General features: G+C 59.2%; 218 protein-coding genes and 1 pseudogene (2 of these 219 running past the window's edge). 62 read left to right on the top strand and 157 right to left on the bottom strand.

Annotated features, from left to right (window positions below; translation table 11 throughout):
• From ACZZ0A_RS02555 to ACZZ0A_RS02345, 43 genes are all read right to left on the bottom strand, one after another.
• A protein-coding gene (locus tag ACZZ0A_RS02555; protein ID WP_463542478.1) for a gp53-like domain-containing protein crosses the window boundary here: on the bottom strand, positions 1-425 show its 5' end (the start). The gene continues 559 nt to the left of window position 1, outside the view; 425 of the gene's 984 nt are visible here — the first part of the coding sequence; it begins with the start codon at positions 423-425; its stop codon lies beyond the left edge, outside the window.
• A complete protein-coding gene (locus tag ACZZ0A_RS02550) occupies positions 401-868 on the bottom strand; it encodes a phage tail assembly chaperone (protein ID WP_463542477.1) in 468 nt (155 codons plus the stop codon). Before ACZZ0A_RS02550 ends, ACZZ0A_RS02555 begins: the two co-directional genes overlap by 25 nt.
• Entirely contained in the window at positions 868-1,791 is a 924-nt protein-coding gene (locus ACZZ0A_RS02545; RefSeq protein ID WP_007908760.1) for a glycine-rich domain-containing protein, read from the bottom strand. The genes ACZZ0A_RS02550 and ACZZ0A_RS02545 overlap by 1 nt, the downstream gene beginning before the upstream one ends.
• Positions 1,792-1,813: 22 nt before the next feature.
• Positions 1,814-2,380 (bottom strand): tail fiber assembly protein, encoded by a 567-nt coding sequence (locus ACZZ0A_RS02540; RefSeq protein ID WP_095112469.1) that lies wholly within the window; start codon positions 2,378-2,380, stop codon positions 1,814-1,816.
• 7 nt (positions 2,381-2,387) lie between these two features.
• Positions 2,388-3,485 carry a hypothetical protein gene (locus ACZZ0A_RS02535; protein WP_007908764.1) on the bottom strand — a complete coding sequence of 366 codons (1,098 nt, stop codon included), beginning with the start codon at positions 3,483-3,485 and terminating at the stop codon, positions 2,388-2,390.
• Between the two features lie 139 nt (positions 3,486-3,624).
• Positions 3,625-4,140 carry a hypothetical protein gene (locus ACZZ0A_RS02530; RefSeq protein WP_007908765.1) on the bottom strand — a complete coding sequence of 172 codons (516 nt, stop codon included), beginning with the start codon at positions 4,138-4,140 and terminating at the stop codon, positions 3,625-3,627.
• Entirely contained in the window at positions 4,137-5,294 is a 1,158-nt protein-coding gene (locus ACZZ0A_RS02525) for a phage tail protein (protein WP_463542476.1), read from the bottom strand. The genes ACZZ0A_RS02530 and ACZZ0A_RS02525 overlap by 4 nt, the downstream gene beginning before the upstream one ends.
• Positions 5,295-5,307: 13 nt before the next feature.
• Positions 5,308-5,907: a YmfQ family protein gene (locus tag ACZZ0A_RS02520; protein WP_007908769.1), complete on the bottom strand. Its 600-nt coding sequence runs from the start codon at positions 5,905-5,907 to the stop codon at positions 5,308-5,310.
• Positions 5,895-6,941, bottom strand: coding sequence for a baseplate J/gp47 family protein (locus ACZZ0A_RS02515; RefSeq protein WP_007908770.1), 1,047 nt, complete (start codon positions 6,939-6,941; stop codon positions 5,895-5,897). Before ACZZ0A_RS02515 ends, ACZZ0A_RS02520 begins: the two co-directional genes overlap by 13 nt.
• Positions 6,931-7,329 carry a phage GP46 family protein gene (locus ACZZ0A_RS02510; protein ID WP_054047083.1) on the bottom strand — a complete coding sequence of 133 codons (399 nt, stop codon included), beginning with the start codon at positions 7,327-7,329 and terminating at the stop codon, positions 6,931-6,933. Before ACZZ0A_RS02510 ends, ACZZ0A_RS02515 begins: the two co-directional genes overlap by 11 nt.
• Positions 7,329-7,838: a phage baseplate assembly protein V gene (locus ACZZ0A_RS02505; protein WP_463542475.1), complete on the bottom strand. Its 510-nt coding sequence runs from the start codon at positions 7,836-7,838 to the stop codon at positions 7,329-7,331. The genes ACZZ0A_RS02510 and ACZZ0A_RS02505 overlap by 1 nt, the downstream gene beginning before the upstream one ends.
• A gap of 114 nt (positions 7,839-7,952) precedes the next feature.
• A complete protein-coding gene (locus ACZZ0A_RS02500; RefSeq protein ID WP_463542474.1) occupies positions 7,953-8,999 on the bottom strand; it encodes a phage baseplate assembly protein in 1,047 nt (348 codons plus the stop codon).
• A gap of 3 nt (positions 9,000-9,002) precedes the next feature.
• Positions 9,003-10,238 carry a DNA circularization protein gene (locus ACZZ0A_RS02495; RefSeq protein WP_007908775.1) on the bottom strand — a complete coding sequence of 412 codons (1,236 nt, stop codon included), beginning with the start codon at positions 10,236-10,238 and terminating at the stop codon, positions 9,003-9,005.
• Entirely contained in the window at positions 10,225-11,997 is a 1,773-nt protein-coding gene (locus ACZZ0A_RS02490; protein WP_463542473.1) for a phage tail tape measure protein, read from the bottom strand. The genes ACZZ0A_RS02495 and ACZZ0A_RS02490 overlap by 14 nt, the downstream gene beginning before the upstream one ends.
• 130 nt (positions 11,998-12,127) lie before the next feature.
• Positions 12,128-12,424, bottom strand: coding sequence for a phage tail assembly protein (locus ACZZ0A_RS02485; RefSeq protein ID WP_007908778.1), 297 nt, complete (start codon positions 12,422-12,424; stop codon positions 12,128-12,130).
• The gene (locus ACZZ0A_RS02480; RefSeq protein ID WP_007908779.1) at positions 12,421-12,768 is read right to left on the bottom strand and encodes a phage tail tube protein; all 348 of its coding nucleotides are present in this window, start codon (positions 12,766-12,768) and stop codon (positions 12,421-12,423) included. Before ACZZ0A_RS02480 ends, ACZZ0A_RS02485 begins: the two co-directional genes overlap by 4 nt.
• A 67-nt stretch (positions 12,769-12,835) precedes the next feature.
• A complete protein-coding gene (locus ACZZ0A_RS02475) occupies positions 12,836-14,332 on the bottom strand; it encodes a phage tail sheath subtilisin-like domain-containing protein (RefSeq protein WP_007908780.1) in 1,497 nt (498 codons plus the stop codon).
• Positions 14,332-14,511 carry a DUF2635 domain-containing protein gene (locus tag ACZZ0A_RS02470; protein WP_007908782.1) on the bottom strand — a complete coding sequence of 60 codons (180 nt, stop codon included), beginning with the start codon at positions 14,509-14,511 and terminating at the stop codon, positions 14,332-14,334. The genes ACZZ0A_RS02475 and ACZZ0A_RS02470 overlap by 1 nt, the downstream gene beginning before the upstream one ends.
• Positions 14,508-15,092, bottom strand: coding sequence for a phage tail terminator protein (locus ACZZ0A_RS02465; RefSeq protein WP_463542472.1), 585 nt, complete (start codon positions 15,090-15,092; stop codon positions 14,508-14,510). The genes ACZZ0A_RS02470 and ACZZ0A_RS02465 overlap by 4 nt, the downstream gene beginning before the upstream one ends.
• Before the next feature lie 142 nt (positions 15,093-15,234).
• Positions 15,235-16,266, bottom strand: coding sequence for a phage late control D family protein (locus tag ACZZ0A_RS02460; protein ID WP_414894647.1), 1,032 nt, complete (start codon positions 16,264-16,266; stop codon positions 15,235-15,237).
• Positions 16,267-16,275: 9 nt separating this feature from the next.
• Complete coding sequence (locus tag ACZZ0A_RS02455) at positions 16,276-16,488, bottom strand: tail protein X (RefSeq protein ID WP_007908788.1); 213 nt, start codon at positions 16,486-16,488, stop codon at positions 16,276-16,278.
• On the bottom strand, positions 16,481-16,864 hold the full coding sequence (locus tag ACZZ0A_RS02450) for a phage tail protein (protein ID WP_463542471.1): 384 nt from the start codon (positions 16,862-16,864) through the stop codon (positions 16,481-16,483). Before ACZZ0A_RS02450 ends, ACZZ0A_RS02455 begins: the two co-directional genes overlap by 8 nt.
• Positions 16,864-19,227 carry a phage tail tape measure protein gene (locus ACZZ0A_RS02445; RefSeq protein ID WP_463542470.1) on the bottom strand — a complete coding sequence of 788 codons (2,364 nt, stop codon included), beginning with the start codon at positions 19,225-19,227 and terminating at the stop codon, positions 16,864-16,866. Before ACZZ0A_RS02445 ends, ACZZ0A_RS02450 begins: the two co-directional genes overlap by 1 nt.
• Before the next feature lie 152 nt (positions 19,228-19,379).
• On the bottom strand, positions 19,380-19,961 hold the full coding sequence (locus ACZZ0A_RS02440; RefSeq protein ID WP_007908797.1) for a phage tail assembly protein: 582 nt from the start codon (positions 19,959-19,961) through the stop codon (positions 19,380-19,382).
• Positions 19,962-20,115: 154 nt separating this feature from the next.
• Positions 20,116-20,622 (bottom strand): phage major tail tube protein, encoded by a 507-nt coding sequence (locus ACZZ0A_RS02435; RefSeq protein WP_007908799.1) that lies wholly within the window; start codon positions 20,620-20,622, stop codon positions 20,116-20,118.
• Positions 20,622-21,788: a phage tail sheath protein gene (locus ACZZ0A_RS02430; RefSeq protein WP_463542469.1), complete on the bottom strand. Its 1,167-nt coding sequence runs from the start codon at positions 21,786-21,788 to the stop codon at positions 20,622-20,624. Before ACZZ0A_RS02430 ends, ACZZ0A_RS02435 begins: the two co-directional genes overlap by 1 nt.
• A 2-nt stretch (positions 21,789-21,790) precedes the next feature.
• Positions 21,791-21,976, bottom strand: a complete 186-nt coding sequence (locus tag ACZZ0A_RS02425; protein ID WP_007908808.1) for a hypothetical protein — start codon at positions 21,974-21,976, stop codon at positions 21,791-21,793.
• Between the two features lie 99 nt (positions 21,977-22,075).
• Entirely contained in the window at positions 22,076-22,498 is a 423-nt protein-coding gene (locus ACZZ0A_RS02420) for a hypothetical protein (protein WP_007949656.1), read from the bottom strand.
• A gap of 85 nt (positions 22,499-22,583) precedes the next feature.
• Positions 22,584-23,123, bottom strand: coding sequence for a DUF4376 domain-containing protein (locus ACZZ0A_RS02415; protein ID WP_095112490.1), 540 nt, complete (start codon positions 23,121-23,123; stop codon positions 22,584-22,586).
• Between the two features lie 26 nt (positions 23,124-23,149).
• The gene (locus ACZZ0A_RS02410; protein ID WP_463542468.1) at positions 23,150-25,606 is read right to left on the bottom strand and encodes a phage tail-collar fiber domain-containing protein; all 2,457 of its coding nucleotides are present in this window, start codon (positions 25,604-25,606) and stop codon (positions 23,150-23,152) included.
• Positions 25,607-26,242 (bottom strand): phage tail protein I, encoded by a 636-nt coding sequence (locus tag ACZZ0A_RS02405; RefSeq protein WP_463542467.1) that lies wholly within the window; start codon positions 26,240-26,242, stop codon positions 25,607-25,609.
• The gene (locus tag ACZZ0A_RS02400; protein WP_463542466.1) at positions 26,239-27,234 is read right to left on the bottom strand and encodes a baseplate J/gp47 family protein; all 996 of its coding nucleotides are present in this window, start codon (positions 27,232-27,234) and stop codon (positions 26,239-26,241) included. Before ACZZ0A_RS02400 ends, ACZZ0A_RS02405 begins: the two co-directional genes overlap by 4 nt.
• Entirely contained in the window at positions 27,231-27,563 is a 333-nt protein-coding gene (locus ACZZ0A_RS02395) for a phage baseplate protein (RefSeq protein ID WP_007908814.1), read from the bottom strand. Before ACZZ0A_RS02395 ends, ACZZ0A_RS02400 begins: the two co-directional genes overlap by 4 nt.
• A 14-nt stretch (positions 27,564-27,577) precedes the next feature.
• A complete protein-coding gene (locus ACZZ0A_RS02390; protein ID WP_007908815.1) occupies positions 27,578-28,186 on the bottom strand; it encodes a phage baseplate assembly protein V in 609 nt (202 codons plus the stop codon).
• A 3-nt stretch (positions 28,187-28,189) separates the two neighbouring features.
• Positions 28,190-28,711, bottom strand: coding sequence for a hypothetical protein (locus ACZZ0A_RS02385; RefSeq protein WP_463542465.1), 522 nt, complete (start codon positions 28,709-28,711; stop codon positions 28,190-28,192).
• Positions 28,712-28,781: 70 nt separating this feature from the next.
• On the bottom strand, positions 28,782-29,120 hold the full coding sequence (locus tag ACZZ0A_RS02380) for a phage holin family protein (RefSeq protein WP_463542464.1): 339 nt from the start codon (positions 29,118-29,120) through the stop codon (positions 28,782-28,784).
• Between the two features lie 108 nt (positions 29,121-29,228).
• A complete protein-coding gene (locus ACZZ0A_RS02375; RefSeq protein WP_007908819.1) occupies positions 29,229-29,804 on the bottom strand; it encodes a DUF642 domain-containing protein in 576 nt (191 codons plus the stop codon).
• Between the two features lie 99 nt (positions 29,805-29,903).
• Positions 29,904-30,305: a tail fiber assembly protein gene (locus ACZZ0A_RS02370; RefSeq protein WP_447783860.1), complete on the bottom strand. Its 402-nt coding sequence runs from the start codon at positions 30,303-30,305 to the stop codon at positions 29,904-29,906.
• A gap of 514 nt (positions 30,306-30,819) precedes the next feature.
• Positions 30,820-31,554 (bottom strand): XRE family transcriptional regulator, encoded by a 735-nt coding sequence (locus tag ACZZ0A_RS02365; RefSeq protein ID WP_007908821.1) that lies wholly within the window; start codon positions 31,552-31,554, stop codon positions 30,820-30,822.
• A gap of 138 nt (positions 31,555-31,692) precedes the next feature.
• Complete coding sequence (locus ACZZ0A_RS02360) at positions 31,693-31,875, bottom strand: hypothetical protein (protein WP_007908822.1); 183 nt, start codon at positions 31,873-31,875, stop codon at positions 31,693-31,695.
• A 90-nt stretch (positions 31,876-31,965) separates the two neighbouring features.
• The gene (locus ACZZ0A_RS02355) at positions 31,966-32,316 is read right to left on the bottom strand and encodes a DUF1090 family protein (RefSeq protein WP_238539509.1); all 351 of its coding nucleotides are present in this window, start codon (positions 32,314-32,316) and stop codon (positions 31,966-31,968) included.
• A 585-nt stretch (positions 32,317-32,901) separates the two neighbouring features.
• On the bottom strand, positions 32,902-33,393 hold the full coding sequence (locus ACZZ0A_RS02350) for a hypothetical protein (protein WP_007908824.1): 492 nt from the start codon (positions 33,391-33,393) through the stop codon (positions 32,902-32,904).
• Positions 33,360-34,118: a winged helix-turn-helix domain-containing protein gene (locus ACZZ0A_RS02345; RefSeq protein ID WP_007908825.1), complete on the bottom strand. Its 759-nt coding sequence runs from the start codon at positions 34,116-34,118 to the stop codon at positions 33,360-33,362. The genes ACZZ0A_RS02350 and ACZZ0A_RS02345 overlap by 34 nt, the downstream gene beginning before the upstream one ends.
• Before the next feature lie 251 nt (positions 34,119-34,369).
• Between ACZZ0A_RS02345 and mutS the strand changes: the two genes are divergently transcribed.
• Both mutS and fdxA read left to right on the top strand, forming a co-directional pair.
• Entirely contained in the window at positions 34,370-36,940 is a 2,571-nt protein-coding gene (gene mutS, locus ACZZ0A_RS02340) for a DNA mismatch repair protein MutS (protein ID WP_463544073.1), read from the top strand.
• Positions 36,941-37,103: 163 nt separating this feature from the next.
• Positions 37,104-37,427 carry a ferredoxin FdxA gene (gene fdxA / locus ACZZ0A_RS02335; protein ID WP_007908827.1) on the top strand — a complete coding sequence of 108 codons (324 nt, stop codon included), beginning with the start codon at positions 37,104-37,106 and terminating at the stop codon, positions 37,425-37,427.
• 527 nt (positions 37,428-37,954) lie between these two features.
• On the opposite strand, the gene rpoS is transcribed toward fdxA, so the two are convergent.
• The 8 genes from rpoS to ACZZ0A_RS02295 form a co-directional block, all read right to left on the bottom strand.
• The gene (gene rpoS / locus ACZZ0A_RS02330; protein WP_007908828.1) at positions 37,955-38,962 is read right to left on the bottom strand and encodes an RNA polymerase sigma factor RpoS; all 1,008 of its coding nucleotides are present in this window, start codon (positions 38,960-38,962) and stop codon (positions 37,955-37,957) included.
• A 106-nt stretch (positions 38,963-39,068) separates the two neighbouring features.
• Positions 39,069-39,950, bottom strand: coding sequence for a peptidoglycan DD-metalloendopeptidase family protein (locus ACZZ0A_RS02325; RefSeq protein WP_007908829.1), 882 nt, complete (start codon positions 39,948-39,950; stop codon positions 39,069-39,071).
• Between the two features lie 212 nt (positions 39,951-40,162).
• Entirely contained in the window at positions 40,163-40,798 is a 636-nt protein-coding gene (locus tag ACZZ0A_RS02320) for a protein-L-isoaspartate(D-aspartate) O-methyltransferase (RefSeq protein ID WP_171057346.1), read from the bottom strand.
• Between the two features lie 41 nt (positions 40,799-40,839).
• Positions 40,840-41,589 (bottom strand): 5'/3'-nucleotidase SurE, encoded by a 750-nt coding sequence (surE, locus tag ACZZ0A_RS02315; RefSeq protein ID WP_007908831.1) that lies wholly within the window; start codon positions 41,587-41,589, stop codon positions 40,840-40,842.
• On the bottom strand, positions 41,577-42,635 hold the full coding sequence (gene truD / locus ACZZ0A_RS02310) for a tRNA pseudouridine(13) synthase TruD (RefSeq protein ID WP_007908832.1): 1,059 nt from the start codon (positions 42,633-42,635) through the stop codon (positions 41,577-41,579). Before truD ends, surE begins: the two co-directional genes overlap by 13 nt.
• On the bottom strand, positions 42,632-43,105 hold the full coding sequence (gene ispF / locus ACZZ0A_RS02305) for a 2-C-methyl-D-erythritol 2,4-cyclodiphosphate synthase (protein ID WP_034149878.1): 474 nt from the start codon (positions 43,103-43,105) through the stop codon (positions 42,632-42,634). The genes truD and ispF overlap by 4 nt, the downstream gene beginning before the upstream one ends.
• A 44-nt stretch (positions 43,106-43,149) precedes the next feature.
• Positions 43,150-43,995, bottom strand: coding sequence for an S-formylglutathione hydrolase (gene fghA / locus ACZZ0A_RS02300; RefSeq protein WP_095112506.1), 846 nt, complete (start codon positions 43,993-43,995; stop codon positions 43,150-43,152).
• A 65-nt stretch (positions 43,996-44,060) separates the two neighbouring features.
• A complete protein-coding gene (locus ACZZ0A_RS02295) occupies positions 44,061-45,173 on the bottom strand; it encodes an S-(hydroxymethyl)glutathione dehydrogenase/class III alcohol dehydrogenase (RefSeq protein ID WP_007908835.1) in 1,113 nt (370 codons plus the stop codon).
• A 116-nt stretch (positions 45,174-45,289) separates the two neighbouring features.
• On the opposite strand from ACZZ0A_RS02295, the gene ACZZ0A_RS02290 reads away from it, so the two are divergent.
• Positions 45,290-46,186, top strand: coding sequence for a LysR family transcriptional regulator (locus ACZZ0A_RS02290; protein WP_007908836.1), 897 nt, complete (start codon positions 45,290-45,292; stop codon positions 46,184-46,186).
• Positions 46,187-46,273: 87 nt separating this feature from the next.
• Here the strand turns inward: ACZZ0A_RS02290 and ispD are convergent, their stop codons facing one another.
• The 23 genes from ispD to rpsB form a co-directional block, all read right to left on the bottom strand.
• A complete protein-coding gene (gene ispD, locus ACZZ0A_RS02285) occupies positions 46,274-46,981 on the bottom strand; it encodes a 2-C-methyl-D-erythritol 4-phosphate cytidylyltransferase (RefSeq protein ID WP_007908837.1) in 708 nt (235 codons plus the stop codon).
• Entirely contained in the window at positions 46,978-47,256 is a 279-nt protein-coding gene (ftsB, locus tag ACZZ0A_RS02280) for a cell division protein FtsB (protein WP_007908838.1), read from the bottom strand. The genes ispD and ftsB overlap by 4 nt, the downstream gene beginning before the upstream one ends.
• 171 nt (positions 47,257-47,427) lie before the next feature.
• The gene (eno, locus tag ACZZ0A_RS02275) at positions 47,428-48,717 is read right to left on the bottom strand and encodes a phosphopyruvate hydratase (protein ID WP_007908839.1); all 1,290 of its coding nucleotides are present in this window, start codon (positions 48,715-48,717) and stop codon (positions 47,428-47,430) included.
• A gap of 157 nt (positions 48,718-48,874) precedes the next feature.
• Entirely contained in the window at positions 48,875-49,720 is an 846-nt protein-coding gene (gene kdsA, locus ACZZ0A_RS02270) for a 3-deoxy-8-phosphooctulonate synthase (protein ID WP_007908840.1), read from the bottom strand.
• Between the two features lie 5 nt (positions 49,721-49,725).
• Positions 49,726-51,357 (bottom strand): CTP synthase, encoded by a 1,632-nt coding sequence (locus tag ACZZ0A_RS02265; RefSeq protein WP_007908841.1) that lies wholly within the window; start codon positions 51,355-51,357, stop codon positions 49,726-49,728.
• Positions 51,358-51,631: 274 nt separating this feature from the next.
• Positions 51,632-52,960 (bottom strand): tRNA lysidine(34) synthetase TilS, encoded by a 1,329-nt coding sequence (gene tilS, locus ACZZ0A_RS02260; protein WP_463542463.1) that lies wholly within the window; start codon positions 52,958-52,960, stop codon positions 51,632-51,634.
• A 132-nt stretch (positions 52,961-53,092) separates the two neighbouring features.
• On the bottom strand, positions 53,093-54,040 hold the full coding sequence (locus ACZZ0A_RS02255) for an acetyl-CoA carboxylase carboxyltransferase subunit alpha (protein WP_007908843.1): 948 nt from the start codon (positions 54,038-54,040) through the stop codon (positions 53,093-53,095).
• A gap of 139 nt (positions 54,041-54,179) precedes the next feature.
• Positions 54,180-57,701, bottom strand: a complete 3,522-nt coding sequence (gene dnaE, locus ACZZ0A_RS02250) for a DNA polymerase III subunit alpha (protein WP_007908844.1) — start codon at positions 57,699-57,701, stop codon at positions 54,180-54,182.
• A 76-nt stretch (positions 57,702-57,777) separates the two neighbouring features.
• Positions 57,778-58,404 carry a ribonuclease HII gene (rnhB, locus tag ACZZ0A_RS02245; RefSeq protein ID WP_007908845.1) on the bottom strand — a complete coding sequence of 209 codons (627 nt, stop codon included), beginning with the start codon at positions 58,402-58,404 and terminating at the stop codon, positions 57,778-57,780.
• Positions 58,405-58,415: 11 nt separating this feature from the next.
• The gene (gene lpxB, locus ACZZ0A_RS02240; protein WP_123374595.1) at positions 58,416-59,546 is read right to left on the bottom strand and encodes a lipid-A-disaccharide synthase; all 1,131 of its coding nucleotides are present in this window, start codon (positions 59,544-59,546) and stop codon (positions 58,416-58,418) included.
• A gap of 2 nt (positions 59,547-59,548) precedes the next feature.
• On the bottom strand, positions 59,549-60,325 hold the full coding sequence (gene lpxA / locus ACZZ0A_RS02235) for an acyl-ACP--UDP-N-acetylglucosamine O-acyltransferase (RefSeq protein WP_007908847.1): 777 nt from the start codon (positions 60,323-60,325) through the stop codon (positions 59,549-59,551).
• Positions 60,322-60,762, bottom strand: coding sequence for a 3-hydroxyacyl-ACP dehydratase FabZ (fabZ, locus tag ACZZ0A_RS02230; RefSeq protein ID WP_003222142.1), 441 nt, complete (start codon positions 60,760-60,762; stop codon positions 60,322-60,324). The genes lpxA and fabZ overlap by 4 nt, the downstream gene beginning before the upstream one ends.
• Before the next feature lie 106 nt (positions 60,763-60,868).
• Positions 60,869-61,924 carry a UDP-3-O-(3-hydroxymyristoyl)glucosamine N-acyltransferase gene (lpxD, locus tag ACZZ0A_RS02225; protein WP_007908848.1) on the bottom strand — a complete coding sequence of 352 codons (1,056 nt, stop codon included), beginning with the start codon at positions 61,922-61,924 and terminating at the stop codon, positions 60,869-60,871.
• A 3-nt stretch (positions 61,925-61,927) separates the two neighbouring features.
• Positions 61,928-62,431, bottom strand: coding sequence for an OmpH/Skp family outer membrane protein (locus ACZZ0A_RS02220; protein ID WP_007908849.1), 504 nt, complete (start codon positions 62,429-62,431; stop codon positions 61,928-61,930).
• 45 nt (positions 62,432-62,476) lie between these two features.
• Positions 62,477-64,852, bottom strand: coding sequence for an outer membrane protein assembly factor BamA (bamA, locus tag ACZZ0A_RS02215; protein ID WP_007908850.1), 2,376 nt, complete (start codon positions 64,850-64,852; stop codon positions 62,477-62,479).
• Positions 64,853-64,926: 74 nt separating this feature from the next.
• Positions 64,927-66,279: a sigma E protease regulator RseP gene (rseP, locus tag ACZZ0A_RS02210; protein WP_463542462.1), complete on the bottom strand. Its 1,353-nt coding sequence runs from the start codon at positions 66,277-66,279 to the stop codon at positions 64,927-64,929.
• A 54-nt stretch (positions 66,280-66,333) separates the two neighbouring features.
• Positions 66,334-67,524, bottom strand: a complete 1,191-nt coding sequence (ispC, locus tag ACZZ0A_RS02205) for a 1-deoxy-D-xylulose-5-phosphate reductoisomerase (RefSeq protein ID WP_007908852.1) — start codon at positions 67,522-67,524, stop codon at positions 66,334-66,336.
• Entirely contained in the window at positions 67,521-68,327 is an 807-nt protein-coding gene (locus ACZZ0A_RS02200; protein ID WP_095112516.1) for a phosphatidate cytidylyltransferase, read from the bottom strand. Before ACZZ0A_RS02200 ends, ispC begins: the two co-directional genes overlap by 4 nt.
• The gene (gene uppS / locus ACZZ0A_RS02195) at positions 68,327-69,082 is read right to left on the bottom strand and encodes a polyprenyl diphosphate synthase (protein ID WP_007908854.1); all 756 of its coding nucleotides are present in this window, start codon (positions 69,080-69,082) and stop codon (positions 68,327-68,329) included. The genes ACZZ0A_RS02200 and uppS overlap by 1 nt, the downstream gene beginning before the upstream one ends.
• Positions 69,083-69,096: 14 nt before the next feature.
• Positions 69,097-69,654, bottom strand: coding sequence for a ribosome recycling factor (gene frr / locus ACZZ0A_RS02190; RefSeq protein WP_007908855.1), 558 nt, complete (start codon positions 69,652-69,654; stop codon positions 69,097-69,099).
• Complete coding sequence (gene pyrH / locus ACZZ0A_RS02185) at positions 69,651-70,394, bottom strand: UMP kinase (RefSeq protein WP_003222124.1); 744 nt, start codon at positions 70,392-70,394, stop codon at positions 69,651-69,653. The genes frr and pyrH overlap by 4 nt, the downstream gene beginning before the upstream one ends.
• Before the next feature lie 209 nt (positions 70,395-70,603).
• The gene (gene tsf / locus ACZZ0A_RS02180; protein WP_007908856.1) at positions 70,604-71,467 is read right to left on the bottom strand and encodes a translation elongation factor Ts; all 864 of its coding nucleotides are present in this window, start codon (positions 71,465-71,467) and stop codon (positions 70,604-70,606) included.
• Between the two features lie 192 nt (positions 71,468-71,659).
• Complete coding sequence (rpsB, locus tag ACZZ0A_RS02175) at positions 71,660-72,397, bottom strand: 30S ribosomal protein S2 (protein ID WP_003222119.1); 738 nt, start codon at positions 72,395-72,397, stop codon at positions 71,660-71,662.
• 373 nt (positions 72,398-72,770) lie between these two features.
• Between rpsB and map the strand changes: the two genes are divergently transcribed.
• The 4 genes from map (at position 72,771) to ACZZ0A_RS02155 (ending at position 78,435) form a co-directional block, all read left to right on the top strand.
• Complete coding sequence (map, locus tag ACZZ0A_RS02170; protein WP_463542461.1) at positions 72,771-73,553, top strand: type I methionyl aminopeptidase; 783 nt, start codon at positions 72,771-72,773, stop codon at positions 73,551-73,553.
• A 41-nt stretch (positions 73,554-73,594) separates the two neighbouring features.
• Entirely contained in the window at positions 73,595-76,297 is a 2,703-nt protein-coding gene (locus ACZZ0A_RS02165; protein ID WP_007908858.1) for a [protein-PII] uridylyltransferase, read from the top strand.
• Positions 76,298-76,340: 43 nt separating this feature from the next.
• Positions 76,341-77,540 carry a succinyldiaminopimelate transaminase gene (gene dapC, locus ACZZ0A_RS02160; RefSeq protein WP_007908859.1) on the top strand — a complete coding sequence of 400 codons (1,200 nt, stop codon included), beginning with the start codon at positions 76,341-76,343 and terminating at the stop codon, positions 77,538-77,540.
• 202 nt (positions 77,541-77,742) lie between these two features.
• Positions 77,743-78,435, top strand: a complete 693-nt coding sequence (locus ACZZ0A_RS02155) for a M12 family metallopeptidase (RefSeq protein ID WP_463542460.1) — start codon at positions 77,743-77,745, stop codon at positions 78,433-78,435.
• On the opposite strand, the gene ACZZ0A_RS02150 is transcribed toward ACZZ0A_RS02155, so the two are convergent.
• Positions 78,428-80,059, bottom strand: coding sequence for a Na+/H+ antiporter (locus tag ACZZ0A_RS02150; protein WP_007908861.1), 1,632 nt, complete (start codon positions 80,057-80,059; stop codon positions 78,428-78,430). The genes ACZZ0A_RS02155 and ACZZ0A_RS02150 overlap by 8 nt on opposite strands.
• Positions 80,060-80,350: 291 nt before the next feature.
• Between ACZZ0A_RS02150 and ACZZ0A_RS02145 the strand changes: the two genes are divergently transcribed.
• The 4 genes from ACZZ0A_RS02145 to ACZZ0A_RS02130 all read left to right on the top strand — a co-directional run bounded on the left by ACZZ0A_RS02145 (position 80,351) and on the right by ACZZ0A_RS02130 (position 83,521).
• Positions 80,351-80,713 (top strand): ArsC family reductase, encoded by a 363-nt coding sequence (locus ACZZ0A_RS02145; RefSeq protein ID WP_003222107.1) that lies wholly within the window; start codon positions 80,351-80,353, stop codon positions 80,711-80,713.
• Positions 80,714-80,746: 33 nt separating this feature from the next.
• The gene (gene dapD, locus ACZZ0A_RS02140) at positions 80,747-81,781 is read left to right on the top strand and encodes a 2,3,4,5-tetrahydropyridine-2,6-dicarboxylate N-succinyltransferase (RefSeq protein WP_007949650.1); all 1,035 of its coding nucleotides are present in this window, start codon (positions 80,747-80,749) and stop codon (positions 81,779-81,781) included.
• 133 nt (positions 81,782-81,914) lie between these two features.
• A complete protein-coding gene (locus ACZZ0A_RS02135; protein WP_042704889.1) occupies positions 81,915-83,120 on the top strand; it encodes an aminotransferase class V-fold PLP-dependent enzyme in 1,206 nt (401 codons plus the stop codon).
• The gene (locus ACZZ0A_RS02130; protein WP_463542459.1) at positions 83,117-83,521 is read left to right on the top strand and encodes a SufE family protein; all 405 of its coding nucleotides are present in this window, start codon (positions 83,117-83,119) and stop codon (positions 83,519-83,521) included. Before ACZZ0A_RS02135 ends, ACZZ0A_RS02130 begins: the two co-directional genes overlap by 4 nt.
• A gap of 115 nt (positions 83,522-83,636) precedes the next feature.
• Here ACZZ0A_RS02130 and tcdA read toward each other — a convergent pair whose 3' ends face one another.
• Complete coding sequence (gene tcdA, locus ACZZ0A_RS02125; protein ID WP_007908865.1) at positions 83,637-84,455, bottom strand: tRNA cyclic N6-threonylcarbamoyladenosine(37) synthase TcdA; 819 nt, start codon at positions 84,453-84,455, stop codon at positions 83,637-83,639.
• Positions 84,456-84,669: 214 nt separating this feature from the next.
• On the opposite strand from tcdA, the gene ACZZ0A_RS02120 reads away from it, so the two are divergent.
• The 4 genes from ACZZ0A_RS02120 to ACZZ0A_RS02105 all read left to right on the top strand — a co-directional run bounded on the left by ACZZ0A_RS02120 (position 84,670) and on the right by ACZZ0A_RS02105 (position 89,876).
• Entirely contained in the window at positions 84,670-87,258 is a 2,589-nt protein-coding gene (locus ACZZ0A_RS02120) for a glycosyltransferase (protein ID WP_007908866.1), read from the top strand.
• Between the two features lie 204 nt (positions 87,259-87,462).
• A complete protein-coding gene (gene dapE, locus ACZZ0A_RS02115) occupies positions 87,463-88,614 on the top strand; it encodes a succinyl-diaminopimelate desuccinylase (RefSeq protein ID WP_007908867.1) in 1,152 nt (383 codons plus the stop codon).
• On the top strand, positions 88,614-89,423 hold the full coding sequence (locus tag ACZZ0A_RS02110; protein ID WP_463542458.1) for a putative RNA methyltransferase: 810 nt from the start codon (positions 88,614-88,616) through the stop codon (positions 89,421-89,423). Before dapE ends, ACZZ0A_RS02110 begins: the two co-directional genes overlap by 1 nt.
• Before the next feature lie 75 nt (positions 89,424-89,498).
• Positions 89,499-89,876, top strand: coding sequence for a hypothetical protein (locus ACZZ0A_RS02105; protein ID WP_007908869.1), 378 nt, complete (start codon positions 89,499-89,501; stop codon positions 89,874-89,876).
• A 111-nt stretch (positions 89,877-89,987) separates the two neighbouring features.
• Here ACZZ0A_RS02105 and ACZZ0A_RS02100 read toward each other — a convergent pair whose 3' ends face one another.
• Positions 89,988-90,197, bottom strand: a complete 210-nt coding sequence (locus ACZZ0A_RS02100) for a cold-shock protein (RefSeq protein ID WP_007908870.1) — start codon at positions 90,195-90,197, stop codon at positions 89,988-89,990.
• 238 nt (positions 90,198-90,435) lie between these two features.
• Between ACZZ0A_RS02100 and plsB the strand changes: the two genes are divergently transcribed.
• The 3 genes from plsB (at position 90,436) to ACZZ0A_RS02085 (ending at position 94,199) form a co-directional block, all read left to right on the top strand.
• Positions 90,436-92,937 (top strand): glycerol-3-phosphate 1-O-acyltransferase PlsB, encoded by a 2,502-nt coding sequence (plsB, locus tag ACZZ0A_RS02095; RefSeq protein WP_007908871.1) that lies wholly within the window; start codon positions 90,436-90,438, stop codon positions 92,935-92,937.
• A gap of 133 nt (positions 92,938-93,070) precedes the next feature.
• On the top strand, positions 93,071-93,469 hold the full coding sequence (locus ACZZ0A_RS02090) for a YbaY family lipoprotein (RefSeq protein ID WP_095112527.1): 399 nt from the start codon (positions 93,071-93,073) through the stop codon (positions 93,467-93,469).
• Positions 93,470-93,509: 40 nt separating this feature from the next.
• On the top strand, positions 93,510-94,199 hold the full coding sequence (locus tag ACZZ0A_RS02085) for a DUF4197 domain-containing protein (protein ID WP_007908873.1): 690 nt from the start codon (positions 93,510-93,512) through the stop codon (positions 94,197-94,199).
• On the opposite strand, the pseudogene ACZZ0A_RS02080 reads toward ACZZ0A_RS02085, so the two are convergent.
• The 3 genes and pseudogenes from ACZZ0A_RS02080 to ACZZ0A_RS02070 form a co-directional block, all read right to left on the bottom strand.
• A pseudogene (locus tag ACZZ0A_RS02080) lies at positions 94,196-95,586 on the bottom strand (Fic family protein). The gene ACZZ0A_RS02085 and the pseudogene ACZZ0A_RS02080 overlap by 4 nt on opposite strands.
• Positions 95,587-96,315: 729 nt before the next feature.
• Entirely contained in the window at positions 96,316-99,384 is a 3,069-nt protein-coding gene (locus tag ACZZ0A_RS02075; RefSeq protein WP_007908878.1) for an efflux RND transporter permease subunit, read from the bottom strand.
• A 6-nt stretch (positions 99,385-99,390) separates the two neighbouring features.
• Positions 99,391-100,491, bottom strand: a complete 1,101-nt coding sequence (locus tag ACZZ0A_RS02070) for an efflux RND transporter periplasmic adaptor subunit (protein WP_414916560.1) — start codon at positions 100,489-100,491, stop codon at positions 99,391-99,393.
• A gap of 94 nt (positions 100,492-100,585) precedes the next feature.
• On the opposite strand from ACZZ0A_RS02070, the gene ACZZ0A_RS02065 reads away from it, so the two are divergent.
• Entirely contained in the window at positions 100,586-101,221 is a 636-nt protein-coding gene (locus tag ACZZ0A_RS02065) for a TetR/AcrR family transcriptional regulator (RefSeq protein ID WP_007908881.1), read from the top strand.
• Positions 101,222-101,353: 132 nt separating this feature from the next.
• Here ACZZ0A_RS02065 and ACZZ0A_RS02060 read toward each other — a convergent pair whose 3' ends face one another.
• On the bottom strand, positions 101,354-102,136 hold the full coding sequence (locus ACZZ0A_RS02060) for a class I SAM-dependent methyltransferase (RefSeq protein WP_007908882.1): 783 nt from the start codon (positions 102,134-102,136) through the stop codon (positions 101,354-101,356).
• A gap of 92 nt (positions 102,137-102,228) precedes the next feature.
• Between ACZZ0A_RS02060 and ACZZ0A_RS02055 the strand changes: the two genes are divergently transcribed.
• A complete protein-coding gene (locus ACZZ0A_RS02055; protein ID WP_007908883.1) occupies positions 102,229-102,849 on the top strand; it encodes a hypothetical protein in 621 nt (206 codons plus the stop codon).
• Positions 102,850-102,852: 3 nt separating this feature from the next.
• Here the strand turns inward: ACZZ0A_RS02055 and ACZZ0A_RS02050 are convergent, their stop codons facing one another.
• The 7 genes from ACZZ0A_RS02050 to ppc form a co-directional block, all read right to left on the bottom strand.
• Positions 102,853-103,545 carry an extensin-like domain-containing protein gene (locus ACZZ0A_RS02050; protein ID WP_463542457.1) on the bottom strand — a complete coding sequence of 231 codons (693 nt, stop codon included), beginning with the start codon at positions 103,543-103,545 and terminating at the stop codon, positions 102,853-102,855.
• A 2-nt stretch (positions 103,546-103,547) separates the two neighbouring features.
• On the bottom strand, positions 103,548-104,369 hold the full coding sequence (locus ACZZ0A_RS02045) for an isocitrate lyase/PEP mutase family protein (RefSeq protein ID WP_463542456.1): 822 nt from the start codon (positions 104,367-104,369) through the stop codon (positions 103,548-103,550).
• A 32-nt stretch (positions 104,370-104,401) separates the two neighbouring features.
• A complete protein-coding gene (locus tag ACZZ0A_RS02040) occupies positions 104,402-105,262 on the bottom strand; it encodes a DUF72 domain-containing protein (protein ID WP_007908887.1) in 861 nt (286 codons plus the stop codon).
• Positions 105,262-105,570 carry a hypothetical protein gene (locus tag ACZZ0A_RS02035; protein WP_007908889.1) on the bottom strand — a complete coding sequence of 103 codons (309 nt, stop codon included), beginning with the start codon at positions 105,568-105,570 and terminating at the stop codon, positions 105,262-105,264. The genes ACZZ0A_RS02040 and ACZZ0A_RS02035 overlap by 1 nt, the downstream gene beginning before the upstream one ends.
• A gap of 222 nt (positions 105,571-105,792) precedes the next feature.
• Positions 105,793-106,467 carry a tRNA (adenosine(37)-N6)-threonylcarbamoyltransferase complex dimerization subunit type 1 TsaB gene (gene tsaB / locus ACZZ0A_RS02030; protein WP_095112537.1) on the bottom strand — a complete coding sequence of 225 codons (675 nt, stop codon included), beginning with the start codon at positions 106,465-106,467 and terminating at the stop codon, positions 105,793-105,795.
• Between the two features lie 93 nt (positions 106,468-106,560).
• Positions 106,561-107,208, bottom strand: a complete 648-nt coding sequence (adk, locus tag ACZZ0A_RS02025) for an adenylate kinase (protein WP_134176932.1) — start codon at positions 107,206-107,208, stop codon at positions 106,561-106,563.
• 300 nt (positions 107,209-107,508) lie between these two features.
• Positions 107,509-110,139 carry a phosphoenolpyruvate carboxylase gene (ppc, locus tag ACZZ0A_RS02020; protein ID WP_007908896.1) on the bottom strand — a complete coding sequence of 877 codons (2,631 nt, stop codon included), beginning with the start codon at positions 110,137-110,139 and terminating at the stop codon, positions 107,509-107,511.
• Positions 110,140-110,352: 213 nt separating this feature from the next.
• On the opposite strand from ppc, the gene ACZZ0A_RS02015 reads away from it, so the two are divergent.
• From ACZZ0A_RS02015 to ACZZ0A_RS02005, 3 genes are all read left to right on the top strand, one after another.
• Positions 110,353-110,697 (top strand): pilin assembly protein, encoded by a 345-nt coding sequence (locus ACZZ0A_RS02015; RefSeq protein ID WP_095112540.1) that lies wholly within the window; start codon positions 110,353-110,355, stop codon positions 110,695-110,697.
• Positions 110,698-111,064: 367 nt separating this feature from the next.
• Entirely contained in the window at positions 111,065-111,469 is a 405-nt protein-coding gene (locus ACZZ0A_RS02010) for a DUF4398 domain-containing protein (RefSeq protein WP_007908899.1), read from the top strand.
• 54 nt (positions 111,470-111,523) lie between these two features.
• Positions 111,524-112,312 (top strand): lipotoxin F family OmpA-related protein LptF, encoded by a 789-nt coding sequence (locus tag ACZZ0A_RS02005; RefSeq protein WP_007908901.1) that lies wholly within the window; start codon positions 111,524-111,526, stop codon positions 112,310-112,312.
• Between the two features lie 458 nt (positions 112,313-112,770).
• Here the strand turns inward: ACZZ0A_RS02005 and ACZZ0A_RS02000 are convergent, their stop codons facing one another.
• The 15 genes from ACZZ0A_RS02000 to ACZZ0A_RS01930 form a co-directional block, all read right to left on the bottom strand.
• Entirely contained in the window at positions 112,771-113,100 is a 330-nt protein-coding gene (locus ACZZ0A_RS02000) for a hypothetical protein (protein WP_007908903.1), read from the bottom strand.
• A complete protein-coding gene (locus ACZZ0A_RS01995) occupies positions 113,097-114,002 on the bottom strand; it encodes an alpha/beta hydrolase (protein WP_414916566.1) in 906 nt (301 codons plus the stop codon). The genes ACZZ0A_RS02000 and ACZZ0A_RS01995 overlap by 4 nt, the downstream gene beginning before the upstream one ends.
• A gap of 165 nt (positions 114,003-114,167) precedes the next feature.
• On the bottom strand, positions 114,168-115,418 hold the full coding sequence (locus ACZZ0A_RS01990; RefSeq protein WP_176091693.1) for a flavohemoglobin expression-modulating QEGLA motif protein: 1,251 nt from the start codon (positions 115,416-115,418) through the stop codon (positions 114,168-114,170).
• Between the two features lie 51 nt (positions 115,419-115,469).
• Positions 115,470-116,024 carry a hypothetical protein gene (locus ACZZ0A_RS01985; RefSeq protein ID WP_007908908.1) on the bottom strand — a complete coding sequence of 185 codons (555 nt, stop codon included), beginning with the start codon at positions 116,022-116,024 and terminating at the stop codon, positions 115,470-115,472.
• A gap of 157 nt (positions 116,025-116,181) precedes the next feature.
• The gene (locus ACZZ0A_RS01980; RefSeq protein ID WP_007908909.1) at positions 116,182-116,895 is read right to left on the bottom strand and encodes a TetR/AcrR family transcriptional regulator; all 714 of its coding nucleotides are present in this window, start codon (positions 116,893-116,895) and stop codon (positions 116,182-116,184) included.
• 105 nt (positions 116,896-117,000) lie between these two features.
• Entirely contained in the window at positions 117,001-118,503 is a 1,503-nt protein-coding gene (lysS, locus tag ACZZ0A_RS01975; RefSeq protein WP_463542455.1) for a lysine--tRNA ligase, read from the bottom strand.
• A gap of 114 nt (positions 118,504-118,617) precedes the next feature.
• Positions 118,618-119,713, bottom strand: a protein-coding gene (gene prfB, locus ACZZ0A_RS01970; RefSeq protein WP_102358477.1) for a peptide chain release factor 2 whose coding sequence is annotated in 2 segments (ribosomal slippage) — positions 118,618-119,640 and positions 119,642-119,713 — 1,095 coding nt in all. Because the reading frame shifts where the segments join, the coding sequence is not laid out codon by codon here.
• A gap of 442 nt (positions 119,714-120,155) precedes the next feature.
• Positions 120,156-121,157 (bottom strand): response regulator, encoded by a 1,002-nt coding sequence (locus tag ACZZ0A_RS01965; RefSeq protein WP_007908918.1) that lies wholly within the window; start codon positions 121,155-121,157, stop codon positions 120,156-120,158.
• Positions 121,158-121,205: 48 nt separating this feature from the next.
• The gene (gene cheB, locus ACZZ0A_RS01960; protein ID WP_007908919.1) at positions 121,206-122,216 is read right to left on the bottom strand and encodes a chemotaxis response regulator protein-glutamate methylesterase; all 1,011 of its coding nucleotides are present in this window, start codon (positions 122,214-122,216) and stop codon (positions 121,206-121,208) included.
• Positions 122,213-124,498: a response regulator gene (locus tag ACZZ0A_RS01955; RefSeq protein ID WP_463542454.1), complete on the bottom strand. Its 2,286-nt coding sequence runs from the start codon at positions 124,496-124,498 to the stop codon at positions 122,213-122,215. The genes cheB and ACZZ0A_RS01955 overlap by 4 nt, the downstream gene beginning before the upstream one ends.
• Positions 124,495-125,178 (bottom strand): chemotaxis protein CheW, encoded by a 684-nt coding sequence (locus tag ACZZ0A_RS01950; RefSeq protein ID WP_123374575.1) that lies wholly within the window; start codon positions 125,176-125,178, stop codon positions 124,495-124,497. The genes ACZZ0A_RS01955 and ACZZ0A_RS01950 overlap by 4 nt, the downstream gene beginning before the upstream one ends.
• Positions 125,175-126,446, bottom strand: a complete 1,272-nt coding sequence (locus ACZZ0A_RS01945; protein ID WP_095112547.1) for a CheR family methyltransferase — start codon at positions 126,444-126,446, stop codon at positions 125,175-125,177. The genes ACZZ0A_RS01950 and ACZZ0A_RS01945 overlap by 4 nt, the downstream gene beginning before the upstream one ends.
• On the bottom strand, positions 126,443-126,979 hold the full coding sequence (locus ACZZ0A_RS01940) for a chemotaxis protein CheW (RefSeq protein ID WP_007908934.1): 537 nt from the start codon (positions 126,977-126,979) through the stop codon (positions 126,443-126,445). Before ACZZ0A_RS01940 ends, ACZZ0A_RS01945 begins: the two co-directional genes overlap by 4 nt.
• A complete protein-coding gene (locus ACZZ0A_RS01935; RefSeq protein WP_007908936.1) occupies positions 126,979-128,601 on the bottom strand; it encodes a methyl-accepting chemotaxis protein in 1,623 nt (540 codons plus the stop codon). Before ACZZ0A_RS01935 ends, ACZZ0A_RS01940 begins: the two co-directional genes overlap by 1 nt.
• 367 nt (positions 128,602-128,968) lie before the next feature.
• Entirely contained in the window at positions 128,969-129,691 is a 723-nt protein-coding gene (locus tag ACZZ0A_RS01930) for a tellurite resistance TerB family protein (protein WP_447783804.1), read from the bottom strand.
• 178 nt (positions 129,692-129,869) lie between these two features.
• Here ACZZ0A_RS01930 and ACZZ0A_RS01925 point away from each other — a divergent pair, with 178 nt between their 5' ends.
• The 8 genes from ACZZ0A_RS01925 to ACZZ0A_RS01890 all read left to right on the top strand — a co-directional run bounded on the left by ACZZ0A_RS01925 (position 129,870) and on the right by ACZZ0A_RS01890 (position 139,850).
• A complete protein-coding gene (locus tag ACZZ0A_RS01925) occupies positions 129,870-130,784 on the top strand; it encodes a LysR family transcriptional regulator (RefSeq protein ID WP_007949637.1) in 915 nt (304 codons plus the stop codon).
• Positions 130,785-130,915: 131 nt separating this feature from the next.
• Entirely contained in the window at positions 130,916-132,373 is a 1,458-nt protein-coding gene (locus tag ACZZ0A_RS01920) for a gamma-aminobutyraldehyde dehydrogenase (RefSeq protein WP_463544072.1), read from the top strand.
• Positions 132,374-132,456: 83 nt separating this feature from the next.
• The gene (gene ydcS / locus ACZZ0A_RS01915; RefSeq protein WP_463542453.1) at positions 132,457-133,608 is read left to right on the top strand and encodes a putative ABC transporter substrate-binding protein YdcS; all 1,152 of its coding nucleotides are present in this window, start codon (positions 132,457-132,459) and stop codon (positions 133,606-133,608) included.
• Between the two features lie 281 nt (positions 133,609-133,889).
• Entirely contained in the window at positions 133,890-134,927 is a 1,038-nt protein-coding gene (locus tag ACZZ0A_RS01910; RefSeq protein WP_463542452.1) for an ABC transporter ATP-binding protein, read from the top strand.
• Positions 134,928-134,943: 16 nt separating this feature from the next.
• A complete protein-coding gene (locus ACZZ0A_RS01905) occupies positions 134,944-135,864 on the top strand; it encodes an ABC transporter permease (protein WP_007908947.1) in 921 nt (306 codons plus the stop codon).
• Positions 135,854-136,663, top strand: coding sequence for an ABC transporter permease (locus ACZZ0A_RS01900; protein ID WP_007908948.1), 810 nt, complete (start codon positions 135,854-135,856; stop codon positions 136,661-136,663). Before ACZZ0A_RS01905 ends, ACZZ0A_RS01900 begins: the two co-directional genes overlap by 11 nt.
• Before the next feature lie 51 nt (positions 136,664-136,714).
• Positions 136,715-138,139: a gamma-aminobutyraldehyde dehydrogenase gene (locus ACZZ0A_RS01895; RefSeq protein WP_463542451.1), complete on the top strand. Its 1,425-nt coding sequence runs from the start codon at positions 136,715-136,717 to the stop codon at positions 138,137-138,139.
• A 226-nt stretch (positions 138,140-138,365) separates the two neighbouring features.
• Positions 138,366-139,850, top strand: coding sequence for an APC family permease (locus ACZZ0A_RS01890; RefSeq protein ID WP_463542450.1), 1,485 nt, complete (start codon positions 138,366-138,368; stop codon positions 139,848-139,850).
• A gap of 59 nt (positions 139,851-139,909) precedes the next feature.
• On the opposite strand, the gene ACZZ0A_RS01885 is transcribed toward ACZZ0A_RS01890, so the two are convergent.
• Both ACZZ0A_RS01885 and ACZZ0A_RS01880 read right to left on the bottom strand, forming a co-directional pair.
• The gene (locus tag ACZZ0A_RS01885) at positions 139,910-140,467 is read right to left on the bottom strand and encodes a hypothetical protein (protein ID WP_007908951.1); all 558 of its coding nucleotides are present in this window, start codon (positions 140,465-140,467) and stop codon (positions 139,910-139,912) included.
• 5 nt (positions 140,468-140,472) lie between these two features.
• Positions 140,473-141,054 carry a ComF family protein gene (locus ACZZ0A_RS01880; RefSeq protein ID WP_007908952.1) on the bottom strand — a complete coding sequence of 194 codons (582 nt, stop codon included), beginning with the start codon at positions 141,052-141,054 and terminating at the stop codon, positions 140,473-140,475.
• A 347-nt stretch (positions 141,055-141,401) separates the two neighbouring features.
• On the opposite strand from ACZZ0A_RS01880, the gene ACZZ0A_RS01875 reads away from it, so the two are divergent.
• Together ACZZ0A_RS01875 and ACZZ0A_RS01870 are read left to right on the top strand one after the other, a co-directional pair.
• Positions 141,402-141,914 carry a BRO-N domain-containing protein gene (locus ACZZ0A_RS01875; protein WP_463542449.1) on the top strand — a complete coding sequence of 171 codons (513 nt, stop codon included), beginning with the start codon at positions 141,402-141,404 and terminating at the stop codon, positions 141,912-141,914.
• An 84-nt stretch (positions 141,915-141,998) separates the two neighbouring features.
• Positions 141,999-142,205 (top strand): hypothetical protein, encoded by a 207-nt coding sequence (locus tag ACZZ0A_RS01870; RefSeq protein ID WP_134174828.1) that lies wholly within the window; start codon positions 141,999-142,001, stop codon positions 142,203-142,205.
• On the opposite strand, the gene ACZZ0A_RS01865 is transcribed toward ACZZ0A_RS01870, so the two are convergent.
• Positions 142,202-142,387, bottom strand: coding sequence for a hypothetical protein (locus tag ACZZ0A_RS01865; protein ID WP_007908956.1), 186 nt, complete (start codon positions 142,385-142,387; stop codon positions 142,202-142,204). The genes ACZZ0A_RS01870 and ACZZ0A_RS01865 overlap by 4 nt on opposite strands.
• A gap of 392 nt (positions 142,388-142,779) precedes the next feature.
• Here ACZZ0A_RS01865 and ACZZ0A_RS01860 point away from each other — a divergent pair, with 392 nt between their 5' ends.
• A complete protein-coding gene (locus ACZZ0A_RS01860; protein ID WP_034154835.1) occupies positions 142,780-144,408 on the top strand; it encodes a glucan biosynthesis protein D in 1,629 nt (542 codons plus the stop codon).
• A 202-nt stretch (positions 144,409-144,610) separates the two neighbouring features.
• On the opposite strand, the gene ACZZ0A_RS01855 is transcribed toward ACZZ0A_RS01860, so the two are convergent.
• From ACZZ0A_RS01855 to ACZZ0A_RS01845, 3 genes are all read right to left on the bottom strand, one after another.
• Positions 144,611-145,717, bottom strand: coding sequence for an NADH:flavin oxidoreductase/NADH oxidase (locus ACZZ0A_RS01855; protein WP_007908959.1), 1,107 nt, complete (start codon positions 145,715-145,717; stop codon positions 144,611-144,613).
• 270 nt (positions 145,718-145,987) lie between these two features.
• Positions 145,988-147,697: a single-stranded-DNA-specific exonuclease RecJ gene (recJ, locus tag ACZZ0A_RS01850; protein ID WP_463542448.1), complete on the bottom strand. Its 1,710-nt coding sequence runs from the start codon at positions 147,695-147,697 to the stop codon at positions 145,988-145,990.
• A 55-nt stretch (positions 147,698-147,752) separates the two neighbouring features.
• The gene (locus ACZZ0A_RS01845; protein ID WP_007908961.1) at positions 147,753-148,295 is read right to left on the bottom strand and encodes a YaeQ family protein; all 543 of its coding nucleotides are present in this window, start codon (positions 148,293-148,295) and stop codon (positions 147,753-147,755) included.
• Between the two features lie 147 nt (positions 148,296-148,442).
• Here ACZZ0A_RS01845 and ACZZ0A_RS01840 point away from each other — a divergent pair, with 147 nt between their 5' ends.
• Both ACZZ0A_RS01840 and ACZZ0A_RS01835 read left to right on the top strand, forming a co-directional pair.
• Positions 148,443-149,642, top strand: a complete 1,200-nt coding sequence (locus tag ACZZ0A_RS01840) for a CaiB/BaiF CoA transferase family protein (protein ID WP_007908962.1) — start codon at positions 148,443-148,445, stop codon at positions 149,640-149,642.
• Positions 149,643-149,724: 82 nt separating this feature from the next.
• Positions 149,725-150,549, top strand: coding sequence for a TIGR02285 family protein (locus ACZZ0A_RS01835; protein ID WP_123375692.1), 825 nt, complete (start codon positions 149,725-149,727; stop codon positions 150,547-150,549).
• Positions 150,550-150,725: 176 nt separating this feature from the next.
• Here ACZZ0A_RS01835 and ACZZ0A_RS01830 read toward each other — a convergent pair whose 3' ends face one another.
• The 7 genes from ACZZ0A_RS01830 to xerD form a co-directional block, all read right to left on the bottom strand.
• Positions 150,726-151,007 carry a DUF3509 domain-containing protein gene (locus tag ACZZ0A_RS01830; RefSeq protein ID WP_007908964.1) on the bottom strand — a complete coding sequence of 94 codons (282 nt, stop codon included), beginning with the start codon at positions 151,005-151,007 and terminating at the stop codon, positions 150,726-150,728.
• 166 nt (positions 151,008-151,173) lie between these two features.
• Positions 151,174-151,581 (bottom strand): response regulator, encoded by a 408-nt coding sequence (locus ACZZ0A_RS01825; protein ID WP_007908966.1) that lies wholly within the window; start codon positions 151,579-151,581, stop codon positions 151,174-151,176.
• 116 nt (positions 151,582-151,697) lie between these two features.
• Positions 151,698-153,071, bottom strand: a complete 1,374-nt coding sequence (locus tag ACZZ0A_RS01820) for a transporter substrate-binding domain-containing protein (RefSeq protein WP_007908969.1) — start codon at positions 153,069-153,071, stop codon at positions 151,698-151,700.
• 120 nt (positions 153,072-153,191) lie between these two features.
• Positions 153,192-154,601 (bottom strand): threonine synthase, encoded by a 1,410-nt coding sequence (gene thrC, locus ACZZ0A_RS01815; RefSeq protein WP_007908970.1) that lies wholly within the window; start codon positions 154,599-154,601, stop codon positions 153,192-153,194.
• Positions 154,602-154,667: 66 nt separating this feature from the next.
• Positions 154,668-155,972, bottom strand: coding sequence for a homoserine dehydrogenase (locus tag ACZZ0A_RS01810; protein ID WP_007908972.1), 1,305 nt, complete (start codon positions 155,970-155,972; stop codon positions 154,668-154,670).
• A gap of 130 nt (positions 155,973-156,102) precedes the next feature.
• Positions 156,103-156,834, bottom strand: coding sequence for a bifunctional protein-disulfide isomerase/oxidoreductase DsbC (dsbC, locus tag ACZZ0A_RS01805; RefSeq protein ID WP_007908974.1), 732 nt, complete (start codon positions 156,832-156,834; stop codon positions 156,103-156,105).
• Between the two features lie 241 nt (positions 156,835-157,075).
• Complete coding sequence (gene xerD / locus ACZZ0A_RS01800; protein ID WP_007908976.1) at positions 157,076-157,972, bottom strand: site-specific tyrosine recombinase XerD; 897 nt, start codon at positions 157,970-157,972, stop codon at positions 157,076-157,078.
• Between the two features lie 108 nt (positions 157,973-158,080).
• Between xerD and ACZZ0A_RS01795 the strand changes: the two genes are divergently transcribed.
• Positions 158,081-159,892, top strand: a complete 1,812-nt coding sequence (locus tag ACZZ0A_RS01795) for a cation:proton antiporter (protein ID WP_463542447.1) — start codon at positions 158,081-158,083, stop codon at positions 159,890-159,892.
• Positions 159,893-160,006: 114 nt separating this feature from the next.
• Here ACZZ0A_RS01795 and ACZZ0A_RS01790 read toward each other — a convergent pair whose 3' ends face one another.
• The 6 genes from ACZZ0A_RS01790 to ffh form a co-directional block, all read right to left on the bottom strand.
• Entirely contained in the window at positions 160,007-160,420 is a 414-nt protein-coding gene (locus tag ACZZ0A_RS01790) for an acyl-CoA thioesterase (RefSeq protein ID WP_007908981.1), read from the bottom strand.
• Positions 160,421-160,565: 145 nt separating this feature from the next.
• The gene (rplS, locus tag ACZZ0A_RS01785) at positions 160,566-160,916 is read right to left on the bottom strand and encodes a 50S ribosomal protein L19 (RefSeq protein WP_003175895.1); all 351 of its coding nucleotides are present in this window, start codon (positions 160,914-160,916) and stop codon (positions 160,566-160,568) included.
• 45 nt (positions 160,917-160,961) lie between these two features.
• Complete coding sequence (trmD, locus tag ACZZ0A_RS01780; protein ID WP_007908983.1) at positions 160,962-161,714, bottom strand: tRNA (guanosine(37)-N1)-methyltransferase TrmD; 753 nt, start codon at positions 161,712-161,714, stop codon at positions 160,962-160,964.
• 2 nt (positions 161,715-161,716) lie between these two features.
• Entirely contained in the window at positions 161,717-162,253 is a 537-nt protein-coding gene (gene rimM, locus ACZZ0A_RS01775) for a ribosome maturation factor RimM (protein WP_007908985.1), read from the bottom strand.
• Between the two features lie 5 nt (positions 162,254-162,258).
• Complete coding sequence (rpsP, locus tag ACZZ0A_RS01770; RefSeq protein ID WP_003185073.1) at positions 162,259-162,510, bottom strand: 30S ribosomal protein S16; 252 nt, start codon at positions 162,508-162,510, stop codon at positions 162,259-162,261.
• A 311-nt stretch (positions 162,511-162,821) separates the two neighbouring features.
• Complete coding sequence (gene ffh, locus ACZZ0A_RS01765) at positions 162,822-164,198, bottom strand: signal recognition particle protein (RefSeq protein ID WP_007908988.1); 1,377 nt, start codon at positions 164,196-164,198, stop codon at positions 162,822-162,824.
• A 210-nt stretch (positions 164,199-164,408) separates the two neighbouring features.
• On the opposite strand from ffh, the gene ACZZ0A_RS01760 reads away from it, so the two are divergent.
• The 3 genes from ACZZ0A_RS01760 to ACZZ0A_RS01750 all read left to right on the top strand — a co-directional run bounded on the left by ACZZ0A_RS01760 (position 164,409) and on the right by ACZZ0A_RS01750 (position 168,060).
• Positions 164,409-165,221 (top strand): cytochrome C assembly family protein, encoded by an 813-nt coding sequence (locus ACZZ0A_RS01760; RefSeq protein ID WP_007908989.1) that lies wholly within the window; start codon positions 164,409-164,411, stop codon positions 165,219-165,221.
• Positions 165,222-165,233: 12 nt separating this feature from the next.
• On the top strand, positions 165,234-166,475 hold the full coding sequence (locus tag ACZZ0A_RS01755; protein WP_463542446.1) for a CNNM domain-containing protein: 1,242 nt from the start codon (positions 165,234-165,236) through the stop codon (positions 166,473-166,475).
• Between the two features lie 268 nt (positions 166,476-166,743).
• The gene (locus ACZZ0A_RS01750; RefSeq protein ID WP_007908991.1) at positions 166,744-168,060 is read left to right on the top strand and encodes an MFS transporter; all 1,317 of its coding nucleotides are present in this window, start codon (positions 166,744-166,746) and stop codon (positions 168,058-168,060) included.
• An 88-nt stretch (positions 168,061-168,148) separates the two neighbouring features.
• Here ACZZ0A_RS01750 and purT read toward each other — a convergent pair whose 3' ends face one another.
• From purT to ACZZ0A_RS01725, 5 genes are all read right to left on the bottom strand, one after another.
• On the bottom strand, positions 168,149-169,330 hold the full coding sequence (gene purT / locus ACZZ0A_RS01745) for a formate-dependent phosphoribosylglycinamide formyltransferase (RefSeq protein WP_007908992.1): 1,182 nt from the start codon (positions 169,328-169,330) through the stop codon (positions 168,149-168,151).
• Positions 169,331-169,430: 100 nt separating this feature from the next.
• Complete coding sequence (locus ACZZ0A_RS01740) at positions 169,431-169,898, bottom strand: VUT family protein (protein ID WP_123375695.1); 468 nt, start codon at positions 169,896-169,898, stop codon at positions 169,431-169,433.
• Between the two features lie 352 nt (positions 169,899-170,250).
• Positions 170,251-170,460: a DUF1289 domain-containing protein gene (locus tag ACZZ0A_RS01735; RefSeq protein WP_095112570.1), complete on the bottom strand. Its 210-nt coding sequence runs from the start codon at positions 170,458-170,460 to the stop codon at positions 170,251-170,253.
• Complete coding sequence (locus ACZZ0A_RS01730; protein ID WP_007954617.1) at positions 170,457-170,981, bottom strand: gamma carbonic anhydrase family protein; 525 nt, start codon at positions 170,979-170,981, stop codon at positions 170,457-170,459. Before ACZZ0A_RS01730 ends, ACZZ0A_RS01735 begins: the two co-directional genes overlap by 4 nt.
• A 45-nt stretch (positions 170,982-171,026) precedes the next feature.
• Positions 171,027-171,626: a CoA pyrophosphatase gene (locus tag ACZZ0A_RS01725; RefSeq protein ID WP_007909000.1), complete on the bottom strand. Its 600-nt coding sequence runs from the start codon at positions 171,624-171,626 to the stop codon at positions 171,027-171,029.
• 147 nt (positions 171,627-171,773) lie between these two features.
• Between ACZZ0A_RS01725 and ACZZ0A_RS01720 the strand changes: the two genes are divergently transcribed.
• The 7 genes from ACZZ0A_RS01720 to nagE all read left to right on the top strand — a co-directional run bounded on the left by ACZZ0A_RS01720 (position 171,774) and on the right by nagE (position 180,511).
• Positions 171,774-172,325, top strand: coding sequence for an NUDIX hydrolase (locus tag ACZZ0A_RS01720; protein ID WP_414894673.1), 552 nt, complete (start codon positions 171,774-171,776; stop codon positions 172,323-172,325).
• A gap of 113 nt (positions 172,326-172,438) precedes the next feature.
• Complete coding sequence (locus ACZZ0A_RS01715) at positions 172,439-172,954, top strand: L,D-transpeptidase family protein (protein ID WP_007909004.1); 516 nt, start codon at positions 172,439-172,441, stop codon at positions 172,952-172,954.
• Positions 172,955-173,241: 287 nt separating this feature from the next.
• Positions 173,242-173,973, top strand: a complete 732-nt coding sequence (locus ACZZ0A_RS01710) for a GntR family transcriptional regulator (protein WP_093436861.1) — start codon at positions 173,242-173,244, stop codon at positions 173,971-173,973.
• Positions 173,974-174,013: 40 nt separating this feature from the next.
• Positions 174,014-175,120 carry an N-acetylglucosamine-6-phosphate deacetylase gene (gene nagA, locus ACZZ0A_RS01705; RefSeq protein ID WP_414894674.1) on the top strand — a complete coding sequence of 369 codons (1,107 nt, stop codon included), beginning with the start codon at positions 174,014-174,016 and terminating at the stop codon, positions 175,118-175,120.
• Positions 175,101-176,123, top strand: a complete 1,023-nt coding sequence (locus ACZZ0A_RS01700; RefSeq protein WP_414916584.1) for an SIS domain-containing protein — start codon at positions 175,101-175,103, stop codon at positions 176,121-176,123. The genes nagA and ACZZ0A_RS01700 overlap by 20 nt, the downstream gene beginning before the upstream one ends.
• A 135-nt stretch (positions 176,124-176,258) precedes the next feature.
• Positions 176,259-178,772 (top strand): phosphoenolpyruvate--protein phosphotransferase, encoded by a 2,514-nt coding sequence (gene ptsP / locus ACZZ0A_RS01695; RefSeq protein WP_463542445.1) that lies wholly within the window; start codon positions 176,259-176,261, stop codon positions 178,770-178,772.
• 23 nt (positions 178,773-178,795) lie between these two features.
• Positions 178,796-180,511: an N-acetylglucosamine-specific PTS transporter subunit IIBC gene (gene nagE, locus ACZZ0A_RS01690; protein WP_463542444.1), complete on the top strand. Its 1,716-nt coding sequence runs from the start codon at positions 178,796-178,798 to the stop codon at positions 180,509-180,511.
• Between the two features lie 77 nt (positions 180,512-180,588).
• Here nagE and ACZZ0A_RS01685 read toward each other — a convergent pair whose 3' ends face one another.
• From ACZZ0A_RS01685 to purL, 5 genes are all read right to left on the bottom strand, one after another.
• Entirely contained in the window at positions 180,589-181,041 is a 453-nt protein-coding gene (locus ACZZ0A_RS01685) for a hypothetical protein (RefSeq protein ID WP_267799193.1), read from the bottom strand.
• Positions 181,025-181,663 carry a DUF6036 family nucleotidyltransferase gene (locus ACZZ0A_RS01680; RefSeq protein WP_463542443.1) on the bottom strand — a complete coding sequence of 213 codons (639 nt, stop codon included), beginning with the start codon at positions 181,661-181,663 and terminating at the stop codon, positions 181,025-181,027. Before ACZZ0A_RS01680 ends, ACZZ0A_RS01685 begins: the two co-directional genes overlap by 17 nt.
• Positions 181,664-181,922: 259 nt before the next feature.
• The gene (locus ACZZ0A_RS01675) at positions 181,923-182,282 is read right to left on the bottom strand and encodes a DUF6124 family protein (protein ID WP_463542442.1); all 360 of its coding nucleotides are present in this window, start codon (positions 182,280-182,282) and stop codon (positions 181,923-181,925) included.
• Positions 182,283-183,286: 1,004 nt separating this feature from the next.
• The gene (locus ACZZ0A_RS01670; protein WP_463542441.1) at positions 183,287-183,598 is read right to left on the bottom strand and encodes an NGG1p interacting factor NIF3; all 312 of its coding nucleotides are present in this window, start codon (positions 183,596-183,598) and stop codon (positions 183,287-183,289) included.
• Positions 183,599-183,603: 5 nt separating this feature from the next.
• The gene (gene purL, locus ACZZ0A_RS01665) at positions 183,604-187,500 is read right to left on the bottom strand and encodes a phosphoribosylformylglycinamidine synthase (RefSeq protein WP_463542440.1); all 3,897 of its coding nucleotides are present in this window, start codon (positions 187,498-187,500) and stop codon (positions 183,604-183,606) included.
• 285 nt (positions 187,501-187,785) lie between these two features.
• On the opposite strand from purL, the gene mltF reads away from it, so the two are divergent.
• Positions 187,786-189,246 (top strand): membrane-bound lytic murein transglycosylase MltF, encoded by a 1,461-nt coding sequence (gene mltF / locus ACZZ0A_RS01660; protein ID WP_093436891.1) that lies wholly within the window; start codon positions 187,786-187,788, stop codon positions 189,244-189,246.
• Between the two features lie 81 nt (positions 189,247-189,327).
• Here mltF and pdxJ read toward each other — a convergent pair whose 3' ends face one another.
• From pdxJ to lptF, 8 genes are all read right to left on the bottom strand, one after another.
• Positions 189,328-190,074 (bottom strand): pyridoxine 5'-phosphate synthase, encoded by a 747-nt coding sequence (pdxJ, locus tag ACZZ0A_RS01655; protein ID WP_047292711.1) that lies wholly within the window; start codon positions 190,072-190,074, stop codon positions 189,328-189,330.
• Positions 190,075-190,282: 208 nt separating this feature from the next.
• Positions 190,283-190,972 (bottom strand): DNA repair protein RecO, encoded by a 690-nt coding sequence (gene recO, locus ACZZ0A_RS01650; protein ID WP_007909023.1) that lies wholly within the window; start codon positions 190,970-190,972, stop codon positions 190,283-190,285.
• 117 nt (positions 190,973-191,089) lie between these two features.
• Complete coding sequence (era, locus tag ACZZ0A_RS01645) at positions 191,090-191,992, bottom strand: GTPase Era (protein WP_007909024.1); 903 nt, start codon at positions 191,990-191,992, stop codon at positions 191,090-191,092.
• On the bottom strand, positions 191,985-192,674 hold the full coding sequence (gene rnc / locus ACZZ0A_RS01640) for a ribonuclease III (protein ID WP_016986099.1): 690 nt from the start codon (positions 192,672-192,674) through the stop codon (positions 191,985-191,987). The genes era and rnc overlap by 8 nt, the downstream gene beginning before the upstream one ends.
• 169 nt (positions 192,675-192,843) lie before the next feature.
• The gene (gene lepB / locus ACZZ0A_RS01635) at positions 192,844-193,698 is read right to left on the bottom strand and encodes a signal peptidase I (protein WP_007909027.1); all 855 of its coding nucleotides are present in this window, start codon (positions 193,696-193,698) and stop codon (positions 192,844-192,846) included.
• 5 nt (positions 193,699-193,703) lie between these two features.
• The gene (gene lepA, locus ACZZ0A_RS01630) at positions 193,704-195,503 is read right to left on the bottom strand and encodes a translation elongation factor 4 (RefSeq protein ID WP_007909029.1); all 1,800 of its coding nucleotides are present in this window, start codon (positions 195,501-195,503) and stop codon (positions 193,704-193,706) included.
• Positions 195,504-195,676: 173 nt separating this feature from the next.
• A complete protein-coding gene (gene lptG / locus ACZZ0A_RS01625) occupies positions 195,677-196,738 on the bottom strand; it encodes an LPS export ABC transporter permease LptG (RefSeq protein WP_007909032.1) in 1,062 nt (353 codons plus the stop codon).
• Complete coding sequence (lptF, locus tag ACZZ0A_RS01620) at positions 196,731-197,852, bottom strand: LPS export ABC transporter permease LptF (protein WP_007909044.1); 1,122 nt, start codon at positions 197,850-197,852, stop codon at positions 196,731-196,733. The genes lptG and lptF overlap by 8 nt, the downstream gene beginning before the upstream one ends.
• A 577-nt stretch (positions 197,853-198,429) precedes the next feature.
• Here lptF and ACZZ0A_RS01615 point away from each other — a divergent pair.
• From ACZZ0A_RS01615 to ACZZ0A_RS01605, 3 genes are read left to right on the top strand one after another with little or no spacing between them, the layout of a single operon-like run.
• Positions 198,430-199,920 (top strand): leucyl aminopeptidase, encoded by a 1,491-nt coding sequence (locus ACZZ0A_RS01615; RefSeq protein WP_007950052.1) that lies wholly within the window; start codon positions 198,430-198,432, stop codon positions 199,918-199,920.
• Between the two features lie 57 nt (positions 199,921-199,977).
• Entirely contained in the window at positions 199,978-200,406 is a 429-nt protein-coding gene (locus tag ACZZ0A_RS01610; protein WP_007909049.1) for a DNA polymerase III subunit chi, read from the top strand.
• 8 nt (positions 200,407-200,414) lie between these two features.
• Entirely contained in the window at positions 200,415-200,810 is a 396-nt protein-coding gene (locus ACZZ0A_RS01605; protein ID WP_007909050.1) for a hypothetical protein, read from the top strand.
• 56 nt (positions 200,811-200,866) lie between these two features.
• On the opposite strand, the gene ACZZ0A_RS01600 is transcribed toward ACZZ0A_RS01605, so the two are convergent.
• Positions 200,867-203,329, bottom strand: a complete 2,463-nt coding sequence (locus ACZZ0A_RS01600) for an RHS repeat-associated core domain-containing protein (protein ID WP_463542439.1) — start codon at positions 203,327-203,329, stop codon at positions 200,867-200,869.
• Entirely contained in the window at positions 203,320-203,820 is a 501-nt protein-coding gene (locus ACZZ0A_RS01595) for a hypothetical protein (protein WP_463542438.1), read from the bottom strand. Before ACZZ0A_RS01595 ends, ACZZ0A_RS01600 begins: the two co-directional genes overlap by 10 nt.
• Before the next feature lie 142 nt (positions 203,821-203,962).
• Between ACZZ0A_RS01595 and ACZZ0A_RS01590 the strand changes: the two genes are divergently transcribed.
• The gene (locus ACZZ0A_RS01590) at positions 203,963-206,809 is read left to right on the top strand and encodes a valine--tRNA ligase (RefSeq protein WP_463542437.1); all 2,847 of its coding nucleotides are present in this window, start codon (positions 203,963-203,965) and stop codon (positions 206,807-206,809) included.
• A gap of 261 nt (positions 206,810-207,070) precedes the next feature.
• Positions 207,071-208,090, top strand: a complete 1,020-nt coding sequence (gene rlmF, locus ACZZ0A_RS01585) for a 23S rRNA (adenine(1618)-N(6))-methyltransferase RlmF (RefSeq protein WP_038357670.1) — start codon at positions 207,071-207,073, stop codon at positions 208,088-208,090.
• A 196-nt stretch (positions 208,091-208,286) separates the two neighbouring features.
• On the opposite strand, the gene ACZZ0A_RS01580 is transcribed toward rlmF, so the two are convergent.
• Positions 208,287-208,568 carry an HU family DNA-binding protein gene (locus ACZZ0A_RS01580; protein WP_003221909.1) on the bottom strand — a complete coding sequence of 94 codons (282 nt, stop codon included), beginning with the start codon at positions 208,566-208,568 and terminating at the stop codon, positions 208,287-208,289.
• Positions 208,569-208,963: 395 nt separating this feature from the next.
• On the opposite strand from ACZZ0A_RS01580, the gene yejK reads away from it, so the two are divergent.
• Positions 208,964-209,968: a nucleoid-associated protein YejK gene (gene yejK / locus ACZZ0A_RS01575; protein WP_016984999.1), complete on the top strand. Its 1,005-nt coding sequence runs from the start codon at positions 208,964-208,966 to the stop codon at positions 209,966-209,968.
• Positions 209,968-210,318, top strand: a complete 351-nt coding sequence (locus ACZZ0A_RS01570) for a glutaredoxin family protein (protein WP_095112594.1) — start codon at positions 209,968-209,970, stop codon at positions 210,316-210,318. The genes yejK and ACZZ0A_RS01570 overlap by 1 nt, the downstream gene beginning before the upstream one ends.
• A gap of 116 nt (positions 210,319-210,434) precedes the next feature.
• Here ACZZ0A_RS01570 and ACZZ0A_RS01565 read toward each other — a convergent pair whose 3' ends face one another.
• The 5 genes from ACZZ0A_RS01565 to ACZZ0A_RS01545 all read right to left on the bottom strand — a co-directional run bounded on the left by ACZZ0A_RS01565 (position 210,435) and on the right by ACZZ0A_RS01545 (position 214,425).
• Positions 210,435-211,370 (bottom strand): glutathione S-transferase family protein, encoded by a 936-nt coding sequence (locus ACZZ0A_RS01565; RefSeq protein ID WP_095112595.1) that lies wholly within the window; start codon positions 211,368-211,370, stop codon positions 210,435-210,437.
• A gap of 84 nt (positions 211,371-211,454) precedes the next feature.
• The gene (locus ACZZ0A_RS01560; protein ID WP_007909056.1) at positions 211,455-211,757 is read right to left on the bottom strand and encodes a GIY-YIG nuclease family protein; all 303 of its coding nucleotides are present in this window, start codon (positions 211,755-211,757) and stop codon (positions 211,455-211,457) included.
• A 39-nt stretch (positions 211,758-211,796) separates the two neighbouring features.
• Positions 211,797-212,267, bottom strand: coding sequence for a nuclear transport factor 2 family protein (locus ACZZ0A_RS01555; protein WP_007909058.1), 471 nt, complete (start codon positions 212,265-212,267; stop codon positions 211,797-211,799).
• 204 nt (positions 212,268-212,471) lie between these two features.
• Positions 212,472-213,776 carry a CynX/NimT family MFS transporter gene (locus ACZZ0A_RS01550; RefSeq protein ID WP_463542436.1) on the bottom strand — a complete coding sequence of 435 codons (1,305 nt, stop codon included), beginning with the start codon at positions 213,774-213,776 and terminating at the stop codon, positions 212,472-212,474.
• Positions 213,766-214,425, bottom strand: coding sequence for a FadR/GntR family transcriptional regulator (locus ACZZ0A_RS01545; RefSeq protein WP_463542435.1), 660 nt, complete (start codon positions 214,423-214,425; stop codon positions 213,766-213,768). The genes ACZZ0A_RS01550 and ACZZ0A_RS01545 overlap by 11 nt, the downstream gene beginning before the upstream one ends.
• A gap of 166 nt (positions 214,426-214,591) precedes the next feature.
• On the opposite strand from ACZZ0A_RS01545, the gene ACZZ0A_RS01540 reads away from it, so the two are divergent.
• Positions 214,592-214,903, top strand: a complete 312-nt coding sequence (locus tag ACZZ0A_RS01540; RefSeq protein WP_463542434.1) for a type II toxin-antitoxin system MqsR family toxin — start codon at positions 214,592-214,594, stop codon at positions 214,901-214,903.
• Positions 214,900-215,391: a type II TA system antitoxin MqsA family protein gene (locus tag ACZZ0A_RS01535; protein WP_095112600.1), complete on the top strand. Its 492-nt coding sequence runs from the start codon at positions 214,900-214,902 to the stop codon at positions 215,389-215,391. The genes ACZZ0A_RS01540 and ACZZ0A_RS01535 overlap by 4 nt, the downstream gene beginning before the upstream one ends.
• Positions 215,392-215,442: 51 nt before the next feature.
• Here ACZZ0A_RS01535 and ACZZ0A_RS01530 read toward each other — a convergent pair whose 3' ends face one another.
• The 4 genes from ACZZ0A_RS01530 to ACZZ0A_RS01515 all read right to left on the bottom strand — a co-directional run bounded on the left by ACZZ0A_RS01530 (position 215,443) and on the right by ACZZ0A_RS01515 (position 219,603).
• Positions 215,443-216,207: an amino acid ABC transporter ATP-binding protein gene (locus ACZZ0A_RS01530; protein WP_007914351.1), complete on the bottom strand. Its 765-nt coding sequence runs from the start codon at positions 216,205-216,207 to the stop codon at positions 215,443-215,445.
• Between the two features lie 11 nt (positions 216,208-216,218).
• Complete coding sequence (locus ACZZ0A_RS01525; RefSeq protein WP_007949911.1) at positions 216,219-217,313, bottom strand: amino acid ABC transporter permease; 1,095 nt, start codon at positions 217,311-217,313, stop codon at positions 216,219-216,221.
• Between the two features lie 10 nt (positions 217,314-217,323).
• Complete coding sequence (locus ACZZ0A_RS01520) at positions 217,324-218,505, bottom strand: amino acid ABC transporter permease (RefSeq protein WP_007914329.1); 1,182 nt, start codon at positions 218,503-218,505, stop codon at positions 217,324-217,326.
• Between the two features lie 66 nt (positions 218,506-218,571).
• Positions 218,572-219,603, bottom strand: coding sequence for an amino acid ABC transporter substrate-binding protein (locus ACZZ0A_RS01515; RefSeq protein WP_007914328.1), 1,032 nt, complete (start codon positions 219,601-219,603; stop codon positions 218,572-218,574).
• Positions 219,604-220,071: 468 nt separating this feature from the next.
• Between ACZZ0A_RS01515 and ACZZ0A_RS01510 the strand changes: the two genes are divergently transcribed.
• The 5 genes from ACZZ0A_RS01510 (at position 220,072) to ACZZ0A_RS01490 (ending at position 225,392) form a co-directional block, all read left to right on the top strand.
• Entirely contained in the window at positions 220,072-220,728 is a 657-nt protein-coding gene (locus tag ACZZ0A_RS01510; RefSeq protein ID WP_007914327.1) for an alpha/beta hydrolase, read from the top strand.
• Positions 220,729-220,825: 97 nt separating this feature from the next.
• A complete protein-coding gene (rhlB, locus tag ACZZ0A_RS01505; RefSeq protein WP_463542433.1) occupies positions 220,826-222,304 on the top strand; it encodes an ATP-dependent RNA helicase RhlB in 1,479 nt (492 codons plus the stop codon).
• Between the two features lie 135 nt (positions 222,305-222,439).
• Positions 222,440-223,384: an ornithine cyclodeaminase family protein gene (locus tag ACZZ0A_RS01500; RefSeq protein WP_463542432.1), complete on the top strand. Its 945-nt coding sequence runs from the start codon at positions 222,440-222,442 to the stop codon at positions 223,382-223,384.
• A 160-nt stretch (positions 223,385-223,544) separates the two neighbouring features.
• Positions 223,545-224,672 carry an NAD(P)/FAD-dependent oxidoreductase gene (locus ACZZ0A_RS01495; RefSeq protein ID WP_463542431.1) on the top strand — a complete coding sequence of 376 codons (1,128 nt, stop codon included), beginning with the start codon at positions 223,545-223,547 and terminating at the stop codon, positions 224,670-224,672.
• 93 nt (positions 224,673-224,765) lie between these two features.
• Positions 224,766-225,392, top strand: a complete 627-nt coding sequence (locus ACZZ0A_RS01490) for a helix-turn-helix transcriptional regulator (RefSeq protein WP_007914317.1) — start codon at positions 224,766-224,768, stop codon at positions 225,390-225,392.
• Positions 225,393-225,499: 107 nt separating this feature from the next.
• On the opposite strand, the gene ACZZ0A_RS01485 is transcribed toward ACZZ0A_RS01490, so the two are convergent.
• The 5 genes from ACZZ0A_RS01485 to ACZZ0A_RS01465 form a co-directional block, all read right to left on the bottom strand.
• Positions 225,500-226,276 (bottom strand): ABC transporter substrate-binding protein, encoded by a 777-nt coding sequence (locus ACZZ0A_RS01485; RefSeq protein ID WP_463542430.1) that lies wholly within the window; start codon positions 226,274-226,276, stop codon positions 225,500-225,502.
• Between the two features lie 241 nt (positions 226,277-226,517).
• Positions 226,518-226,970 carry a molybdopterin synthase catalytic subunit MoaE gene (moaE, locus tag ACZZ0A_RS01480; RefSeq protein ID WP_007914312.1) on the bottom strand — a complete coding sequence of 151 codons (453 nt, stop codon included), beginning with the start codon at positions 226,968-226,970 and terminating at the stop codon, positions 226,518-226,520.
• Between the two features lie 3 nt (positions 226,971-226,973).
• The gene (locus tag ACZZ0A_RS01475) at positions 226,974-227,228 is read right to left on the bottom strand and encodes a MoaD/ThiS family protein (RefSeq protein WP_123375711.1); all 255 of its coding nucleotides are present in this window, start codon (positions 227,226-227,228) and stop codon (positions 226,974-226,976) included.
• Positions 227,225-227,698, bottom strand: coding sequence for a cyclic pyranopterin monophosphate synthase MoaC (moaC, locus tag ACZZ0A_RS01470; protein WP_007914310.1), 474 nt, complete (start codon positions 227,696-227,698; stop codon positions 227,225-227,227). The genes ACZZ0A_RS01475 and moaC overlap by 4 nt, the downstream gene beginning before the upstream one ends.
• A gap of 228 nt (positions 227,699-227,926) precedes the next feature.
• A protein-coding gene (locus tag ACZZ0A_RS01465; RefSeq protein ID WP_007914309.1) for a PhoH family protein crosses the window boundary here: on the bottom strand, positions 227,927-228,432 show its 3' portion. Its footprint extends 889 nt past the window's final position; the window shows 506 of its 1,395 coding nt (coding positions 890-1,395); its start codon lies beyond the right edge, outside the window — the gene reads right to left on this strand; the stop codon is at positions 227,927-227,929.

Genomic DNA, 228,432 nt, shown 5'->3' with positions numbered 1-228,432 from the left:
CCCAGACCGATCGAGCAGCCGACATCTGCCTGAGTCAATTGGGTGGCGGTGGATATACTGCGAGTACTGGCATAACTGCCCAGCGCCCGTTGCACAAACTCGGACGTTGCTGCCGAGCGCCCAACATCGAACTGCGGCGCGGTCATGAACAATGCCGGGCTGCGCAACGCCGCCAACAACTGATTATTCGACACCTCGTTCGGCGTCATGCCCGCCGCCTGAATGACGTTGAGAATTTCTTGCGTGACGCTGTTGCCCCACGTCGCCGGGATCAGCGAACCGGGTTTTCCGGTAACCGGGTCCTCGTCGACAAACTGGCCATTGTCCAGCCCGACACTGGGCACACTCTGGGATAGTCCAAGGCTTATCTCCTTAATCTGAAAAATTTTTGGCGCGGGTCTCAGCCAATGGGTGCGGCTAACCACGCGGGGACCGAAGGCCGGGAAACTATCGAAGGAAACTGGCTTGAATCAGGCCAGTCGCGCAGTGCCTGACGGTATTCCAGCAACTCCAGATACTGCGCGGCCTTGAGCGTCGTCCCACGCCCCAGCGCCTGCTCGTCGCGATGCCGCGTCACCCACCACTCTGTGGCCGACAGGCTGGACTGACGCCAAGTGCGCGCTGCTGCCAAAGGTTCCTGTTCTTCGACGATGGCTTCGGTGGAAACGACCGGATTGTCGACTATCGGCAACGGCGCAATCTCTTGGCGCAGTTCGCCAACGGGCGCGCCGATCTCGATCTGCTTGCCCTCCGGCACCTGCACCATCGTCTCGATGAAAGCGGGGGCAAGCAGTTGGGTAATCGAGTAGCCGCCCGTATCGATCAGTTCGACCGCAACACCGTTTTCCACTCGTGCATAACGGGCCATTACTCGTACTCCCAGATTTCACAGAAGGCGTTGCCGCCAGCACCGCTGACGACTGAAGCCGAAGGGTTGACCGAGCATGAACCGCTGCCACCAGAGCCACGGCTTCCAGCATTGCCAACCGTATTAGAGCCGGTGAAAGAAGCCCCGCCGTCGAACGGACTCGCAGCCCCACACCCCGAGAGCAGTCCCCAATTGGCGTTACTCATCCCGAATCCTCCGGTGATGCCACGGGCGCTGCAAAGATTGCCCCCGGTGATCGTCCCGCCCACTCCGCCCTGAATGAATCCAGACGATGTAGCCGAAGTCACGATCGCAAGTTTTTGCCCACCACCTCCCCCCGAAACGCTCATGTAGGCGCCGAAAGAAGCGCCACCGCCCGCCATGCCTGTGGAGTTGCTGATTGCACCACCGGCGCCCAGCGAAACGGGTACGCCAGCGAGCATTTGTGCGGTGACGTCATACAGGCTTTCCGCGTAAGCACCGGAGCCACCACCGCCACCAAGAATTTGGTTACCTGCCGGCACAGGCTCACACCCGCCTCCCGAGCCACCCGCCCCCACCAACCTCACACGAATGCGTTTGGCCTTGGGATTGGGCTTGTAAACTGTGATCCCGACCGTCTCGATCTGCCGGACCGCCAGCAGTCGTCCCACCGCATCGATGATGCCGTAGCCACTCAAAGTCGTCGGGGTGTTTCTCAATTTGGTGAAATCGACCATGGCTCCGATGGCCGTTGCCAATTGGTCGGTTTTGGCTTCATCAGGCGTCACCCCGGCCGCCTTGATCGCGTTGAGAATTTCTTGCGTGACGCTGTTGCCCCACGCAGCGGGAATCAACGATCCCGGTGTTCCGGCGAGCGGGTTTTCATCGACAAAGCCGCCGTTGACCAGCCCCACCCCGGGAATACTTTTTGGATAATCCATTGCACTGCTCCCTGTGCTGAATTCAGTTGGCTAAGGATGTGCCGGGTGCGACCGGCCAGGTAATTTCATCGGGGAAACCGGCCTGTTTTTCGATGCGGTTCAGCTCGACGCTGTAGAGCTTCCATTCGATCAGCAGCAGTTGTTCGTCATGGCTGGCATCGCCGATGTCTTCGGCGTATTGCAGGGGCGCGATGCGCAGCACCGCATCGCGAAGCAACGCGTCGCGTTGAACGAGGACGATGCGTTTGCGATCCGCCAGTTGCGCGGCCTCATCGACCTGCCAGGCGTTGCCCAACCAGACGTGAAAGCCACCCGGAAAAGGCAACCGGGTGAAGCCCTCCGGCAATTCGCCAAGCGCGTTCCAGGTTTCCCGAATGCCTGTGTCAGTGCGATAGACATCCCCACGACAATCGATCTGCTGTTGCAACGAACCTTTGTTATAGGCCCAGGCAAACCCCTCAGGCGCAGGGGAGAGTTCGATGCTCAGCGTCACAGCATTGCTTGGCAGTTGCAGACCGATCCCGGGCACCAGCGGAAACTCGACAGGCCCGGTCAATGCACCGCTGTCATCTATCAAATAATTGAACATGTGCACCTCAGATAAATTTGATTCGCGCGGGATAGGCGATGTTTCGCGGTCGGGTTTCGCCAGCGAAATTGCCGATATTGCCGATGTAGGCATCATTGTCGAATGCTGGGTTGGGATAGGTCGTTGCCACCGTTGCTGAAGTCGGTAAAAAATTGACGTTGGTGGTAACGTCCCAGGCGGTATCCGGAATCGCTGGAGCAGGCTTGAATGTCGCCCCGGTTCCCGTCGGCAGATAATGGTTGTGGCTTTGCAAGGCGTGCATTTGCAGACTGCCTATTACACGTCCAGCATCAACGCTTCTGCTCTCACTCAGCACCCGCAAAAACTCACCCCGAATCTCGGGAATTCGAAAGTTCGAAGCGCCATCGCCACTGGTCCAGCCACCTTCTCTGCCCGCTCGGGCCGCTTCGGTCGTCAGTGCCCCGGACGCCTGAGCAAAATCCCACAGCCACGGCCATTCGGCGCGCTTGAACAGATCACCGTTGGGAACGCCATAACCTCCCGGGTTAAGCGTTGTGGTGGTCTCCAAAAACGGGCGTCCCAAGGCGGTATTGTCGAAGCGTCCTATCGGCCACCAGCTCCCGGCTCCGTCACTGCGCAGATGCCACCAGTCACCTCCCCCCATCAACACCAGAAACGGATAACCGCTGGCCGACAAGTAGGTGTGAAAGCGAATCCTGTCGGTGCCGGATGCTTGAACAACGAGGCGATTGCCGCTGTTGTCGACACGACGAAGAATCACATCGCGTACACCCAGAGAAACATCCGCCGGAGGTAAAGTCAGGGTCACGGGGGCGGGACTGCCATCGATCAAAACAAGTCCGAGTTCCTGCTCAGTCAGTGACTTGGAAGCTGCAAGCCGGGTAATCACCGAGCGCATCGGACTGGCATTACTGACAATCGACTGAATCGCCTTGAATAGCTGGCTGGTATCCGCCTCGGAGGCCACCAACCCACCGCCGCTGATCACACTCAGAATTTCCTGAGTGACACTGTTGCCCCACACCGCCGGAATCAACGATCCCGGCGTACCCGCCACTGGGTTTTCATCAACGAAGCGGCCATCAACCAAGCCGACGCTGGGGACGCTTTTTGGGTAATCCATAGGTTGTTCGTTCCTTTGAAATGACAAATGACCGGCGTCGACACGGCGCCTTTTAGGTGCCTGCCCGCGGTCTGTTTTCTGAAAATAAAAAGCCCACATTGAAGTGGGCTTGGGTGACGCTGAACGGAGGCTTTTCGGCTTAGTTGGAAAGGCCGCTGGTCAGCTCGCGAATGGCGACCAAAGCTTCCTCACCCGCGCTGCGCGCCAGATCCATGTTGCCCTTGGCGGCCTGTGCGCGAATTTGCGCTTTGGCTTTCAGGCGCAGCGTACGCAGCGCCAGCAGATGGTCGGTCAGTTGATCGGCCTTGCTCAGAATCTGCTCGGCGGCCTGTTTAGCCGTGCGCCCTTTGACAACCCACGCGGCGACTGACAGCGGCACTTCCTTTTTCGGGTAACCGGCGTCCTGATAAGCCTGCGCGTCAGCGGCGGCCTGGGCGTACTCCAAGGCTTTGAGGGGGTCGCCGGCCAGCGCGGTGCGGATGTTGTCGGCGGTGGCGTCGACTTTGGTACACAGACGTTCAGTTTCCTGCTCGTTCAGCACAGCCTGCTTATCGCCGTTCACGACCCACTTCTCACCGTCCCAGTCATGGGCGGCAGAAGGTTGAGGAAGGCGCATTTCGCCGTCGAACTGATGAAGTTCCTGAATCACGATCATCGAATAAGCTCCCACGACAGTTGGACGTTCACGGCGTCTGCAAAGTTGATCGCAATCCCGACGCTGTAGTCGGTGACGGGGTGGCTCTTGATGCCCATGCTGAGTAACAGCTCATCACTGTCGGCGTTCGACTGACCAAGGTTGTGTTCTGCCTGATAGCACTGCCACAACGAGCGCAGATTGGCATGGTCGAAACTGGCGGCCAGCGTTGAAACCGTCACGTCGTTAACGATGTTGTTGGTAAACAACACACAAGGGGAAACCGTTGCCGGGTTCCAGCCCCCGGGGTTGTTGGAACTTCCCGCAATAATGGGCGAAAGGAAGCAATAGTTACCGCCCGCCCATCCCGTTGACGGAAAGGCGACCGACGTCACTGCCGTCGAGGACGGCGTTGGATTGCCGGCAACCAATCGGGCAGAACGTGCGTGCGGATCCAGCGGCAGGAAAATCGCGCCGGTCCCGTTGACGGTCTGGGTCCAGGTCAAGCGGGCACGGTTGTAAATCGTTCGCACCGTCGGCACCGAACCCGGTGCGCCGGTCACGACCCAGGCCAGGCACATGTCCAGTGCCGTTGACTGGAACCCACCACCGGCGGCACCGTTTACCGTTCCTTTCAACGACTCGGGCGTCACGTCATGAATGTTGCCACGCTGCACGTAGAACGTCAGCGCACCACCGGAAATTTGCGCGCGCAGAAAGTAATGGCTGCTGGGCAACAGATCCACGCTGCTCCAGGCCGATGTCACAAAAGTGCGCGAGCGGCCCAACTGGCCATTCACCACTTCCTGCCCCAGGCTGATAAACGTACCCGCCGCGATCGAAACCTTGCCACCGCTGGTAGCGGCAGCTGCCGGGCTGACCGTCAGCCGGCCATCGGCAGTGGCTACCGTTGGTAGCGGCAACGCCACCAGTGGCAACGCCAGATCCTGATTCCAGCCCTTGGCCGTCACCGATTGAATCGCCTGCAACAGCTGATCGTATTTCTTCTCGTCCGGCGTCAGCCCGGCCGCATTGATCACATTGAGAATTTCCTGCGTAACCCCATTCCCCCAATCCGCCGGAATCAGCGATCCCGGGGTTCCGGTCATCGGGTTCTCATCGACAAACTTCCCATTCACCAAGCCGGCGCTGGGAACACTGTTCGGATAATCCATGGCTCATGCCTCCCTAGTCATAATTGATGTGCACCTTGGTGTGCGCCGGGGCGCTGCGGTGGATCAGGCATTCCAGCGCCGAGCCCGGGTTGACGCCAAAACGCTCGCCCCAGTAGCTCGCGCCGTAACGCCGGCCGAGCAGCAAGCGGCCGCCGGTGTTGAGCGTCCACATGAACTGCGCTTCCCACGTGCCCCAATGCGCCGAGCCAAAACGCGAGCGGCCCATGCGTGGGGCTTCGAGTTCGGTGATGGTCGCGTTGGGGTAGCCCTGGCTTTTGGCGATGTCGAGGTAGTAACCGACAGCCTGGCTGCCGACCGCGAGCAAGCGCCGGCGTACGGCGAGGCGGCGGTCGTCGAACAGCGGCGTGGCGCCCAGGCACGGGTCGGGCAGGTTCATCACCTGCTCCCAGTCCGGCACCAGTTCGCTGACGCCGGCCGGGTCCATCTCGTTGAGCAGGTCGGCGGCGCGGGCATCGAGGCGGGCCAGTTCGACGGCGACGCCTTGCAGCACTTCTTCGAGTTCCGGCACACGCTCCGGGTCCCACGCCGGGCCACTGGGCAGCAAGGCGCGCAGTTGCGCCTGATATTGCGCGGCGGTTCTTATGCCCCCCATACGCAACCTCCGAAGGTGAGCAGTTCGCTTTGCCCGGCAGGCACGTCAGCGGCCGGCGCGGTCAGGGTGTGATCGTACTCACCACCGGCGCTGCTGATGGCTTCGCGGATATGGCTGATCAGCAGCGGCACACCCAGGTCGGCCTCGCGGTTGTGCAGGTCGCGCAACTGCGCTTCAACGGCGGCGCGCACAGCGGTGGTGTCCGGATTGACGCTCTTGAAGCGATACACCACCGGCACTTGAATCGGCCGCTGTACGTGCACTTCCGCAGTCACCGGACGCAGCGGTTCGATGTACGCCTGAACCTCCGCCAATTGCTCATCGTTGGGCACCGGTTGCGGGTCTTCATCACGCATGATGAACACCGTCACCGTGCCTGGCCCGAGCAAGCCACCACGACACCAGGCGCGCGTTACGCCCGGCACTTCCAGCGCCCAGGTCTCGTAATCACTGGCCGAGCCGCCATGGGGAATCACGCGGTAGGAACGAATCACCCGCGAGCGCAGCGACTCCAGACTTTCCCGTGCCACGCCGCCGCTGAGCCCCGGCGCCAGCACGACAAAACTGGTGCCGACCACACCGGTAATTGGCTGCACCGGTGTCAGCGCCAGACCGGCGTCGGCATTACCGAGGCTGCCGGCATCCAGCGCGGCGATGGTAGTGGTGTTGCTGCCATTGACCGTGGTGCGCGCGGCGGTGACTTTGTAGGTGCGACCGTCGTTCGATTGCAGCAACGTGTCGACGTCCAGCACTGCACCGGCAGTGGCGGTAAAACTGACGCTGCCGCTGGCGACTTGCGCGGGTTTGCGCGGTTGATTCAGACGCAGTGCGGCGATGCGCTCCAGGGTCGATTCATCGGCCTTGTCCGGCAGGATCTGCTCGGCAATCCAGTCGAGATAACCGTACAGACCATAAGCCGCGCCACCGAGGGTACGGGCCAGCACTTGCGCATCGGACTGGCGCAGCGAATCGCCGGCCAGGTCGCTTTGGGTGCGCTTGATCAGCACCGGCAGCGAAGGGGTTTCAAACGGCATAGATCACCTGCCAACTGTTATCGGGGTTGATGTCCAGACGTTCGCCGTCAGCCAAGGTCAGGACCGTGCGCAGGTTCAGGCGCTGGGCGTCGAGGCGTTCGCTGATGATGTCGATGGCGCTGCAGTGGCCGTCGTCGATCAGCCATTGCAAGGCTTCGCGGGCATAGAACTCGGCGTCCATCTGCGTTTGTCGGGTCAGCTTGACCCGGCGCAACAGCCACAGCCGCGAGCCGATGCGGTCGTCGGCAACGGTGGGAAACGTGTCGCCCCACCAGCCGAAACGCTCTTCGTCGTCGAGGGCGTCGTCATCGGCGGCGCGGCGCCAGGTGAACAGGCTGATGAGCACGGCGCGGGTCAGCGCGGCGTGGAGGTTTTGGCTGATCAGCATCACTTGCCTCCTGCCGGCGCGCCGGTCTGGCCGCTGCCGGCCTGTACACCGACGTGCACGTGTTTGATCTGGCTGATGCCACCGGCGAGTTGATCGCCGGTGGAAACGATCTTGCCGGTCTGGTTGATCACCGGCGTATCGAAGTTCACCGCGCTGCTGGCACGGATGTTCAGCGTGGCGGTTTCGATATCGATGATCCGCCCGCGCTTGAAGTGAATCCTGTCGCCCTCGTCGGTGTAGATCGCCACTTCGCCCGACGCCAGCGATTGCAGGCGATAGCGGCGGTCAGCGATGACCAGGGCGATGGCGTGGGAACGGTCGCCGCCGAGAAAAGTGACGACACCTTCGGCGCCGGCCAGCGGATGGCTGGTGAAGCCGTAAGGTTCGAAGTGCTCCATGTCGTCGTTCACTTCGCCGGCGGTGAGGCGCATTTGCAGCGATTGCAGCTTGGATGCCGAATTGGCGAGCACGACAGTGCCGCGCGCCAGCAGGCGTGTCAGTAGGCTCATGCTTGGTTCCTGTAAGAAACGGGCCGAGGTCAAAAGATCGCAGCCTTCGGCAGCTCCTACATAAGATCGGCGTACACCTGTAGGAGCTGCCGAAGGCTGCGATCTTTTCCGGGCCTATGAGGTTGTTTTAGGAGGGCTGGGATTGGAATCGAAGGTGTGCGGCGGGGCCATTTGCAGGGTGGTCACCGAGCCTTGCGCCGACAGCGAATAAGTGACCTTGGAAATCAGCATGTCGCCATCAAACCCAAGCACCGGATCCGTGACTTTGACCAGCGTGTTGTGCCGCCAAAGATCACCGTTGGCCTGGCGCCAGCCCTGCACCTGATACGTGGTGGTCTGCGCCCGCCCCATACGGGTGGCGCTTTCCCACTGGGCGCGTTGCTGGGCCAGTTCGAACGTCAGCGCGGTGCCCTCGTTGATGATCGTGGTGCGTCGACGTTTGAAGCTCAGATCGGTCGCGCTGGATTCAACCTCGCTGACTGCCGCCCCGCTCTTCTTGTCCGAACCTTTTTGCTGGCCGATCACCCGGTATTCGGAGAACACCTGGCTGTAATCCATCGACGCGCTGGCGGACAAAATATTCTTGCCCAGCTCCAGCGCATCACTGGCCCGCCCACCGCTGCCCGGCTTGGCCAGCACCAGCCGGCCCTGCTCGTCATCGGTGGAAAATACCCGCAGCAGCGAGAGCAAACGGTCGATCGACTGAAACACCGTTTCACCCGGCACAATCGTGTGTTTGGTCAGCCGCGCGGTCTCGGGGATTTCATTGACCACCATCAGCCCGTACTCCATCGCCAGCGCCTGAACGATGCTCAGCAGCGGTTGTTCCTGCCACTGGTTCGGCGTGTTCCTGGCGGCGCAATCGACCAAATCCTGGGTCTTGGAACTGCCCTCGATGGTCAGGCTGATCTGGCGTCCGTCATAGCGGATCGGCGCCTTGAACACATAACCGGTGAGCACCAGGTCCTGGCCGATTTTCACTTCGCAGGGGTCACCCGGCTTGATCCGCTGGTCCACCGTCTGCCCCGGCCACTGCCAGGTGATGTCAAGTTTGAAAGTGCGGAACTGGCGCTCCAGATCAGCGGTGATTTCCACGCTTTTCCAGCCGCCGTATTCCATGTTGTTGACGGTCAACGTGACGCGGTTATCCATCTCGCTCATGGCTCACTCCCTGGACACTTTCACGTCGTTGGGTGAAAAGCCCGGATGGTTCATCGCGTTGCTCTGAGTCACTTGAGTCACTCGTGTGGCATCGGCAAATTGCTTGTAGGCCACAACCAACGCCGGCAGGCTTTCCTGGAACGATTTAGTGACCTGTCGCACACCGGATGACGCCACTGCCTTGAGATGCGCCAGCAGCGCTTCCTTAACATCGTTGATTGCCTGGTGGTGCTTGGGATCGGCCTTGTCCAGCATTGGATCAATGGCCACCCCGACCGCCTTCTGCAGCGCTTTCATTTCGTCGGTCACCGGTACTTCCTGACGGGTCACCGGTTGATCCGCCTGATGTGCCACCGAAGGTGTCGACGACAGTTTCACCGCGGGGGTCGCCACTGGCATCGACGCCACCCACTGCGCCACTTTGACCAGCATCGTGTCCTGCACCAGATCGGCCATGGCCTGCGCCGCGGCGTTGGTGTCCTTGCCGGTGGTGATCTTCGGTGCATCCGCCTTGCGGATGGCTTCGAGTTGTTGGGAGACGTCGGCAATCACGCCACGGTAGCCCTCCTTCGCGAATGCCTTGAGCTCTTTGATATCGCCGAGCAAACCTTTGAACTCAGCCGCCACTTCCTTGGGCAACTCTTTCACTGCCTTGACCAGTTCGGTGATCTGCCGGTACTGCTCGATCAGCGGCTTGAGCTGTTCTTTGATCACCTCATAAACCCCGGTGAGGCTGTTGCGCAGATTGGCGATGCCGATCCGCGCAGCCTTGATCAACGTCATCGCCTGCTCGAAGCGTGCCACCGCCGAACCCAACAGCGTGTCAGCCTTGGCCAGCAACACTTTCTGTGTGCTGACGGTAGCGGTCGGAAACGGCAACGGTTGGTCTGGATAGAACTTCAGGGTAAAGGTCACCAACCCGCCGTCCTGGCGGGTGTGGGTCATGTCGCATTCGCCGACCTTGACTTGCAGGCGTCCGAGCCACGGATGCACCAGTTCACCACTGCCCGCCTCCAATGCCTTGAGCAGCTTGTCACGCTGCTCCAGGCAATCGGCGCCGATGATGAATGCAGTGACGTCGTGGGTCTTGGCCTGCTGACCGAGATCTTCGAAAAACGGCAGGTCACGCTGCGGATATTCATGCAACTGACCTTTGCGACCGACCGGGGTTTTCGCCTGATCGATCCAGAAGCCGACACCGCGAAAGGATGCCGGCAACAAGCGGTCACGCCAGTTCATTGGAACCTCCCATCGACAGCGAGCGATAGCCGATGCGCGAAGACAGCGCCAGGCCCGGTTGATTGGTTTGCGGTTGATCGGTACGCAGCCCGGCCGGCGCATTTTCGAAGCGCACGGTCAGGCCGCCTTCGAGTTGCGTACGGTTGTTGGCCGCGCTTTGCTGGATCAGGGCGCCAGAACTTTGCGGTAACGAACCACCCTGCAGCGCACCGTTGGCCGATGTTTGAGGACTTGCCCCGAAGAACGCCGGCGCCAGCTCTCCTTGGCCTTCGGCATTGGTCTGGCGTTGCGCTTCGGTGAACGTTTCAACCTTGCCGGTAACCTTGGCGATCAGTCCGGCAAAGCCGCCGTCGAACAGCTCCTTGATCGGCGCGATCACGGTTTGCAGCTTTTGCCACAACTCGCCGAACCACTCGGTGATCGGCCCCCAGTTCTTGATGATCTGCCCCAACGGGGTCCATTCGAACATGGTGTGCAGAAACTCCAGCACCGGCGCGGCCAACGCTTGCACCACGCCCCACAGCGCCGAAAACACTTCGCTGATCGGTTGCCAGTACATGGCGATCTGTTCCAGCGGCGACCATTCGAACAAGCTCTGGAAAAAACTTTTGATCTGCTGCGCCGACGTTTGCAACGCGGCCCAGATCGGTTCGAAAAAGGTCACGATGGCGCCCCAGTTGTTGACGATCATCCCCAGCGGGGAATAGTCGAACAACGTGCCGAAGAAGTCCTTGATGGCTTGCGCCGCCGGTTGCAGCGCCGTCCATATCGAGGCAAAGAACCCGGTGATCGCCCCCCAGTTATTGATGATCATGCCCAACGGTGTCCAGTCGAACAGACCTTTGAGAAACGCCATCACCGGCACACTCAAGGCCTTGAGCAATTCCCAGATCGCCGAAAACAGCCCGGTCAGCGGCGTCCAGTTTTCCAGGATCATGCCGGCGGGCGTCCACGAGAACACCGATTTGAAGAAGTCGATCACCGGGGCGGTGACGGTTTTTACCTTGTCCCAGATGCCCGAGAAGAACCCCGCGACCGGTAACCACAGCGCCGCCAGTGCATCCAGCGGTCGCCAATCGAGGATCGAGCGCAACGTCGCCATCGCACTCGCACCGATGTTTTTCACGCCCTCCCACATGCCTTTGAAGAAAGCACTGATCGGCGTCCAGTTGGCATAAATCAGACCGGCCGCCACCGCGATGCCCATGGCGATCAGCATGATCGGGTTGGTCTTGAGCACCATGCTCATCACGTCCATCACTTGGGTCATGCCGGTGACGGCGGTTTGCATCGCCGAGAAGGCAATCGCCCCCGCCGCTAGGCCTTCGACCAGTTTTGGATTGTCGGCGAGCAGACTGCCGACCTGGGTCAGCATCGGTTCCAGCCCGACCACCAACGCCCCCACCGCCGGCACCAGTGCCGCGTCCACGGCTGCGGAAACCTTTTCCATCGACGCACTGAACACGTTCATGTTTTGCGCAGCGACTTTCGGTGTGGCGGGCAAGTCGACGGTTTTTGCCGTGTCGCTGACTTCAGTCAATTTGCCCTGAAACGCTGCGGCCGATTTGATCCCGTCCACAAACGGCGTGATCACGCTGCCGCCCTTGAACAGACCACTGATGTCCAGTTTGCCGAGGCCGGCCTGTTCGAGGTTGTTCTTGAAGCTCTCGACCTTGACTCGCAAAGCGCCGAGTTTGGGCGACAGTTCATCGATGCCGGTAAGCAACACCGACGCTTTAGCTTTGGTTTCTTCTGCCATCACTGCACCTGCTGCATCGCATTGATCCGTTGCGCGTGCTCCAGCGATTCGCGGAGCACATCCAGTGGCCTGGCCATCATCTGTTCGGGGTCAACCTTCCAGAACCAGGCCAGGTCATAGGCGACGGCGATCAGGTCGGTGATGGCGCCGACGCCGCACTCATGAAAAAACTCGCAACGGCCCAGCTCAGCGCATTGAGGTCAGCCAGATCGAGCTGGTTGACCGACGACGGCGGAATGCCGGCGCACACGGCGATGTATTTGGCCGCCACGTCCATGTCGAGGCTGACTTCTTCGCTCTTGTCGATCTTGTACGGCAGCGCCTTGATCGCTCGCACTTCCTGCACCGTCGGACGGCGCAGGACGAGTTCGGTCAGGGGCTCGCCGTGAGCTTCGATCGCAACCTGAAGCTTCACGGCGCCGCTCATTGCCAGGTCCCCTTGATGCCCTCGAACTTCAGTTCGATGGTGGCGTCATCACCCTTGGAAACTGGCTCTTCGACCAGATAGGCACCGGCCAGCACGTAGACTTTGCCGTTGCTGAATTCGCAGGTGACGGTGATGTCGGTGCCTTCGATCAGCTTCTTCAGCGGGAAGTCGGCGGTGTGCAGCGCGGTCACTTTGAAAGACGGCGCGATGTCGGTTTCCTTGTAGAAGCCGGGTACGACGGTTTCGCGTTTGACCGCCATCAGCGGGGCTTCGCAGCCGCCATTGATGGTCAGTTGTGCGCCGTCGACTTTGACGTAGCAGGTGCCTGCAATCAGTTGACCCATGGTGTTACTCCCTTGAATAAAAAAGCCCACGCGAGGTGGGCTGAAAACTTGCCGTCAAACGCGCGGATCAAGCCGCGTCGTCGTACTGCAGACGGAATTGGTTGAGCAGCGCGAACACGCGCAGACCGTTGATGTAATCCGGCGGGAACAGCACGTTCACGCGGCTCGGGTCCTGCACGTCGCGCTCGACGATCAGGTGCTCGGCAAACAGCTCGGCGTTCTCCACGTGACCTTCCAGTTCGAGCTTGGCGTACTGGGCGATCAGCTCACCGCGAATGGTCGCTGGCGTCACGATTGGCTGGCCGGCGCCGAAACGGGTGCCGTCGGAGGCCAGTTTGTGCCGGCCGTATTTGCTGGTGATCACGCTTTGCAGACGACGCACGATGAACGCCGATTGGTGCATGGTTTCGCTGTCCAGGTAGGAGTTATCGGCCTGACCGTAAGCGTTTTTCTGGTAGGTGGTGATCGAGCGCTGGATGCGCACGTAGCCGCCTTCGTAGTACGCGGTGGCGATGCCGTAGTTGAGCAGCGACTGACGCTCGGTCAGCGTGAAGCGTTCGCTGGCCGGTGCCGGATCAACACCCGGCAGGCTGCCGCTTTGCGTCGGACGGCTGGCGTCGGCAGAGATGAACACGGCGGTGCGTGCAGCCAGTGCGGCGGCTTGTACCCAGAACGGTTGCGGTACACCCGGCTCCAACGCCTGAATAGTCATGTGCTGGTCGTTACGCGCTTGGCCCGCGGCAACCAGAGTACCGACAGTGCCGCGCTTGGCGCTGTAGACGTGACCGAACAGCTGCTTGGCCCAGGACCAGCGACCGGTGCTGTCATCCATGACCGCTTGCCAGGTGTTGAGGGTCGACAGATCGGACCATGGCAGTGCGATGAATTCGAACGGCTCATCGCCCAGCGCCGCGATGGCTTCAACCTGATCCGGCACACCGGCGCCGCCAGTCATGGCGGTGATCGCAGTGGTCAGGCCGGCCGGGGTATCTTCGCCGTTGCTCTTGCCCAGGCGATTGAATTGCAGGCTGATGTCGTTACCGCTGTCGCCAGTCCATTTGGCGCTCAGGGTGACCACACCTTCGGCAGCAGCAGCGCTGACCGGCAGGTCGGCGGTAGCGTTGATTTTCTGTGCCAGTGCGGTGGCTGCTTGCGCAGCAGTGGCACCGTTGACCACGGTGGCTTGCACACGCACGCCGCCGACATACAGATTGAGCACGCCAGCCTGAGTGGCAGTGCCGGTCAGGGTCAGCACGCCTTTGGCGATCGCGCCTTCGGTGTTGTGCAGCGGCAGGCACCAGATCTCACCGATCGGGTCGGCCTTGCGGAAGGTCTCGTACATCGAGGCGAGCATCGAGCCCTGACCACCGATGCTTTTGGCCAGCGCAACGCTGGAGACCAACACCAGTTTGCCGACTTCGGTCGGGGCAATGTTGTCGTTGACCTGAGCGACGATCAAACGACGCAGAGTCGAACTCGCGCTATTGGCGGCCGAGTTGTCCATTTCGGCATAGAACAGCGGTACACGAATGTCCGCAGGGATGTTGCTGAATCCGATCGCCATTATTTGGCTCCCTTTTGTTTGGCTGGTGCGGTTTTGAGGGTGATATCGCCGTCGGCCAGACGTCGGCGCCACCAGGCGCTGTCCAGCACTTCACGGCCTTCCAGCGGCAGCAGATCGCCGGCCTCCGGGTCAGGTACAACGCGGCCTTCGGCCGGCAGTACGGTGATGCGATTGCTCATGGGGTTACGTCTCCAGAGAAAGTCATTTCCACGCGCCCATCAGGGCCCGGGCGTTTCAGGTTGGGGTCGGCCGGGTCGATCGCATCGACCCGCACGGTGGCCCCGGTAAAGGACGACAAACCGTCCAGTTCGCGTTCGTGCCAACTCTCCGCAGGCTGACTTGGCAGATTGCGGCCGAGCTGGAACTCGGCAAAAAAGCGCAGCCGGTAGAAGGCGCGGCTGCTGTTGATCGAGACCATCTCGCCGCCGTCGTAAACGATGGCGCTGTAGTCGGAATCGGGCTTGAACCCCACCACCGCGCGCCACAGTTCGGCGCGCAGGTCGTGCAACAGATCCAGCGCTTTTGTAGCGTCGCTGGCGTCAAGCACCAGGACGATTTCGAAGCGCTCGCGGATCGGTTGGGCGATGAGGTTTTGTGTGGTGCTGTTGCTGGCCAGATCGGCGCTTGGCAGCACGTGGGCCGAAGGTGTTGGCAGATCCGGGTTGCCTTGCAGCAAGGCCAGATCGAGGCCCACCGAAATGTGATTGGCAAGGCCAGGGCATTGCCCACGCAGTTGCGTGAGGATCGGGGTGATCTTCATGGGGGTGTTCCAAAATAGTGGGAGTTACCGCAGGCCCCTGTAGGAGTGAGCCTGCTCGCGATAGCGGTGTGTCAGGCGCGTTGGTTTTGAATGTGGCACCGCTATCGCGAGCAAGCTCACTCCTACAGGGGGGGCTCGTGGGTCAGTCTTTGGACTCGGCTTTGGGGTCGAGGCACGACGCATCGATCAGGCAGCGATAGCTGTTCTCGCGATTGCCACTGGCGGTGACCTTGTCGATCGACCAGCGCCCGCGCATGAAGTCCGGCCAGGTCTCATCGAGCAACACCAAGCCTTCGGCGGCCAATCGTGGATCGCCTGGGCAGGTGATCTTCACCTTGTACTTCTGCCGGAGCATTTTGCGCACTTCGCCCTCGCCGACGGCGATGGCATCCGCTTCATTGGGTTGCTTCTGGCGGATGGTCTTGAACGGCGCGAGTCCCGTCTCGACCCAATGCAAAACGCCTGTAACAGCATCGACAAAACAGGTCTTGCAGCCCTTTGCCTGTTCGCGGGCGGCCTCTTCCAGCGTGGCGCTGATGAAGGCGTGATCGCCGGGACGATTGTCGTGGGTGACCGACAACGTCACATCCTGCAGTTTCTGCCCCGAGATTGATTTGATCTGCCCGGGTCGCGCCAGCACATACGCATCGCCATAAGGTTTGGCGACCAGGTTGTACTTCTTCGCCAGCCGCGTCAGAAAGCCCATATCGGTTTCATTGGACTGGTCGACGTGGGCGATCTTGATCATCGACACGTCCGCAGCGACACGCGATGAAAAACCGTGCTGCGACACCAGTTTGCTAAACAGTTGACCGAGCGTCGTCGGTCCATGACTGGCGGTGCGGCGCTGCTTGAAGCCGGTTTCATCATCCTTGCTGAACGGCGCTGCAGTGGCCACCAGGGTCAGGCGAAACGGAAACAGCGTCGGTGTCAGGCGAGTGACTTTGAACTGGCCCTTATCGACCATTTCTTCCATTTCCAGGTAACCCACCAGCAGGCCGATTTTCCCGCCGAGGCTCGGCAGCCCTTCGAGGCCCTCCAGATCAATGGTCAGGGTCAGTTGATCCGACTCGATGCCGGCGGCATCGATGTGCTCCCAACTGATCAGACGCTGGTTGAGAAGATCCGCGTTTGCGCCATAAATCTGCACGACCGGGGTAAAACCCAATGCCATACAACCTCCTTAATCCCAGGCCGTGAGCGCTTTGATCGCAGCAGGTTTGCTGTCGAGTTCAGGCAGCACGACCCAGATGCCAGCGGGCAGAACCGGGCCGTGTTCGGCCAGGATCGGATTGAGTTTCCACAGGGCTTCTTCAGCGGCATCGTCGCTGCGCCCGGTTTCGCGGTAGAGCAGCAAATTCACCGAATCACCGGCCACGCTTCGAACCTTACGCATTGTTGAACTCCGACAATTCGATGACCCAATCGACCACCATCGCCGTACCGTCATCGATGATCTGGGTCTGGGTTTCCTGAACGTTGTTGATCCGCCAAAGACCCCAGTTGCGACCAATGCCGTCAATCAATGGCAGCGGTATGCGCAGTGCCTGCAAGGCGCGCAGTTCATCGAGCCGATCCATGGCCACGGCGTACATCGACCTGCCGGTGATGGTCAGGGTTTCCGACTTCTGGCCGGTCTGGCTGGATTTCGGTTTGCTGGTGAGGATCTGTATTTCGCTCCAGCCGCCATCGGACTTGCGCAACAACTGGTGGTACGCAAATTGACGCGAGAGGCCGAAGATGAAATTGCCCAGTGCCATTTGTTGTTTCATCAGGCGACTCCATCGGTCAGGGCTGCGTCACGGCGGGTGGCGAGGGGGTTGGTTGGCATGATCTGACCCAACTGCCCCATGGTTGTTTGGACCACCAGATTGGCGAGCGCCTGGGCGCTGGCCAGATCCTGGCCATTGATCTGTATTGTTGAGTTGAACGTGACAGGCTGGCTGGCGGCTGTGGTGGCTGGGATCGCCGAGGTCGCCGAGGTCGTGATCAGATCCTTGCTGACCTGAGCAGGCGCGCCAAGACGATCGACTTGGGTCCCCAGCTTGTCGCCCAGCGACTCACCGATGGCTCCCCCCGCCATGCTTCCGAGCCACCCGCCAATTGCAGTGCCCACGCCAGGCAGAATCAACGTGCCAAGCGCGGCACCGACAGCGGCGCCCGCTGAAGCCCCGGCCAACGAAGCACCGGATGACACCACTGAACGCGTGTCCCCGTGCCTCACACCATTGACCAGTTCATAACCTGCGCTGAGCAGGCGCAGCGGCGGCGCTTTTTTGGCCAGCAGCGCGCCGGCCTTGGCGTAGGAGCCGGACAGCGGCGCGGCGTGCATTGGGCTGGCGCTCGATGAGCCGGCGAATGCCGTCATGCTTGCCGGCCACGCTGAGGTCTGGCGAATGAGAGGATTGCGAGCTGCAGAGCTGCCGGAGCTTATCAATGGTTGATGGCTCTTTCGTTGGGTCAAAGAACCGAGGCTCACCCTGCGTGGTTTCAGTCCTCCACGCTTTCTCTGGGCAGGCTTTTTCGGATCTGGCTCATCAAAAGTCGAGTTCTCAACGGGTTGACCGCTATCGCCGGCAACATCGATATCCGCAATCCATTTGCCAAGTCCCTTCGGCAGTTTCGTTGCGATACCCTTCACAAGCTTGCCAACGAAATTATCGGCGGCCTTTGCCAGCAATGCCCCCACAAACGCCGTAATCCCCGCCGCCGCAATAGTCAGAGACGTGGCGACTTTCGGGTTTGCCTCGGCTTTTTCCGCCGCCCAGTTCAATGTATTGGTAAGCGAGTCCAGCGTTTGTGCATCCGGAGCTACCGCTGTCGCCAAACGATTTCTACTGGCCTCCAAAGCATTCCAGCTCTGCTGAGGACTCCCGCCTGCCGGATCGGCTGACCTTTGCACCGCACCTTTGTACTGCGGCTCGATGCTTTGGGTCGGTCCTTGAAGGGGAACCGGCGAGACCGGCGTATCAGCAGGTTTCGCCATCAACTGATGCAAACCGTCGCTGCCGGTCGACAACGTCTTCAGCAACTCGGTCTGTGGATCAAGCGGTTTTCTCGCGGTCAGCAACGCAAATGTCTTTTCGACATCCTGCGGTTTCTCCAGCAGTTTGCTGACGCCTTCATCACCGTTGAACAACGTCTTGATCAGTGCCGATTGTTCGCTCGCAGGCTTTTGTTTAAGAGCCTCGAGTGCTTTGAAAACGGTTTGCGGCACATTCTCGGTGAGCTTGTCCGGCTGGAGTCCAAGTGTTGCCCAAGCGGCACGCTCGGCGACAGAGCCTTTGGTACCTTTGGCCAGCGCAGCGCTGATGCTTTTCACCGATGTAGCGGCGCCAGACGTGTTCACATCTGCGTTGAGCAAAGCGGCCGCAAGAGCAGCCAGTTGCTCAGGTGCAATACCCGCCGCGACTCCTGTTTCGCCAGAACTCTGTACCACCGAGCCGATGTCGGCTGCGGTCGCTTTCAGCGAATTCTTCCCGAGATGAATACTGGCGTCGGCCAGGCTTTGAGCCTGCGCGCGATCAAGCTTGAGCGAGGTTCTCCAGACCGTCAGCATTTCTCCAGCAGCTTTCAGCTCAATGCCAAACGCTGTCGCGTTCGTGGCGGCATCACGGCCGAAATCCAGCAGTTCCTTTTCCTTTGCGTCGCCAGTGAGATTGGCGCCTACCCCGGATTTGCCCGCGGCATATTCGACCTCGGCCAGGCTAACCGCGGTCGCACCACTGCCCGCCACCGCTTTTTCGCTGGCCATTGCCAGGTTGGCGATCTCCATGCTCTTGAGATCGCCGTCCATGCCCGGCACTTGCTTTAGCCTGGCCATGGCCGTTTGAAGCGCCATGGTCGGCTGCAGAAACGCGGGAGGCTGACGCTGTTCGATCTCGGCCGTGAGTTTTGACTTCGGCGCAGTTACTGGCGCCGACGTCGGCGAACTGGCCTTCGACAGCGATTGCAGCGCGACCATGACTTCCCGGAGCTTGATCTGCTCCTTGATCAACAACCGGATGTCCTGACTGGCGGTCAAGACCGCCAGCTTCAACTCCGCCAGCGGATTGGCGATAACATCGAATGCAGACCTCTCACCTGCCAAGCCAGTGTTGCTGAACCCGACGCTGCTGTTCGCGCTGGCCAGCATTGGCGAATACCTTGTTTCTGCCATGCCGCTCTACTCCTGTTTCACGCCAAGGCGAGTGATCGCTATGTCGTAGCGGCGCAACGCCTTTTCGGCGTCCCATTCCAGAATCTCCGCTTCACTTACCGGGTAAATGAGCGGGACGATATCGAGGATTACTTCGATGTCGCGTTCCGAAAGTAGGCCGCCGGCTGGTTTAAAAAATCGTCGATGCGCACCTGCAATTGCGTCCAGTCCGGGACGGTCATCAGGGCCAGATCGGGGATCATCAGGCCGGTGCAATGGGCGGTGATGAACTCGGCGCGTTCCTTGGCCGTTTTCAGTTTCTTCATCACTTTGGTCGCGCGCAGTGCCGGCATTTCCAGCGACAGCGAGGTTACGGTGCGGCCGGTCACGGCGAGCGGTTGCAGCAACTGCACCTGGTCTGGATCGGCGGATTTTTCCGCGTCTTCGACCTGATCGAGAAAGTACGACGCAGGACGTGTCGACATCTCGTGCACGTACTGGGCGATGCTCACGTAATCCGGGCGCTTGAGCTGGTCGAGTTCCTTGACCGAGAGGCCGGTGGCGAGCAGCGCCAGTTCGAAGAACTGATCGTCTTCGTCATCGCCGGCGCGCTCCAGCGCGTCTTTTTGCGCGGCGTAGAACAGCGGCTTGAGCTGGATCGTTTCGATCTGCGAACCATCATCGCCGGTGATCGGCGACAGCAGGTCATGCTGGGGTGGCATCCACGACATGAATGAATTCCTTGGTGATTCTTGAGGGGTGTAGCAATTCCCTTGTAGGAGTGAGCCTGCTCGCGATAGCGGTCTTTCAGGCACATTGATGTTGAATGTGCTGGCCTCATCGCGAGCAGGCTCACTCCTACAGGGTTTTGTGGTGATGGGAGGGTTACGGCATCAGCACCGCACGACGCGCATCACCGAGGATGTCGACGCCGTTGAGCACGAACTTCTGGGTGCGCACGTCGATGTCGATCACCGGAATGCCGTTTTCCAGGCGGTTGTAGGTACGGCACGAGAAGTCCAGCGTCGTCAGGGCTTTGCCACCCATTTTGATGGCGTCCTCCCCCATGGTTTTGAGCTTGCCGCCGATGGTGTGATAGGTGAACCAGGTGTTTCCGTCCTGATCCTGACCGGCTTCACGCACGTTCAGCAGAATGTCATCGCCCAATTTCACACCCATGGCGAGCAACACTTCGGCGCCCGTACCCTGCAGCTTGATCTGAGCATTCAGCGGCTTGGCACTCTTGGCCATTTCCTCAACGATGAAGCGTCCGCCCGTCATGTTTTCCATGTCGAAATCGATTTTCGGCGGGGTGAATTCTTCAACGGTCGCCGACAACGGCAGGCCTTGCAGAGTGGCCGCGATGGCCTGTCTTACGCGGTTGGTAAACATTAGAGAACGTCCTCCAGGAACTGCTCGATGATTTCATCGCGGGCGTTGAGTTGATAAACCATGTGTTCGTTCGGCGCGTAGCGGCCGTAGTCGATGACCACGTACCAGGTGCCGTTCTTGTACTTCTCGACGCTGTTCAGTTCCGGGTGCAGATACACGCTGCCGCCAGGGATGGTTTCGTCGGCGACCAGGGTTTGCAGCCAGTCGTTGATGCGCTTGACCTCTTGATCCATGAAGGACTTGGTGAGGTTTTTGGCCATGGATTTCTGGCCGGCCTTGACCAGCTTGCGGCTGATCGCATCTTCGAGGCCAACATAGCTGATGAACTTGCCGGTGATCGAGCGGTTACCCAGCAGCGAGAAGCCGCCGAGCACGGTGCGGGCGTAGTAGCTGACGCCGTAGCGGTTGAGCAGGTCGCCCTCGGTGGAGGTGTCGAGAATGTTGTATTCAACGACCCGCGAAACGTCCTCGGCGTAGGTCACCTGGTTGCCCGGGCTCTCCCACTGCTTGACCTTGGCCAGCGCGGCAATCGCCAGGCTGGAAGGCGACAGGAAGACGTTTTTCTTCGCCGCTTTCGAATACACGGCGGGCATGTTGTGCACCACCAGGCAACGGTCAAAACCGAGATCGGCGCCGCCGAGTTCCTGGCTGTACAGCACTTGATCGGCGACCGAGGCGTCCTTGCCGTCCAACACCACACGGGCCTTGATGCGCTTGCCGAACGAGGCGAACTCGCTGGCCACTGCTTTGGTGCCGGTAAAGCCCGGCGCGCCGATGATGGTCAGGTCTTCCGGAACACTGCCCAGTGCAGCCAGACCGAGCTTGCGACCGGTCAGCGGATCAACGCCGCCAATCACTGCGTTAACGGTGTCGGCCGGTGTCGCGCCCGCTTCGACGATGACCACGTAGACCGGCACCTTGACCACTTTGAGGATCTGGTAGACGGCGTGGTACAGAGTGCCCTCTTCCGAACCGGTCGGATCGAGCAGCGCATGGGTGGTGAAGCTGTTGATGCGGAACGGTGCGTTGCGCGGAATCAGCGGATCGGCTTTCGGCGCAGTGCCGACCAGACCGATGACGTTGTCACCCAGGCCACCCATGGCCTCAGGGGATTCGGTGGCATTGACGGTAATGCCGTTGTGCTCGAAGTTCAGAACCTCAGCCATATTCAGTCAGCCTTCTTGGCAGCGGCCTTTTTGGCCTGGGTGGTTGGGGTTTTCAGTTCCAGTCGACCGGCGAAGTGCAAGGCACTGGCCTCGACGTCGAGCAGATCAAGGTCTTGACCGATGCTCGACCAATGCCCACCGCCGGTGGGGAATGGGACGAGCACGGTGTAGGTTTGGCGGGTTGCCATTCGGGTTTCTCCAAAGACGAAAAAGCCCCTTGGTTTCAACAAGGGGCTATCAGTTGCTGATCAGCGGATAAGAAAACGCCCCGTCAGTGCGGGGCGTTTTTATTCAGGCAGGCTAGCGAGCCATTCCGGCGCTGCCGGGCGGTGTTCGCTCAAGGGCAACTCACCGCCCTCCGGCCAGATGCGCAGCACGTGGCGATAGGTCTGCAACTCGATGTACTGCGCCGGGGTCAGCTGGGTTGGCCAACGGTCCACCTCGTCGCGATGACGGTTGACCACGGGATCAGTGAGCGCGATCTGCTGTTTGCGCCAGTAGCGTTCAATGCTCTCAAGTTCCGCAGGCGTTGGCCCCGGCCGATCAACCAGCACCGGATAGTTATTTTCATTCATGACAATCATCTTGCCGGTAGACAGCCCGTTCAATAACTCGAGCCAGTACTCCTGAGAGATTTCAACTGCATCGCTTGGAATTTCGGTATGAAAGGCGGAATCGTAAAAACCGCCCGTGGAGGGTGCGTAAAACATAGGTTCTTCCTTGTGTGATTAACGACGACTCTAAAACCACCCTCGTGAGTGGTCAGATATGAAAACGCCCCAGAGAATGGGGCGTTTACTGATGCGCGGTGATCGGTGGAGAGAGCGGCCAACCTTCAGCGAGCATTTCATCTTTATAAGTTCGCGCCTCGAGGGCCCGGAGCAAATCCAGTTCGCGATCAAAGCAGGCCTGGACATGGCTGCGCACAGCCTTGGCAATGGCGAGAATCTGCTCGGCGCCGATCTCGACAAAACCATCGAGGGTTTTGAAGTTGCAGCGATACTCGGGGTCGAGAATGGCAGACAGACCTGTGCTGGCGATCAGCGCCTGGCTGTCGCGAGTTGTTTCTATATTCAATCCCTCTATGGCGATACCGTGTGTTTCATGCAAGAACCGCGTTTGCGCAAACAGTTCGGGGTAATTCGGCTCCGCTATTGCAAAGGGTACTTTTACGACCTCGCCATCGACCAGCCTCCACTCACCCGTTTGATCGGTTCTGGTGGCGAGAAAAACTTCATCGCTCAGTTCGACCGCTTGTTCAGGAATGACTGAGTGAAGGGCCGAGTCATAACGTCCGGTCAACTCACCGGTTTCACTAAATGTTGCAAACTTCATAGCTAACCCTCGACTGGTTCTCGGCCTCAACGGCCGATAGCCAGAAAATAAAATTGTGCCGGGGTGGGGCCAATGTTGCGAATGGTCACGTTCGCCCTACTCTGAGCTCGAACCTGCCCGATATAGGTCGAGCCCGTCGGCGCATCCACTGCAGCATTGGGATAAGTCGTAAACACTGCTGGCACAAACAACGGGAACGCTACCGGAAAGGGCTGGAGGTAATTTGCGCCGGATGCGATTGCGTTCGTCATCCCCCACTGAATGATCAAACCTCCGAGCCACGTCGGAAATACGACGTAGCTACTGCCCAAGTTCTCAGAAATGCCAATTGAAAAGCCCCAACGCATTTTTTTGGGGGTGACTACAGTTTTGTCATCAGTGCCCGCGTCTGTCTGGGCTTGGGTGGCGATTTTTGCTGTGCCTTGATTGCTTTCGGAAGCTTGTTGCGCCAGAGTCGCCAGCGCAGTGATATCGATGTTTCCCTGATTGATCGACGCATCCCAGGCTTTGATGCACCACATGACGGCGATGTTGCGGGGGCGGGTTTCAGCGCCTCCGGTACTGGCAATGTAGCTTTGAGGGCCGCCGCTGGACGCATATTGCGCACCACTTCCCACCCTGTCACCGGCAGCCGAGTTGGTGATCCCCAGAACGGAGCCAGTGCCTACTGGACCTGTTGCGAACAGGGCATCGTGATAGTGGGACTTTACTTCATCCCCCTGATAAATTCCGATCTGCCGCCCGGCATCCACACCGCGCCCATGATCCCAGCCGCGCAGGAACTCACCGCGTGATTCCGGCAAACGGAAGTTGCCTGCGCCTTCATTACCCCTGTTGTAAGTGGCGCCGAGATAGGCAGCCAGATCCGGATAGGTAGCAATGCTCTGCACACTGCCATCCAGTTCCAGATAACCGGGAGCGACGATGCCGGTCGGAAATGCCAGAACAGCGCCAACTGGAACAGCGGATTTAAGCCGTTCGACTTCCTTGACCAGCGCGGCGACATCGATGGTTCCCTGATTGACCGGGGCGTTCCAGGCTTTGATGCACCACATGACGGCGATGTTGCGCGGACGGACAGTGATTGCCGTATTCGCAATGTCGTTGCTGCCGGTAGCTGCGGCGTAGGACTGCGAAATACCTGTAAGAGAAGCATCACCATCTGAATTCAATCGGGCTTTGAAGGCTGCTACATTGTCATCCTGAGTGTTATAAAAACTGCCCACAACTTGCGATGTTTTCGTGGCATCCCCTGCGCAAACCGCCGTAGCGGCCTGTTGGCTGCCAATAGTTCGCTCGACATCCACTCCGCGCCCATGATCCCAACCGCGCAAGAACTCCCCACGCGCCTCGGGCAAGCGGAAATTGCCAACACCCTCGTCACCCTTGTTGAACTTGCCGCCCAGATAAGCGCTCAGGTCCGGGTACGTAGCACTGCTCTTGACGCTGTTATCCAGCTCCAGAAAACCCGGCGGTGGTGCATCAACCGGAAACGCGACAATCGAACCCACCGGCAACGCCGACGCCTTGGCAATCAGCGCTTCAACTTCAGCCTTGGTGTACGAATCCTTGATGCCGAACCCGGCCAACGTTTCAGGGTTCGCACCGGCAGTCGCCCGGCCATATTCATCAACCGTCAGACTTTTGTAAGTCCCGGCGGCAATCCCGGTGCGCCCGGCGAGCATCTTGAACGTCAGCGCGGTCGTGCCGAGGGTAATCGGCGCATTGGTGGTCAGGTGCCACAGCGAATCGCCGTTCGTGGCGCCCTCCTCCACCATCACCGTCAGGCCCGGCGTCACCTTGGCGCTGGTATTGGCATCGGTCGCCCGCACCCAGTCGCCATTGGCGACGATCCACAGTCCGTTGTCCTTGGCCAGCGTCTGATTCGCAACCAGCACGCGGTCACCAGCGATCACTGCGACACCGTCAATTTGCTGCGCACCGTTCAACACGACATTGCCAGTCGCAGCAACACGCACCGACTGCTTGCCATCGAGCTTGCCGAGTTCTTCGGCGAGGTAACTCATGACCCAGGCACGCGTGGCTTTAACCACGGTGTCATCAATCAACAACGTCACCAGCGACGCATTACTCGTCTCGAAAATCGAGCGAATGTAGAACTCTTTACCCGAACCCGACGTGGCCAGAACCGGTTTGAACGACTCCGGATATTTGACGATGGCGTAGAGAATCCCGGTGTCAGTCCACAACCCGGCCTCTCGTACATACCAACCGCCGACATCCGGCGGAATGGTCACTTCGGCGAGCAGCCAGCTCGGATTCTTCTCGTCCTGGAACAGCGCATTGAGCGGCCCGCGCCAGACTTCGCGTTTCAGCGCAGTGGCGGTCGCGGCCGGGTTGTAGACCGAGCCGCCGCCGTCACCGACGGAAATCTGCGTCAACTTGATCGGCGTGCCCGCGGCCTTGCACGCCGTTTCGTAGGCAATCCCTGCGTTGGTGAGCAGGGTGTAATAGTCAGCCATTCAGGCCCCCTGAGGATAAATAGTGGATGTTTCGACGGTGTACATGCCGGCAGCCATGAACGCCTCTCCCGAGGTTTCGAGCCCTTCGATGAACACCGGATAAACCGTGGTCAGCTCGCCGCAGAACGTCGCGGCGCCGATGACGTGATTGCCGAAAGCGCTCAAGCCAACGGAGACCGTCAGCACATCGCGTTCGCTCTTGGCATCCGCCAGGCGTCGGTCGAGACGGGCATCGATTTCTTCGCTGTAGGGTTGGTCGCTGAAGGCGCGAACGGAAAAGCTGTACGGCGCACCGGGCGGTGTCTGTTCGTACCAGGCGCGGATTTCCGGGCGCAGTTGCAAACCCTTGGCGGCGTTTTCCAGCGCCTTGCGAGTGCCGGCCTGGCGCGCGGTGGGCCAAGCCAGTTCAACGGTCAGGCGCTTTTCTGCTTCTGGTGCGGCGGTGCTCCATTCAGCAACACCGCGATCTGCTGCCAGATATGGCAGGAAGGCGACTAATGTTTCTGCTGGGTTCATCAGTTCCGGGAACGGCGGCGCGATGCGATCAAGCAAGGCGCCAAAACCCAGATCCAGACCTCGTTCAAGTGCCGAACTGTTGGCCGGCAGCAGTGTTGGGCGCTGAGTTTTTTCACTCATAGCGTCAGCACCTCGACTTCAACCGCAGTGCAATACGGCGCTTGAAACGCCGTGGTCACGATTGGCGCCAGCGGTTCGAGAATCTGCAATTGCACGGCGCCGGCGCTGTGCAGCGTGTAGTCGATCCAGCTCGGATCGACCCGGCCTTCGAGGCGATGACAACTGTCGGCGTAGGCCTGCAGTTGCTGTTGCGCGGCGACTTTGGTCAGGCCCGAATCGGGGCCGGAATTGATCTTGGCAACAACACGAATTTTGTAGCGCTGAATGTCGGCAGCCTTGACGGTAACAAGGTCGGTTTCCGGTCGTACATCCGGTCGTGCGAAGTGCTGGCGAACGCCCTCAAGCAATGTCTGGGAAGGCGTGCCATCGCCATCGCGGGACAGCACAGTGACCTGCACTTCGCCCGGCGCAGTGCGTCGACCATTGCCATCCTTGACCTGTGCGGCGAAGCCATCCGGGTTGAATGTGTAGGTGACATTCACCACACCCGCCTCGGTGGATTCGACCTGCACCGTTGGACGCTCGCCAAGAGTGAACACCTCACGGCGATACTGCATCCGCGACCCTGCTGCCGGGGCATGTGGCGCCAGGTAATAACGCAAACGTGCGTCGTCATCGCTTTCATAAATCGCCGGCACCGGCGGGAATGCCGCCGGGTCGCCCGGATCGAGCAACTGCCGCTCAAGCCCCATGTCCGCCAGGCGTGCATCGAGATTGCTGCCCGTCGCCCACCACGCCAGCATCTGCTTGATGCGGGCATTGTATTTGCGCTCGTGGGTTTGCAGCCGGACACAGAAAGCCTCCAGCGCCAGGGTCAGCAGTTCACTTTCGTTTTCCAGACTGGTCTTGAGTTTCGCGGCACTTTCTGGCGAGCGCGCTCCGACGTATTCGATGACGAAAGCCTTGAACTCGGCGAGCAAGTCTTCGAAGGCTTCAACGGTGATCAGCGCGGGTTCGGCCAATTGGTTCTGGCCGGGGATCAACATGCTCATGTCACGACCTCGAAGGTTTGTTGACGGTTTTTCCAGGTGCCGGCGAAACGCAGCAGCAGACCGGCGCCCTGACGGCTGGCGACGATCACTTGCGGCTGAAAATCGCTGATCCCGTTCTGCGCGTTGTAGAACGCTTGCGCCGCGTGGCTCTGGGCCAGAAGCAGGACGTCGTCGCCGAGGTTCTGCCCCAACAACGAGGGGATCAGCGATCCGTACAAGGGCCTTTTTTGCCGGGTACCCAGCGGCGTAGTCAGGGCCCGGGTCGCGCGCTGCACAAATTGCAGCCAGTCGTCGACCGTGGCCCCGCTGTCTCTATCGATTCCGATCATGGAAGGCTCTTGATTCAGGGGCTGATGACACGGCCCTGGTGATCGACCAATGGGCCGCTGAAGTGCACGCCCGAAGCGTCAATGGTCAGGCCGACTGCACCCAGTTGCAGGGTGATCAGTTGCGGTGTCATTGCCAGTCGTGCCGGGCCGATGCTCAGCTCCAGCGATTCACGAGAACCGTTGAAAGCTGCAGGGCCGTTTTGCCAGTGCAGGGTGTGTGAAGCATCGTCGTAGCCGCTTTCGCTACCGTCCTGATGCACGCGACGGGTCAGCGTCGGGATCGTAGAGGCTGGCGGAAAACGGTCACTGTTCAAACCGAACAACGCCACGCTTTGTGCACCGCTTTCGCCGCTGCCGTAGTTGAACAGCAGACACTGCTCGCCCACCGTCGGAATCCGCGATTCACTCTGCGCGCCAGCGCTGGGATTGAAGAACTTGATGGCTGGCGTGAGCAAGCCGCCGTGACTGACCTGACAGGTGTTGCTCGCGGCGTCGACGGTCTGGCAAATGCCGATGCGGCAGAAGCTCTCGGCACGGCGGTGCAGGTCGTCGATTTCCGCTTCCATTTCGGCCAGGCGCTCGATGATCGGGCCGAGTTGCATGCGCAGTAATGCGTCGAACATCGGTCAGGCCTCCAGCGCGGTGTATTGGTCCGGGTCGTCGATATTGCTGACCTCCCAGGTGCGAGCGAATTTCGGCGTGCCCAGTGGATCGTCCAGCAAGGTCGGGCCGAGGTAGAGGGTCTGGTTGAACGTCAAGGTCCAGGCTTTGTATTGCTGATCGCCGCGAATGAGCAATGACGGCAAGCCATCAATATTCATCGGCAGATCGCATTGATCGCCGGGCAGGTTCCAGCGGTTGTCAGTAATCAGGTTTTTCAGCACCGCGATCAGATCGCACGCTGCAAATGCGCTGGCGGCAAGGGCCGGGATGACTTGCAGGGTGACCGTCATGACATGAGCAATTCGCCCGTCAGCGGCACGCACTCCCGGTCCATTGCGGTCGAAGTCGATCAGCACCCAGGCCTGATCGCCCGGTGCAGTGAAATCATCATGATTGCCGACGCTGAGGTTGAGTCCGGTAGTGTTGCGCAGTGTCGTCGCGATGGCTGTGAACAGTTGCGACGGCTGCTGGATCGGTGTGGGCATACATGACCTCCTTTTCAATCGTCCACGCGCAGCCCTGCCGCCAAAATGGCGGCACGGAGAAGTACTGAAGTTAAGGGTGGTCGCGAGGCGGTACTTCGCAGACGCCGATGCGCTTGGCAGCCCAGCGTTCGTACAACCCGATTGCCACGTCGGCGCCGGCCATTGCGGTCAGGCAACCGAAGGCGCCGGCGGCCCAGATCGACATGCCAGCGGCATACAGCAGCATGATCGCCGACACGCCGCAGATCATGCAGGCGCCGGAGCGCAGGGCCAGGCGTCGCAGCAGTGACCAGCCACGGGCACCTTCCTTGTCGGCGCGCCACATTTCGCCGGACACCCCGCCAACGACGGCAAGGAGGATGACCAGCCAGATCGGCATGTCGGCCAGGGCTTGTTGCTCATTTGTCATGTCACGCCTCCGGGGTAGCGTTGAGGAACCAAGAAATTGTGAGCAGACCCGATGCATTGAGGTCATCTCTCACGTTTGAGTAAAACCAGCGCTCCCCGTCTACAGGCGTTACAAACGCTCGACAATGACGTCATCGATAAAGGCAAAGTTGGCGTACGGGTTCTGCTCGTTGGAAAACGCCAGCGTTGTCTGCGGCGTGGTTGCGGTGAAATCGTAGGTCAGAGTGGCCCATTCAACTGCAACGCCTTTGGCGGTCGGCGTGTTGAAGGTCGCGGTTTGACCTGCCACTTTCATCTGGATGACGCCGTCGCCCGAGCGGCTGGCAAAACGCGAATTGCCCGCACTGAAGGTCACTCGGTATTTGGCGCCCACGGTCGTTGCAAAGTTCTGCTGTATTCCACCGCCGTTGCCGTACACGTAGTTGGCCAAGTCAACGATCATCACGCCATCTGCTGCAACAGAGCCGCCAATCGCATTAGGCATATTGAAATATTCGGCACCAGACAGAAATGTCGTCCAGCCTGTGATGGCGTTGGCTTTTGCGGGAGTGTCCAAAATGCAGCCTGCGCCGCAGGTTGATTGCTCGAAACTGCCGTTCACCAACAGATTGGCAGCCAGTGCGTGGGTACCTGTGCCGAGCAGTACAAAAGTCGTGAAAAGCGCAGCGATTTTATTGTTCAACATGGTTTGTTTTTCATCCCTGATAAATTTCGGAATTGGTTGTGGTCTTCTGGCTCAAGGAACCAGGCACGATGGGTCTGCTTTCACAGCAGACTTGATGCGTCAGTAAGGAGCGACCGGCCACATGATGTTTGCCGGATAACCCGACTGTTTATCGATGTCGCTGAGAGCGATGCAGTACTGTTTGTGAGCCAGCAGCAGGGCCTGCTCTTCTGCCGTGGCCATGGCCAGGTCAACCTTGAACTGCAACGAGTTCATCAACAGCCAGTTGGCCGCCGCATTCAGCAGTTGCCATTTCTGCTGTTCGGCTTCATTTCGCAGGTCTTCCTCGGTCGGTGGAGAAAAGGTCCAGATTCCGTTGAATGTGGCTCCCCACCCCACTCGAACATCCGAGCCGGTGACATCAACCCAGACGGAGGCTGGCGAAGCCGGTGCTTCAGGAGCGATTTCGCTCTCTTTCAGTTGGACCACTCTGTTGTATTCGACCAGTGCATAAAGATTCATGTGTATTCCTCGATGTGTGTTTTTCAATGCATGTCGTGTTTGATCAGGCAGGCATTCCAAAAAGCCCGGCGCTTGCACCCCGGGCTTTTCAGTAATGCGCTCCTTCGCCTTCCTTCAAATCCTGTGTTCGAGAAGGAAGCTGACTGTTCGGCGCTACTGGCGCGGTACGAGTCCATTCAAATTGTTTTTCCGACCGCGGTCCCTGCCCGCCGGATAACTGCTTCTGGTGCTTTACGCTGCACACCCGGGTCAGTTGCCAACCCTCTGAACCGTTGAGGCCGGTTCATCGCTGCCTGTTCTTGTGGAACTAAAGAGCTTTCTTGCCAGCCGCTTTGTCGAGCGGCTTGGTGGCAAGAATATGCATGTATGCATATCCAGTCAATGCGCAAATGCATTTATTTATGCATTAGAAATGCGCAAACGCATGAAAGCCCCGCAGCGAAAGGGTTTGGTGGTTTTATCCAGGCGAAAAAAAACCCGCCAACGAAGGCGGGTTTATCTGGAAGAGGTCTGGTTAGCGGGCGTACATGCCCCACCAGAAGACGTGACCGAGGATGACAATCTGCTCTTCCTGGATTTCCTGGAAGCTGTAGTCCTCGTCTGGATGCTCATCGCGATTGAAGCTGCGCAGACGAATGCCGGTAGGCAAGCGATAAAGCTGCTTCACGCGCAATTGGCCGTTGTGATTGATCGCGTACAGGTCGCCATCGATGATGTCGCCGATGCCGCACTTGCCCGCATTGACGCCGACGGTGGCACCATCACGCAAGACCGGCAACATGCTGTTGCCGCGCACTGTCACGCATTTGGCCTGGTCGAACTGCACCCCGTTATGGCGCAGGCTGCGCTTGCCGAAGCGCAGGCTAGAGCGTTCGCTCTCTTCGATGACGAATCTTCCTGATCCAGCAGCCAATTCAACCTCGCGAAGGAACGGCACCGATACTTCGTCATCATCGACCGGCGTATCGTCGTCCCACAGCATTATGTCCTTGAGTTCCGCGTGTACATCATCACGCGCGGCACCGGCCGACGGCGCGACATCCGCGCGCCCGCGCAACTGATCGGTGCTCACGGCGAAGTACTCGGCGATCTTCGAGATATGTTTATCCGAGGGATCGACGATCTTCCCGCTGAGAATCCGCGAGAGAGTGGATTGAGGCACGCCGGTGCGACGGTGGAGCTCCGTGGGGGAGATCCCGTGCTGGTCGAGCAGTGCTCTTAAGACGGAGGCTACGTTGCGTTTTTGCATAACGCGCATAGTGCTTGAAGTTATTGGTTAAGACAAATGCTGATTTGCATAATTAACGCATAAATATGAATTCAGCCGCAAAATGATATTGCCGAGCCATCATTTTGTATTGGATAACGGCCCGGTTCCAACTTGTGGTCAGCCTTTGACGCGACGCGCAGCAGCATTGGCTTTTTTTAGTCGATCGGTTCTGGCTTTCCTGTCGTAATCGTCCTTGGCGCCCATGATTCCACCGGCAGCATGCACCCAGTCGGTCGCGGTGCAGCCAGAGATCAGCACAGCAGAAGTAAAGACTGAAGCAAAGATAAGGATGTTTTTCATATTCGATTCCTCGGTGTCACTGATGAGCTTGTTGAATTGCAGAGTTGAAAAAAGAAAACCTGCTGCGGTGTGTTGGCCGTGGTTGACCCTTTACTCATCCATGAGCTTTTGCAGTTTTGTCTGAGCTCGTTCGAGCCTCGCTTCCTGATTCTTGATGACTTTCACATCGCCGTACTGACGCGCGGCCTCCAGATAGTTCTGTCTGCGTCGCACTTCGGCTTCGGCCTTCTGGATGGAGCTAGAACGGTCATCTTGCGCGGAGGGTTCTTGGCAATAACGCTCGACATTGGCCAGCGCCCGCTCCAGACCGGACTTGCGATATATATTGTCCGCCTTGTCAGCGCGCTCAATTTGCAACACAAGTTCAGCGCGGCGCTGCGCGCAACTTTCCCGCGAGTCAGCCCTTGAACTATCGATGATCAAAACGCTGCCAATCAGCAAGGACAGATTCCACAACAGACTTGATCTCATCAGACAAACCCCAGATAGTTTTTCTCTCCAGCGCGCCCATGAAAGTAGCTCACCCGAGACCATGCCTCGCGACTAACTAACGTTTCCCGTATAGCAAAAAGTGCTGCCTTCATCATTTCGCAACAGCGAGTTCTACACATTGGGAAGTGTTCAACCATCCACGCCACCGGTACGTAAACATGATCGAAGCACAGCAACACCGGAGTACGATCAGACAACGTGGAAATACTGACGTCCTTTTCTTTTCCACCCATAACCGCCGGCACAAACACGATACCTTCCCTGTTTATTGCAATTGATCGCTTCCAGACGGGAGACTTGGCCCCATGAGCACTGCGCACGCAAAACCAGAGCATCTATACGTTCCTCAACAGCTTAAACATCGCCATATTATTCAAGGCAACCAAACAGCCGCAGTGCGCTGACTCTCGGGTAGTCGCAGGGGCTGTTGGCTTGACTCGAATCATATTAACGACCCGGGGCCGTCAAGGCCTTACAGGCCTCTTACTCAGTCTTACTTAATCGCCCAGAGGCCTTGCACCCCGGGGGTTTTCGCTAGCGAGGGACGTGGCATACGCCATTGATCAAGTTATTGATGTTGTAGTAGTACTCGGTATCGGAGAAGTAATTGAACGTCACCATACCGCCTTGAAAACCTCTTTCCATAAACGGAAGTTCATCGCCGGCGGTGTCCGCATCAAACTTTACAATCGAACGCGTCCTGAACAGAAACCTGGAAGTATCCAGATGGGTGAGTGCAATTTCAAACTTGCGATCATAAGTATAGACTTTGCCCTCAGGGGTTTTGACAGCGTAGTACACATAAAGAGCGCCTTCCTCTGAGTCGATCGTCATATCACCAACGCCATGCCAACGAACTTTGTGATCATTCGTATGGACAAAATCTATGGATGCAAAACAAGGTGCGCGCGGAATATCGCGACTGATCAAATAAAAATGTTTTATAACCAGAGCACCGAAGACGAATACCGACAAAGCGGCAATCACTGCGATTATTTTTTTCCAACGAGTTGGTAGTTCACACATATGGCCTCCCCCTTACTTTCCGGCTTGATGCATTTGACCAGCAATTGGGAGAGTGGCTTTCGCACATAGTAGTTGATATCGGACAATACAATCGGTGGTTCGAACTCGCTGAGCGCCTTGACAATATCCTCTTTGGACATTCTTTCACTTTCTTCTACATACAACTTCGCTTCACCCTCTTGCCAGATGAGTTTCCACTCTTCCAGATCGGCTGGCTTTTTAAACACCAGGTAAGTGTAAAAGACCGGAAGAGCAATCGCAGGCACCAGGATTGCTGGCAAAAGGAAGCGCCAGTAACGACTGAATGGCTTTTTCACCATGGGAGCGTCGACGATGAATGGTTCAGCATCGTTTACCACCGCAGGTGGCGACTCAGAGGCTTGAGTCTGCGTGCTGACCAAGCGGATTTCACACAACAGCACCACGCCACGGCGTGGCAAGGTCTTAAGACTGTCCCGCGGTAACCCGACGTCAGCGAAATGCGCGCGGAGCATGTGCAGCGTCTTGTAATAACTGCTGTCGGAAATCACCAGGCCGCGCTCCCCCCAGACTCGGGAGATAAGCTGCTCCTTATCGGTCACGCCGGCTATCAGGGCCAGCAGCAGGTCACTTTCATTGCTGCCTAGCACCGCTGACTGCCGCGCCCGGCTGAGGGTCATTTTTTCCGCATCGTAGTAACAGTTGCTCGCTGATATCCCTGAGCCGATGCCCTCTGACTGTTCCAAGCTGCGTCCTCAACTGATCTGCAATCCTCGAATTCCGATCATTCGATAGCTTTTCGGCACTATAGGACACAATGCCAACCCAAGCGGCGGTGCGTTGCTGCATCCACTTCAAAAAAACTTCATACTCGGCCCCACTGAATCAACTCACGGGCCGCATCGCTGGCAAACACTCGCCATTTTGAAGATGCGAACGACCCCGTTTTGGCCTCGTCACTTTTTCCGGTAAAGCTAAACCCCTGATGAATAAAGCTATTTCAGACCTTTCCTCCCACACTCCGATGATGCAGCAGTACTGGCGCCTGAAGAATCAGCACCCGGATCAGCTGATGTTCTACCGCATGGGCGACTTCTACGAGATCTTCTACGAAGACGCAAAGAAGGCTGCCAAGCTGCTCGACATCACCCTGACCGCGCGCGGGCAGTCGGCGGGGCAGGCGATTCCGATGTGCGGGATTCCTTACCACGCGGCGGAAGGCTATCTGGCGAAACTGGTCAAGCTCGGCGAGTCGGTGGTGATCTGCGAGCAGGTCGGCGATCCAGCGACCAGCAAAGGCCCGGTTGAACGTCAGGTCGTACGAATCCTCACGCCGGGTACGGTCAGTGATGAGGCGCTGCTCGACGAGCGCCGCGACAACCTGATCGCTGCGCTGTTGGGTGATGAGCGTCTGTTCGGTCTGGCCGTGCTGGACATCACCAGCGGCAGCTTCAGCGTGTCGGAAATCAAAGGCTGGGAAAATCTGCTGGCGGAACTGGAGCGGATCAACCCGGTGGAATTGCTGATCCCGGACGACTGGCCAAGGGACCTGCCAGCGGAAAAACGCCGTGGCGTCAGTCGGCGTGCACCGTGGGATTTCGAGCGCGACTCGGCGCTGAAAAGCCTTTGCCAGCAATTCTCCACCCAAGACCTGAAGGGCTTTGGTTGCGAGAACCTGACCCTGGCCATCGGCGCTGCCGGTTGCCTGTTGGCGTATGCCAAGGAAACCCAGCGCACCGCCCTGCCCCACCTGCGCAGCCTGCGCCACGAACGTCTCGATGACACCGTGGTGCTGGACGGTGCGAGCCGCCGCAATCTTGAACTCGACACCAACCTGGCCGGTGGCCGCGACAACACCCTGCAATCGGTGGTCGATCGCTGCCAGACCGCCATGGGCAGCCGGTTGCTGACTCGTTGGTTGAATCGTCCGCTGCGCGATCTGACCGTGCTGCTGGCGCGCCAGACTTCGATCACTTGCCTGCTCGATCGCTACCGTTTCGAAAAACTGCAACCGCAGCTCAAGGAAATCGGCGACATCGAGCGGATTCTCGCGCGGATCGGCCTGCGCAACGCGCGTCCTCGTGATCTCGCACGGCTGCGCGACGCCCTTGGCGCACTGCCAGAACTGCAAGTGGCCATGACCGACCTGGAAGCGCCGCACCTGCAAGGTCTGGCGACCACCACCAGCACTTACCCGGAACTGGCGGCGCTGCTGGAAAAAGCCATTATCGACAACCCGCCTGCGGTCATCCGTGACGGCGGCGTGCTGAAAACCGGTTACGACAGCGAACTCGATGAACTGCAGTCGCTGAGCGAAAACGCCGGTCAGTTCCTCATCGATCTGGAAGCCCGCGAGAAAGCCCGCACCGGCCTGAGCCACCTGAAAGTTGGCTATAACCGCATTCACGGCTACTTCATCGAACTGCCGAGCAAGCAGGCCGAATCGGCGCCAGCGGATTACATTCGTCGGCAGACGCTGAAAGGCGCCGAACGCTTTATTACGCCGGAACTGAAAGAATTCGAAGACAAGGCGCTGTCGGCCAAGAGCCGCGCCCTCGCACGCGAGAAGATGCTTTACGAAGCGCTGCTGGAAGACCTGATCAGCCAATTGCCACCGTTGCAGGACACCGCTGGCGCACTGGCCGAACTCGACGTGTTGAGCAACCTCGCCGAGCGCGCGCTGAACCTCGACCTGAACTGCCCACGTTTCGTCAGCGAGCCGTGCATGCGCATCTCCCAGGGTCGTCACCCGGTGGTCGAGCAGGTGCTGACCACGCCGTTCGTGGCCAACGACCTCAGTCTGGATGACAACACGCGCATGCTGGTGATCACCGGCCCGAACATGGGCGGTAAATCCACCTACATGCGCCAAACCGCACTGATCGTGCTGCTGGCGCATATCGGCAGCTTCGTGCCGGCCGCCAGTTGCGAACTGTCGCTGGTCGATCGCATTTTCACCCGCATCGGTTCCAGCGATGACCTCGCGGGCGGCCGTTCGACCTTCATGGTTGAAATGAGCGAGACCGCCAACATCCTGCACAACGCCACCGAGCGCAGCCTGGTACTGATGGACGAAGTCGGTCGCGGCACCAGCACCTTCGACGGTCTGTCGCTGGCGTGGGCTGCGGCGGAGCGCCTGGCTCATTTGCGCGCCTACACACTGTTCGCTACACACTACTTCGAACTGACCGTGTTGCCGGAAGCCGAGCCATTGGTGGCCAACGTCCACCTCAACGCCACCGAGCACAACGAACGCATCGTGTTCCTGCACCACGTGCTGCCCGGCCCTGCCAGCCAGAGTTATGGCTTGGCAGTGGCGCAGTTGGCCGGCGTGCCGAGTGAAGTGATCGTGCGTGCCCGCGAGCACTTGAGCCGACTGGAAGAAACCGCGTTGCCGCATGAAGCGCCGAAACCTGCGGCCAAGGGCAAACCGGCGACGCCACAGCAAAGCGACATGTTCGCCAGCCTGCCGCATCCGGTACTCGATGAGCTGGCTAAACTGGATCTGGATGACCTGACCCCGCGTCGTGCGCTCGAAATGCTCTATGCATTGAAGAACCGGATATAAGCACTGAAGAAGCGGATATAACGCAAACGGCTTCAAGCTGTTAGAATCTCGCGCGGTTTGGGATGCTGCTGGCTAATAGCCTGGCCAGCAGGTATCGCTCCCGAACCTGGCGACCCCAACCGTGAAGGGGCAACGCTGCCGCCGCCTGAGGAGAAAATTAGAAATGACCTTCGTCGTCACCGACAACTGCATCAAGTGCAAGTACACCGACTGCGTAGAAGTCTGTCCGGTGGACTGCTTTTACGAAGGCCCGAACTTCCTGGTGATTCACCCGGATGAGTGCATCGACTGCGCCCTGTGCGAACCGGAATGCCCGGCCGTAGCCATCTTCTCCGAGGACGAAGTTCCGGAAGAGATGCAGGAGTTCATTCAACTCAATGTTGAGCTGGCTGAAATCTGGCCGAACATCACCGAGAAGAAAGAATCGCTGCCGGATGCCGAAGAGTGGGACGGCGTCAAAGGCAAGATCAAAGACCTCGAACGCTGATCTGCCCCGCGCTCGAATGAAAAGGCCCCTCGCGGGCCTTTTTGCTTTTCTGTGTTCTGCTTTTCTGCGGGCGAAAAAAGGGGCGGTATGACCCGCCCACATTTTTTCCCTATTCCCTGTATTCCTTTTCATCGTCCTGATGAATCGCGTCCTGCGATGTCCGTTCCCCTCATCCTTGAAGGGCGTGTCTGTCCGTCGACACAAACCAGATACTAGAGAATTCCCCGGCGAGAGCAATCGGCCCTGAGACCGTAGAAGCGCTGTAATAAGCACTTCACATTAAAAAATAAATATATAAATCAATAAGTTAAATAACCTCGCCGAGGATAATCGACGTCTGCCGTCCTATAAAAATAGTGAACACCTACGAAAGAGTAAGCCAAGGCTTACACCGCGAGACTACAAACGATGGAATTGCCAACCGTACGTCCGGCAATCAACAGCGTTGTAAGGGACAGCCACCAAATCCAGGCCAACAAAAAGCCCCGAACCAGTCGGGGCTTTCTGCGGGCGGACGTGAGAGGCGCTTACTGGAACAGCGACTCGCTCGACAGGCCATTCTTCTCAAGAATTTCACGAAGGCGCTTGAGGCCTTCTACCTGAATCTGCCGCACCCGTTCCCGGGTCAGGCCGATCTCCAGGCCTACGTCTTCCAGCGTGCTGCTCTCGTGACCGCGCAGGCCGAAGCGACGTACAACCACCTCGCGCTGCTTGTCGGTCAGCTCCGACAGCCATTGATCGATGCTTTGCGACAGGTCGTCATCCTGCAGCAGTTCGCACGGATCGGTCGGACGATCATCGGTAAGGGTGTCCAGCAGGGTTTTATCCGAATCCGGACCCAGCGAGACGTCGACCGAAGAAACCCGCTCGTTCAGGCCCAGCATGCGCTTGACCTCGCCCACCGGTTTTTCCAGCAGATTGGCGATTTCTTCGGGTGAAGGTTCGTGGTCGAGCTTTTGCGTCAGCTCCCGTGCAGCCCGCAGATACACGTTGAGCTCCTTGACCACATGGATCGGCAACCGGATGGTCCGGGTCTGATTCATGATCGCGCGCTCGATGGTTTGACGAATCCACCAGGTTGCATAGGTCGAGAAGCGGAAGCCGCGCTCGGGATCGAACTTTTCCACCGCCCGGATCAGCCCGAGGTTGCCCTCTTCGATCAGATCCAGCAGCGACAGCCCCCGATTGACGTAACGCCGGGCGATTTTGACCACCAGCCGCAGGTTACTTTCAATCATGCGCTTGCGCCCGGCCGGATCGCCACTTTGCGACAAGCGCGCAAAATGAACTTCTTCCTCCGGGGAGAGCAATGGGGAAAAGCCGATTTCGTTGAGATACAACTGCGTGGCATCAAGTGCACGCGTGTAGTCGATGTACTTATGTTGTTTAAGTGAAGCGGAGTGTTTGGATTTGGAACGAACGGAAGGTGGAGCAGCCCCTTCATCATTCGACATCGAATCCGAATCGATGCCGGTCTCCATAAGGAGAACCTCATCGTCGATGTCAAACTCCGGCACTTCTTTACTGAGAGCCATTGTTATAGTCCTTTGGTGAGTTCGACCCCAAGCTCAAGCGACGCCTTTATCCTTGGCAGCGCTGGAGCCTGTCCCCTCTACGTGACGGAACAGGCTGGCTTACAAATCAACGTCTTGGCAGGAACTGCAGCGGATCCACAGGTTTACCTTGGCGGCGAATCTCAAAATGCAGTTTCACCCGGTCTGTACCCGTTGACCCCATTTCGGCAATTGTCTGTCCGACCTTGACCTGCTGTCCCTCCCGAACCAACAGCCTGCGGTTATGTCCGTAGGCACTGACGTAGGTTTCGCTGTGTTTGATGATGACTAATTCGCCGTAGCCCCTTAAGCCACTCCCGGCGTATACCACCGTCCCATCAGACGCAGCTAAAACAGGCTGTCCCAAATCTCCGGCGATATCAATTCCTTTATTCAAACTACCGTTTGAAGAGAATTTTCCAATCAGAATGCCATTAGATGGCCATCCCCAGCCGGTCGGGGCCGGGCCTGCCGGAGGCAGTGGCGCGGGCGCTTGCTTGTTGGCGACGGACGGTGCAACACCCGCAGAACCGCCAGTAGAACCGGTGGTTGTGGTGGTCGTCGTGCCATTTGCCTGGCGCCGGATTACCGTGGTTTTACTCGAAGAAGAAGGCGAAGAACTGCTGTTGCCGACCACCGCCGTCGGCGTTGAACCGGTGCGGCCATCGAAGCGAATCGTCTGACCCGGATGGATCGTGTACGGCGTAGGAATATTGTTCCGGGCCGCGAGGGCTTTGTAGTCCCAGCCGTAGCGAAACGCGATCGAAAACATCGTATCGCCGGGACGGACTACATACTGTCCGGTCGTCACGGTAGGACGCTGGGCCACCGCATTATTGCGATCGACCACCCGCACATTGCTCGATTTGGTGCTGGAGCAACCGACCAGCAAGGTGCTCAAGACAAGGCCAGTCACCAGGCGCTGAAAGCTCGTGTTACCCATACGCTGCGCAATGACTGTGAGACTCACCCGCCGCTCCCTTTGTGGTGGCTGAAAAATGTGAAATGCCGGATGTCGGCATGAGGTGTCGCAAGTATAACGGGCCGGATCGGCTTTACCTTTAATGAAGCGAAATCGCTTCGCGCACACGTTTGCAAGCTGACAATCTGCTGCGTTTAAACCATCGCTGCCGGAGTAAGACACAGGCGAACGACAGGAATTCAGCGTGCATAAACAAATGCTCAGGCCAGCGGCCCATTGAGCAACGGCACGAAACGAACAGCCCCCAGAACATGCCGGGAAAAGCCGTTTTCCTCACGCACGATCAGCAACAATTGCTGCACTTCTCCGGAACCCACCGGAATCACCATGCGCCCGCCCGGAGCCAATTGGTCGAGCAAGGCTTGCGGAACATCGGTGGCCACGGCGGTGACAATAATGCCGTTATACGGCGCCAGCGCCGGCCAGCCTTCCCAGCCATCGCCCCAGCGGAACACCACATTGCGCAGGTTCAGTTCGACCAGGCGTTCCTTGGCGCGGTCCTGCAGCACCTTGATCCGCTCGACCGAGAACACTCGCTCCACCAGTTGTGACAACACCGCGGTCTGGTAACCGGAACCGGTGCCGATCTCCAGCACTTTATCCAGCGGTCCCGCCTCCAACAGCAGTTCGCTCATGCGCGCCACCATATAAGGCTGGGAAATGGTCTGGTTATTGCCGATCGGCAGCGCCGTGTCCTCGTAAGCGCGATGTGCCAGCGCTTCATCGACGAACAGATGACGCGGCGTACGCCGAATCACTTCCAGCACCTTGGCGTTGGACACGCCCTCTTCGTACAGGCGCTGGATCAGACGTTCACGGGTACGCTGCGAGGTCATACCGATGCCGCTGCGCAGCCTGTCTTCGTGTTCACGGGCCATCAGCGCAGTCCCTCCAGCCAGCCATCGAGACTTCTGAAGGCATCATTGAAGGTGCGATCAAGCTGCAACGGCGTGATGGAGACATAACCTTGCATCACCGCATGAAAGTCGGTGCCGGGGCCGCCATCCTCGGCATCGCCGGCGGCAGCGATCCAGTAACCTGCCTTGCCACGCGGATCGACCACTTTCATCGGCGCGGCCGCGCGGGCGCGATGGCCGAGTCGGGTCAGCTGGATGCCACGAATGTGATCGATGGGCAGGTTGGGAATATTCACGTTGAGCACCGTGCGCGGCGGCAGGTCGAGCCCGGCATGGGCTTCAACCAGTTTGCGCGCAAAGTACGCCGCCGTCGGCAGATTATCCACCTGCCGTGAGACCAGCGAAAAAGCAAACGACGGACGCTCGAGGAAACGTCCCTCAAGAGCGGCCGCCACTGTCCCGGAATACAGCACGTCATCGCCAAGGTTGGCGCCGAGGTTGATGCCGGAAACCACCATGTCCGCCTCGCGTTCCAGCAGGCCGTTCAGGCCCAGGTGCACGCAGTCGGTCGGTGTGCCGTTGAGGCTGATAAAGCCGTTGGCAAGGTATTGCGGGTGCAGCGGACGGTCGAGCGTCAGCGAACTGCTGGCGCCGCTTTTGTCCTGCTCCGGGGCGATAACCACGCACTCGGTGTAATCCGCCAGCGCAGCATAGAGCGCGGCAAGACCGGGTGCGGTTACCCCATCGTCGTTAGAAATCAGAATACGCATGGGCTGTCCGTCTGCCCCACCGGCACCAGATCAACGAGTTCGCGCACCAATACGGTGGCGAAGCATCCGGCCGGGAGGACGAATTCCAGTTGCAGAATGTCAGGCTGGGGATAATGCCACGTCAACCCGCCAATGGGCAGCCGCAGGATGCGACGTTCGTGGCTCATGCCGGCATGAACCAACCAATCGCGCAGCTCTGCTTCATCGGCGGCGATCCCCTGCTCCAGTTCATGGACAACGCCTGCGGTCGGCGAGTCACCTTCGCCCCACTGTGGACCGGTCGGATGCAGATCGAGAATCGCCAGACGCGGGTCGCTGCATTCAGCTTCTCCGGCCGGGAAAAAACTGCGGCTGTCGGTGAACGCCAGCAGATCGCCGACCTGAGCTTTTTGCCAAGTACCATCGGCAACACGCGCCGCCAGCACTTTGTTGAACAGAAAACTGCGCGCGGTCGAGAGCAGGCGCGAGCGCACATTGCGCTGCTCCGGCAAAGCCTTGCGCGCCGCCCACGCACGCGCATCAACGACGTTGCCGCCGTCATGGCCGAAACGCTGGGCGCCGAAATAATTGGGAATGCCCTGTTTGGCGATCAGTTGCAGACGCTGTTCAATCGCGTCTTTGTCGCCAGTGAACTGAGTCAGGCGCAAGGTGAAACCGTTGGCCGAATGCGCACCGCGTTGCAGCTTGCGCTTGTGCCGGGTGGTCTTGAGGATCTTCAGCGTGTCGTTTTCCGCCGCTGACAGATCCGGATCGGCCTTGCCCGGCAGTTGCACGCTGAACCACTGACGGGTCAGCGCCTGACGATCCTTCAGCCCGGCATAGCTGACGGTGCGCAACGGCACGCCGGCAGCCTTGGCAATACGTCGTGCGGCTTCTTCAGTGTTGAGGCCGCGTTTTTCGACCCAGATCCACAAGTGCTCGCCGTCGCCGCTGAACGGGATGTCGAGCACTTCATCGACCTGAAAATCTTCAGCGATGGCTTTTAGTATCGCGCTGCCGAGAGCTTCGCCATAGGCACGCGGGCCGAGCAATTGCAGTTCATTCATGCGCGCAGCAACAAGGCAACGGAGTGCACGGCGATGCCTTCTTCGCGACCGACAAAGCCAAGCTTTTCGGTGGTGGTAGCTTTCACGTTCACTTGATCCAACTCAACTTGAAGATCCGCCGCGATCAGCGCGCGCATCGATTCGATATGCGGGGCCATTTTCGGCGCCTGGGCAACGATGGTGTTGTCGACGTTGCCGACTTTCCAGCCCTTGGCATGGATCAGCGCGACCACATGACGCAGCAGCGCACGGCTGTCGGCGCCCTTGAATTGCGGGTCGGTGTCCGGGAAGTGTTTGCCGATATCACCCAGCGCCGCAGCGCCGAGCAAGGCATCGCTCAAGGCGTGCAGCAAAACGTCACCGTCGGAATGAGCGAGCAGCCCGAAGCTGTGTGCGATACGCACGCCGCCCAGAGTAATGAAATCGCCTTCAGCGAAACGGTGCACATCATAGCCGTGGCCAATACGCATAAAAAAAACGCCCCGATTTTTGTCAGGGCGTGATTCTACCTGCATTAACCGCGCAGGGCGCGTGCGTGATGCTGCAAGTGGTCGTCTATAAAGCTTGAGATGAAGAAATAGCTGTGGTCGTAGCCCGGTTGCAGGCGCAATGTCAGCGGATGGCCCGCTTGTTTTGCTGCTTGTTGCAAGGCTTCGGGTTTGAGCTGAGTGGCGAGGAAGTCGTCGCGATCACCCTGATCGACCAGCAGCGGCAGTTTTTCGTGGGCCTCGGCGATCAGCGCACAGGCATCCCACTCTTTCCACTTCGAACGATCTTCGCCCAGGTAACGGGAGAACGCCTTTTGCCCCCATGGGCAATCCATCGGGTTGTTGATCGGCGAGAACGCCGACACCGATTGATAGCGACCCGGGTTTCGCAATGCGCAGACCAACGCACCGTGACCGCCCATGGAGTGGCCGCTGATGCTGCGTTTGTCCGAAGCGGGGAAATGCGCTTCAACCAGTGAAGGCAATTCCTGCACGACATAGTCATGCATCCGATAGTGGCGCGACCAAGGTTCCTGGGTGGCATTCAGATAGAACCCGGCGCCAAGGCCGAAATCCCAAGCGTTGTCCGGATCACCCGGGACATCGGGGCCGCGCGGGCTGGTGTCCGGCGCAACAATGATCAAACCCAGTTCGGCAGCCATGCGCATCGCGCCGGCCTTCTGCATGAAGTTCTCATCGGTGCAGGTCAGGCCTGACAACCAATACAGCACTGGCAGCTTGCCGCCCTGCTCAGCCTGCGGTGGCAGGTAGACGGCGAACACCATGTCGCAACCGAGCACGTCAGAGCGATGGCGATAGCGCTTGTGCCAACCGCCGAAACTCTTCTGACAGGAGATGTTTTCCAGATTCATATGAAGACTCCTACGTGATCACGACCACAAGCCTTCAAGACTTGTAGCCATGTCGCCACGATTGATCAGAAATGAATGACGGTACGAATGCTCTTGCCTTCGTGCATCAGATCGAACGCTTTGTTGATGTCTTCCAGGCCCATGGTGTGGGTGATGAACGTATCCAGCGGGATTTCGCCGCTCTGGGCCATGTCGACGTAGCTTGGCAACTCGGTACGACCGCGCACGCCGCCGAACGCCGAACCGCGCCAGACGCGACCGGTCACCAACTGGAACGGACGGGTCGCGATTTCCTGGCCGGCACCGGCCACACCGATGATCACCGACTCACCCCAACCTTTGTGGCAGCACTCAAGGGCGGCGCGCATCAGTTGCACGTTGCCGATGCATTCGAAGGAGAAGTCGACGCCGCCATCGGTCATGTCGACGATCACTTCCTGGATCGGACGATCGAAGTCTTTCGGGTTTACGCAGTCGGTTGCACCGAGTTGCTTGGCGATTTCGAACTTGGCCGGATTGATGTCGATGGCAATGATGCGCGCAGCCTTGGCTTTCACCGCGCCGATCACCGCTGACAGACCGATGCCGCCGAGACCGAAGATGGCCACGGTGTCACCCGGTTTGACCTTGGCGGTGTTGAGCACTGCGCCGATACCGGTGGTGACGCCGCAACCCAGCAGGCAAACCTTTTCCAGTGGCGCGTCCTTGGAGATCTTGGCCACGGATATTTCCGGTAACACGGTGTATTCCGAGAACGTCGAAGTGCCCATGTAGTGGAAAATCGTTTCGCCCTTGTAGGAAAAGCGCGAAGTGCCGTCCGGCATCAAACCTTTACCCTGAGTGGCGCGAATTGCCTGACACAGGTTGGTCTTGCCCGACTTACAGAATTTGCACTGGCCGCATTCCGGGGTGTACAGCGGAATCACGTGATCGCCCACCGCAACCGAAGTTACGCCCTCGCCGATGGCTTCAACGATCGCGCCACCTTCGTGGCCAAGGATCGACGGAAAGATGCCTTCCGGATCAGCACCGGACAGGGTGTAGGCGTCAGTGTGGCAAACCCCGGAAGCCACCACGCGCAGCAACACTTCGCCGGCCTTGGGCATGGCGACATCGACTTCTACGATTTCCAGCGGCTTCTTGGCCTCGAAGGCAACGGCGGCGCGCGACTTGATCATGCTGACTCTCCAGTGAATCCAATGAATAAAAAACCAGACAAGGAGTGTAATACATGGCTTTACGATGAATAATCCGGACAAAAGCAAAACATTATTGCCATACAGGGATAATCCCCATGTCCGAAAACCGCTGGGAAGGCATCGACGAGTTCGTCGCCGTCGCCGAATGCAGCCAGTTCACCGCCGCTGCCGAACGTCTTGGGGTTTCGTCCTCGCACATCAGTCGCCAAATCGTCCGACTCGAAGAGCGTTTGCAGACGCGTCTGCTCTATCGCAGTACCCGGCGCGTGACACTGACCGAGGCCGGGCAGACCTTTCTGCAACATTGCCAACGCTTGCAGGATGGTCGCGAAGAAGCCCTGCGTGCGGTGGGCGACCTGACCAGTGAGCCGAAAGGCATGCTGCGCATGACCTGTGCCGTGGCTTACGGCGAACGCTTTATCGTGCCGCTGGTAACGCGGTTCATGGGGCTTTATCCGCAGCTGCGCATCGATATCGAACTGAGCAATCGCCAACTCGACCTGGTGCATGAAGGATTGGACCTGGCGATTCGTCTCGGTCGCTTGCAGGACTCGCGGCTGGTCGCGACACGCCTGGCGCCACGGCGAATGTTTCTCTGCGCTTCACCGTCCTACGTTGAGCGGTACGGCCGCCCACACAGCCTGTCGGAATTGAGCCGACATAATTGCCTGATCGGCAGCTCGGACATCTGGCAGCTTGAGCAAAACGGCCGGGAGTTTTCCCAACGGGTGCAGGGCAACTGGCGCTGCAACAGTGGGCAAGCAGTGCTGGATGCGGCGTTGCAGGGGGTTGGGCTGTGTCAGTTGCCGGACTATTACGTGCTGGAGCATCTGCACAGTGGCGCGTTGATTTCCTTGCTGGAGGCGCACCAGCCACCGAACACGGCGGTGTGGGCGCTGTATCCGCAGCAGCGGCATTTGTCGCCGAAGGTGCGCAAGTTGGTGGATTTTTTGAAGGAGGGATTGGCTGAGCGGCCGGAATATCGAGGTTGAAAAGCAAAAGATCGCAGCCTTCGGCAGCTCCTACAAAGGCATGCGAACCCATGTAGGAGCTGCCGAAGGCTGCGATCTTTTGATCTTTTAGCGGCGGTTAGCCCAACGCTGACGCAACCATTCGAGATCTTCAGGCCGGGTCACCTTGAGGTTATCCGCCCGCCCTTCAATCAGTCGCGGCTTGAGACCGGCCCACTCCATCGCCGAAGCTTCATCAGTAATCAGCGCATCCGCCACCAGACTGTCCGCCAACGCCCGATGCAACGCGCCGAGGCGAAACATCTGCGGCGTATACGCCTGCCAGATCACGCTGCGATCGACGGTTTCCAGCACCCGACCGTGCTTGTCGACGCGCTTCAACGTGTCGCGCGCAGGGACGGCGAGCAAACCGCCGACCGGATCATCCGCCAGTTCATCGAGTAACTTGTCGAGATCTTCGCGACTCAGATTCGGTCGTGCCGCATCGTGCACCAGCACCCAATCTTCATCATCGGCACCCTGCGCATGCAAGTGCAGCAAGGCATTGAGCACCGAACCAGAACGCTCGGCCCCGCCTTCAACCCGCTGAATGCGCGGATCGCTGACGCACGCCAGGTTCGGCCAGTAAGGATCATCAACCGCAAGACTGACCACCAGTCCTTTAAGGCTTGGGTGATCGAGGAAACAGCCGAGGCTGTGTTCGAGAATTGTGCGCCCGCCCAATTGCAGATATTGCTTGGGACGGTCCGCGGCCATTCGGGCACCGACGCCCGCGGCAGGAATCACGGCCCAGAAGGCCGGCAGGGAATTGATCATTGGGCCAACTGGTAAAGGGTTTCGCCATCCTTGACCATGCCCAGTTCGTGACGAGCCCGCTCTTCAACGGTCTCCATGCCCTTTTTCAACTCACTGACTTCAGCGTCCATCACGCGATTACGCTCCAGCAAACCTTCGTTCTCGGCATGTTGATCAGCAATCTGCTGATTCAGCTCGGCAACTTGCGCCAGACTGCCATTGCCCACCCACAGGCGGTATTGCAGACCGGCCAGTAGCAAGAGCAAAACGAGAAACAACCAGTAAGGACTGCGCATCGAATATCAGGTATCCAGTGAAAAAAGACAGCCACGCCAAAACTTTGAAGCATCTGATAGCACGAAGCCTGGAAGACCCAGGCTTGTGCTGTTAAGGCACCAGATTAGTGGCAAATCCATCGCTGTCACGACTTTTTCGACACAATCCGGTGTCCTTCCATCGATTTGTACTTAGCCGCGAAACTCGCTGCGACCGTTGTACTTGGCCTTGCCATTCAACTGCTCTTCGATACGCAGCAGTTGGTTGTACTTGGAAACGCGGTCGGAACGGCACAGCGAACCGGTCTTGATCTGGCCAGCCGAAGTACCCACAGCCAGGTCGGCAATGGTCGAATCTTCGGTTTCGCCCGAACGGTGCGAGATCACTGCGGTGTAACCGGCTGCCTTGGCCATCTGGATGGCTTCCAGGGTTTCGGTCAGGGTGCCGATCTGGTTGAACTTGATCAGGATCGAGTTGGCGATGTTTTTATCGATGCCCTCTTTAAGGATCTTGGTGTTGGTCACGAACAGGTCGTCGCCCACCAATTGAACCTTCTCGCCGATCTTGTCGGTGAGGATTTTCCAGCCAGCCCAGTCGGACTCGTCCAGACCGTCTTCGATCGAGATGATCGGGTAACGTTCAGTCAGGCCTTTCAGGTAGTCAGCGAAACCTTCAGCGGTGAACACCTGGCCTTCGCCGGACAGGTTGTACTTGCCGTCTTCGTAGAATTCGCTGGCCGCGCAGTCCAGGGCCAGAGTCACGTCGGTGCCCAGTTTGTAACCGGCATTGGCCACAGCTTCGGAGATTACTTTCAGCGCGTCTTCGTTGGACGCCAGGTTCGGTGCGAAACCGCCTTCGTCGCCAACGGCAGTGCTCAGGCCACGAGCCTTCAGCACAGCTTTCAAGTGATGGAAAATCTCGGTGCCCATGCGCAGACCTTCCGAGAACGACTTGGCACCAACCGGCTGCACCATGAATTCCTGGATGTCGACGTTGTTATCGGCGTGCTCGCCACCGTTGATGATGTTCATCATCGGTACCGGCATCGAGTAAACACCCGGGGTGCCGTTGAGGTTGGCGATGTGTGCGTACAGCGGCAGGTCCTGGTCCTGCGCAGCAGCCTTGGCCGCAGCCAGAGACACAGCGAGGATGGCGTTGGCGCCCAGAGTTGCCTTGTTTTCGGTACCGTCGAGCTTGATCATCGCGTGATCCAGGGCTTTCTGGTCGCTTGGGTCGGTGCCCAGCAGCAGATCGCGGATCGGACCGTTGATGTTGGCTACCGCTTTGAGCACGCCCTTGCCCAGGTAACGGCTCTTGTCGCCATCACGCAGCTCGAGCGCTTCACGCGAGCCAGTGGATGCACCGGACGGCGCGCAAGCGCTGCCGATGATGCCGTTGTCGAGAAGCACGTCCGCTTCCACGGTGGGATTGCCACGGGAGTCGAGAACTTCACGACCTTTGATGTCGACGATTTTTGCCATTGTTGTAAACACTCCAAAGTTGACGAAAACGACGCAGCTAGAGGAAATCTTTTTACCGTCGGCAAGGGGTGTGCAGCGGGCAGACTTGCAGACGATAACGCTCATGCCCGAGGGCATGAGCGACAAATCGTGCGGTACTTTACCGGAGAATTGAGGCTTACGCGGTTTCTACCGTCGGAAAACTCTTCACCAGTTCGTCCAAAGCTTTGAGCTGGGCCAGGAATGGCTCCAGTTTGTCCAGACGCAAGGCGCAAGGGCCGTCGCATTTGGCGTTGTCCGGATCCGGATGCGCTTCGAGGAACAGACCCGCCAGCGACTGGCTCATGCCCGCCTTGGCCAGATCCAGAACCTGTGCACGGCGACCGCCGGCGGAGTCGGCACGACCACCCGGCATTTGCAGCGCGTGGGTCACGTCGAAGAATACCGGGTACTCGAACTGCTTCATGATGCCGAAGCCGAGCATGTCGACCACGAGGTTGTTGTAGCCGAAGCTCGAACCACGCTCGCAGAGGATCAATTGATCGTTACCCGCTTCCACGCACTTGTTCAGGATGTGTTTCATTTCCTGAGGCGCGAGGAACTGGGCTTTCTTGATGTTGATCACAGCATTGGTCTTGGCCATCGCGACGACCAGATCGGTCTGGCGCGACAGGAAGGCCGGTAGCTGGATGATGTCGCAGACCTCAGCGACGACCGCGGCCTGTTCAGGCTCGTGGACGTCGGTGATGATCGGTACGCCAAAGGCTTGTTTGATGTCCTGGAAGATGCGCATGCCCTCTTCCAGGCCAGGACCGCGATAGGAGGTCACAGAAGAACGGTTGGCCTTGTCGAAACTGGCCTTGAACACGTAAGGGATACCGAGTTTCTCGGTGACTTTCACGTACTCTTCGCAAACCTGCATGGCCATGTCACGGCTTTCCAGCACGTTCATGCCGCCGAACAGCACCATGGGTTTGTCGTTGGCAATTTCGATGTCGCCGACGCGGATGATCTTCTGTGCCATCGGGATTAAGCCTTCTTCTGGTGTTGAGCCAACGCTGCTTTGACAAAACCGCTGAACAGCGGATGGCCATCGCGTGGTGTCGAGGTGAACTCAGGGTGGAACTGGCAAGCGACGAACCAAGGGTGATCGGCCGCTTCAACCACTTCAACCAGCGCCGCGTCAGCGGAGCGACCGGAGATTTTCAGGCCGGCTTCGATCAGTTGTGGCAGCAGGTTGTTGTTCACTTCGTAACGGTGACGGTGACGCTCGACGATCACATCCTTGCCGTAGCAGTCGTGCACCTTGGAGCCGGCTTCGAGCAGGCAGTCCTGAGCGCCGAGACGCATGGTGCCGCCCAGATCAGACGATTCGGTACGCACTTCAACGGCACCGGTCGCGTCTTCCCACTCGGTGATCAGACCGACAACCGGATGACCGCTGGCGCGATCGAACTCGGTGGAGTTGGCGTCTTTCCAGCCCATCACGTTACGGGCGAACTCGATGACCGCCACTTGCATACCGAGGCAGATACCCAGGTATGGAACCTTGTTTTCGCGAGCGTACTGAACGGCAGTGATCTTGCCTTCCACGCCACGCAGACCGAAGCCGCCCGGTACGAGGATCGCGTCGACACCTTCGAGCAGCGCAGTGCCCTGGTTTTCGATGTCTTCGGAGTCGATGTAGCGCAGGTTGACCTTGGTGCGGTTGCTGATGCCGGCATGACTCATCGCTTCGATCAGCGATTTGTAGGCGTCCAGCAGCTCCATGTACTTGCCGACCATGGCGATGGTCACTTCGTGTTCCGGGTTCAGCTTGGCATCAACCACCGCTTCCCACTCGGACAGATCAGCGCTACCGCATTGCAGACCGAAACGCTCAACGACGAAATCGTCCAGACCCTGCGAGTGCAGGATGCCCGGGATCTTGTAGATGGTGTCGGCGTCTTCCAGCGCAATTACCGCACGCTCTTCAACGTTGGTGAACTGGGCAATCTTGCGACGCGACGAGATGTCGATCGGGTGATCGGAACGGCACACCAGCACGTCCGGCTGCAGACCGATCGAACGCAGCTCTTTTACCGAGTGCTGAGTTGGTTTGGTCTTGGTTTCGCCAGCGGTGGCGATGTACGGCACCAGCGTCAGGTGCATCAGCATCGCGCGCTTGGCGCCGACTTCGAAACGCAGTTGACGGATGGCTTCGAGGAACGGTTGCGACTCGATGTCACCGACGGTGCCACCGATTTCAACCATCGCCACGTCAGCGTCACCGGCACCTTTGATGATGCGGCGCTTGATTTCGTCAGTGATGTGCGGGATCACCTGGATGGTCGCACCCAGGTAGTCACCACGGCGCTCTTTGCGCAGCACGTGTTCGTAGACACGGCCGGTGGTGAAGTTGTTGTTCTGGGTCATGGTCGTGCGGATGAACCGCTCGTAGTGGCCCAGGTCCAGGTCGGTCTCGGCGCCGTCGTGGGTGACGAACACTTCACCGTGCTGGAACGGGCTCATCGTGCCCGGATCGACGTTGATGTACGGATCCAGCTTCAGCATGGTGACCTTAAGTCCCCGCGCCTCCAGGATGGCTGCCAATGAAGCCGATGCAATGCCTTTCCCCAATGAAGAAACAACACCGCCCGTGACGAATATGTAGCGCGTCATGAAAAACCCTAGAAGTCTGCGTTAAAGCGGTACGAGCCGCCGGGGAAAGCGAAGGAAGGCCGAAGCCCCCGATCACCTGCATTAATCACAGTGCACCTTTCAAAAAAACCGCCGCGTTGGGACAGACCGGCAGGTGAAACACCGGTACGTTGCTCGCTACACATTTTTTGGAATCGCCCAGCAAAGACTGCTTGGTAATCGGCAACTCCTGCAATTCAGGCGAATCCACAGAAGTTGTATCAAGAAGGGAGCGTAGTCTACCGGAATGCTCCTTTCAGCTCAAACCTTGATCTTCGTCTGTTGGCAGCCAATGCAATTTCCAGCCGCCCTGCACAGGTCCATCAAGTCCCGGCAGGTTCGCCACCGCGAGCAATTCATCACCGCGAAACAGCAGCGGCAATCTGCCACGGACGAAGCCCGGCACCGCGCGCTCATTGAGCAGGCGCTTGAGATCGCGGTGACCGCGATCCGCCAGGTGCATGACTTCGCCGCCCTGACGATAGCGAATCTGCAAAGGCCCGGAAGGCGCCTGCCCGCTGAACATGACACGGCCATTATCGGCCAAGCGTAGCGCTGACGACGGCGCTTGCCAGTCGGCACCGATCACTGGCGTGCGCAACCAGTTGCCGCTCAGCCACCACACTCGACCGGCGCTACGGTGCAGCTCGCCCTCAGCCAGCCGCCAGACGGGTGAAGCATCGTGAGCGGCCGCGCACAGATCCGTCCATCCCGACCAATGGTCACTATCGGGCAGTTGTGTGGAGGGCTCGAGCCAATGACTGATCGCGTTCCGTTGGCGGGCGGCAGACAGTGCGGCGAGTGGCGCCAGCTCCAGCGACGGCAATCCCAGCCATTCGAATTCATGAGCGGTGGCGGCTTGAGCCAGATCAATCTGCGCCAACTCATCGAGCAGTCCCTGGGCCTCACGCAGATGCGCGGCGCTGCGGACCATGCTCGCCTGCGCCTGCGGCCAGCGCCCGGTCAGCAGCGGCATGACCTGATGGCGCAGATAGTTGCGCGAGAATTGCCGATCCTCATTCGATGGGTCTTCAATCCAGCGCAATTGATGAGCCTGCGCATACGCTTCCAGTTCGGCCCGGGAGATTTCCAGCAACGGACGAACCAACGTGCCCTGCCCCACTGGCCGCTGCGTCGGCATCCCGGACAATCCGCGCACACCGGCGCCACGTAATAACCGGAACAGCAGCGTTTCCGCCTGATCATCGCGATGCTGGCCAGTAAGCAACACGTCATTGGCTTGCGTCAGTGAACCGAACACGGCGTACCGCGCATCCCGGGCCGCGCGCTCCAAGCTTGCGCCCGCTTGCACCTTCACACGCTCGATCAGCAACTGCACCCCCAGCGCATCGCAGACAGACTGGCAGTGTTCTGGCCACGCATCAGCCGCAGCCTGTAGGCCGTGATGAATATGAACAGCGCTTAGCGCAGGGAGGGATTCAGATTTTGCCAGAGAGGCAAGCAGATGCAGCAGGACGGTGGAATCGAGACCACCAGAGAAGGCGATGCGCCAATGAGCGGCACTGCGCCAAGGCTCAAGGTTGAGCAACAGCCGGGAAGGCAAATCAATCATGGACTGACCCATATCTAACTCTTTGCCCCAAAACAAATGTAGGAGTGAGCCTGCTCGCGATCGCGGAGTGACAGCCAACACGTTGGTTGAATGTTACACCGCGATCGCGAGCAGGCTCACTCCTACAGGGGGACTGCGTTCGACTTAGAGACCGTAGCTCATCAGTCGATCATAACGACGCTTCAACAGCGCTTCGTTATCGAACTTCTTCAGCATCGCCAGTTGCGAGCTCAGTTCGGCACGGATCGAAGCCGCCGCAGCCGCCGGGTCACGGTGAGCGCCGCCCAGTGGCTCGCCAATCACCTTGTCGACAATGCCCAGACCTTTCAGACGCTCGGCAGTAATGCCCATCGCTTCAGCCGCATCCGGCGCCTTTTCCGCGGTTTTCCACAGAATCGAAGCGCAACCTTCCGGCGAGATCACCGCGTAGGTCGAGTATTGCAGCATGTTCAGCTGATCGCAGACGCCGATCGCCAGTGCACCACCGGAACCACCCTCACCGATAACGGTAGCGATGATCGGCGTTTTCAGGCGCGACATCACGCGCAGGTTCCAGGCAATTGCTTCGCTCTGGTTGCGCTCTTCAGCGTCGATACCCGGGTAGGCGCCCGGGGTGTCGATGAAGGTCAGGATCGGCATTTTGAAACGCTCGGCCATTTCCATCAGGCGGCAAGCCTTGCGGTAGCCTTCCGGACGCGGCATACCGAAGTTGCGGCGTACCTTCTCGCGCACTTCACGGCCCTTCTGGTGACCGATGACCATCACCGGCTGGTCTTCCAGACGGGCGATGCCGCCAACGATGGCCGCGTCGTCAGAGAAGTGACGGTCGCCGTGCAGTTCGTCGAACTCGGTGAAGATGTGCTCGATGTAGTCGAGGGTGTACGGGCGTTTCGGGTGACGCGCCAGGCGTGCGATCTGCCAGCTGGTCAGCTTGCCGAAGATGTCTTCGGTCAGCGTTTTGCTTTTGTCCTGCAGGCGGGAGATCTCATCGCCGATATTCAGCGAATTGTCATTACCGACCAAGCGCAACTCTTCGATCTTGGCTTGCAGGTCGGCGATCGGCTGTTCGAAATCTAGAAAATTCGGGTTCATAGGCGTCCGTCTTGGGTCGTGTCCCAAATGAGCTTGGGCCGGCCGGTTGTCTATTCGCGCCCTACCTTAAGGGAGAGGCGCGCTGAGGTCGAGATTAAAAATTCAGGTTGCGGGCAAGCGCAATGATGGCACTTGCCGGTCAACGGTATTGGAGGAAGACGTTGTCTCGCCCGAACTGGTCACGCAGGGCTTGAATCAACGCATCCGCCGGATCAATTCGCCAGGTCTCGCCGAACTGCAGCAAGGTCTTCGCATCCGGGCTGGTGTACTCCATGGTGATCGGGCACGCGCCGCGATGACGCTTGAGCAAATCACCCAACCAGCGTAGCTGATCGCCTTTCAGGTCCTGGGTTTGCAGCTTCAGGCGCAGGCTCTCGGCGAGGTTGGTGCGCGCATCTTCCATGCTCATCACCCGCTTGACCCGCAGGCGCAGACCACCGGAGAAGTCGTCATTGCTGACTTCGCCTTCGACCACCACCATCGCGTCGGTCTGCAACAACGATTGCGCAGAGTGGAACGCATCGGCAAACAAGGAAGCCTCGATCCGCCCTGAGCGGTCGTCGAGGGTGATGAAGCCCATCTTGTCGCCCTTCTTGTTCTTCATCACGCGCAGGGCAATGATCATCCCGGCCACGGTCTGCGTGTCGCGCGCCGGTTTCAGGTCGATGATGCGCTGGCGGGCGAAACGGCGAATTTCACCTTCGTATTCGTCGATCGGGTGACCGGTCAGGTACAGTCCCAAGGTGTCTTTCTCACCTTTGAGACGTTCCTTGAGGGTCAGCTCCTTGGCCTTGCGATGGGACGCATAAACATCGGCGTCTTCCTCGACAAACAGCCCGCCGAACAGGTCGGCATGGCCGCTGTCGTGGGTGCGCGCGGTTTGTTCGGCCGCCTTGATCGCCTCTTCCATCGCCGCCAGCAGCACGGCACGGTTACGGTCGATATTGGCCTGGTAAGCCTTTTGCTCGTCGTGGAAGTACGGGCCCAGACGATCCAGCGCACCGCTGCGGATCAGGCCGTCCAGCGTACGTTTGTTGATGCGCTTGAGGTCGACACGGGCGCAGAAGTCGAACAGATCCTTGAACGGACCGGCCTGACGCGCTTCGGTGATCGCCTCAACCGGGCCTTCGCCGACGCCTTTGATCGCGCCGAGGCCATAGACGATGCGGCCATCGTCGTTCACCGTGAACTTGAACTCCGAAGTATTCACATCCGGCGCGTCGAGACGCAGCTTCATGGTGCGAATTTCTTCGATCAAGGTCACGACCTTGTCGGTGTTGTGCATATCCGCCGACAGTACCGCGGCCATGAACGGCGCCGGGTAGTGAGCTTTCAGCCACGCAGTCTGGTACGAGACCAGGCCGTAGGCGGCGGAGTGGGATTTGTTGAAGCCGTAACCGGCGAATTTTTCTACCAGGTCGAAAATGTTACCGGCGAGGTCGGCGTCAATATTGTTGGTCGCGCAACCTTCAATGAAACCGCCGCGCTGCTTGGCCATTTCCTCAGGCTTTTTCTTACCCATCGCCCGACGAAGCATGTCCGCACCACCGAGGGTGTAACCGGCCATGACCTGGGCAATCTGCATCACCTGTTCCTGATACAGGATGATGCCGTAAGTCGGTGCCAATACTGGCTTGAGGCCTTCGTACTGATAGTCCGAGTGCGGGTACGCCAGTTCGGCGCGACCGTGCTTACGGTTGATAAAGTCGTCCACCATGCCGGACTGCAGCGGGCCTGGACGGAACAGGGCCACCAGTGCGATCAGGTCTTCCAGGCAGTCGGGCTTGAGCTTTTTGATCAGCTCTTTCATGCCGCGCGATTCAAGCTGGAATACCGCAGTGGTCTCAGCTTTCTGCAACAACGAGTACGTCGGTTTGTCGTCCAGCGGGATAAACGCGATATCCAGCGGCGGCTCGTTGACCTTGGCGCGGTCGCGGTTAATCGTTTTCAGCGCCCAGTCGATGATTGTCAGGGTCCGCAGACCGAGGAAGTCGAACTTCACCAGACCGGCCGCTTCAACATCGTCCTTGTCGAACTGGGTTACCAGACCGTCACCGGCCTCGTCGCAATAGATCGGCGAGAAGTCAGTCAGCTTGGTCGGCGCGATAACCACACCACCGGCGTGTTTACCGACGTTACGCACAACGCCTTCGAGCTTGCGCGCCATCTCCCAGATTTCCGCCGCCTCTTCATCGACCTTGATGAAGTCACGCAGGATCTCTTCCTGTTCGTAGGCTTTTTCCAGGGTCATGCCGACTTCGAACGGAATCATCTTCGACAGACGATCGGCCAGACCGTAAGACTTGCCCTGTACCCGCGCCACGTCACGCACCACAGCCTTGGCGGCCATGGAACCGAAGGTGATGATCTGGCTTACCGCGTTGCGGCCGTATTTTTCGGCCACGTAATCAATCACGCGGTCACGACCGTCCATGCAGAAGTCGACGTCGAAGTCGGGCATGGAGACCCGTTCCGGGTTAAGGAAACGTTCGAACAGCAGGTCGTATTCCAGCGGATCGAGGTCGGTGATCTTCTGCACGTAGGCCACCAGCGAACCGGCACCCGACCCCCGGCCAGGACCTACCGGTACGCCGTTATTCTTGGCCCACTGGATAAAGTCCATAACGATCAGGAAGTAACCGGGGAAGCCCATCTGGATGATGATATCCAGCTCGAAATTCAAGCGATCGACATAGACCTGGCGCTTGGCTTCGTAGTCTTCGGTGGTGTCTTTGGGCAGCAGTACCGCCAGGCGTTCTTCGAGACCGTCGAAGGACACTTTGCGGAAATACTCATCGATGGTCATGCCATCGGGGATCGGGAAGTTGGGCAAAAAGTGCGTGCCCAGCTTCACTTCGATATTGCAGCGCTTGGCGATCTCGACGGTGTTTTCAATCGCGTCGGGAATATCGCTGAACAGCTCGATCATTTCCTCGGCGCTTTTCAGGTATTGCTGATCGCTGTAATTCTTCGAACGGCGCGGATCGTCGAGTGCACGGCCCTCACCGATGCACACGCGGGTTTCGTGGGCGGCGAAGTCTTCCTGCTTGATGAAGCGCACGTCGTTGGTTGCCACCAGCGGCGCGCCCAGTTTGTCGGCAAGCGCTACGGCACCGTGCAGTTGCTCTTCATCGTTAGGACGATTGGTGCGCTGGATTTCCAGATAGAAACGATCCGGGAACACCGCCATCCATTCGCGCGTCAGGGCTTCGGCTTCGGCCGGATTGCCGCCGATCATGGCCATGCCGATCTCGCCTTCTTTGGCGGCGGACAGCATGATCAGGCCTTCGTTGGCTTCGGCAACCCACTCACGCTCGACAATGATCATGCCGTTGCGCTGGCCTTCGATGAAGCCGCGCGAGATCAACTCGGTGAGGTTGCGATAGCCCTTGGCGTTCATCACCAACAGGCTGATGCGACTCAGCGGTGCATCCGGGTCTTTGTTCGACAGCCACAGGTCGGCGCCGCAAATCGGCTTGATGCCGGCGCCCATGGTGTTTTTATAGAATTTGACCAGAGAACACATGTTGTTCTGGTCGGTGACCGCGACCGCCGGCATGTTCATGGCGGTCAGCGCCTTGACCAGCGGCTTGATCCGCACCAGCCCGTCGACCAGGGAGTATTCAGTGTGCAGGCGTAGATGAACGAATGAAGCCGGCATAGTGATCCTGTCCAGTTACATAGAGACAACAAGGCCCGGATTGTACCGGGCCTCGAACAAAACATCAGCCTTGCGACTAAACCTGCGTCAGACCTTCCAGCGCTTCATAAGCCTGACGCACCGGGGCGAACGAGCGCCGGTGAATCGGCGTCGGGCCAAGGCGCACCAAGGCTTCCAGATGAACGGGCGTCGGGTAGCCTTTATGGCCGCCGATGCCGTAACCCGGGTAGATCAATTCGAATGCAGCCATTTCACGGTCGCGACTGACTTTGGCCAGAATCGACGCCGCAGCAATGGCCGGCACCTTGCCGTCGCCCTGCACCACCGCTTCGGCGCGCATCGGCAATTGCGGACAGCGATTGCCGTCGATCATCGCCAGCTTCGGCTGAATGTGCAGGCCGGCGACTGCGCGCTGCATGGCCAGCATGGTCGCGTGCAAAATATTCAGCTCGTCGATTTCTTCGACTTCGGCGCGGGCAATGCACCAGCTCAGGGATTTCTCGATGATTTCGTCGTAGAGCTTTTCGCGCTTGGCTTCGGTGAGCTTCTTCGAATCGTTGAGGCCGAGAATCGGCCGATTCGGATCGAGGATCACCGCTGCCGTGACCACTGCACCGCACAACGGACCACGACCGACTTCATCGACGCCGGCGACCAGTTCTTCGACTTCGGCGACCAGGGTGAAATCCAGGCCCATCTGCATGCTTGCCTTGCTCATCGTGTCTGACCGATCAGGTTGAGGACGGCGTCCGCCGCCTGATTAGAAGCATCCAGCCGCAGTGTGCGGTGGATCTCGTCGAACCCGCGGGTCTGTTCTTCGCCGCCTTCGATCAGCGGCGACAGGGTCTGCGCCAATGCTTCGACCGTCGCATCATCCTGCAACAATTCTGGAACCAGCAGACGCTGGGCCAGCAGATTCGGCAAGGACACGTACGGGCTCTTGACCATGCGTTTGAGAATCCAGAACGTCAGCGGTGCCAAGCGGTACGCCACCACCATCGGCCGCTTGTACAACAGCGCTTCGAGGGTCGCGGTGCCGGAGGCGATCAGCACGGCGTTGCACGCAGCCAGTGCCAGATGGGATTTGCCGTCGAGCAGGGTTACCGGCAGATCACGCCCCGCAAGCAACTCTTCAAGCTGCGCGCGGCGCTCCGGATTGGCGCACGGGATGACAAAGCGCAAACCCGGGCGCATCGCGCGCAGGCGTTCAGCAGTATCGAGGAACAGCGCACCGAGACGGGAGACTTCGCCGCCACGGCTGCCGGGCATCAACGCCACCAGCGGGCCGTCGGGCAAGCCCAACTCGGCACGCGCCGCAGAGCGGTCGGCCTCCAGCGGGATGGTGTCGGCCAGTGTGTGGCCAACGAACCGCACCGGCACGCCTTTCTCTTCGTAGAATTTTGCTTCGAACGGCAGCAGTGTCAGCATCAGATCGCAACCTTCGCGGATCTTCAGCACGCGCTTCTGTCGCCATGCCCACACCGAAGGGCTGACGTAATGCACGGTTTTGATCCCGGCCTGACGCAGCTTGAGTTCGATATTGAGATTGAAGTCCGGCGCGTCGATACCGATGAACACATCCGGTTTCTCGGCGATCAGCGTGGCGATCAGGTCCTTGCGGCGCTTAAGCAATTCGCGCAGGCGCCCGAGCACTTCCACCAGGCCCATGACCGACAAGCGCTCCATGGGAAAATAGGAGGTCAGGCCTTCGGCCTGCATCAACGGGCCACCGACGCCGATGAACTCGACCGCCGGATGCTGCGCCTTGAGGGCGCGCATGAGACCGGCGCCGAGAATGTCACCGGAAGCTTCACCCGCTACCAGCGCGATACGCAGATTGGCCATGATCAGCGAGTGATGCCGCGAGTCGACGACTGGATGGAGTCGCGGAATATCGCGACTTCCGGGAACTGCGCTGCAGGTTCGGCCAGCTCAGCCAGCGCCTGCTCGACCGTGAGGCCCTGACGATAGACGGTTTTGTAAGCGCGACGCAGGGTGTGGATCGCGTCCTCGCTGAAACCGCGACGGCGCATGCCTTCGAAGTTCATGCTGCGCGCTTCGGCCGGGTTGCCGAACACGGTGACGAACGCCGGAACGTCCTTGCCGATGGCGGTGCCCATGCCGGAAAAGCTGTGGGCGCCAATGTGGCAATACTGGTGAACCAGGGTGAACCCGGAGAGGATCGCCCAGTCATCCACATGCACATGGCCGGCCAAAGCCGTGTTGTTGACCAGAATGCAGTGGTTGCCGATAACGCTGTCGTGGCCGATGTGGGCATAGGCCATGATCAGGTTGTGATCGCCCAGCGTGGTTTCCGAACGGTCCTGCACGGTGCCACGGTGAATCGTCACGCCCTCGCGGATGACGTTGTGGTCACCGATCACCAGACGGGTTTCTTCACCCTTGTACTTCAGATCGGGCGTGTCTTCGCCTACCGAGGAAAACTGGTAGATGCGATTGTGTTTGCCGATGCGGGTCGGGCCTTTGAGGATTACATGCGGCCCGATCACGGTACCCTCGCCGATTTCCACACCTGCGCCGATGATCGACCACGGGCCGACCTCGACGCCATCAGCCAGAACGGCCGATGGATCGATGATTGCGCGAGGGTCAATCAAACTCATAGCTTGCGTTCCGCGCAGATGATTTCAGCCGAGCAGACCGGCTTGCCATCAACCGAAGCCTGGCATTCGAACTTCCAGATCTGGCGCTTGCAACTGATGAACTTGGCTTCGAGGATAAGCTGATCGCCCGGCAACACCGGCTGACGGAAGCGCAGCTTGTCGGAACCGACGAAGTAGTAAAGCGTGCCGTCGGCAGGCTTCACGTCAAGCATTTTGAAACCGAGGATCCCGGCAGCCTGAGCCATCGCTTCGATGATCAGCACGCCCGGCATGATTGGATGCGCAGGGAAGTGACCATTGAAGAACGGTTCATTGATGCTGACATTCTTGTAGGCGCGAATGCGCTTGCCTTCAGTGTCCAGTTCCACCACCCGGTCCACCAGCAGGAACGGGTAGCGGTGAGGCAGGTATTCGCGAATCTCGTTGATGTCCATCATTTCGGGGGGAAGCCTATGTAAAGATTGGGAGCGCGACTGACGCGCACTCCTCTAGCAAATCAAGGAGGCAGTCTAGAGGCTGTGCACACTTGATATGGAAATGGTATCAGCCATCTGATGAAGCATTGCCGTCAGGGGTCACTTCCCCTACGCGCTTTTCCAGCTGTTTCAAACGTCGCGCGATGTCATCGAGCTGACGGATGCGGGCCGCGCTTTTGCGCCATTCGGCCGCCGGTTGCATGGCTGTACCGGAAGAATAGGCACCCGGCTCGGTAATCGAGTGGGTCACCATGGTCATCCCGGTGAGGAAAACGTTGTCGCAAATTTCAATGTGGCCGACCAGGCCAACACCGCCGGCGAGCATGCAGTGCTTGCCGATTTTGGTGCTGCCGGAAATGCCGACACACGCCGCCATGGCGGTGTGATCACCGACCTGAACGTTGTGGGCGATCTGGATCTGGTTATCGAGCTTAACGCCATTGCCGATCACGGTATCGGCCAACGCGCCGCGGTCGATGGCGGTGTTCACGCCAATCTCGACATCGTCGCCGATGGTCACACCACCGATCTGGGCGATTTTCTGCCAGATGCCTTTTTCATTGGCGAAACCGAAACCTTCGCCGCCGAGCACGGCACCAGACTGGATAACCACACGCTTGCCGATGCGCACGTCGTGATACAGCGTCACGCGTGGCGCGAGCCAGCCGCCTTCGCCAATTTCACTGCGCGCGCCGATGAAGCAATGCGCGCCCAGTGTCACGTTTGCCGCGATCCGCGCACCGGCCTCGATCACCACGAATGGGCCGATGCTGGCGGCTGGATCAACCACTGCGTCAGGCGCAATGACCGCCGACGGATGGATACCCGCAGTGGCTTTTGGCTTGGGATCGAACAGATGCGAGATTCGCGCGTAAGCCAGGTAAGGATCCGGCACCACCAACGCATTACCGGCAAAACCTTCGGCATCGGCTTCTTTGAGCAGCAGTGCTGCCGCCTGCGAGCCGGCGAGGTATTTGCGATATTGAGGGTTTGCCAGAAAGCTCAACTGAGCTGGGCCAGCCTCTTGCAAAGTGGCTAGCCCAGTAATTTTCGTCTCAGGGTCGCCACGCAGGGTGGCGCCGAGGAACTCGGCCAATTGGCCGAGCTTGATATTCACGGTCATGGGTTACTTCAGCTGATTCATGCGCTCGATAACCTGGCGCGTGATGTCGTACTGAGGTTTGACATCGATCACTGCACCACGCTCGAACACCAGATCAAAACCACCTTTCTTGATGACTTCTTCCACTGCGCTATCCAGCTTCGGCTTCAGTTGCTTGAGCATTTCGCGGTCAGCAACGGCTTTGGCTTCGTTCAGCTCCTTGGACTGGAACTGGAAGTCACGGGCCTTTTGCTTGAATTCCAGCTCCAGACGCTCACGCTCACCCTGCTGCATTTTGTCGCCACCGGCCATCAGACGATCCTGAATACCCTTGGCGCTGCTTTCCAGCGTTTTCAGCTTGGTCAGTTGCGGACCGAACTTCTTCTCGGCATCCACGGCGTACTTCTTCGCAGCGTCGGATTCCAGCAAGGCCATCTGATAGTTCAGAACGGCAATTTTCATGTCGGCAAATGCCGGGCCTGCCACCATCAAGGAGGCCAGGAGAACCAATTGAGTCAACTTACGCACGATGCACTCCTACAAAATCCATTGTCGTTATCTTGGGTCAGACGCTTAGAACGTCTGGCCGAGGGAGAATTGGAACACTTGAGTTTCAGCCTCATCCGGCTTCTTGATCGGCATGGCCAACGCGAAGCTCAGAGGACCCAGTGCGGTGACCCAGGTCACACCCACACCCACGGAACTGGCCATGTTGCTCAGGCTGATGTCGTTGCACTTGGTGTTCGACGTCGAGCCGTTTGCATTGGTAGTGTCCTTGCACTGCGAGTCAAATACGTTACCCACATCCCAGAAAACAGAGGTGCGCAGCGAACGTTGATCTTTCACGAACGGCAGCGGGAACAGAACCTCGACACCACCCTGGATCAGGACGTTACCACCGAACGGCAGTGGATCCTGGTCCGGGTCAGCCAATGTGCCCGGGTTGGTGCCACGGCTCGGCGTACTGCGCGGGCCGAGGGTGCTGTCCTTGAAGCCACGAACCGAGTTGAAACCACCAGCATAGTAGTTTTCATAGAATGGCAAGCCATCGGTTCCGCCGTATCCATCGCCATAACCCAGCTCGGTGTGCAGACGCAGGGTGTAGTTCTCGCTGATCGGCTGGAACAGCTGACCGCGGTAATCCAGTTTGTAGAACGACAGGTCGCTGCCCGGCACGGTGGTTTCCAGGGTCAGACTCTGGGAACGACCACGGGTCGGCAGTACGCCTTTGTTCAGGGTCGATTCGGACCAACCGGCCGAAGCCTTGAAGTTCAGGTACTTGTCGCCTTCCTTGTTAACGAAGTCGAAAATCTCGTCAACGGTGTAGGTACCGGTCTTGATCTCGTCCTGTTGAACCGACAGGCCAAAGGTCAGACGCGAAGTCTCACTGATCGGGTAGCCAACGTTCACGCCGGCACCCAGGCTGTCGACCGCATAGCTTGCTACGTCGACGTCGAGGTCTTTGTAGTCGGTGGTGCGATAGAACGCGTTGTAACCCAGGCTCACACCATCGGCGGTCCAGTACGGGTCAACGTAGCCGAAGTTGTAGCGGCTCTGGTATTCACTGCGGGTCAGGCCGACGCTGACGCGGTTACCGGTACCGAGGAAGTTGTTCTGGGTGATCGAACCACCGAGGATCAGACCGGCACTCTGGGCGAAACCGACACTGGCGGTAATCGAACCGGAAGCCTGCTCTTCCACGGCGTAATTCACGTCAACCTGGTCGTCGACACCTGGCACGGCCGGGGTTTCAACGTTGACCTCTTTAAAGAAGCCCAGACGCTCAAGACGGGTTTTGGATTGGTCGATCAGGTAAGTCGAAGCCCAACCGCCTTCCATCTGACGCATTTCACGACGCAGCACTTCGTCCTCGGACTTGGTGTTGCCACGGAAGTTGATGCGATTGACATAGGCTCGCTTGCCCGGATCAACGGCGAACAGAATATCTACAGTGTGATCATCATCGTGCGGCTGAGGTACGCCGTTGACGTTGGCGAAGGTGTAACCCTCGTTACCCAGTCGACGGGTGATCAGTTCGGACGTGGTGGTCATCAGCTTGCGCGAGAACACCTGTCCCTTCTGCACCAGCAGCAGGGATTTGACTTGGTCCTCAGGGACTTTCAGATCACCGCTGAGCTTGACGTCACGAACGGTGTACTTCTCGCCTTCGTTGACGTTGACAGTGATGTAGACGTGCTTCTTGTCCGGGGTGATGGATACCTGGGTCGAAGCGATATCCATGTTGATATAGCCACGGTCCAGATAGTAGGAGCGCAGACGCTCCAGGTCACCGGAAAGCTTTTCACGGGCGTACTTGTCATCGTTCTTGAAGAACGACAGCCAGTTGGTGGTTTTCAGCTCGAACAGATCGGTCAGGTCTTCCTCAGGGAAAACCGTGTTACCCACCACGTTGATGTGCTGAATGGCCGCAACGGTGCCTTCGTTGATCTTCACTTTCAGACCAACGCGGTTACGCGGCTGCGACACCACTTCGGTATCAACGGTAGCCGAGTAACGGCCTTGCGCGACGTACTGACGTTGCAGTTCGTTACGCACACCCTCAAGGGTGGCGCGCTGGAAGATCTCGCCTTCAGCCAGACCAGACTGTTTGAGACCTTTCATCAAGTCTTCAGTGGAGATCGCCTTGTTGCCTTCGATCTCGATACTGGCGACCGACGGGCGTTCAACGACCGTGATGACCAGAACGTTGCCTTCGCGGCCCAGCTGGATATCTTGAAAGAAACCGGTTTTGAACAACGCACGAGTGGATTCCACCAGGCGACGATCATCCGCCTGCTCACCGACGTTCAACGGCAAGGCACCAAAGACGCTACCCGCGGAGACCCGCTGGAGGCCATTGACGCGAATATCAGAGATAGTGAAGGACTCGGCGTGAACTTCGGCGATCATCAATACGGTGAGAACCGCAGTTAGCAGCAGACGTTTCATGAAGTCCTTTCTTATTCCAACTGGCAATAAACAAACTGCCGCAAAATGCGGCAGATTCGCAATTCAGCGAAGCGTTACAGTCGACCCAGATCGTTGACCAGAGCAAGCAACATCACCCCGACCACCAAACTGATACCGATCTGTATCCCCCAACCTTGCACCCGATCCGACAAGGGACGACCACGCGCCCACTCGATCAGATAAAACAACAAATGCCCCCCATCCAATACAGGAATGGGCAGCAAATTCAGAACCCCCAGGCTAATACTCAGATAAGCAAGGAAATTCAGGAAATCAGCGACGCCCGACTGGGCAGAAGCGCCCGCCACTTTAGCAATGGTTATCGGTCCACTCAAGTTTTTTACCGAGAGCTCGCCGAACAGCATTTTCTTTAGCGAATCGAGCGTCAGAATGCTCATGGTCCAAGTGCGACGAGCACCCTCGCCAATGGCAGCAAGAGGCCCGTAACTGACCTCGCGAATCATCTCCGGCGGCCAGTCGACAGCTTTTACACCTGCACCCAGATATCCGCTTGGCGATTTGCTTTCACCGCGCGCCGCCAGAGTGACAGGGACGTCGATTTGAGCACTGTCGCGCTCGATGCGCAGCATGATTTTGGTATCAGGACGCGTACGAACGGTATCGACCACTTGCTGCCAGTCATTCAGCGTCTGGCCGTCAAGGGCCAGCAGGCGATCACCCGTCTTCAGACCGGCAGCCTGAGCCGGGCCTTTCGGATCAAGCTCGGCAAGCACCGGTGGCAAAGCCGGGCGCCACGGACGAATACCCAATGAGCGGATCGGGTCTGGCTCATCAGCACCTTTAAGCCAGTTATCCAGCTTCAGCTCACGCGGCGAATCCGCTGTCGAACCCTGCTCACGCACCAGCAACTGCAGAGAACCGGTTTCGCCCAGGCGCCGGACCAACTGCAGATTGACGGCCGCCCAACCGGTAGTCGGCTCTCCATCGATCGCCACGATCTCTTCACCTGCGCTCAAACCGGCACTGGCGGCGATACTGCCGGATTCAACCGCACCGATGACCGGACGCACCTGTTCGCTGCCGAGCATCGCCAACACCCAGAAGAACACCAGCGCCAAGAGAAAATTGGCAATGGGGCCGGCCGCAACAATGGCGATACGCTGACGCACGGATTTGCGGTTGAACGACTGATCAAGCTGATCGACCGGGACTTCACCCTCACGTTCGTCGAGCATTTTGACGTAGCCGCCCAGCGGAATCGCGGCAACCACAAACTCGGTGCCTTGCTTGTCGTGCCAGCGCAACAACGGCATGCCAAAGCCTACGGAAAAACGTAGAACCTTGACGCCACAGCGACGCGCGACCCAGAAGTGGCCGAATTCGTGAAAGGTGACCAGCACACCCAAAGCGATCAGGGTGCCGGCAATCATATAGAGCGCGCTCATCTATTTTCTCCGCAATCCTGTTCAGTGCCGCGTGTAGCCATTGTGTAGCAAATTCTATCGATCGTGGCGCTTCAGCCACTGCTCGGCCAGAACTCGCGCCTTGGCGTCTGCCGTAAATACGGCATCGAGGTCTGCCAATGCTACGACCGGTTCGAGGCTCAATACCTCCTCGATGATACTCGCGATTTCCAGGTAACGAACCCGTCCGTCGAGAAACGCTGCCACCGCTACTTCGTTCGCTGCGTTGAGCATCGCCGGAGCACTGTCGCCAGCTTCGGCAGCTTGCCGGGCCAGACGCAGGCAAGGGAAGCGTTCTTCATCCGGCGCCTCGAAGTCCAGGCGCGCCACAGCAAACAGATCCAGCGGTGCCACGCCGGAATCAATGCGCTCCGGCCAGGCCAGGGCATTGGCAATCGGCGTGCGCATGTCGGGATTGCCCAACTGCGCCAGCACCGAGCCATCGACATAATCGACCAGCGAGTGAATCACGCTCTGCGGGTGGATCACCACCTCGACCTGCGAGGGCTTGGCATCAAACAACCAACAGGCCTCGATCAGTTCGAGACCTTTGTTCATCATGCTGGCCGAATCGACCGAAATCTTGCGCCCCATGGACCAGTTCGGGTGAGCACACGCCTGCTCAGGTGAAACATGCGCCAACTCACTCATCGGTGTCTGTCGGAACGGACCACCAGAGGCTGTGAGTAAAATCCGACGGACACCGACCGAGCTCAATCCACGGGCAAAATCCTGTGGCATGCACTGGAAAATCGCGTTGTGTTCGCTGTCGATCGGCAGCAGCACCGAACCGCTCTTGCGCACTGCCTGCATGAACAGGGCGCCGGACATCACCAGCGCCTCTTTATTGGCCAGGAGAATCTTCTTGCCGGCCTCGACGGCCGCCAGGGTCGGACGCAGACCTGCCGCACCAACGATCGCCGCCATTACGGCATCGACCTCAGGAGCAGCAGCGACCTGGCACAGACCCTCCTCCCCCACCAGCACGCGGGTCGGTAAACCGGCCGCACGCAAATCATCCTGCAAACCGCGCGCAGCGGCAGCTTCCGGCACCACGGCAAATTGCGGCACGTGACGCACGCACAAGGCGAAAAGCTCGCTCAGGCGCGTGAAACCACTCAGCGCGAACACCTGATAACGCTCAGGATGGCGGCCAATGACATCCAGCGTACTCAGACCGATCGAGCCGGTCGCACCCAGAACAGTGACCTGTTGAGGGCGACTCACGGTGCAGCCATCCACAGCAGCACGGCAAACACAGGGATGGCCGCTGTCAGGCTGTCGATACGATCAAGCACACCGCCATGACCAGGCAGCAGGTTACTGCTGTCCTTGATGCCGGACTGACGCTTGAACATGCTTTCGGTCAGGTCGCCAACCACGGAGATGAAGACGATCAGCGCAGCGCCAATCAAGCCTTTAAGCAACTCGGCGACCGTCCAGTCGCGAACAAACGCGACAATGGCAGTAATCACCAAACTCAGCGCAAGACCACCATAGACACCTTCCCAGCTTTTGCCTGGGCTGACTTGCGGGGCCAGCTTGCGCTTGCCGAATTTGCGACCAGAGAAGTAGGCACCGATATCGGCCCCCCAGACCAGCACCATCACGGCCATGATCAGCCAGTTACCCAGCGGATACTGTTTGATCTGCACCAGACCTTGCCAGGCCGGCAGCAGAATCAGCAGGCCGATGACCAGTTTGGTTGCCGCACTGGACCAATGCACGCTGGACCGCGGATAGGTCAGCACCAGCCAGGTTGCCACCGCCCACCACAGCACGGAAGCACCCAGCACCCACGGGGCAAGCCCGGGCAGGATGTACATGATAAACAGCATGAACGCGACCACGGCGGCAAAACCCACGCGGAACGTTTGTCCGGTGAAGCCTGCCAGACGCGCCCATTCCCACGCACCCAAAGTCACGACCAGACCGATAAACAAGGCAAAACCGGAGCCTTCCAGCAGGAAAAACCCGCACAAGGCAATCGGCAGCAGGATCAGTGCAGTGATGATTCGTTGTTTAAGCATTAAACCCGGGCTCCAGCTTCGACCTGTTCGCTCGTTTTACCGAAGCGACGCTGGCGCGAAGCGAAATCGGCCAGCGCATTGCGCATGGCATCGTGTTTGAAGTCCGGCCAGAACAGGTCGGAGAAGTACAACTCGGCGTAAGCCAGTTGCCACAGCAGGAAGTTGCTGATGCGATGCTCGCCACCGGTACGAATGCACAGGTCTGGCAACGGTAGATCGCCGGTCGCCAGACAGGTTTGCAGCAGATCCGGGGTGATGTCTTCCGGACGCAGGTGCCCGGCCTGAACTTCACGCGCCAGACGCTGCGCAGCTTGTGCGATATCCCACTGACCGCCGTAATTGGCAGCGATCTGCAGGATGAATCGGTTGGCGCCCGCCGTCATCGCCTCGGCTTCACGCATTGCCGCCTGAAGCTCCGGATGAAAGCGCGAACGATCGCCAATGATGCGCAGGCTGATGTTGTTGTCGTTGAGGCGCTTGGCCTCACGACGCAAGGCCTTGAAGAACAGGTCCATCAAGGCACTGACTTCATCGGCCGGGCGCTGCCAGTTCTCACTGGAAAACGCGAACAAGGTGAGCACTTCGACCTTGGCCTCGGCGCACACCTCGATTACGGCACGCACAGCATCCACGCCCGCTTTATGCCCGGCGACACCCGGCATAAAGCGTTTTTTCGCCCAGCGATTGTTGCCATCCATGATGATCGCGACATGGCGCGGCACCGCGGACGGCGCAGTCTGCTTGGTCTTGTCCATTAAAAGCTCGAACCTTATACGGCCATCAGATCCGCTTCTTTTTGCTTGGTAGCCGTGTCGATATCAGCCTCGGCCTTGTCGGTGAGCTTCTGAATATCGGCAGCGGCACGACGCTCTTCGTCTTCGCTGATCTCTTTGTCCTTGACCAGTTTCTTCAGCTCGCCCAAGGCGTCACGACGGATGTTGCGCACGGCAACACGAGCGTCTTCAGCAGCACTGCGCGCCTGCTTGGTGAAGCCCTTGCGGGTTTCTTCAGTCAGGGCAGGCATGGAAATCAGCAACAACTCGCCCAGGTTGGTCGGGTTGAGGTTCAGGCCAGCGCTCTGGATTGCCTTGTCGACCGCTGCGAGCATGTTGCGCTCGAAGGCCACGACTTGCAGAGTGCGCGAGTCTTTTACAGTGATGTTGGCCACTTGGGTGATGGAGGTGTCAGCACCGTAGTACGGCACCATCACGCTACCCAGAATGCTTGGGTGAGCCTTACCGGTACGAATCTGGCCGAATGCATGGGCCAGAGAGTCCAGGGATTTTTGCATGCGCTCTTGAGCGTCTTTTTTGATTTCGTTGATCATTGTTGACCTTCCTCGATCAGGGTGCCTTCAGCGCCGCCATGGACGATGTTCAGCAGGGCACCAGGCTTGTTCATGTTGAATACGCGCAGCGGCATCTTGTGGTCGCGGCACAGGCAAATAGCTGTCAGATCCATTACACCCAGCTTGCGATCCAGCACTTCATCATAAGTCAGATGATCGAACTTCTCGGCATGCGGGTCTTTGAACGGGTCAGCGGTGTAGACGCCATCGACCTTGGTCGCTTTGAGCACGACGTCGGCATCGATCTCGATTGCGCGCAGGCAGGCTGCAGAATCCGTGGTAAAGAACGGATTACCGGTACCGGCCGCGAAAATCACCACGTCCTTGGAGTTCAGGTGGCGCATGGCCTTGCGGCGATCATAGTGATCGGTCACGCCAACCATGGAAATGGCCGACATCACGATGGCCGAGATATTGGCACGTTCCAGCGCATCACGCATGGCCAGGGCGTTCATCACAGTGGCCAGCATGCCCATGTGGTCGCCTGTCACCCGATCCATACCGGCTTTGCTCAAGGCTTCGCCACGGAACAGGTTGCCACCGCCGATCACCAGACCGACCTGCACGCCGATGCCGACCAGCTGGCCGACTTCCAGTGCCATCCGATCCAGCACTTTTGGATCGATCCCGAACTCTTCCGAGCCCATCAGGGCCTCGCCGCTAAGCTTGAGTAGAATGCGTTTATAGCGAGCCTGATAACCACTGCCCTGCTGAGCCATTGCGAATCTCTCCTGCGGCGTATTTAAAATTCTTTGCGAGCTGTTTACAGCTGGCGTTCACTCTAGCTTGGCGCTGCTTCAGCGCCATCGGAACATGGCTTTGTAAGTCAGTTCCAAGTGGAAACCAATAAAAAATTGGCAACCCCATCTGAAAAGAGGCTGCGCGCGTGAGCGGGCAGCCTCTTTCGGGCGACAGTTGAAAAACCGTCTTATTGCTTGGCGGCAGCCAGCTGGGCAGCAACTTCTTCAGCGAAGTTGTCGACCGGCTTCTCGATGCCCTCGCCTACTTTGAAGTAGGTGAAGGAAACGATTTCAGCACCGGCTTTCTTGGCCAGTTCGCCAACCTTGATTTCAGGGTTCTTGACGAACGCCTGCTCAACCAGGCTTGCTTCAGCCAGGAACTTGCTGATACGGCCTTTGACCATATTTTCAACAATGTTTTCTGGCTTGCCTTTGATTTTTTCTTCGTTCAACTGCAGGAACACAGCTTTTTCACGTTCGATAGCTTCAGCCGAAACTTCCGATGGCAGCAGGAACTCAGGGTTGCTGGCCGCTACGTGCATAGCGATGTCTTTGGCCAGTTCAACGTTACCGCCTTTCAGAACAACTGCAACACCGATCTTGTTGCCGTGCAGGTAGCCACCAACAACGTCGCCTTCTACGCGAACCAGACGACGGATGTTGACGTTTTCGCCAACCTTGCCGACCAGTACCAGGCGAGCAGCTTCTTGAGCTTCGATCAGCGGAGCAACATCAGTCAGCTTGTCAGCGAAAGCTTTTTCAATGCTTTCAGCAACGAATGCCTTGAAGTCGTCCTGCAGAGCCAGGAAGTCGGTCTGCGAGTTCACTTCCAGCAGAACAGCAGATTTGCCGTCTTCTTTCAGAGCGATGGCGCCTTCAGCGGCAACGTTGCCAGCTTTTTTGGCAGCCTTGATTGCGCCCGAAGCACGCATGTCATCAATGGCTTTTTCGATGTCGCCGTCAGCCTTTTCCAGGGCTTTCTTGCAATCCATCATGCCTTCGCCGGTACGCTCGCGCAGTTCTTTAACCAACGCTGCAGTAATTGCTGCCATTTTCAAATTCCTCTTGGATAGGTTTTCAACCATTCCACCCGATCGAACGGGCGTTCAATTCGTCCCAAACCCCACGTTGTAGCTGCTGCACGTTACAGAAGCTGTAGCTGCGCCGCCGACAAATGGTTTTCGAGGTGGCAAAAAGGGGGCCAAGCCCCCTTTTTGCTTACTGAGTCAACGCCAGGGCGTTAATTACTCAGCTGCAGCCTGAGTTTCTTCAGCTGCGAATTCTACAGTGCCGCCAGCAACATTGTTGCGACCACGGATTACTGCGTCAGCCATCGAACCCATGTACAGCTGGATAGCGCGGATTGCGTCATCGTTGCCTGGGATGATGTAGTCAACGCCTTCCGGGCTGCTGTTGGTGTCGACAACGCCGATTACCGGGATGCCCAGCTTGTTGGCTTCGGTGATCGCGATGCGCTCGTGGTCAACGTCGATCACGAACAGTGCGTCTGGCAGACCGCCCATGTCCTTGATGCCGCCCAGCGAACGATCCAGCTTCTCAAGATCACGGGAGCGCATCAGCGCTTCTTTCTTGGTCAGCTTGGCGAAAGTACCGTCTTCGGCTTGAACTTCAAGGTCACGCAGACGCTTGATGGAAGCACGAATGGTTTTGAAGTTGGTCAGCATGCCGCCCAACCAGCGGTGATCGACGTACGGCGAACCGCAACGTGCTGCTTCTTCAGCAACGATCTTGCCAGCGGAACGCTTGGTGCCGACGAACAGAATCTTGTTTTTGCCCTGGGCCAGACGTTCTACGAAAGTCAGAGCTTCGTTGAACATTGGCAGGGTTTTTTCAAGGTTGATGATGTGAATCTTGTTACGCGCGCCGAAAATGTACTTACCCATTTTCGGATTCCAGTAACGGGTTTGGTGACCGAAGTGCACACCGGCCTTCAGCATATCGCGCATATTGACTTGGGACATGATAGTTCCTTAATAAGTCGGGTTTGGCCTCCACGTATCCCAATGACCAACCAGTGGCATAAAGCCAAAAGCACCCAGGTCATCGTGTCGACACGTGTGTGGATTTAAGCTTTTCGGGGTATCCCCGGAAAGCGGCGCATTTTATACCACAGGGTGCGCAGAAACGGAACCCGGAATCTGTATTCGCACCAAGGACATGGGCGCAGCCCCCTTGGAATCGGCCCCGAACGCACCATTGTATAGAGAGAAGCGATGCACGCGGGCGCTGAATTGCGCCGTGCGTCTGTTAGAATCGCGTTTTTCAGGGTCGCAAAACGCACACCTGCCACCCTATTCGTATCAGCAAGCGCCGCCGAGCGCAGAGAGAGCCTGTATGACCGTCAACCTCAAAACCCCCGAGGACATCGCTGGCATGCGTGTCGCCGGCAAACTGGCCGCCGATGTGCTGGAAATGATTGCCGAACATGTCAAACCGGGCGCCACCACCGATGAGCTGAACCAGATCTGCCACGACTACATCGTCAACGTGCAGCAAGCCATCCCTGCCCCGCTCAACTACAAGGGCTACCCGAAGTCGATCTGCACCTCGATCAACCACGTGGTCTGCCACGGCATCCCGAACGACAAACCGCTGAAAAACGGTGACACCCTGAACATCGACGTCACCGTGATCAAAGACGGTTACCACGGCGACACCAGCCGCATGTTCCACGTCGGTGAAGTGCCGGTGTGGGCCGAGCGCCTGTCGCAGATCACTCAGGAATGCATGTACAAGGCGATCGAAATCGTCAAACCTGGCTGCCGCCTCGGCGACATCGGCGAAGTCATCCAGAAGCACGCCGAGAAGAACGGCTTCTCGGTGGTTCGCGAGTTCTGCGGCCATGGCATCGGCAAGGTCTTCCACGAAGAACCGCAGATCCTGCACTACGGCCGTGCCGGCACCGGCATGGAACTGAAGGCCGGCATGACCTTCACCATCGAACCGATGATCAACCAGGGCAAGGCCGACACCAAAGTATTGGGCGACGGCTGGACCGCGATCACCAAAGACCGCAAGCTCTCGGCCCAGTGGGAGCACACCCTGCTGGTCACCGACACCGGTTACGAGATCTTCACCCTGCGCGCCGATGACACCATCCCGCGCGTCTCGGCCTGATCCACACAACGCTCCCAGCCTTATAGAAGGAAAGCCAATCGATGCCGCAGGTGGATCCCGAACTCTTCGACCGCGGCCAGTTCCAGGCTGAACTGGCCCTGAAAGCGAGTCCCATCGCGGCGTTCAAGAAGGCGATCCGCCAGGCTCGCGAAGTACTCGACACGCGTTTTCGCAATGGCCGCGACATTCGCCGTCTGATCGAAGACCGTGCCTGGTTCGTCGACAACATCCTGCAAAAGGCCTGGGAGCAGTTCACCTGGAGCGAAGACGCCGACATCGCGCTGGTCGCGGTCGGCGGCTACGGCCGCGGTGAGTTGCACCCGTATTCCGACATTGATTTGCTGATCCTGCTGGACAGCGCCGATCACGAAGTTTTCCGTGACTCTATCGAGCGTTTTCTGACGCTGCTGTGGGACATCGGCCTGGAAGTCGGCCAGAGCGTGCGCTCGGTCGATGAATGCGCCGAAGAAGCCCGCGCCGACCTGACCGTCGTCACCAACCTGATGGAAAGCCGCACCATCTGCGGCCCCGAGCGTCTGCGTCAGCGCATGCTCGACGTCACCAGCACCGCACACATGTGGCCGGCCAAGGAGTTCTTCCTGGCCAAGCGTGCCGAGCAAAAGGCCCGTCACCACAAGTACAACGACACCGAATACAACCTGGAACCCAACGTCAAAGGCTCGCCCGGCGGCTTGCGGGATATCCAGACGATTCTGTGGGTGGCCCGGCGTCAGTACGGCACCCTGAACCTGCGCGCCCTCGCCGGCGAAGGTTTCCTGGTCGAAAGCGAAAACGCCCTGCTCGCCTCTTCCCAGGAGTTCCTCTGGAAAGTGCGCTATGCGCTGCACATGCTGGCGGGCCGCTCCGAAGACCGCTTGCTGTTCGATCATCAACGCACCATCGCCGGGCTGCTCGGGTTTGAAGGTGACGACGCCAAACAGGCCGTCGAAAACTTCATGCAACAGTATTTCCGCGTGGTAATGAGCATCGCCCAGCTCAGCGACCTGATCATCCAGCACTTCGAGGAAGTCATCCTCGCCCCGGAAGACGAAGCGCCGCCGCAGCCGATCAACTCGCGCTTCCAGCTCCACGACGGCTATATCGAGGCACGCAACGACAACGTGTTCCGCCGCACGCCGTTCGCCATGCTCGAGATTTTCGTGCTGATGGCGCAGCAGCCGGAGATCAAAGGCGTACGCGCCGACACCATTCGTCTGCTGCGCGAGCACCGTCACCTGATCGACGACAACTTCCGCAACGATATTCGCAACACCAGCCTGTTCATCGAGCTGTTCAAGTGCAAGATCGGCATCCACCGCAACCTGCGCCGGATGAACCGTTACGGCATTCTCGGGCGTTACCTGCCGGAGTTCGGCTTTATCGTCGGGCAGATGCAGCACGACCTGTTCCACATCTATACGGTCGATGCGCACACGCTGAACCTGATCAAACACCTGCGCAAATTGCAGTACACCCAGGTCTCGGAGAAATTCCCGCTGGCTGCCAAGCTCATGGCCAAGCTGCCCAAGCCGGAACTGATCTACATGGCGGGCCTGTACCACGACATCGGCAAGGGCCGGCATGGCGATCACTCGGAAATCGGCGCGGTCGATGCCGAGGCGTTCTGCCAGCGACATCAGTTGCCACTGTGGGACAGCCGCCTGATTGTCTGGCTGGTGCAGAACCATCTGGTGATGTCGACGACCGCGCAGCGCAAGGACTTGTCCGATCCGCAGGTGATCCACGACTTTGCCCTGGCAGTCGGCGATGAAACCCGCCTCGACTATCTCTATGTGCTGACGGTTGCCGACATCAACGCGACCAACCCGACGCTGTGGAATTCGTGGCGCGCCAGCCTGTTGCGCCAGCTCTATACCGAGACCAAGCGTGCCTTGCGCCGCGGCCTGGAAAACCCGGTGGATCGCGAAGAACAGATCCGCCAGACCCAAAGTGCCGCGCTGGATATTCTGGTGCGTGGTGGCACCGATCCGGACGATGTCGAGCAGTTGTGGGCGCAGTTGGGCGATGACTATTTCCTGCGCCACACCGCCGGTGACGTGGCCTGGCACAGTGATGCAATCCTGCAGCAACCGGTCGATGGCGGGCCGTTGGTGCTGATCAAGGAAACCACCCAGCGCGAATTCGAGGGCGGCACGCAGATCTTCATTTATGCGCCGGACCAGCATGACTTCTTCGCCGTGACCGTGGCGGCAATGGATCAGCTCAACCTGAACATTCACGACGCCCGGGTTATCACCTCGAGTAGCCAGTTCACCCTCGACACCTACATCGTGCTCGACAACGAAGGCGAATCCATCGGCGACAACCCGGCACGGGTCAAGCAGATCCGCGAAGGCCTGACCGAAGCCCTGCGCAATCCGGACGACTACCCGACGATCATCCAGCGTCGCGTGCCGCGCCAGCTCAAGCATTTCGCCTTTGCGCCGCAGGTGACGATTCACAACGATGCCCAGCGTCCGGTGACCGTGCTGGAATTGACCGCACCCGACCGCCCGGGACTGCTGGCGCGGATCGGCGGGATTTTCCTCGAATTCGACCTGTCGCTGCAGAACGCCAAGATTGCGACCCTCGGCGAGCGGGTCGAAGACGTGTTCTTCATCACCGACGCTCACAACCAGCCGCTGTCCGACCCGTTGCTGTGCAGCCGTTTGCAGGATGCGATCGTTGAGCAACTGAGCGTCAATCAGGAACCCGATATCAAATTGTCGCGCATCAGTATTTGATGGCGCCCCGGATTCAAATGGCTTTGCGAGAGACCCAGCCCCAATGAACAACGCTCTGAACCAGCTCCAGCCGTACCCGTTCGAAAAGCTCCGCGCCCTGCTCGGCACCGTAACGCCAAACCCGGAAAAACGCCCGATCGCCCTGTCGATCGGCGAGCCGAAACACCGCTCGCCAAGCTTTGTCGCTGAAGCGCTGGCTAACAGCCTGGATCAGATGGCGGTGTATCCGACTACCCTCGGTATCCCGGCGCTGCGTGAAGCCATTGCCGGCTGGTGCGAGCGGCGATTCGGTGTGCCTGGCGGCTGGATCGATCCGGCGCGCAACGTACTGCCGGTGAACGGCACCCGTGAAGCGCTGTTCGCGTTCACCCAGACCGTGGTCAACCGTGGCGACGACGCGTTGGTGGTCAGCCCGAACCCGTTCTACCAGATCTACGAAGGCGCCGCGTTCCTCGCCGGGGCCAAGCCGCATTACCTGCCGTGTCTCGACGAAAACGGCTTCAATCCGGATTTCGATGCCGTTTCGCCAGACATCTGGAAACGCTGCCAGATCCTCTTCCTCTGCTCGCCGGGCAATCCGACTGGCGCGCTGATCCCGGTCGACACCCTGAAAAAGCTGATCGCTCTGGCCGACGAGTACGATTTCGTGATCGCCGCCGACGAGTGCTACAGCGAGTTGTACTTCGATGAGCAAACGCCGCCGCCGGGCCTGCTCACAGCCTGTGTCGAACTGGGCCGCAAGGACTTCAAGCGTTGCGTGGTGTTCCATAGCCTGTCCAAGCGCTCCAACCTGCCAGGCCTGCGCTCCGGTTTCGTTGCCGGCGACGCCGACATCCTCAAAGGCTTCCTGCTGTATCGCACCTACCACGGCTGCGCGATGCCGGTACAAACGCAACTGGCCAGCGTGGCGGCGTGGAATGACGAAGTGCATGTACGCGCCAACCGTGCGCTGTATCGCGAGAAATTCGATGCGGTGCTGGAAATCCTCAGCCCGGTGATGGACGTGCAGCGTCCGGATGGCAGCTTCTACCTGTGGCCGAACGTGCAAGGTGATGACGCCGCGTTCTGCCGCGATCTGTTTGAGCAGGAGCACGTAACCGTGGTGCCGGGCTCGTACCTGTCTCGTGATGTCGATGGCGTCAACCCGGGCGCAGGGCGTGTGCGCATGGCGCTGGTTGCGCCACTGGCCGAATGTGTCGAAGCCGCCGAGCGGATTCGCGCCTTTATCACCCGTCAGCAATAAGTAGTATTTGGCCCGCGCCAGGCAATCTGGCGCGCGGTTTTATCACCGCGATACATATCAAAGCAATTACCGACTTCCTACCTGCCCGCTCCAAAGATAGTCTTCAGATGAACAGTTACTGTAACTATCCGTCGCGCCCTATCGATTAAAAAACTTCCGGGCACCACCCTAAGCACCTTGTCAATCAATATGGATATTGATCATGCACCATTACCCCTTCGTCAAAATGCGCAGTCGCAACTTCACCTCGGGAGAACGTCACAAGCGTTCTATCGTCTGTTCCAACCGGTTATGGGACAACGCCAGTACGGTAACTTTTTCGTTCATGGAGGATTTACCCGATGAATTGGCCTACCGGGTCGAACGGATAATTCGTCAATGGGAGCCCTTTGTCAGCCTGACATTTGCCCAGGTCGAACAAGGCCTGGGACAGATCCGTATCGCCCTGAACGGCGAAGCGAACTGGTCGGAAATCGGCACCGAAGCGTTGGAAGTCGATCCAGAAGAACCTACGCTGGTCATCCAGACTGAACCGCAACACCCGCTGTTTGAAGCCACGCTGCTGCATGAGTTCGGACATGCACTGGGGTTTCATCATGCCCATCTGCATCCCGATGCCAATATTCCATGGGATATAGAAGCTGTGTACAAGTACTTCAGCGAAACTCAGGGCTGGAACCGTGAAGAAATTGAACTGAATATCTTCCGCCTCGACAGTTGCGACATTACTTCCGGAGGAGAATACGACAGCCTTTCCATCTTGCATTATCCGGTACCCAACTTTCTGACCCACGGCAACTTCGAGATTGCCTTCAACCTGAAACTCAGTGAACGGGACAAACGCCTGGCCAAGCAAAGTTATCCGGCCATTGATTATCAAGCTCAGGTTATTTGACCTGCCCCAAGTTGGCCTCGCTCAAATCCAGATCGGCCAACACTTCTCGGAGAACGTCATCACCTATCTGATGCTGACGACTGAGACTATAGAGCTCCAGGCGCTGCGCCCTCAGCGCCTTCAAGCGCAGGCGACGCTCAAGCAGATCCATCTGGAACGCCAGGGCCTGCGCTTCGGCGGAATCGTTGAAGACATCCAGTTGATGGCGATACTCGGACATGATCCGCGCCTTCAGCTCGGCTGACAGAGCGGCTTGAGCAGCGTCCTGCGGGGTAGTTTCTTCGGTTTCGAGCGCGTGAATCGCCGCCTCTGCGGTTTTACGCCACGCGTCGCGCACTTCCTGGCGCCGTTTGTCATCCGGACTTTTCTCGATGCCGCGCAACAACAGCGGCAGCGCGATGCACGCCGAAATCAGCGACAGCAAAATAACCCCGGCAGCAATGAAGATCAGCAGATCACGCTCGGGAAACGCCTCCGCCCCCATCAACATCGGCACCGACATCACGCCGGCCAGCGTCACCGCACCGCGCACACCGCCGACGGTCAGCAGCCAGCAGGAGCGCGCGGTCGGCACTTGCGTCAGATCACCTTTACCGCGCAAACGCCGCAGCAATACCGATAAACGCCAGATGCTCTGCACCCAGATAAATCGCAACAAAACCAGCGCGAGAAAAATCGCCACAACATCGAGGCAGCGATAGAACAACGTCGGCCACAACGTCGGCTCGTGGCTGACCACGGCTTTGATGATGTCCGGCAACTGCAGGCCGAGCAGGAGGAAAATCAGCCCGTTGAAAGCGAACTCCAGCAGCGACCAGACACTGCGATTAAGCAAGCGAGTGCTGGTCTGTCGTGGCAGCAGATCGAGCCAGCTCTGCATCATCCCCGCCGCCACGGCCGAGAGAATGCCCGACACGCCAAGACGTTCGGCCAATACATAAGCGGCGAACGGCAACAGCAACATGAACACAACGTGAGTCGCGGGATCGTCCCAACCGCGAGCGATCATCCACGCCCGCAAGCGCCCGACCAGCCAGCTCAATGCCACACCGACCGCCAGTCCGCCGAGCGCCACCACGACAAAGGTCAGGCTGGCGTTGGTCAGCGAGAACACGCCCGTGATGGCCGCCACCAGGGCGAACTTGAAGGTCACCAGACCCGAGGCATCGTTCATCAGCGCCTCGCCCTGCAATATATGCATCAGCGGGGTCGGCAAGCGATTTTGCGAAATGGCCGACACCGCCACGGCGTCCGTAGGCGACAACACAGCCGCCAGGGCGAAGGCCACGGGCAGCGGAATAGACGGCAACAACCAATGAATGAAGTACCCGGCGCCAACCACGGTGAACAGCACCAGCCCCACCGCCAATGTCAGGATCGGCCCGCGCAAATGCCAGAACTCGCGCTTGGGCATGCGCCAGCCGTCGGAGAACAACAATGGCGGCAGAAACAGAAACAGGAACAATTCGGGATCGAGGGCCACGTGCAGACCCAGCGTCGGCCAGGCGAGCAAGGCGCCGGCGGCAATCTGGACCAGTGGCAGCGGCAGCGGGATGACCCGTCCGACCAGACGCGAGACGCTGACCAGCATCAGCAGGATGAGGACGGTGTAAGCAGTTTGCATAAAGCGGAAATCTCAGACAATCGACAGCGTTGAACTGCCATATTAGCCGCTTAGGCTGTGTCTGACCGTTGCACCTATGTCGCACGCCCGCAACGCCACCCCAATGTGGGAGCGAGCTTGCTCGTGAATGCCGTGGATCAATCAACACTCAATTGACTGAAGCGGCCCCTTCGCGAGCAGGCTCGCTCCCACAGGTTTTGCAGCGTTACGACAACCGTGGCCGACGAAACCGTTTGGTCATGGCATAATCCGACACCATTTTTCTCCAGCACCTGTAAAGGGGGCGATTCCTTGACCGTTTCAAGTAAAACGTTGCACCTTTTCGGCATCAAAGCCTGCGACACCATGAAGAAGGCGCGCACCTGGCTCGATGAACACGCTGTCAGCTACGACTTTCACGACTACAAGACCGCCGGCATCGACCGTGAGCACCTGACCCAATGGTGTGACGAACATGGCTGGCAAACGGTGTTGAACCGTGCAGGCACGACCTTTCGCAAACTCGACGACGAACGTAAAGCCGATCTCGACCAGTCGAAAGCCATCGAACTGATGCTCGCTCAACCCTCGATGATCAAGCGCCCGGTGCTCGATCTCGGTGACCGAACCCTGATTGGCTTCAAGCCAGATATCTACGCGGCCGCTCTGAAGTAAGCAGCCCGTCACTCTTTGTAGAGGTGTATTTACATGTCCAATTCCCTGTTCAGCATCGCCTTTGGTGTCGGCACTCAGAACCGTCAAGGCGCGTGGCTGGAAGTGTTCTACGCACAGCCACTGCTCAACCCATCGGCCGAACTGGTCGCCGCTGTTGCGCCGATCCTCGGTTATACCGAAGGCAACCAGGCCATTACCTTCACCACCGCTCAGGCTGCGCAACTGGCTGAAGCCGTAAAAGGCATCGACGCCGTGCAAGGCAAGCTGTTGACCCGCCTGGCCGAAAGCCACAAGCCGCTGGTCGCCACCCTGCTGGCAGAAGACTCGCAACTGACCTCGACACCTGAGGCTTACCTCAAGCTGCATCTGCTGTCGCACCGTCTGGTCAAGCCGCACGGCGTGAGCCTGGCCGGTATCTTCCCGTTGCTGCCGAACGTTGCCTGGACCAGCCAGGGCGCCATCGACCTGAGCGAACTGGCGGAAATGCAACTGGAAGCGCGTCTGCGCGGCGAGTTGCTGGAAGTATTCTCGGTGGACAAGTTCCCGAAAATGACCGACTACGTGGTTCCGGCTGGCGTGCGTATCGCTGACGCCGCGCGTCTGCGTCTGGGCGCTTACGTCGGTGAAGGCACCACCGTGATGCACGAAGGTTTCATCAACTTCAACGCCGGCACCGAAGGCCCGGGCATGATCGAAGGCCGCGTTTCCGCTGGCGTATTCGTCGGCAAGGGTTCGGACCTGGGCGGCGGTTGCTCGACCATGGGCACCCTGTCGGGCGGCGGCAACATCGTGATCAAGGTCGGCGAAGGCTGCCTGATCGGCGCCAACGCCGGTATCGGTATCCCGTTGGGCGACCGCAACACCGTTGAGTCGGGCCTGTACGTGACGGCCGGCACCAAGGTGGCGCTGCTCGACGAAAACAACAATCTGGTCAAGGTTGTGAAGGCGCGTGAGCTGGCCGGTCAGACTGACCTGCTGTTCCGTCGCAATTCGGAAACCGGTGCTGTGGAGTGCAAAACCCACAAATCGGCGATCGAACTGAACGAAGCGCTGCACGCTCACAACTAAGTGCTTGAATAATCCATTGTAGGAGTGAGCCTGCTCGCGATGCTTTTAGCGCCCTCACGGACGCCATCGCGAGCAGGCTCACTCCTACAGGATTTGGCGTACATCCCGCCCCTCTTCACCAGGGCTAAAAACTGTGATGATTCCCTCCCCGTGGCGTGCCGATTTCCCGGCCATCGCCGCGCTGCAACGGCAAGACCAGACCTATCTGGACAACGCCGCCACCACGCAAAAACCCCAGGCCCTGCTCGACGCACTGACGCATTACTACGCCAACGGCGCGGCCAATGTGCATCGTGCGCAACACCTGCCCGGCGCCCATGCCACGCAGGCGTTCGAGGACAGTCGGCTGAAGGTTGCCCAGTGGCTGAATGCCGGTGACAGCGGGCAGATCATCTTTACCCATGGCGCCACCAGTGCGCTGAACCTCCTGGCGTATGGCCTGGAACATCTTTTCCACCCGGGCGATGAAATTGTCATTAGCGCCCTGGAGCATCACGCCAACCTGCTGCCGTGGCAGCAACTGGCCCAACGGCGAAGTCTCAAACTGGTGATCCTGCCGCTGGATGCCGACGGCCTGATCGACCTTGCTGTCGCTGTGCATTTGATAGGCCCGCGCACGCGATTGCTGGCAGTCAGTCAGTTGTCCAACGTGCTCGGCGCGTGGCAGCCATTGCCGGCGTTGCTGGGCATGGCCAAGGCGCAGAACGCGCTGACCGTGGTCGATGGCGCGCAAGGCGTGGTGCATGGTCGGCATGACGTGCAGGCGCTGGGTTGCGACTTTTATGTATTTTCCAGCCACAAGCTCTATGGGCCTGATGGCCTTGGCGTGCTGTTCGGGCGCAATGCAGCACTTGAGCAGTTGAAGCCCTGGCAGTTCGGCGGCGAAATGGTCCTGGAAGCCAACTATCACGACTCGCGCTTTCGCCCTGCGCCGCTGGGTTTCGAGGCCGGTACGCCGCCGATTGCCAGCGTCATCGGCCTTGGCGCGACGCTGGATTATCTGGCGGGTCTGGATCAGGACGCTGTGTCTGCCCATGAAGCCGCGTTGCATGACTATTTGCTGCATGGACTCGCGGCGCGTAACGGCATTCGTCTGCTCGGCAAGCCGCAATTGGCGCTGGCGAGTTTCGTCGTTGAAGGTGTGCACAACGCTGATTTGGCGCACTTGCTGACTGAGCAAGGCATTGCCGTGCGCGCCGGGCATCATTGCGCGATGCCGCTGCTGAAAAGCTTTGAGCTGGCCGGGGCGATTCGTGTGTCACTGGCGCTGTACAACGATTCGGAAGATCTGGAGCGCTTTTTTGAAGCGCTGGATCAGGCGCTGGAGTTGTTGCGATGAGCTTGCCGCTCGAAGCCGTCGAGGCGCTGCAGACTTTTCAAAACGCGGCCGGCTGGGAACAGCGGGCGCGGTTGTTGATGCAGTTTGGTGATCGTCTGACAGCGCTCAGCGATGCGGACAAGTGCGAGGCTAACCGGGTGCATGGCTGTGAGAGTCAGGTGTGGCTGGTTGGGGAGTTGCGTGACGGTCACTGGCAATTTGCGGCGAGTAGCGATGCGCGGATGATTCGCGGGTTGGTGGCGTTGCTCTTGTTGCGGGTAAATGGCTTGTCGGGCGCTGATCTGAAGCAAATTGATTTGCCGGACTGGTTCAATCAGCTCGGCCTTTCGCGGCAGCTATCGCCATCGCGCAGCAATGGCCTCAATGCAGTGCTCCAGCGAATGAATGAGTTGGCTGGTTAATCGCCATCGCTGGCAAGCCAGCTCCCACGGGGTTCTATGGTGTTCATAGATGCAGTGAACTTACCCAATACCTGTGGGAGCTGGCTTGCCAGCGATGAGGGCATAAGCCCCAGCATCAAGCCTGAGGTTTAACTCGGTCAGCCGGACGCCGAACCCCCGCAACAATCTTGTCCACAGCCTTGGTCGCCGCGACCATGCCAAACGTCGCCGTGACCATCATCACCGCGCCAAATCCACCCGCGCAGTCCAGCTTCACACCGTCGCCGACAAAGCTCTTCTGCAAACAAATGCTGCCATCCGGCTTCGGATAACGCAGTTGCTCCGTGGAAAACACACACGGCACGCTGTAATGCCGAGTCACGGTGCGCGAAAAACCATAATCGCGACGCAACGTCGAGCGCACTTTCGAGGCCAACGGGTCGTTGAACGTACGGTTGAGATCACACACCTGAATCAGCGTCGGATCGATCTGCCCGCCCGCGCCGCCCGTGGTAATGATCTGGATCTTGCGGCGCTTGCACCAGGCGATCAGCGCAGCCTTGGCGTTGACCGCGTCGATGCAGTCAATCACGCAGTCGATGTTCGGCGTGATGTATTCAGCCATGGTCTCGCGGGTGACGAAATCCGCCACGGCGTGCACGGTGCAATCCGGGTTGATCCCGCGCAGGCGCTCGGCCATCACCTCGACCTTGGGTTTGCCGACGGTGCTGTCCAGCGCGTGCAACTGACGGTTGGCGTTGCTGACGCAGACGTCATCGAGATCGAACAGCGAAATCTCACCGACACCACAACGGGCCATGGCTTCCGCCGCCCAGGAACCGACGCCACCGACGCCGACGATCGCCACATGGGCCGCGCGCAAACGCGCCAGGCCTTCGATGCCATACAAACGGGCGATGCCTGCAAACCGCGGATCTTCTGTACTCATGACCATTACCCCAAAAACCGGCGCGCATTATAGGGCTACACAGCGACAAGTTTTAAGCTTCGCGCTACAAGTGTAAGAACTTAAGTCAAAGTCGGCTGCCCAATGTCGGGCATTTCCCTGTCTGATGTACGACTTGTGAACTGCCGGTGTAGGATGCGCGCCCCTCGGGCGTCTAGCCGACCGATCCTCCGTTCCACAGCCTTTGGAACCCGAAATAGCTATGTCATCGCGTAAATTTGGACTCAACCTGGTGGTGGTTCTGGCAATCGCCGCCCTGTTCACCGGTTTCTGGGCGCTGATCAATCGCCCGGTTTCGGCGCCGAACTGGCCGGAGCAGATCTCCGGTTTCTCCTACTCGCCGTTCCAGCAGGGACAATATCCGCAGAAGGATCAGTATCCGACTGACGACGAAATGCGCCGCGATCTGGAGATCATGAGCAAGCTGACGGATAACATCCGCATCTACTCGGTGGACGGCTCGCTGGGAGACATCCCGAAACTGGCTGAAGAGTTCGGCCTTCGGGTCACCCTCGGCATCTGGATCAGTCCGGATCAGGAACGCAACGAACGGGAAATCACCAAAGCCATCGAACTGGCCAATACGTCACGCAGCGTGGTTCGCGTTGTCGTGGGTAACGAAGCGCTATTTCGTGAAGAAATCACCCCAGAAGCATTGATCGTTCTTCTCGATCGCGTGCGTGCAGCCGTGAAAGTACCGGTCACCACGTCCGAGCAATGGCACATCTGGGAGAAATACCCACAACTGGCCAAGCACGTTGACCTGATTGCCGCGCACGTTCTGCCGTACTGGGAATTCATCCCCGTCGACAAGGCCGGGCAGTTCGTTTTCGACCGCGCCCGCGACCTGAAAAAGCTGTTCCCGAAAAAACCGCTGCTGCTCTCCGAGGTCGGCTGGCCGAGCAACGGTCGCATGCGCGGTGGCGCCGATGCGTCGCCGGCAGATCAAGCGATCTACCTGCGCACCCTGGTCAACAAGCTCAACCGCCAAGGCTTCAACTACTTCGTGATCGAAGCATTTGACCAACCGTGGAAGGCCAGCGACGAAGGCTCGGTCGGCGCGTATTGGGGCGTGTTCAACGCCGCCCGTCAGCAGAAATTCAACTTCGAAGGCCCGGTCGTGGCGATCCCGCAATGGCGCGTGCTGGCGATCGGTTCGGTGGTGCTGGCGCTGTTGTCGCTGACCTTGCTGATGATCGACGGCTCGGCCCTGCGTCAACGTGGGCGGATCTTCCTGACCTTTATCGCGTTTCTTTGCGGTTCGGTATTGGTGTGGATCGGTTACGACTACAGCCTGCAGTACAGCACATGGTTCAGTTTGACGGTCGGATTCCTCTTGGCGCTCGGCGCGCTCGGGGTGTTTATCGTCTTGCTGACGGAGGCGCATGAGCTGGCCGAAGCGGTGTGGATTCACAAGCGTCGGCGCGAGTTCCTGCCGGTCGAGGGCGATTCCAGCTATCGGCCGAAAGTTTCGATCCACGTGCCGTGCTACAACGAGCCGCCGGAGATGGTCAAACAGACCCTCGACGCCCTCGCCGCCCTCGATTATCCGGACTACGAAGTCCTGATCATCGACAACAACACCAAGGATCCGGCGGTGTGGGAACCGGTGCGCGACTACTGCGCAACCCTCGGCCCGCGCTTCAAGTTCTTCCACGTCTCGCCCCTGGCCGGTTTCAAGGGCGGCGCGCTGAACTACCTGATCCCGCACACCGCCAAAGATGCCGAAGTGATCGCCGTGATCGACTCCGATTACTGCGTGCACCCGAACTGGCTCAAGCACATGGTGCCGCACTTCGCCGACCCGAAAATCGCTGTGGTGCAGTCGCCGCAGGATTATCGCGACCAGAACGAAAGCACCTTCAAAAAGCTTTGCTACGCCGAATACAAAGGCTTCTTCCACATCGGCATGGTTACTCGTAACGACCGTGACGCGATCATTCAGCACGGCACTATGACCATGACCCGGCGTTCGGTTCTGGAAGAATTGGGCTGGGCCGACTGGTGCATCTGTGAAGACGCCGAACTCGGTCTGCGCGTGTTCGAGAAAGGCCTGTCGGCGGCGTATTACCACGACAGCTACGGCAAGGGGCTGATGCCGGATACGTTTATCGACTTCAAGAAGCAGCGTTTCCGTTGGGCCTACGGTGCGATCCAGATTATCAAGCGTCACACCGGCAGCCTGCTGCGCGGCAAGGACACCGAACTGACGCGCGGCCAGCGTTACCACTTCCTCGCGGGCTGGTTGCCGTGGGTCGCGGATGGCATGAACATCTTCTTCACCGTCGGCGCACTGTTGTGGTCGGCGGCGATGATCATCGTGCCGCAACGAGTCGATCCGCCGCTGCTGATCTTCGCGATTCCGCCTCTGGCTCTGTTCGTGTTCAAGGTCGGCAAGATCATCTTCCTCTACCGTCGCGCCGTTGGCGTGAACCTGAAAGATGCCTTCTGCGCGGCGTTGGCCGGGCTGGCGTTGTCGCACACCATCGCCAAAGCGGTGCTGTACGGCTTCTTTACCAGCAGCATTCCGTTCTTCCGCACGCCGAAAAACGCCGACAACCATGGCTTCTGGGTGGCGATTTCCGAGGCGCGGGAAGAGCTGTTCATCATGCTGCTGTTGTGGGGCGCGGCGCTGGGGATCTTCTTGGTCAACGGCATGCCGAGCAACGACATGCGTTTCTGGGTGGTGATGTTGCTGGTGCAGTCGCTGCCGTATCTGGCAGCACTGATCATGGCGTTCCTGTCGTCGTTGCCGAAACCTGCGGCCAAGCCTGAGCCGGCAGCTGCATAATCGGTAACGGATAACGTCAAACGGCGGCCTTCGGGCCGCCGTTTTGCTTTAGAATGACCGCCTTTTTCAATGCCAACAAACTCGGTAGGAGCTGCCGCAGGCTGCGATCTTTTGATCTTGCTGTTGATTTTAAAAAACAAAATCAAAAGATCGCAGCCTTCGGCAGCTCCTACAGGTTTACCGTGCGCACCCGGAGTTATTTACATGACGGCCCACGCCGACCTTTCGCCGACCCTCCAACTCGCCATCGACCTGATCCGCCGTCCGTCCGTGACGCCGGTCGACGCCGATTGCCAGAAGCAGATGATGCAGCGCCTGGGCGATGCCGGTTTCACTCTCGAGCCGATGCGCATCGAAGATGTGGATAACTTCTGGGCGACCCACGGCAGCAACGACGGCCCGGTGCTGTGCTTCGCTGGCCACACCGACGTGGTGCCGACCGGTCCGGTGACCGCGTGGCAGATCGACCCGTTCAACGCGGTGATCGACGAACACGGCATGCTCTGCGGCCGTGGCGCGGCAGACATGAAAGGCAGCCTGGCGTCGATGACCGTTGCCGCCGAGCGCTTTGTCGCTGACTACCCGAATCACAAGGGCAAGGTCGCGTTCCTGATCACCAGCGACGAAGAAGGCCCGGCGCACCACGGCACCAAGGCTGTGGTCGAGCGTCTGGCGGCACGCAACGAGCGTCTGGACTGGTGCATCGTCGGCGAACCGTCGAGCACCACCCTGGTCGGCGACGTGGTTAAGAACGGCCGTCGCGGCTCGCTGGGCGCCAAGCTCACGGTCAAAGGCATTCAGGGTCACGTCGCCTATCCGCATCTGGCCAAGAACCCGATCCACCTCGCCGCTCCGGCGCTGGCCGAACTGGCCGCCGAGCATTGGGATCACGGCAACGATTTCTTCCCGCCGACCAGTTTCCAGATCTCCAACGTCAATTCCGGCACCGGCGCGACCAACGTGATTCCAGGTGATCTGGTGGCGGTGTTCAACTTCCGTTTCTCCACCGAATCGACCGTTGAAGGCCTGCAGAAGCGTGTGGCCGATATTCTCGACAAGCACGATCTGGACTGGCACATCGACTGGGCGCTGTCCGGCCTGCCGTTCCTCACCGAACCGGGCGCGCTGCTCGACGCCGTGTCGGCGAGCATCAAGGACATCACCGGTCGCGAGACCAAAGCGTCCACCAGCGGCGGTACTTCCGATGGCCGCTTCATTGCGACCATGGGCACGCAGGTGGTTGAACTGGGGCCGGTCAACGCGACCATTCACCAGGTCAACGAACGCGTGCTGGCAGCCGATCTCGACGTGCTGACCGAGATCTACTACCAAACTCTGATCAAGTTGCTCGCCTGATGCTTGCTTGCCCCATTTGCAGTGAACCGCTGAATACAGTGGACAACGGCGTGGTCTGCCCCGCCGGCCACCGCTTCGACCGCGCGCGGCAGGGTTATCTGAACCTGCTGCCGGTGCAACACAAGAACAGCCGCGACCCTGGTGACAACCAGGCCATGGTCGAGGCGCGCCGTGACTTCTTGAACGCCGGCCATTACGCGCCGGTGGCCAAGCGTCTGGCCGAACTGGCAGCGAGTTATGCGCCGGATCGCTGGGTCGACATCGGTTGCGGCGAGGGTTATTACACCGCGCAAATCGCCGAGGCCTTGCCGAACGCGGATGGCTACGCACTGGATATTTCCCGTGAAGCGGTCAAACGCGCCTGCAAACGTAATCCAGCGATTAGCTGGTTGATCGCCAGCATGGCCCGCGTGCCGTTGGCGTCGGCCAGTTGCCAGTTTCTCGCCAGTGTTTTCAGTCCGCTGGACTGGGAAGAAGCCAAGCGCCTGCTCAGTGTCGGCGGCGGTCTGATGAAAGTCGGCCCGACCAGCGGCCACCTGATGGAATTGCGCGAACGCCTGTACGACGAAGTGCGCGAATACACCGACGACAAGCACCTGGCCCTGGTGCCGGAAGGCATGGCGCTGGCGCACAGTGAAACCCTGGAATTCAAACTGACACTGGACAAGCCCGAGGATCGCGCCAACCTGTTGGCGATGACACCCCACGGCTGGCGCGCCAGTGCCGAGCGTCGCGCGGCGGTGATCGAACAGGCCGAGCCGTTCGAGACCACCGTGTCGATGCGCTACGATTATTTCGTTCTTCAATAACTTTTGGTCTCGGGCGATTGCCCGGGGCCGGCTAAATCCGCGAATGGATTTTTCAGACCCGCAGTGAGGACATCCATGCGCCAACCGGATATCGAGATTTACCTGAAAGACGCCGACGTCGACCACAAGGCCATTTCGGCCTGGCTGGGCGCCGCGTTGGGCCCGTGCAGTGACTGGGTACAGAAAGGCCAGACCTACAAGTGCAAGGCCGGCAACGTGCCGGTGACCTGGCTACCGAAAGCGGTGGGCAAATGGAACAGCCTGTACCTGGAAAGCGACCAGACGCCGTGGGACGACGACATCGCCTGCGCCCGCGCCGCATTCGCTGCGCTGAACGTGGAAGTGCGTTGCGCACCGGGCACGTGGGTTGAAGAAGAAGGCGAGGAAACGGCGGATCGCTGGATGCGCATCAGCGCCGATGGTGAAGAAGAAATCACCTGGAAAACCGCCTGATACTGATCGTTCCCACGCTCCGCGTGGGAATGCAGCCAGGGACGCTCTGCGTCCCAATGCGGACGCGGAGCGTCCGTTGAGGCGTTCCCACGCAGAGCGTGGGAACGATCATTACAGGCCTACAACATCCTCAGCCTGCAAACCCTTCTCGCCAGTAATCACCGCGTATTCGACCTGCTGGCCTTCAGTCAGCGACCGATGCCCTTCGCCGCGAATCGCGCGGTAGTGCACGAACACGTCCACCCCGTCTTCGCGCTGGATAAAGCCGTAGCCTTTGGCGTCGTTGAACCACTTCACGTTGCCGGTTTCACGGGTTGCCATCTGTTCATACTCCTTTCTTATTATTGAACAGGCTTTTCGCAGGAAAGCCTTTGCGGAACGTCAGCCTGCGTCCGACGTCCATAAAAGGGCCCCGGCGACAGACCGCCGAGTATATGACAGGTGCGAAAACTCTCAACAGGAGATTACTTCGCCGCTTTTTTGCCGATTTTCGGTGAATACGGCAAACTGTCGACCTCCCGAGCAACCGCTCGGTTTTATTCACTCACGCAGAAGCCGTATGACCCGTTCCCCGTTCCGCCGTCTTGTGTTTGGCACCCTGCGCCGACTGTTGTACCTCTGGGTTCGCTCGGAGACGATCAACCAGTCGTCGTTCACCCTCAACCTCGACCGCAGTCGTCCGGTGTTCTACGTCCTGCAAAACCCTTCGCTGACTGATCTGGCCGTGCTCGACACCGAGTGCACCAAGGCCGGCCTGCCGCGTCCGGTGCTGCCGGTGTCGGTGGGTTCGCTGATCGAACCGGCGGCGTTTTTCTACCTGACGCCGGATCCGGACTGGCTCGGGCGCCAGGACAAGCGCGGCGCACCGCCGACCCTGACGCGTCTGGTCAGCGCCCTCACCCAAAACGCTGCCGAAGACGCGCAGATCATCCCGGTCAGCGTGTTCTGGGGTCAGTCGCCGGACAGCGAAAACAGTCCGTGGAAGCTATTGTTCGCCGACAGCTGGGCCGTCACCGGGCGCCTGCGTCGACTGCTGAGCATCATCGTCCTCGGCCGCAAGACCCGCGTGCAGTTCTCCGCGCCGATCCATCTGCGCGAATTGATCGAGCACAACAAGGGCCACGAACGCACCGTGCGCATGGCCCAGCGCATTCTGCGTGTGCACTTCCGCAACCTGAAAGCAGCGGTCATCGGCCCGGACATTTCCCACCGCCGTAACCTGGTCAAAGGTCTGCTCAACCAGCCATTGGTCAAGCAAGCGATCCTCGACGAAGCCGAGCGCGAAAACATCTCCCCGGAGAAAGCCAAGGCCCAGGCCTTGCGCTACGGCAACGAGATCGCCTCGGACTACACCTACACCGCGATCCGTTTCCTCGAAGTGGTGCTGAGCTGGTTCTGGAACAAGATTTACGACGGCATCAAGGTCAACCACATCGAAGGCGTGCAGAAGGTCGCCCAGGGTCACGAAGTGATCTACGTGCCGTGCCACCGCAGCCACATCGACTACCTGCTGCTCTCCTACCTGCTGTTCCGCAACGGCCTGACCCCGCCGCACATCGCCGCCGGGATCAACTTGAACATGCCGGTGATCGGCAGCCTGCTGCGCCGTGGCGGCGCGTTCTTCATGCGCCGCACGTTCAAGGGCAATCCGCTGTACACCTCGGTGTTCAACGAATACCTGCACACGCTGTTCACCAAAGGCTTCCCGGTCGAGTACTTCGTCGAGGGCGGCCGCTCGCGCACCGGGCGCATGTTGCAACCGAAAACCGGGATGCTCGCGATTACGATGCGCAGCTTCCTGCGTTCGTCGCGGATGCCGATCGTGTTTGTGCCGGTGTACATCGGTTATGAGCGCGTGCTTGAGGGGCGTACCTATCTGGGCGAACTTCGCGGGGCAAGCAAGAAAAAAGAATCGATCTTCGACATTTTCAAAGTCATCGGCGCGCTCAAGCAGCGTTTCGGTCAGGTCGCGGTGAACTTCGGCGAACCGATCAAACTCGCAGAATTCCTCGACGCCGAGCAACCGGACTGGCGCCAGCAGGAACTCGGGCCGCAGTACAAGCCGGCGTGGCTCAACGAAACCACCAATCGCCTCGGCGAAAAAGTCGCACAGCATTTGAACGAAGCGGCGGCGATCAACCCGGTCAATCTGGTGGCGCTGGCGCTGCTGTCGACTACGCGCCTGGCGCTGGATGATCGCGCCATGGCGCGAGTGCTGGATCTGTATCTGGCGCTGCTGCGCAAAGTCCCATACTCGCCACACACCACACTGCCGGAAGGTGATGGCCGCGCGCTGATCGAGCATGTGAAGGACATGGACCTGCTCGCCGAGCAGAACGATGCGCTGGGCAAGATTCTCTATCTGGACGAGCAGAACGCCGTCTTGATGACCTACTACCGCAACAACGTGCTGCACATCTTCGCGCTGCCGGCGCTGCTGGCGAGCTTCTTCCAGAGCACCTCGCGCATGAGCCGCGAGCAGATCCTGCGCTACACCCGCGCGCTGTATCCGTACCTGCAATCGGAACTGTTCATTCGCTGGACGCTGGACGAACTGGACGGTGTGGTCGATCAGTGGCTGGAAGCGTTCGTCGAGCAAGGCCTGCTGCGTTTCGAGAAAGATGTGTACCTGCGTCCGGCGCCAAGTTCGCGACATTTCGTCCTGCTGACGCTGCTGTCGAAGAGCATCGCCCAGACCTTGCAGCGCTTCTACATGACCGTGTCGTTGCTGCTCAACAGCGGCCAGAACAGCATCAGCGCCGAAGAGCTGGAAGACCTCTGCACGGTCATGGCCCAGCGCCTGTCGATCCTCCACGGCCTCAACGCCCCGGAGTTCTTCGACAAGAGCCTGTTCCGCCACTTCATCCAGACCCTGCTCGACCTCGACGTGCTGCGTCGCGACGAGGCCGGCAAACTGAGTTACCACGAACTGCTCGGCGAACTCGCCGAAGGTGCGGCCAAACGTGTGTTGCCGGCGGAGATTCGTTTGTCGATCCGTCAAGTCGCGCTGCATCGCAGTGAAGACGCTGCAGATCAGGTCGTCGCCCAACCCGAGACCTGATGTAAACCTGGTGGGAGTGACGGTGCGACGATTCGACTTGCTCGCGAAGACGGCGTGTCAGACAACTGAAATGTTGAATGCTAAACCGCCTTCGCGAGCAAGCTCGCTCCCACAATGAAAAGGAGAACTTCCGATGCAAAAACTCACCCTGCTCGCCGCTGCCACACTGCTGAGCGCCTGCCAATCGACCACCCCCGCTGGCAAAGTCGGCCTCGACGGTGAAGTGTTCTACCTGCAGCGCATCGCTCTGCCACCGAGCGCGACCCTTAGCGTCAGCCTGCAAGACGTTTCATTGGCCGACGCGCCAGCCGTCGTATTGGACGAGCAAAAAGGCCAGGTCAAAGGCCAGGTGCCGCTGCCTTTCCACCTGAGCTACGACCCGGCGCAGGTCAAACCCGGCCATCGCTATTCGGTCAGCGCGCGCATCGAAGTCAATGGTGAGCTGATGTTCATCACCACCGAAAACCATGCCGTGCAACTCGACGGTAACGACCCGCAGCCGCTGAAAATCCGCGTCGACGCCGTTCGTTAATTCATTTTCCGCAGCCCTTTTCCGCAACAAGGAAGCCGCCATGCTCCGCCCTACCCTTCGCTTCGCCGGCCTGTGCGCAGGCCTGATGATCTCCGCCAGCGCGCTGGCGCTGTCGCTCAGTGACCTGTCGCAAAAAGACGCCACCGGAGGCCTCAAGGATGCCCTGACCCAAGGCGCACAAATCGCCGTCAAACAACTGGGCACACCCGGCGGTTTCAGTAACAACCCCGACGTGAAGATCGAACTGCCGGGCAAACTCGGCAAAGCCGCGAGCAAGATGAAAGCCTTCGGCATGGGCGCCCAGGTTGAAGAACTGGAAACCGCGATGAACAAGGCTGCCGAATCCGCTGTGACTCAGGCCCAGCCAATCCTCGTCGACGCCGTGAAGAAAATGAGCGTGGCAGACGCCAAAGGCATCCTCAGCGGCGGCAAGGATTCGGCCACGCAATACCTCGACAAATCCAGCCGCGAACAGATCCGCGCCAAGTTCCTGCCGATCGTCAAACAGGCGACCGACAAGGTTGGCGTAGCGCAGAAGTACAACTCGTTCGCTGGTCAGGCTGCTGCGTTTGGCGTTGTCGATGCGAAGAGCGCCAACGTTGAAAACTACGTCACCGAACAAGCGCTGAATGGCCTGTTCGAGATGATCGGCAAACAGGAAGAAACCATCCGCCAGAACCCGGCCGCTGCGGCGACCAGTCTGGCGAAGAAGGTGTTCGGCACACTCTAAACAGCCACGACACGGGGGCGAATCAATTCGCTCCCGTGCTTCCCTCCACGTAAAGGACTACGTAAAAAGAACACCCACTCCCGCCCCATCTTCCTTCTCTCCAAAAGCTGCAATTGGTCCAGCCCTCCAGAACCGAAGTCGCCTCGTTATACGAGCAACCAAAATTTTCCGCCAAATTGCCTGCCGTGAACTCCTTAGCCTCCCCGCTTTTTGCCGCCTGATACACCGCGCGCTGTTTTTCCGTCATCTGATCGAAGTAGCCAGAATTCGTCAGCCAGCGCTCGAACTCTTCGGTGTAGGCCACGCTCTTGCGGTAAACATCGGTAAACCCGAGCACCGCTCGCTGGATCACCGAACACTGGAATTCGATGAAGTACGTCAGATCCAGCTCATCCGCCTCGGTATGCAGGTATGAACGTCCATATTTCACCGGAGCATTACGCAGTAACAAACTGATCGCAATGTAGCGAAACGCCGCAAATTCGTTCTTGAACATGAACCAGTAAAACAACGCCCTGGCGACCCGCCCGTTGCCGTCGCGAAAGGGATGTTCGTAGCCCAAGGCAAAATGCAGTGTGATCGCCTTGATCAGTGGATGCAGGTAGCTCGTCTCTTGCGGTGAGCCTTCGGGCAGGTTGATCCAGTGCGACAGTCGCTCAAGCCGCGACACCAATCCTGCTGCAGGTGGCGGCCGGTGCACCGTATTGCCCGCCCCGTCCTGGACGACCACCTCGTCATTGGTCCTGAACACCCCAGGGGAATACTGCTCGTCATCGATACCCTCGACCCCCACCCGATGAATCGCCGCGATCAAATCCACGCTCAAGGGTTCGTAACGTCTCTCCCAGGCAAAATTCATCATCCGGTAATTACCCATCACCATGCGTTCATCCGGAGTGCGGGGCTGGCGCTGCTGCTTGAGCATGTCCTTGGCCACACGCGTAGTCGTCGCAGCGCCTTCCAACTGGCTACTGGCAATCGCTTCATCTTCGATAAGATCATTGAGCAGATAACTGAAATGCGCCCGTTCGCCAATCTGGCTGGTCATGTACTCCAGCGCAGCCGTACTGGCCTGTCGATCGACGATGGAGATGGTCTTCTGCGCCAGCGGCGTCAACAGATACTTCCCCCACTGCACAGGCTCACCCAGTGGCAGAAGGTTGATGTATTGGGCAGCCCGTGCCTTCTTGACCAAGGCCCAACAGAGCTTGGCATCCAGCCCTGGCGCCCAGCGATAACGCAACGCTTCAAATGGCAGATAACGACCTTGATCATCGAGCGGCTTGAGCAGCGCAAGATAGTCCTCCAGACGATGTTTGTGGGGCGGGCGCACCAACAAGTCGAAAACGGGGTCGGTTCTGCCTTTCAATGCTGGCGGCTTTTTCATCAAGACAAACTCAGGAACGCTGGAAGCAGAGGCTGGAGTACAGCATCCGAGGCACCAAGGCTCAATATCGGAGGTTTCTGAAAAAGATGTAGGAAGTGGCTGAGGTAGAGCGGACTACGGGTAATCAGCTAGAAACTGGTCGGCAGTCAGCCCGCCATCGCTGGCAAGCCAGCTCCCACAATTGGCTTGGGTGTATGCAGGTAGAGATTGGGCGGCTGTCAGGACCTCATCGCGAGCAGGCTCACTCCTACAGTTGGATTGCGTACATCTGCAAAAAACAGGTCGGCTGTCAGGCCGCCTTCGCGAGCAGGCTCGCTCCCACAGAAGAGCAAGAGCAGACCGCTTCTGCTCCTCACCACTCAACAGGATGAGCGTTAGCTCGGCTGCAGCTTTTGATCTTGATCTGAAGGCCCGTCGGCAGGCTGAGTGGAGGGATTGATCCGGGGGTGGGAGCGCAGCGACCGTTCGACGAAGTCGAACACATCGAGAGGAGGTGCAGCGAAGCAAACCGTAGGCGATGCCCCCGGATCGACCCCGGAGCGAAGGAACCCCGAGCCCCAGCGAGCGGGCAGAACGTCAGGGCAAAGCCTTTTGGGTTACCTTTTCGGCGTTTGGAAAAGGTGACTCGCCGTAAGGGCGAAACCGCCAGCGGCAGCACCCACAAAAACGGATATACACCCAAAACCCCAAGAACATGGTCGGCCCGAAGGCCGCCACGTCAAACGCAGATCAAACCTCCCGGCGAACCCTGAACCAAGCCGCATACAACGCCGGCAAAAACAACAGCGTCAGCGCAGTCGCAACAATCAACCCACCCATGATCGCCACCGCCATCGGCCCAAAAAACACACTCCGCGACAACGGAATCATCGCCAGCACCGCCGCCAAAGCCGTCAACACAATCGGCCTGAAGCGTCGAACCGTAGCCTCGATAATCGCCTGCCAAGGCTTAAGCCCCGAGGCAATATCCTGCTCGATCTGATCCACCAGAATTACCGAATTGCGCATGATCATCCCGGACAACGCAATCGTCCCCAACATCGCCACAAACCCGAACGGCTGACGGAACACCATCAAAAACAACGTCACCCCGATCAACCCCAACGGCGCCGTCAAAAACACCATCGCCGTACGCGAAAAACTGCGCAACTGCACCATCAACAACGTCAGCACCACGACAATGAACATCGGCACCCCGGCATTCACCGACTTCTGCCCACGCTCGGAATCCTCCACCGTGCCGCCGACATCCAACAGATAACCATCGGGCAACTCGGCACGAATCGAATCCAGCGTCGGCATGATCTGCTTCACCAACGTCGCCGGCTGCTCCTTGCCATAAATATCCGCGCGCACGGTCACGTTTGGCAGACGATTACGATGCCAGATGATCCCCTCCTCAAAGCCGTATTCCAGCGTGGCAATCTGCGACAACGCCACACTGCGACCGTTATCCGTCGGCACGGCCAGACTCGGCAGCAACGACAATTCAGTGCGCTCATGCACCGTGCCGCGCAACAGAATCTCGATCAACTCATTGTCTTCGCGGTACTGGCTGACACTCGACCCGGTCAACGAACTCTGCAGAAATTTCGCCAGATTCGCCGTGCTTACACCCAGCGCCCGGGCACGATCCTGATCGATATTCAGATACACGACTTTGCTCGGCTCCTCCCAATCCAGATGCACATTGACCACATGCGGATTCTCGCGAACCTTGGCTGCCACCTTACGCGCCAGCGCGCGAACTTCTTCGATGTGTTCACCGGTCACGCGGAACTGCACCGGATAACCCACCGGCGGACCGTTCTCCAACCGCGTGACCCGCGAACGCAATGCAGGAAATTGCTCGTTAAGCGTTTCGATCAACCAGCTGCGCAGCGCCTCACGCTCCTCGATGTTCTTCGCCAACACCACAAACTGCGCGAAGCTCGCCGCCGGCAATTGCTGATCGAGCGGCAGATAGAAACGCGGCGAGCCGGTGCCAACATAGGCGACGTAATTGTCGATGCCGGCGTGATCCTTGAGCATCGCTTCCAGACGTTTGACTTCACCGGTGGTATTGGCCAGCGACGCACCCTCAGCCAGTTTCAGATCGACCATCAACTCCAGCCGATTCGAGGCCGGGAAAAACTGCTGCGGGACGAAACGAAACAACATCACCGACGCGATAAACAGCCCCACCGTCAGCACGATCACGGTCTTGCGATGCATTACGCACCACTCGACCAGACGCCGAACGCGCTGATAAAACGGCGTGCCATACGGATCAGCCTGACCATCGCCAGTGCCATGTTTGGCCGCATGAATTTTCGCCAGATCCGGCAGGAGTTTTTCCCCCAGATACGGCACGAACATCACTGCCGCCACCCAGGACGCGAGCAGCGCGATGGTCACCACCTGGAAGATCGAGCGTGTGTACTCGCCAGTACCGGACTGCGCCGTGGCAATCGGCAGGAACCCGGCGGCAGTGATCAACGTCCCCGTAAGCATCGGAAACGCGGTGCTGGTCCAGGCATAACTCGCCGCACGGATACGGTCGAAACCCTGCTCCATTTTGATCGCCATCATTTCCACGGCAATGATCGCGTCGTCCACCAGCAAGCCCAGCGCCAACACCAACGCGCCAAGAGAGATCTTGTGCAGGCCGATGCCGAGGTAATACATGCAGGCGAAAGTCATCGCCAGCACCAGTGGAATGGTCAGCGCCACAACCATGCCAGTGCGCACGCCAAGTGAGAAGAAGCTCACCAGCAAGACAATCGCCAGCGCCTCGACCAGCACCTGAACAAACTCGCCGACCCCGGTTTTCACCGCCGCCGGTTGATCGGAAACCTTGCGCAATTGCATGCCGGCCGGGAGGTTTTTCTGGATGCGCGAGAACTCGCCTTCCAGTGCTTTACCGAGCACCAGAATGTCACCGCCATCCTTCATCGCCACCGCCAGACCGATCGCGTCTTCACCCATGAAACGCATGCGCGGCGCCGGTGGATCGTTGAACCCGCGGCGCACATCGGCGACATCGGAGATGCGGAACGTACGATCGCCGACGCGGATCGGGAAGTTTTTTATCTCCTCGACCGTCTGAAAATTTCCCGAGACCCGCAGCTGCAAGCGCTCGCTACCGGTTTCAAAGAACCCGGCGGTCGACACCGCGTTCTGTTCTTGCAGCGCTTGTTGTACCGCCGCCAGCGGCAAGCCGAGGGTCGCCAGTTTGACGTTGGACAGCTCGACCCAGATCTTCTCGTCCTGCAAACCGAGCAAGTCGACCTTGCCGACATCCTTGACCCGTTGCAGCTGAATCTGGATGCGATCGGCGTAATCCTTGAGCACCGCGTAATCGAAACCGTCGCCGGTCAGCGCATAGATATTGCCGAACGTGGTGCCGAATTCATCGTTGAAGAACGGCCCCTGAATATCCGGCGGCAAGGTCTGACGAATATCGCTGACCTTCTTGCGCACCTGATACCAGAGGTCGGGGATTTCCTTGGAATGCATCGAATCGCGAGCAATGAAGGTGACCTGGGATTCACCGGGGCGCGAGAACGACACGATGCGTTCGTACTCACCGGTTTCCATCAGTTTCTTTTCAATGCGTTCGGTGACCTGCCGCGAGACTTCCTGCGCGGTCGCACCCGGCCAACGGGTTTGAATGACCATGGCCTTGAAGGTAAACGGCGGGTCTTCGCTCTGGCCGAGTTTGGTGTAGGACAACGCACCGACGATGGCCAGCAAAAGCATCAGGAACAGTACGATCTGGCGATTACGCAGCGCCCATTCGGAAAGGTTGAAGCGCATTGGGACTTACTCCTTGTCCGCCAGATTGACCACACGGTTGGAGCGATCCACCGGACGCACCTGCTGACCCTCGAGCAACACGTGAACGCCGGCAGCCACCACCCAGTCACTGGCGCTCAAGCCTTCGAGCACCGGCACCGTTTTCTCGCCGAACGGACCGATGCGCACCAGGGTTTTCTTCAAGGTGTTGTTGCCGTTGACGACCCAGACGTAGGTCGCGCCGTTTTCGGCGGTGAGCGCCGAGAGCGGCACCGACAGGGAAACGCTATCGGCCGATTGCACGAACACGCGGGCACTCTGGCCCAGTTCGGCCGGGACTTTGCCGCTGGTGAAGGAAATACGTGCAGCAAAAGTGCGTGAGCGTGGATCGGCGGCGGGTGACAGTTCGCGGATCTGCCCGGCAAAGCGCTGGTTCTGTTGCGTCCACAACTCAACAGTGACTGGCTGACCGACCTTGAAGCGCCCGAAGCTCTGCTCCGGCAGGCTGATCAGCACTTCGCGCTCGCCGTCGGTGGCGAGGGTAAACACGGTTTGCCCGGCGGCGACGACCTGTCCGACTTCCACCGAACGCTTGGCCACCACACCATCCTGCGGCGCACGCAACACCGCGTAACTGGCCTGATTGGTCGAAACGTTGAATTCAGCTTTGATTTGTTTGAGGCGGGCTTCACCGGAGCGGTAAAGGTTTTCCGCATTGTCGTAGGCCGAGCGGCTGACCATCTGCCGATCCATCAGGGTCTTGTAGCGATCGCGCTCGGCACGCACCAGGTTGAGATTGGCTTCAGCGGCGGCGACTTGCGCCCGGGTGGCTTCCAGCTGCAGGCGCACGTCCTGCGGATCGAGTTCGGCGAGTGGCTGATCAGCCTTCACGCGCTGACCTTCATCGACCAGTCGTCGGCTGACTTTGCCGCCAATGCGGAACGCCAGATCGGGTTCGTAGCGAGCGCGAACCTCGCCCGGATAACTTTCCATCGTCTGCGCCGAAGGCTCTGGCTGCACCACCATGGCCGGTCGCACGGTGACTTGCGTCGCCTCTTCCTGACCACACGCTGACAAAAGGAACGCCAGACTCACTGGCAACGCGAGGGACAACGCATGGCGGAACATGGTGACGGACCTTTCGCTAATGGTGCTTGGAATAATTATACTGGCGGGTATGTTATTAATAGCAAACTCACCAGTCCAGTATTAAAAGCGAAGAATGTCGAACAATCTTTCAGCTCCAAACGGTCCGGGCCGTCCCAAGGATCTGGCCAAGCGCCAGGCGATCCTCGACGCGGCGAAAATTCTTTTTCTGAGTCATGGCTATGCCAACACCAGCATGGACGCGGTCGCCAGCGAGGCTGGCGTGTCGAAGCTGACGGTCTACAGCCATTTCAACGACAAAGAGACGCTGTTCTCCGCCGCCGTCGTGGCCAAGTGCGAGGAGCAATTGCCGCCATTGTTCTTCGAATTGCCCGAAGGCATCGCCGTGGAAAATGTGTTGCTGAACATTGCGCGAGGCTTTCATCACCTGATCAACAGTGATGAGTCGGTGAACTTGCACCGCTTGATCATGGCGCTGGGCAGTCAGGATCCGAAGCTGTCGCTGATCTTCTTCGAGGCCGGCCCTCAGCGCATGGTGCAAGGCATGGAGCGGTTGTTGACGCGCATTCACGAGACAGGCGCGCTGAGCATCGATCTGCCGCGCAATGCCGCCGAGCATTTCTTTTGCCTGATCAAGGGTGCGGGGAATTTTCGGCTGTTGTATGGCTGTGGGGAGCCGTTGACTGAAGAGGCAGCGGAAAGCCATGTGCAGGAAGTGGTGGGGTTGTTTATGCGGGCGTACAAAGCCTGATTTCTGCGGTGTCGGCACTGACGCCATCGCTGGCAAGCCAGCTCCCACAAGGATTTGGGTGTGATCACAAATCGTGTACACACCACCAAACCCTGTGGGAGCTGGCTTGCCAGCGATGAGCGCGACTCGGTATCAAGCCTTGAGCGCTTTCTTCGGGTAGATGTCATAACGGCTCGATTTGCCATCCAGCGCATGACTCGGCTTCGGCCCCTCAATGCACGGTGCCTTGCGCGGTCGTTTGACCACCACCCGGTGCGTCGCTAATGCCAAAGCGGCCTGCAACAGCGCCGGCGCATCCGGATCATCACCCACCAACGGCCGGAACAGACGCATTTCCTTTTTCACCAGCGCAGTCTTCTCGCGATGCGGAAACATCGGGTCGAGATAAATCACCTGCGGCGCCTCACCTTCCCAGTTCTGCATGACTTCGATGGAGTTGCCCTTGAGCAACTTCATCCGCGCCACGATCGGCGCCACGTCGAAATCTTCCGCCGCCCGCGCCAGACCATCTTCCAGCAGCGCGCCGATGAGCGGCTGGCGTTCGATCAGGCTCATCTCGCAACCGAGACTGGCCAGCACGAACGCATCCTTGCCCAGCCCCGCCGTGGCATCCAGCACGCGCGGGCGCACGCCTTGAGCGATGCCGACAGCCTTGGCGATCATCTGCCCGCTGCCGCCACCGTATAAGCGCCGATGCGCCGCACCACCTTCAACAAAGTCGACCCGCACCGGCCCCGGTGCATCCGGGCCGAGCTGTTGCAGCTGCAAACCCTGCTCGCCGACCTGCAAGGCAAACTCGCCGTCCGCCACTTCAAGCGGCAGGCCCAGGCGCTCGGCCCACTGCCCGGCTTGCGCTTCAAACGTCGGGCCGAGGGCCTGAACATGGATGCGGCAGGCCGCAGGTTGCTCGATCATGGAAAACACGCTCAAAAATTCAAGGATCGGCAAAAACCGCCGATAATTCATTCAACGCGCATTTTGCCAGAGCTGAGCGTCAACCGAAAAAAATGTCAGGCATTCTTCCCACATCGATTGGCTACATCTCGCCCCATGGCGACTTTAGCCGTCACAACACTCAAGCACTGAGCGGCGTCAGTCACCTGTGGCAGGATTTCTTTGCCCAGGCGATGGCCGAACAGACGAGTGAAGTGGTGCCTGCCTGTGGCACGTTCCCTCCGGTTGACCTGAGCAGCCCTGAAGAACCGACCATCGGCAGCGAGCTGCACGCGCACATCGTCAGCCAGCGCGAGTGCGATGTGGTGGAAACCGAAGTGCGTCCGCCAGAGCCGCTGTTCCTGCCGATCGCCGAATTCGAAATGGACTTGCTGGACAAACCATTCCCGCCGTTCCCGCCAGAAGAACTGAAAGCTCAGCAAGAGCAACAGGATTTCGACAGCAGTTGGGTGCGTCCGGTGGTGATCAACAATGGTCAGCCCGTTCCAGAGCCTGGCCCGGCCCCGCAGAAGAAACCGCTGTACCTGCCGATTGCCGAATTCGATCTGGATCTGCTGCAAAAGCCTTATCCGCCGTTCCCGCCGGAAGAAATCGTCGAGCAACAGAAGGCGCTGGACTTCGATAATGGCTGGGCCCGCCCGATCGTTCTGCAGAACCTGCGCCTCGCCGCCTAAACCTCAGCGACACACGCTCCAGCGCCCGACATCGACATGAAAGTGATTGCGGTGGGCGGCGTTGTAATCCGGACTCAACACCACACTGAATGCCTCACAGGCACCGTCGCGCAACTGACGCAGAAACTGCGCGTCCTGATTTTGCTTGGGCCAGTCCTTGAGCACGCTGACCGTGCGACCATCGGCCAGACGAAACCCGGCGATGTCCAGCGCATCAGCACTGGCATGACGGCTGAGCGCGCCGCTTTCGCGATTGTAGACATTGCGACAGGCAAAGCTGCCGAGGTGATCGACACGCGCGACCTTTTGCCCGTAAACGGATTGCGCGGCGGGTTGCAGCGTGTGGTGTTCAAACATCGCGTAGGCCACCGCCAGCGGACAACTGGCGAGGAAGCTGCTGCTCAGCGCCACCTCACCACCCTGTACGCGCAAGACGCCGATCAGTGGACACTTGGCGTCGGGGCTGTCGGATTGCCGCGTGACGCGCAGATCAGAGCTGCTCAACGCCTGGGCACAGAGTTCAGGATCGCTGCGCAAGCGCATCAGCTTGTAACCGGTCAGCCAATTGGGCGCGGCTTTGACGTCCAGTGGCGCCCATGGATTCCATTGCGGCGGCACGTCCAGCCAACCGCGCCAGACACTGACCGCAGCGCCGCCAATCATCAGCAGCACCAGCCAGAATATCCACCGCCCCATGTTCAGCCTTTGAAAAACTGGTTGGCTTTGGCGTACGGCATCGACTGCGCGGTAAACCCGAACGTGCCGGATTGCTGGATCTCTTCAGCGGCGCGGAAGAACTCGCCGAATGCTGCCAACGCCAATGCCGAGCCGGTGCTGATACGCCGCACACCCATTTCTTGCAACTCCTGCACGGTCAGTTTCAAACCGCCGGACATCAACACATTGACCGGTTTCGGCGCCACCGCGCGCACCACTGCCAGCACTTCCTCGGCGTTGCGCAAACCCGGCGCGTACAACACGTCGGCGCCCGCGTCGGCGAAGGCCTGCAAGCGGCGGATGGTGTCGTTGATATCAGGATTGCCGTGCAGGTAGTTTTCCGCGCGCGCCGTCAGGATGAATGGGAATGGCAGCGTGCGCACGGCGGCGACGGCCGCTTCGATGCGCGCCACGGCGTGTTCGAAGCAATAGATCGGCGCATCCGCGCGGCCCGTGGCGTCTTCGATCGAGCCACCGACCGCACCCGCCTCTGCTGCGCGAAGCAGGCTTTTCGCGGCTTCGGCCGGGTCATCGGAAAAACCGTTTTCCAGATCCACCGCCACCGGCAAATCGGTGGCCGCGACAATCGCGCGGACATTGGCCAGGGTCTCGTCGAGACCTAGCGCACCATCGGCCTTGCCCTGGGAAAACGCGTAACCGGCACTGGTCGTTGCCAACGCCTGATAGCCGAGGCTGGCGAGCATTTTCGCCGAACCGGCATCCCACGGATTGGGAATGACGAAAATCCCCGGACGTTCATGCAGGGCTTTGAAGGCGTGTGCTTTAACGGCTTGGGCATCCATCGGCAGGCTCCTGGGCAGGATAAAAATCCGCTTCAGAGCAGGCCAAGTTGCTCCGCAGCGGGTTCTCTGTATAGCTCAGGCAGCGCCGGCAGGCCAGGCAAACGTTGCATCAGTTGTGCGTGAAAACGTTGCGCCAGCTTCGCTGCGAGGAGGTTGTCGGCGGTGTGCAGGAAGATGTACGGCGTGCGGCCCTCTTCGATCCATTCGGCGATTTTCGCCACCCACGGCAGCAGGAACGAGTCGTTGGCTTCCAGTTCCGGATGGCCAATGAAACGCACCTGCGGGAACTGCGTAAACGCCGCCGGGCGCGTCGGCACTCGCGGCTTTTTCGATTGCGCGTGGATCACCGACGACTCGGTCGACAGGCAGCTGAACAGCGCACGCGGATCAAGGCAAATGCGCTCGACACCACGATCCAGCAGCAGACGATTGAGCAAACGTTCGCTCTCGCCCTTGGCGAAGAACTGCTCATGCCGTACTTCCACCGCCAACGGACAATCCAGCGCATCGATGAACGCCGCCAGTTCCGGCAGGCGATGCGGCGTGAAGCTTTTCGACAGTTGCAGCCACAGCGGCGAAACACGCTCACCGAGCGGCTTGAGTAATTGCAGGAAGGTTTCGGCGGCGGTCAGTTGCTCGCGCAGGTCTCCGCTGTGGCTGATGTCGCCGGGGAATTTGGCGGTGAAGCGAAAGTGCTCGGGCATAACTTCAGCCCAACGCTGCACAGTCGCGGGCGATGGACTGGCATAGAAGGTCGTATTGCCTTCAACGGCGTTGAACACTTGGGAATACAGACCGAGGAAGTCAGAGGTTTTTGCATCTACCGGGTACAGATATTCGCGCCAGGCGTTTTCGCTCCAGGACGGGCAACCGAGGTAGTAAGGCAGATCCATCAGATGTACAGATCGAGGCCCAGCACGTCTGCATCCCAATCGACAAAACCGGCGGTGCTCAAGTAACTGGCCAAGGCCATCGCTACGCTCTTTTTCATCGCACGGTGATAGATCATGTCTTGCTGACGGGCAGGCAGATTGCTCAGGCGTTGGGCCGAGGCTTTGGCAGCGCGGGCGGCCAATTGCTCTTCAGTCGGGAATTCCAGCTCGCCGTCGATATCGTCGACGGATTCATCCAGCGCCACATTGCCTTTGCGAGGCTTGCGCTTGATGGGGTAGGACTGAGAGGAAAGGCCGTCTATACGCATAATTTCATGCTCGGTATCGATGATGGCAATTTAGCGGCACTTGACCGACTTAGCAAACCGCCGAGTGATAACTAGAACACATAAAGCGCAAAAGGTTTAAAGCGGGGGGTTAGAAACTGACGATTGGCTGCAGAAGATCAAAAGATCGCAGCCTTCGGCAGCTCCTACATTTGGAATGCGATCCTTGTAGGAGCTGCCGCAGGCTGCGATCTTTTTAAAGGCTCAACGAGCCTTGGGGGTGGCGACTTTGTCGCGCAGGTAAACCGGTTGTGCATCATCCGCCGGGATCGACTCGCCGCGCTCCCAAGCGAAACGCGCCAAGGTCAGCAAGTCTTCGGCGTGGGGCAACATGCCGGCGTCGGAGCCGGTCAGATCGACCGCGATCCGCTCGCCATAACCCCAACCGGTGCCAGCACCAAACCAGTCGCCACTGGCATCGGCCGGCAGCGCGGCGACTTCCGGTGGCAACACCGCTTCGGCACCGACCAGACGCATCTCCCCTGCCGTCTCGCGGTAGCAGCCCCAATACACTTCATCCATCCGCGCATCGATCGCCGCCGCGACCTGGCTAACGCCGTGCTCACGCAACGCACGTTGCGCCAACACGGCCAGATTGGACACCGGCAACACCGGACGATCCAGCGCGAACGCCAAACCTTGCACCACACCAATGGCAATTCGCACACCGGTAAACGCACCCGGCCCGCGACCGAAGGCAATCGCATCGACCGCTTGCAGCGTGGTGCCGGCATCGGCCAGCAGTTGCTGGATCATCGGCAGCAGCTTCTGCGCATGCAGGCGCGGGATCACCTCGTAATGACTCGTGACCTTGCCGTCATGCAGCAAGGCAACGGAGCAAGCTTCAGTCGCGGTGTCCAGGGCCAGCAAGGTGCTCATCGATGTTTCCAAAACAGGGGTGGGAAAAAGTGCGTCAGTATAAACAACTACGGCCCGCAAGCGGGCCGTGGATGATGCAGCCGATCAGACTTTTCAGCTCAGCGCGGCCAGCACCTTGGTGGTGATCGCATCAACCGAACCAACGCCTTCGATGTGGCTGTACTTCGGCTTGCCGTTGGCAGCCGACAGCTTCTGGTAGAAATCCACCAGCGGCTTGGTCTGCGAATGGTAGACCGACAGGCGATGACGCACGGTTTCTTCGGTGTCGTCCTTGCGCTGTACCAGCTCTTCGCCGGTGATGTCGTCTTTGCCCGCGATTTTCGGCGGGTTGTAGACGATGTGGTAAACGCGGCCGCTGGCTTCGTGAACACGACGGCCGGCGATGCGTTGAACGATTTCTTCGTCTTCAACAGCGATTTCAACCACGGCATCCAGCTCGACGCCGGCAGTCACCAGGGCTTCAGCCTGCGGAATGGTGCGCGGGAAGCCGTCGAACAGGAAACCGTTGGCGCAGTCTGGCTGAGCGATACGGTCCTGAACCAGTGCGATGATCAGGTCATCCGACACCAGGCCGCCGGCATCCATGATGCTCTTGGCTTGCACGCCCAGCGGAGTACCGGCCTTGACCGCTGCACGCAGCATGTCGCCGGTGGAAATTTGTGGAATGCCGAATTTTTCGGTGATGAACTTAGCCTGAGTACCTTTACCGGCCCCGGGAGCTCCCAGCAGAATGACGCGCATTAGATGTGCTCCTCAATTTTTTTATAAAAAGCTTTTACAAAACAAAGGATTCGCCTCTTGGGACGAATCCTGAAAATACGGGTCGTGGCCGCACAAACGGCCAAAGGCTGATCAAGATACACAGCAGGCTGCGCCCACACAAGACGCCAAAAGTCGGAGAAACCGACGCCCCCCGCGACCTTGCGACGCGGTAACCCAAGTCGCAACCCCATCAATAACTGTCGCCTGGCGGCATTTTCATCCGTCAGGCAAAGCGGCACCCGGCATTTGTGTGCGGTGCCGCGCGCCACGACAAAAACGTTAGCCGGTATTTCGCAAACCGGCGGCAATCCCCGCCACAGACACCAGCAACGCCTGTTCCACCGGGCTGCCCTGCTCGACATCCTGCTGTCGCGAACGGGCCAGCAATTCGGCCTGCAATAGATGCAGCGGGTCGAGGTAGGTGTTGCGCAGCCGGATGAATTCGAGGGTGTCAGGGCTATGTGCCAGCAGCTGCGACTGGCCAGTCAGGCCAAGCACCACCGCGCACGCCTGCGACAATAGGTCGCGTAACTGCGCGCCCAACGGCAACAGATCCGGCTCGACCAGACGTTCATCGTAGGACAGCGCGATATCCGCGTCAGCCTTGGCCAGGACCATCTCCAGCATGTCGATGCGCGTGCGGAAGAACGGCCACTGCTCGCGCATTTGCCCAAGCAACTCGCCCTCGCCGCGCTCCAGCGCCTTGCTCAGTGCCGATTCCCAACCGAGCCACGCTGGCAGCATCAACCGCGTTTGCGTCCAGCCGAAGATCCACGGGATTGCCCGCAGGCTTTCGATACCGCCGGCCCGGCGTTTGGCCGGGCGACTGCCGAGCGGCAAACGACCCAGTTCCTGTTCGGGTGTGGACTGGCGGAAATACTCGACGAACTGCGGATTTTCCCGCACGACCTGGCGATAAGCACTGACACCGTCAGCCGCCAATTCATCCATTAGATGACGCCACTCTGGCGTCGGTGGCGGCGGTGGCAGCAAGGTCGCTTCAAGCACCGCCGCCAGATACAGATTGAGGTTTTGTTCGGCGATGTCCGGCAGGCCGAATTTGAATCGAATCATTTCCCCCTGCTCGGTGGTGCGGAACCGCCCCGCCACCGAACCCGGTGGCTGCGACAGAATCGCCGCGTGGGCCGGGCCACCGCCACGGCCCACAGTGCCGCCGCGACCGTGAAACAACAGCAGCTCGACTTGCTGCTCGCGGCAGATTTCCACCAGGCGCTCCTGCGCGCGATATTGCGCCCAGGCCGCCGCCGTGGTGCCGGCGTCCTTGGCCGAGTCGGAGTAACCGATCATCACTTCCTGCGGGCCTTGCAGCCGCGCGCGGTAACCCGGCAGCAGCAACAGCCGCTCCATCACCGGCCCGGCGTTGTCGAGGTCGGCGAGGGTTTCGAACAACGGCACCACGCGCATCGGCCGCAACACGCCGGACTCTTTGAGCAGCAGTTGCACGGCGAGCACATCGGAAGCGGCGCCGGCCATGGAAATCACGTAGGAACCCAGCGACGCACCCGGCGCGGCGGCGATCTCCTTGCAGGTGTTGAGCACTTCGGCGGTATCAGCAGAAGGCTTGAAATGCGCCGGCAGCAATGGCCGACGATTGCTCAATTCGCGGGTCAGGAAGGTGATGCGCTGCTCTTCGTCCCAGTCTTCATAGCGACCGAGACCGAGGTAATCAGTGATTTCAGTCATCGCCGAACTGTGCCGCGAGGAATCCTGCCGCACATCGAGGCGCACGAGGAACAAGCCGAAGGTCACCGCACGACGCAAGCAATCGAGCAACGGGCCGTCTGCAATCACGCCCATACCGCATTCGTGCAGCGAGTTGAAACACAGCTCCAGCGGATCAAGCAGATCGCGGTTGTTGTGCAGCACATCGGCCGGCGCCGGGGTTGGCGCAGTCAGCGCGGCGTGCGCCCAGTTGCGCGTGGCGCGCAGGCGTTCGCGCAGTTGTTTGAGCACCGCGCGATACGGTTCGGCGCTGTCGCCGGCTTTGGCTTTGAGGGCTTCACTGGCCTGCTGCATCGACAGTTCGGCCGCCAGATGATCGACATCGCGCAGGTACAAATCGGCGGCCATCCAGCGCGCCAGCAGCAACACTTCGCGGGTCACCGCAGCGGTGACGTTGGGGTTGCCGTCTCGGTCGCCGCCCATCCAGGAAGCGAAGCGAATCGGCGCCGCTTCCAAGGGTAGACGCAGGCCGGTCGCTTCGTACAACGCCTTGTCGGCCTTGCGCATATGGTTGGGGATCGCTTGCCACAGCGAGTGCTCGATCACCGCGAAACCCCATTTGGCTTCATCGACTGGCGTCGGGCGCGTGCGGCGGATTTCTTCGGTGTGCCAGGCTTCGGCGATCAGCCGCTGCAGGGTGTTTTGAATCTGTTCGCGTTCGGCTGTGGTCAGGTCGCGATGATCCTGCGCGGCGAGTTGCCCGGCGATCGCGTCGTACTTCTGGATCAGCGTGCGCCGTGCCACTTCGGTCGGGTGCGCGGTCAAGACCAATTCAATTTCCAGGCGCGCCAATTGCCGGGCCAGCGACTCGGCGCTGTGGCCTTCGCTGCGCAAACGCGCGAGCAATTCCGGCAATACGCGGGATTCGAACGGCGCCGGCTGCGACTCTTCGCGGCGATGGATCAACTGATACTGCTCGGCGATGTTCGCCAGATTGAGAAACTGGTTGAACGCCCGGGCTACCGGGAGCAACTCGTCTTCGCTCAATTGATTGAGGCTGGCGCTCAGTTCAGCGTCCATCGAGCCACGCCGATCGGCCTTGGCGCCTTTGCGAATCTGCTCGATCTTGTCGAGAAAGGCCTCGCCGTACTGGTCTCGAATGGTGTTGCCCAACAGCTCTCCGAGCAGGTGAACGTCTTCGCGCAAGCGTGCATCAATATCGGTCATCAGCAATTCCCCAGCAGTAATCCGGACGGCTTAGAAACGAGTGCATGACCTAGAGAGTGCCGCTCTACGACGCTTCTTACAAGCATCCGACCAAGGGACGTTAAACCTTGCGGGCGAAAGCTAGTCTCAACAGTAAGCCGTACAACGGCTTGCCGCCGGCCCCGGCGGACACTCACCCAGACCTGCCATGAGCAGGTGCGAAATGAGGTCATCATGAAAATTCGTGAACTCGCCCAGCATTGGGAAGAAAACGCCAAGGGTCGCCTGACCGACACTGGCTACTCGATTCATCTGGACGTCGAAGCCGCTGCGCGTCTGGCAGCGATTACCGAGATGTACCCCAAACGGCATGTCGAAGAATTGCTCGGCGAACTGATCGGCGCGGCGCTTGAAGAGTTTGAGGCGAGCCTGCCGTATGTGAAGGGTTCGACGGTGGTGGCGACGGATGAGGAAGGTGATCCGTTGTATGAGGATGTCGGGCCTACGCCGCGGTTTCTGGCGCTTTCGCGCCGGCATTTGCATGACCTCTCGGCCGCGGCAGGCAAGCAAAAACACTGATCCGGCATTGCGTTAACCCTGTGGGAGCTGGCTTGCCAGCGATGGCGTCCGTTCAGTCACCGATGTGTTGAATCTGATGGCCCCATCGCTGGCAAGCCAGCTCCCACAGGGAATGTATTTTTCCTCCAGCACTACGTCTTTCTTTCCCCGCGCGTACCGCTTCATCCCGCCAAAGTTCCCGCTTTAGAGCCTTGTCCATTCAGTCAAAAATTATTTTGGCGATAGGCCATCTTTTCTGAACTTTTGAAAAATCCCGCCGGTCGGAACCTGTAACCACGCCTGGAACGAGCGTTTCAAAAACGCGCTTTCACACGTCGCTTGCGGCTCCTCGACCAGGATGGATTCAGATGTATTCAGGAGATGCCTAATGGAGTTGAAGACCATGAAAAACCAAACCTCGTTTACCCACCTGCGCGGTCTGAAACTGGCTGCTCTGGCCATCGGCACCAGCTTCGTGCTGGCCGGTTGCGCCGGTAACCCACCGAGCGAGCAATACGCCGTGACCCAATCGGCCGTGAACAGCGCTGTCAGCGCCGGCGGTACCGAGTTCGCTGCGGTTGAGATGAAGCAGGCGCAGGACAAACTGAAACAAGCCGAAATCGCCATGCACGACAAGAAGTATGACGAGGCTCGCACCCTGTCCGAGCAAGCCGAGTGGGACGCTCGCGTCGCCGAACGCAAGGCTCAGGCCGCAAAAGCCGAACAGGCTGTGAAGGATTCCCAGAAAGGTGTTCAGGAACTGCGTCAGGAAAGTCAGCGCACCGTGCAGTAAGCGCGCATCCCGACCGCAAAGCTGAATCTCTTATCGATAGAAAGGACGAAAATTATGCGTAAGCAACTGATGATCCCCGCTCTTCTGGCCGCAAGCGTTGCTCTGGCTGCCTGCTCCACTCCGCCTAACCCGAATCTGGAAAACGCGCGCACCAACTACGCCGGCCTGCAAGCCAACCCGCAGGCAAGCAAAGTCGCGGCGCTGGAAACCAAAGACGCCAGCGATTACCTGGACAAGGCCGACAAGGCTTACCTGGACAAACAAGACGCGGCCAAAGTTGACCAACTGGCTTACCTGACCAACCAGCGTGTGGAAGTGGCCAAGCAGACCATCGCCCTGCGCACCGCTGAAAACAATCTGAAGAACGCAGCTGCCCAACGTGCTCAAGCGCGTCTGGATGCTCGCGATCAGCAGATCAAACAGCTGCAGGACAGCCTGAACGCCAAGCAGACCGATCGCGGTACGCTGGTGACTTTCGGTGACGTGCTGTTCGCCACCGACCGTGCCGACCTTAAATCCAGCGGCCTGGTGAACATCAACAAACTGGCGCAATTCCTCCAGGAAAACCCGGATCGCAAAGTGATCGTCGAGGGTTACACCGACAGCACCGGTACAGCCAGCCACAACCAGTCGCTGTCCGAGCGTCGCGCCAACTCCGTGCGCACCGCACTGGTGAAAATGGGCGTTGATCCAGCGCGTATCGTCACCCAAGGCTACGGCAAGGAATACCCGGTTGCCGAAAACGGCAGCGCTTCCGGTCGTGCAATGAACCGTCGCGTGGAAGTGACCATTTCCAACGACAACCAGCCAGTGATGCCACGTTCGGCGGTCAGCTCGAACTAAGCGCCCTGCTGTAACGCAAAAGCCTCGCCTGAGTGATCAGGCGGGGCTTTTTTGTGCGGGCTGAAATCGCGCCCCCTCACCCCAGCCCTCTCCCGAGGGAGAGGGAGCCGATTTGTGGTGCTTTCAGAATTTGTGTTCGACACGATGGATCAGGCGGGGCTTTTTTGTGCGGGCTGAAATCGCGCCCCCTCACCCCAGCCTTCTCCCGAGGGAGAGGGAGCCGATTTGTGGTGCTTTCAGAATTTGTGTTCGACACGATGGATCAGGCGGGGCTTTTTGTGCTGGCTGATATCGCAGCCCCTCACCCCAGCCCTCTCCCGAGGGAGAGGGGGCCGATTTGTGGTGTTTTCACATTTGCGTTCGACTCGGTGGATCAGGTCGGCGTAACTCGAAAGAACACCTCGGTCAGTCCCCTCTCCCCCTGGGAGAGGGTTAGGGTGAGGGCTGAACCTGCAGAATCACTGTTCCAGCTTCTGCGGAGTCTCCTCACCCATGCAACGCACGGCTTTCTTCTGGGCGTTAATCAGCACACCGGTCAAACCTTTCTGCTCGGTATCGAACAACACCAACACGCCATCAATGCACTGCGCCACTTGCGCCGCCGGGTCGAGCGAGACCTTGTAGTCTTCGCCCGGCACGGTCTTGAGCATGGTGAATTCATTGAGCAGCAACGCATCCTCGGGTTTGGCGAAGTGCAGGTAGCCGTAGTACCACAGCGCCCCGACGGTGCCGAGGATGCTGCAGATACCGGTGATGATCAGCGGGATGGCGTTGCGTTCTTCAGTCATTGCGGACTCTCATCTTCAGAATTCGGGGGTGTCGGGTAATTGGGGATTTCGCCGAGACGGCGCAGGCCGTTGAAATGCTCCGGATCGTCGAGGTAGCGCAGCATGACCTGACGCCACACCGGGTCGCCGAAGGTCTGCACATGACCGCCACGGGTCAGTTGCAGCACACGCGGTGGCGGCGCAGCTTGATACAGACGGATGCCGTTGGAAAGCGGGACCAGCGGATCGTCGATGCTGTGGAAGATCAGCTTCGGCACGCCGTTGAGTAGCGGCATCGAGTTGATCGCGCTGTCGCCATCCGGCACCAGCCACGACAGTGGTACCTGAAATGGCCAGGTCAGCCACGAAGTGCTGAGAGCATATTGGCCGACACTGCGATAGCTCGCGGGCACGCCGTCGAGCACCAAAGCCTTGAGTTGTTTCTGCCGTTCGGGATGCTGCACCAGCCAATGCACGGCCATCGAACCGCCGAGGCTCTGACCGAGCAGAATCAGCGGCTTGCCTTTGACCTCGGGCGCCTTGTCGAGCCAGGCGAACGCGGCGTCGATGTCCTGATAGATCGCCGGCAAACTCGGCTCGCCCTCGGACAGGCCATAACCGCGATAGTCGACCAGCAGCACTTGATAGCCGTTTTTCGGCAGCCACCAACTGCCACCGAGGTGCATCGGCAGGTTACCGCCGTTGCCGTGCAGGTGCAGAACGGTGCCTTTGACTTCGACACCGGGTTTCGCCGGTAGCCACCAGGCGTTGAGCTTCAAGCCATCAGCGGTAACCAAAGTTACCGTCCGGTATTCGAGCTTGGCTTTTTCCGGGGTAAAGATCTGGCCCGGCTCGGGGTAGAACAACAGCGAACTGCAACCGCCGAGGGTCAGGAGCAGGCAGAAGATGCCGAGGATTCTCATCCGGTGAAACCTCGTAAAAGAAATTGGCAAACAAACGATTCAGAGAAAAACAAATAACCCTGTGGGAGCTGGCTTGCCAGCGATGGCGGTGGGTCAGCCAACATCAATATTGACTGACAGAATGCAATCGCTGGCAAGCCAGCTCCCACAGGGGATATTGGTTGTTCAAAGGATATTGGAGTAATCCGCTTCGATCCGGTCCAGGCTCAAGTGATTGAGGAAGTTGGAGAAACACATCCACGCCGACAACGCATTCAAATCGCGGAACTGATCCGGCAGGTATTTCGGCGGCACCACCAATCCTTCATCCACCAGTTGGCGCAAGGTCCGCATGTCTTCCAGTGTGGTCTTGCCGCAGAACAACAACGGAATCTGCTCAAGCTTGCCCTTACGCACGGCCAACTGAATGTAGTTGTAAACCATGATAAAGCCCTTGAGGTAGGACAAGTCTTTGGTGAATGGCAGCCCGGTCGGCGTCGAGCCACGGAAAACCCGACTGGCGTTGCCGTAACTTTCCGCCATCTCAAAGCCCTGCTCGCGGAAGAACTCGAAGATCTGCAGGAAGTCGGCGCCCTCCTCGACCATGTGAATGGCGCGGGTGCGGTTGGTCAGTTTGCGCAGGCGACTCGGGTAGGAGGCGAACGTGATGATTTCCATCAGGATCGCCAGGCCTTCCTGGGTCACCGTCGACGACGGTGGGCCTTTGGACAGGAAGGTGCAGATCGGCTGGTTCAGCCCGTTGAGCGTGGTGCCGACGTGCACCAGGCCTTCGTGGACTTCCAGCGCGCGTACGTCGCGATCGTTGAACATCGCGTCGGTGCGGATCTTGATGTAGTCGGCGCCGGCCGCCGCGTCGGCAACGATGCCGTCGGACTCGAACACGCGGATGGTTTCCTCGGCCTCGCCGAACACTTTGTTCAGACGGGTCTGCAGCAAGTGCACCGCGTCTTTGGCGGTGAGAATTTTCGGCTCGTCCTTGAGGTCGCCACGGCCATCAATGTTGTTCAGGTAGTCGGACATCATCAGGCCGAGGTCGGCCAGCGTTGGGTCACCGGCGTGGAATGCATCGGAGGCGGCGCCGTACAGTTCCTGCGAAATCAGGCCGAAATCCTCGGTGCCACGCGCTTCAAGCATGCGCACCACCATGCGGTATTCCTTGCACATACGGCGCATGATCTGCCCGACCGGGTTGAACTGGCCGAGCTGGCGGGTGATGTCGCGCTCGATGTTCTGGAACTCCAGCTTGACCTTGCTCGAATCGAAACTCAGCGGCCGATTGAGGTAGTAGTCGCGATCGACGGCGGGCATTTCCTTGCCTTTGGCCTTGAGGAAACCCTTGCGGATGTTCTCGTCCCACTTGACCGCGTCGAGCACACGGATCGGCGTCTGCGCCAGCACAATGCGGTCGGACAACATGCGTATCGTCTGCTGGTAATCGTCCACCCGAAACTCCTGTAGAAAACTGAATTATTTGGCGCGGGCCTGACGCTGGTAGCGCACGGCTTCCACGAAAACATCGGAATTGGCCGGATCATCGAGGTATGCAAAAACCTTGTCGAGGTTGCTGTCGACCTGCACGCCGTCGCCATCGTCAGTCTGGAAAACCTGACCGTCGAGGGCTTTCTGGTTGATCGCTTGATTGATCTGGTCGAGATCGAGGTTGTAGACCACCAGTTCGTGTTTGTCGGTGAGCTCGAAGCCGGCGATGGTGAAGTGGCCGCCGAAGCGCGCCGGCACTTTCGCCGACAGATACCAGCGGCTGCCGTGGCGCGACACGGTGAAGGGATAGGCTTCACGCTCGTGGGGTTTGGCCTTGAAGTACGTGACGGCCTGATAGCGATCGTTGCCCAGGCGCGTCAGCTCAAGGTTCATCGGCTCGCCCCAGGCATTGGTGCTCGACCATTTGCCGAGCAGGCCTTTGGGCGCCGGTTCGCTGGCGGTCAGCGGTTCCTTGAACGTCACCAGACAGCCACTGAGCAGCAGGAACGACAAGGCGATCAGCACGCCACGCCAGGCTTTCATTCAATACTCCCTATGAACATTGGCCGCCCTCATGGTGATCGATCGTTCCCACGCTCTGCGTGGGAATGCATTCACTGACGCTCTGCGTCATGTCGACGAAGGGACGCGGAGCGTCCCCGGCGGCATTCCCACGCAGAGCGTGGGAACGATCTTGTGGTCAGACCGACGCGAGCACCAGGTGCATATACCGCGTCAGAATGCCGAGCATGTCCTCTTCGGCCAAAGGCTCGGCGTCGTTGAGCAGGCCCTGATATTCCATCCGTCCGATAATCGCCGTCAACACCTTGGCATCTTGCTGCGGTTCACGCGAGCCCAACACCTGGAACAACTGGCAGGTACCCTGCAACAGAATCTGCTGATGTGAACGCACCAAAATCGCCAGGCGCGGGTTAAGCAACGCCTCCTGACGGAATGCCTGTTCGGCCATCAAATGCTCACGCCGGTTAATCAACTGCCGGTGCACATAGTCGGCCATCAGCCGCGCAATATCGTCCGCCAGTTGCGAGCGCGACTCCGGGCTGCCGTCGCCACTGACGACCATGTCACGCAACAGACCTTCATTGTTGACCCACAACTTGGCCATGTACGCCGCGCTGCGTTCAACGTATTGGGCGAAGGTATCGGTGAGCAGGTCATCGATGTCCTTGAAGTAATACGTGGTCGCCGACAGCGGCACACCTGCCTCGGCGGCCACTGCACGATGGCGCACGGCGCGCACGCCGTCGCGCACGACAATGCGCATCGCGGCGTCGAGAATGTCCTGGCGACGCTGCTCACTGCCCTGTCGGCTGGCCTTGCGACCCTGGTACTGAACACTTTCAGCGACCGCAGTGGCGATACCCGCTGCACCCTCTTGAGCTATTGCACCCATCACGACAGAACTTCCTCTGCTATTGCAAAATTAACCAATTGATACATTTGTACCAGACAGGCAATAAAAAGCCGCCTGTTTTAGGCGGCTTTTTAACTGAAACGTTTACGCTTGCGGTCGCATGTGCGGGAACAGGATCACATCGCGGATCGACGGCGAGTTGGTCAGCAACATCACCAGACGGTCGATGCCGATGCCTTCACCGGCCGTTGGCGGCATGCCGTACTCCAGCGCGCGAACGAAGTCGGCGTCGTAGTGCATGGCTTCGTCGTCGCCGGCGTCCTTGTCGGCCACCTGCGCCATGAAGCGCTCGGCCTGGTCTTCCGCGTCGTTCAACTCGGAGTAGGCGTTGGCGATTTCACGGCCACCGATGAACAGCTCGAAACGGTCGGTGACGTTCGGGTTGTCATCGTTGCGACGAGCCAGCGGCGAGACTTCGAACGGGTACTGAGTGATGAAGTGCGGCTGTTCCAGTTTGTGCTCGACCAGCTCTTCGAAAATCATCACCTGCAGCTTGCCCAGACCTTCGAAGCCCAGCACCTTGGCACCGGCCTTCTTGGCGATGGCGCGGGCCTTGTCGATGTCGTTCAGATCATCGGCAGTCAGCTCAGGGTTGTACTTGAGGATCGAGTCGAACACCGACAGACGCACGAACGGCTCGCCGAAGTGGAACACCTTGTCGCCGTACGGCACGTCGGTGCTGCCCAGCACCAGCTGCGCCAGCTCACGGAACAGTTCTTCGGTCAGGTCCATGTTGTCTTCGTAGTCGGCGTAAGCCTGGTAGAACTCCAACATGGTGAATTCAGGGTTGTGCCGAGTCGAGACGCCTTCGTTACGGAAGTTGCGATTGATCTCGAAAACCTTTTCAAAACCACCGACCACCAGACGCTTCAGATACAGCTCAGGGGCGATACGCAGGAACATTTCCATGTCCAGCGCGTTGTGGTGGGTTTCGAACGGCTTGGCCGCAGCGCCGCCCGGAATGGTCTGCAGCATCGGCGTTTCGACTTCGAGGAAGTCGCGCTTCATCAGGAAGCTGCGGATGTGCGCGATCACTTGCGAACGGACGCGGAAGGTCTGACGCACGTCTTCGTTGACGATCAGGTCAACGTAACGCTGACGGTAGCGCTGTTCGGTATCGGTCAGGCCGTGGTGCTTGTCCGGCAGCGGACGCAGCGATTTGGTCAGCAGACGCACGCTGGTCATTTCAACATACAGGTCGCCCTTGCCGGAACGCGCCAGGGTGCCTTCGGCAGCAATGATGTCGCCCATGTCCCAGGTTTTCACCGCGGCCAGGGTGTCTTCCGACAGGGTTTTACGGTTGACGTAGACCTGGATGCGACCGGTCATGTCCTGGATCACCATGAACGAACCACGGTTGAGCATGATGCGACCGGCAACCTTGACCGGGATTGCAGCCTCTGCCAGCTCTTCCTTGGTCTTGTCCGCGTATTTCTTCTGCAGTTCTTCGCAGTAGTTTTCGCGGCGGAAGTCGTTCGGGAAGGCATTGCCCTTGGCGCGCTCGGCAGCCAGCTTTTCCTTGCGCAGGGCGATCAGGGAGTTTTCTTCCTGTTGCAGGGCTTGCGGGTCGAGTTGTTGGTCGCTCATGTCTTTAGATATTCCATCAGGTTCGTTGCCCCCGGACCTTGCGGCCCGGGGATCGCCAGCAGGGCTGGCTCCTACAGGGATCGGGTTGAAGCAGCCGATGCTGTATTGCGTCTTTTACAGGCCCGATTTCAGGCTGGCATACAGGTATTCGTCGATGTCGCCGTCGAGTACCTTGTCGCAGTCGCTGCGTTCGATGTTGGTGCGCAGATCCTTGATCCGCGACGCATCGAGCACGTACGAGCGAATCTGGTGACCCCAGCCGATGTCGGATTTGGTGTCTTCCAGCGCTTGCGATGCGGCGTTGCGTTTCTGCATTTCCTGCTCGTACAACTTGGCCCGCAGCATTTTCATGGCGGTGTCCTTGTTGGCGTGCTGGGAACGTTCGTTCTGGCAGCTGACCACGGTGTTGGTCGGTACGTGAGTGATACGTACGGCCGAGTCGGTGGTGTTTACGTGCTGACCACCGGCACCCGAAGAACGATAGGTGTCGATTCGCAGGTCTGCCGGGTTGATTTCGATTTCGACCTTGTCGTCGATCTCTGGCGAGACGAACACCGCGGAGAACGAGGTGTGGCGACGGTTGCCGGAGTCGAACGGGCTCTTGCGCACCAGACGGTGCACGCCGATCTCGGTGCGCAGCCAGCCAAAGGCGTATTCGCCCTTGATGTGCACGGTCGCACCTTTGATACCGGCGACTTCACCGGCCGACAGTTCCATGATGGTCGCGTCGAAACCGCGTTTATCCGCCCAGCGCAGGTACATGCGCAGGAGGATGTTGGCCCAGTCCTGGGCTTCGGTGCCGCCGGAACCGGCCTGGATATCCAGGTAGGCGTTGTTCGGGTCCATTTCATGGCTGAACATGCGGCGGAATTCCAGCTTGGCCAGATTTTCCTCGAGACGGGCCAGCTCGGCGACGACATCGCCCACTGCGCCTTCGTCGTTTTCTTCGACGGCCATGTCCAGCAGATCGCGGCAATCGGCCAGGCCGGCGTTCAGTTCATCGAGGGTATCGACGATCTGCGCCAGCGCCGAACGCTCGCGGCCCAGCTCCTGGGCGTATTCAGGTTTGTTCCAGACACTCGGATCTTCAAGCTCGCGATTGACTTCAGTCAGACGCTCATGCTTTTGATCGTAGTCAAAGATACCCCCGAATAGTTTCGGAGCGCTCGGACAGGTCCTTGATGGTGTTCAGGATCGGATTGATTTCCATGACGGGCAGCACTCGTTGGCGAACTTTTGAAAGCCGGCGAGTATAACGTAATCAGGCTGTCACGGCAGCCCGTCTGGCGGGTGTGGGGATCATTAAAACCTTTGCCCTCACCCTAACCCTCTCCCAGAGGTAGAGGGGACCGATTGGGGGATATTTGAGAGATACGCCGAACTGAAAGGGCTTTGCCGATTCCATGATCGCCAAGGATTTCAAGCAGAAATTGGCGTATGGGCCTGCCCTCACCCTAGCCCTCTCCCGGAGGGAGAGGGGACCGATTGGGGGATGTTCGGGAGGTACGCCGACGTGAAAGGGCTTAGCTGAATCCGGAAATGTTGAGCTTGAAGATCCATAATCAAATCGGTCGATCAGGTCGATGTACAGCGCCAGACACCTCGGTCGGCCCCCTCTCCCTTTGGGAGAGGGCTGGGGTGAGGGTAAGCGTTTATTCGATCCCGACCTGATTACGCCCATTGTTCTTGGCCAGGTACAACCCACGATCCGCCGCCGAAATCAGCAAGCGACAATCACTACCCGCCTGCGGCACCATCGTCGCCAGACCAATACTGATGGTCAGGCTCGCCCCTTCCGCCGGGGTGTTGTGCGGAATTTTCAAGGATGCCACGGTCTGCCGCAGTTTCTCCGCCACCAGCCGCGCACCGCCCGGCGAGGTGTTCGGCAGCACCAGCACAAACTCTTCCCCGCCATAACGCGCCGGCAGATCCGACGGTCGCGCGCTGGCGTCACGGATCGCCGTGGCGACCTTGCGCAGCGCTTCGTCGCCTTCAACATGGCCAAAGCTGTCGTTGTAGGACTTGAAGTAATCGACATCGATCATCAACAACGACAGCTGGCTCTGATCGCGCAACGAGCGGCGCCATTCCAGTTCCAGGTATTCGTCGAAGTGCCGACGGTTGGACAGCCCGGTCAGGCCATCGGAGTTCATCAGCCGTTGCAGCACCAGATTGGTGTCGAGCAATTGCTGCTGGCTGACCCGCAGCGCGCGATACGCCGCGTCGCGTTGCAGCAGCGTCATGTACGAGCGCGAGTGATAGCGGATGCGCGCCACCAGTTCGATGGTGTCCGGCAGTTTCACCAGATAATCGTTGGCGCCGGCGGAGAACGCCGCGCTCTTGATCAGCGGGTCTTCCTTGGTCGACAGGACGATGATCGGAATGTCCTTGGTCGCCGGGTGATTGCGGTATTCACGCACCAGGCTCAGGCCATCGAGGCCGGGCATCACCAGGTCCTGGAGAATCACCGTCGGCTTGATCCGCACGGCCTGCGCGATGGCCTGCTGCGGGTCGGAGCAGAAGTGAAAGTCGATGTTTTCTTGATTCGACAGCCCACGGCGCACCGCTTCGCCGATCATCGCCTGATCGTCCACCAACAACACCATGGCGGCGTTTTCGTCGGTTTTAATGTCGTCGATCTGTAAGTCATTCATGGGCGGTCACCTGTGTACTGCGGGGGCCAGGATTGCCGATAAACCTGTTCATTTTGGGAAAACCTCCAGCAATCGTGGCGCTATCTTTTCCAGTGCACGGATTTCAACCGCGGCATCAATCGCCGCAGCAGCCTTGGGCATGCCGTACACCGCACTGCTTTGCTGATCCTGCGCGATGGTCAGGTAACCCTGCTGACGCATGAGCTTAAGCCCTTGCGCCCCGTCGCGCCCCATCCCGGTCAATAAAACCCCGACGGCGTCGCCATTCCAATAGCTGGCGACACTCTCGAAAAACACATCGATCGAGGGCCGATAGATTTCGTTGACCGGCTCGGCGGTGTAGGCCAGCGTGCCGTTTTTCAGTAAGCGAATATGGTGATTGGTGCCGGCCAGCAGCACCGCGCCGGCTTGCGGCGGTTCGCCCTCGCGGGCCAGACGCACATCGAGGCCGCTGGCGCTGGCCAGCCATTCGGCCATGCCGGCGGCGAACACCTGATCGACGTGCTGCACCAGCACAATGGCTGCCGAAAAATCCTTCGGCAAGCCTTTGAGCAGGACTTCCAGCGCCGCCGGCCCACCAGCCGACGAGCCAATCGCCACCAGCCGCTGGCACGAAGCGGAACTGCGCTGGGCCGGTGGCGCCGGCCGCGAACGCGTGGGCTTCTCGCCGATCAGCCAGCCAATATTGAGGATCTTGCGCAGCAACGGCGCGGCGGCTTCCCGAGCGTCGCCGGCGCCGAGTGCCGGAGTGTCGACCACATCCAGCGCGCCGTGGCCCATGGCTTCAAAGACCCGATGCACGTTCTGCTGGCGGTCAACGGTCACGATGACAATGGCACACGGGGTTTCGGCCATGATCCGGCGGGTGGCTTCGACGCCGTCCATCACCGGCATGATCAGGTCCATCAGGATCAGATCCGGGGTGTTTTCGGCGCACAGTTGCACCGCCTCGGCGCCGTTGCGGGCGACCCAGACCACCTGATGCGCCGGCTCGAAGGCCAGCGCCCGGCGCAGGGCCTCCACCGCCATGGGCATGTCGTTGACGATTGCGATCTTCATGCCCGCGCTCCTCCAATAAGCTCGACCACTGCGTCGAGCAGGGCGTCGTCATGAAAACTGGCTTTGGCTAAATAATAGTCAGCGCCGGCATCGAGGCCACGGCGGCGATCCTCTTCGCGATCCTTGTACGACACGACCATCACCGGCAGCGATTGCAGGCGATTGTCGCGGCGCAGCAGAGTTACCAGTTCGATGCCGTCCATGCGCGGCATGTCGATGTCGGTGATCAGCAAATCGAAGTCCTCCGAACGCAGTGCGTTCCAACCGTCCATGCCGTCCACCGCCACCGCAACGTCGTAGCCGCGATTGAGCAGCAGTTTGCGTTGCAGTTCGCGCACGGTCAGCGAATCGTCGACCACCAGCACGCGTTTGCGCGCGGCTTCGGCGGCTTGATTGCCGTGACGGGCGATGCGTTCAAGGCGCCCGGTATTGAGCAGTTTGTCCACCGAACGCAACATGTCTTCGACGTCGACGATCAGTACTACCGAGCCATCGTCGAGCAGGGCGCCGGCGGAGATGTCCTGCACTTTGCCCAGCCGCTCGTCGAGTGGCAAGACCACCAGCGTGCGCTCGCCAATAAAGCGCTCCACGGCAACCCCGTAAACCGCATCGCGCTCACGGATCACCACGACTTTGAGGGTTTCGCCACTGTTCTGGCTGGCCGGGCGGTTGAGCAACTGGCTGGCCGCGACCAGGCCGACGTGCTGGCCCTCGTGCCAGAAATGCTGACGGCCCTCGACCTGCACGATGTCTTCCGGGGCCAGGTCGCACATGCGTTCGATGTGCGCCAGTGGGAAGGCGTACGCCTCTTCACCGACCTCCACCACCAGACTGCGCACCACCGACAAGGTCAACGGCACTTCGAGGTGAAAGCGACTGCCCTCGCCTGCGGTCTGCTCCAACTCTACGGCGCCGCGCAACTGGCGAACCATGTGTTGAACGGCATCGAGGCCGACGCCCCGCCCGGACACTTCGGTGACCGTGTCGCGCAGGCTGAAACCAGGCAGAAAGAGGAAGGTCAGCAGTTCTTCCTCGCTCAACTGCGCCGCCGTTTCCGCTGGGGATAACTGCCGCTCGACAATGCTGCGGCGGACTTTTTCCAGGTCGACGCCGTTGCCGTCATCGCTCAATTCCAGCACTAGCAGACCGGCCTGATGCGAGGCGCGCAGGCGGATCAGGCCCTCTTCAGGCTTGCCCTTGAGCAGCCGTTGCTCCGGGGTTTCGATGCCGTGATCGACGGCGTTGCGCAACAAATGAGTCAGCGGTGCTTCGAGTTTCTCCAGCACGTCGCGGTCGACCTGGGTTTTCTCGCCTTCGATCTCCAGGCGTACCTGTTTGCCGAGGCTGCGGCCCAGATCGCGGACCATGCGCACCTGGCCGGTAAGCACATCGGCAAATGGCCGCATGCGGCAGGCCAACGCGGTGTCGTAAAGCACTTGCGCGCGTTGGCTGGCCTGCCAGGCGAATTCGTCGAGTTCGGCGTTTTTCTCGCTCAGCAGTTGCTGGGATTCGGCGAGCAAACGGCGCGCGTCTTCCAGGGCTTCCAGCGCTTCAAGGCTCAGCGCGTGTTCCTTGAGGTGCACGTTGAGGTTTTCCAACGCGCGCAGGCCGTTGTTCTGCATGCGCTTGAGGCGTTGCATGGTCGCCAGGTGCGGTTTCAGGCGTTGGGTTTCTACCAGCGATTTGCTCGACAGATCGAGCAGGCTGTTCAGGCGCTCGGCGGTAACGCGCAAGACGCGTTCGCCACCTTCGGTAGTGCGTTTGTTTTTGCGTGGCGCTGGCTCTGGCGTCTCACTCGCAACGTCGATGACGGGCGCTGGCGGCGTCGGCTCAACTCGCGGAGCTTGCAGTTGCAATTCGGCCATGACTGGCGCTGCGACAGCAGGCGAGGACGATGGATCCAGCAACTGCGCCATCAACGCCACATACGCTTCGATGTCAGCCGGTTGTGGAGCATTCGCTGGCGTGGCAATGCGCATCAGCAAATCGGTGCCCTGCAACAGCGCATCAATGTGCTCGGGGCGCAGCAATAACCGCCCTTCCTGCGCACTGACCAGGCAATCCTCCATGACATGCGCAACGCTGACACCGCTGTCGATGCCGACAATTCGCGCCGCACCTTTGAGCGAGTGCGCCGCACGCATGCACGATTCCAGCTGATCGGCCTGGGTCGGGTTGCGCTCCAGCGCCAGCAGCCCGGCGCTGAGTACTTGGGTCTGCGCTTCGGCTTCGAGGCTGAACAGCTCCAGCAGCGAGGCGTCGCGCATTTGCTCGGGGGTCATGTGAGGCTCCGGGTCACGGCGGACAACAGCTGTTCTTCATCCAGCCAACGCAGGCTGCGACCGCGATATTGCAGAACACCACGGGTGTATTTGGCACTGGCTTGCGCGCCGGATTGCGAAGCCGCATCGAGAATGCGTTCATCGATGGCATGAATGCCGTCGACCTCATCCACCGGCACCACCACCGGTCCGCCATGGGCGGCAATGATCAACATGCGCGGCATGATTCTCGCGCCTGTGGCTGGCGCCGAGTTGCCATCCAGATCAAGCAACTCAACCAGCGACAGGCACGCCACCAGCGCGCCGCGTACATTGGCCACACCGAGCAAGGCGCGCGAGCGCTGGTGCGGCAACGAGTGAATCGCCTGCAACGGCGCCACTTCAACAAGGCTGCGCGTCGCCAGTCCCAGCCATTCTTCGCCGAGACGGAACATCAGCAACGAGCGGGTTTTCACATCGCTTTCTACGGCAGTCGCCACCGGGTCGCGCTCGTCCTGCTGCAACGCATAACGGTCGAGCAGGCGCGTGGCGGCGGCGGAATACACCGAACAATTGCGGCAATGAATGTGCTCTTCGAGCAGCGGACAGGATTTGTCGCCATGGATGCCGATGCGGTTCCAGCAATCGTCGATGGCCCGGGCGTCTTCGTGGGTGACGTTCAAGGTGTCGGACGGGATCATCGTTTACGCTCACTGTCGGCGGTGCGCCCGCTGCGGGCGGCGCGCTCCTGCAATCGTCTGGCACCGACGCTGTCGCCCTGGGCCTGCAGCAATGCGGCCAGGTGCATCAACGCTTCGGGATGTTGCGGTTCGAGGTACAACGCCTTGCGGTAGAAACCCTGGGCTTCGAGGGTCAGGCCGGCGACATCGCTGAGCAAGCCGAGCCAGTAAAAGACTTGGGCCACCGGTTCGTGGCTGCGCAAATACTGTTCGCACGCCGCCCGGGCTTCGGCGCTTTTGCCTTCGTTAGCCAGTGCAGCGATGTTGGCCAGCAACGTCGCCGCGTCCGGGTTCGCGCTTTTGCTGGCGATTGGCAGTGGTGTTACGGCAGCAAACGGTCGATTGCGCACCGGCGCTGGCGGCGTGCTGCGCTGCGGTTGGCTGATCGGCACCGCGATCGGTTTGGCTGTCGGCAGCGGTTCGGGATGCGGCTCACTGTGGCGACTGAAGGCAAAGGATTGCGGGATGCCGATCGAACGCATGCCCAACCGCCCGAGCAGACTGCCCTCGGCCGGGCCGATAAACAGCACGCCATCGAAGTGCGTCAGGCGCTTGAGCACCTCGAACACCAGTTTTTGCGTCGGCTGATCGAAATAGATCAGCAGGTTGCGGCAGAACACGAAATCGAACGCCGGCTCACTGGCCAGCAGCGTCGGATCGAGCACGTTGCCGACCTGCAAACGCACTTGCTCACGGACGTTTTCATTGACTCGATGACCGTCCTGCTCAGACGTGAAGTGCCGCTCGCGAAAGTCCAGATCCTGACCGCGAAACGAATTCTTTCCGTACAACGCGCGCCGCGCCTTCTCCACCGACAGCGGACTGACGTCCATGCCGTCGACCTTGAACTGATGAGGCTTGAGCCCGGCATCGAGCAAGGCCATGGCAATCGAATACGGTTCTTCGCCGGTGGAACACGGCAGGCTGAGGATGCGCAAGGCACGCATGTTGTTCAGTTCGCCAAGGCGTTTGCGGGCGAGTTTGCCCAGCGTCGCGAAAGATTCCGGGTAGCGGAAAAACCATGTCTCGGGAACGATCACCGCTTCGATCAACGCTTGTTGTTCATCCCGCGAGCCTTGCAGCAACTGCCAATACTCATTGGCATGCGCCGCTTGCGAGAGCGTGGTGCGCTGACGCACCGCGCGCTCAATGATCGCCGGGCCCACCGACGTCACATCGAGGCCGATGCGCTCCTTGAGAAAGTCGAAAAAACGTTGATCGCCGCTCATGGCTGCGCCTCAAGCTGCGCCGGATTCAACGGCGGATCGGGGAACAGCAAAGTACGCACGGCGTCATCGAGCAAATCATTGACCCGTACCCATTGCACCAATCCCTGCGCATCTTCACGCACCGGGCCGAGGTAAGGCGCCTCGCGGTTGTCGAGGCCGTAAGGCTGAAACTCTTGCGGATGGCAACGCAGGGTGTCGGTGGCCTGTTCCAGAATCAGCCCAAGCCATTGCGCCGGTTGCGACTGATCAGGCTGGAAATTGACCAGCACCAGACGCGTGCTGGTACGCGCCTGAGCGGGATGGCCAAAGGTCAATGCGCTGAGGTCGATTACCGGGACTACCGCACCGCGATAAGCGAACACACCGGCAACCCATTGCGGCGCCCGCGCGATCGGCTTCAACGGCAGGCGCGGCAACACTTCGGCAACTTCAGTAGCGCGCAGGGCGTAACGTTCGCTGCCGATGCGAAACAGCAGGAACAACGCCGGCTTCGCCACCTGCGCGGCGCTGCGTTTGGCGATGATTTCACTCATCAGACTTTGAATCGCGAAACGCCGCTGCGCAGCCCGACGGCCACCTGGCTCAGTTCGTCGATGGCGAAACTGGCCTGACGCAACGACTCGACGGTCTGGCTGCTGGCATCCCCCAACTGCACCAGCGCGTGGTTGATCTGCTCGGCACCGGTGGCCTGCGCCTGCATGCCCTCATTGACCATCAACACCCGCGGCGCCAGCGCCTGCACCTGATGGATGATCTGCGACAGCTGCTCGCCAACCTGCTGCACTTCGGACATGCCACGGCGTACTTCTTCGGAGAACTTGTCCATGCCCATCACACCCGCCGACACCGCCGACTGGATCTCGCGAACCATTTGCTCGATGTCGTAAGTGGCCACGGCGGTCTGATCCGCCAGACGCCGAACTTCCGTGGCGACCACGGCAAAACCGCGTCCGTACTCGCCGGCCTTCTCGGCTTCAATCGCTGCGTTGAGCGACAACAGGTTAGTCTGATCGGCGACTTTGACGATGGTCACCACCACCTGATTGATGTTGCCGGCCTTCTCGTTGAGGATCGCCAGTTTGGCGTTGACCAGATCGGCCGCGCCCATCACCGAGTGCATGGTGTCTTCCATCCGCGCCAGACCCTGCTGCCCGGAACCGGCAAGCACCGAGGCCTGATCGGCGGCGGTGGACACTTCGGTCATGGTGCGCACCAAGTCGCGCGAGGTGGCGGCGATCTCGCGCGACGTCGCGCCGATTTCGGTAGTGGTGGCAGCGGTTTCGGTGGCGGTGGCTTGTTGTTGCTTGGAGGTGGCGGCGATCTCGGTCACCGAAGTGGTCACCTGCACCGAGGAGCGCTGGGCTTGCGACACCAGCGCGGTCAGCTCGGTCATCATGTCGTTGAAGCCGGTTTCGACGGCGCCGAATTCGTCCTTGCGATCGAGGTTCAGACGCGAACTGAGGTCACCGGTGCGCATGGTTTCGAGGATCTGCACAATGCGGTTCATCGGCGCCATGATTGCGCGCATCAGCAACAGACCGCACAGGCCAGCGGCGAGGACAGCGACCAACAGGGAAATGAACATGCTGACTTTGGCTGCGGCCACGGCATCGTCGATATTGTTCATGGCCTGATCGGCGACTGTCTTGTTTTCGCCGATGATGTCGTTGAGCTTCATGCGCCCGGAATACCAGGCAGGCGTGAGCTTGTCGTGGAACATCCTGACCGCGTCCGCTTCCAGGTTGCGTTTGTGCAGATCCAGCACGGCATCCTGAATCTGGATGTAGGCGTCGTGATACTTCTCGAACGCGGCGAACTCGAGACGATCCTCGTCGGTCGCCATGGTTTTGCGATAGTTGGCCATCTGCTCCTGCAGACGCGCCTCGAACGCCTTGTAGTCAGCCGCGTCCTCGCTGGAAATCCCCTGACCTTCCTTGAGCCCGAGCAGTTCCTGAGTCTGCAGATAACTATCGACCCACGCACCTCGAATCATCGAGCTGTAATAAACGCCGGGAATCGCGTCATCACGCACGCTGTTTTCACTGACCTCGATCTTCAACAGCCGTGAATACGAAACGACGACCATCAGCAACATGATGGCGATAATCACCGCAAAGCTCGCCAAAATGCGTTGGCGCAACGTCCAGTTCTTCACAGTGATTCCTCGTGCCTAGTCGAAATGCGGGGAGTATAGCCGAGGGCGGTGTTTCATTTATAAGACGCTTTGTAACCCTCGGGCCTGTCCGCCTGGGTCGCGGGAGGGCTCTGGGCTGGGACTGTCCGACAATTGCGGGTGGGCGTGCCAGTGGGGTAATGGCAAAAGGAGGCGATAGATCGGCCATGGCGTATGCAGTGAGGCTGAAACATCATCGCGAGCAGGCTCCGTGCACGCCGGAATAACCTGTGGGAGCGAGCTTGCTCGCGAAGAGGCCGGAACGGTCAACATCGATGTCGTCTGACCCGGCGCTTTCGCGAGCAGGCTCGCTCCCACAGGGGGTTGCGATTGTTAAAGCACGCCGTCTCTACACAGAGGCCAGCCGCACCTGCTTCTCCAGTTCCACCTTCAAACCTGGCTCCAGCTTCAACTGGCGCGCCAGTTCATCCAGATATGACTTCTCCATGAAGTTCTCCTCATCCACCAGCATTACACTGGCGATGTACATTTCTGCCGCCATCTCCGGCGTGCTCGCGGCCCGTGCGACGTCGGTGGGGTCGAGGGGTTTGTTGAGTTCGGCGTGGAGCCAGTTCTGTAGCTCCTGATCGTTGTCGAGTTTGGTGAATTCGCCTTCGATCAGTTGACGCTCGCGGTCATCGATGTGGCCGTCGGCCTTCGCGGCAGCGACCAGCGCCTTGAGAATGGCCTGGCTGTGTTGTTCGGCCTGCACCGGAGGCAGACGGTCGAGGGTCTGTGGTTCGCGTTGCGGGGCCGTGCCTTTTTGCGCGTTGTAGTTGCCGTAGGCCTTGTAGGCCAGTACGCCCAGCGCGGCCAGCCCGCCGTAGATCGCGACTTTACCGCCGACCTTGCGCACTTTCTTGTTACCGAGCAACAAGCCCATCGCGCCAGCAGCTAACGCGCCACCACCTGCGCCGGACAAAAGACTGCCGAGGCCGCCAGTGCCTGAAGAACCGCCGAGCAAACCGCCCAAGCCACCGGCCGCCGGTTTGTTGTGCGTTCCGCCAGCCTTGTTCTGCAACAGATCCTGGCCAGATTTAAGCAGTTGATCGAGCAATCCACGGGTGTTCATGTTCCGCCTCCAAAACAGGGGTTATCCGGATCTATAAGGCCCTCAGCCTAGTTCGAAAGTGCCCCTGCCCGGCCCGCGAGTGTGCTTCCAGATGTTGCTCAGTACGCCCGAGCCGTTCGCGAAAATAGATATACACTCAGGCCAATCTATAAAAACCGCCCACTGGGTACCCCTTCTCATGATGACCTTGCGTCAGATTCGTCATTTCATCGCCGTGGCCGAGACCGGCTCGATCTCCGCCGCCGCGCAAACTGCATTCATTTCCCAATCGACTCTGACGCTGGCGATCCAGCAACTGGAAGAGGAAATCGGCGTCAGCCTGTTCAGCCGCCACGCCAAGGGCATGACCCTGACGCATCAAGGGCATCAATTCCTGCGTCAGGCGCACCTGATTCTCGCGACCGTCGACAACGCCAAGCGCAGCCTGCAACAGAGTACCGATCAGGTCGCCGGGCAGTTGATCGTCGGCGTGACCAGTCTGGTCGCCGGTTATTACCTAGCGGATTTGCTCACACGATTCCAACGCGCCTATCCCAATGTCGAGATCCGTGTGATGGAAGACGAGCGCCCTTACATCGAGCATTTGCTGGTCAGCGGCGAGATTGATGTCGGCGTGCTGATCCTCTCCAACCTCGAAGATCGCCACGCTTTGCAAACTGAAGTACTGACCCACTCACCGCACCGTTTGTGGCTGCCAGCCCAGCATCCACTGCTGGAGCACGACAGCATCAACCTCGCCGACGTCGCCCGCGAGCCGCTGATTCAACTGAACGTCGATGAGATGGATCGCAACGCCCAGCGTTTTTGGCGCGGTTCCGGGCTGCAACCGAAGATCACTCTGCGAACCGCGTCCACCGAGGCCGTGCGAAGCCTGGTCGCCGCCGGTTTGGGCGTGTCGATTCAACCGGACATGACTTATCGCCCGTGGTCATTGGAGGGCGACATCATCGAAGCGCGTCCGATCGCCGACCTCAACCAGACCCTCGACGTTGGTCTGGCCTGGCGTCGTGGCACCGCGCGCCCGGCATTGGTCGACCCATTCCTGACCGTAGCCCGTGAACAACCCCACGGCGGACGCAAGCCATCTATTTAATCGAACGCAGCCTTCAGTATTTAGAATTTGTCGACCTCGGAGCCGCGCACTAGTCTTGCTGCATCTATAAGACGGTCGGCTCCCGGTTTCAGGGAGCAACAATGGCCACACAAGAAAAGAGATCGCGGAAAATGGCTGGCGCGCAGACCCCGATGTGTACCGCGTTGTTGATCGACGGCGAATTGGTCGCTGGGGAAGGTTTTGTCGAGCCGATTCTTAACCCGGCCACCGGTGAGATCCTCACGCACATCGCCGAGGCCAGCACCGAGCAAGTCGAAGCCGCCATCCTCGCCGCCCACCGCGCCTTTGCCGAATGGTCGCGCACCACACCGCAGCAACGTTCCAACCTGCTGCTCGACATCGCCAACGCCGTGGAAAAACACGCCGATCACCTCGCCCGCCTCGAATCGCTGAACTGCGGCAAGCCGCTGCACCTGGCGCGTCAGGACGATCTGACCGCGACCGTCGATGTATTCCGCTTCTTCGCCGGCGCCGTGCGCTGCCAGACCGGTCAGCTCAGCGGTGAATACCTGCCGGGTTACACCAGCATGGTTCGTCGCGATCCGATTGGCGTGATCGCCTCGATTGCGCCGTGGAATTACCCGATCATGATGGCCGCGTGGAAAATCGCCCCGGCCCTCGCCGCCGGCAACACGCTGGTGTTCAAACCCTCCGAGCACACGCCGCTGTCGATCCTCGCGCTGGCGCCAGCGCTCGCCGAGATTCTTCCGCGCGGGGTGATCAACATCATCTGCGGGGGTGGCGAAGGCGTCGGCAGCCATTTGGTCGGTCACGCCAAAGTGCGCATGGTCTCGCTGACCGGCGATATCGTCACCGGGCAGAAAATCCTCCAGGCCGCCGCGAAAACCCTGAAACGCACGCACCTCGAACTCGGCGGCAAAGCCCCGGTAATCGTCTGCAACGACGCCGACATCCAGGCCGTGGTCGACGGAGTGCGCACTTACGGTTACTACAACGCCGGCCAGGACTGCACCGCCGCATGCCGGATCTACGCGCAGGCCGGGATTCACGACAAATTGGTCGCCGAACTCGGCCAAGCCGTCAGCAGCCTGCGCTTCGCCGGCAAACGTGATGCCGACAACGAGATCGGCCCGCTGATCAGCACCCGCCAACGCGACCGCGTAGCCAGTTTTGTCGAGCGCGCCCTCGGCCAACCACACATCGAGCGGGTGACCGGTGCGGCGGTGCATTCCGGTGCCGGTTTCTACTATCAACCGACGTTGCTCGCCGGATGCAAACAGAGCGACGAAATCGTTCAGCGCGAAGTGTTCGGCCCGGTGGTCACCGTGACCCGTTTCGACGAACTCGCGCAAGCCGTCGACTGGGCCAACGACTCCGAATACGGCCTCGCTTCGTCGGTGTGGACACAGAATCTGGACAAGGCGATGCAGGTCGCCGCGCGTCTGCAATACGGCTGCACCTGGATCAACAGCCATTTCATGCTGGTCAGCGAAATGCCCCACGGCGGGCTGAAGCGCTCCGGTTACGGCAAAGACTTATCCAGTGATTCGCTGCAGGACTACAGCGTGGTGCGGCACATCATGGCCCGCCACGGCCAGCATCTCTGACTACGCTAATAACAAGCCGCCAACGGTATGCTTCACCGCGTTCACAACTGCCCCGACCATAATTTAAAGAAGAGGGTTCAACCATGTTCGTGCACAAGACCACACTGCTCAGTGCAATCACCACGGCCCTGCTGGCCAGCGCAAGCATTTCAGCCGCCGAGCCGCTGAAGGCTGTCGGCGCTGGCGAAGGTCAGCTGGATATCGTTGCATGGCCGGGTTACATCGAACGTGGCGAGAGCGACAAGGCTTACGACTGGGTCACCGGTTTCGAAAAAGAAACCGGCTGCAAGGTCAATGTGAAGACCGCTGCAACCTCCGACGAAATGGTCAGCCTGATGGCCAAGGGCGGTTATGACCTGGTCACCGCGTCGGGCGATGCCTCGCTGCGGTTGATCGTCGGCAAACGTGTGCAACCGATCAACACTGCGTTGATCCCAAACTGGAACACCCTCGACCCGCGCCTGAAAGACGCGCCGTGGTACGTGGTCAACCAGCAGACTTACGGCACCCCGTATCAATGGGGCCCGAACGTACTGATGTACAACACCAACGTGTTCAAGACCGCGCCGAGCAGTTGGAGCGTGGTGTTCGCCGCGCAGGATTTGCCCGACGGCAAATCGAACAAGGGCCGCGTACAGGCTTATGACGGGCCGATCTACATTGCCGATGCGGCGCTGTATCTGAAGTCGACCAAGCCCGAATTGGGCATCAAGGATCCGTACCAACTCACCGAAGATCAGTACAAAGCCGTGCTCGACCTGTTGCGCGCGCAGCAGCCGCTGATCCACCGCTACTGGCACGACACCACGGTACAGATGAGCGACTTCAAAAACGAAGGCGTGGTGGCGTCGAGTGCCTGGCCGTATCAGGTCAACGGTTTGATGAACGAGAAGCAGCCGATTGCTTCGACCATTCCGAAAGAAGGCGCTACGGGTTGGGCTGATACCACGATGCTGCACGCCGAGGCCAAACACCCGAACTGCGCGTACAAGTGGATGGACTGGTCGCTGAAACCGAAAGTCCAGGGTGATGTGGCGGCGTGGTTTGGTTCGTTGCCGGCGGTGCCAGCGGCGTGCAAGGAGAGCGAATTGCTGGGTGCTGAAGGTTGCAAGACCAACGGTTTCGACCAGTTCGACAAGATCGCCTTCTGGAAAACCCCGCAGGCTGAAGGTGGCAAGTTTGTGCCGTATAGCCGCTGGACCCAGGACTACATCGCGATCATGGGTGGCCGCTAAGCCCGGGAGCACCTCGGTCTAGCTCCCTTTCCCCCTCGCCCCCCTGGGGGCGGTCCGACGTTTCGGGAGGGCTGGGGTGAGGGGGTAGCTTTTGCCTTTGCTCTTGATTGAAGGGCAACGGCCAATAAAGCCACCCTCACCCCCCACCCTCTCCCGGAGGGAGAGGGAGCTAAAAGCAATTTCAGCGCCCTGCACACCTACTGTAGGAGCTGCCGCAGGCTGCGATCTTTTCGACGCACACACGACTTTTTTGAAAGCCCGTTTTACCGGAGCACCGCACCATGACGCTTGCAGTCCAGTTCACCAACGTTTCCCGGCAGTTCGGCGAGGTGAAGGCCGTTGACCGGGTTTCCATCGATATCGAGGACGGCGAGTTCTTTTCCATGCTCGGCCCTTCCGGCTCGGGCAAAACCACCTGCCTGCGCCTGATCGCCGGGTTCGAACAACCGAGCGCCGGCTCGATCCGCATCCACGGCGCCGAAGCGGCCGGGTTGCCGCCGTATCAACGTGATGTAAACACGGTGTTTCAGGATTACGCGCTATTCCCGCACATGAACGTGCTCGACAACGTCGCTTACGGATTAAAGGTCAAAGGTGTCGGTAAAACCGAGCGCCACAAACGTGCCGAAGAAGCCTTGGACATGGTCGCCCTCGGCGGTTATGGCGCGCGCAAACCGGTGCAATTGTCCGGCGGTCAGCGCCAGCGCGTGGCCCTCGCCCGCGCTCTGGTCAATCGTCCGCGTGTGCTGCTGCTCGATGAGCCGTTGGGGGCACTCGATCTGAAACTGCGCGAACAAATGCAAAGTGAATTGAAGAAGCTGCAACGCCAGCTCGGCATCACCTTCATCTTCGTCACTCACGATCAAACCGAAGCGCTGTCGATGTCCGATCGCGTCGCCGTGTTCAACAAGGGGCGCATCGAACAAGTCGACACGCCGCGCAATCTGTACATGAAACCGACCACCACATTCGTGGCTGAATTCGTCGGCACCTCGAACGTGATTCGCGGCGATCTGGCCCGCCAAATCAGCGGCCATCCGCAGCCGTTTTCGATCCGTCCGGAACATGTACGTTTTGCCGAAGGCCCGCTGGCCAGTCACGAAATCGAAGTCAGCGGTCTGCTCCATGACATCCAGTATCAGGGCAGCGCCACGCGTTATGAATTGAAGCTGGATAACGGTCAGACCCTGAGCATCAGCCACGCCAACAATCAATGGATCGACAGCAGCGCACAGCACCAGACCGGCCAGCGTCTGAGTGCGCGTTGGGCGCGGGAAGCGATGATTCCGTTGCACGACACCGTGACGAGCGGGGTTTGATATGAGCACGCTCGCGATGACTGCATCGCCGCCGTTGCGCCGGTTTTCCAACCTGCTCTACCGCAAGCCCAACCTGTACTTGTCGATGCTGCTGGTGCCGCCGTTGCTGTGGTTTGGCGCGATCTACCTCGGCTCGCTGCTGGTGCTGTTGTGGCAGGGTTTCTACACCTTCGACGACTTCACCATGGCGGTCACGCCGGACCTGACCCTGGCGAATTTTGCCGCGCTGTTTCAGCCGTCGAACTTCGACATCATCCTGCGCACGCTGAGCATGGCCATCGTCGTGTCGATCGCCAGCGCCATCGTTGCGTTCCCGATTGCCTACTACATGGCGCGCTACACCACGGGCAAAACCAAGGCGTTTTTCTACATCGCAGTGATGATGCCGATGTGGGCCAGTTACATCGTCAAGGCGTATGCGTGGACGTTGCTGCTGGCCAAGGGCGGCGTGGCGCAGTGGTTCGTGCAGCACCTTGGATTGGAGCCGGTGTTGCAGTTCATTCTGGGGATTCCCGGAGTGGGCGGTAGCACCTTGTCGACCTCGCATCTGGGGCGGTTCATGGTGTTCGTTTATATCTGGCTGCCGTTCATGATTCTACCGATTCAGGCGTCGCTGGAACGTCTGCCGCCGTCGCTGTTGCAGGCCTCCGCTGACCTTGGGGCCAAGCCGCGTCAGACCTTTATGCAGGTGATCTTGCCGCTGTCGATTCCGGGCATCGCCGCCGGTTCGATCTTCACGTTTTCGCTGACCTTGGGCGACTTCATCGTGCCGCAACTGGTCGGGCCGCCAGGTTACTTCGTCGGCAGCATGGTGTACGCGCAGCAAGGTGCGATCGGCAATATGCCGATGGCCGCCGCGTTTACGTTGGTGCCGATTGTGTTGATCGCGGTTTACCTGTCCATCGTCAAACGACTGGGGGCCTTCGATGCGCTCTGAAAGGGCTTCAATCGGGCTACGAATCGCAGCCTGGGGCGGGCTGGTGTTTCTGCACTTCCCGATCCTGATCATCTTCCTTTACGCCTTCAACACTGAAGAAGCCGCGTTCAGCTTTCCGCCGAAGGGCTTCACGCTGCACTGGTTCAGCGTGGCGTTTTCGCGGCCGGATGTTCTGGAGGCGATCAAGCTTTCGTTGCAGATCGCAGCCATCGCCACGTTGATTGCGATGGTCCTCGGCACCTTGGCTTCAGCAGCGTTGTACCGCCGGGATTTCTTCGGCAAACAAGGCATCTCGCTGATGCTGATTTTGCCGATTGCGCTGCCGGGGATCATCACCGGGATCGCACTGCTGGCGACGTTTAAAACGCTGGGGATCGAGCCGGGGATGTTCACCATCATCGTCGGCCACGCGACCTTCTGCGTGGTGATCGTCTACAACAACGTCATCGCCCGCCTGCGCCGTACTTCGCACAGTTTGATCGAGGCCTCGATGGATCTCGGCGCCGATGGCTGGCAGACCTTTCGCTACATCATCCTGCCCAACCTCGGCTCGGCGTTGCTGGCCGGCGGCATGTTGGCGTTTGCGCTGTCGTTCGACGAAATCATCGTTACCACGTTTACCGCCGGGCATGAGCGCACGTTGCCGTTGTGGCTACTTAACCAACTGAGCCGGCCACGGGATGTACCGGTGACCAACGTCGTCGCCATGCTGGTGATGATGGTGACGATGCTGCCAATCCTCGGCGCGTATTACCTGACGCGTGGTGGCGAGAGCGTCGCCGGCAGCGGCGGCAAATAACCGAATAACGGTTTCGGCAGAACAATAAAAGTATTAGTGAGGACAACAGACATGCAAACCAAACTCTTGATCAACGGCCAACTGGTCAACGGCGAAGGCCCGGCGCAACCGGTGCTCAATCCCTCGCTCGGCGAAGTCCTGGTAGAAATCAACGAAGCCAGCGAAGCCCAGGTCGATGCCGCCGTGCGCGCCGCCGACAACGCTTTCGCCGACTGGTCGCAAACCGCGCCGAAAGACCGTTCGCTGCTGCTGCTCAAACTCGCCGACGCCATCGAAGCCCACGGCGAAGAACTGGCCAAACTGGAATCCGATAATTGCGGCAAACCCTACAGCGCCGCGCTCAACGACGAGATTCCGGCGATTGCCGACGTGTTCCGTTTCTTCGCCGGCGCCAGCCGTTGCATGAGCGGTTCGGCCGCTGGCGAATACCTGCCCGGCCACACCTCGATGATCCGCCGCGATCCGGTCGGCGTGATTGCCTCCATCGCGCCGTGGAACTATCCGCTGATGATGGTCGCCTGGAAAATCGCCCCGGCGCTGGCCGCGGGTAATACCGTAGTGCTCAAACCGTCGGAACAAACCCCGCTGACCGCGTTGCGTCTGGCCGAACTGGCGTCAGAAATCTTCCCGGCTGGCGTACTCAATCTGGTGTTTGGTCGTGGGCCTACCGTAGGCAGTCCGTTGGTCACACACCCGAAAGTGCGCATGGTTTCGCTGACCGGCTCCATCGCCACGGGCGCCAATATCATTTCCAGCACTGCCGACAGCGTCAAACGCATGCATATGGAACTGGGCGGTAAGGCGCCGGTAATCATCTTCGATGACGCCGATATCGGCGCGGCGGTGGAAGGCATTCGTACCTTTGGTTTTTACAACGCCGGGCAGGACTGCACCGCCGCGTGCAGGATTTATGCGCAGCAAGGTATCTACGACAAGTTCGTCGAGAAACTCGGCGCGGCGGTCAGCAGCATCAAGTATGGCTTGCAGGATGATCCGTCGACCGAACTGGGGCCGTTGATCACTGCACAACATCGCGACCGTGTTGCCGGGTTTGTCGAGCGTGCCGTGGCGCAGTCGCACATTCGTTTGATCACTGGTGGCAAGGCTGTCGACGGTAACGGGTTCTTCTTTGAACCAACCGTTTTGGCCGATGCGCAGCAGGACGACGAGATTGTCCGTCGCGAAGTGTTTGGGCCGGTGGTTTCGGTGACTAAGTTCACCGATGAAGCGCAGGCGCTGGAATGGGCGAACGACTCGGATTACGGCCTCGCCTCCTCCGTGTGGACGGCAGATGTCGGACGCGCCCATCGCATGTCGGCGCGCTTGCAGTACGGCTGCACGTGGGTGAATACGCACTTCATGCTCGTCAGCGAAATGCCCCATGGCGGTCAGAAATTGTCCGGCTACGGGAAAGACATGTCCATGTATGGGCTGGAGGACTACACCACGGTTCGGCATGTGATGTTCAAGCATTAACAGCGAAAAGATCGCAGCCTGCGGCAGCTCCTACATGATGGACACCGCTCTTCTGTAGGAGCTGCCGCAGGCTGCGATCTTTTCCGCGACACACGGACGATGTCGGCGATTCACCACCAGGCTTCACAGAAACCAAAACAATAACTACCGAACCGGGCGGCGCCTGCAAAGCCTCGCCACGGCTTCGGCCATCCGAAATCTGCCGATTTCACGGAGCAAAACACACATGAGTGCCTCACCCGATCTCGCCACAGCCGTTGCCGACAGCGATGCCGAACAACTGCGCAAACTGGGCTACACCTCGAACTTCAACCGCAGCATGAGCCTGTGGGAAAACTTCGCTTTGGGCTTCACTTATCTGTCACCGGTCGTAGGGGTTTATACCCTCTTCGGCCTGTGCCTCGCCGCTGGCGGCCCACCGATGTTCTGGGCCTACTTGCTGGTCGGTTGCGGCCAATTGCTGGTGTGCCTGATCTTCGGCGAAGTGGTTTCGCAGTTCCCGATTTCCGGAGGTGTTTACCCTTGGGCACGCCGGTTGGTCGGTAAAAAATGGGCATGGATGGTCGGCTGGATCTACTCCATCGCCCTCTGCGTCACCATCGCTGCCGTTGCGGTCGGCGCTGGCCCATACCTGGCCGCCATGCTCGGTTTTGAGCCGAGCAACAACACCAACATCGTCATCGCCCTGGTGCTGACCCTGTTCGCCACACTGGTCAACCTCAGCGGCACCAAAGTGCTGGCGCGCATCGCCATGTTCGGCTTTCTCTGCGAACTGGTCGGCGCAGTGATCGTTGGTGTTTACTTGTTGGTGTTCGAACGCCATCAACCGCTGAGCGTGCTGTTCAACACCTTCGACATCAGCGTCGACGGCTCGTACCTGCCGGCGTTCCTCACTGCCTCGCTGGCGGGGATGTTCCTCTACTACGGCTTCGAGGCTTGCGGCGACGTCGCCGAAGAAACCCCGAACCCGAGCGCAAAAATCCCGGTGGCCATGCGCATGACCATCTACATCGGCGGCATCGCAGCGATGTTCGCCTGCCTGGCGCTGATCCTCGCCGTGCCGGACATGCAAGCGGTGATCAACGGCACCGACAAAGACCCGGTCACCACCATCCTCAACAACGCCTTCGGCCCGGTCGGCTCGAAAGTGGTGATGGGCGTGGTGATGATTTCCTTCATCTCCTGCGTCATCAGCCTACAGGCCGCGGCGAGCCGTCTGCTGTACTCCTACGCTCGCGATGAAATGGTCATCGGCAGCCGACTGCTGAAAAAGATTTCTCCTACCACCCAAGTGCCGGTTGCCGCACTGTTCGTGTCCGGCGTCTTGCCCGCGCTGATCATCGCCCTCGGCTTCTTCCTGCAAGACGCCGTGGCCACCATCGTCAGCTTCGCCGCCATCGGCATCTACCTCGCATTCCAGATGATCGTCCTGGCTGCACTGTACGCCCGCAGCAAAGGCTGGAAACCAAGCGGAAAATTCACCCTCGGCGCGTGGGGCTGGCCGGTGAACATCGGCGCGCTGGTGTACGGCGTTGGCGCAATCATCAACATGGCCTGGCCACGTACGCCGGATGCGGCTTGGTATGTGAACTATGCGATGGTGTTGAGTACTGCGATCGTGATTGGGTTGGGCTTGGTTTACATGTGGATTGGCAAGCCGTATGACCATGGCAAGGCGCCGGCTGGGGATGCGTGGAAGGTGAGTCGCTAAGAGCCTGTGATCCCGGCACCGACAAGGTGCCGGGATCACAGGCAAGCCGTGAAACATCATCAAAAAGAAAGCTCTGCCTGATCGTGCTTCAACAGGGAAATACGGTCGAACAGTTTGATTTTTTCATTGGCTTTTTGCTTGGCGTGATCGGACATGAATGCAATCAACTCTTCGAGCTGACTAACGTCTCCGACTACTTTGAATTGCTTTTCCTTGTTGACGAAAACAAGCGACTTCTTCTTTCTCGACAACAATTCAATGACGTTGCTGAGCGTACCGGTGCTCTTTGCATCCCAGATCATCAAGCCGTAGTCAGCCGCTTCGGCCATGACGACGTCTTTCTCGGTGAAGAAAGCTCTCGACCCTTTGGAATGCTTGGAGTCGACTGTTCTGGCGGGCCAGTGCCCTAGGTTGTTCCTCGGCGCCGAACCGCTGCAGAACACCGTGGTTCTGGATCGTTCGAGACTCAGCAGGTACTCCTGAATGGAGGTATCGGCGCCCCCAGCATCACCCACCACCACCTCAAAATCTGACGCTACGATATTATTGATGCGCTCTTTAACCTTCGGATCAAGGTTCTTGATGTTGATAGAGCCGGCAATAAATACAGTCGTCATTGAATTCACTTCCAAGTTAGCGCTGCGACGTAAATTTTCCCTACCTTCGGATATTTACGCAAAACAGCGCAGGCCGCGTCCATGGACGCCCCGCTATCAAACAAATCATCTACAACCAAAACATTCCAGCGCCCATCAGTGGTGATTTCATCATTGACGCTGAAACTGTCTCCAATCGCAGCAACCTTGTCTGCTTTCGAATGCAAATCCTTGAGCGACTTTCCCGTGGTCGCTTTTCGAAGCAAATCCGAGAAAACCGGCCGACCGATAATTCGTCCCAACGCCTGGGCAACCTCAGTTACCGGTTGTCGCTGACGAATATTTGAAGCAGGCATAGGCACTACAAACCCGACCTGATCCAGTTTTGGGAAGACATTTGTCGCTACTGCCTGAGCAAGTGGGCTGACCTGAGTCCAGTCCTTCTGGTATTTGAGCCGGTAGGTCGCCTCGCCAATCTCAGTGCGCTGATTATCGAAGCATGGGTGTCCGCGATCATCGTTGCCAAGAAAGGTACTACTTACCATGTGTTTGTCCAGCACCCAGCCCTGATCCCAAGGGCCGTTGATCTGCTTGAGAGACACCTTCATTGAATTCTCCGTTATTCCTAACAATCCTTTGAGCCCTGAAACCAAGGGCCGAGCATCTGCAGCGATGCGCAAGATTCAAACAAATAACGGAAAAAACACTGGTTAGGGGCGGGCTCGCTGGCACCTATGCAAAAACAGGCATTTCCTACAGATACGACCCTCAGAGATAAATCCTCTTTCCTACAGAAGGTATCGATAGAGCCGACTTGGCGTAGTAGGTGGCTAGCCGATAGGCTTTCTCTCGGCAGCGAAATCAGCGGCCCGGTGTCGGAGCCGGAGTAAATATCAAAACGGCGTGACCGCACTCATTTGAGTGGCGGCTCTATTCTCAATATTGGAGTCGAAAAATGCCTAACCACGTACAAATTCCTTCTGAAAGCTCCGCTTTCTTCACCCCCGTCGTCTTCACCCGCCACAACCGTTTCCTCCACGCCTTCATGCAAGATCACGAAACCTGGTTCTGTGTTCAGGATCTCGGTCGCTTGATGGGCTATCCGCTGAACGAACGCCTTACTCTGAAACTCGATCCCGACCAGCGTCGCCATGTCCTTCTGCGTCGGGACGGCGAAATCATCGATTGCGCGATGGTCAGCGAATCCGGCCTGTTCGCCCTGCTCGTCCATCACTTCGTCCCGGAAAACCGACACCTGCGCCAATGGCTGAGCCATGAAGTCATCCCGATGCTGCGCGAAACTCAATCAAGCCCTGTGGAAAACCACCCGAGCTTGAGCTCAATGCATTGGGCAGGCGTCACCGTGCCGTTGCTGCACTGGCAACAGCAGGCGTGGGTCAAATGGCGGGATGTGCCGGAGTTAATGCACGGCCAACGGCCGTATCCGGTTCTGGGCACTTGCAGCTAAGGCTCATAAACAAAAAACCTGTGGCGAGGAAGCTAGCTCCCTCGCCACAGGTTTAGCGTGTCCCCTCTAGCGAGTTGAATTCAGATGAGTAGAACTGTTCTCAAATGTCCTCAGATTGAGGAAGTCATTCCCTGTGATGAAAGCTTTGCGATCTCTTACCTGAAACTAAACGACAGTGCCGAGCTTCAGAAAGCCATTGCCGTCGGCATCGACGATGCCGACGCAGGCAATTTGATTGACCTGGCCAGCGTAAAAGCCAAATGGCTTTCCCGGTGCCCACCCCAGCGTTAAAACCGCGAAACACTCCGCATCGCATCCACCAGGTACCGCATCGCAATCCGGTCGTTCTCCGAAAGCTCCCGATATCGCTCAACCAGCTTCACTTCGTCAGAGCTGAGCCGACGCCTTTTGCGGCCGCTGCCGAGGCAGGGAAAGATGCCCAGCATGTCGGTGATACCTTGTATTTTTGCCATGGACGATGTCCTTCAATACTTCAAAGAATTGCTAAACCACCACATCGCCCTGCCCCTTACAGCAGCGCCGTGTGCCCTACCGGTCAGCACCGGTCATGCCCATAGAATAGAAATTAAATCGGCGCTGAAAAGCGGTTTTTAGAGTAATTAGTCGAAAAAAGCAGATATGCCGTGTAAATCAGAACGCCCTGTCAGATTTTTAACCGACATGTCTTGTTTCATTGACACACTGGCGCGGTGAATCAACGAATTTTGCATTGCGAGCGAACCGTTTAAGCTAGCGGGCATCTGTTAATAGTCCGTTGCGTTTGGCCGAAGGCTTGTCCGAACCGTTATTTCTGATCCAGCACGTGCCAGGAACGGCGCGGGATTGCACACGACAGGTTGTATTTATGCATCGCAGGAATTTGCTCAAAGCGTCCATGGCCATTGCGGCTTACACCGGTCTTTCGGCCACTGGCCTGCTGGCCAGCCGTGCGTGGGCGGCCAATGGCGGCGCCGCCGATGGCGAGGCGCAGGCCTTCGACTTCGAAGCGCTGAAGCGCCAGGCCAAGCAACTGGCTGGCAGCGCCTATCAGGACACCAAACAGGTGCTGCCGCCAACCCTGGCGACCATGACCCCGCAGAACTTCAACGCGATCCGCTACGACGGCGAGCATTCGCTGTGGAAGGAAAACAAGGGCCAACTGGACGTGCAGTTCTTCCATGTCGGCATGGGGTTCCGTCAGCCGGTGCGCATGTACAGCGTCGACGCCAAGACGCGCACTGCCCGCGAAGTGCATTTCCGCCCGGCACTGTTCAACTATGAAAACACGTCAGTCGACACCCAGCAGCTCAAGGGTGACCTCGGTTTTGCCGGCTTCAAGCTGTTCAAAGCGCCAGAGCTGGATCGTCACGATGTGTTGTCGTTCCTCGGTGCCAGCTATTTCCGTGCGGTAGACGCCACTGGCCAATATGGCCTCTCGGCGCGCGGCCTGGCGATCGACACGTACGCGAAAAAACGCGAAGAATTCCCTGACTTCACCAAGTTCTGGTTCGAGACCCCGGACAAGAACGCCACCCGATTTGTGGTGTATGCCCTGCTCGACTCGCCAAGTGCCACTGGCGCTTATCGTTTCGACATCGATTGCCAGGCCGAGCGCGTGGTAATGGAAGTCGATGCGCACATCAATGCGCGCACGGCGATCGAGCAATTGGGCATCTCGCCGATGACCAGTATGTTCAGTTGCGGCACCCACGAGCGCCGCATGTGCGACACCATCCACCCGCAGATCCACGACTCGGATCGTCTGGCGATGTGGCGCGGCAACGGCGAGTGGATCTGCCGTCCGCTGAACAACCCGGCGACTCTGCAGTTCAACGCGTTTGCCGACACCGATCCGAAAGGTTTCGGTCTGGTGCAGACCGACCACGAGTTCGCCAACTACCAGGACACCGTCGACTGGTACAGCAAGCGTCCGAGCCTGTGGGTTGAACCGACCACGGCGTGGGGCGAAGGCTCTATCGATCTGCTGGAAATTCCTACCACCGGCGAGACCCTCGACAACATCGTGGCGTTCTGGACACCGAAAAAACCGGTGGCTGCCGGGGATTCGTTGAACTACGGCTACAAGCTGTACTGGAGCGCGCTACCGCCAGTGGGTACGCCGTTGGCACGGGTGCACGCGACCCGTTCCGGCATGGGCGGTTTCGTTGAGGGCTGGGCACCGGGCGAGCATTATCCGCCGGTTTGGGCCCGTCGCTTTGCCGTGGACTTCACCGGTGGTGGTCTGGATCGTCTGCCGCAGGGCACCGGGATCGAGCCGGTGGTGACCTGCTCGAACGGCAAGGTGCAGGACTTCAGCGTGCTGGTGCTGGATGACATCAAGGGTTACCGGATTCTGTTCGACTGGTACCCGACCAATGACAGCGTGGAGCCGGTGGAGCTGCGCTTGTTCATTCGCACCAATGACCGCACGTTGAGCGAGACCTGGCTGTACCAGTACTTCCCGCCGGCGCCGGACAAGCGTAAGTACCCTTGATGATTTGAGGCGCCTGCACGGGCCTCATCGCTGGCAAGCCAGCTCTCACAGTGTTTGGTGTTGATCACAATTTTTATGTACGACGCCAAACCTGTGGGAGCTGGCTTGCCAGCGATGACGGCAGTATTTCAACAAAAGATCATCAGACAAAACAAAGCCCCGGCCATCACTGACCGGGGCTTTTTGCTTTACCGCTACCAACTCAATCGCGCAGATCAGACTCATGAATCGGCTGATCCCGATGAGTCGCACGCTGGTACTGCGCCGGCCACACCGCTTTGCGCCCACCCAGATCATCGTCCGCGTGCAGCGGCCAGTACGGATCACGCAGCAGCTCGCGGGCGAGGAAGATGATGTCGGCCTGACAGGTGCGCAGAATGTGCTCAGCCTGCGCCGGCTCGGTAATCATTCCCACAGTGCCGGTGGCGATGCCTGACTCCTTGCGCACACGCTCGGCGAAACGCGTCTGATAACCCGGCCCCACCGGAATTTCAGCGTTGGCTGCTGTCCCGCCCGACGACACGTCGATCAGATCCGCGCCAAGGGTGTGCAGGCGTCGCGCCAGCTCCACGGTTTCGTCCGGATTCCAGCCGTCTTCCACCCAGTCAGTCGCCGACACGCGGACAAACACCGGCAATTCCTCAGGCCAGACCGCCCTCACCGCCTCGGTAACTTGCAGCACCAGACGAATACGGTTCTCAAACGAACCACCGTATTGATCACGACGCTGATTGCTCAGCGGCGAGAGAAACTGATGCAGCAGATAACCATGCGCCGCATGCACCTCAACCACACTGAAACCAGCCGTCAAAGCACGTTTGGCAGCATCGACAAACGCCTGAATGACGTCGGCAATCTGCCCCTCATCCAGCTGTTTCGGTTGCGTGTGCTGCGGATCGAAAGCAATTGGCGACGGCCCGACCGGCGTCCAGCCGCCATCTTCCGGTTTGACGCTGCCATGCTTGCCGATCCACGGCCGATGGGTGCTGGCCTTGCGCCCGGCGTGGGCCAATTGAATGCCGGCGACTGCGCCTTGCGACGTGATGAATCGGGTAATGCGTTGCAGCGGTTCGATTTGTTCGTCGTTCCACAGGCCAAGGTCTTCGGCGGTGATCCGCCCGTCGGCCGTGACCGCCGTGGCTTCGGTAAATACCAGACCCGCGCCACCTACCGCGCGACTGCCGAGGTGTACCAGATGCCAGTCGTTAGCGAGGCCGTCGACACTTGAGTATTGGCACATCGGTGACACCGCGATGCGGTTGGGCAGGGTCAGTTGGCGCAAGGTGAAGGGTTCAAGCAGCAGACTCATGGGGCACCTCTCAAATCAGTGGGCAGGCTCCAGGGTTCTGTTTGAATAGTCGACGAGTGACAGGAAAAAGGCGCAGCACCCGCCCCCGCGGGCAAAAAATTCGACAAGACGTCACAAGGCCAATCAAGCAGTGCTTAGAGCCTAGTCGACAACGGGGGATCGCGGGAAATTCAAGAAAAGATCGTCCGATCGCGGCCCGAACCTTCGGCAGCGCCTACAGGAAACCGCATTCCCATGTAGGAGCTGCCGCAGGCTGCGATCTTTTGATTCTCAGCGCGGTTCGATGTGGGCAATCATCAACTGAACAGTCTCATTACCCCGAAACTCATTAACGTCAAGCTTGTAAGCCAGCTCAACCCACTGAATCGTCGGATTCGGCCAGATATCCCGGTCGATACCAAACGCGATGCCATCCAGCTTCACCGAGCCACATTCACTCTTCAGCACCACTTTCAGATGACGTTCACCGACCACGCGCTGCTCGACCAACTGGAACACGCCATGAAACAACGGCTCCGGGAAGTGCTGCCCCCAAGGCCCGGCATGGCGCAAGGCGCGAGCCAGTTCGAGGTGGAATTCTTCCACCGCCAGTGTGCCGTCCGACAGCATGCGCCCGGTCAGGTCTTCCTCGCGAAGTTGCCTACGCACTTCAGCGTCAAAGGCCTCGGCAAAAAGCGGAAAATTCTCCTGCGGCAAGGTCAGACCGGCGGCCATTGCGTGGCCGCCGTACTTGGCGATCAGGTTCGGATGCTGCGCCGCCACCACACTCAAGGCATCACGAATGTGGAAGCCCTGCACCGAACGGCCCGAACCTTTTAGCAAACCATCACCGGCATCAGCAAAAGCAATGGTCGGACGGAAGTAACGCTCTTTCATCCGCGACGCGAGAATCCCGATCACGCCCTGGTGCCATTCCGGATCGAACAGGCACAGGCCAAACGGCATCGACTCCACCGGCAAGTCCTTGAGCTGCGCCAGCGCTTCACACTGCATGCCCTGCTCGATGGATTTGCGATCCTGGTTCATGCCGTCCAGTTGTGCGGCCATTTCCCGGGCCAGGTTGGCGTCGGCGGTGAGCAGGCATTCGATGCCCAGACTCATATCATCCAGACGCCCGGCGGCGTTGAGGCGCGGGCCGACGATGAAGCCGAGATCCGTGGAAGTAATGCGTGCAGCGTCACGCTTGGCCACTTCAAGGATCGCTTTGATCCCCGGCCGTGCGCGTCCGGCGCGAATTCGTTCCAACCCTTGATGCACCAGAATCCGGTTGTTGGCATCCAGCGGCACCACGTCGGCAACGCTGCCCAGCGCTACCAGATCAAGCAGTTCACCGATGTTCGGCTGCGGCTTGTTCTCGTACCAGCCGAGGCTGCGCAAACGCGCGCGCAACGCCATCAACACGTAAAAAATCACCCCGACGCCGGCCAGTGCCTTGCTCGGGAATTCGCAACCGGGCTGGTTCGGATTGACCAGCGCATCGGCCTGCGGCAGCTCATCACCGGGCAAGTGGTGGTCGGTGATCAAGACCTTCAGACCCGCACGCTTGGCTGCTGCCACGCCTTCGACGCTGGAGATGCCGTTGTCGACGGTGATCAGCAATTGCGGCTCGCGGGTCAGCGCAACTTCGACGATTTCCGGGGTCAGGCCGTAGCCATACTCGAAACGGTTCGGCACCAGATAATCGACGTGCGCCGCACCGAGCAAGCGCAAACCGAGCATGCCGACAGTGCTGGCCGTCGCGCCGTCCGCATCGAAGTCGCCGACGATGAGGATGCGCTGACGTTGTTCCAGCGCCGTCACCAGCAGGTCTACCGCTGCGTCTATGCCTTTGAGTTGCTGGAACGGGATCAACCGCGCCAGGCTCTTGTCCAGCTCTGCCTCGGACTGCACGCCCCGCGCCGCGTACAAGCGGGTCAACAGCGGCGGCAGATCACCGAGAAAAGGCAGAGTGGCAGGCAGTTGACGAGGTTCGATACGCATGGGGTGACGGAGACTTCTCTTGATTACGTGGGATTATTCCGGTGGTGACGCGGGATCAGCCGCGCTCACCTTGCAGCCATTGCAACTGGACTTCGTGCTGACCACGGTCGTCGGTGACGAAGATCGTCCCTTCGCTGATCATCACGTCCCACTTGATAACGCGGGGCATGTCCTTGGCCAGGGTTTCCAGCACTTCTTGCGGGACAGCAGCGATGTTGACGTTTTTCAGGTTCTTGATCGCCGGGATCACCTTGGTTTCCCAGACACGCAGGCTGCCGTAGGCCAGCAGGCTGGTGCGCTCGGTGCGACGCGAGCACCAGGTCAGACGGTCGGCGTCTGGTTGGCCGACTTCGATCCAGTGCAGAACACGGTCATCCAGGCTCTTTTCCCACAGCGCAGGTTCATCCACGTCTGACAGACCACGGCCGAACGACAACTGCTCGTTGTACCAGAGAGCGTAGGCCAGCAGTCGCACGGTCATGCGCTCTTCGGTTTCCGAAGGGTGACGGGCGATGGTCTGCTTGACGCTCTCGTAGACACTGCGGTCGAGGTCGGTGAGGTTCAGTTCAAATTTATAGGTAGTGGACGGCTGGGCCATGAACGGGCTTCTTGATACGAGGAAAGTCGGCAAGTCTAACCGATGCGGTAGGCAATCATCGAATTGATGGCGATCAAGCTGCGGCGTCTGACAGCCGGCTATGTTAAAACGCTGTATCTGCTCAGCCTTTGTCCTACAGGATTTCGCATGCCGTTCACCAGCAAACCGCTCTCGGGTCTGAAAGTCATTGAATTGGGTACATTGATTGCCGGGCCTTTTGCCTCGCGCATTTGCGGCGAGTTCGGTGCCGAAGTGATCAAGATCGAATCGCCCGACGGCGGTGATCCCTTGCGCAAATGGCGAAAACTGTACGAAGGCACGTCGCTGTGGTGGTTCGTCCAGGCGCGCAACAAGAAATCACTGACGCTGAACCTCAAACACCCTGAAGGTCTGGCGATCCTGAAAAAACTCCTCAGTGAAGCCGACATTCTCATCGAGAACTTCCGCCCCGGCGTACTGGAAAAGCTTGGCCTGAGCTGGGAAACCCTGCACGCCTTGAACCCGAAACTGGTGATGGTCCGGCTGTCCGGTTTCGGTCAGACCGGGCCGATGAAAGATCAACCGGGCTTCGGCGCGGTCGGCGAGTCCATGGGCGGTTTGCGTTACATCACCGGTTTCGAGGACCGGCCACCGGTGCGTACCGGGATTTCCATCGGCGATTCGATTGCCGCACTGTGGGGTGTGATCGGCGCACTGATGGCGCTGCGTCATCGCGAAGTCAACGGTGGCACCGGTCAGGTTGTCGATGTGGCGTTGTATGAAGCCATTTTTGCGATGATGGAAAGCATGGTGCCGGAGTTCGACGTGTTCGGCTTTATCCGCGAGCGCACCGGCAACATCATGCCGGGCATTACACCCTCTTCTATTCACACCAGCGCCGACGGCAAACACGTGCAAATCGGCGCCAATGGCGATGCAATCTTCAAACGCTTCATGCTGATCATCGGCCGCGAAGATCTGGCCAACGATCCGACACTGGCCAGCAATGACGGCCGCGATAATCGCCGCGACGAGCTGTATGGCGTGATTGATCGCTGGGTCAATTCGCTGCCGCTGCAAAGCGTGCTCGACCTGCTCAATCAGGCCGAGGTGCCGGCCAGCCGGATCTTCAGTGCCGAGGACATGTTCAACGATCCACAGTACCTGGCCCGAGAGATGTTCCTGCACGCCAAGCTGCCTGACGGCAAAGACTTCAAGATGCCGGGCATTGTGCCGAAACTCTCTGAGACACCGGGCAGTTCAGAATGGGTCGGACCGCAACTGGGTGAACACAATGCGCAGGTACTTCACGACCTTGGCTACGACGAGAGACAGATCGCCAAGTTGCGCGAAGACGGAGCCATTTAAGCTGAAACACCGGCATACATCGCACACCAACCGCGCCCATCACTGGTGGACGTGGCGGCTGTTCGGCCTGTTGTTTTTGCTCATGCTGTCGACTGGCGCGCAGGCGAAACCGACGCTGATCTGGTTGCTGCGTGACCTGCCGCCACTGACCATTTTCGAAGGCCCGAAAAAGGGCCAGGGTGTGATCGATCAACTGATGCCGTTGCTGATCGCCGGCATGCCGCAGTACGAACACACGCTGATGCGGGTCAATCGCGCCCGTGGTCTGCAGATGCTTCATGAAAACCCGTTTGCCTGTGACCCCGCGCTGCTGTGGAACAAAGAGCGCGCACAGTGGGTGGCGTATTCGATCCCGGCGATTCGCGCCGTGAGCAACGGCCTGGTGGTGCGCCAGCAAGATCGCTCGGTCCTTGAACCTTATCTGGTGGACGGCGAAGTCGACCTGTCGGCGTTGCTGGCCGCCACCGACAGAAAAGTCGGCGTGGTCGCTGAGCGCAGTTATGGCGAATTTATCGACAACATTCTGCATCAGGCCCCCAGCGGCGCACTGACGCCCCATTACGGTAACGATGCGCTGACCAATCTGCTGTCGATGCAGCGTCTGGGCCGGTTGCAGGTGGTGCTGGGTTACTGGCCGGAAATCCGCTATCAGGCCAGGCAGGCGCAGATCGCCGAGGATGAGCTGGAGTTTTATCCGATTCGCGGCACGGGAAAATATCTCTCAGGCTACGTGGCGTGTTCCGACACCACCCAGGGACGTCAGGCCATCAGCGAGATCAACCAACTGCTGCGCACCCTGCCCCATGACCATCTCAATCAGCTCTATGCCGCCTGGCTGGACACCGACCGACGTGAGGATTATCTCGAAGAAGCCCGCACATTTTTCGAGCACCAGGCAGCGCAATAGGCAAACGCCGGACAAAAGAAACCCCGAGAAGTGGGGAGACGACTCGGGGTTAAACGTGGCCTACATAAAGACCCGTAGCAGCAAGCGACAAGCACCGGAGCACAATGCTTGATCCTGCTGTTATGGGGTCTGACTGACAGGGATGCAGGAAGGTTCCCACAAAAAATATTTCATCTTTACAACGCCGCACGTTTGTCCAGTGCTGCGTTGCGCAATGCCGCGATCACACACGGTTCCAGCCGTCCTTCAGCAATCAGAACGTCGCGGTGCAAACCATCAACGACATCGGTCAGTTGGCGCTTGTCGCTCAGTTGTGCCTGATTGAATTCGCGTTCTACCACAATGGCGCCGCTGCTGTTCTTCAAGGTCACCAGGCATTCGCCATGGGACCCGTTTGGAGACAACGAAACCTGATACGGGCTCAGAGCCTCACCGAGCAATAGACTGATACTTTCCATCTCGATCTCCACTCAATAGTCCGAAAACTGTGTGCCTGGGGCGTGTTCACAATAAATGACCACCGGCCCGAGAAGAAAGTTCTGCATACCGACTACCCCGTTCCTGGAGTGTCACCGGTCTTTCAGAGCATGCACGGCGAAGATGACAGAAAAATAACCGTCCCGGTCAACCCCGCACGGGTGGCGAAGCAGCGATCAGGTAACTGTCGAGCAAACCGCGCATCAACACCGCCGACACCGGCGTTTGCAGGCGCCCCAACAGCCGCAAGTGGTGTTCGCACAGCAAGGGTTCGAGATCGTTCAGCAAGCTCGAGGCCACCGTTCCCAGCAGGATCAGCGCACGCGCCTCATGCTGAACCGCCAGATGATGGATCAGTGCCAGGCCATCGCCGCCCTTGAGTTGCGGATCGCAAATAGCGATGTCGACCGCACCGCGATGGTCCAGCGAAGACAGCGCCGAAGCCAGCGACGGCGCCGTCAGTACGTCGTAGATGCCAATGGCATTGAGCATTTGATGCAATGCCATCAGCTGGAACGGATTGGGTTCAAGTATCAGGACTTTAAGCGAGCGCATAAGCGACCTCTGGAGCGACAATCGCGGACTCTCACCGCAGTTGTTGTCACTCTAGGGCAGCCGTCCTAAGCCTCCCATCGGAAAAGTAGTCGCGTCTTATAGGACATTTCCCATCTTCATTGCAGACATCGACACCCGCTCTCTGTACGGCGCTGAGTGATGTCTGTCCAACCGCCCAAAAGCCCCCGCAGTTTGCCGTCGGCGCTGTAAAACGGCACCGTCCACTGATAGACCTCACGGGGGCCACTCTTGAACTGCAATCGCCGTTTGCTGAAACGCGATTTGCGCGTGCGCAACTGCACCATGAATTCATCGTGCAACATCAGCGCCGTCGCTTCGGGCAGCGCGTTGACCTCGATCAGCAAGCGCCCCAGCACCTGATCCAGTCGAACCGACAGGGCCTCCTCATAGCTACGATTGCACATGATCAGTCGCCCTTGAAGATCACGGACAAACACCGGATCCGGCATGGAGTCGATCAACGCATGCTGAAATGCCAGTTGATCGCCGAGATCCTTTTCCGCCGCGCGCCGCAGTTTGATCACGGCGGCCAGACGCCGATTCCATATCAGCGACAGCAGGCCGAACACGCCAAGCCCGACCATGCCCCAGCAACCCCATTCAAGCATTTGCTGCCAGACTGAAGGTACGGGCGCCGGTGCAATACCTTCCAGCCATTTCAGGCGGATCGCCCGCAGTTCGGCTGCGGGAAACGCTTCAAGGGCCTTGTTGAGAATACTCAGAAGCACTGGCATGCCTTTGCGCACGGCCAGGTTATCCGCTTCCCATTTGCCTTCGACCAGACCGCCGACCTTGAGCAAACCCAGCGGGTAAAGCTGTGCGCCAATTTCGTTTTCGATGGTGGCGTAGGCTTCGCCGCTCTCGACCAGCGCCCGCGCCTCGGCGTAAGTCTTGACCGAGCGGATCTCGATCGAGGGGAAGTCACGCCTGATCATGTCTTCCAGCGCATGCCGGGCCGGCAGCACCAGCACCCGTTTGCTCAATTGCTCGAAAGACTCCAGCCGCGGCGCATCAGCGCGGCCGACGAATACCCAGCCCGCGCCACCGAAGGCGTGGCTGTAATCCAGAAACACCTTGCGCTCCTCGCTCATGGCCAAGGTTGTACTGATATCGGCCGCTGCGCTCTCCAGGCGCTCGAGCATGTGATCCGTTGAGAACGACTCCTGATGCTCAAACTGCAGCCCGGTCATCGCCGTTATGCGCTTGAGCACGTCGTTGTTCAAGCCGCTCCACTGCCCGTGCTCATCCTGAAACAGATACAACGGGTACTGCACCGACGTCACCGTCACCTTGGGGTTGTCGCGAATCCATTGACGCTCGTGTGGAGCCAGTTCGATGGGCTGGACTCTGGACGTCACGGCATCAGCGTGCAGCGCCAATTGCGCCGCCATGCTGCAGCGCATCAACGCCAACAATCCGAACAAAAACAATACACCCAGTGCCGGTTTCAAACCTCTATAAAACAGCATTGCCACTTCCTTCGTGATCGACTCACCCGTCCTTCATGGGTGAAAACCCGAGCAGTGTGGCAGCAGAAACAAAAAAGCCCGTCAGGAGACGGGCTTCAAAATGTGACAGCTTTTAATGGCTCAAAGCGGCTTGCCGCGGTTGCCATGCTGGCTGACAAAGGCTTGCACGGCTTTCAGCTCGTTTGGCAAAACGGTGCAGCGCTCGTTTCGCTCAAACAAATCAGAAAGATGTGCAGGTAGCTCGAGCGCTTTTCCTACACCGGCTTTCTCCACCGCATCCGGGAATTTTACCGGGTGCGCGGTACCGAGGATGACCATTGGAATGTCCAGGCTGCGACGACATTCGCGCGCAGCTTTGACGCCGATGGCGGTGTGCGGATCCAGCACTTCGCCGGTCTGCTCGTAGACTTCGGCGATGGTCTCGCAAGTCTGCGCATCGTCTACGGCCAGCGAGTCGAACAGTTTGCGCGCTTCAGTCCAGCGCTCTTGCTCGACGCTGAAACCGCCGCCCTGCTTGAACGAATCCATCAGACCGGCGATTGCTGCGCCGTTGCGACCGTGCAGGTCGAACAGCAGGCGTTCGAAGTTCGACGAAACCATGATGTCCATCGACGGCGACAGCGTGGCGTGCAGGGTGTCCTTGACGTACTGATTGCCGCTCATGAAGCGGTGCAGAATGTCGTTGCGATTGGTGGCGACGATCAACTGGTTGATCGGCAGGCCCATGTTGCGTGCCAGGTAACCGGCGAAGATATCGCCGAAGTTGCCGGTCGGCACCGAGAACGACACCGAACGCGCCGGACCGCCCAACTGCAGGGCGGCGTGAAAGTAGTAGACGATCTGGGCCATGATCCGCGCCCAGTTGATCGAGTTCACCGCCACCAGACGCGTGCCTTTGAGGAAGCTCTGGTCGGCGAAGCTCGCCTTGACCATTTCCTGGCAGTCATCGAAGTTGCCTTCGATGGCGATGTTGTGGATGTTCTCGCCGAAGATCGTGGTCATCTGACGACGCTGCACTTCGGACACGCGGTTGTGCGGGTGCAGGATGAAGATGTCGACGTTTTCGCAGTGCTTGCAGCCTTCGATGGCGGCCGAACCGGTATCACCGGAGGTGGCGCCAACGATGACGACGCGCTCGCCGCGTTTTTCCAGCACGTAGTCGAGCAAGCGACCGAGCAGTTGCAGAGCGAAGTCCTTGAACGCCAGGGTTGGGCCATGGAACAGCTCCAGCACCCATTCATTGCCATTCAGCTGACGCAGCGGCGCCACGGCGTTGTGCGAGAACACGCCGTAGGTTTCTTCGAGAATCTTTTTGAAATCGGCGTCCGGAATGCTGCCGGTGACGAACGGGCGCATGACCCGGAAGGCCAGTTCGTGATACGGCAGGCCGGCCCAGGAAGCGATCTCTTCCTGGGTGAAACGTGGCAGGTTTTCCGGAACGTACAGACCGCCATCGGTGGCGAGACCGGCCAGCAGGACGTCTTCGAAATTCAGGGCCGGTGCCTGGCCGCGGGTACTGATGTAACGCATGACTGACTCCAATGGAGAGTGTTCACAACAACGGCCCCGTTCACGGGGCCGGTGCAGGACAACAACTTAGTTCAGGTGCTCGACGCGGATCCGCACAACCGGACCGTTGACGCCGGCCAGCGCTTCGAGGGCGGCGATGGCGTCGTTGATGCGCTGCTCGACCACACGGTGGGTCAGCAGGATCATCGGTACCAGACCGTCGTGTTCCTCGACTTCCTTCTGCATGATCGACTCGATGTTGATGCCGCGCTCCGAGAGGATGCTCGCCACCTGAGCGAGAACGCCCGGATGGTCCTTGGCCTGAATGCGCAGGTAGTAAGCGCTTTCGCAGGCTTCGATCGGCAGGATCGGATGGGCCGACAGCGAATCCGGCTGGAAGGCCAGATGCGGTACACGGTTTTCCGGGTCGGAGGTCATGGCGCGAACCACATCGACCAGGTCGGCGATCACCGACGAAGCAGTTGGCTCCATGCCGGCGCCAGCACCGTAGAACAGCGTCGAACCGGCGGCGTCACCGTTGACCATCACCGCGTTCATCACGCCGTTGACGTTGGCGATCAGACGATCGGCCGGGATCAGCGTCGGGTGTACGCGCAACTCGATACCGGCGGCGGTGCTGCGCGCCACACCGAGGTGCTTGATCCGATAGCCCAGCGCTTCGGCGTAATTCACGTCAGCGGTGGTCAACTTGGTGATGCCTTCGGTGTAAGCCTTGTCGAACTGCAGCGGAATGCCGAACGCGATGGAGGCCAGGATCGTCAGCTTGTGCGCGGCGTCGATGCCCTCAACGTCGAAAGTCGGATCGGCTTCGGCGTAACCCAGTGCCTGAGCTTCGGCCAACACGTCTTCGAAGGTACGGCCCTTCTCGCGCATTTCGGTGAGGATAAAGTTACCGGTGCCGTTGATGATCCCGGCGACCCAGTTGATGCGGTTGGCGGACAGGCCTTCACGGATCGCCTTGATCACCGGAATGCCACCGGCCACAGCTGCTTCGAATGCGACGATCACGCCTTTCTCGCGTGCCTTGGCGAAAATTTCATTACCGTGAACGGCAATCAGAGCCTTGTTCGCGGTGACCACATGCTTGCCATTCTCGATGGCCTTGAGTACCAGCTCGCGGGCAACGGTGTAGCCGCCCATCAGCTCTATGACGATGTCGATCTCAGGGTTCGTGGCCACTTCGAAGACATCGTTGGTAATCGCAATACCGGTCGTCTGGAACTGAGGCTTTGGCGTGCGCATGGCAATTTGTGCCACTTCGATTCCACGCCCGGCACGACGAGCGATTTCCTCGGCGTTGCGCTGAAGTACGTTGAAGGTACCGCCACCGACGGTCCCTAACCCACAGATGCCTACTTTGACCGGATTCACTGTGAACTCCCCATAAAACGGCCGACGCGGGGTCGGCCGGAAAACAACCGCGTGCTCGCGGCTCTCTATTAATGGCCCGGCGATGCTGCTACCGGACCATGATCGTCACGGCTGACCGTGACGATACGAATTACTTCGCGCCCAGCGCCAGTTTGGCGACTTGTGGCGCAGGCTGGTAGCCCGGAATCACTTGTCCGTCAGCCAAAACGATGGCCGGTGTGCCGTTCACGCCGATCGACTGACCGAGGGCGAACTGTTTGGAAACCGGGTTATCGCACTTGGCGGCCTTGATTTCCTTGCCATCGACCATTTTGTCCATCGCGGCTTTCTTGTCTTTCGAGCACCACACGGCTTGCAGCTGCTCATCGCCCGGCGAGTTCAGACCCTGGCGCGGGAACGCGACGTAGCGCACTTCAATGCCGCGCTTGTTCAGCTCAGGCACTTCGGCGTGCAGTTTGTGGCAGTACGGGCAGGTGGTGTCGGTGAACACGGTGATGTGCGATTTGGTTTCGCCCACGGCCGGATAAACCACGGTTTCGGCCACTGGGATGGCATTGATCAGTTTGGAGATGCCCAGGCGTTCGGTCTTCTCGGTCAGGTTGACCGGTTTGCCGTCCTTGAGCTGGAACAGGTAACCCTGAACGATGTACTGGCCGTCGGCGCTGGCGTAGAGCACGCGGCTGCCCTTGAGCTTGACCTCGTACATGCCTGGCAACGGGCTGGCACTGATACTTTCTACCGGAACCTCGAGTTCGAGTTTTTCCAGGCTTTGACGAATCGCTTTGTCGGCCGCGTCATCGGCGACGGCAAAGGTGCTGACCAACGCAATGGCTGCGGCGGCGAAAATCTGGGTCAGACGCATGAGAACTCCTGAAGGCGGACAAATGAAACGATCAGAACGCCCGTGCCGGAACACCGGGTCATAACCGTCCATCGTGCAAACCGGCAAAGCCTAACACATAAGGCCACGGTGGCCGAATGCGCCTGTCGCCATAGATCACACCGCTTTATGTAGGAGCTGCCGAAGGCTGCGATCTTTTGATTTTGTTTTCAAGATCAAAAGATCGCAGCCTTCGGCAGCTCCTACAGGGGAAGGTATGGAGTTAACCTCTTGGATGGTGTTTGGCGTGCAGATCCTGCAATCGAGCGCGGGCGACGTGGGTGTAGATCTGCGTGGTGGACAGGTCGCTGTGGCCGAGCAGCATCTGCACCACGCGCAAATCCGCGCCGTGGTTGAGCAGGTGCGTGGCAAACGCGTGACGCAAGGTGTGCGGCGACAACGACTTGCCGATGCCCGCGACCTTGGCCTGATGCTTGATCCGGTGCCAGAAGGTCTGGCGGGTCATCTGCTCGCCGCGCTGACTGGGGAACAGCACATCACTTGGCCGGCCGCCAAGCAGTTCGCCACGGCCATCACGCATATAACGCTCGATCCAGACAATCGCCTCCTCGCCCATCGGCACCAGCCGTTCCTTGCTGCCCTTGCCCATCACTCGCAACACGCCCTGGCGCAAATTGACCTGCTCCAGCGTCAGACTGACCAGTTCCGTCACCCGCAAACCGCATGCGTACAGCACTTCAAGCATGGCGCGGTCACGCTGGCCGATCGCTTCGCTCAGATCCGGTGCTTTGAGCAGGGCTTCGACGTCGGCTTCCGACAGGGACTTAGGCAACGGCCTACCGAGTTGCGGCATGTCGACGCGCAACGTCGGGTCGACGCTGATCAGCTTTTCCCGCAGCAGATAGCGATAAAAGCCACGCACCCCGGAGAGGAATCTGGCTGTGGAGCGCGGTTTGTAGTTCTGCTCCAATCGCCAGGCCAAATGATCGAGGATCAGCTCGCGACCGGCGTTGATCAGCTGCAGATTTTTCTCCTGCAACCAGCCATTGAACAGCGCCAGGTCGCTGCGATAAGCGCCGCGGGTATTATCGGACAGGCCTTTCTCCAGCCATAGAGCGTCGAGGAATTGGTCAATCAGCGGATGGTCGATGGCAGGCATGGGCGCTCAAGACACACAGCCTCATGGACTGTGCGCAAATGTAGAGTGAACTGTAGGAATGGGCGCTAGTCTTTCATAGCCGGCTATTTCAAGGAACAGGGAGCATCAATGAACGAGCAGCAAATTCTCTTGGCATTTGGCGGGATTGGCGCGGCGGCGCTGGGTTGCCAATGGCTGGCCTGGCGCCTGAAGCTGCCGGCGATTCTGTTTCTGTTGCTGACCGGCATTCTGGTCGGCCCGGTGCTCGGCTGGCTCGATCCGCAGGAAATGTTCGGGCCGCTGCTGATGCCGTTGGTGTCGCTGGCGGTGGCGCTGATTCTGTTCGAAGGTAGCCTGACCCTGCACCTGTCGGAGTGGAAAGAGATCGGCAGTGTGGTTCATCGCCTGGTGACCATCGGTGCGATTTCGACCTGGATCGTCATCGCCGTCGCTACACACTTCCTGCTCGGCTTCGACTGGATGCTGGCCATCCTGTTCGGCAGCCTGACGCTGGTCACCGGCCCGACCGTGATTGTGCCGATGCTGCGCGTGGTGCGACCGAAAGCCTCGATCGCCAACATTCTGCGCTGGGAAGGCATCGTCATCGACCCGATCGGCGCCCTCCTCGCCGTGGTGGTTTACAGCTTCATCATTGCCAGCGCCGAAGGACATGGCCTCAAGCAGAGCCTGTTCACCTTTGGCGGCGTGATTCTCTGCGGCGCGGTGTTCGGCGTTGTCGGTGGCTGGCTGCTCGGTACGGTGATTCGCCGGCAATGGCTGCCGGAGTATCTGCATAACCTCGCTTCGCTGGCAGCGGTGCTGGGGATTTTCATTGCTTCGAACACCGTGATGCACGAGTCGGGACTGTTGGCGGTGACATTGATGGGCATGTGGCTGGCGAACATGAAGGGCGTGGATGTACGGCACATCCTGCACTTCAAGGAAAACCTCAGCGTGCTGCTGATTTCCGGGTTGTTCATTCTGTTGGCGGCGCGCCTGGATCTGTATGCCCTGATCGGACTGGGGCCGCTGGTGCTGATTCTGCTGTTGGTGATTCAGTTAATCGCCCGGCCGCTGAACGTGTTGCTCAGCACCGCTGGTTCGAGCCTGAGCTGGCGTGAGCGCGCTTTGCTGTGCTGGATTGCGCCACGCGGGATTGTCGCGGCGGCGGTCTCGGCGATTTTCGCGATTCGTCTGCATGAAGCCGGGCACGAAGGCGCGCTGCTGCTGGTGCCGCTGACCTTCGCGGTGATTATCGGCACCGTCGTGCTGCAGAGCGCCACGGCACGACCGCTGGCTCGCCTGTTGAAGGTTGCCGAACCGGCGCCGAGCGGCTTTCTGATCGTCGGCGCCAACGGCCCCGCGCGGGAGCTAGGCAAGTCGCTGCAGCAACTGGGCAGCCGCGTGCTGCTGACCGATTCGAGCTGGGAAAATATTCGTGCCGCACGCATGGAAGGTTTGCCGACGTATTTCGGCAACCCGGCCTCGCAACATGCCGATGCGCATCTGGATCTGGTCGGGCTCGGGCATTTGCTGGCGCTGTCGCCTTCGGGTGAACTCAATACCTTGGCAGCGATGCGCTTTCGGCATGACTTCGGCCATCAGCGCTTGTTTGGTCTGGCCAGTGGTCATGAGAGTCGGCGCAGCGATAAACATCGGGCGAGTCTGGAACATCGAGGCAATCAGCTCGGTAGCGAGGCGTTTACCTACGCGAAACTGGCCAGCCAGATGGGCCAGGGCGCCGAGTTGTACAGCACGACATTGACGGATGGGTTTGGCTGGGAGGATTACCGCGCACTGCACGGGAATCGCGCCACGTTGTTGTTCATGCGCGATGACAGTGGCTGGGTGCATGTGGTGACGCCGGAGACTACCGTGAAACCTGGGCCGGGGTGGACGTTGTTGGCGTTGATTCAGCCTGAGAACGGCGGCGCTGCTTAAATCGAATCGCTGGCAAGCCAGCTCCCACAGATATCGTGTAGTTCACAGCTTTTATGCTCGACACATAACCTGTGGGAGCTGGCTTGCCAGCGATAGCCGCAACGCGGTATCAGATCAAGCCGCAAACCCCGGCAGCACCGGCACCGGTCGCTTGTCGTCGTCGATGGCAACGAAGCTGAACTGCCCGTGAATGGCCTTCTCGCGACCATCACAGCTCATGCTCTCAACAAAGACTTCTACCTCGACCTTGAGGCTGGTGTTGCCGACCTTGATCACCTTCCCGACCAATTCAACGATGGACCCGGCCGGGATCGCATGATTGAAGTCGATACGGTCGGTGGACACGGTCACCAGTGGCAATCTGCAAAAGCGTGTGGCGGTAATGAACGACACCTCATCCATCCACGCCAGCGCAGTGCCGCCGAACAGGGTGTTGTGGTGGTTGGTGGTCGGCGGGAAGACAGCCTTGGTTACGCGAGTCACCGAGAGTTCGGTGCGGCGCTGGATTTCCTGGTCGCGGGTGGTCATGAAATAGACTCGATATCTGGCTTCCGAATACAAGCAAGATCAAAAGATCGCAGCCTTCGGCAGCTCCTACAGGATGGGGGCAGTTTTATTGCGGGCAACAAAAAAGCAGCCCGTAGGCTGCTTTTTTCTGCATCGGAAGCTGGACTTAAGCCAGTTTTTCCTTGATGCGAGCTGCTTTACCCGACAGGTCGCGCAGGTAGTACAGCTTGGCTTTACGTACGTCACCGCGACGTTTAACAGCCATGCTGTCGATCTGCGGGGAGTAGGTCTGGAAAGTACGTTCTACGCCAACACCGTTGGAGATTTTACGAACGGTGAACGCACTGTTCACGCCGCGGTTACGCTTGGCGATTACAACGCCTTCGAACGCTTGCAGACGGGAACGATCGCCTTCCTTCACTTTCACCTGAACGACAATAGTGTCGCCTGGGGCGAAGGTAGGGATTTCTTTGGTCATCTGCTCTGCTTCGAGTGCAAGGATGATTTTGTTGGTCATGCTGTGCTCCTAAGGTAAATCGTTCGATCTACCATCGATACGTTGTTAACTATCGTCCCGCTCGCGGATGTATTCCTCGAGCAGCTTCTTCTCTTCTCCAGAAAGCGAGCGGCTTTCCAGAAGATCGGCGCGTCGTTCAAAGGTCCTACCAAGGGACTGCTGTAAACGCCAACGCCGGATATGCGCGTGATTGCCACTCAGCAACACGTCGGGAACACGCTGATCCGCATACACCTCAGGTCGGGTGTAGTGCGGGCAATCCAGCAGACCATCCGTAAAGGAATCTTCCTCAGCGGAATCCGCATGCCCTAAAGCTCCAGGCAGCAGTCGTGTAACCGCATCGATCAGGACCATCGCCGGCAGCTCGCCGCCAGACAGTACATAGTCGCCAATCGACCACTCTTCATCGACATGAGCCTCAATAAAGCGCTCGTCAATGCCTTCATAACGGCCGGCAATCAGGATCAATGCATCCGATTGTGCCAGCTCGCGTACCGCCGACTGATTCAGTTGACGGCCTTGGGGGGACAGGTAAATCACCTTCGCCGCCTCCCCGGCTGCTGCCTTGGCCTGAACCAGAGCATCTTCCAGGGGCTTGATCTTCATCACCATGCCCGGACCACCGCCAAACGGGCGATCGTCCACAGTGTGATGCCGATCCGTCGTGTAATCCCGCGGGTTCCAACAGGTCAGCTGCAAGAGCCCCTGTTTGACCGCTCGACTGGTGATGCCGTAGTCGCCGATGGCGGAAAACATCTCGGGAAACAAACTGATCACTTCTACGCGCAAGTTAGCCACGCTTAGAAGTCCGCGTCCCAATCCACCTTCATCTCGCCCGCGGCCAGGTCAACGGCCAACACACATTGCGCCGTATAGGGCAACAAGCGTTCGCGATCATCCAGGCTGCCAGCGCAAGGCTTGACTACCATTACATCATTGGCGCCGGTTTCCAGAAGATGATCGACTTTCCCGAGCATTTGCCCCAGTTGATCGATAACCTTCAGACCTTCCAGCTGGTACCAGTAGTACTCGCCGTCGGTCAATTCAGGGAACAGGTTGCGCGGCACGCAGATCTCATAACCGGCCAGAAGACGAGCTTCTTCACGATCATCAAGACCCTTGAGCTTTGCGACCAGGAACTTATCGCTCCCGCGTCCACTGACCAGCTCGACCTGTTTGACATTGCCTTCACGCTTGAGCGTCCAGGTTTTGTACTGCAACAGGTTTTCAGTCGGATCAGTAAAGGAATAAACCTTCACTTCGCCGCGAACGCCATGAACAGAATAAATTTTGCCAATAACGATCAAATCATCGGCAACAGCAGGCGTCGCGTTCATATTGCTCAGGCCGCAGCCTTTGCAGATTCCTTCAGCAACTGAGCAACACGCTCAGAAGGCTGTGCACCAACGCTCAGCCAGTAGGCTACGCGCTCTTGGTTCACGGACAGACGGATTTCCTGACCACGGGCAACAGGGTTGAAGAAACCAACCTGTTCTTTGTGGGAGCCGTCACGCGGGTTACGCGAGTCGGTTACGGTCAGGTGGTAAAACGGGCGCTTTTTGGAGCCGCCAAGGGCAAGACGGATTGTTAGCATGTGAACATCGTTCCTGTAGTCGGTGCTGCAAATCTAAATGCACAGCGGGCATGGGTGCCCGAAAGGCCGCATATTCTAAGGAATATCCGGACTTTTGCAAATGACTTTTTCCGGCGCCTATGGCATGCCGTGCAGATCTGCATATAGAGCCGTCGATGAAAACGGCCAGTCAGCTCCCGCCGAGTGCGGGTTTGCTGTTGATCCTGCGTCCTTGCAGGGTCTGCGCCGGTGCGACGACCGGCGAAGTCTTGGTGTCCTGCCTCACCCGTTTCGCTCACTTTTGACGAGCAGAATGGGTGAGACGGGACACCTTACATTTTCGGCATGCCGCCGCCGGGCAACATACCGCCCATGCCGCGCATCATTTTCGCCATTCCGCCCTTGGCGGAGAATTTCTTCATCATCTTCTGCATCTGCTTGTGCTGCTTGATCAAGCGACCGATGTCCTGCACTTGAGTGCCGGAACCCATGGCGATCCGGCGTTTGCGCGAACCGCTGATCAGCTCAGGGTCGCGGCGCTCGGCCGGGGTCATGGAATTGATGATGGCTTCCATCTGTTTGAATTGCTTCTCTGCGGCATTCTGGGCATTGCCCATTTGCGACAGGTTGACGCCGCCGATGCTCGGCAGTTTGTCCATGAGGCCGCCGAGGCCGCCCATGTTTTTCATCTGTTGCAGCTGATCGCGGAAGTCTTCGAGGTCGAAGCCCTTGCCCTTCTTCAGCTTCTTGGCCAGTTTGTCGGCCTTGTCTTTATCGAGGGTCGCTTCAGCCTGTTCGATCAGGCTGAGCACGTCGCCCATGCCGAGAATCCGCGAAGCGATACGCTCAGGGTGGAACGGATCGAGCGCTTCGCTCTTCTCGCCCATACCGATGAACTTGATCGGCTTGCCGGTGATGGCGCGCACCGACAGTGCGGCACCGCCACGGGCGTCGCCGTCGACCTTGGTCAGGATCACACCGGTCAGCGGCAGGGCATCACCGAAGGCCTTGGCCGTGTTGGCCGCGTCCTGACCGGTCATGGCGTCGACCACGAACAGGGTTTCGACCGGGTTGATCGCGGCGTGCAGCGCCTTGATCTCGCCCATCATCTCTTCGTCGATGTGCAGACGACCGGCGGTATCGACGATGACCACGTCGATGAATTTCAGTTTTGCTTCTTTAATAGCGGCGGTGGCGATGTCGACCGGCTTCTGGCTCAGGTCGGACGGGAAGAACGTCACGCCGATGTCGTTGGCCAGGGTTTCCAGCTGTTTAATAGCCGCAGGACGGTAAACGTCCGCCGACACGACCATGACCGACTTCTTCTTGCGCTCTTTAAGGAAGCGCGCCAGTTTGCCAGCGGTGGTGGTTTTACCCGCACCTTGCAGACCGGCCATCAGAATGACGGCTGGCGGCACAGCGCTCAGGTTCAAATCTTCGTTGGCCGCGCCCATCAGGCTTTCGAGTTCGGCCTGGACGATCTTCACGAACGCCTGGCCCGGCGTCAGGCTGCGCGACACCTCGGTGCCGACAGCGCGCTCCTTGACCGAATTGACGAAGTCCTTGACCACCGGCAGGGCGACGTCGGCTTCGAGCAACGCCATGCGCACTTCACGCAAGGTGTCTTTGATATTGTCCTCGGTCAGCTTCGCCTTGCCGGTGACATGGCGCAGCGTCTGCGAGAGACGGTCGGTTAAGTTTTCAAACATTGCGCGATCCTTTCAGGCCCTGTGTAGACCGGGATAATGGCGGCCCAGACCGGAATCAACATGTGCTCGGCGAGCCTGCGGCGTGGGCAGGTCGCGGATTATAGCGAAGACTGCGGCTGGCGGACACCTCGCTGTCAGCTTCCTGAGTCTTTCGTGCGATGGCGGTTCTATGCCAAACTCAGCCCCTTTCGGGCTTGCCTAACAGGATTTATGCTCCCCTTGTCACCCAGTTTGCTGACCACCCTCGCCGCCGCCCTTCTATATGCCGCTGCGACCCTTTATCAGAGCACCCGCTTGGCCACTGGCGCCAAGGCGAACAAGCGCCTGTTGGTTAGCCTCGGCGCCTTCGCCGTGGTGGCCCACGCCGCCAGCCTGCTCACGCATTTGCTGACCCCGATCGGTCTGGGCCTGGATTTTTTCAGCGCCTCCAGCCTGATTGCCGCGGCGGTCATCGCGCTGACGCTGATCGCCTGCTCGCGGATCCCCGTGGAAAACCTGCTGGTGCTGCTGTTCCCGCTCGGCGCCATCACCGTACTGCTGGCGCAATTCGCGCCGACCGGTACGGTGCAGATCATCGATGAAGAGCCGGGCATCCTCGCGCACATTCTGTTGTCGATCCTTGCGTACGGCATGTTCACCATCGCGGTGTTCCAGGCCTTGCTGCTACTGGTGCAAGACCACCAGCTCAAGCACAAGCACCCGTCCGGGCTGATCAAGAACTTCCCGCCGCTGCAAACCATGGAAAGCCTGCTGTTCGGCTTCCTCTGGGCCGGCTGGACGCTGCTGTCGCTGTCGCTGATCTCCGGCTGGCTGTTCGTCGAGAACCTGTTCGCCCAGCATCTGGTGCACAAGACCCTGCTGGCGTGCCTGGCCTGGATCGTGTTCAGCGTGCTGCTGTGGGGCCGCAACCGTCTCGGCTGGCGCGGTCACAAGGCGATTCGCTGGACCCTCGCCGGTTTCTGCCTGCTGATGTTGGCGTATTTCGGCAGCAAACTGGTTCGTGAATACATCCTGCACATCTGACGGGCGGCATAAATGGACGGTTTGCCCATAGGGCCGATGCTCGCGGTATTTGTCCTGCTGATTTTATGGTCAGGGCTGTTTACTGCCGTCGAAATCGCGCAACAGCAGTTGCTCGCGCAACGCACCGCCTCGCGCGCCAGCGATAAACCACTGGCGAAGCTGAGCTTCCCGCTCGACAGCCTGATTCTCTGCAACACCCTGTGCCGCGCACTTGCCGTGGTGATTGCGACGTTGCTGGCAATTTTCCTCTGCGAAGAAAACGGCCCATGGGCAGCCTGCCTGGGTGTTGGCGCAATACTGCTGGTGTTCGCCGATTATTTCCCGCGCAGCGTCGCCCAACGGTATCCGGATGCGGTGCTGGCATTTGGCAATACCTTGTTGGCGGTGCCGCTGAAGATTATTTATCCGGTTGCCTGGCTGTTCAGCCGCGTCAGCGGATTGCTCATGCGCCCGTTTGCGCGCAAAACCCAAGTGGTGCAGCAGAGCGAAGACGATCTGCCTTCTGATCGTCACGATGATCCCGAGCATCCCGTTCACGCTCACCCGGTTTCCGGTATTCATGCGTTGGACAACATCACGGTCAATGACATTCTGGTGCCACGCAGTGACGTCGACGGCATCAACCTCGACGATTCGATCGAAGAAATCATCGAACAACTGCGCCACAACAAGCGCACCCGCCTGCCGGTGTTTCACAGCGACATCAATCAGGTTGAAGCGGTGCTCAACACCCGGCAGATCCGCCATCTGCTGAACAACGCTGATCTGACCCGCGAAGCGCTGCTGGCCGCCAGTTACGAACCGTACTTCGTGCCGGAAAGCACACCGTTGCAAATGCAGTTGCTGAACTTCCACAAGCAGCAACGGCGCTTGGGCATGGTGGTGGATGAGTACGGTGAAGTGCTCGGCATCGTGACACTGGAAGACATTCTCGAAGAAATCGTCGGCGAATTTGAGAGCGAGCACAGCCTGGATAACCCGCATATTCATCCGCAGACTGACGGGCGGATGGTGATTGATGGCACGGCTTCGATTCGCGAATTGAACAAATGTCTGGGTTGGCATTTGCCGAGTGATGGGCCGAAGACGCTGAACGGGTTGGTGACTGAGGCGCTGGAAACGATTCCGGCGAGTGCGGTTTGTTTGAAGATCGGGCGTTATCGACTGGAGATTCTTGAGACTGAGGAGAACCGGGTGAGCAAAGTGCTGATCTGGCATACCTCGTCTGTGCCTGCTTTGGTGCCGGCCAGGTAAGAGATCAAAAGATCACAGCCTTCGGCAGCTCCTACCCTGCGATCTTTTGCTCTTGTTTGATCGTTAGCCCCCTTCCTATAATCAAATCAGCTTACCCAAGCCCCGCCAAACCGCGTGCTTACCCCGCACCCGACAGGTTTCGGCCATTTCATATGCAATCCGGCGACTGTTCCTACCTGAAACAGCGACCGCGCCTCATCCCACATCCCTGGGTGCTCGACCATAATAATTCGCTCCAACGGAGCTCATGACTGTCAGGGATCACCGCATGACGACCAGTACCGCTTTCAGCGACACCGCGCCTGCCCAACCGACCAACTCCGCCACCCGCGTGGCGACGGCGAGTTTTATCGGCACCGCGATCGAGTTCTACGATTTCTACGTTTACGCCACCGCCGCCGCGCTGGTGATCGGGCCGGTATTCTTTCCGCAGACGTCCGGCACGGCGCAGATGCTCTCGGCGTTTCTTACTTTCGGCATCGCATTTCTGGCCCGACCGCTGGGCTCCGCGCTGTTCGGCCACTTCGGCGACCGTATCGGGCGCAAGTCGACACTGGTCGCCTCCTTGCTGTTGATGGGCGTGTGTACGACGCTGATCGGCGTGCTGCCGGGTTACGCCACGATTGGCGCGTGGGCACCGATTCTGCTGTGCGTGCTGCGCTTCGGGCAGGGGCTGGGATTGGGTGGCGAATGGGGTGGTGCCGCCCTGCTGGCCACGGAAAACGCGCCGAAAGGCAAACGCGCGTGGTTCGGTATGTTTCCGCAGCTTGGCCCTTCGATTGGTTTTCTCGCGGCCAACGGCTTGTTTCTAACCCTGGCCATGACTCTCGATGACGAGCAGTTCCGCAGTTGGGGCTGGCGGATTCCGTTTCTACTCAGCGCAGCGCTGGTGATGGTCGGTCTTTATGTGCGATTGAAACTGCATGAAACACCGGTGTTCGCCAACGCCATCGCCCGTCAGGAACGGGTGAAGGTGCCGCTGGTCGAGCTGTTCAGCCAGTACTGGGCGCCGACACTGCTGGGCGCGGCGGCGATGGTGGTCTGTTATGCGCTGTTCTATATCTCGACGGTGTTTTCCCTTAGCTATGGGGTTTCCACACTTGGCTATAGCCGCGAAACCTTCCTCGGATTGCTGTGCTTTGCCGTTTTGTTCATGGCCGCTGCGACACCGCTTTCAGCCTGGGCTAGCGACCGTTACGGGCGCAAACCGGTGCTGATCATTGGTGGCGTGCTGGCGATTCTGTCTGGATTTCTGATGGAGCCGTTACTGACTCAGGGTTCGACCTGGGGTGTGGCGCTGTTTCTGTGCATCGAGCTGTTTTTGATGGGCGTGACATTTGCACCGATGGGTGCGCTATTGCCTGAGTTGTTCCCGACTCATGTGCGTTATACCGGCGCTTCGGCAGCGTATAACCTGGGCGGCATTGTCGGGGCCTCGGCGGCACCGTTCTTCGCACAGAAGCTGGTAGCGATGGGTGGTTTGAGTTATGTCGGCGGGTATGTGTCGGCAGCGGCGGTGCTGAGTTTGATTGCGGTGCTGTGCCTGAAGGAAACGCGCAATAACGATCTGAATCAGGTTGCCTGACAGATCGCTATCGCGAGCAGGCTCACTCCTACAGGGGAACGCATTCCAACTGTAGGAGTGAGCCTGCTCGCGATGGACGCGACCCGGTTTACAGCTCTACAACAACAGCCTGAGCAGCGCGAGTCGCCTTGGCACGAGCAGCCTCGATCGACTCATCCCGCGCCAGCGCCACGCCCATGCGGCGCTGGCCATTCACTTCTGGCTTACCAAACAGACGCAATGCCGTGTCCGGCTCGCTCAACGCCGCGCCGAGGTTGGCGAATGCGGTCTGCGTCGACTGCCCTTCCACCAGAATCACCGCCGAAGCCGATGGCCCGAACTGACGGATCAGCGGTACCGGCAAGCCCAGAATCGCGCGAGCGTGCAGGGCGAACTGCGACAGATCCTGCGAAATCAATGTCACCAGACCGGTGTCATGCGGACGCGGCGAGACTTCGCTGAACCACACCTGATCACCTTTGATGAACAGCTCAACGCCGAACAGGCCACGGCCACCCAACGCTTCAGTCACCGCTTTGGCAACGCGCTCGGATTCAGCCAGAGCAATCGGGCTCATGGCCTGAGGCTGCCAGGACTCCTGATAATCGCCCTTCTCCTGACGGTGACCGACCGGCGCGCAGAACGTGGTGCCGCCAATGTGGCGCACAGTCAGCAAGGTGATTTCGTAATCGAAATCGATGAAACCTTCGATGATCACCCGACCTTTGCCAGCGCGACCGCCTTCTTGCGCGTAATCCCAGGCTTTCTGCACGTCATCAGTGCTGCGCAACAGGCTCTGGCCTTTGCCCGACGAGCTCATCACCGGTTTGACGACGCATGGGAAACCGAGGTCCTCAACAGCTTTGCTGTAGTCCTCGAAGGTGTCGGCAAAGTGGTACGGCGAGGTCGGCAGATCCAGCTCTTCAGCGGCCAGACGACGGATGCCTTCGCGGTTCATGGTCAATTGCGCAGCGCGCGCGGTCGGGATCACGGTGAAGCCTTCGGCTTCCAGCTCGACCAGGGTGGCGGTGGCGATGGCCTCGATTTCCGGCACGATGAAGTGCGGCTTCTCGGCTTCGATCACGGCACGCAGGGCGGCGCCGTCGAGCATGTTGATCACGTGGCTGCGATGCGCAACCTGCATGGCCGGCGCGTTGGCGTAGCGGTCAACGGCGATTACTTCAACGCCCAGGCGTTGCAGCTCGATCACCACTTCCTTGCCCAACTCACCACAGCCACACAGCAATACGCGGGTCGCGGTTGGCGACAACGGAGTTCCGATACGGGTCATCTCAGGTCCTCAAAGAAGCGGATCATCGAGGAAAGCAGCGCCAGACGCGCTTTCCATGGGGAGAAAGCGCGGCATTTTACATGAACCTGAGGGTTTGGCTTCAGCCGGCGACAGCCTGTTTGCGCTCACGCCAGGCCATGATCAGCCAGACGGCAGTGACGCCGGCGAATTTCGAAGCCAGTGCGGTGATGATCACCGGCGGCGTCAGCAGGTCGATCATGCCGAAGAAGATGAAGGTATCGAGAGGAATGCTCAGTGCCGAACTGATCCACAAGCGGTCGCGCAATGGGCGTTTGGTGATGCTGAACACCAGCCAGTCGATGATTTCCGACACCGCGAACGCCGTGGCGCTGGCCAAGGCGATGGAGGGATCGGAGGTCACGTAGGAGAGCACCAACGCCGCCAGCATCGCCACGACTGCGCCGTGGCCGAAGCGGGTTTGCACCATGTCGCGCAGTATGAAGACCAGACCGCCCCAGGCCGACCAGATGATGTCCAGGTGCGGCGCGGTGGAGAAGGCGAAGTTGATCAGCACAACGCTGCTGATGTAGGCGATGAGGAAAATCATGGAGGCGACCTGTCAGATTGGCGCACAGGTTACTTGACCGGCAAATCAAGAGCTACCCCCTCACCCCAGCCCTCTCCCCCATGGGGGCGAGGGGGAAAGGGAGCAGATCTTCGTTGAATCGAATCCCGAGTTCGACTCGAGAACGCAGGCCGGTATGGACCGAACAATCAACCCGGTCATTCCCTCCCCCTTCAGACGAAGGGAAAGGGAGCCGATCGGAGGCTTTTCAAAACCTGAGTTCGACTCGGTAGCTCAGGTCGATGTAACTCGAACCATCAACTCGGTCAGTCCCCTCTCCCTCTGGGCGGTCCGACGTTTCGGGAGGGCTAGGGTGAGGGCCGTCCCAAGCCGATCACGACTTCGAAGGGATCATCCACACCAACCCACTCGCCTTCGCCCGCTCATGACACAACCCCAGCACCACCCGGCGTTCGTCATTGCTCATGCGGCCCCAGCGGGTGATCTCCTCGACCGTACGCTGGCAGCCAGTGCAGATGTCAGCCTCATCCAGCGCACAAATATTCACGCATGGCGAGGCTACTGGTCTTTCTGGCGTGTTCATTCTTCCTGCTCAACCAGATCGCGGGCATAACGCTGCGAGTTATGCACATAGTGGGCGGCGCTAGCTTCGAGCATCTTCTTTTGCGGCTCGGTCAGCTCGCGCACAACCTTGCCCGGCGAGCCCATCACCAGCGAGCCGTCAGGAATCTCTTTGCCTTCGCCAATCAGCGAGTTGGCGCCAATGATGCAGTTCTTGCCGATCTTCGCGCCGTTGAGAATCACCGCGTTGATGCCGATCAGGCTGTAATCGCCCACCGTGCAGCCGTGGAGCATGGCGTTGTGGCCGATGGTCACGCCGGTGCCAATGGTCAGCGGATAGCCCATGTCGGTATGCATCACCGTGCCGTCCTGCACATTGCTGTTCTTGCCGATCAGGATCAGTTCGTTGTCGCCGCGTAGCACGGCGTTGAACCAGACGTTGGCGCCCTCTTCCAGTTTGACCTTGCCCACCAGCACGGCATTGGGCGCGACCCAGCTCTGTGGGTGGGTCTCGACACGGGCGTCGCCCAAACGGTATTTCATCTTGTCTTCCTCAGCGCCCACGGTGATGGCCATTCGAACGATGGCTCAGGTGTTAATAAAGCTTTTAGGGGGTTGGTGCAGACTGATCTTGGCGTCATAGAGCAGATTGATCAACTCAACGATCATGATCGCCGTCAGCCCCCAGATCTTGTATTCACCAAATCGATAACTTGGCACGTACCAACTGCGGCCCTGATAGTCGATGCGGTGCGTGTGTTCACGGGGGTCTTCGCGGAAGAATTCCAGCGGCACAGTAAACACCGCGGCAATCTCGGCATCGTTGGCCAGATACTCGACAAAATCGGGGATGACGCCGACATAAGGCGTGACCTTAATGCCGTGCAGGGAGATCAGCGGACTGAGCGGGCCGATGATTTCGACCAGGCCGGGCGGCAGACCGATCTCCTCTTCAGCTTCACGCAGCGCGGTGAAGATCAGATCCGGGTCTTCCGGATCGCGGCGACCACCCGGGAAGGCGACTTCGCCACCGTGGGTCGAAAGCCCGCTGGCGCGCAGGGTCAGTACCAGTTCCGGTTGGTCACTGCGGGTGATCGGCACCAGAACGGCGGCCTCGGGGAAACGTGTGTCAGTCTCCAGCGTGCGCGGTGTGTGGTTGCTTACCCTATGCAGTAGCTCGTCCAGCATGAGTGTTCTCGATCTGTGCCTTACTCTGCATCATGCACCAATCGTTGCGAGCGCCCAAGCCCCCGAAACCCGTCGTGTCGCGAAACGACAACTTGCCGACCGACACCGCTGCACGCCAAGATAGGCGCAGCATTCAGGAAGCCCAGCATGAAATTTTGCAGCCACTGCGGTAACCCGGTCACCCAACGCATTCCCGAAGGCGATTCGCGGCTGCGATTTGTCTGTGACAGCTGTCAGACCATTCACTATCAGAACCCCAATATCGTCGCCGGTTGCGTACCGACCTGGGGTACAAAAGTGTTGCTCTGCCGCCGCGCCATCGAGCCGCGCCTCGGTTACTGGACCTTGCCCGCCGGTTTCATGGAGAACGGCGAGACCATCGAACAGGCCGCCGTACGCGAAACTGCCGAGGAAGCCTGCGCCCGCGTGCGCAACCTGAGCATCTACACATTGATCGATGTGCCGCACATCAGTCAGGTGCATGTGTTCTTCCGCGCCGAGCTGGTCGATCTGGACTTCGCCGCCGGCCCCGAGAGCCTCGAAGTGCAACTATTCGACGAAGCCGACATTCCCTGGGACGAGCTGGCTTTCCGCACGGTGGGGCGTACCTTAGAATGCTTCTTCGCTGATCGGCGTATCGAGGTGTATCCGGTTCGGTCGGAATCGATTCCTCCGTTGGCGCAGCCGGTCATTATTTAATCAAGACATTGGCGTGATGGCCGACAAAAAGATCGCAGCCTTCGGCAGCTCCTACATGCACACATACATATAAAATGTTGGTTATCTGCGTCACTCCCTGGGGAATCGTTTCAATGCGCTGGTTGCTTGCCCTGTTTTGCCTGTCGTTCGTTACCGTCTCCCAAGCGTCATTCGTGACCACCGTGACGCCTTCGAATACCCCGCTCATCGAGAAAGTCCTGGTGCTCAAAGCGGCTCATCAACTGCAGTTGATCGCTGACGGCAAGCCGCTGAAGACCTATCGCATTTCGCTGGGCAAAGGCGCGAAGAAAGGCCCGAAACTGATAGAGGGTGACAAGCGCACGCCAGAAGGTTTCTATTGGATCGACTGGCGCAAGACCAGCGACAAATTCAACCTGTCGATGCACATTTCCTACCCGAACATCAGCGATTCGGCCCGCGCCCGACGTGAAGGCGTCGAGCCCGGCGGCATGATCATGATCCACGGCACGCCGGATTCGGAAGAAACCCCGGAAGACCTGTTCCACACCCTCGACTGGACTGACGGCTGCGTCGCCATGCGTAACGTCGACATGCGCGAAGTGTGGAATCTGGTGCCGGACGGCACGATGGTCGAAATCCGCCCTTAACTTCCTCACGACCATTGGTCGGCATTAAAAAATAAATCAAAAAGATCGCAGCCTGCGGCAGCTCCTACAAGGGTGATACCACTCTCAACTGTAGGAGCTGCCGCAGGCTGCGATCTTTTGCTTTTCCTGGCCAACCACTAATACCACTTGAAACCACACCCCCTGAATACCGCCAATTCATTAGATATGGCGCTGTTTCATCGCGTTGACATGGTATTCAAGTGGTATTAATTTCCGCCCCACAAGCGAGCCACAACAATCCTATACTCGCGACGGAAATGCCCTACATGAACGACCTCCATACCTTACGCCCGGACGACTCTCAGCCGACGCCGCTGTACCTGCAACTGGCACGCAATCTGGAAGCAGCGATTCATGCCGGGCAGTGGAAGTCCGAGCAGGCGATGCCCTCGGAACGCAACCTCAGCGAGCAACTGGGCATTTCCCGGGTGACTGCGCGCAAGGCATTGGAAGTCCTCCTCGATCAAGGCCTGATCCGTCGCCTGCAAGGTTCCGGCACGTTCATCACCCCACGCCTCGAACAACCGCTATCGCGCCTCTCCGGTTTCAGCGAGATGCTGCGCCTCAAGGGCTTCGTGCCCAGCTCGCAATGGCTGGAACGCGAAATCACCCTGCCGACTCATGAAGAATTGATCCGCCTCAGCCTGTCGCCGAACGACAAGGTTGCGCGCATGAAGCGTCTGCGCAAAGCCGATGACACGGTCATGGCGATCGAAATGAGCACCCTGCCCGCCTCGATCATGCCCAAGCCGCAACTGGTCGGCGATTCGCTCTACGAATACCTCGACGGCATCGGCAAACCGATCGTCCGCGCCTTGCAGCACATTCAGGCGATCAACGCCTCGGACGAATTCGCCGCGCTGGTCGGCATCGCTCCCGGTACCGCGATGCTGCTGATGACCCGGGTCGGTTATCTGGAAGACAACACGCCGATCGAAGTCACCGACACCTATTGCCGCAACGACTACTACGACTTTGTTGCAGAGCTTCGTAGATAAAGAGCTGCGCCGCTGAGAGCGGCCCAAAGCGAGAACCAAAATGTCCGAAGACAATATCCTCACCGCCAGCGGCTGGGTTCGCGGCCGGCTGATCCACGAACACGGCAAAGTCGTGTCGATCGAAGGCGTGCCTTGCGATCCGGCAACTAATGACCTGCCGTATCTGCTGCCCGGTTTCATCGACCTGCACGTCCATGGCGGCGGCGGCAAAGACATCATGGAAGGCACCAGCGCTTTCGAAACCATCACCAGAACCCACGTGCGTTTCGGCACCACTTCGCTGCTGGCCACCACCATGACGGCGCCGAGTGCCGAGATCTCCAGCGTCCTGAAGGAAGTAGGAGAGTTCTGCGAACAGCGTCCGAAAGGTGCCGCGCGGGTCCTCGGCGTACACCTCGAAGGCCCGTACATCAACCCGGGAAAACTCGGTGCGCAACCGAACTTCGCCCACACCGCGTTGATGGCCGAAGTCGAAGAGTACCTGGCACTGGCGCCGATCCGGGTGATCACCATCGCCCCGGAAATCGCCGGTCATGACGGTTTGATCCGTGAGCTGAGCAGCCGTGGCGTGCGCATGCAGATCGGCCACACCCTCGGCAGTTACGAGGAAGGTGTCGCCGCTCTGGATGCCGGCGCAACCAGTTTCACCCATCTATATAACGCCATGAGCCCGCTGCATCACCGCGAGCCGGGCATCGTCGGCGCCGCATTGGCCCACGCCAAATTCGCCGAGTTGATTCCGGATCTGCTGCACGTGCATCCCGGTGCCATTCGCGTGGCCCTGCGTTCGATCCCGTGCCTGTATTGCGTCACCGATTCGACCGCTGCCGCCGGCATGCCCGACGGTGAATACAAACTCGGCAGCCACACCGTGACCAAATGCCTGGGCGGCGTGCGCCTGCCGGACGGCACTTTGGCTGGCAGCACCCTGACCATGGATCAGGCCCTGCGCAATCTGGTGAAGATCGGTTTGCCGATCGCCGAAGCCTCACAACGTCTTTCGCAATTCCCCGCCGACTACCTCGGCATTACTGAACGCGGGCGCCTTGCACCAGGTGCCTGGGCCGACTGCGTGCGGCTCGATCGCTCACTCACACTGACCGCCGTCATGGTCGAAGGAGAAGACATTGACTTCAAAAATGCTTGAGGAGGCGCTGTCCTCGTTTGAGGCCGTGCAAGCCCAACTGCAACAGCTCGACCCGCAGATGATCGAGATCGCCGGGCGCCTGCGCCGGCAGCCGCCGCAAGTGGCAATGACTGTCGCTCGCGGCAGTTCCGACCACGCGGCGAGCTACTTCGCCTACCTGACCATGCAGCAACTGGGTGTGCCGGTGGCGTCGTTGCCGATGTCGGTGGTGACCATGCAGCAGGCGCCGTTGAAGGTCAGCGGTCAGGTCGCGTTCGCCTTTTCGCAATCGGGACAGAGCCCGGACCTGGTCAACAGTCTGCGTCTGTTGCGCAAGCGTGGCGCGCTGAGCGTGTCGATGGTCAACGCCGCCGATTCGCCACTGGAAGCGGCGTGTGAATTCAGCCTGCCGCTGCTCGCCGGGACTGAAAGCAGCGTCGCCGCGACCAAGAGTTTTATCGCCACCCTCAGCGCCAGCGCCCGCTTGATCGCGCACTGGAAAGAGGACAGCGAATTGCTGGAGGCCGGCAACGCCCTGCCTGAAGGTCTGCGCGAAGCGGCGAAACAGGACTGGAGTGTGGCTATCGAAGCCCTGCGCGATTGCGAGCGCTTGATGGTAATCGGCCGTGGTGCCGGTTTCGCCATCGCTCAAGAGGCAGCGCTGAAATTCAAGGAAACCTCGGCAATTCAAGCCGAAGCGTTCAGCAGCGCCGAAGTCCGTCACGGCCCGATGGCGCTGATCGACGAACACTATCCATTGCTGGTTTTCGCTCCACGCGGCGCCGAACAGGCCGGCCTGCTGAGCCTCGCCGCAGAGATGCGCCAACGCGGCGCCCGCGTGTTGCTGGCCGCGCCGGACGATGTGAGCGAACGCGATCTGACCCTGACCCGCGCCGAACACCCGGCCCTTGATCCGATTCTGGCGATCCAGAGTTTCTACGTGATGGCCGCAGGTCTGGCCGTGGCCCGTGGCATGGACCCGGATCAGCCGCGCCACCTGAGCAAAGTGACCCGCACGCACTAATTGAAGCAAGCCTGTAGGAGCTGCCGAAGGCTGCGATCTTTTGATTTTGATCCAAAAAAACAAGATCAAAAGATCGCAGCCTTCGGCAGCTCCTACAGGGACATCGAACCGAGATTTAACCGATGAGACCGAGCCATGCACAACAACAATAAAGAGCTGACCCTCAGCGCCCCGCTCAGCGGCCCGGTGCTCACGCTCGCCAAAGTCCCGGACGCGGTGTTCGCCAGTGGCGCGATGGGCGACGGCATTGCCATCGACCCGATCAACGACACGCTGTATTCGCCGTGCGCCGGGGTGATCATTCACGTCGCGCGCACCGGCCACGCGCTGACGGTGCGCGCCGACAACGGTGCGGAAATCCTTTTGCATCTGGGCCTCGACACCGTTGAGTTGAACGGCGAAGGCTTCTCGATGCTGGTCAAGGATGGCACCCGCGTCAGCAAGGGTCAGCCGTTGTTGCGCTATGACCTGGACAAGGTTGGCCAGCAATGCAAAAGCCTGGTCAGCCTGTTGATCCTGACCAACAGCCAGGATTTTCAAGTGCGGCCGATTACGCTGAAAGCGGTGAAGGTTGGCGAGCCGCTATTGCACATTGTTGCGCGTAACAGCGTGGCGGCGAATGTCGCGGAGGTCGGCGGACCTGAGGTTCATGGTCATGTGCTGGTGGCTCATCGCGGTGGTTTGCATGCCCGCCCCGCTGCGCTGATTCGGCAAACTGCGCAAGCTTTCAAAAGCCAGTCGCAACTGCACTTCGCTGGCAAATCGGCGCCGTGCAACAGCCTGATCGGTTTGATGGGCCTGGCGGTTGGCGAGCAGGATGAAGTGCAAGTCAGTTGTCAGGGCACGGACGCTGAAGCAGCGTTGCAAGCGTTGCTCACCGCGTTGGCCACGGCGCTGCCGGATGATCATCACGCGGTGGCGCCGGTCAGTGTTGCGCCTCTTAAACGCCCCGCCGAAGCAGGTGTGCTGCACGGTGTGTGCGCCGCGCCCGGACTGGTCGGCGGGCCGCTCTTTCGCTTGAACGCGATCAGTTTGCCGGCGGATGCCGGTCATCATGATCCGCTGCAACAACTGCAGATTCTTGAGACGGCGCTGACTCAAGTAAGGAGAGAAATCGACGGCACCCTCGCCCAAGCGAAAACACACAAGAACGCCGATGAAGAAGCGATCTTCGCCGCGCATCTGGCACTGCTGGAAGATCCAGCGCTGCTCGACGCCGCGCAGCAAGCCATCGAACAAGGCACTGCGGCGACTCACGCGTGGAGCCAGTCGATCGATGTGCAGTGCGAAGTCCTGCAACACACCGGCAGCGCGCTGCTGGCTGAGCGCGCCAACGATCTGCGCGACCTCAAGCAACGCGTGTTGCGGGCATTGCTCGGCGAAGCATGGCATTACGACGTGCCGGCCGGCGCCATTGTTGCCGCTCACGAACTGACACCCTCGGATCTGCTGCAGCTCAGCGCGCAAGGCGTTGCCGGGTTATGCATGGCCGAGGGTGGTGCGACCTCGCATGTGGCGATTCTCGCGCGTGGCAAAGGTCTGCCGTGCATGGTGGCGTTGGGTTCGGCCTTGCTTGATCAGCCGCAAGGCCAAGCGGTGGTGCTCGATGCCGACGGTGGACGCCTCGAACTGACGCCGAATGCCGAACGTCTGGCTGAAGTTCAGCAGGCGCAAATTGATCGTCAGCAACGCCGCGACGCACAGCAAGCCAAGGCTCACCTGCCTGCAGAAACCCGCAATGGCGTGACTATCGAAGTCGTCGCCAACGTCGCCTCCAGCGCTGAAGCCGCAGACGCCTTTGCCAATGGTGCCGATGGCGTCGGTTTGCTGCGCACCGAGTTCCTCTTCGTTGATCGTCAGACCGCTCCGGATGTCGAAGAACAGCGTGCGGCCTATCAAGGCGTACTGGACGCGATGGGCGAACACTCGGTGATCATCCGCACCATCGACGTCGGCGGCGACAAACAACTCGACTACCTGCCGCTGCCCATCGAAGCCAACCCGGTGCTCGGTCTGCGCGGCATTCGTCTGGCTCAGGCCCGCCCGGAGATCCTCGACCAGCAACTGCGCGCGCTGCTGCAAGTCAGCCCGCTGCGCCGCTGCCGGATCCTGTTGCCGATGGTCACTGAGGTCGACGAACTGCTGCACATTCGTCAACGCGTCGATGCGCTGTGCCTGGAACTCGGTGTCAGTCAGCGCCCGGAAATCGGCGTGATGATCGAAGTCCCCGCCGCCGCTCTGCAAGCCGAACAACTCGCCGAACACGCCGACTTCCTTTCGATTGGCACCAACGATCTGTCGCAGTACACCCTGGCCATGGATCGCGATCACGCAGGTCTGGCTGCCCGCGTCGACGCCTTGCACCCGGCGCTGCTGCGCCTGATCGCCATGACCTGCGAAGGCGCGGCAGTCCACAAGCGTTGGGTCGGCGTCTGCGGCGCCCTCGCCTCCGACCCGCTGGCGACGCCGGTACTGATTGGTCTGGGCGTTACCGAATTGTCGGTCAGCCCGGTGCAAATCGGTGAAATCAAGGATCGCGTGCGCCAGGTGCACGAAGCCGAATGCCAACGCCTCGCCCGCGACCTGCTCAAGCTGAGCAGCGCTGCGGCGGTACGTCACGCCTGCCACCAACACTGGCCTCTGCGCTAATAAAAACAAGAAGGAGAACCGCCATGTACCAACTCTTCATCGAAGGCCTGCAACGCCTCGGCCGCGCGCTGATGCTGCCGATCGCGATCCTGCCGATTGCCGGTCTGCTGCTGCGTCTGGGTGACACCGACCTGCTGAACATCGCGATCATCCACGATGCCGGTCAAGTGATCTTCGCCAACCTGGCAATGATCTTCGCCATCGGCATCGCGGTCGGTTTTGCCAAGGACAACAACGGTACTGCCGGTCTGGCCGGGGTAATCGGTTATCTGGTGATGATCTCCACGCTCAAGGTGCTCGATTCAACCATCAACATGGGCATGCTCGCCGGTATCGTCAGCGGCCTGATGGCCGGCGCGCTGTACAACCGCTTCAAGGACATCAAACTGCCGGAGTATCTGGCGTTCTTCGGTGGCCGACGCTTCGTGCCAATCGTCACCGGGTTCGCCGCTGTCGGCCTAGGCGTGGTATTCGGCTACATCTGGCCGCCGATCCAGCACGGGATCAACAGCTTCGGCACATTGATGATGGAAAGCGGCAGCATCGGCGCCTTCGTCTTCGGCGTATTCAACCGTCTGCTGATCGTCACCGGCCTGCACCACATCCTCAACAACATGGCGTGGTTCGTGTTCGGCAACTTCACCGACCCAACCACCGGCGCACTGGTGACCGGCGACCTGTCGCGCTACTTCGCCGGCGATCCGAAGGGCGGCCAGTTCATGACCGGCATGTTCCCGATGATGATCTTCGGCCTGCCCGCCGCGTGCCTGGCGATGTACCGCAATGCTCTGCCAGAGCGGCGCAAGGTCATGGGCGGGATCTTCCTGTCGATGGCCCTGACTTCATTCCTGACCGGCGTGACCGAACCGATTGAATTCGCCTTCATGTTCCTCGCGCCGCTGCTGTTTCTGCTGCACGCGCTGCTGACCGGGTTGTCGATGGCGATCACCAATGCGCTGAACATCCATTTGGGCTTTACGTTTTCTGGCGGGTTTATCGACATGGTGCTTGGCTGGGGCAAGTCCACCAACGGCTGGCTGGTGGTCCCTGTGGGGCTGGCGTACGCGGTTGTGTATTACGTGGTGTTTGATTTCTGTATTCGTCGTTTCAATCTGAAGACGCCGGGGCGTGAGGATGTGGCGACCGCTGAGAAAGCCGTCCTCACCGAAAACCAACGAGCCGGTGCTTACATCAAAGCCCTCGGTGGTGCGGAGAATCTGCTGACCGTTGGCGCCTGCACTACCCGTCTGCGACTGGAGATGGTCGATCGCAACAAGGCCTCCGATGCCGATTTGAAAGCGCTGGGTGCGATGGCAGTTGTGCGTCCGGGCAAAGGTGGAAGTTTGCAGGTGGTGGTCGGGCCGCTGGCCGACAGCATTGCAGATGAGATTCGCCTGGCGATGCCGGCGGTGGGCCGTGCGGTTCTTGCTGAGCCTGTTGCGGTTGTCGATGAACCGAAAGCGGTTGTGGTCGCGGGTTCTGAAGCTCAGCAATGGCTGAATGCACTGGGCGGTGGCGACAATGTGCTGCAACTGGACTGCATTGCCATGAGCCGGATTCGCTTGCTGCTGGCAGATGGCAAGGCGTTGTCCGAGGCGCAGTTGAAGGAATTGGGTTGTCAGGGTGTCAGCCAGTTGGAAGGTGGCGTTTGGCATTTGCTGGTGGGTGACAAGGCTGCGAGTTTGAGCGGAGCGCTTGAGGCGTTGGTCAATCGCAGTGAGGTCAGTGCCAAGGTTTGAGCCTTTACATCAGGCTCTACTCGAAACAACTGATACAAAAACCCGGCGTTGGCCGGGTTTTTTCATGCTGCTCAAGTTCAGGACATTCTTGCGCGCTGTTCCGCCTCGTAATGCCGAGTCTGGTACGGCATGAGCGCCTGAATCTTCAAACCCAGACTTTCCGTCAAACCCCAAGCAACCGCCAACTCGTCGCGGCGATTGCGTAATAAAACAGCTGGTTGAGAAACGACGTGTTGCTTGGGTGTTTTGGCGTTGAAAAGCTCGAGTGCATGGAGCGTTTCCAACACGCGGCTATCCGATACACATGCGAAACGTGTAAATCGCTCCAGCAGATAAGCTGCTCGCCGCAGCTCGACTTCATCGCTGTGAAACTTGAGAAATGTTGATATCTCACTCTCAAGATCGGATTTTGAATACCAGACCTCTTTGGCTGCATCGACCAGCGCCGTCCCATCGGCTTGATCCAGCGGTCTTCTGACCAACGTATCCAATGCCGAAGAGAGGACATGATCATCAAGAGAGTTCGACATCTGGTTCCTCCAGGTAGTCCTGCAAGATATTGAAGAGCACTGAGGCAGGTTGCTCTTTGTTGCCAACATATACATCAATTGCTTGCAATGCCAGACGCCGGAAATCACTCGTCAGAATGAAACCGGCTCTGAGAAGCGCCTTGATGTCCGCAACGTCGTGATCGGTAGCCCTGCCAAGTTTTGTAATTGCAATATCCACCGGAGCAGCGATGTGAATCTGGAGCGGGGACGTCTCCGGAAACTCAGTCATGGGAATACTTCGCACCCAGTAGTCTTCATGGATCGGGCCAAAACTAGTGTTGTATTGAAGGTCGTAGTTCAGCTCCATCACTCGAGCGGAGCGTTCGTCGATAAAAGGCTCCGGAACTTGAGCTAGAAGCGCTTGAAGGTCGAACCCTGGCGGAAGGCAAGCTTCATAAATCTCCGCATCGACATCCATGGAAATACGATGATTTGTGTAGAGATGTACGGCGCAACCACCAAAGACGATGATTTTGACTGCCCCCGGATCGGTATTTTCCTGCGTCAATTCTGCTTCGACTGATTTGAACATCGAAACCAATGCCTTCCCCAAGGCAGTATTCGTGTTGATGCGGGGAGTGACTACGGGTAGCAATTCCATTTTTGAACCTCAGAGTCATGTCGATGGCTCACGCGATACAACCTGTTACCCAGCTCGCTGTTTGCCAGAGACAGATCAAGGTATGGATGCGACTTCCGAGGGACAACCTGAAAGAATGGTAGGAAATTTCCCGAGTTTGCTGACGCTCTGAAACTCGTCTGACGCCTGTCAGTGCCTCATCGCTGGCAAGCCAGCTCCACAAGAGAATGCGTTTCAACTGTGGGAGCCAGCCTGCTGGCGATGAACGATGACGCGCTCGTCAGGTTTGTGGGTCGACTCGATCCAGCGCTCGGTTTACTGCCAGTTCGGCGAGCATGACGATTTGCTGGATGCCTAAAGCCGTACTGCGCTGCGAACCGCTTAGCTCATTGGCGAAGTTGCTGGCGGCGTTGCTTGCGCTGGCCAACGACTCAACGGCGTGGGCGAGCAGGCTTTCGGTGTCGACCTGAGGGCAGACCATGAACATGGTGCTTGGTCGCCGGGGCTTTGCGGGTTCGGGGCACAGGTAGAAGTCGAGGGCGCGCTTGATGGCTTCACGGTTGCGGGCCTGCTCTTCGGCGCGCAGGGCTTCTTCGAGTGGGGTTTTGGTTTCGGGTGGATCGGGGACGGGCTTGGTCATGGATCGGTCCTTACTGATTGGAGCCATCCAAATACCGTTTCTCACGCGGCGAGTGGGTGGCAACTATGTGCGGGGTGAGAAACCGGGCAAGGACCAGCAAACCTCCGGCCGGACCGAAGTCCGCCCGCACATAGCCGCCATAACAATGCAGCAGCGAATCAGCTGGCGGCAATTATGGGACTACTGGCGCTGGAATGACACTTACCCGAGTTCTCACACCCGATCACTGAAGATTCAGTGACAGCCAAAGACTAGAGATCCGACGTCCGACGGACAACCTGAAAACCTTGTGGGAAGGTTCTGGTGATCTCACATCCAATTAAACAACGCGAATCGCCTCCCTCGTGTAGGAGCTGCCGAAGGCTGCGATCTTTGGACTTTGATGTTTCAACATCAAAAGCAAAATCAAAATCAAAAGATCGCAGCCTTCGGCAGCTCCTACAGGGGAACGAATACCCCCTCGGAGATTGGTCGGCTGTCAGGCGCCCCCAAGAGCGTCAATGTGAGTCCAACCCAAGCGGCAAAGCCGCCCCACTCAACAGGATGAGCGCAAGCTCGGCTGCCGCTCTTGATCTTGATCCACCGGCCCCGTCGGCAGGCTGAGCGGAGGGATTCATCCGGGGGTGGGCGCGCAGCGCCGTTCGACGAAGTCGAACACATCGAGAGGAGGTGCAGCGAAGCAAACCGGAGGCGATGCCCCCGGATGAGTCCCGGAGCGAAGGAACCCCGAGCCTTAGCGAGTGGGCCGAACGTTGGGGCAAGCCTTTTGGGTTACCTTTTCGGCATTTGGAAAAGGTGACCCGCCGTAAGGGCGGAACCCTAAGCAGCCGTTACCGCAGCAACGGATATGTACCCGGTCAGCCAGCACATCATTGCCTGATCCGGAGCCTTCGCGAGCAAGCCCGCTCCCACATTGGAACCCCATCGCACAAAAAATCGCGGACAACAAAAAACCCGCAGACAATCACTCATCTGCGGGTTTCCTGTTTAAGCAGCAAGAAAGATCAGAAATCTTCCAGCCGCCACACCTCATAAGCCGGCGTCTCGTACGGATGACTGAGCTTCAACGCCGCCACAACAGCCACGATCAACTCATCCGCCACCACAAGCTCAACCTTCCATTCCTCAACCCGCTCAACCTGCCCCGCCTCGCCAATAAACGGCTGACTGCCGCCCAAAGGTCGAAACTGGCCCAGACCAAGCACCTGCCACGCACAGTGATCATAGTCACCGATCCGCCCACCACCGGCAGCGAACACAGCCCCTTTGACCACTTCGACATGACTGTCGGGAACAAAAAAAGCGAGCTTGTACACAGGCCTTAGTTAACCCAGACGCGCGCGTTACGGAACATACGCATCCACGGTGCATCTTCGTTCCAGTCTTCCGAACGCCACGAGTTCTGCACGGCACGGAACACACGCTCCGGGTGCGGCATCATGATCGTCACACGGCCATCACGGCTGGTGAGACCGGTAATCCCGCGCGGCGAGCCGTTCGGGTTGGCCGGATAACGCTCGGTGACCTTGCCGTGGTTGTCGACAAAACGCATCGCCACGCAACCCGACAGATCGGCTTCCAGCAGTGCTTCTTCGCTGGAGAATTCGGCGTGACCTTCACCGTGAGCAATGGCGATCGGCATACGCGAACCGGCCATGCCCTGCAGGAAGATCGAGTTCGATTCCTGAACCTGAACCATCGCCACACGGGCTTCGAACTGCTCGGAACGGTTGCGCACGAAGTGCGGCCAGAACTCGCTGCCCGGGATCAGCTCGTGCAGGTTGGACATCATCTGGCAACCGTTGCACACGCCGAGGGTGAAGCTGTCGTTACGCTCGAAGAAGCCTTGGAACGCATCGCGGGCGCGGCTGTTGAACAGTGCCGATTTGGCCCAGCCCTCACCGGCACCGAGCACGTCGCCGTAGGAGAAACCACCGCAGGCCACCAGACCTTTGAACTCGTTCAGGTCGACACGGCCGGCGAGAATGTCGCTCATGTGCACGTCGATCGCGTTGAAACCGGCACGGTCGAACGCGGCAGCCATTTCCACCTGACCGTTGACGCCCTGCTCACGCAGCACGGCAACCTGTGGGCGGATGCCTTTCTTGATGTAAGGCGCGGCGATGTCCTGGTTGACGTCGTAGCTGAGCTTGACGCTCAGGCCCGGGTTGTCTTCTTCCAGCAGCACGTCGAACTCTTGCTCGGCGCAGTCGGCGTTGTCACGCAGACGCTGGATCTGGTAGCTGGTTTCAGCCCAGGTACGTTGCAGCAGACGACGCTGGCCTTCGAACACGGTGTCACCGTTGAAGGTGATGTTGATCTGGCCATTGTTGATCGGCTGACCGATCACTGACACGCAGTCGCCCAGACCGGCCGCGCTGAATTGCGCAAGGATGTCTGGCGTGGCGTCCTGACGAACCTGGATCACCGCACCCAGTTCTTCGTTGAACAGGATCGCAGCGATTTCGGACGAGGACTCGGCAACGCTGTCGAGGTTCAGGCTCAGACCGCAGTGGCCAGCGAAGGCCATTTCCACTACAGAAGTCAGCAGACCACCGTCGGAACGGTCGTGGTAAGCCAGCAGGTGACCGTCGGCGTTGAGGCCTTGGATCACGGCGAAGAAGGCTTTCAGGTCTTCGGCGTCATCGACGTCCGGCGCGTGTTTGCCGAGCTTGCCGTGTACCTGTGCAAGGATCGAAGCGCCCATACGGTTCTGACCGCGACCGAGGTCGATCAGGATCAGGTCGGTGGTGCCCTTGTCCATGCGCAGTTCCGGGGTCAGGGTCTGACGGATGTCAGCCACTGGCGCGAAACCGGTCACGATCAGCGACATCGGCGAGGTCACGGTTTTTTCTTCGCCGTTATCGTTCCAGCGAGTGGCCATGGACATCGAGTCCTTGCCCACCGGAATGGTGATGCCCAGCTCAGGGCACAGTTCCATACCGACCGCTTTCACGGTGTCGTACAGACGCGCGTCTTCGCCCGGGTGACCGGCAGCGGACATCCAGTTCGCCGACAGTTTGATGTCGGAGATCTTGTTGATGCGCGAAGCAGCGATATTGGTCAGGGTTTCGCCGATGGCCATGCGGCCCGACGCCGGAGCGTCCAGCAGTGCCAGCGGAGTGCGCTCGCCCATCGCCATGGCTTCACCGGTGTAAACGTCGAAGCTGGTAGCGGTGACGGCAACGTCAGCCACCGGAACCTGCCACGGGCCAACCATTTGGTCACGGGCAACCAAGCCGGTGATGGTGCGGTCGCCGATGGTGATCAGGAAGCTCTTGCTCGCCACGGCTGGGTGATGCAGAACGCGCTCGATGGACTCGCTGATGTCGAGGTTCGACGGATCGAAGTCATCGCCCAGCTCAGCTTCGCGAACCACCGAACGGTGCATGCGCGGGACTTTGCCCAGCAACACTTCCAGTGGCATGTCCACCGGGCTGTTGCCGAAGTGGCTGTCGGTCACGGTCAGTTGCGGTTCAGCGGTGGCTTCACCGACTACTGCAAACGGGCAGCGCTCGCGTTCGCAGATCGCCTGGAAGCGCTCGAAGTCTTCCGGGCCGACCGCCAGAACGTAACGTTCCTGGGATTCGTTGGACCAGATTTCGTGCGGGGCCATGCCCGGCTCGTCGTTTGGAATGTTGCGCAGTTCGAAACGACCACCGCGGTCGCCGTCGTTGACCAGCTCCGGGAAGGCGTTGGACAGACCGCCCGCGCCGACGTCGTGGATGAAGCTGATCGGGTTCTTGTCACCCAGTTGCCAGCAACGGTCGATGACTTCCTGGCAGCGACGCTCCATTTCAGGGTTTTCACGCTGCACGGAAGCGAAGTCGAGATCCGCCGAGCTGGTGCCGGTGGCCATCGAGGAGGCCGCGCCGCCGCCCAGACCGATGAGCATCGCCGGGCCGCCGAGGACGATCAGCTTGGAGCCAACGACGATCTCGCCTTTCTTGACGTGCTCTTCACGGATGTTGCCCATGCCGCCAGCCAACATGATCGGCTTGTGGTAACCACGAACTTCATCACCGTGCGGAGTGGTGATCGACTGTTCGAAGGTACGGAAATAGCCAGTCAGGGCCGGACGACCGAACTCGTTGTTGAACGCAGCGCCGCCGAGCGGGCCTTCGATCATGATATCCAGCGCGGTAACGATGCGCTCAGGCTTGCCGTACGGCACTTCCCACGGCTGTTCGAAGCCCGGGATCTGCAGATTGGACACGGTGAAACCGGTCAGGCCGGCTTTTGGCTTGGCGCCACGACCGGTTGCACCTTCATCACGGATCTCGCCACCGGAACCGGTCGACGCGCCCGGGAACGGAGCGATCGCGGTCGGGTGGTTGTGGGTTTCAACCTTCATCAGGATGTGCACCGGCTCCTGCACCGCGCCGTACTGGCGGGTTTCAGGATTCGGGAAGAAACGGCCGGCAACGTTGCCGACGATCACCGAGGCGTTGTCCTTATAAGCCGACAGAACGCCTTCGCTGTGCATCACGTAGGTGTTCTTGATCATGCCGAACAGGCTTTTTTCCTGGTTCTCGCCATCAATATCCCAACTGGCGTTGAAGATCTTGTGGCGGCAGTGCTCGGAGTTGGCCTGGGCGAACATCATCAGTTCGATGTCGTGCGGGTTGCGCTTGAGGCCGTTGAAGGCGTTGACCAGATAGTCGATCTCGTCTTCGGCCAGGGCCAGGCCCAGCTCGGTGTTGGCTTTTTCCAGCGCGGCGCGACCACCACCAAGGATGTCGATTGCAGTCAGCGGCTTCGGCTCGGCGTGGCTGAACAGACCGGCGGCCTGTTCGAGGTTGGCCAGCACGATTTGCGTCATGCGGTCATGCAGTACATCGGCAATCTGCTGAGCTTCGGCTTCGCTGAACTGACCGGCAACGTAGAAGGCGATACCGCGCTCCAGACGCTGGATCTTGCTCAGGCCGCAGTTGCGGGCGATGTCGCTGGCCTTGCTCGACCATGGCGAGATGGTGCCGAAACGCGGCAACACCAGAAACAGACGACCGGTCGGCTCTTGTACCGGAACGCTTGGGCCGTACTTCAGAAGGCGCGCTAGCACCTGCTGTTCGTCGCCGGTCAGGACGCCGGTGACTTCGGCGAAGTGAGCGAATTCAGCATACAGGCCACTGACAGCTGAAACCTTCTGGCTCAGTTGCTCAAGGAGTTTGCTGTGGCGAAAGGCAGAAAGGGCAGGAGCGCCGCGCAGGATCAACATCTTCGGGACAGCCTCGGGAAGGGGTGTGCTTTGAGGCCGTGCATTCTAGCCTAAACCGCCCTCAACATCACCCGAAACGCTACGCACGGTTGCACTCGGGTATCAATCTGTGTTTCCGACTTCAGAGTCAGGTAAATCAACCATTCAGAGGCCGCTTATTTTTACTGTAACAAAAAGCCGTAAAGGCCCGTTTCTGTGGGGTTTCGTCCGGTTTTGTGATCGCTAGCAGACTCGCCCTGCACTGTCGAGATATGGCGCCCGTGGCCGTTTGCGTATACTGCGCAGATGTTTTTCCCAACGGCTTTGCGTCCGCGGTACGCCAAATGGCTGATCGCAACCGGACTCTTCCTGATGCTCGGTGGCTGTGTTGATAAACCCAACACACTCGAGCGCGTAAAGGAGGATGGTGTGCTGCGGGTGATTACCCGTAACAGCCCCGCCACCTACTTTCAGGATCGCAGCGGTGAAACCGGCTTCGAATACGAGCTGGTGAAGCGCTTCGCCGACGATTTGGGTGTCGAGCTGAAGATCGAGACCGCCGACAACCTCGATGACCTCTTCGACCAGATCGGCAAACCGAATGGCCCGGTGCTGGCTGCCGCCGGTCTGGTCAGCAGCGAACAGCGCAAGCAGCAGGTGCGCTTCTCGCACTCCTACCTTGAAGTCACCCCGCAGATCATCTATCGCAACGGCCAGTCGCGGCCGACCGACCCGGGTGATCTGGTCGGCAAGAAGATTATGGTGCTCAAAGGCAGTACCCATGCCGAACAACTGGCGGAGCTGAAAAAGAAATTCCCCGGCATTGAATATGAAGAGTCCGATGCGGTTGAAGTGGTCGACCTGCTGCGCATGGTCGATGAAGGGCAGATTGACCTGACCCTGGTCGACTCCAACGAAGTGGCGATGAACCAGGTGTATTTCACCAATATTCGCGTGGCCTTCGACCTTGGCGATGCGCGCAGCCAGAGCTGGGCGGTCGGCCCGGGAGAAGACAATAGCCTGCTCAACGAAATCAACGCGTATCTGGACAAGGTGCAGAAGAACGGCACCCTGCAACGCTTGAAGGATCGTTATTACGGCCACGTCGATGTCCTCGGCTACATGGGTGCCACGACCTTCGCCCAGCACTTGCAGCAGCGCCTGCCGAAATACGAACAGCACTTCAAGAATTACGCGAAGAAAGAGAAAGTCGACTGGCGCCTGCTGGCAGCCATTGGTTATCAGGAATCGCTGTGGCAGCCGACCGTCACCTCGAAAACCGGCGTGCGCGGGCTGATGATGCTCACACAGAACACCGCTCAGGCGATGGGTGTGTCCAACCGCCTCGATCCGAAGCAGAGCATCATGGGCGGCGCCAAGTACCTGGCTTATATGAAGGACCAGCTCGACGATTCGATCAAGGAACCGGATCGCACGTGGTTCGCCCTGGCGGCGTACAACGTCGGCAGCGGTCATCTGGATGACGCGCGCAAGCTGACGGCCAAGGAAGGGTTGAACCCGGACAAATGGCTGGACGTGAAGAAGATCCTACCGCGCCTTTCCCAGAAGCAGTGGTACAGCAAGACGCGTTATGGCTACGCCCGAGGCGGCGAGCCGGTGCATTTTGTGGCGAACATTCGTCGTTACTACGACATTTTGACCTGGGTGACGCAGCCGCAGCTTGAGGGTGATCAAGTGGCTGAAGGCAATTTGCATGTGCCCGGCATCGACAAGTCAAAACCCGCGCAAGAACCTGCCCCGCTTTAAAAGCAAAAGATCGCAACCTTCGGCAGCTCCTACAGGGTTATGCGTACACCTGTAGCTGCCGAAGGCTGCGATCTTTTGATCTTAGCCCTTGAGAGCGGCCGCCAGAATCAGCGCCTTCATTTCCGATACTGCAGACTTGAAGCCGACGAACAACGCATGTGCCACCAGCGCATGGCCGATGTTCAGTTCGTTGATACCCTTGATTGCCGCTACGGCTTCAACGTTGTGGTAATGCAAGCCGTGACCCGCGTTAACGATCAGCCCTTGGGCCAAACCAAACGCCACACCGTCCGCCACACGCTTCAATTCTTCAGCCACTTCGGTCGGGGTTTCGGCATCGGCGTAACGACCGGTGTGCAACTCGATGGCTGGAGCGCCAACACGCTTCGACGCCGCAATCTGACGCTCGTCGGCATCGATGAACAGCGACACTTCGCTGCCGATCTTCGACAGACGTTCAACTGCTGCCTTGATGCGCTCTTCCTGCCCCGCTACATCCAGACCGCCTTCAGTGGTCAGTTCCTGACGGGTTTCCGGGACCAGGCAAATGTGCGCCGGACGGATGCGTTCGGCGAACGCCATCATTTCTTCGGTAACGCCCATTTCAAAGTTCATGCGGGTTTGCAGCACATCCTTGAGCAGCAGTACGTCGCGCTCCTGAATGTGCCGGCGGTCTTCACGCAGGTGCACGGTAATGCCATCAGCGCCCGCCTCTTCCGCGTCCAGCGCAGCCTTGACCGGATCCGGGTAGCGCGTGCCACGGGCCTGACGCAGGGTGGCGACGTGGTCGATGTTCACGCCAAGAAGAATGCGATTACTGGTGGTCACGGATGCGCGCTCCTGAAGAAAAAGATTCGGCGCACAGCATACACGGTGAAGGGTCTGTTTACGTCTGGGCGCGGCGGCAACGGGATGCTGGCTGAGTGCAGGGCAAGGCGCGAGGAACGAAGTTTGGTTGCGCCAAATGAGTTCCGAGCAACGCGGCCCTGCGCACAGCCAGCATCCCGTTGCGCCGCTTCCAGACGTAAACAGACCCTTAGGGCTTGCGAAACAGCTCACGACTGACGAGAGGGCGACCGCCCAAATGAACGGCCAAGGCCTGCCGCATCAAGCGCTTGGCGGCGGACAGCGCACCGGGCGCGGTCCAGTCGGCTTCGGCCATGGCCAGTAATTCGACGCCGTTGAACAGGCCGGGTTGCAGCAGGAAGACCCGCTCAAGCCCCGCATCCACTTGCAGACGATAGAGACCGTCTGGCGCGACGGGCTCGCCATGGACATCAGTGTTCAACGAAAAGCCGTAACCGAGATCGTCCAACAGTCGCCACTCGAAGGAGCGCAGCAATGGCTCCAGCGGTCGCCCTTCAGCCAGTGCCAGCAAAGTCGCGGCGTAGTGATCGAATACGCCCGGATGCGGGTCTTCAGCGGGCAGCAAACGAATCAGCAACTCATTGAGATAGAGACCGCTGAACAGCGCTTCGCCGTTGAGCCAGGCAGAGGCACCAGAACTCTCCATGCGCCCGACATTCTTCAACTCACCCTTGCCGCGGAACTCCACTTCCAGCGACACGAACGGCCGCGCCAATGTCCCGGCCTTGCCCCGCGCACTGCGCAACACCGCCCGCAGCCGACCTTGCGGCGTGAGGAAATCCACCAACGCACTGGTTTCGCGGTAGGCGCGAGAATGCAAAACGTAGGCAGGTTGCGCAGGAGGCGGGTTTTGCGACATGACGTTTTTCCCGGTCGGGATTGCAAAAAAAGATCGCAGCCTTCGGCAGTTCCTACAGGTGTAAACAAGACATTGTAGGAGCTGCCGAAGGCTGCGATCTTTTGATCTTCGAATCGCTTACAGGTCGCCGTAACCCAGCGAACGCAGCGCACGCTCGTCGTCGGACCAGCCGCCCTTCACCTTGACCCACAGGTTGAGCATGATCTTGGAGTCGAACAGCAGCTCCATGTCCTTGCGCGCTTCGGTGCCGATGCGTTTGATGCGCTCGCCCTTGTCGCCAATGATGATCTTCTTCTGGCCGTCACGTTCAACGAGGATCAAGGCGTGGATGTGCAGGGTTTTGCCCTGCTGCTTGAACTCTTCGATCTCGACGGTGATCTGGTACGGCAGCTCAGCGCCCATCTGGCGCATGATTTTCTCGCGCACCAGTTCAGCAGCGAGGAAACGGCTGCTGCGGTCGGTGATCTGGTCTTCCGGGAAGAAGTGATCGTTCTCCGGCAGATGATCGGCAATGACCTTTTCCAGCGCGTCGAGGTTGTGACCGTGTTGCGCCGAAATCGGAATGATCTGCGCGTTCGGCAGTTGTTCCTGCAACCAGCTCAGGTGCGGCATCAGCTCGGCTTTGTCTTCGATGCGGTCGGTCTTGTTCAGCGCGACGATCAGCGGACCCGTCACGTACTGCACGCGTTCAAGAACCATCTGGTCTTCGTCGGTCCACTTGGTGCGGTCGACCACGAAGATCACCACGTCGACGTCTTTCAACGCCGCCGAAGCGGTTTTGTTCATGTAGCGGTTCAGGGCCTTTTCGCCACCCTTGTGCATGCCGGGGGTGTCGACGTAGATCGCCTGCACGTCACCTTCGGTTTTGATCCCGAGCATATTGTGGCGAGTGGTCTGCGGCTTGCGCGAAGTGATCGCGAGCTTCTGGCCAAGGATGTGGTTCAGCAACGTGGACTTGCCAACGTTGGGACGGCCGACGATGGCAACATAGCCACAGCGAGTTGCGTTTGTATCAGTCATTGCCATTCTCCACGCCCAGGGCAATCAGTGCTGCGGCGGCCGCTACCTGTTCGGCAATACGACGGCTCACACCCTGACCTCGGCTTTTTTCATTCAGTAAGACAACTTCGCACTCGACGAAGAAGGTTCGGCAGTGCGGCTCGCCCTGGATATCTACCACTTCGTAGCGTGGCAGATCGCAACCGCGCGATTGCAGGTGTTCCTGCAGGCGGGTTTTCGGATCCTTGTTGGTGTCGACCAGCGTCAGGCCTTCGAACTCACCGGCCAGCCAGGCCAGCACGCGCTCACGCGCCATGTCCATGCCGGCGTCGAGATAGATCGCGCCGATCAAGGCTTCGAGGGCGTCGGCCAGAATCGATTCGCGACGGAAACCGCCGCTTTTCAACTCGCCGGAACCCAGTCGCAGGTAATCGCCAAGGTCGAAACCGCGCGCCAGTACGGCCAGCGTCTCACCTTTTACCAAACGTGCGCGCAAACGCGACAACTGGCCTTCGCGGGCCAGCGGGAAGCGATCGAACAGCGCCTCGCCGGCAACGAAGTTGAGGATGGCATCGCCAAGGAATTCCAGGCGTTCGTTGTTGCGCCCGGCAAAACTGCGGTGCGTCAGAGCCAGCAGCATCAGCTCCTGGTCCTTGAAGGTGTAACCGAGCTGACGCTCGAGACGGCTTAGAGAAACGCTCACGGTTTACCCACGCTGAGTTCGTGGCTGGATTCCACTGCCATCGCCGGGATGCGGCGCAGGCCTGGGACAATTAACGCTGTGTTCAAAAATTAAATCCTGGCGATTGCGAAGCCGATTGTGCCGACTCCAGAAATGCATTCGGCGCTGTGGTCAACAGCGCCGTGTGTGATTACTTGATCAGGCCAACCCGCGAGAAATTCGGCAGGTGACTGAGTTTCGGTTCTGGCCAGCTCATCCAGACCGCGAAGGCCTTGCCGACGATATTCTGGTCGGGAACCATGCCCAGCAGATCCTTGGGAATGTTCGGATCATCCCAGTAGCGACTGTCATTCGAGTTGTCGCGGTTGTCGCCCATCATGAAGTAGTGCCCGGCAGGCACTGTCCACGAGCGATCCGGCGTGGCGCGGTAGCGGCTCATTTCCTTGCGGATCAGATGCTCGGCGGCGCCCAGTTTCTCTTTGTACAGTTCGGCGCTGCCCAGCGTGCCCGGCTCGGCGCCGACCATCTGCTCGGCAATCGACTCGCCGTTCACAAACAGACGCTTGTCGGCGGTGTAACGCACCGTGTCACCCGGCAGACCCACTACACGCTTGATGTAGTTGACGTTCGGATCGCTCGGGTAGCGGAACACCATCACATCGCCGCGCTGCGGATCACCGACTTCGATGATTTTCTTGTCGATCACCGGCAGGCGGATCCCGTAAGAAAACTTGTTCACCAGAATGAAGTCGCCGACATCCAGGGTCGGTTTCATCGAGCCCGAAGGGATCTGGAACGGCTCCACGAGGAACGAGCGCAGTACCAGCACGATGAACAACACCGGGAAGAACGACTTGCCGTATTCGACCAGCAGCGGCTCTTTATTCAGTTTTTCAACGACCACCCCGTCAGGCTGGCTGACGCTGCCTTGATAAGAGGCAATGGCAGCACGCCGACGCGGTGCCAGGATCAACAGATCAAGCAACGCCAACAGGCCGCAGACGAACACGGCGATGACCAGCAACAGCGGGAAATTTAGTGACATAGGACCTAACTATCCAACCTGAGCACGGCAAGGAAGGCTTCTTGTGGAATTTCCACGTTGCCGACCTGCTTCATGCGTTTCTTACCGGCCTTTTGCTTCTCGAGCAGTTTCTTCTTACGGCTGACGTCACCACCGTAGCATTTGGCCAATACGTTCTTTCTGAGCGCCTTGACGGTTGTCCGGGCAACGATCTGACCACCGATGGCGGCCTGAATGGCTACGTCGAACATCTGACGAGGAATCAGTTCTTTCATCTTCTCGGTCAACTGGCGACCTTTGTAGTGCGAGTTGTCACGGTGCACGATCAATGCAAGGGCATCGACCTTGTCGCCGTTGATCAGCACGTCCAGTTTCACCAGATTAGCCGATTGGTAACGATCGAAATGGTAATCCAGCGAAGCATAGCCACGGCTGGTGGATTTGAGACGGTCGAAGAAGTCCAGGACCACTTCGTTCATCGGCAGGTCGTAAGTGACTTGCACCTGATTGCCGAGGAACAGCATGTCGACTTGAACGCCACGCTTCTCGATGCACAGGGTGATGACGTTGCCCAAGTGTTCCTGCGGCACCAGAATGTTGGCGCGCACGATCGGCTCGCGCATGTCTTCGATCGACGACACATCCGGCAGCTTGGACGGGTTGTCGACGTAAATCGTTTCACCGGTTTTCAGCACCAGCTCGAAGATTACCGTCGGCGCCGTGGTGATCAGGTCCAGGTTGTACTCGCGCTCAAGGCGCTCCTGGATGATTTCCATGTGCAGCATGCCGAGGAACCCGCAACGGAAGCCGAAGCCCAGTGCGTCGGAGCTTTCCGGGGTGTATTGCAGCGACGAGTCGTTGAGGGTCAGCTTCTGCAGCGCTTCGCGGAAATCCTCGAAGTCGTCGGAGCTGACCGGGAACAGACCGGCGTAAACCTGCGGCTGGATGCGTTTGAAGCCGGGCAGCACTTCAACGTCCGGGGTCGAGCTCAGGGTCAGGGTGTCACCGACCGGTGCACCGTGAATGTCCTTGATGCTGGCAATGATGAAGCCCACTTCGCCGGCCTTGAGGTCAGCGGTGGCGGTGTGTTTCGGGTTGAACACGCCAACGCTGTCGACCAGGTGGATCTTGCCGGTGGACTTGACGAGGATCTTGTCGCCCTTCTTCACGCGACCATGACGCACGCGCACCAGGGAGACAACGCCCAGGTAGTTGTCGAACCAGGAATCGATGATCAACGCTTGCAGCGGATCTTCGATGTTGCCGGTCGGCGCAGGAATGGTCTGCACAAGGCGCTCGAGCACTTCGTCGACACCCAGGCCGGTTTTGGCACTGCAGGTGACGGCGTCGGTGGCGTCGATGCCGATGATCTTCTCGATCTCGTCCTTTACGCGCTCAGGATCAGCCTGCGGCAGGTCGATCTTGTTCAGCACCGGCATGACCTCAAGGCCCTGCTCGATGGCGGTGTAGCAGTTGGCCACGGACTGGGCTTCAACACCCTGACCCGCATCGACCACCAGCAAGGCACCTTCACACGCGGCCAGGGAACGGCTGACTTCGTAGGTGAAGTCGACGTGGCCCGGGGTGTCAATGAAGTTCAGCTGATACTTGATGCCGTCTTTGGCGGTGTAATAGAGGGTAACGCTGTGGGCCTTGATGGTGATCCCGCGTTCACGCTCCAGATCCATGGAATCCAGTACCTGGGCTTCCATTTCACGCTCGGCCAGGCCGCCGCACATCTGGATGAAGCGATCGGCCAGCGTCGACTTGCCATGGTCAATGTGGGCGATGATGGAGAAATTGCGGATATGACTCAAATCACTCACGGATCAACACTCAAAAAGGCTGCAGGCATAGCCCGCCGAAAAATAGCCGGGAATTGTACCTGATACACGGCGCAAGCGTCACGTTCGCCTGTCACCCGGATTGCATGCAAAAACGCCCCGATCTGTCGACCGAGGCGTTTTCGAGGTTTAAAGCACAGGTCAATCGCCTGTCATCAACCGGCTCTTCGCAGCAGCCAGACACCCGCCAGCGCACAAACCCCGGCCGGCACCAGTACCGCGAACAGCGGCGAGAAACCGAACACCAGGCTCGACGGGCCGAGCAAATCCTGGACGATACGGAAGGTGAAGCCCACCAGAACACCGGTGAACACGCGCTGACCGAGAGTCACCGAACGCAACGGACCGAAGATGAAGGAGATCGCCATCAACACCAGAGCGGCAGTGACCAACGGCTGCAACACCTTGACCCAAAATGCCAGCCAGTAACGGCCGTTGCTCAGGCCTTGCTCGGACAGGTAGTGGATGTAACCCCACAAGCCACTGATCGACAGCGATTCCGGCGCCATGACCACGGTGCTGAGCAATTGCGGGCTCAACGCCACGTCCCATTGCTCACTCGGGGTATTGACGACTTCCGTGCTGCGTTCATGGAACAGCGTGGTGGCAACGTCGGTGAGTTGCCACTTATTGCCGTCGAACTCGGCCTTCTTGGCGAAGCTCGAACTCAGCAGATGGCGCTCCTTGTCGAAGTGATAGCGGGTCACGCCATACAACAGGCCGTTCGGTTGCACGGCGTTGATGTGGATGAATTCTTCACCCTGACGGTGCCACATACCGTGTTTGGCGCTCTGCGCGTCGCCGCTGCCTTGCGCCAGCGAACGGTTGGCCTGGGCCATGCTTTCGGTCGCCGGAGCAACGTATTCGCCGATCAGTACGCCGGCCAGCATCAGCACCAGCATTGGCTTCATGACGGCCCAGACGATACGGCCGATGGACACGCCAGCGGCGCGCATGACCGTCAGCTCACTGCTGCTGGCCAGACTGCCGAGGCCGATCAGGCAGCCGATCAATGCGGCCATTGGCAGCATTTCGTAGAGACGGCGCGGCGCGGTCAGCAGTACGAAGCTCAGGACATCAACGAGGGTGTAGGTTTCGCTGACGTCACCCATCTCATCGATGAAGGCGAACAGCGTCGCCAGGCCGAGAATGATGGCGAGCACGGCAATGATCGCCATGAACACGCTGCTGCCGATGTAGCGATCGAGTTTAACCACGGGCCACCTCCAGCGCTGCGGAGCGACGGCTGGCCATCTTCAGGCGTAGCGGCTCCCAATAGAGCAGGCCGAGACCGATGAACAGGAAGATCGCGTGCACCCACCATAGGCCAAGGGCCGGCGGGATCTTGCCTTTTTCAAGGGCGCCGCGGGCGGCAATCAGGATGGTCAGGTAAGCCATATAAAGAAGAATCGCCGGCAGCAGCTTGAGGAAACGCCCTTGGCGCGGATTGACTCGCGACAGTGGCACCGCCATCAAGGTCACGATAAATACCAGCAGCGGCAGGGACAAACGCCATTGCAGTTCGGTTTTCGAGCGAATGTCATCGCTGCCCAGCAGAGACGAGGTCGGCATGGCGTCGCGATCGGTGACTTCTTCGCTGACGTCCGGCTTGGGCAACAGCACGCCGTAGGTTTCGTAATGAATGGCACGGTAATCGGCCTGACCCGGACTGCCGTCGTAGCGGTAGCCGTTATCGAGGATCAGATAGCGGTTGCCGTCGGGGCGCACTTCCTGGCGACCGCTTTCAGCCACCAGCACGGAAATCCCGCGATCCTTTTGATCGGCGCCGAGGTTCTTCTGCGAAATGAACACGCTACCCAGGTTGACGCGATCGTCACTCAGGGTTTCGGTGTAGGTCACCCGGGTGCCGTCACGCAGGGCCTGGAAGCGTCCTGGCTCGAGGGTATCGAATTCGGTCAGCGCGTCCTGCTTGTTCAGCAGCAACTGGAACTGGTTGGCGCCTTGTGGGGCCAGCCCAAGGCTCAGCCATGCCACCACCAGCGCAACCAGGGTCGCTGGAAACAAGGTCATGCGAAACAGCTTCTGCTGGCTCATGCCGGTGGCCGACAGCACGGTCATCTCGCTTTCGAGATACAGACGACCGTAGGCCAGCAGGATCCCGAGGAACAGGCCCAGCGGCAGAATCAGTTGCAGAAACCCCGGCAGACGAAAGCCCATGATCAGGAACAGCGAGCCCGGATCGAGCTGACCGGCAGCGGCCTGAGCGAGGTATTTGATGAAGCGACCGCTCATGATGATGACCAACAGCACGGCACTCACGGCGCTGAGGGTCAACAGGACTTCGCGGGACAGATAACGGAAGACGATCAAACCAGACACTCCAGGGTTGTCAGGCTAAGGCGGCCAAACAAGCAAACACATCGACCGGCCCGCAACGCAGAGCCGTCGAAAAAAGATGCGGCATTATCCTGTGATTGGAGGCGCCTGTCACTGCGCACACTCATCCATGTCTGTAATCCTTTGCAGATCGTACAACCTAGGGGGCGTTCTCAATCAGTTTTCACACCGCGCCGGGTCTGCTGTTGTGCAGGGCAAGGCGCGAGAAGCGTGGTTTGGTCATTCCAAATAAGCTTCGAGCAACGCAGCCCTGCACAACAGCAGGCCCGGCCCTTCGGGTTGTGCCTTAAAGCCGGCCAGTCTGCGTTGCAGGCCTTGGAAAGGGAACAACCATTCCCAGCGGCCTGCGCCTTGCCTGGCTGGCTTTAAGGCGACAACGCGGTGTGAAAACTAATTGAGAACGCCCCCTGAGGGTTGTCAGGCGCGGGGAGCGAGGTTCAAACTGCGGCCCTTGTCGCAGGCTTTGGCCTGCGCCTCTTCTATCTATAAGCAGGCGACTGCGGACACCGTCGAACGCCTGCGTGTTGACCATTCATTCAGGGATCCGGACATGGAACTGGTTGTAAAAAGCGTTGGCCCAGAAACGTTGAAAACCGCCACCCTGGTGGTTGCCGTCGGTGAAGGCCGCAAACTCGGTGTCGCCGCCAAACAGGTCGACGAACTCAGCGGTGGCGCGATCAGCGCCGTTCTCAAGCGTGGCGATCTGGCCGGCAAGGTCGGCCAGAGCCTGTTGCTGCACAGCCTGCCAAACCTGAAAGCCGAGCGCGTGCTGCTGGTCGGTGTGGGCAAGGATGAAGAACTGGGTGACCGCCCGTTCCGCAAAATCGTTGCCGGCATCCTCAACACCCTGAAGGGCCTGGGCGGCAGCGACGCCGTGCTGGCGCTGGATGAAATTATTGTCAAAAACCGCGACAGCTACGGTAAAACCCGTCTGCTGGCGGAAACCCTGGTGGACGGCGAATACACCTTCGACCAGTTCAAGAGCCAGAAAGCCGAACCCCGCGCACTGAAAAAAATCACCCTGCTGACCATCAAGGCTGCGCAAGCCGAAGTGCAACGCGCCGTGAACCACGCGACCGCGATTGCCAATGGCATGGCCTTCACCCGCGATCTGGGCAACCTGCCGCCGAACATCTGCCACCCGACCTTCCTCGGTGAACAAGCGAAGAACCTCGGCAAAGAGTTCAAGGATCTGAAAGTCGAAGTCCTCGACGAGAAGAAGATCAAATCCCTGGGCATGGGCTCGTTCTACGCCGTCGGCCAAGGCAGCGAGCAGCCGCCGCGCCTGATCGTCATGCAATACAACGGCGGCAAGAAATCCGAGAAGCCGTACGCACTGGTCGGTAAAGGCATCACCTTCGACACCGGCGGCATCAGCCTGAAGCCAGGCGCCGGCATGGACGAAATGAAATACGACATGGGCGGCGCTGCCTCCGTGTTCGGCACCCTGCGCGCCGTGCTTGAGCTGAAACTGCCGATCAACCTGGTGTGCATCCTCGCCTGCGCGGAAAACATGCCGAGCGGCAACGCGACACGTCCAGGCGACATCGTCACCACCATGAGCGGCCAGACCGTGGAAATCCTCAACACCGACGCCGAAGGCCGTCTGGTGCTGTGCGATGCGCTGACCTACTCCGAGCGCTTCAAGCCACAAGCGGTGATCGACATTGCCACCCTGACCGGCGCTTGCGTCGTCGCACTGGGTGCGCACACCTCGGGTCTGCTGGGCAACAACGACGAACTGATCGGCCAACTGCTCAGCGCCGGTAAAGCCGCTGACGACCGCGCCTGGCAACTGCCGCTGTTCGACGAGTACCAGGAACAACTGGACAGCCCGTTTGCCGACATCGCCAACATTGGCGGGCCGAAGGCCGGCACGATCACCGCCGCGTGCTTCCTCTCACGCTTCACCAAAAACCTCAACTGGGCGCACCTGGACATCGCCGGCACCGCATGGACCAGCGGTGGCAAGGACAAGGGCGCCACTGGCCGTCCAGTACCTCTGCTGACCCAGTACCTGCTGGATCGCGCCAAAGCCTGAACCCGCTGATGGGCGGCGTCACTCTCGGGTGACGCCGCTTGCCGCTCTGGAACCGCAATGACCAAAGTCGATTTTTACATCCTGCCCAGCGCCGACCCGTCGGCTCGCCTGGATTTTGCCTGCAAACTCACCGAGAAAGCCTGGCGCATGGGCCATCGCATCTATCTGCATTGCAGCGATGCGGCTCAGCGTGACGATCTCGATGCGCGCCTGTGGGCATTCAAGGGCGAAACGTTCGTGCCTCACGGCCCGGCTGACAGTGAACCGGACGGTTTGATTGTGCTGGGGTTGGGTGACGACTGCGGTCAGCATCAGGATTTACTGGTCAATCTCGATCTGAAAGTCCCGGCCTTCGCCAGCAAATTCGCCCGGGTGGCGGAAGTGGTGGTCGAAGATCCGACGATTCGGGCGGCCGCGCGGGAGAGTTTCCGTTTCTACCGCGAACAGGGCTATCCTCTGCAAGATCACCGTTTACAGCGACTCTGAGCATTCCAATGGACACTCCGAAACCGCAGCAAAAGCCAACACACCTGCTGGACGATCTCGAATCGATTCGCCAGTTGCTCGGCGACGACAACCTGCAACCACCGCTGTTGACCGACACGGTCGACGACGGCGAACAGGAACAGATTCCGATGTTGTTTGACTCTGTCGGCGCCGAGCCGGCTGCTGTCGAACCATCACCCGCGCCAGCCCCGACACCCGCCGCGCAACCTGTGGCACCTGTGAATAAAGGCCCGGACGCCCTGCTCCACCTCGACAGCGAACTACGCGCCGCCGCGCAATTGATCATGCAGGACGTGATCGACGACTTCGCGCCGCACATCGAAACCGAAATCAAACGCCGGCTCGATGCGCGGATGGAACGGCTGCTGAGTCAGTACGAATAAACGGTGCTGACCTGCGACTCGACTGCACTTGATTGGCAGCCCGGTATCCTTGGTTACTAGACGGTATTACTGCGATGCCAATCCAGTGCTTTGGCGTGCCGCGGGGTGGCAACCATTCCATTTCCTCGACTCACAAATTCTTGCGCCCAGTGCTCGGGGACACTGGAATTCACAGACTTGTAAAAATCAAACAGTTCGCTACTGCTTTCGATAATCGACCACTGCCCTTGATGCACCATTGCTATTGGAAACGGCCCCGGACGAGCCACCGCCTCCAGATATCCATTATCTTGTTTGACCTTATCAAACTCATGGCGCCACATATGCGAAACAAAGTTCACCTGCGGGCCATGGCGAATAATGTTCATCGAGATATTACTGAATGGCCTCGCCGGGTCTAGCTCAGCAACACCATGATTTATCGAGTCAATTACTTGCGCTTCCTCGCTACTTCCCGAACCAGGCACGACACCCTTTCCTGCTCTGATATGAATGATATCGTGCATGTCGTAGTCCCCCGTGTAAGGCGTAACGACTTTAAATTTTACCCAGGCATTAACCAATTCGTTTTCCATAGGGTTTTGCAAGTTGATGCGATAAGAAACATCCTCTTCACTTATGCTATTGCGTGCATAAAGACCGCGAACACCGGCCCTACCCCACTGCCCCACTCGCCCGACCACCCCAATACTTTCAGCCTGCTTGAGAACCGCCTCGGCTCTCTCACCATAGACCGCCCGCAAAGAAGCTGGCTTTATGGTCTTTTCGAGAATGTTATGCCCTTTGGCAGCCGCGCCTTCGCCCAACGCCTTGATTGTGTAACTTCCGGACTCCCTTACACTCACTGCAACATTGAGTTCTCTTGAAACCTTTTCAAAGGCTGGCATGTGCAAAGGATGGACGAAGGTCTCACCGACCAGCCGCCTCGCTTCTTGCCCTTCCTTGTACAATCCATTGGAATCAGAAAATGTGACCGGGTTATTCCCGACCATGGCGAATAAATTGATCCCGTCCGTTGCTCCAGCCGGATCAGCACCCAACCAGCGCCCCACCCACGGCTGATAGTAACGCCAGCCATAGTAGTAAAGTCCGGTCGCATCGCGCTCCTTTGCGCAATACCTGACTGTTTTTAAATTCGCCTCTACTGCACTTCTCGCCACCCACACCGACGTGCCGCCGTATGGGTAATACTCTTCTTGGCTAACTACTTTGCCTTCGTCGTCCACTTCCAGCGCGCTGCAGCCAATCAAGTTGTCGTAGCTGTAACGAAACTGGTCGTCGAAAGGGTTCCGCGGTCTCGGTTGCTCCCAGTGAAGTATTCGCACCCTGGATTGACCGGGCACGCCCACGCTGATGACCTGCAGATTCCCCGTTATTGTGTCGCCGTCATTCTTCATCCTCAGTTCCAGTGACGGTAGATAAACGACCCGCAGCCCTTGCATGCGACCACTTACTCTCTGCTTGCTGAACTTCAGCAGCCGCTGACTGGCACTGTCATAACGGTAGGTCTCGCAGTCATCCACTGCGCCATCGCGCACTACGGGTGTCACCTTCAGGAGTTCGTTGCGCGAAGTCCACGCAAGCAGCTGTCCGGGCTGTAGCACTTTTTGTTGCCCACTCGCCGTGAACAAGGCCTCCACATCATCGGGATCTGTTGCGAGGGTATGCAAAACACCGCGATTGCTGCGGTTGCTGATCGTAATCCGTGTGGTGTGGCTATTGAGGGTGGTCGGCGCACAATGGCGTATCTGAACCAGATTACCTGCCGTATCGTAACTGTATGCACGCGTATAGTTTGTGTACGTGGCGTCGTCGAACCCGCAGGCCAGAAGGGTGCCGCCCTGCCCGTCAGCGTTTGCCATCTCCCGGCCAGTAGCCTTGACCAGTTGATAGATAGTGTCATAGGTATAAGTGTTTTCCGGCACCACCTTCTGGTTGCGCCAGAAACGCGCGCTCTGCGAAACGTTACGCTCACCGATTACGTTGCCAACCTGATCATAGGCGAATCTCAAATCCTGCAGCACTTTCGCCCCGGATATGTGCCCGAGCGGTCTCGCAGTCTTGACTCCCGACAGACGCTGCGTTTCCTCCTCGTATGTCCATACGGTCACTACCCCATTACCATTTTCTTCGCGCAGAATCTGACCAGTTGCCGAATACATCACTGTTTTCAGGACAACCTGCTCCGCCCCGTCCTTGAGCGTCAACCAACTGCCCGCGAGTGCGCCTCCCACGTTGTACGCGAAGCGCTGCAGGTTACCCGCCGCATCCGCGGACGTATGCAGCGCTCCCGTTGCATCAGCCACAGTGAGAGAGGTGAACGGCTCGGCATCCAGCCATTCATTCCAGGCCATGGGGGCTTCCCCTTGCCAATCGACTACTTCGTCCGGGTCATTCGCATCCTTGAAGAAACGACGGGTAATGGAAAGCGGCACGCCTGTCAGCGCTCTGCTGTCTGATTGAAGCAGACCCGCCGTATCGTAGTGGCGCACACACTGGCCAGCCACATTCAGGGCCATTTCAGCCTGACTGTTTCCGGCGTACACCCTCGCTCGCTGATGTTAGGGGCACCGTCGGCCACTTGCTCGGTGATGCTCAGCAGTCGCCCCGGAAGATTGTTTCCCTCGTATTGAAAGGTGCGACTCACAACCTGACTTCTTCCTGCGCCTTCGCCAATGTCGGGAATGTTGCTCACCACCATAAAAGGACGACCGGCGGCGTCAGCCAGTGTGACGCTACTGCCATTGTCGCCGCCCTGCTGACTCAAAACGCTGCCAGAGACACTGGTGACATAGGTAAAGTTAGCCAATTGGAGTTCGCTCAAGCGCGGATCAGCGCTCTGCGCCAGAAGGCCACGGGCATCGTATTGATGACGGGTAATCCGTTCACTTGTCACCGTGGGTAAGTCGGGATGACGGTAGTAGCGCAGATCCCGCACCTGAAGGTTACGGGCGTCGAATACTGTGATCGATGGCGTGTTGGCATGAAGTGACATTTTGGGTACGTGCATTCAGTCTGCCTCTCATCAGGAAAGTTGTAGCAGAGAACTCATGCGACTGCCCAAAGAACCCTGACCCCGCTCGCCCTCGGCCCCATGCCCCGCTATACTCGTCGGCTTTTCCTGAATTAATGCCAATAGGGTCCCGCCGCGCATGGATAAGACCTACCAGCCGCACGCCATTGAAACTTCCTGGTACAACACCTGGGAGTCCGAGAACTACTTCGCCCCGCAAGGCGCGGGCGACTCCTACACCATCATGATCCCGCCGCCGAACGTCACCGGCAGCCTGCACATGGGGCACGGTTTCAACAACGCGATCATGGACGCCCTGATCCGTTTCCGCCGCATGCAGGGTCGCAACACCCTGTGGCAGCCGGGCACCGACCACGCCGGTATCGCAACGCAAATGCTGGTGGAGCGTCAACTCGAAGCCCAGGGCCAGAATCGCCATGATCTGGGCCGCGAAAAATTCCTCGAGAAAGTCTGGGAATGGAAGGATCAGTCCGGTGGCAACATCAGCCGTCAGATCCGCCGCCTCGGCTCGTCCGTTGACTGGAGCCGCGAGCGCTTCACCATGGACGACGGCCTCTCGGAAGCGGTTAAAGAAGCCTTCGTACGCCTGCACGAAGACGGCCTGATCTATCGCGGCAAGCGCCTGGTCAACTGGGACACCAAACTGCACACGGCGATTTCCGACCTCGAAGTGGAAAACCACGACGAAAAGGGTTTCCTGTGGAACTTGAAGTACCCGTTGGCCGACGGCGCGAAAACCGCTGACGGCAACGACTTCCTGATCGTCGCGACCACCCGTCCGGAAACCATGCTCGGCGACTCCGCCGTTGCGGTGAACCCGAACGACGAGCGCTACCAAGCCCTGATCGGCAAGTTTGTCGAGCTGCCACTGGTTGGCCGCCGCATCCCGATCATCGCCGACGATTACTGCGATCCTGAATTCGGCACCGGCTGCGTGAAAATCACCCCGGCCCACGACTTCAACGACTACGAAGTCGGCAAGCGCCACAACCTGCCGTTGCTGAACATCTTCGACAAGAACGCCAACGTGCTGCCGGCAGCCCAGGTGTTCAACCTCGACGGTACGCTGAACGACAGCATCGATGGCGCGATTCCGGCTGAGTACGCCGGCCTTGAGCGTTTCGAAGCGCGCAAGCAGATTGTTGCCGCATTCGACGCCGCCGGTCTGCTGGTCAGCGTTAACGATCACGCGCTGAAAGTGCCGAAAGGCGACCGCTCCGGCACCATCATCGAGCCGTGGCTGACCGACCAGTGGTACGTGTCGACCAAACCGCTGGCCGAGCCTGCGATTGCTGCCGTTGAAGATGGCCGCATCCAGTTCGTGCCGAAGCAGTACGAAAACATGTACTTCTCGTGGATGCGCGACATTCAGGACTGGTGCATCAGCCGTCAGCTGTGGTGGGGCCACCGGATTCCGGCCTGGTACGACGAGTCGGGCAAGGTCTACGTCGGTCGCGACGAAGCCGAAGTACGTGCCAAGCACAACCTCGGTCCGGACGTGGCGCTGCAACAGGACAACGACGTACTCGACACCTGGTTCAGTTCGGGTCTGTGGACCTTCTCCACCCTGGGCTGGCCGGAAAAAACCGAGTTCCTGAAGAAATTCCACTCCACCGACGTACTGGTCACCGGTTTCGACATCATTTTCTTCTGGGTTGCCCGGATGATCATGCTGACCATGCACCTGATCAAGAACGAAGACGGCACGCCGCAAGTTCCGTTCAAGACCGTTTATGTGCACGGTCTGGTGCGCGATGGCCAGGGCCAGAAGATGTCCAAGTCCAAGGGCAACGTCCTGGACCCGCTGGACATCATCGACGGTATCGAGCTGGAAGAACTGGTGCAGAAGCGCACCTCCGGCATGATGCAGCCGAAACTGGCGAAGAAGATCGAGAAGCAGACCCGCGACGAGTTCGCCGACGGCATCGCCAGCTACGGCACCGACGCCCTGCGCTTCACCTTCTGCTCGCTGGCCTCGACCGGTCGCGACATCAAGTTCGACATGGGCCGCGTTGAAGGCTATCGCAACTTCTGCAACAAGATCTGGAACGCCGCGCGTTACGTTCTGGACAAGGGCGAAGACTGCGGTCAGAACGGCGAAGCCTACGAGCTGTCGCTGGCGGATCGCTGGATCATCTCGCAGCTGCAACGCACCGAAACCGAAGTGACCCGTCAACTCGATCAGTTCCGGTTCGACCTCGCCGCGCAAGCGCTGTACGAATTCATCTGGAACCAGTACTGCGACTGGTACCTGGAACTGTCCAAGCCTGTGCTGTGGGACGAGAACGCACCGGTTGAACGTCAGCGCGGCACCCGCCGCACGCTGGTTCGCGTACTGGAAGTGGCGCTGCGTCTGGCGCATCCGTTCATGCCGTTCATCACTGAAGAAATCTGGCAGCGCATCGCGCCGCTGGCTGGTATTCAGGGCAAGACGATCATGCTGCAAGCGTGGCCAGTGGCCAACGAAGAGCGCATCGATCCCGCGGCCGAAGACGACATCGAATGGCTCAAGGAACTGATGCTCGGCACGCGTAACATCCGTGGCGAAATGAACATCGGCCCGGGCAAACCGCTGCCAATCTACCTGAAGAACGTCAGCGCTGAAGACCAGCGCCGTCTGACCGAGAACGAAGCGCTGCTGAAGAAACTGGCGCGACTGGAATCGATCACTGTTCTGAAGGCCGGCGAAGAAGCGCCGCTGTCCGCCACCGCACTGGTTGGCGAGATGGAAGTGCTGGTACCAATGGCCGGCCTGATCGACAAGGGCGCTGAACTGGCGCGTCTGGACAAGGAAATCCTGCGTTTGCAGGGCGAAGTCCAGCGCGTTGGCGGCAAACTGTCCAACGCCGGTTTCGTCGACAAGGCCCCGGCCGAAGTCATCGAAAAAGAACGCGCCAAACTGGCCGAGGCTGAACAAGCCCTGGGCAAACTGGCCGAGCAACATGCGCGGATTGCCAGCCTGTAACGGCAAATCGCAATAAAAAAGGGAGGCCCATGCGGCCTCCCTTTTTTATGGTTCCCGCCACCTTCCCCTGTAGGAGCTGCCGAAGGCTGCGATCTTTTGATCTTGTTTTTCAGGATCAAGATCAAAAGATCGCAGCCTTCGGCAGCTCCTACATAAATCAAAATCCCCAAGTCCAAGGTCATGGGTCACAGGTTCGGCGCATGGCTCATCAATGTGGGACAATACCCGTCACTTTCAGCCATACCCGAATCGACCACGCCCATGAACGCCCCCCGCACACCCAAACCTGCGCGCAAGAAGCCTGACACCGCGACCCCGGCCAAGACCGTCGAGCCGCGTGAAAAGGCCAGCCTGCACCCGCGCAATCGCCATCAGGGTCGTTACGACTTCCCGGCGCTGATCAAGACCACGCCGGAACTGGCGAAGTTCGTGATCACCAACCCGTACGGCAAGGAAAGCATCGACTTCGCCAGCCCCGATGCGGTGCGCGTGTTCAACCGGGCGCTGCTCAAGTCGTTCTATGGCATCCAGCATTGGGACATCCCGGCAGATTACCTCTGCCCGCCTGTTCCAGGCCGTGCCGATTACGTGCACTTCCTTGCGGATTTGCTGGCCAGCATGAACGACGGCAAGGTCCCGCGTGGCGCGATCGTCAACGTGCTGGACATCGGCATGGGCGCCAACTGCGTTTATCCGCTGATCGGTAACAGCGAATACCGCTGGCACTTCCTCGGTTCGGAGATCGATCCGACCGCCGTGGCCGCAGCCAAAGCCATCGTCCAGTCCAACGATCTGAGCAAGGTTATCCAGCTGCGTCAGCAGGAAAACCGCAAGCACATCCTGATCGGCTTGCTGGAGCCGGGCGAGCGCTTCGACCTGACCATGTGCAACCCGCCGTTCCACGCCTCGATGGATGAAGCGACCAAGGGCAGCGAGCGCAAATGGCGCGCACTGGGCAAGGCCGACCCGAAACGCAAACTGCCGGTGCTGAACTTCGGCGGCCAGTCGGCTGAGCTGTGGTGTGAAGGCGGTGAAGCGCGCTTCGTGACGCAATTGATCGCCGAGAGCGCGAATTTCCAGCATAAAGTGCTGTGGTTCAGCACCTTGGTGTCGAAAGCTTCGAACCTGCCGGCCATTGAAACCGCGCTGAAGAAGGCCGGAGTGCTGGAAAGCCAGGTCGTGGAGATGTCTCAGGGCCAGAAGCAAAGCCGTTTCGTCGCCTGGACCTTCCAGACCAAGTCCGAGCAGCAGATCTGGCGCCGCGAGCGCTGGGTTCGCTGATAGCTGCGCAGATGCCCCTGTAGGAGCTGCGGCACGCTGCGATCTTTTGATCTTGATCCTGAAGAACAAGATCAAAAGATCGCAGCCTCGTTTCACTCGACAGCTCCTACAAGGCGGTGTCATTCCTCGCCAAATCGCAGACACAAAAAAACCGTGCCCGGATCGCTCCGGTGCACGGTTTTTTTATCGCTGCGTCTTACTTGTTCACAGCGTCGGTCAGGCCTTTGGCCACAACCAGCTTGATCACTTTCTTCGCAGGGATTTCGATGGCAGCGCCAGTCGAAGGGTTACGGCCAGTGCGGGCAGGACGCTCGGTCACTTTCAGCTTGCCGATACCTGGCAAGGTGATTTCGCCGCCGTTTTCCAGCTGATCGGCAACGATTTGGCCCAGTTGGTCCAGAGCGTTACGCGCGGTGGTTTTCGGCGCGTCGATAGCTTCAGCGATGTCGGCGATCAGTTGGTCTTTAGTAAGAGCCATGTAGTGTTCCTTCCCTATCAAATTCATATGGATTGCAGAGTGCAGTGTCAGCCATCGAGCCCGATCTTCTGGATCTGGCACCCTCGGCGATAACCACGACGAGTCGGGTTATAGATACCGAAATCAGGGTTTGGTTCGACCTGACAAATGCTGATTGCACGCTTAACGCAGTGACTTCGCGTAAGACCGGGCAAAACTAGCACAGAGCCGGGGAAATATCCGCCTCTAGCTACCCATTTGGTCAGCTTTATTGCGCTAAATCGGTAAAAAACTGCATAAGCGCCAGAGCGCGCCCCGGTTTTGCCCTACAACCCGCGCCAAAACCAGTGGTTGCGGTACACTGGGCGCTTTTTCGGGGGAGCCTGCCCTCCTCCCTTCCAACAGCCGAGAAGCCCATGCCGATCCGTCATTGCATCGTCCACCTGATCGACAAAAAACCCGACGGCACACCCGCAGTTCTGCACGCCCGTGACACGGAACTGGCCGAGTCTGCAGCCATCGAAAACATGCTCGCCGACCTCAACGAGAGCTACAACGCCAAACAGGGCAAAGCCTGGGGCCTGTTCCATCCGGAGTCCGGCGCGTTCCCCTTCAGCGGCTGGCTGAAAGAATACATGGAGGGCGGCAAGGACTTCACTGCGTTCAGCAAAGTCGCGGTCGAACACCTGCAAAAACTGATGGAAGAGTCGAATCTGTCGGTCGGCGGACACGTGCTGTTCGCCCACTATCAGCAAGGCATGACCGATTACCTGGCCATCGCCCTGCTGCACCACAGCGAAGGCGTGGCAGTGACCGATGAACTGGACGTGACCCCGTCGCGCCACCTCGACCTAGGTCAGTTGCACCTGGCGGCGCGGATCAACGTCTCTGAATGGCAGAACAACAAGCAGTCCAAGCAATACATCTCGTTCATCAAGGGCAAGAACGGCAAAAAGGTTTCGGAATACTTCCGCGACTTTATCGGCTGCCAGGAAGGCGTCGACGGCCCGGGCGAGACCCGGACTCTGCTCAAGGCTTTCAGCGACTTCGTCGAGAGCGAAGACCTGCCGGAAGACTCCGCTCGCGAGAAGACCAAGACCCTGGTCGATTACGCCAGCAGCCAGGCCAAACTCGGCGAACCGATGGGTCTGGAAGAGTTGTCCGAGCTGATCGACGAAGAACGCCCGAAAGCCTTCTACGATCACATCCGCAACAAGGACTACGGCCTGTCGCCTGAAATTCCGGCGGACAAACGCACCCTGAATCAATTCCGCCGCTTCACCGGCCGCGCCGAAGGCCTGTCGATCAGCTTTGAAGCGCACCTGCTGGGTTCGAAGATCGAATACGACGAAGAGGCTGGCACCCTGGTGATCAAAGGCCTGCCAACGTCGCTCACCGATCAGTTGAAGCGGCGTAACTGATGCTCGGCAATGTGCTGAAGAAGGTCGCTCTGGTTCTGCTGGTGGTCGTGGTCTATCAGAACTGGGGCAAGATCGAGCGGGTGTTCAACCCGTCACAAATGGTCTCGGAGCAGACACGGGCGCAGGCCAATGTCGTGCTCTACGCCACTGACTGGTGCGGCTACTGCAAGCAGACCAAACGCTTTCTCGACAGCAAGGGGATTGCGTTCAAGGAGTTCGATATCGAGAAGGATGCCGAGGCGCGCAAGGCGTATGAGGCATTGGGTGGGCGCGGGATTCCGCTGATTGACGTTAACGGTACGTTGATTCGCGGATTCGACCCGGACGAAATCCTCGCCGCCCTGAAATAACCTGTAGGAGTGAGCCTGCTCGCGATAGCGGTGTGTCAGTCGATAAATCCGCCGATTGACACACCGCTATCGCGAGCAGGCTCACTCCTACAAAGTTTTGCTACAGACTTGAGAGATCAGCGGGCTTCGATACGAAAACCAAATCGCGGGAAGTGCACATGCACCACACCGCCACGCTCGTCTTCACGACGAATGATCAGCTCTTCGCTGCCGGCAAACAGCAACTCACCCACCACCGGATCAACCCCGTAATCCGTCGCAGCAATCGCCACCTGCTGACCAGCCTTGAAACCGTTCGGATCAACGAACTGCTCATCCGGCAATGCTGCCGGTGTCGCCTTGCGTGCAACCTCAAGCGCCTCTTCCGACGTCATCGCACTGGCTGCGCCATGACCAAAGCCCAGCACTCGCCCCAACCAGGCTGCAACCGCCGGATACTCATCCACCAGCGGTGCCGTGACGTGAGTCGCTTTCAGGAACCACATGGGATGCGCCAGTGCAAAGTCGGCAATCGACGGCTCGCCAAACAGAAAGTCACCCTGCTCGCGTTGCAACTGCTGCTCCAGCCGCGCCATGATCGTCGGCCACTGATGCTTGGCTTGTTCGGCAGACAAACGCGTGGCGCTGCCACCACTGAACAGACCGGCACGGTCGGCGATAAACGCTTTTATCGCTTCCGGTGGCAGCTTGGCGAAACGCACGGCAACCGATTCCGGCTGGAACACCAGACTCACGGCATGCTGGAACACCACCGAATCAGCCCAAGTGGCAAAACTCGCGGAGGTGAACTCCTGACCTTCAGGGAAGAACGCCGGCAAAGCCTTTTCCTGCTCCAGGCGCCGCGCGATTAACGATGTGTCGCAATAGATGTCAGCGCCAATCTGCAACACCGGTGTCTTGCGGTAGCCGCCAGTCAGCGCGGTCAGATCCGGTTTCGGCATCACCGGCGAAATATGCACCGAGCGCCACGACAAGCCTTTGAAACCCAGCAGCAGGCGGGCCTTCTCGGCAAATGGGGAGGTCGGGTAGTGGTGCAGAATCAACTCGGACATGCTCGGCTCCGCCGCTCAGATAGTGAGCCAGCAGCTTAGCGCGCATTTGCTTAGCAGCCTACAGATCTGCCTGATGGGAACCAATCAGTCAGATTGATAAGACGCAACTAGGCATTCCTTTGCGCTTTTCTTGAGTTTTTTGATCAAGCGTTCCTGACGCAACGCATCGCTCTTGTCGCGGCACAACTCGGTATAGACCAGCGCCATGGCCGGGCTGGAGAGGAAGAACCGTGCACCTTTGCCGCTTTGATGTTTGGCGAAGCGGCGCACCGGGTCATCACTGATCCCGCAGTACAACGAACCATTGGCGGCGCGAACGAGGTAGACGAACCAGGATTTGCTCACCGGTTCGGCGACATCGACAGATTTTTCGCTAAGGCTGGTCACTTCGGGATCAAGACGTGTAGGAAACAGGCGGCGATCTTATCAGCGACCGGCCTGAAATGCCTTCAGTCCCTTCAATGCCTGGGCGCGCACGGCGTTGCGCACCAGCGGCGTCCAGCCCAGTAGCAGGCCTTTGAAACCGAGCGCCTGACGCGACCAGCGCCACAGATCAAAATGATCGTGGTGCTCGCAGATCTTGCCGTCACGGAACACGAAGCGGGCCTGGATATCGTTGACCACGACGTTGCCGGTCTGGCTGAACAGGTAGGTTGCGACCCAATGTGCACCGCCGCTGCGTTCATCGGCACGAACGTTGTCGAAGGTCAGCGAGAAGTCTTTAGCGCGGGTGGTGAGCATGCGCCACATGTCGCCGGCATCGCGGCCACGCAGTTCGCCGAAGGCCGGGTCGCTGAACACTACATCGTCGGTGTAGCAGGCGGCCATGGCTTCGGCGTCGAGGCGCTGGAAGGCCTGGTAGAAGCGGGTGATCAACGCGGCGTGGGCTTCGCTCATGGGCAATCTCCAAGATAGGTACAGATTGCCAGCACGATAGTCTGCAATGTGCAGAAACACTATCGGCATTCGCAAACCGAATACCCGCTGTACACAAAACCCATGTAGGAGTGAGCCTGCTCGCGATAGCGGAGTGTCAGTCAGCGCAACGTTGACTGGTATAAAGCTATCGCGAGCAGGCTCACTCCTACAGTTTGAACCGCGTCAGATCTTCTCGCTTTGCACTTGCACGTACAGCGCACGCCCGGCGCCAAGCCCGGCGATGATCGCACCTGTACCGATGATGCCAAAGATCCAGCCGACGGCATTCCAGCCGCCGGTCCAGTCATGCACCACGCCGACCGCAAACGGCCCCATCGACGCCAGCGTGTAGCCGAAGCCCTGAGACATGCTCGACAGGTTCGCCGCGACATGTGAATCGCGCGAACGCAGCACAATCAACGTCAGGGCCAGACTGAACGTACCGCCCTGCCCCAACCCCAGCAGAATCGCCCAGCCCCACAGGCCTTCAATCGGCGCATACAGGCAGCCGAACAGACCGCCGAGGGTCAGCGCCATAACCACGCCGATGGCCAGACGCTGATCCTTGCCGCGAGTAGCCAGCCACGGCGCAGCCAACGAACTGGCAAGCTGGATGATCACCGAACCGGACAACACCAGACCGGCCTGGGTTGGCGTCAGTCCACGACCAATCAGGATGGACGGCAACCAGCCAAAGACGATGTAGGCCAGCGACGATTGCAGGCCCATGTACAAGGTCACCTGCCAGGCCAGCGGATCACGCAACAGTCCGCGCACGCGATAGGCGACGTTGTGCGCGCCATGTTTCTGCCCGACTTGCGGCAACCAGAACAACGCTGCAACCAACGCCGGAATCACCCAGAAACCCAGGCCCATCGCCCAGCTACCACCGAAATGCTCACTGAGCGGCACGCTGGAACCGGCCGCCATCGCTGCGCCCAGGCACAGCGCCATGGTGTAGACGCCGGTCATGGTGCCGGCATGTTTGGCGAAGTCGCGCTTGACGATGCCCGGCAGCAGAACACCGATGATGCCAATACTGGCACCGCCCAATACGCTGCCGGCGAACAGGCCGATCTCACCGAAGTTGCTGCGCAAAATGATCCCGCCGGCCAGTGTCAGCAAAATCCCCAGCACCACCCGCTCAGCACCAAAACGTCGCGCCAGAATCGGTGCCAGTGGCGCAAACAAACCGAGGCACAACACCGGCAGCGTAGTCAGCAGACCGGCCTGAGCCGCCGACAAGCCAAGACTTTTCGACACATCGCTGAGCAGCGGCGCCATGCTCGACAGCGCCGGACGCAAGTTCAGCGCCACCAGAATCAAGCCGAGCAGCAACAACCACGGCCGGCGCACCAGCGGATGGCTCTGTTGGACTTGCTCGTCGTCAGCCTCGGCGTCGATCAGCAGTTCTTCAAGTTCTGCCGTGCGCTTCGGGGCTGTGGATATCTCGGTGCGGGACATGGATTTCTCGGTTTCAAGGTTCATTGATCAACTGCCTCGACAAAGCTTTGGCCCGTTCCGGGTCGCTTTGCTCGACCGCATCGAGCAACGCGATGTGCAGGTCGAACACTTCCTGACGGCGCGGGACGATGTTCAGGGTCTGGCGCAACTGCGCGCCGACGATGCTGGAGAAATAGCGATACAACTCGCTGAGGGTCGGGTTGTGCGCGGCGTCGACCAAGCGACGGTGGAACACCAGATCGCAGGCGATGTAGGTGTCGAGGTCGCCGTGGTAGTGGCTGCCGCTGGTGCCGAGCGCCTCACGCAATGCGACGAGGTCTTCGTCGGTGCGGCGCAACGCCGCCAAGCCGATGGCCTCGACTTCGAGGATGTGGCGGGTTTCCCGCGCCTGTTCCAGCGAGCATTGCGACAGCGCTTTCAAGGTATCCATCGGATCGACCACTGCGCGCAAGTAACTGCCATCGCCCTGGCGAATCTCGATCAGCCCGGAAAACGCCAATACGCGCATGGCTTCGCGCACGGTGTTGCGGCTGATGCCCAGTTCGGCGCACAGCTCGGGTTCGGTCGGCAAACGCTCGCCAACCTGCCAGGCACCGCTGTTGATGCGCTGACGAAGCTGATCCAAGGCCTGATCGACCAAAGATCGCTTAATGAGTGGAGAAATGTCTGACATAGGATTCGCCCTTTCATCCAATCATAGGATGAATTTTCTGACATGTTAGTCAGACCCGTGTAGGACGGCAACCACCTAGGGTCAATCGGAGACACATGAAGCGGTATTTTCGATTGGTCAAAATTACCCTTTAAGGGTAATTTCAGGGACAGGGTTTTGGTTTCTTATGGAAAAGAACACACCCCATTACGACTTGGCGGTGATCAAGGCGGAAGTCAGACGACTTGGCAGACAAGCTTTCACCAAGACCGCGGAAAAAACCGGTCTCGATCTCGGTTTTAGCTTCGCAGAAATGCAGGAGATCGTTTTCGGGTTGCAGAACAGGATGTTGTACAAATCGATGACCACCTATGACGATCATCGAGTCTGGCAGGACGTGTATCACATCAACTCAAAAGGCCTGGAGATTTACATCAAGGTGACATACCGCCCTGCCGGCGGCGCACCGGTAATCTCCTTCAAGGAGAAAAACCCATGAAAACCCGGCAATGTTTCAGCTGTGGTGCCCGTGAGGGAATGAGGCATTTCGAGGGTCGCGGTGAGACCCTGAGTGTCAAAGGCATGGAGCGCCGCGTAGATGATCTCGCTGGCTGGGAATGCCGGCAGTGCGGGGAAATCGAGTGGGATGACGGCACCGATAGCGCTGATCGTTACACGGAAGCAGGCGATGAGCTGGTTATCGCTGCAAGACAAATGATCGGTTCCGAGATGAAGCGCATCCGGCGCAAATTGCACCTGACGCAAAAAGAGACGGTGCAACTGCTGTCAGGTGGAGGCCACAACGCATTTTCCAGGTACGAACGAGGCGAATTGCTGCCGCCGAAGGCGTTGATGCTTTTGATGCGGCTGCTGGATCGTTACCCGCACTTGCTTGCCGATGCGAAAGTCTTGGCCGAAGGGGCTGACTTGAGAGGTGCGTTCAAGTACACCGTGCACAAGGAACACGAAACCCTCACCGCTTCCTGACTCCAAAAAACAAACCCGGCACAAGGCCGGGTTGTTTTTACACACAAACCATCAATGCAAAATCTGACTCAAGAACAGCTTCGTCCGCTCGTTCTGCGGGTTATCGAAGAAGTCATTCGGCGCCGCCTGCTCAACGATTTCACCTTTATCCATGAAGATCACGCGATTGGCCACAGTCCGCGCAAAGCCCATTTCGTGAGTCACGCAAAGCATGGTCATGCCGTCTTCAGCCAGACCGATCATGGTGTCGAGTACTTCCTTCACCATCTCCGGATCGAGCGCTGAAGTCGGTTCATCGAACAGCATGATTTTCGGTTTCATGCACAGGGCGCGGGCGATCGCCACACGCTGTTGCTGACCGCCGGACAGTTGCCCCGGAAACTTGTGCGCCTGCTCCGGAATGCGTACGCGTTCCAGGTAATGCATGGCGATTTCCTCGGCCTTGCGCTTGGGCATCTTGCGTACCCACATCGGCGCCAATGTACAGTTCTGCAGAATGGTCAAGTGCGGGAACAGGTTGAAATGCTGGAACACCATGCCGACTTCGCGGCGGATCGCTTCGATCTGCTTGAGGTCGTTGGTCAGTTCCACGCCGTCGACGACGATGCGGCCCTGCTGGTGTTCTTCCAGACGATTGAGGCAGCGAATCGTTGTCGATTTGCCGGAACCCGACGGCCCGCACAGGACGATACGCTCGCCCTGTTTGACGTTGAGGTTGATGTCTTTCAGCACGTGGAACTGGCCGTACCACTTGTTGACGCCCTGCATCTGAATAATGCCTTCAGAACCTGCAGGCTTTTTGATTGCTTCACTCATTTACAGAACTCCTAACGCTTGTGGCCAGTGTCGAGCTTGCGTTCCAGATGCATGGAATAGCGCGACATACCAAAACAGAAAATCCAGAACACCAGGGCGGCGAACACGTAGCCTTCGGTGGCCATGCCCAGCCATTTCGGATCGGCAGCGGCTTGTTTGACGCTGTTGAGCAGGTCAAAGAGGCCGATGATGATCACCAGACTGGTGTCCTTGAACAGCGCAATGAAGGTGTTGACGATGCCGGGAATCACCAGCTTCAGGGCTTGCGGCAGAATCACCAGGCCCATCGAACGCCAGTAACCGAGCCCCATCGCTGCAGCCGCTTCGTACTGGCCTTTGGGGATCGCTTGCAGACCACCGCGCACCACTTCGGCGACATAGGCCGACTGGAACAGGATCACGCCGATCAGTGCCCGCAGCAGCTTGTCGAAGTTCATGCCTTCAGGCAGGAACAGCGGCAGCATCACCGACGACATGAACAGCACCGTGATCAACGGCACGCCGCGCCAGAATTCGATAAAGGTCACGCAGACCACACGAATCGCCGGCATGTTCGAACGTCGCCCGAGCGCCAGCACAATCCCCAGCGGCAACGCACCGGCGATACCGACAGTGGCGATGACCAGGGTCAGCATCAGGCCGCCCCACTGGCTGGTTGCCACCGGGGTCAGACCGAAACCGCCGTGCAGCAGGGTGAAGGCAATGATCGGGTACAGCACCAGAAAGCTCAGCCCGTAGATCGCTTTACGCGGTACGCGCGAGATGAACAATGGCGCCGCGCCGATCACCGCCAGCCACACGGTCAGGTCGACACGCCAGCGCAGTTCCGTCGGGTAGTAGCCGTACATGAACTGGCCGAAACGCTGCTGAATGAACACCCAGCAGGCGCCCTCCTTGGTGCAGTCGGCGCGGGTGGTGCCAACCCAGTTGGCATCGACAATCGCCCAACTGAGGATCGGCGGCACCACGAGATAAATCAGGTAGAACGCAAACAGCGTCAGCAGGGTGTTGAGCCAGCTGGAGAACATGTTCGCGCGCATCCACGCCACCACGCCGATGCTGCTGTTCGGTGGGGGCATGTCGGGTTTGAAAGTATGAGTACTCATGCGCTTTTCCTTACCGCTCGATCAGCGCAATGCGCTTGTTGTACCAGTTCATCAGCAGGGAAATGCTGATACTGATCGCTAGGTACACGCTCATGGTGATGGCAATCACCTCGATCGCCTGACCGGTCTGGTTAAGCACCGTGCCGGCGAACAGCGACACCATTTCCGGGTAACCGATACCGGCTGCCAGCGAGGAGTTCTTCGCCAGGTTGAGGTATTGGCTGGTCAGCGGCGGAATGATCACGCGCAGAGCTTGCGGAATGATCACTTTGCGCAGGGTCGGGCCGTTGCGCAGGCCGAGGGAACGCGCGGCTTCGGTCTGGCCGTGGCTGACCGACTTGATCCCGGAACGCACGATCTCGGCGATGAACGCCGCGGTGTACACGGTCAAGGCCAGGGTCAACGCGAGCAGTTCCGGGATCAGCACCCAGCCGCCAACAAAGTTGAAGCCTTTAAGCTCGGGCATTTCCCAATGCAGCGGAGCGCCGAAGATCAGTGCGCACAAGGTCGGGATCACCAGCAGAATCGCCAGACCGACCCAGAACTTGTGAAACGGCACGCCGGTTTCTTCAAAGCGTTTGTTGGCCCAGCGGGTCATCAGCACTATGCCGACAATGGCCACCACAATGCTGATCACGAACGCCCAGAAACCATCAGCCGCCAGTGCGGCCGGCATGTTCAGGCCACGGCTGCTGACGAAGAAGGTGTCGCCGAAGTTATGGCTGTTGCGCGGCCCCGGCATGGTCAGGAACACCGCGAAGTACCAGAACAGGATTTGCAGCAGCGGCGGAATGTTGCGGAACACTTCCACATACACGGTCGCCAGTTTGCTGATGATCCAGTTCTGCGACAGCCGCGCCACACCGATGATGAACCCGAGGATCGTCGCCAGAACCACGCCGATTACAGTCACCAACAGGGTATTGAGAAGACCGATGACAAAGACGCGGGCATAGCTGTCCGCTTCGGTGTAGTCGATCAGGTGTTGAGCGATGCCGAATCCGGCACTGCGCTCCAGAAAGCCGAAACCGGAGGTAATGCCCCGGTGCTGAAGGTTGGTTTGCGTGTTGTCGAACAAGTACCAGCCCAGCGAGACCACCGCCACAACGGTGATGATCTGGAATAGCCACGCACGCACTCGTGGATCGCTGAGGCTGAGCCTCTGCTTTGGTGCGCCGATTGAATTTTGCATGAAGTGCCCCGGAAAAAATGGAACAAGAACATCACCCGGCGGTTGGCCCGCCGGGTGATAGAACCATTAGCGCACTGGTGGTGCGTACTGAATGCCGCCGTTGTTCCACAGGGCGTTCAAGCCGCGGTCGATTTCCAGCGGAGTGCTCTTGCCGAGGTTTTTCTCGAAGATCTCGCCGTAGTTGCCGACTTGTTTGACGATCTGCACAACCCAGTCTTTCGGCAGTTTCAGGTCTTTGCCGTATTCGCCGTCAGCGCCGAGCATACGGGCGACGTCCGGGTTCTTGGTCGATTTGGCTTCAGCTTCGACGTTCTTCGAAGTGATGCCGGCTTCTTCGGTGTTGAGCAGCGCGTAGCCAACCCAACGGACGATGGCCAGCCACTCGTCGTCGCCATTACGTACGACCGGGCCCAGTGGTTCTTTGGAAATGGTTTCCGGCAGAACCACGTAGTCCTTCGGCGATGCCAGCTTGGAGCGCTGGGCGAACAGTTGGGACTTGTCGGAGGTCAGCACGTCGCAACGACCGGATTCCAGCGATTTGGCGCTTTCATCGGAGGTGTCGAAAGTGATCGGGGTGTATTTCAGACCGTTGCCGCGGAAGTAGTCGGAAACGTTCAGCTCGGTGGTGGTACCGGCCTGGATGCAGATGGTTGCACCGTCCAGCTCTTTGGCACTTTTCACGCCCAGCTTGTTGTTCACCAGGAAGCCGATGCCGTCGTAGTAGGTAATGAAGCCCGGGAATTTCAGGCCCATGCCCGCGTCACGCGAACTGGTCATGGTGGTGTTGCGCGACAGGATGTCGATCTCGCCCGATTGCAGCGCGGTGAAGCGCTCCTTGGCGTTCAACTGACTGAATTTGACCTTGGTCGCGTCGCCGAATACGGCAGCGGCCACAGCGCGGCAGACGTCAGCGTCGATCCCGAGGATCTTGCCGGTCGCGTCCGGTACCGAGAAGCCCGGCAGACCGTCGCTCACGCCACACTGCACGAAACCTTTCTTCTGCACTGCATCCAGGGTTGCACCCGCCTGAGCGAACCCGCTGACACCGAGTACTGTTGCTGCAGTCACGATGGCCAGGGTGGATTTCAACATCTTCATTCAAACCTCCAGTTTTGCTCTTGTTGTGTCGGAGCTTGAGTCCAGTCGCACCCTTTTGAGGCGTTGTTGACCCGTGTTGGCTTTTTTTGGGGTCAACCGACGTAAGACCTTCGCTATGAGTCTAGTAGGAGAAAATCCACATCATGGACAACTCACTTCTCACCAATCGGCCGAACGGGCTGTAGCCCTTTCACGTTCGCTGCGCCCGTAGCGGCCATTGGCGAACATCCATCACCGGATTCTTTGCCATCCCGTCGCGGGTCGTACACTGATAGTGTTACCGCCACGCGTAGGATGCTTCGTACAGAACCTTCCATAGCAAAGCCCGTACCACACCTGTCACGGAATCGATTCGGCGACAGGTCAATAGCAAAACTTGTAACCTTGCGACATCTTCTTAACGGATCAACCGGGCGCGCACTCGAATCACGCACTTATTGAGAGCGCCCGCACATATTTGGAGCAGACATGACCGAGCCCTTGATTCTTCAGCCTGTTAAGCCCGCAGACGCCTGCGTGATCTGGCTGCACGGCCTCGGCGCCGACCGCTACGACTTCTTGCCGGTAGCGGAAGCGTTGCAGGAAAGCCTGCTGAGCACACGCTTCGTGCTGCCGCAGGCGCCGACGCGTCCAGTGACCATAAATGGCGGATATGCCATGCCCAGCTGGTACGACATTAAAGCCATGAGCCCGGCGCGAGCGATCGACCGTGATGAGCTGGAAGCGTCGGCGGATCGCATCATCGAATTGATCGAAAACCAGCGCGCCAGCGGAATAGACGCCTCGCGGATTTTCCTTGCCGGTTTTTCCCAGGGCGGCGCTGTCGTTTTGCACACCGCTTTTGTGAAATGGCAAGGCGCACTCGGTGGCGTACTTGCTCTGTCGACCTATGCACCGACGTTCAGCGATGACATGCAGCTTTCAGCCAGTCAGCAGCGGATTCCCGCGATATGCCTGCACGGTCAGTTCGACGGCGTGGTACAGAACTCGATGGGACGCAGCGCCTACGAGCATTTGGTGAAGCATGGTGTCACCGTGACATGGCAGGAATACCCAATGGAGCACGAAGTGTTACCCGAGGAAATTCGCGACATCGGCGTCTGGTTGAGCGAACGCCTGCGCTAAGCGTCGAGATTAAAATCACCCTTTGATCCCTCCTACTACGCCGCGCCCGTTTCTTGCATTACACTGGCCGGCGTACATTCCTTAACCAATTGATGAGATGACCGTGCTCGAAGCACTCAAGAAAATGTTCGGTAAAAGCGAGGCTGAGCAGCTCGCGCCAGTTCCCAGTGCGCCGTCGCACGCCCCCGGTCATCGCAACGATGCGCCCCAGGCCGACCGCCCCGCTGCCGTAGCAGCACCGAAGCAAGACACGAAACCCGCTCCGGCCGCGCCAATCGCCGCCGAGCCTGCGCGCAGTGAAGAGCCGAAACCGGCCAGAGCGCGTCGCGAACCAAAGCCCAAGGCCCCGGTCATTCCGTGGAAACTCGAAGATTTCGTTGTCGAGCCACAGGAAGGCAAAACCCGCTTCCACGATTTCAATCTTTCACCAGAACTGATGCATGCCATTCAGGATCTGGGCTTCCCGTACTGCACGCCGATCCAGGCGCAGGTGCTGGGTTTCACCCTCGCCGGCAAAGACGCCATTGGTCGCGCGCAGACCGGTACCGGCAAGACCGCCGCGTTCCTGATCTCGATCATCACCCAACTGCTGCAAACGCCGCCGCCGAAAGAACGCTACATGGGCGAACCCCGTGCGCTGATCATCGCGCCGACCCGTGAGCTGGTGGTGCAGATCGCCAAGGACGCCGCTGACCTGACCAAGTACACCGGTCTCAACGTCATGACGTTCGTTGGCGGCATGGACTTCGACAAACAGCTCAAGCACCTCGAAGCGCGTCACTGCGACATTCTCGTGGCGACCCCAGGCCGCCTGCTCGACTTCAACCAGCGCGGCGACGTGCACCTGGACATGGTCGAAGTGATGGTGCTGGACGAAGCCGACCGCATGCTCGACATGGGTTTCATCCCGCAAGTACGCCAGATCATTCGCCAGACCCCGCCGAAGTCCGAGCGCCAGACCCTGCTGTTCTCCGCGACCTTCACCGAAGACGTGATGAACCTGGCCAAGCAATGGACGACCGATCCGTCCATCGTCGAAATCGAAGTCACCAACGTCGCCAGCGAAAACGTCGAGCAACACATCTACGCCGTGGCCGGTGCCGACAAGTACAAATTGCTCTACAACCTGGTCAACGATAATGGCTGGGAGCGGGTGATGGTCTTCGCCAACCGCAAGGACGAAGTGCGCCGTATCGAAGAGCGTCTGGTGCGCGACGGTGTGAATGCTGCGCAGTTGTCCGGCGATGTGCCGCAACACAAACGCATCAAGACCCTCGAAGGTTTCCGCGAAGGCAAGATTCGCGTGCTCGTCGCCACCGATGTGGCCGGTCGCGGCATTCACATCGACGGCATCAGCCACGTGATCAACTTCACCCTGCCGGAAGTCCCGGACGACTACGTGCACCGCATTGGCCGGACCGGTCGTGCTGGCGCCGATGGCGTGTCGATCAGCTTCGCCGGTGAAGACGACTCCTATCAGTTGCCGTCCATCGAAGAGAAGCTCGGTCGCAAGATCAGCTGTGAAACGCCACCCACGCATCTGTTGCGTGCGGTAGAGCGCAAGCGTCCGCAGTAAGCGATACGAATAAAAAAGCGCAGCCGGCAACGGACTGCGCTTTTTTTTCGCCCGGTATTTGATCAGGTGCTTGCGAGAGAAAACTAAATGTCCATAATGGACAAATTAGTTTAGATACAGACTCCGGAGCCTGACATGTCCAGTACGCCCTACGTGATCGACCAGCATCAGGTCCGCGAGCTTCTGGTGCGCATTGATGTGCCGCAGATCCTGCGCAAGCTGTTCCGCGATCTCGCTGCCGGACACGCCGTGCAACCGGCGCAGCAACTGGTGGAGTTCCCGCAGGGTGCCGGCGACTTCATCAACTATCTGGGCGTGTTGGCCGAGGACGGGGTTTACGGCGTGAAGACCTCGCCGTACATCGTTCGTGAGCAAGGTGCGCTGGTAACCGCGTGGACATTGTTGATGTCGATGAAAACCGGGCAGCCGTTGCTGTTGTGTGATGCCGGTGAACTGACCACCGCGCGCACTGCAGCGACTACCGCAGTGGCAGTCGACGCCCTCGCACCGCTGAATGCCACACGACTGGCAATCATCGGCAGTGGCAAGGTTGCGCAGGCGCATCTGCACTATGTGAAATCGCTGCGTGACTGGCAGAGCATCAGCGTGCATTCACCGTCCCTGCTCGAAGACACTGATACTCAGGCACGGTTGAAAGCCATCGTTGCCGATCTGAACATTGCCGACAACCGCGAAGCCGCCCTTGCCGAGGCCGATGTGATCATGCTCTGCACCTCGTCCGCCGGACCGGTGATCGATCCTGCCGCATTGAGCAAGCCGGCACTGATCACTTCGATCAGCACCAACGCCCCACGCGCCCACGAAGTTCCACCGCAGAGCCTCAACGACATGCAGGTGTTCTGCGACTATCGTCTGACCACGCCGGGTTCGGCGGGCGAGATGTTGATTGCCAGCGAACAGCATGGCTGGAGCAAGGATTCGATTGTCGGCGACCTCGCCGATCTGCTCAGCGAAAAAGTGCAGCGCCCGGATTACGACCGCCACGTGTTTTTCCGCTCAATCGGCTTGGGCCTGGAAGACATCGCCCTCGCCAATGCGATTTACCACCTGAACAACTGACCACTGTAGGAGCTGCCGAAGGCTGCGATCTTTTGATCTTGATCTTAAAAAACCAGATCAAAAGATCGCAGCCTTCGGCAGCTCCTACAGGGATCGCATTCCGATTGGGGAGTTGCCAATGACAGATCCCCAGAGAACCCCGATAGTTTTGGAGTTTTTCATGAGCCGGGCAGATTTCATCATCATCGGCGGCGGAATTGCCGGCGCTTCCAGCGGTTTCTGGCTGTCGCCGCACGGCAAAGTGATCGTGCTCGAACGCGAATCCCACCCGGCCTATCACTCCACCGGGCGCTCCGCCGCGCTGTTCACTGCCGCGTACGGCACACCGCAAGTGCGTGCACTGACGCAGGCCAGCCGGGCGTTCTTCGACAATCCGCCAAGCGGTTTCTGCGAACACCCATTGCTGACCCCGCGCGGCGAAATGACCGTCGACTTCAGCGGTGACGCCGCCGAACTCAATAACCAATACCTCAGCGCCAAAGCCACGGTGCCGGAGATGCAACTGCTCAGCGCCGACGAAGCCTGCGCGCGGCTACCGATCCTGCGTCGGGAAAAAGTCCACGGCGCGATCTACGATCCGAGCGCCAGCGACATCGACACCGACGCCCTGCATCAGGGCTACCTGCGCGGCATCCGTCGCAATAACGGTGAAGTGCATACCGATTGCGAAGTACTCGGCCTGAGCCGCGACGCCGACGGCCTCTGGCACGTGCAAACCAACGGCCAGACTTTCAGCGCACCGATGATCATCAACGCCGCTGGCGCCTGGGCCGACAAAATCGGCGTTTTGGCCGGCGCCAAGCCCCTGGGCCTGCAACCAAAACGCCGCGCCGCGTTTATTTTCGCCGGCCCCGAAGGCGTCGACATTCATCACTGGCCGATGCTGGTCAGCCTCGATGAATCCTTCTATATGAAGCCCGACGCCGGCATGTTCCTCGGCTCGCCGGCCAACGCCGACCCGGTCGAACCTCACGATGTGCAGCCGGAAGAACTGGACATCGCCATGGGCATCTACCAGATCGAAGAAGCCACGACGCTGACCATCCGCCGCCCGACCCGCACCTGGGCCGGGCTGCGCAGTTTCGTTGCCGACGGTAATCTGCTCAGCGGTTTCGATCCGCAGGTGCCAGGTTTGTTCTGGGTCGCCGCGCAAGGTGGCTACGGCATCCAGACTTCGCCGGCGATGGGCCAGGCCAGCGCGGCGTTGGTGCGTGGTCAGCCGCTGCCCGAGCACTTGCTGCAGTTCGGCCTGAGCAGCGCCATGCTCTCCCCTGCCCGCCTCGCCTGATCGTCCATCCGGATGACGCGCCCAACGGATTGCGGCACACTCGCAGCGCCTCCTGATCACGGGGGCGTTGACGCTGCCTGGAGTTCCACTGTCATGACCGCCCCTGAGTTCGACCCGGCGCTGGATAACTTCCGCGCCATCGCCGATGCCATCGCCACGCTGTTCTTTCCGCACGCCGAAGTGGTGCTGCACGACCTGCGCACTCAGAAGGTCGATTACATCGCCAACAACCTGTCCAAACGCGAGATCGGCGACGACTCGTCACTGGAAGACATGCTCAGCGAGGATGTCAGCGACCGCAATATCGGCCCGTACGAAAAGCTCAATTGGGATGGCCAGAAGATCCGTAGCCTGAGCAGCGTCCTGCGCGACAGCGAAGGCCTGCCGCTGGCGGTACTGTGCATCAATCTGAATATTTCGCTGTTCGAGAATGCCAAGGCAGCGCTGGACCTGTTCCTCTCACCGAGCAAACTGATCCCGCAACCGGATTCACTGTTTCGCGATGACTGGCAGGAACGCATCAACACCTTCCTCCACGCTTGGCTGCGCGAGCGGCAACTGAGCCTGAATGTGCTGACTCGCGATCACAAACGTGAACTGGTGCTGGCGCTACACGCCGAGGGAGCGTTCAAGGGCAAGAGTGCCTCGAACTATGTGGCCAATGTGCTGAACATGGGGCGGGCGACGGTGTACAAGCATTTGAAGGAATTGAAAGGCTAGAGATTTGCGGTGATTTCTCTGACGCCATCGCTGGCAAGCCAGCTCCCACAGGTTTTGTGTACGCCGCAAATCCTTGTGGGAGCTGGCTTGCCAGCGATAGCGGACTATCAGTCGCCGTAGATGTCGGACTTGAAGTACTTCTCGGAAATTTTCTGGTACTCGCCACTCGCACGAATGCCATCAATCGCACCATTCAACTGGCTAACCAGCTCAGCATTGCCCTTGCGCACCGCAATCCCCGCACCCTCGCCCACGTACTTCGGATCCTTCAACTCAGGCCCGACAAACGCATAACCCTTGCCACGCGGCATCGACAGGAAGTCATTGAGTGGAATGGTGTCAGCAAAAATCGCATCCAGCCGCCCCGCCGCCAGATCCATGTAAATCTCTTCGTTGTTGCTGTAGCGCTTGACGTTGATGCCCTTCGGCTCGAACACCTCGGTGGCATAACGATCAGTGGTGGTCGCGCGCTGCACGCCGACATTCTTGCCCTTCAGGCTGGCGTATTGATCGTCAACGCTGGCGCCTTCTTTCATCACCAGCCGCGACGAGGTGAAGTAGTACTTGTGGCTGAAATCCACCGACTTCTTGCGGTCTTCGTTGATGGTCATCGAGGACAGCGCCATGTCGATTTTCTTCACTTTCAGCGAAGGAATCAGGCCGTCAAACTCACCTTCGACCCACACGCACTTGACCTTCATCTGCGCGCAAAGAGCGTTGCCGATGTCGTAGTCGAAACCGACTATTTCACCTTTATCGGTTTTCGAGGCGAATGGCGGGTAAGCGGCTTCGATGCCGATACGCAGGGTTTGCTCGGCGGCGAACACGCTGGCGGAGGCCAACAGGCTGAAGGCCAGACCGGTGATGAGGGGGAGTTTCTTCATGTTCGTTCTCTCGCGGGTTGTTGTTGGTTTGGCAAGAAAGAGCTGAAACGGAGGGAGACACTTTTTTGTACTTATAAATCCATATTGGACTTATATGTATAGGCAGTCAATCAGGCAAAGACAGAGGTTTTTGGTGTTGCAGATGACGTCATCGCGAGCAGGCTCACTCCTACAGGGGGAACGCATTCCAACTGTAGGAGTGAGCCTGCTCGCGATAGCTTATTTGAAGGCGCTACAAGACTTACTTTTTCCAGCGATCCGCCGCTGCATGATCACTGTCCCGCCCTTCAACCCATCGCGGGCCGTCGCTGGTGTTTTCTTTCTTCCAGAACGGTGCACGGGTTTTCAGGTAGTCCATGACGAAGGCACAAGCATCGAAGGCGGCCTGGCGATGGGCACTGGCAGCGCCGACAAACACGATCGGTTCGCCCGGTTCCAGTGCACCGATGCGATGCAGCACTTCCAGCTTCAACAGCGGCCAGCGCTGCTCGGCTTCGCTGGCGATCTTGCCGAGGGCTTTTTCGGTCATGCCCGGATAGTGCTCGAGGAACATTCCCGCTACATCCAGGCCATCGTTGAAGTCGCGCACGTAGCCGACAAAACTCACCACTGCGCCGACGCCGACATTGGCCGCGTGCATCGCGTTGACTTCAGCGCCCGGATCGAACGGCGTGGCCTGCACGCGAATCGCCATGGTTCAGCCTCCGGTCACGGTAGGGAAAAACGCAACTTCGTCGCCATCGATCACTGGCTCGTCAAGTTGGCAGAGGTCTTCGTTGCGTGCACACATCAGGTTTTGTTCGCTCAGCACCTCAGCGCCATCACGTTGCGCCTGCATTTGAAGAACATGTGCTCGCACGTCATCGACGGTAGCAAAATCACCCTCAACCTTCAGCGAGTCCACACCCAGCGCTTCACGGTAACGGGCAAAAAACTTCACGGTCAGGTTCATGGCTGCTCCGCTTGAAAGTGGCCGCTCTTGCCGCCGACCTTCTCCAGCAAGCGCACGCTTTCGATGGTCATGCCACGATCGACGGCTTTGCACATGTCGTAGATGGTCAGGGCGGCGACACTGGCGGCGGTCAGCGCTTCCATCTCGACGCCGGTCTGCCCGGACAGTTTGCAGCGGGCGACGATACGCACGGTGTCTTCGCCATCAGCGCTGAGTTCGACTTTGACACCCGTCAGCATCAGCGGGTGGCAGAGGGGAATCAGATCACTGGTTTTCTTCGCCGCTTGAATGCCGGCAATGCGCGCCACGGCGAACACGTCACCCTTTGGGTGGCCGCCGCTGACGATCATCTGCAGCGTTGCGGGGAGCATGCGCACCAGCGCTTGGGCCGTCGCTTCACGGAACGTCACGGCTTTTTCGGTGACGTCGACCATGTTGGCGCGACCTTGGGAATCGAGATGAGTCAGCACGGGATTACTCCTGATCAGGAGCGACGATTGTAAACCTGCGGGTCAAATTTCCGCACGCACGAATATGGTGTTCATCGTGTAGGAGCTGCCGAAGGCTGCGATCTTTTGACTTTGATTTTTAAAAACAAGATCAAAAGATCGCAGCCTTCGGCAGCTCCTACATTGGGATTTGTGCAGGGGCATAAAAAACCGGACGGCTTTTGGGGCCGCCCGGTTTTGGGTGAAGGGTTACAAATGCGATTCGGCGTATTCAGCCAGAATCGAGCGAGGCACCCCTTGCAGGGTGATGTGCACACCGTTGGGGAAATCCTTGAAGCGTTCAGTCAGGTAGGTCAGCCCGGAGCTGGTCGCGGACAGGTAAGGGGTGTCGATCTGTGCGAGGTTGCCCAGGCACACCACTTTGGAACCGGCGCCGGCACGGGTGATGATGGTTTTCATCTGGTGCGGCGTGAGGTTCTGGCATTCGTCGATCAGGATCAGGCTCTGCTGGAAGCTGCGACCGCGAATGTAGTTGAGCGATTTGAACTGCAACGGCACTTTGCTGAGGATGTAATCGACGCTGCCATGGGTGTTTTCGTCATCCATGTGCAAGGCTTCGAGGTTGTCGGTGATGGCGCCCAGCCAAGGCTCCATTTTTTCCGCTTCGGTGCCGGGCAGGAAGCCGATTTCCTGGTCCAGACCCTGCACGCTGCGGGTGGCAATGATGCGGCGATAACGCTTGCTGACCATGGTCT

Source organism: Pseudomonas sp. AC242 (assembly GCF_979258655.1).
The sequence above is the reverse complement of the archived record's forward strand: the minus strand, read 5'-3'. Positions and strand labels throughout refer to the sequence as shown.

Excerpts from the sequence above, each read along its gene's own strand:
- ACZZ0A_RS01605 (WP_007909050.1), top strand. The coding sequence starts at position 200,415 with ATGGACACTCCGAAACCGCAGCAAAAGCCAACACACCTGCTGGACGAT.
- nagE (WP_463542444.1), top strand. The coding sequence starts at position 178,796 with ATGTACCAACTCTTCATCGAAGGCCTGCAACGCCTCGGCCGCGCGCTG.
- ACZZ0A_RS01895 (WP_463542451.1), top strand. The coding sequence starts at position 136,715 with ATGCAAACCAAACTCTTGATCAACGGCCAACTGGTCAACGGCGAAGGC.
- ACZZ0A_RS02475 (WP_007908780.1), bottom strand. The coding sequence starts at position 14,332 with ATGGCGATCGGATTCAGCAACATCCCTGCGGACATTCGTGTACCGCTG.
- ACZZ0A_RS01580 (WP_003221909.1), bottom strand. The coding sequence starts at position 208,568 with ATGGCTCTTACTAAAGACCAACTGATCGCCGACATCGCTGAAGCTATC.
- dsbC (WP_007908974.1), bottom strand. The coding sequence starts at position 156,834 with ATGCGTCTGACCCAGATTTTCGCCGCCGCAGCCATTGCGTTGGTCAGC.
- adk (WP_134176932.1), bottom strand. The coding sequence starts at position 107,208 with ATGCGCGTCATTCTGCTGGGAGCTCCCGGGGCCGGTAAAGGTACTCAG.
- tsf (WP_007908856.1), bottom strand. The coding sequence starts at position 71,467 with ATGGCAGCAATTACTGCAGCGTTGGTTAAAGAACTGCGCGAGCGTACC.
- ACZZ0A_RS01550 (WP_463542436.1), bottom strand. The coding sequence starts at position 213,776 with ATGAACCTTGAAACCGAGAAATCCATGTCCCGCACCGAGATATCCACA.
- ACZZ0A_RS01730 (WP_007954617.1), bottom strand. The coding sequence starts at position 170,981 with ATGAAATACCGTTTGGGCGACGCCCGTGTCGAGACCCACCCACAGAGC.
- ACZZ0A_RS02395 (WP_007908814.1), bottom strand. The coding sequence starts at position 27,563 with ATGATCGGAATCGATAGAGACAGCGGGGCCACGGTCGACGACTGGCTG.
- ACZZ0A_RS01725 (WP_007909000.1), bottom strand. The coding sequence starts at position 171,626 with ATGCTGGACGAGCTACTGCATAGGGTAAGCAACCACACACCGCGCACG.
- ACZZ0A_RS02375 (WP_007908819.1), bottom strand. The coding sequence starts at position 29,804 with ATGTTGAACAATAAAATCGCTGCGCTTTTCACGACTTTTGTACTGCTC.
- ACZZ0A_RS01600 (WP_463542439.1), bottom strand. The coding sequence starts at position 203,329 with ATGGCCCTGAATGTGGCTGGCCAGTGTGTGCGCCACTACGATACGGCG.
- mltF (WP_093436891.1), top strand. The coding sequence starts at position 187,786 with ATGTTTTTCCCAACGGCTTTGCGTCCGCGGTACGCCAAATGGCTGATC.
- ACZZ0A_RS01995 (WP_414916566.1), bottom strand. The coding sequence starts at position 114,002 with ATGAGAATCCTCGGCATCTTCTGCCTGCTCCTGACCCTCGGCGGTTGC.
- ACZZ0A_RS01720 (WP_414894673.1), top strand. The coding sequence starts at position 171,774 with ATGAAATTTTGCAGCCACTGCGGTAACCCGGTCACCCAACGCATTCCC.
- ACZZ0A_RS01855 (WP_007908959.1), bottom strand. The coding sequence starts at position 145,717 with ATGAGTCTGCTGCTTGAACCCTTCACCTTGCGCCAACTGACCCTGCCC.
- ACZZ0A_RS02065 (WP_007908881.1), top strand. The coding sequence starts at position 100,586 with ATGTCGAACAATCTTTCAGCTCCAAACGGTCCGGGCCGTCCCAAGGAT.
- cheB (WP_007908919.1), bottom strand. The coding sequence starts at position 122,216 with ATGAAGATCGCAATCGTCAACGACATGCCCATGGCGGTGGAGGCCCTG.
- ACZZ0A_RS01475 (WP_123375711.1), bottom strand. The coding sequence starts at position 227,228 with ATGAACCTGACCGTGAAGTTTTTTGCCCGTTACCGTGAAGCGCTGGGT.
- ACZZ0A_RS02100 (WP_007908870.1), bottom strand. The coding sequence starts at position 90,197 with ATGGCAACCCGTGAAACCGGCAACGTGAAGTGGTTCAACGACGCCAAA.
- ACZZ0A_RS01510 (WP_007914327.1), top strand. The coding sequence starts at position 220,072 with ATGACCGAGCCCTTGATTCTTCAGCCTGTTAAGCCCGCAGACGCCTGC.
- ACZZ0A_RS02435 (WP_007908799.1), bottom strand. The coding sequence starts at position 20,622 with ATGTTTACCAACCGCGTAAGACAGGCCATCGCGGCCACTCTGCAAGGC.
- ACZZ0A_RS02035 (WP_007908889.1), bottom strand. The coding sequence starts at position 105,570 with ATGCGTATAGACGGCCTTTCCTCTCAGTCCTACCCCATCAAGCGCAAG.
- ACZZ0A_RS01735 (WP_095112570.1), bottom strand. The coding sequence starts at position 170,460 with ATGAACACGCCAGAAAGACCAGTAGCCTCGCCATGCGTGAATATTTGT.
- ACZZ0A_RS01790 (WP_007908981.1), bottom strand. The coding sequence starts at position 160,420 with ATGACCACCCGCGACCAGGAAATCCAGCGCCGCACCGAACTCTCGGTG.
- ACZZ0A_RS02165 (WP_007908858.1), top strand. The coding sequence starts at position 73,595 with ATGCCGCAGGTGGATCCCGAACTCTTCGACCGCGGCCAGTTCCAGGCT.
- lpxD (WP_007908848.1), bottom strand. The coding sequence starts at position 61,924 with ATGACCGTGAATATCAAGCTCGGCCAATTGGCCGAGTTCCTCGGCGCC.
- map (WP_463542461.1), top strand. The coding sequence starts at position 72,771 with ATGACCGTCAACCTCAAAACCCCCGAGGACATCGCTGGCATGCGTGTC.
- ACZZ0A_RS02295 (WP_007908835.1), bottom strand. The coding sequence starts at position 45,173 with ATGATCAAGTCGCGCGCCGCCGTTGCCTTCGAGGCCAAGAAGCCGCTG.
- ACZZ0A_RS01545 (WP_463542435.1), bottom strand. The coding sequence starts at position 214,425 with ATGTCAGACATTTCTCCACTCATTAAGCGATCTTTGGTCGATCAGGCC.
- ACZZ0A_RS02090 (WP_095112527.1), top strand. The coding sequence starts at position 93,071 with ATGCAAAAACTCACCCTGCTCGCCGCTGCCACACTGCTGAGCGCCTGC.
- ACZZ0A_RS02385 (WP_463542465.1), bottom strand. The coding sequence starts at position 28,711 with ATGCCCACACCGATCCAGCAGCCGTCGCAACTGTTCACAGCCATCGCG.
- ACZZ0A_RS01715 (WP_007909004.1), top strand. The coding sequence starts at position 172,439 with ATGCGCTGGTTGCTTGCCCTGTTTTGCCTGTCGTTCGTTACCGTCTCC.
- era (WP_007909024.1), bottom strand. The coding sequence starts at position 191,992 with ATGACTGATACAAACGCAACTCGCTGTGGCTATGTTGCCATCGTCGGC.
- ACZZ0A_RS01835 (WP_123375692.1), top strand. The coding sequence starts at position 149,725 with ATGCTGTCGACTGGCGCGCAGGCGAAACCGACGCTGATCTGGTTGCTG.
- dnaE (WP_007908844.1), bottom strand. The coding sequence starts at position 57,701 with ATGCCGGCTTCATTCGTTCATCTACGCCTGCACACTGAATACTCCCTG.
- kdsA (WP_007908840.1), bottom strand. The coding sequence starts at position 49,720 with ATGGCACAGAAGATCATCCGCGTCGGCGACATCGAAATTGCCAACGAC.
- purT (WP_007908992.1), bottom strand. The coding sequence starts at position 169,330 with ATGACCCGTATCGGAACTCCGTTGTCGCCAACCGCGACCCGCGTATTG.
- ACZZ0A_RS01955 (WP_463542454.1), bottom strand. The coding sequence starts at position 124,498 with ATGACCCCCGAGCAAATGCGCGACGCCTCGCTGCTGGAGCTGTTCAGC.
- ACZZ0A_RS02425 (WP_007908808.1), bottom strand. The coding sequence starts at position 21,976 with ATGGCAACCCGCCAAACCTACACCGTGCTCGTCCCATTCCCCACCGGC.
- rpoS (WP_007908828.1), bottom strand. The coding sequence starts at position 38,962 with ATGGCTCTCAGTAAAGAAGTGCCGGAGTTTGACATCGACGATGAGGTT.
- yejK (WP_016984999.1), top strand. The coding sequence starts at position 208,964 with ATGCCGATCCGTCATTGCATCGTCCACCTGATCGACAAAAAACCCGAC.
- nagA (WP_414894674.1), top strand. The coding sequence starts at position 174,014 with ATGTCCGAAGACAATATCCTCACCGCCAGCGGCTGGGTTCGCGGCCGG.
- ACZZ0A_RS02050 (WP_463542457.1), bottom strand. The coding sequence starts at position 103,545 with ATGGGGCGGTGGATATTCTGGCTGGTGCTGCTGATGATTGGCGGCGCT.
- ACZZ0A_RS01865 (WP_007908956.1), bottom strand. The coding sequence starts at position 142,387 with ATGGCAAAAATACAAGGTATCACCGACATGCTGGGCATCTTTCCCTGC.
- plsB (WP_007908871.1), top strand. The coding sequence starts at position 90,436 with ATGACCCGTTCCCCGTTCCGCCGTCTTGTGTTTGGCACCCTGCGCCGA.
- ACZZ0A_RS02075 (WP_007908878.1), bottom strand. The coding sequence starts at position 99,384 with ATGCGCTTCAACCTTTCCGAATGGGCGCTGCGTAATCGCCAGATCGTA.
- ACZZ0A_RS01740 (WP_123375695.1), bottom strand. The coding sequence starts at position 169,898 with ATGATTTTCCTCATCGCCTACATCAGCAGCGTTGTGCTGATCAACTTC.
- fabZ (WP_003222142.1), bottom strand. The coding sequence starts at position 60,762 with ATGATGGACATCAACGAGATTCGCGAATACCTGCCTCACCGCTACCCG.
- ACZZ0A_RS01495 (WP_463542431.1), top strand. The coding sequence starts at position 223,545 with ATGAGCCGGGCAGATTTCATCATCATCGGCGGCGGAATTGCCGGCGCT.
- ACZZ0A_RS02380 (WP_463542464.1), bottom strand. The coding sequence starts at position 29,120 with ATGACAAATGAGCAACAAGCCCTGGCCGACATGCCGATCTGGCTGGTC.
- ACZZ0A_RS01860 (WP_034154835.1), top strand. The coding sequence starts at position 142,780 with ATGCATCGCAGGAATTTGCTCAAAGCGTCCATGGCCATTGCGGCTTAC.
- ACZZ0A_RS01925 (WP_007949637.1), top strand. The coding sequence starts at position 129,870 with ATGATGACCTTGCGTCAGATTCGTCATTTCATCGCCGTGGCCGAGACC.
- ACZZ0A_RS01525 (WP_007949911.1), bottom strand. The coding sequence starts at position 217,313 with ATGAGTACTCATACTTTCAAACCCGACATGCCCCCACCGAACAGCAGC.
- ACZZ0A_RS01750 (WP_007908991.1), top strand. The coding sequence starts at position 166,744 with ATGACGACCAGTACCGCTTTCAGCGACACCGCGCCTGCCCAACCGACC.
- lpxB (WP_123374595.1), bottom strand. The coding sequence starts at position 59,546 with ATGGCCAATCTGCGTATCGCGCTGGTAGCGGGTGAAGCTTCCGGTGAC.
- ACZZ0A_RS02360 (WP_007908822.1), bottom strand. The coding sequence starts at position 31,875 with ATGAAAAACATCCTTATCTTTGCTTCAGTCTTTACTTCTGCTGTGCTG.
- ydcS (WP_463542453.1), top strand. The coding sequence starts at position 132,457 with ATGTTCGTGCACAAGACCACACTGCTCAGTGCAATCACCACGGCCCTG.
- rnhB (WP_007908845.1), bottom strand. The coding sequence starts at position 58,404 with ATGCAGATGGGCCTGGATTTCACCCTGGTCGCCGAAGTCGAAGAACTG.
- ACZZ0A_RS02110 (WP_463542458.1), top strand. The coding sequence starts at position 88,614 with ATGCTTGCTTGCCCCATTTGCAGTGAACCGCTGAATACAGTGGACAAC.
- ACZZ0A_RS02045 (WP_463542456.1), bottom strand. The coding sequence starts at position 104,369 with ATGGATGCCCAAGCCGTTAAAGCACACGCCTTCAAAGCCCTGCATGAA.
- ACZZ0A_RS01965 (WP_007908918.1), bottom strand. The coding sequence starts at position 121,157 with ATGAATGACTTACAGATCGACGACATTAAAACCGACGAAAACGCCGCC.
- ffh (WP_007908988.1), bottom strand. The coding sequence starts at position 164,198 with ATGTTTGAAAACTTAACCGACCGTCTCTCGCAGACGCTGCGCCATGTC.
- tilS (WP_463542463.1), bottom strand. The coding sequence starts at position 52,960 with ATGGGTCAGTCCATGATTGATTTGCCTTCCCGGCTGTTGCTCAACCTT.
- ispD (WP_007908837.1), bottom strand. The coding sequence starts at position 46,981 with ATGATCAATTCCCTGCCGGCCTTCTGGGCCGTGATTCCTGCCGCGGGC.
- ACZZ0A_RS02545 (WP_007908760.1), bottom strand. The coding sequence starts at position 1,791 with ATGGATTATCCAAAAAGTATTCCCGGGGTGGGGCTGGTCAACGGCGGC.
- lysS (WP_463542455.1), bottom strand. The coding sequence starts at position 118,503 with ATGAGCGACCAACAACTCGACCCGCAAGCCCTGCAACAGGAAGAAAAC.
- ACZZ0A_RS02505 (WP_463542475.1), bottom strand. The coding sequence starts at position 7,838 with ATGAGCCTACTGACACGCCTGCTGGCGCGCGGCACTGTCGTGCTCGCC.
- ACZZ0A_RS02085 (WP_007908873.1), top strand. The coding sequence starts at position 93,510 with ATGCTCCGCCCTACCCTTCGCTTCGCCGGCCTGTGCGCAGGCCTGATG.
- fdxA (WP_007908827.1), top strand. The coding sequence starts at position 37,104 with ATGACCTTCGTCGTCACCGACAACTGCATCAAGTGCAAGTACACCGAC.
- ACZZ0A_RS01485 (WP_463542430.1), bottom strand. The coding sequence starts at position 226,276 with ATGAAGAAACTCCCCCTCATCACCGGTCTGGCCTTCAGCCTGTTGGCC.
- rhlB (WP_463542433.1), top strand. The coding sequence starts at position 220,826 with ATGACCGTGCTCGAAGCACTCAAGAAAATGTTCGGTAAAAGCGAGGCT.
- ACZZ0A_RS02540 (WP_095112469.1), bottom strand. The coding sequence starts at position 2,380 with ATGTTCAATTATTTGATAGATGACAGCGGTGCATTGACCGGGCCTGTC.
- ACZZ0A_RS02530 (WP_007908765.1), bottom strand. The coding sequence starts at position 4,140 with ATGATCGTGATTCAGGAACTTCATCAGTTCGACGGCGAAATGCGCCTT.
- ACZZ0A_RS01590 (WP_463542437.1), top strand. The coding sequence starts at position 203,963 with ATGGATAAGACCTACCAGCCGCACGCCATTGAAACTTCCTGGTACAAC.
- pyrH (WP_003222124.1), bottom strand. The coding sequence starts at position 70,394 with ATGGCTCAGCAGGGCAGTGGTTATCAGGCTCGCTATAAACGCATTCTA.
- ACZZ0A_RS01905 (WP_007908947.1), top strand. The coding sequence starts at position 134,944 with ATGACTGCATCGCCGCCGTTGCGCCGGTTTTCCAACCTGCTCTACCGC.
- ACZZ0A_RS01870 (WP_134174828.1), top strand. The coding sequence starts at position 141,999 with ATGAGTAGAACTGTTCTCAAATGTCCTCAGATTGAGGAAGTCATTCCC.
- truD (WP_007908832.1), bottom strand. The coding sequence starts at position 42,635 with ATGAATGAACTGCAATTGCTCGGCCCGCGTGCCTATGGCGAAGCTCTC.
- rimM (WP_007908985.1), bottom strand. The coding sequence starts at position 162,253 with ATGAACGCGACGCCTGCTGTTGCCGATGATTTGATCGTTATTGGCAAA.
- rplS (WP_003175895.1), bottom strand. The coding sequence starts at position 160,916 with ATGACCAACAAAATCATCCTTGCACTCGAAGCAGAGCAGATGACCAAA.
- ACZZ0A_RS02480 (WP_007908779.1), bottom strand. The coding sequence starts at position 12,768 with ATGGGTCAACTGATTGCAGGCACCTGCTACGTCAAAGTCGACGGCGCA.
- ACZZ0A_RS02200 (WP_095112516.1), bottom strand. The coding sequence starts at position 68,327 with ATGCTTAAACAACGAATCATCACTGCACTGATCCTGCTGCCGATTGCC.
- ACZZ0A_RS01940 (WP_007908934.1), bottom strand. The coding sequence starts at position 126,979 with ATGAGTGAAATCATCGCCAAACGCAGCGCCGCGCAGGTGGCGAAGCCG.
- ACZZ0A_RS02105 (WP_007908869.1), top strand. The coding sequence starts at position 89,499 with ATGCGCCAACCGGATATCGAGATTTACCTGAAAGACGCCGACGTCGAC.
- ACZZ0A_RS02255 (WP_007908843.1), bottom strand. The coding sequence starts at position 54,040 with ATGAACCCGAATTTTCTAGATTTCGAACAGCCGATCGCCGACCTGCAA.
- ACZZ0A_RS01950 (WP_123374575.1), bottom strand. The coding sequence starts at position 125,178 with ATGATCCCGTCCGACACCTTGAACGTCACCCACGAAGACGCCCGGGCC.
- lpxA (WP_007908847.1), bottom strand. The coding sequence starts at position 60,325 with ATGAGTTTGATTGACCCTCGCGCAATCATCGATCCATCGGCCGTTCTG.
- ACZZ0A_RS02510 (WP_054047083.1), bottom strand. The coding sequence starts at position 7,329 with ATGCTGATCAGCCAAAACCTCCACGCCGCGCTGACCCGCGCCGTGCTC.
- ACZZ0A_RS02415 (WP_095112490.1), bottom strand. The coding sequence starts at position 23,123 with ATGAAGTTTGCAACATTTAGTGAAACCGGTGAGTTGACCGGACGTTAT.
- ACZZ0A_RS01610 (WP_007909049.1), top strand. The coding sequence starts at position 199,978 with ATGACCAAAGTCGATTTTTACATCCTGCCCAGCGCCGACCCGTCGGCT.
- ACZZ0A_RS02460 (WP_414894647.1), bottom strand. The coding sequence starts at position 16,266 with ATGGCATTGGGTTTTACCCCGGTCGTGCAGATTTATGGCGCAAACGCG.
- ACZZ0A_RS01680 (WP_463542443.1), bottom strand. The coding sequence starts at position 181,663 with ATGGAATTGCTACCCGTAGTCACTCCCCGCATCAACACGAATACTGCC.
- ACZZ0A_RS02500 (WP_463542474.1), bottom strand. The coding sequence starts at position 8,999 with ATGAGCGAGATGGATAACCGCGTCACGTTGACCGTCAACAACATGGAA.
- ACZZ0A_RS02000 (WP_007908903.1), bottom strand. The coding sequence starts at position 113,100 with ATGACTGAAGAACGCAACGCCATCCCGCTGATCATCACCGGTATCTGC.
- ACZZ0A_RS01535 (WP_095112600.1), top strand. The coding sequence starts at position 214,900 with ATGAAAACCCGGCAATGTTTCAGCTGTGGTGCCCGTGAGGGAATGAGG.
- ACZZ0A_RS02390 (WP_007908815.1), bottom strand. The coding sequence starts at position 28,186 with ATGTTCGACGCATTACTGCGCATGCAACTCGGCCCGATCATCGAGCGC.
- ppc (WP_007908896.1), bottom strand. The coding sequence starts at position 110,139 with ATGACCGATATTGATGCACGCTTGCGCGAAGACGTTCACCTGCTCGGA.
- ACZZ0A_RS01980 (WP_007908909.1), bottom strand. The coding sequence starts at position 116,895 with ATGGGTGCAATAGCTCAAGAGGGTGCAGCGGGTATCGCCACTGCGGTC.
- dapD (WP_007949650.1), top strand. The coding sequence starts at position 80,747 with ATGTCCAATTCCCTGTTCAGCATCGCCTTTGGTGTCGGCACTCAGAAC.
- ACZZ0A_RS02520 (WP_007908769.1), bottom strand. The coding sequence starts at position 5,907 with ATGGGGGGCATAAGAACCGCCGCGCAATATCAGGCGCAACTGCGCGCC.
- ACZZ0A_RS02440 (WP_007908797.1), bottom strand. The coding sequence starts at position 19,961 with ATGTCGTGGATGCCACCCCAGCATGACCTGCTGTCGCCGATCACCGGC.
- ACZZ0A_RS02515 (WP_007908770.1), bottom strand. The coding sequence starts at position 6,941 with ATGCCGTTTGAAACCCCTTCGCTGCCGGTGCTGATCAAGCGCACCCAA.
- frr (WP_007908855.1), bottom strand. The coding sequence starts at position 69,654 with ATGATCAACGAAATCAAAAAAGACGCTCAAGAGCGCATGCAAAAATCC.
- ACZZ0A_RS02405 (WP_463542467.1), bottom strand. The coding sequence starts at position 26,242 with ATGAGTGAAAAAACTCAGCGCCCAACACTGCTGCCGGCCAACAGTTCG.
- ACZZ0A_RS01820 (WP_007908969.1), bottom strand. The coding sequence starts at position 153,071 with ATGCTGTTTTATAGAGGTTTGAAACCGGCACTGGGTGTATTGTTTTTG.
- purL (WP_463542440.1), bottom strand. The coding sequence starts at position 187,500 with ATGTTGATCCTGCGCGGCGCTCCTGCCCTTTCTGCCTTTCGCCACAGC.
- tsaB (WP_095112537.1), bottom strand. The coding sequence starts at position 106,467 with ATGAGCACCTTGCTGGCCCTGGACACCGCGACTGAAGCTTGCTCCGTT.
- ACZZ0A_RS01830 (WP_007908964.1), bottom strand. The coding sequence starts at position 151,007 with ATGGAAAGTATCAGTCTATTGCTCGGTGAGGCTCTGAGCCCGTATCAG.
- ptsP (WP_463542445.1), top strand. The coding sequence starts at position 176,259 with ATGCACAACAACAATAAAGAGCTGACCCTCAGCGCCCCGCTCAGCGGC.
- ACZZ0A_RS02120 (WP_007908866.1), top strand. The coding sequence starts at position 84,670 with ATGTCATCGCGTAAATTTGGACTCAACCTGGTGGTGGTTCTGGCAATC.
- eno (WP_007908839.1), bottom strand. The coding sequence starts at position 48,717 with ATGGCAAAAATCGTCGACATCAAAGGTCGTGAAGTTCTCGACTCCCGT.
- ACZZ0A_RS01595 (WP_463542438.1), bottom strand. The coding sequence starts at position 203,820 with ATGCACGTACCCAAAATGTCACTTCATGCCAACACGCCATCGATCACA.
- ACZZ0A_RS01845 (WP_007908961.1), bottom strand. The coding sequence starts at position 148,295 with ATGGCCCAGCCGTCCACTACCTATAAATTTGAACTGAACCTCACCGAC.
- recJ (WP_463542448.1), bottom strand. The coding sequence starts at position 147,697 with ATGCGTATCGAACCTCGTCAACTGCCTGCCACTCTGCCTTTTCTCGGT.
- ACZZ0A_RS02150 (WP_007908861.1), bottom strand. The coding sequence starts at position 80,059 with ATGCAAACTGCTTACACCGTCCTCATCCTGCTGATGCTGGTCAGCGTC.
- ACZZ0A_RS01530 (WP_007914351.1), bottom strand. The coding sequence starts at position 216,207 with ATGAGTGAAGCAATCAAAAAGCCTGCAGGTTCTGAAGGCATTATTCAG.
- ACZZ0A_RS01875 (WP_463542449.1), top strand. The coding sequence starts at position 141,402 with ATGCCTAACCACGTACAAATTCCTTCTGAAAGCTCCGCTTTCTTCACC.
- ACZZ0A_RS01920 (WP_463544072.1), top strand. The coding sequence starts at position 130,916 with ATGGCTGGCGCGCAGACCCCGATGTGTACCGCGTTGTTGATCGACGGC.
- ACZZ0A_RS02470 (WP_007908782.1), bottom strand. The coding sequence starts at position 14,511 with ATGAGCAATCGCATCACCGTACTGCCGGCCGAAGGCCGCGTTGTACCT.
- ACZZ0A_RS02485 (WP_007908778.1), bottom strand. The coding sequence starts at position 12,424 with ATGAGCGGCGCCGTGAAGCTTCAGGTTGCGATCGAAGCTCACGGCGAG.
- ACZZ0A_RS02265 (WP_007908841.1), bottom strand. The coding sequence starts at position 51,357 with ATGACGCGCTACATATTCGTCACGGGCGGTGTTGTTTCTTCATTGGGG.
- ACZZ0A_RS02420 (WP_007949656.1), bottom strand. The coding sequence starts at position 22,498 with ATGTTTTACGCACCCTCCACGGGCGGTTTTTACGATTCCGCCTTTCAT.
- ACZZ0A_RS01490 (WP_007914317.1), top strand. The coding sequence starts at position 224,766 with ATGACCGCCCCTGAGTTCGACCCGGCGCTGGATAACTTCCGCGCCATC.
- ACZZ0A_RS01900 (WP_007908948.1), top strand. The coding sequence starts at position 135,854 with ATGCGCTCTGAAAGGGCTTCAATCGGGCTACGAATCGCAGCCTGGGGC.
- surE (WP_007908831.1), bottom strand. The coding sequence starts at position 41,589 with ATGCGTATTCTGATTTCTAACGACGATGGGGTAACCGCACCCGGTCTT.
- ACZZ0A_RS01890 (WP_463542450.1), top strand. The coding sequence starts at position 138,366 with ATGAGTGCCTCACCCGATCTCGCCACAGCCGTTGCCGACAGCGATGCC.
- ACZZ0A_RS01945 (WP_095112547.1), bottom strand. The coding sequence starts at position 126,446 with ATGAGCGGCGATCAACGTTTTTTCGACTTTCTCAAGGAGCGCATCGGC.
- ACZZ0A_RS01570 (WP_095112594.1), top strand. The coding sequence starts at position 209,968 with ATGCTCGGCAATGTGCTGAAGAAGGTCGCTCTGGTTCTGCTGGTGGTC.
- bamA (WP_007908850.1), bottom strand. The coding sequence starts at position 64,852 with ATGAAACGTCTGCTGCTAACTGCGGTTCTCACCGTATTGATGATCGCC.
- ACZZ0A_RS01985 (WP_007908908.1), bottom strand. The coding sequence starts at position 116,024 with ATGAAAGCCTGGCGTGGCGTGCTGATCGCCTTGTCGTTCCTGCTGCTC.
- ACZZ0A_RS01930 (WP_447783804.1), bottom strand. The coding sequence starts at position 129,691 with ATGAACACCCGTGGATTGCTCGATCAACTGCTTAAATCTGGCCAGGAT.
- rpsP (WP_003185073.1), bottom strand. The coding sequence starts at position 162,510 with ATGCTAACAATCCGTCTTGCCCTTGGCGGCTCCAAAAAGCGCCCGTTT.
- ACZZ0A_RS02550 (WP_463542477.1), bottom strand. The coding sequence starts at position 868 with ATGGCCCGTTATGCACGAGTGGAAAACGGTGTTGCGGTCGAACTGATC.
- ACZZ0A_RS01540 (WP_463542434.1), top strand. The coding sequence starts at position 214,592 with ATGGAAAAGAACACACCCCATTACGACTTGGCGGTGATCAAGGCGGAA.
- ACZZ0A_RS02365 (WP_007908821.1), bottom strand. The coding sequence starts at position 31,554 with ATGCAAAAACGCAACGTAGCCTCCGTCTTAAGAGCACTGCTCGACCAG.
- ACZZ0A_RS01500 (WP_463542432.1), top strand. The coding sequence starts at position 222,440 with ATGTCCAGTACGCCCTACGTGATCGACCAGCATCAGGTCCGCGAGCTT.
- ACZZ0A_RS02060 (WP_007908882.1), bottom strand. The coding sequence starts at position 102,136 with ATGATCGAGCAACCTGCGGCCTGCCGCATCCATGTTCAGGCCCTCGGC.
- ACZZ0A_RS01885 (WP_007908951.1), bottom strand. The coding sequence starts at position 140,467 with ATGACGACTGTATTTATTGCCGGCTCTATCAACATCAAGAACCTTGAT.
- ACZZ0A_RS02370 (WP_447783860.1), bottom strand. The coding sequence starts at position 30,305 with ATGAATCTTTATGCACTGGTCGAATACAACAGAGTGGTCCAACTGAAA.
- ACZZ0A_RS02010 (WP_007908899.1), top strand. The coding sequence starts at position 111,065 with ATGGAGTTGAAGACCATGAAAAACCAAACCTCGTTTACCCACCTGCGC.
- moaE (WP_007914312.1), bottom strand. The coding sequence starts at position 226,970 with ATGGCGATTCGCGTGCAGGCCACGCCGTTCGATCCGGGCGCTGAAGTC.
- lepB (WP_007909027.1), bottom strand. The coding sequence starts at position 193,698 with ATGTCACTAAATTTCCCGCTGTTGCTGGTCATCGCCGTGTTCGTCTGC.
- uppS (WP_007908854.1), bottom strand. The coding sequence starts at position 69,082 with ATGGACAAGACCAAGCAGACTGCGCCGTCCGCGGTGCCGCGCCATGTC.
- ACZZ0A_RS01515 (WP_007914328.1), bottom strand. The coding sequence starts at position 219,603 with ATGAAGATGTTGAAATCCACCCTGGCCATCGTGACTGCAGCAACAGTA.
- ACZZ0A_RS01615 (WP_007950052.1), top strand. The coding sequence starts at position 198,430 with ATGGAACTGGTTGTAAAAAGCGTTGGCCCAGAAACGTTGAAAACCGCC.
- ACZZ0A_RS02490 (WP_463542473.1), bottom strand. The coding sequence starts at position 11,997 with ATGGCAGAAGAAACCAAAGCTAAAGCGTCGGTGTTGCTTACCGGCATC.
- fghA (WP_095112506.1), bottom strand. The coding sequence starts at position 43,995 with ATGAATCTGGAAAACATCTCCTGTCAGAAGAGTTTCGGCGGTTGGCAC.
- rseP (WP_463542462.1), bottom strand. The coding sequence starts at position 66,279 with ATGAGCGCGCTCTATATGATTGCCGGCACCCTGATCGCTTTGGGTGTG.
- ACZZ0A_RS02005 (WP_007908901.1), top strand. The coding sequence starts at position 111,524 with ATGCGTAAGCAACTGATGATCCCCGCTCTTCTGGCCGCAAGCGTTGCT.
- rpsB (WP_003222119.1), bottom strand. The coding sequence starts at position 72,397 with ATGTCCCAAGTCAATATGCGCGATATGCTGAAGGCCGGTGTGCACTTC.
- ACZZ0A_RS01880 (WP_007908952.1), bottom strand. The coding sequence starts at position 141,054 with ATGAAGGTGTCTCTCAAGCAGATCAACGGCCCTTGGGATCAGGGCTGG.
- ACZZ0A_RS01795 (WP_463542447.1), top strand. The coding sequence starts at position 158,081 with ATGAACGAGCAGCAAATTCTCTTGGCATTTGGCGGGATTGGCGCGGCG.
- ACZZ0A_RS02525 (WP_463542476.1), bottom strand. The coding sequence starts at position 5,294 with ATGGATTATCCGAACAGTGTTCCCAGCGCCGGCTTGGTGAATGGGAAG.
- ACZZ0A_RS01675 (WP_463542442.1), bottom strand. The coding sequence starts at position 182,282 with ATGACCAAGCCCGTCCCCGATCCACCCGAAACCAAAACCCCACTCGAA.
- ACZZ0A_RS02070 (WP_414916560.1), bottom strand. The coding sequence starts at position 100,491 with ATGTTCCGCCATGCGTTGTCCCTCGCGTTGCCAGTGAGTCTGGCGTTC.
- thrC (WP_007908970.1), bottom strand. The coding sequence starts at position 154,601 with ATGCGTTACATCAGTACCCGCGGCCAGGCACCGGCCCTGAATTTCGAA.
- ACZZ0A_RS02130 (WP_463542459.1), top strand. The coding sequence starts at position 83,117 with ATGAGCTTGCCGCTCGAAGCCGTCGAGGCGCTGCAGACTTTTCAAAAC.
- ACZZ0A_RS01520 (WP_007914329.1), bottom strand. The coding sequence starts at position 218,505 with ATGCAAAATTCAATCGGCGCACCAAAGCAGAGGCTCAGCCTCAGCGAT.
- ACZZ0A_RS01565 (WP_095112595.1), bottom strand. The coding sequence starts at position 211,370 with ATGTCCGAGTTGATTCTGCACCACTACCCGACCTCCCCATTTGCCGAG.
- ispF (WP_034149878.1), bottom strand. The coding sequence starts at position 43,105 with ATGCGTATTGGCCACGGCTATGATGTGCACCGTTTCGCTGAAGGCGAT.
- ACZZ0A_RS01555 (WP_007909058.1), bottom strand. The coding sequence starts at position 212,267 with ATGAGCGAAGCCCACGCCGCGTTGATCACCCGCTTCTACCAGGCCTTC.
- tcdA (WP_007908865.1), bottom strand. The coding sequence starts at position 84,455 with ATGGTCATGAGTACAGAAGATCCGCGGTTTGCAGGCATCGCCCGTTTG.
- rlmF (WP_038357670.1), top strand. The coding sequence starts at position 207,071 with ATGAACGCCCCCCGCACACCCAAACCTGCGCGCAAGAAGCCTGACACC.
- ACZZ0A_RS01840 (WP_007908962.1), top strand. The coding sequence starts at position 148,443 with ATGCCGTTCACCAGCAAACCGCTCTCGGGTCTGAAAGTCATTGAATTG.
- ACZZ0A_RS01710 (WP_093436861.1), top strand. The coding sequence starts at position 173,242 with ATGAACGACCTCCATACCTTACGCCCGGACGACTCTCAGCCGACGCCG.
- ACZZ0A_RS02430 (WP_463542469.1), bottom strand. The coding sequence starts at position 21,788 with ATGGCTGAGGTTCTGAACTTCGAGCACAACGGCATTACCGTCAATGCC.
- ACZZ0A_RS01825 (WP_007908966.1), bottom strand. The coding sequence starts at position 151,581 with ATGCGCTCGCTTAAAGTCCTGATACTTGAACCCAATCCGTTCCAGCTG.
- ACZZ0A_RS01685 (WP_267799193.1), bottom strand. The coding sequence starts at position 181,041 with ATGTCGAACTCTCTTGATGATCATGTCCTCTCTTCGGCATTGGATACG.
- ACZZ0A_RS01910 (WP_463542452.1), top strand. The coding sequence starts at position 133,890 with ATGACGCTTGCAGTCCAGTTCACCAACGTTTCCCGGCAGTTCGGCGAG.
- ACZZ0A_RS02465 (WP_463542472.1), bottom strand. The coding sequence starts at position 15,092 with ATGAAGATCACCCCGATCCTCACGCAACTGCGTGGGCAATGCCCTGGC.
- ACZZ0A_RS02455 (WP_007908788.1), bottom strand. The coding sequence starts at position 16,488 with ATGCGTAAGGTTCGAAGCGTGGCCGGTGATTCGGTGAATTTGCTGCTC.
- dapC (WP_007908859.1), top strand. The coding sequence starts at position 76,341 with ATGAACAACGCTCTGAACCAGCTCCAGCCGTACCCGTTCGAAAAGCTC.
- ACZZ0A_RS02350 (WP_007908824.1), bottom strand. The coding sequence starts at position 33,393 with ATGTGTGAACTACCAACTCGTTGGAAAAAAATAATCGCAGTGATTGCC.
- ACZZ0A_RS02290 (WP_007908836.1), top strand. The coding sequence starts at position 45,290 with ATGTCCGAAAACCGCTGGGAAGGCATCGACGAGTTCGTCGCCGTCGCC.
- xerD (WP_007908976.1), bottom strand. The coding sequence starts at position 157,972 with ATGCCTGCCATCGACCATCCGCTGATTGACCAATTCCTCGACGCTCTA.
- ACZZ0A_RS02445 (WP_463542470.1), bottom strand. The coding sequence starts at position 19,227 with ATGCTGGCCAGCGCGAACAGCAGCGTCGGGTTCAGCAACACTGGCTTG.
- ACZZ0A_RS02155 (WP_463542460.1), top strand. The coding sequence starts at position 77,743 with ATGCACCATTACCCCTTCGTCAAAATGCGCAGTCGCAACTTCACCTCG.
- ACZZ0A_RS02535 (WP_007908764.1), bottom strand. The coding sequence starts at position 3,485 with ATGGATTACCCAAAAAGCGTCCCCAGCGTCGGCTTGGTTGATGGCCGC.
- dapE (WP_007908867.1), top strand. The coding sequence starts at position 87,463 with ATGACGGCCCACGCCGACCTTTCGCCGACCCTCCAACTCGCCATCGAC.
- ACZZ0A_RS02495 (WP_007908775.1), bottom strand. The coding sequence starts at position 10,238 with ATGAACTGGCGTGACCGCTTGTTGCCGGCATCCTTTCGCGGTGTCGGC.
- ACZZ0A_RS01990 (WP_176091693.1), bottom strand. The coding sequence starts at position 115,418 with ATGTTGTCCGACCGCATTGTGCTGGCGCAGACGCCGATCCGTGTGCTC.
- ftsB (WP_007908838.1), bottom strand. The coding sequence starts at position 47,256 with ATGCGCAGTCCTTACTGGTTGTTTCTCGTTTTGCTCTTGCTACTGGCC.
- ACZZ0A_RS01755 (WP_463542446.1), top strand. The coding sequence starts at position 165,234 with ATGGACGGTTTGCCCATAGGGCCGATGCTCGCGGTATTTGTCCTGCTG.
- ACZZ0A_RS02320 (WP_171057346.1), bottom strand. The coding sequence starts at position 40,798 with ATGACCTCGCAGCGTACCCGTGAACGTCTGATCCAGCGCCTGTACGAA.
- ACZZ0A_RS02040 (WP_007908887.1), bottom strand. The coding sequence starts at position 105,262 with ATGGATCTGCCTTACTACCTCGGTTGCCCGTCCTGGAGCGAAAACGCC.
- recO (WP_007909023.1), bottom strand. The coding sequence starts at position 190,972 with ATGTCGCAAAACCCGCCTCCTGCGCAACCTGCCTACGTTTTGCATTCT.
- ACZZ0A_RS02410 (WP_463542468.1), bottom strand. The coding sequence starts at position 25,606 with ATGGCTGACTATTACACCCTGCTCACCAACGCAGGGATTGCCTACGAA.
- ACZZ0A_RS02015 (WP_095112540.1), top strand. The coding sequence starts at position 110,353 with ATGAAAATTCGTGAACTCGCCCAGCATTGGGAAGAAAACGCCAAGGGT.
- ACZZ0A_RS02450 (WP_463542471.1), bottom strand. The coding sequence starts at position 16,864 with ATGAAACAACAAATGGCACTGGGCAATTTCATCTTCGGCCTCTCGCGT.
- ACZZ0A_RS02400 (WP_463542466.1), bottom strand. The coding sequence starts at position 27,234 with ATGAGCATGTTGATCCCCGGCCAGAACCAATTGGCCGAACCCGCGCTG.
- ACZZ0A_RS01760 (WP_007908989.1), top strand. The coding sequence starts at position 164,409 with ATGCTCCCCTTGTCACCCAGTTTGCTGACCACCCTCGCCGCCGCCCTT.
- ACZZ0A_RS02055 (WP_007908883.1), top strand. The coding sequence starts at position 102,229 with ATGTCAGGCATTCTTCCCACATCGATTGGCTACATCTCGCCCCATGGC.